The organism is Bacillus sp. TH17 (assembly GCF_016651125.1).
In the GTDB taxonomy this organism is placed as follows: domain Bacteria; phylum Bacillota; class Bacilli; order Bacillales; family Bacillaceae_G; genus Bacillus_A; species Bacillus_A mycoides.
The window spans coordinates 2,998,914-3,229,599 of the sequence record NZ_JAEKEN010000001.1; the positions used below are offsets into that span (position 1 = coordinate 2,998,914).

The 230,686-nt window shown below is 35.0% G+C and carries 204 protein-coding genes, 17 pseudogenes and 1 riboswitch (1 of these 222 running past the window's edge); of the genes and pseudogenes, 45 read left to right on the top strand and 176 right to left on the bottom strand.

From position 1 onward, the window contains the following. Positions 1–22 precede the first annotated feature (22 nt). Positions 23–970 carry a 3'-5' exonuclease gene (locus JFT95_RS15225; protein WP_002190374.1) on the bottom strand — a complete coding sequence of 316 codons (948 nt, stop codon included), beginning with the start codon at positions 968–970 and terminating at the stop codon, positions 23–25. A gap of 115 nt (positions 971–1,085) precedes the next feature. Beyond that, the gene (locus JFT95_RS15230) at positions 1,086–1,661 is read right to left on the bottom strand and encodes a TlpA family protein disulfide reductase (RefSeq protein WP_002190375.1); all 576 of its coding nucleotides are present in this window, start codon (positions 1,659–1,661) and stop codon (positions 1,086–1,088) included. A gap of 488 nt (positions 1,662–2,149) precedes the next feature. Between JFT95_RS15230 and JFT95_RS15235 the strand changes: the two genes are divergently transcribed. The 3 genes from JFT95_RS15235 (at position 2,150) to JFT95_RS15245 (ending at position 4,684) form a co-directional block, all read left to right on the top strand. Then, positions 2,150–3,505: an RNA-guided endonuclease TnpB family protein gene (locus JFT95_RS15235; protein WP_201052716.1), complete on the top strand. Its 1,356-nt coding sequence runs from the start codon at positions 2,150–2,152 to the stop codon at positions 3,503–3,505. A gap of 619 nt (positions 3,506–4,124) precedes the next feature. Then, on the top strand, positions 4,125–4,340 hold the full coding sequence (locus JFT95_RS15240) for a hypothetical protein (RefSeq protein ID WP_002121369.1): 216 nt from the start codon (positions 4,125–4,127) through the stop codon (positions 4,338–4,340). Positions 4,341–4,351: 11 nt separating this feature from the next. Next, a complete protein-coding gene (locus JFT95_RS15245) occupies positions 4,352–4,684 on the top strand; it encodes a YmzC family protein (protein ID WP_201052718.1) in 333 nt (110 codons plus the stop codon). Positions 4,685–4,706: 22 nt separating this feature from the next. On the opposite strand, the gene JFT95_RS15250 is transcribed toward JFT95_RS15245, so the two are convergent. Both JFT95_RS15250 and acnA read right to left on the bottom strand, forming a co-directional pair. After that, the gene (locus JFT95_RS15250) at positions 4,707–6,422 is read right to left on the bottom strand and encodes an ABC transporter ATP-binding protein (RefSeq protein WP_201052720.1); all 1,716 of its coding nucleotides are present in this window, start codon (positions 6,420–6,422) and stop codon (positions 4,707–4,709) included. Between the two features lie 69 nt (positions 6,423–6,491). Next, complete coding sequence (gene acnA, locus JFT95_RS15255) at positions 6,492–9,215, bottom strand: aconitate hydratase AcnA (RefSeq protein ID WP_201052721.1); 2,724 nt, start codon at positions 9,213–9,215, stop codon at positions 6,492–6,494. A gap of 287 nt (positions 9,216–9,502) precedes the next feature. On the opposite strand from acnA, the gene sspO reads away from it, so the two are divergent. Beyond that, on the top strand, positions 9,503–9,652 hold the full coding sequence (gene sspO, locus JFT95_RS15260; protein ID WP_002033549.1) for a small acid-soluble spore protein O: 150 nt from the start codon (positions 9,503–9,505) through the stop codon (positions 9,650–9,652). A 37-nt stretch (positions 9,653–9,689) separates the two neighbouring features. On the opposite strand, the gene pdaB is transcribed toward sspO, so the two are convergent. After that, the gene (gene pdaB, locus JFT95_RS15265) at positions 9,690–10,415 is read right to left on the bottom strand and encodes a polysaccharide deacetylase family sporulation protein PdaB (RefSeq protein ID WP_080683322.1); all 726 of its coding nucleotides are present in this window, start codon (positions 10,413–10,415) and stop codon (positions 9,690–9,692) included. Between the two features lie 46 nt (positions 10,416–10,461). Continuing rightward, positions 10,462–10,725 (bottom strand): hypothetical protein, encoded by a 264-nt coding sequence (locus JFT95_RS15270; protein ID WP_201052722.1) that lies wholly within the window; start codon positions 10,723–10,725, stop codon positions 10,462–10,464. Positions 10,726–10,846: 121 nt separating this feature from the next. Here JFT95_RS15270 and JFT95_RS15275 point away from each other — a divergent pair, with 121 nt between their 5' ends. Next, a complete protein-coding gene (locus JFT95_RS15275) occupies positions 10,847–10,990 on the top strand; it encodes a small acid-soluble spore protein P (protein WP_002014281.1) in 144 nt (47 codons plus the stop codon). Positions 10,991–11,115: 125 nt separating this feature from the next. Beyond that, the gene (locus tag JFT95_RS15280) at positions 11,116–11,502 is read left to right on the top strand and encodes an Hsp20/alpha crystallin family protein (protein WP_002033545.1); all 387 of its coding nucleotides are present in this window, start codon (positions 11,116–11,118) and stop codon (positions 11,500–11,502) included. Between the two features lie 45 nt (positions 11,503–11,547). Here JFT95_RS15280 and JFT95_RS15285 read toward each other — a convergent pair whose 3' ends face one another. Then, positions 11,548–12,786, bottom strand: coding sequence for an MDR family MFS transporter (locus tag JFT95_RS15285; protein WP_061689978.1), 1,239 nt, complete (start codon positions 12,784–12,786; stop codon positions 11,548–11,550). Between the two features lie 84 nt (positions 12,787–12,870). Next, positions 12,871–13,263 (bottom strand): hypothetical protein, encoded by a 393-nt coding sequence (locus tag JFT95_RS15290; RefSeq protein ID WP_002142711.1) that lies wholly within the window; start codon positions 13,261–13,263, stop codon positions 12,871–12,873. 132 nt (positions 13,264–13,395) lie between these two features. Between JFT95_RS15290 and JFT95_RS15295 the strand changes: the two are divergent. Then, positions 13,396–14,598: pseudogene (locus tag JFT95_RS15295) on the top strand (alanyl-tRNA editing protein). 193 nt (positions 14,599–14,791) lie between these two features. On the opposite strand, the pseudogene JFT95_RS15300 reads toward JFT95_RS15295, so the two are convergent. Beyond that, a pseudogene (locus tag JFT95_RS15300) lies at positions 14,792–15,232 on the bottom strand (NUDIX hydrolase). A 104-nt stretch (positions 15,233–15,336) separates the two neighbouring features. Between JFT95_RS15300 and JFT95_RS15305 the strand changes: the two are divergent. Continuing rightward, entirely contained in the window at positions 15,337–15,918 is a 582-nt protein-coding gene (locus JFT95_RS15305; protein WP_201052723.1) for a DUF6434 domain-containing protein, read from the top strand. A gap of 7 nt (positions 15,919–15,925) precedes the next feature. Here the strand turns inward: JFT95_RS15305 and JFT95_RS15310 are convergent, their stop codons facing one another. From JFT95_RS15310 to JFT95_RS15350, 9 genes and pseudogenes are all read right to left on the bottom strand, one after another. Further along, positions 15,926–17,023 carry an acetyl-CoA C-acyltransferase gene (locus tag JFT95_RS15310; RefSeq protein WP_002142717.1) on the bottom strand — a complete coding sequence of 366 codons (1,098 nt, stop codon included), beginning with the start codon at positions 17,021–17,023 and terminating at the stop codon, positions 15,926–15,928. Next, positions 17,016–18,479, bottom strand: a complete 1,464-nt coding sequence (locus JFT95_RS15315) for an acyl-CoA synthetase (RefSeq protein WP_201052725.1) — start codon at positions 18,477–18,479, stop codon at positions 17,016–17,018. Before JFT95_RS15315 ends, JFT95_RS15310 begins: the two co-directional genes overlap by 8 nt. Positions 18,480–18,544: 65 nt before the next feature. Continuing rightward, complete coding sequence (locus JFT95_RS15320) at positions 18,545–19,120, bottom strand: biotin transporter BioY (protein ID WP_201052727.1); 576 nt, start codon at positions 19,118–19,120, stop codon at positions 18,545–18,547. 123 nt (positions 19,121–19,243) lie between these two features. Further along, positions 19,244–20,857 carry a long-chain fatty acid--CoA ligase gene (locus JFT95_RS15325; protein ID WP_149190831.1) on the bottom strand — a complete coding sequence of 538 codons (1,614 nt, stop codon included), beginning with the start codon at positions 20,855–20,857 and terminating at the stop codon, positions 19,244–19,246. A 136-nt stretch (positions 20,858–20,993) separates the two neighbouring features. After that, entirely contained in the window at positions 20,994–21,644 is a 651-nt protein-coding gene (locus tag JFT95_RS15330; RefSeq protein WP_201052731.1) for an ABC-2 transporter permease, read from the bottom strand. Next, a complete protein-coding gene (locus JFT95_RS15335; RefSeq protein WP_201052732.1) occupies positions 21,645–22,496 on the bottom strand; it encodes an ABC transporter ATP-binding protein in 852 nt (283 codons plus the stop codon). Between the two features lie 137 nt (positions 22,497–22,633). Beyond that, positions 22,634–23,422, bottom strand: a complete 789-nt coding sequence (locus JFT95_RS15340; protein ID WP_063219743.1) for a helix-turn-helix domain-containing protein — start codon at positions 23,420–23,422, stop codon at positions 22,634–22,636. A 267-nt stretch (positions 23,423–23,689) separates the two neighbouring features. Further along, complete coding sequence (locus JFT95_RS15345; protein WP_201052734.1) at positions 23,690–24,250, bottom strand: GNAT family N-acetyltransferase; 561 nt, start codon at positions 24,248–24,250, stop codon at positions 23,690–23,692. After that, positions 24,247–24,450 (bottom strand): annotated as a pseudogene (locus JFT95_RS15350) (hypothetical protein). Before JFT95_RS15350 ends, JFT95_RS15345 begins: the two are co-directional and overlap by 4 nt. A gap of 152 nt (positions 24,451–24,602) precedes the next feature. Here JFT95_RS15350 and JFT95_RS15355 point away from each other — a divergent pair. Continuing rightward, positions 24,603–25,415 (top strand): annotated as a pseudogene (locus tag JFT95_RS15355) (GNAT family N-acetyltransferase). 171 nt (positions 25,416–25,586) lie between these two features. Next, positions 25,587–25,799 (top strand): CsbD family protein, encoded by a 213-nt coding sequence (locus JFT95_RS15360; protein WP_000160409.1) that lies wholly within the window; start codon positions 25,587–25,589, stop codon positions 25,797–25,799. A 22-nt stretch (positions 25,800–25,821) separates the two neighbouring features. Here JFT95_RS15360 and JFT95_RS15365 read toward each other — a convergent pair whose 3' ends face one another. The 3 genes from JFT95_RS15365 to JFT95_RS15375 are packed head-to-tail and all read right to left on the bottom strand — an operon-like array spanning position 25,822 to position 27,362. Then, a complete protein-coding gene (locus JFT95_RS15365; protein ID WP_002087817.1) occupies positions 25,822–26,073 on the bottom strand; it encodes a DUF2164 domain-containing protein in 252 nt (83 codons plus the stop codon). Between the two features lie 11 nt (positions 26,074–26,084). Further along, on the bottom strand, positions 26,085–26,543 hold the full coding sequence (locus JFT95_RS15370) for a peptidoglycan recognition protein family protein (RefSeq protein ID WP_201052735.1): 459 nt from the start codon (positions 26,541–26,543) through the stop codon (positions 26,085–26,087). Between the two features lie 15 nt (positions 26,544–26,558). Further along, entirely contained in the window at positions 26,559–27,362 is an 804-nt protein-coding gene (locus tag JFT95_RS15375; RefSeq protein ID WP_199662710.1) for a protein phosphatase 2C domain-containing protein, read from the bottom strand. Positions 27,363–27,505: 143 nt separating this feature from the next. Here JFT95_RS15375 and JFT95_RS15380 point away from each other — a divergent pair, with 143 nt between their 5' ends. Continuing rightward, a complete protein-coding gene (locus JFT95_RS15380; RefSeq protein WP_000251329.1) occupies positions 27,506–28,315 on the top strand; it encodes a YitT family protein in 810 nt (269 codons plus the stop codon). Between the two features lie 20 nt (positions 28,316–28,335). Here JFT95_RS15380 and JFT95_RS15385 read toward each other — a convergent pair whose 3' ends face one another. After that, positions 28,336–28,707: a VOC family protein gene (locus tag JFT95_RS15385; RefSeq protein ID WP_002128532.1), complete on the bottom strand. Its 372-nt coding sequence runs from the start codon at positions 28,705–28,707 to the stop codon at positions 28,336–28,338. Positions 28,708–28,943: 236 nt separating this feature from the next. Here JFT95_RS15385 and JFT95_RS15390 point away from each other — a divergent pair. Further along, a pseudogene (locus tag JFT95_RS15390) lies at positions 28,944–30,475 on the top strand (BA3702 family sensor histidine kinase). A gap of 136 nt (positions 30,476–30,611) precedes the next feature. On the opposite strand, the gene JFT95_RS15395 reads toward JFT95_RS15390, so the two are convergent. The 5 genes from JFT95_RS15395 to JFT95_RS15415 all read right to left on the bottom strand — a co-directional run bounded on the left by JFT95_RS15395 (position 30,612) and on the right by JFT95_RS15415 (position 36,380). Next, positions 30,612–31,406 carry a phosphotransferase gene (locus tag JFT95_RS15395; protein WP_033729858.1) on the bottom strand — a complete coding sequence of 265 codons (795 nt, stop codon included), beginning with the start codon at positions 31,404–31,406 and terminating at the stop codon, positions 30,612–30,614. Between the two features lie 138 nt (positions 31,407–31,544). After that, positions 31,545–32,159 carry an alpha/beta hydrolase gene (locus JFT95_RS15400; RefSeq protein ID WP_201053664.1) on the bottom strand — a complete coding sequence of 205 codons (615 nt, stop codon included), beginning with the start codon at positions 32,157–32,159 and terminating at the stop codon, positions 31,545–31,547. Positions 32,160–32,186: 27 nt separating this feature from the next. Beyond that, positions 32,187–33,125, bottom strand: coding sequence for a ring-cleaving dioxygenase (locus JFT95_RS15405; RefSeq protein WP_002167825.1), 939 nt, complete (start codon positions 33,123–33,125; stop codon positions 32,187–32,189). Between the two features lie 485 nt (positions 33,126–33,610). Further along, positions 33,611–35,185, bottom strand: coding sequence for an FMN-binding glutamate synthase family protein (locus JFT95_RS15410; RefSeq protein WP_201052736.1), 1,575 nt, complete (start codon positions 35,183–35,185; stop codon positions 33,611–33,613). 67 nt (positions 35,186–35,252) lie between these two features. Next, entirely contained in the window at positions 35,253–36,380 is a 1,128-nt protein-coding gene (locus tag JFT95_RS15415) for an alkene reductase (protein ID WP_201052737.1), read from the bottom strand. Between the two features lie 432 nt (positions 36,381–36,812). Between JFT95_RS15415 and JFT95_RS15420 the strand changes: the two genes are divergently transcribed. After that, on the top strand, positions 36,813–37,907 hold the full coding sequence (locus tag JFT95_RS15420; RefSeq protein ID WP_201052738.1) for an NAD(P)-dependent alcohol dehydrogenase: 1,095 nt from the start codon (positions 36,813–36,815) through the stop codon (positions 37,905–37,907). A 538-nt stretch (positions 37,908–38,445) separates the two neighbouring features. On the opposite strand, the gene JFT95_RS15425 is transcribed toward JFT95_RS15420, so the two are convergent. The 6 genes from JFT95_RS15425 to hutP all read right to left on the bottom strand — a co-directional run bounded on the left by JFT95_RS15425 (position 38,446) and on the right by hutP (position 45,175). Continuing rightward, on the bottom strand, positions 38,446–38,907 hold the full coding sequence (locus JFT95_RS15425) for a CarD family transcriptional regulator (RefSeq protein ID WP_170935206.1): 462 nt from the start codon (positions 38,905–38,907) through the stop codon (positions 38,446–38,448). A gap of 291 nt (positions 38,908–39,198) precedes the next feature. Continuing rightward, on the bottom strand, positions 39,199–40,170 hold the full coding sequence (hutG, locus tag JFT95_RS15430; RefSeq protein WP_002128542.1) for a formimidoylglutamase: 972 nt from the start codon (positions 40,168–40,170) through the stop codon (positions 39,199–39,201). Beyond that, complete coding sequence (gene hutI, locus JFT95_RS15435) at positions 40,149–41,420, bottom strand: imidazolonepropionase (protein ID WP_002128543.1); 1,272 nt, start codon at positions 41,418–41,420, stop codon at positions 40,149–40,151. Before hutI ends, hutG begins: the two co-directional genes overlap by 22 nt. A gap of 12 nt (positions 41,421–41,432) precedes the next feature. Continuing rightward, positions 41,433–43,091 (bottom strand): urocanate hydratase, encoded by a 1,659-nt coding sequence (hutU, locus tag JFT95_RS15440; RefSeq protein WP_201052740.1) that lies wholly within the window; start codon positions 43,089–43,091, stop codon positions 41,433–41,435. Positions 43,092–43,114: 23 nt separating this feature from the next. Further along, entirely contained in the window at positions 43,115–44,632 is a 1,518-nt protein-coding gene (hutH, locus tag JFT95_RS15445) for a histidine ammonia-lyase (RefSeq protein ID WP_002033511.1), read from the bottom strand. A 102-nt stretch (positions 44,633–44,734) separates the two neighbouring features. Continuing rightward, the gene (gene hutP / locus JFT95_RS15450; protein ID WP_000926519.1) at positions 44,735–45,175 is read right to left on the bottom strand and encodes a histidine utilization transcription antiterminator HutP; all 441 of its coding nucleotides are present in this window, start codon (positions 45,173–45,175) and stop codon (positions 44,735–44,737) included. A gap of 181 nt (positions 45,176–45,356) precedes the next feature. On the opposite strand from hutP, the gene JFT95_RS15455 reads away from it, so the two are divergent. Further along, positions 45,357–46,325 carry a class I SAM-dependent methyltransferase gene (locus JFT95_RS15455; protein ID WP_085960791.1) on the top strand — a complete coding sequence of 323 codons (969 nt, stop codon included), beginning with the start codon at positions 45,357–45,359 and terminating at the stop codon, positions 46,323–46,325. Positions 46,326–46,338: 13 nt separating this feature from the next. Here JFT95_RS15455 and JFT95_RS15460 read toward each other — a convergent pair whose 3' ends face one another. Together JFT95_RS15460 and JFT95_RS15465 are read right to left on the bottom strand one after the other, a co-directional pair. Then, positions 46,339–46,911, bottom strand: a complete 573-nt coding sequence (locus tag JFT95_RS15460) for a DJ-1/PfpI family protein (protein WP_002128547.1) — start codon at positions 46,909–46,911, stop codon at positions 46,339–46,341. Beyond that, positions 46,908–47,486 carry an AAA family ATPase gene (locus JFT95_RS15465; protein ID WP_201052742.1) on the bottom strand — a complete coding sequence of 193 codons (579 nt, stop codon included), beginning with the start codon at positions 47,484–47,486 and terminating at the stop codon, positions 46,908–46,910. The genes JFT95_RS15460 and JFT95_RS15465 overlap by 4 nt, the downstream gene beginning before the upstream one ends. Before the next feature lie 253 nt (positions 47,487–47,739). On the opposite strand from JFT95_RS15465, the gene JFT95_RS15470 reads away from it, so the two are divergent. Further along, positions 47,740–48,036: a hypothetical protein gene (locus JFT95_RS15470; RefSeq protein WP_002033506.1), complete on the top strand. Its 297-nt coding sequence runs from the start codon at positions 47,740–47,742 to the stop codon at positions 48,034–48,036. A 109-nt stretch (positions 48,037–48,145) separates the two neighbouring features. Next, positions 48,146–48,577, top strand: coding sequence for a DUF2621 domain-containing protein (locus JFT95_RS15475; RefSeq protein ID WP_002128549.1), 432 nt, complete (start codon positions 48,146–48,148; stop codon positions 48,575–48,577). Between the two features lie 551 nt (positions 48,578–49,128). Here JFT95_RS15475 and JFT95_RS15480 read toward each other — a convergent pair. Further along, complete coding sequence (locus tag JFT95_RS15480; protein WP_002014224.1) at positions 49,129–49,635, bottom strand: CcdC family protein; 507 nt, start codon at positions 49,633–49,635, stop codon at positions 49,129–49,131. A 90-nt stretch (positions 49,636–49,725) separates the two neighbouring features. Next, positions 49,726–50,433, bottom strand: a complete 708-nt coding sequence (ccdA, locus tag JFT95_RS15485; RefSeq protein WP_033729854.1) for a cytochrome c-type biogenesis protein CcdA — start codon at positions 50,431–50,433, stop codon at positions 49,726–49,728. 487 nt (positions 50,434–50,920) lie between these two features. Here ccdA and JFT95_RS15490 point away from each other — a divergent pair, with 487 nt between their 5' ends. Next, on the top strand, positions 50,921–51,829 hold the full coding sequence (locus JFT95_RS15490) for an EamA family transporter (protein WP_201052744.1): 909 nt from the start codon (positions 50,921–50,923) through the stop codon (positions 51,827–51,829). Positions 51,830–51,917: 88 nt separating this feature from the next. Continuing rightward, positions 51,918–53,078, top strand: a complete 1,161-nt coding sequence (locus tag JFT95_RS15495; RefSeq protein WP_201052746.1) for a M20 peptidase aminoacylase family protein — start codon at positions 51,918–51,920, stop codon at positions 53,076–53,078. Positions 53,079–53,099: 21 nt separating this feature from the next. On the opposite strand, the gene JFT95_RS15500 is transcribed toward JFT95_RS15495, so the two are convergent. The 4 genes from JFT95_RS15500 to alsR form a co-directional block, all read right to left on the bottom strand. Further along, positions 53,100–54,047 carry an ABC transporter permease gene (locus JFT95_RS15500; protein WP_201052748.1) on the bottom strand — a complete coding sequence of 316 codons (948 nt, stop codon included), beginning with the start codon at positions 54,045–54,047 and terminating at the stop codon, positions 53,100–53,102. After that, positions 54,040–54,951 (bottom strand): ABC transporter ATP-binding protein, encoded by a 912-nt coding sequence (locus tag JFT95_RS15505; protein ID WP_201052750.1) that lies wholly within the window; start codon positions 54,949–54,951, stop codon positions 54,040–54,042. The genes JFT95_RS15500 and JFT95_RS15505 overlap by 8 nt, the downstream gene beginning before the upstream one ends. Positions 54,952–55,045: 94 nt before the next feature. Beyond that, positions 55,046–55,621 (bottom strand): FtsX-like permease family protein, encoded by a 576-nt coding sequence (locus tag JFT95_RS15510; protein ID WP_002185137.1) that lies wholly within the window; start codon positions 55,619–55,621, stop codon positions 55,046–55,048. 253 nt (positions 55,622–55,874) lie between these two features. Beyond that, the gene (gene alsR / locus JFT95_RS15515) at positions 55,875–56,783 is read right to left on the bottom strand and encodes an acetoin biosynthesis transcriptional regulator AlsR (protein ID WP_002014396.1); all 909 of its coding nucleotides are present in this window, start codon (positions 56,781–56,783) and stop codon (positions 55,875–55,877) included. Positions 56,784–56,934: 151 nt separating this feature from the next. Here alsR and JFT95_RS15520 point away from each other — a divergent pair, with 151 nt between their 5' ends. Continuing rightward, complete coding sequence (locus JFT95_RS15520; protein WP_000872360.1) at positions 56,935–57,300, top strand: CidA/LrgA family holin-like protein; 366 nt, start codon at positions 56,935–56,937, stop codon at positions 57,298–57,300. After that, a complete protein-coding gene (locus tag JFT95_RS15525; RefSeq protein ID WP_002137763.1) occupies positions 57,297–57,974 on the top strand; it encodes an LrgB family protein in 678 nt (225 codons plus the stop codon). Before JFT95_RS15520 ends, JFT95_RS15525 begins: the two co-directional genes overlap by 4 nt. An 11-nt stretch (positions 57,975–57,985) precedes the next feature. Here the strand turns inward: JFT95_RS15525 and JFT95_RS15530 are convergent, their stop codons facing one another. Further along, on the bottom strand, positions 57,986–58,399 hold the full coding sequence (locus tag JFT95_RS15530) for an NUDIX hydrolase (protein ID WP_002137764.1): 414 nt from the start codon (positions 58,397–58,399) through the stop codon (positions 57,986–57,988). A 142-nt stretch (positions 58,400–58,541) separates the two neighbouring features. On the opposite strand from JFT95_RS15530, the gene JFT95_RS15535 reads away from it, so the two are divergent. Further along, complete coding sequence (locus JFT95_RS15535) at positions 58,542–58,742, top strand: DUF3903 domain-containing protein (RefSeq protein ID WP_201052753.1); 201 nt, start codon at positions 58,542–58,544, stop codon at positions 58,740–58,742. Between the two features lie 320 nt (positions 58,743–59,062). Here JFT95_RS15535 and JFT95_RS15540 read toward each other — a convergent pair whose 3' ends face one another. The 15 genes and pseudogenes from JFT95_RS15540 to JFT95_RS15610 all read right to left on the bottom strand — a co-directional run bounded on the left by JFT95_RS15540 (position 59,063) and on the right by JFT95_RS15610 (position 74,430). Next, positions 59,063–59,818, bottom strand: coding sequence for a sulfite exporter TauE/SafE family protein (locus JFT95_RS15540; RefSeq protein ID WP_002137766.1), 756 nt, complete (start codon positions 59,816–59,818; stop codon positions 59,063–59,065). Between the two features lie 108 nt (positions 59,819–59,926). Beyond that, complete coding sequence (locus JFT95_RS15545) at positions 59,927–60,073, bottom strand: BC1881 family protein (protein WP_002014405.1); 147 nt, start codon at positions 60,071–60,073, stop codon at positions 59,927–59,929. A 166-nt stretch (positions 60,074–60,239) separates the two neighbouring features. After that, positions 60,240–61,058: pseudogene (locus tag JFT95_RS15550) on the bottom strand (S-layer homology domain-containing protein); the annotation flags it as partial. Between the two features lie 78 nt (positions 61,059–61,136). Beyond that, on the bottom strand, positions 61,137–61,706 hold the full coding sequence (locus tag JFT95_RS15555; RefSeq protein WP_113769570.1) for a hypothetical protein: 570 nt from the start codon (positions 61,704–61,706) through the stop codon (positions 61,137–61,139). Positions 61,707–61,830: 124 nt separating this feature from the next. After that, a complete protein-coding gene (locus JFT95_RS15560) occupies positions 61,831–62,865 on the bottom strand; it encodes a nuclease-related domain-containing protein (RefSeq protein WP_201052755.1) in 1,035 nt (344 codons plus the stop codon). 139 nt (positions 62,866–63,004) lie between these two features. Next, positions 63,005–64,051 carry a GH25 family lysozyme gene (locus JFT95_RS15565; RefSeq protein ID WP_002190411.1) on the bottom strand — a complete coding sequence of 349 codons (1,047 nt, stop codon included), beginning with the start codon at positions 64,049–64,051 and terminating at the stop codon, positions 63,005–63,007. A 139-nt stretch (positions 64,052–64,190) separates the two neighbouring features. Continuing rightward, positions 64,191–65,954: an ABC transporter ATP-binding protein gene (locus tag JFT95_RS15570; protein WP_002167811.1), complete on the bottom strand. Its 1,764-nt coding sequence runs from the start codon at positions 65,952–65,954 to the stop codon at positions 64,191–64,193. Beyond that, entirely contained in the window at positions 65,954–67,705 is a 1,752-nt protein-coding gene (locus JFT95_RS15575; protein ID WP_002128572.1) for an ABC transporter transmembrane domain-containing protein, read from the bottom strand. Before JFT95_RS15575 ends, JFT95_RS15570 begins: the two co-directional genes overlap by 1 nt. A 124-nt stretch (positions 67,706–67,829) precedes the next feature. After that, a complete protein-coding gene (locus JFT95_RS15580) occupies positions 67,830–68,051 on the bottom strand; it encodes a YneF family protein (protein ID WP_001132292.1) in 222 nt (73 codons plus the stop codon). 78 nt (positions 68,052–68,129) lie between these two features. Continuing rightward, positions 68,130–68,570, bottom strand: coding sequence for a sporulation inhibitor of replication protein SirA (gene sirA / locus JFT95_RS15585; protein ID WP_078178530.1), 441 nt, complete (start codon positions 68,568–68,570; stop codon positions 68,130–68,132). 156 nt (positions 68,571–68,726) lie between these two features. Further along, complete coding sequence (gene tkt, locus JFT95_RS15590; RefSeq protein ID WP_201052757.1) at positions 68,727–70,727, bottom strand: transketolase; 2,001 nt, start codon at positions 70,725–70,727, stop codon at positions 68,727–68,729. 301 nt (positions 70,728–71,028) lie between these two features. Next, on the bottom strand, positions 71,029–71,832 hold the full coding sequence (phnE, locus tag JFT95_RS15595) for a phosphonate ABC transporter, permease protein PhnE (RefSeq protein ID WP_002066554.1): 804 nt from the start codon (positions 71,830–71,832) through the stop codon (positions 71,029–71,031). Then, positions 71,832–72,626 (bottom strand): phosphonate ABC transporter, permease protein PhnE, encoded by a 795-nt coding sequence (gene phnE / locus JFT95_RS15600; protein ID WP_002137773.1) that lies wholly within the window; start codon positions 72,624–72,626, stop codon positions 71,832–71,834. Before phnE (JFT95_RS15600) ends, phnE (JFT95_RS15595) begins: the two co-directional genes overlap by 1 nt. Continuing rightward, positions 72,623–73,396, bottom strand: a complete 774-nt coding sequence (gene phnC, locus JFT95_RS15605) for a phosphonate ABC transporter ATP-binding protein (RefSeq protein ID WP_002033479.1) — start codon at positions 73,394–73,396, stop codon at positions 72,623–72,625. The genes phnE (JFT95_RS15600) and phnC overlap by 4 nt, the downstream gene beginning before the upstream one ends. Before the next feature lie 95 nt (positions 73,397–73,491). Further along, positions 73,492–74,430: a phosphate/phosphite/phosphonate ABC transporter substrate-binding protein gene (locus tag JFT95_RS15610; protein ID WP_002137777.1), complete on the bottom strand. Its 939-nt coding sequence runs from the start codon at positions 74,428–74,430 to the stop codon at positions 73,492–73,494. Positions 74,431–74,615: 185 nt separating this feature from the next. On the opposite strand from JFT95_RS15610, the gene JFT95_RS15615 reads away from it, so the two are divergent. Continuing rightward, the gene (locus tag JFT95_RS15615) at positions 74,616–76,199 is read left to right on the top strand and encodes a bifunctional metallophosphatase/5'-nucleotidase (protein ID WP_201052758.1); all 1,584 of its coding nucleotides are present in this window, start codon (positions 74,616–74,618) and stop codon (positions 76,197–76,199) included. Between the two features lie 40 nt (positions 76,200–76,239). On the opposite strand, the gene JFT95_RS15620 is transcribed toward JFT95_RS15615, so the two are convergent. Both JFT95_RS15620 and JFT95_RS15625 read right to left on the bottom strand, forming a co-directional pair. After that, a complete protein-coding gene (locus JFT95_RS15620) occupies positions 76,240–76,479 on the bottom strand; it encodes a DUF896 domain-containing protein (RefSeq protein ID WP_002014431.1) in 240 nt (79 codons plus the stop codon). Between the two features lie 45 nt (positions 76,480–76,524). After that, positions 76,525–77,181 carry a YneB family resolvase-like protein gene (locus JFT95_RS15625; protein WP_002128580.1) on the bottom strand — a complete coding sequence of 219 codons (657 nt, stop codon included), beginning with the start codon at positions 77,179–77,181 and terminating at the stop codon, positions 76,525–76,527. A gap of 141 nt (positions 77,182–77,322) precedes the next feature. Between JFT95_RS15625 and lexA the strand changes: the two genes are divergently transcribed. After that, positions 77,323–77,937 (top strand): transcriptional repressor LexA, encoded by a 615-nt coding sequence (gene lexA / locus JFT95_RS15630; protein WP_002087894.1) that lies wholly within the window; start codon positions 77,323–77,325, stop codon positions 77,935–77,937. Between the two features lie 103 nt (positions 77,938–78,040). On the opposite strand, the gene JFT95_RS15635 is transcribed toward lexA, so the two are convergent. The 31 genes and pseudogenes from JFT95_RS15635 to hflX all read right to left on the bottom strand — a co-directional run bounded on the left by JFT95_RS15635 (position 78,041) and on the right by hflX (position 112,739). Further along, positions 78,041–78,844: a DUF4097 family beta strand repeat-containing protein gene (locus tag JFT95_RS15635; RefSeq protein WP_201052759.1), complete on the bottom strand. Its 804-nt coding sequence runs from the start codon at positions 78,842–78,844 to the stop codon at positions 78,041–78,043. After that, a complete protein-coding gene (locus JFT95_RS15640) occupies positions 78,845–79,387 on the bottom strand; it encodes a DUF1700 domain-containing protein (RefSeq protein ID WP_002128581.1) in 543 nt (180 codons plus the stop codon). Next, positions 79,380–79,703, bottom strand: a complete 324-nt coding sequence (locus JFT95_RS15645; protein ID WP_002066545.1) for a PadR family transcriptional regulator — start codon at positions 79,701–79,703, stop codon at positions 79,380–79,382. The genes JFT95_RS15640 and JFT95_RS15645 overlap by 8 nt, the downstream gene beginning before the upstream one ends. A gap of 227 nt (positions 79,704–79,930) precedes the next feature. Beyond that, a pseudogene (locus JFT95_RS15650) lies at positions 79,931–81,729 on the bottom strand (ABC transporter ATP-binding protein). A gap of 11 nt (positions 81,730–81,740) precedes the next feature. Further along, a complete protein-coding gene (locus tag JFT95_RS15660) occupies positions 81,741–82,928 on the bottom strand; it encodes a nucleotidyltransferase domain-containing protein (RefSeq protein ID WP_201052761.1) in 1,188 nt (395 codons plus the stop codon). A 1-nt stretch (position 82,929) separates the two neighbouring features. After that, on the bottom strand, positions 82,930–83,403 hold the full coding sequence (locus JFT95_RS15665; protein WP_033707071.1) for a lasso peptide biosynthesis B2 protein: 474 nt from the start codon (positions 83,401–83,403) through the stop codon (positions 82,930–82,932). Between the two features lie 36 nt (positions 83,404–83,439). Then, a complete protein-coding gene (locus JFT95_RS15670) occupies positions 83,440–83,748 on the bottom strand; it encodes a lasso peptide biosynthesis PqqD family chaperone (RefSeq protein ID WP_002128586.1) in 309 nt (102 codons plus the stop codon). Then, positions 83,711–84,682, bottom strand: coding sequence for an aldolase (locus tag JFT95_RS15675; RefSeq protein WP_002128587.1), 972 nt, complete (start codon positions 84,680–84,682; stop codon positions 83,711–83,713). Before JFT95_RS15675 ends, JFT95_RS15670 begins: the two co-directional genes overlap by 38 nt. Before the next feature lie 77 nt (positions 84,683–84,759). Next, a complete protein-coding gene (locus JFT95_RS15680) occupies positions 84,760–84,885 on the bottom strand; it encodes a paeninodin family lasso peptide (RefSeq protein WP_000712621.1) in 126 nt (41 codons plus the stop codon). A 15-nt stretch (positions 84,886–84,900) separates the two neighbouring features. Beyond that, positions 84,901–86,837, bottom strand: a pseudogene (locus JFT95_RS15685) (lasso peptide isopeptide bond-forming cyclase). Positions 86,838–87,129: 292 nt separating this feature from the next. After that, a complete protein-coding gene (locus JFT95_RS15690; protein WP_201052762.1) occupies positions 87,130–88,293 on the bottom strand; it encodes an aminotransferase class I/II-fold pyridoxal phosphate-dependent enzyme in 1,164 nt (387 codons plus the stop codon). 30 nt (positions 88,294–88,323) lie between these two features. Beyond that, complete coding sequence (locus JFT95_RS15695; RefSeq protein ID WP_002128593.1) at positions 88,324–89,019, bottom strand: HAD family hydrolase; 696 nt, start codon at positions 89,017–89,019, stop codon at positions 88,324–88,326. Between the two features lies 1 nt (position 89,020). After that, the gene (locus tag JFT95_RS15700) at positions 89,021–89,998 is read right to left on the bottom strand and encodes an ATP-grasp domain-containing protein (protein WP_201053667.1); all 978 of its coding nucleotides are present in this window, start codon (positions 89,996–89,998) and stop codon (positions 89,021–89,023) included. Continuing rightward, positions 89,985–90,588 (bottom strand): annotated as a pseudogene (locus tag JFT95_RS15705) (sugar transferase). Before JFT95_RS15705 ends, JFT95_RS15700 begins: the two are co-directional and overlap by 14 nt. A 616-nt stretch (positions 90,589–91,204) precedes the next feature. After that, positions 91,205–93,438: pseudogene (locus JFT95_RS15710) on the bottom strand (right-handed parallel beta-helix repeat-containing protein). Between the two features lie 334 nt (positions 93,439–93,772). Further along, a pseudogene (locus JFT95_RS15715) lies at positions 93,773–95,331 on the bottom strand (lipopolysaccharide biosynthesis protein). A gap of 18 nt (positions 95,332–95,349) precedes the next feature. Next, positions 95,350–96,618 carry a peptidase gene (locus JFT95_RS15720; RefSeq protein ID WP_201052763.1) on the bottom strand — a complete coding sequence of 423 codons (1,269 nt, stop codon included), beginning with the start codon at positions 96,616–96,618 and terminating at the stop codon, positions 95,350–95,352. Between the two features lie 43 nt (positions 96,619–96,661). After that, positions 96,662–97,629, bottom strand: a pseudogene (locus JFT95_RS15725) (polysaccharide pyruvyl transferase family protein). A 63-nt stretch (positions 97,630–97,692) separates the two neighbouring features. Then, a complete protein-coding gene (locus JFT95_RS15730; protein ID WP_201052764.1) occupies positions 97,693–98,901 on the bottom strand; it encodes a glycosyltransferase in 1,209 nt (402 codons plus the stop codon). Between the two features lie 119 nt (positions 98,902–99,020). Further along, positions 99,021–100,193 (bottom strand): glycosyltransferase family 1 protein, encoded by a 1,173-nt coding sequence (locus JFT95_RS15735; RefSeq protein WP_201052765.1) that lies wholly within the window; start codon positions 100,191–100,193, stop codon positions 99,021–99,023. Positions 100,194–100,228: 35 nt separating this feature from the next. After that, positions 100,229–101,290 carry an EpsG family protein gene (locus JFT95_RS15740; RefSeq protein WP_002014464.1) on the bottom strand — a complete coding sequence of 354 codons (1,062 nt, stop codon included), beginning with the start codon at positions 101,288–101,290 and terminating at the stop codon, positions 100,229–100,231. 35 nt (positions 101,291–101,325) lie between these two features. Then, positions 101,326–102,219 carry a glycosyltransferase family 2 protein gene (locus tag JFT95_RS15745; protein ID WP_201052766.1) on the bottom strand — a complete coding sequence of 298 codons (894 nt, stop codon included), beginning with the start codon at positions 102,217–102,219 and terminating at the stop codon, positions 101,326–101,328. Between the two features lie 5 nt (positions 102,220–102,224). Then, positions 102,225–103,334 (bottom strand): glycosyltransferase family 1 protein, encoded by a 1,110-nt coding sequence (locus JFT95_RS15750; protein WP_002128605.1) that lies wholly within the window; start codon positions 103,332–103,334, stop codon positions 102,225–102,227. After that, a complete protein-coding gene (locus tag JFT95_RS15755) occupies positions 103,319–104,476 on the bottom strand; it encodes a glycosyltransferase family 4 protein (RefSeq protein WP_201052767.1) in 1,158 nt (385 codons plus the stop codon). The genes JFT95_RS15750 and JFT95_RS15755 overlap by 16 nt, the downstream gene beginning before the upstream one ends. Positions 104,477–104,505: 29 nt before the next feature. Next, positions 104,506–106,335 carry a polysaccharide biosynthesis protein gene (locus JFT95_RS15760; RefSeq protein ID WP_012261457.1) on the bottom strand — a complete coding sequence of 610 codons (1,830 nt, stop codon included), beginning with the start codon at positions 106,333–106,335 and terminating at the stop codon, positions 104,506–104,508. A 305-nt stretch (positions 106,336–106,640) separates the two neighbouring features. Continuing rightward, on the bottom strand, positions 106,641–107,303 hold the full coding sequence (locus JFT95_RS15765; protein ID WP_131245275.1) for a CpsD/CapB family tyrosine-protein kinase: 663 nt from the start codon (positions 107,301–107,303) through the stop codon (positions 106,641–106,643). Next, a pseudogene (locus tag JFT95_RS15770) lies at positions 107,252–107,991 on the bottom strand (YveK family protein). Before JFT95_RS15770 ends, JFT95_RS15765 begins: the two are co-directional and overlap by 52 nt. A 267-nt stretch (positions 107,992–108,258) precedes the next feature. After that, positions 108,259–109,593 carry a type I glutamate--ammonia ligase gene (gene glnA / locus JFT95_RS15775; RefSeq protein ID WP_002014472.1) on the bottom strand — a complete coding sequence of 445 codons (1,335 nt, stop codon included), beginning with the start codon at positions 109,591–109,593 and terminating at the stop codon, positions 108,259–108,261. Between the two features lie 48 nt (positions 109,594–109,641). Continuing rightward, positions 109,642–110,031 (bottom strand): transcriptional repressor GlnR, encoded by a 390-nt coding sequence (gene glnR, locus JFT95_RS15780; protein WP_002014475.1) that lies wholly within the window; start codon positions 110,029–110,031, stop codon positions 109,642–109,644. A 172-nt stretch (positions 110,032–110,203) separates the two neighbouring features. Next, positions 110,204–111,475, bottom strand: a complete 1,272-nt coding sequence (locus JFT95_RS15785) for a methionine gamma-lyase family protein (protein ID WP_002128611.1) — start codon at positions 111,473–111,475, stop codon at positions 110,204–110,206. Beyond that, the gene (gene hflX, locus JFT95_RS15790; RefSeq protein WP_201052768.1) at positions 111,468–112,739 is read right to left on the bottom strand and encodes a GTPase HflX; all 1,272 of its coding nucleotides are present in this window, start codon (positions 112,737–112,739) and stop codon (positions 111,468–111,470) included. Before hflX ends, JFT95_RS15785 begins: the two co-directional genes overlap by 8 nt. A gap of 92 nt (positions 112,740–112,831) precedes the next feature. On the opposite strand from hflX, the gene JFT95_RS15795 reads away from it, so the two are divergent. Then, complete coding sequence (locus tag JFT95_RS15795; RefSeq protein ID WP_201052770.1) at positions 112,832–113,455, top strand: trimeric intracellular cation channel family protein; 624 nt, start codon at positions 112,832–112,834, stop codon at positions 113,453–113,455. Positions 113,456–113,554: 99 nt separating this feature from the next. Further along, complete coding sequence (locus tag JFT95_RS15800; protein ID WP_201052771.1) at positions 113,555–113,692, top strand: hypothetical protein; 138 nt, start codon at positions 113,555–113,557, stop codon at positions 113,690–113,692. A 31-nt stretch (positions 113,693–113,723) separates the two neighbouring features. On the opposite strand, the gene spoVK is transcribed toward JFT95_RS15800, so the two are convergent. Next, on the bottom strand, positions 113,724–114,680 hold the full coding sequence (gene spoVK, locus JFT95_RS15805; RefSeq protein WP_002014481.1) for a stage V sporulation protein K: 957 nt from the start codon (positions 114,678–114,680) through the stop codon (positions 113,724–113,726). Positions 114,681–114,793: 113 nt separating this feature from the next. On the opposite strand from spoVK, the gene JFT95_RS15810 reads away from it, so the two are divergent. Further along, the gene (locus tag JFT95_RS15810) at positions 114,794–115,810 is read left to right on the top strand and encodes a tyrosine-type recombinase/integrase (RefSeq protein ID WP_201052772.1); all 1,017 of its coding nucleotides are present in this window, start codon (positions 114,794–114,796) and stop codon (positions 115,808–115,810) included. Positions 115,811–115,871: 61 nt separating this feature from the next. Then, entirely contained in the window at positions 115,872–119,720 is a 3,849-nt protein-coding gene (locus JFT95_RS15815) for a Gly-Xaa-Xaa repeat protein (protein WP_201052773.1), read from the top strand. Between the two features lie 84 nt (positions 119,721–119,804). Here JFT95_RS15815 and JFT95_RS15820 read toward each other — a convergent pair. The 3 genes from JFT95_RS15820 to miaA all read right to left on the bottom strand — a co-directional run bounded on the left by JFT95_RS15820 (position 119,805) and on the right by miaA (position 122,453). Beyond that, a protein-coding gene (locus JFT95_RS15820; protein WP_157404958.1) for an IS3 family transposase occupies positions 119,805–121,159 on the bottom strand; the annotation gives its coding sequence in 2 pieces (ribosomal slippage) (positions 119,805–120,706 and positions 120,706–121,159; 1,356 coding nt in all). Between the two features lie 94 nt (positions 121,160–121,253). Further along, positions 121,254–121,478: an RNA chaperone Hfq gene (gene hfq / locus JFT95_RS15825; RefSeq protein ID WP_000813896.1), complete on the bottom strand. Its 225-nt coding sequence runs from the start codon at positions 121,476–121,478 to the stop codon at positions 121,254–121,256. 21 nt (positions 121,479–121,499) lie between these two features. After that, entirely contained in the window at positions 121,500–122,453 is a 954-nt protein-coding gene (miaA, locus tag JFT95_RS15830) for a tRNA (adenosine(37)-N6)-dimethylallyltransferase MiaA (RefSeq protein ID WP_201052774.1), read from the bottom strand. A gap of 181 nt (positions 122,454–122,634) precedes the next feature. On the opposite strand from miaA, the gene JFT95_RS15835 reads away from it, so the two are divergent. Then, positions 122,635–122,880, top strand: coding sequence for a hypothetical protein (locus JFT95_RS15835; RefSeq protein ID WP_201052775.1), 246 nt, complete (start codon positions 122,635–122,637; stop codon positions 122,878–122,880). Positions 122,881–122,942: 62 nt separating this feature from the next. Here JFT95_RS15835 and JFT95_RS15840 read toward each other — a convergent pair whose 3' ends face one another. From JFT95_RS15840 to gabP, 8 genes and pseudogenes are all read right to left on the bottom strand, one after another. Further along, positions 122,943–123,908 carry a 3D domain-containing protein gene (locus tag JFT95_RS15840; protein ID WP_002014694.1) on the bottom strand — a complete coding sequence of 322 codons (966 nt, stop codon included), beginning with the start codon at positions 123,906–123,908 and terminating at the stop codon, positions 122,943–122,945. Positions 123,909–124,256: 348 nt separating this feature from the next. Continuing rightward, positions 124,257–126,116: a PTS fructose transporter subunit IIABC gene (locus JFT95_RS15845; RefSeq protein ID WP_201052776.1), complete on the bottom strand. Its 1,860-nt coding sequence runs from the start codon at positions 126,114–126,116 to the stop codon at positions 124,257–124,259. Positions 126,117–126,129: 13 nt separating this feature from the next. After that, complete coding sequence (gene pfkB / locus JFT95_RS15850; RefSeq protein WP_033709381.1) at positions 126,130–127,041, bottom strand: 1-phosphofructokinase; 912 nt, start codon at positions 127,039–127,041, stop codon at positions 126,130–126,132. After that, a complete protein-coding gene (locus JFT95_RS15855) occupies positions 127,038–127,790 on the bottom strand; it encodes a DeoR/GlpR family DNA-binding transcription regulator (RefSeq protein WP_002128628.1) in 753 nt (250 codons plus the stop codon). Before JFT95_RS15855 ends, pfkB begins: the two co-directional genes overlap by 4 nt. A 156-nt stretch (positions 127,791–127,946) precedes the next feature. Beyond that, a pseudogene (locus tag JFT95_RS15860) lies at positions 127,947–129,109 on the bottom strand (iron-containing alcohol dehydrogenase). A gap of 117 nt (positions 129,110–129,226) precedes the next feature. After that, positions 129,227–129,769 (bottom strand): DUF420 domain-containing protein, encoded by a 543-nt coding sequence (locus JFT95_RS15865; RefSeq protein ID WP_000228316.1) that lies wholly within the window; start codon positions 129,767–129,769, stop codon positions 129,227–129,229. Between the two features lie 316 nt (positions 129,770–130,085). Further along, a complete protein-coding gene (locus tag JFT95_RS15870; RefSeq protein WP_078175321.1) occupies positions 130,086–130,424 on the bottom strand; it encodes a hypothetical protein in 339 nt (112 codons plus the stop codon). Positions 130,425–130,557: 133 nt separating this feature from the next. Beyond that, the gene (gene gabP / locus JFT95_RS15875) at positions 130,558–131,952 is read right to left on the bottom strand and encodes a GABA permease (RefSeq protein ID WP_000360102.1); all 1,395 of its coding nucleotides are present in this window, start codon (positions 131,950–131,952) and stop codon (positions 130,558–130,560) included. 270 nt (positions 131,953–132,222) lie between these two features. Here gabP and JFT95_RS15880 point away from each other — a divergent pair. Next, positions 132,223–133,304 (top strand): annotated as a pseudogene (locus tag JFT95_RS15880) (chitinase). A gap of 54 nt (positions 133,305–133,358) precedes the next feature. Here the strand turns inward: JFT95_RS15880 and JFT95_RS15885 are convergent. Next, positions 133,359–134,570 (bottom strand): M20 metallopeptidase family protein, encoded by a 1,212-nt coding sequence (locus tag JFT95_RS15885; protein ID WP_201052777.1) that lies wholly within the window; start codon positions 134,568–134,570, stop codon positions 133,359–133,361. 123 nt (positions 134,571–134,693) lie between these two features. Further along, positions 134,694–135,586, bottom strand: a pseudogene (locus tag JFT95_RS15890) (metallophosphoesterase). Positions 135,587–135,782: 196 nt separating this feature from the next. Between JFT95_RS15890 and JFT95_RS15895 the strand changes: the two are divergent. Together JFT95_RS15895 and JFT95_RS15900 are read left to right on the top strand one after the other, a co-directional pair. Further along, a complete protein-coding gene (locus JFT95_RS15895; protein ID WP_201052778.1) occupies positions 135,783–136,598 on the top strand; it encodes a formate/nitrite transporter family protein in 816 nt (271 codons plus the stop codon). 141 nt (positions 136,599–136,739) lie between these two features. Continuing rightward, the gene (locus tag JFT95_RS15900; protein WP_002033657.1) at positions 136,740–137,012 is read left to right on the top strand and encodes an HU family DNA-binding protein; all 273 of its coding nucleotides are present in this window, start codon (positions 136,740–136,742) and stop codon (positions 137,010–137,012) included. Between the two features lie 19 nt (positions 137,013–137,031). On the opposite strand, the gene JFT95_RS15905 is transcribed toward JFT95_RS15900, so the two are convergent. The 10 genes from JFT95_RS15905 to JFT95_RS15950 all read right to left on the bottom strand — a co-directional run bounded on the left by JFT95_RS15905 (position 137,032) and on the right by JFT95_RS15950 (position 145,535). Then, on the bottom strand, positions 137,032–137,511 hold the full coding sequence (locus JFT95_RS15905) for a GNAT family N-acetyltransferase (RefSeq protein ID WP_002033656.1): 480 nt from the start codon (positions 137,509–137,511) through the stop codon (positions 137,032–137,034). A gap of 218 nt (positions 137,512–137,729) precedes the next feature. Further along, complete coding sequence (locus JFT95_RS15910; RefSeq protein WP_201052779.1) at positions 137,730–140,150, bottom strand: heavy metal translocating P-type ATPase; 2,421 nt, start codon at positions 140,148–140,150, stop codon at positions 137,730–137,732. Positions 140,151–140,244: 94 nt separating this feature from the next. Further along, positions 140,245–140,451: a copper chaperone CopZ gene (copZ, locus tag JFT95_RS15915; protein ID WP_002033654.1), complete on the bottom strand. Its 207-nt coding sequence runs from the start codon at positions 140,449–140,451 to the stop codon at positions 140,245–140,247. A gap of 194 nt (positions 140,452–140,645) precedes the next feature. Further along, entirely contained in the window at positions 140,646–140,948 is a 303-nt protein-coding gene (locus JFT95_RS15920; RefSeq protein WP_002014668.1) for a metal-sensing transcriptional repressor, read from the bottom strand. 387 nt (positions 140,949–141,335) lie between these two features. Continuing rightward, positions 141,336–141,563 (bottom strand): hypothetical protein, encoded by a 228-nt coding sequence (locus tag JFT95_RS15925; RefSeq protein WP_000849103.1) that lies wholly within the window; start codon positions 141,561–141,563, stop codon positions 141,336–141,338. 259 nt (positions 141,564–141,822) lie between these two features. Then, positions 141,823–142,770: a cation diffusion facilitator family transporter gene (locus tag JFT95_RS15930; protein WP_201052780.1), complete on the bottom strand. Its 948-nt coding sequence runs from the start codon at positions 142,768–142,770 to the stop codon at positions 141,823–141,825. Between the two features lie 92 nt (positions 142,771–142,862). Further along, positions 142,863–143,123, bottom strand: a complete 261-nt coding sequence (locus JFT95_RS15935; protein WP_002066749.1) for a ferredoxin — start codon at positions 143,121–143,123, stop codon at positions 142,863–142,865. Between the two features lie 60 nt (positions 143,124–143,183). Beyond that, on the bottom strand, positions 143,184–143,906 hold the full coding sequence (gpmA, locus tag JFT95_RS15940) for a 2,3-diphosphoglycerate-dependent phosphoglycerate mutase (RefSeq protein ID WP_033731155.1): 723 nt from the start codon (positions 143,904–143,906) through the stop codon (positions 143,184–143,186). Positions 143,907–143,972: 66 nt separating this feature from the next. After that, the gene (locus tag JFT95_RS15945; RefSeq protein WP_002066747.1) at positions 143,973–144,347 is read right to left on the bottom strand and encodes an ArsR/SmtB family transcription factor; all 375 of its coding nucleotides are present in this window, start codon (positions 144,345–144,347) and stop codon (positions 143,973–143,975) included. Between the two features lie 111 nt (positions 144,348–144,458). Continuing rightward, positions 144,459–145,535, bottom strand: a complete 1,077-nt coding sequence (locus JFT95_RS15950; RefSeq protein ID WP_201052782.1) for a helix-turn-helix transcriptional regulator — start codon at positions 145,533–145,535, stop codon at positions 144,459–144,461. A 91-nt stretch (positions 145,536–145,626) separates the two neighbouring features. Between JFT95_RS15950 and JFT95_RS15955 the strand changes: the two genes are divergently transcribed. Continuing rightward, positions 145,627–146,316 carry a class I SAM-dependent methyltransferase gene (locus tag JFT95_RS15955; RefSeq protein ID WP_201052784.1) on the top strand — a complete coding sequence of 230 codons (690 nt, stop codon included), beginning with the start codon at positions 145,627–145,629 and terminating at the stop codon, positions 146,314–146,316. Positions 146,317–146,360: 44 nt separating this feature from the next. Here JFT95_RS15955 and JFT95_RS15960 read toward each other — a convergent pair whose 3' ends face one another. From JFT95_RS15960 to JFT95_RS15985, 6 genes are all read right to left on the bottom strand, one after another. Further along, a complete protein-coding gene (locus JFT95_RS15960; protein ID WP_201052786.1) occupies positions 146,361–147,179 on the bottom strand; it encodes an alpha/beta hydrolase in 819 nt (272 codons plus the stop codon). A 16-nt stretch (positions 147,180–147,195) separates the two neighbouring features. Continuing rightward, positions 147,196–148,017, bottom strand: coding sequence for an ABC transporter ATP-binding protein (locus JFT95_RS15965; RefSeq protein WP_201052788.1), 822 nt, complete (start codon positions 148,015–148,017; stop codon positions 147,196–147,198). A gap of 15 nt (positions 148,018–148,032) precedes the next feature. Further along, a complete protein-coding gene (locus JFT95_RS15970; protein ID WP_002087982.1) occupies positions 148,033–149,055 on the bottom strand; it encodes a FecCD family ABC transporter permease in 1,023 nt (340 codons plus the stop codon). After that, the gene (locus JFT95_RS15975) at positions 149,048–150,055 is read right to left on the bottom strand and encodes a FecCD family ABC transporter permease (protein WP_002066739.1); all 1,008 of its coding nucleotides are present in this window, start codon (positions 150,053–150,055) and stop codon (positions 149,048–149,050) included. Before JFT95_RS15975 ends, JFT95_RS15970 begins: the two co-directional genes overlap by 8 nt. Positions 150,056–150,082: 27 nt before the next feature. Beyond that, complete coding sequence (locus tag JFT95_RS15980; protein ID WP_002087985.1) at positions 150,083–151,048, bottom strand: iron-hydroxamate ABC transporter substrate-binding protein; 966 nt, start codon at positions 151,046–151,048, stop codon at positions 150,083–150,085. 308 nt (positions 151,049–151,356) lie between these two features. After that, positions 151,357–152,115, bottom strand: coding sequence for an exodeoxyribonuclease III (locus JFT95_RS15985; RefSeq protein WP_201052791.1), 759 nt, complete (start codon positions 152,113–152,115; stop codon positions 151,357–151,359). A 154-nt stretch (positions 152,116–152,269) separates the two neighbouring features. On the opposite strand from JFT95_RS15985, the gene JFT95_RS15990 reads away from it, so the two are divergent. Genes JFT95_RS15990 through JFT95_RS16000 form a run of 3 tightly spaced genes read left to right on the top strand, consistent with a single transcriptional unit; the run spans position 152,270 to position 154,285 of the window. Continuing rightward, complete coding sequence (locus tag JFT95_RS15990; RefSeq protein ID WP_002185105.1) at positions 152,270–152,860, top strand: bifunctional transcriptional activator/DNA repair enzyme AdaA; 591 nt, start codon at positions 152,270–152,272, stop codon at positions 152,858–152,860. Next, positions 152,847–153,371, top strand: a complete 525-nt coding sequence (locus tag JFT95_RS15995) for a methylated-DNA--[protein]-cysteine S-methyltransferase (protein WP_016120666.1) — start codon at positions 152,847–152,849, stop codon at positions 153,369–153,371. Before JFT95_RS15990 ends, JFT95_RS15995 begins: the two co-directional genes overlap by 14 nt. A gap of 2 nt (positions 153,372–153,373) precedes the next feature. Beyond that, positions 153,374–154,285 (top strand): DNA-3-methyladenine glycosylase 2, encoded by a 912-nt coding sequence (locus JFT95_RS16000; protein WP_016120667.1) that lies wholly within the window; start codon positions 153,374–153,376, stop codon positions 154,283–154,285. Positions 154,286–154,319: 34 nt separating this feature from the next. Here JFT95_RS16000 and JFT95_RS16005 read toward each other — a convergent pair whose 3' ends face one another. Together JFT95_RS16005 and pepT are read right to left on the bottom strand one after the other, a co-directional pair. After that, positions 154,320–155,384 carry a lactonase family protein gene (locus tag JFT95_RS16005; protein ID WP_002128663.1) on the bottom strand — a complete coding sequence of 355 codons (1,065 nt, stop codon included), beginning with the start codon at positions 155,382–155,384 and terminating at the stop codon, positions 154,320–154,322. 100 nt (positions 155,385–155,484) lie between these two features. After that, positions 155,485–156,717 (bottom strand): peptidase T, encoded by a 1,233-nt coding sequence (gene pepT, locus JFT95_RS16010; protein ID WP_002128664.1) that lies wholly within the window; start codon positions 156,715–156,717, stop codon positions 155,485–155,487. A gap of 182 nt (positions 156,718–156,899) precedes the next feature. Between pepT and JFT95_RS16015 the strand changes: the two genes are divergently transcribed. Beyond that, the gene (locus JFT95_RS16015) at positions 156,900–157,544 is read left to right on the top strand and encodes a YczE/YyaS/YitT family protein (protein WP_016120669.1); all 645 of its coding nucleotides are present in this window, start codon (positions 156,900–156,902) and stop codon (positions 157,542–157,544) included. A gap of 67 nt (positions 157,545–157,611) precedes the next feature. Here JFT95_RS16015 and JFT95_RS16020 read toward each other — a convergent pair whose 3' ends face one another. Both JFT95_RS16020 and JFT95_RS16025 read right to left on the bottom strand, forming a co-directional pair. Further along, positions 157,612–158,187, bottom strand: a complete 576-nt coding sequence (locus JFT95_RS16020; protein WP_002128669.1) for a histidine phosphatase family protein — start codon at positions 158,185–158,187, stop codon at positions 157,612–157,614. A 224-nt stretch (positions 158,188–158,411) separates the two neighbouring features. Next, positions 158,412–158,801, bottom strand: a complete 390-nt coding sequence (locus JFT95_RS16025) for a VOC family protein (RefSeq protein WP_078421703.1) — start codon at positions 158,799–158,801, stop codon at positions 158,412–158,414. 426 nt (positions 158,802–159,227) lie between these two features. Between JFT95_RS16025 and JFT95_RS16030 the strand changes: the two genes are divergently transcribed. Beyond that, entirely contained in the window at positions 159,228–161,948 is a 2,721-nt protein-coding gene (locus JFT95_RS16030; RefSeq protein ID WP_201052793.1) for a putative bifunctional diguanylate cyclase/phosphodiesterase, read from the top strand. A gap of 107 nt (positions 161,949–162,055) precedes the next feature. Here JFT95_RS16030 and JFT95_RS16035 read toward each other — a convergent pair whose 3' ends face one another. The 4 genes from JFT95_RS16035 to JFT95_RS16050 are packed head-to-tail and all read right to left on the bottom strand — an operon-like array spanning position 162,056 to position 165,405. Next, positions 162,056–163,120 carry an undecaprenyldiphospho-muramoylpentapeptide beta-N-acetylglucosaminyltransferase gene (locus JFT95_RS16035; RefSeq protein ID WP_002128671.1) on the bottom strand — a complete coding sequence of 355 codons (1,065 nt, stop codon included), beginning with the start codon at positions 163,118–163,120 and terminating at the stop codon, positions 162,056–162,058. 49 nt (positions 163,121–163,169) lie between these two features. Next, entirely contained in the window at positions 163,170–163,514 is a 345-nt protein-coding gene (locus JFT95_RS16040) for a DUF6572 domain-containing protein (protein ID WP_176126838.1), read from the bottom strand. Beyond that, positions 163,514–164,422, bottom strand: a complete 909-nt coding sequence (locus JFT95_RS16045; protein WP_078421704.1) for an SDR family oxidoreductase — start codon at positions 164,420–164,422, stop codon at positions 163,514–163,516. Before JFT95_RS16045 ends, JFT95_RS16040 begins: the two co-directional genes overlap by 1 nt. Then, positions 164,419–165,405, bottom strand: coding sequence for a UDP-N-acetylglucosamine 4,6-dehydratase family protein (locus JFT95_RS16050; RefSeq protein ID WP_078421705.1), 987 nt, complete (start codon positions 165,403–165,405; stop codon positions 164,419–164,421). The genes JFT95_RS16045 and JFT95_RS16050 overlap by 4 nt, the downstream gene beginning before the upstream one ends. A gap of 467 nt (positions 165,406–165,872) precedes the next feature. On the opposite strand from JFT95_RS16050, the gene JFT95_RS16055 reads away from it, so the two are divergent. Together JFT95_RS16055 and JFT95_RS16060 are read left to right on the top strand one after the other, a co-directional pair. Further along, entirely contained in the window at positions 165,873–167,051 is a 1,179-nt protein-coding gene (locus tag JFT95_RS16055) for a DUF2515 domain-containing protein (RefSeq protein ID WP_002128677.1), read from the top strand. Then, positions 167,026–167,427, top strand: coding sequence for a CBO0543 family protein (locus JFT95_RS16060; RefSeq protein ID WP_002128679.1), 402 nt, complete (start codon positions 167,026–167,028; stop codon positions 167,425–167,427). Before JFT95_RS16055 ends, JFT95_RS16060 begins: the two co-directional genes overlap by 26 nt. Positions 167,428–167,454: 27 nt before the next feature. Here the strand turns inward: JFT95_RS16060 and JFT95_RS16065 are convergent, their stop codons facing one another. From JFT95_RS16065 to JFT95_RS16110, 10 genes are all read right to left on the bottom strand, one after another. Then, positions 167,455–167,877, bottom strand: a complete 423-nt coding sequence (locus JFT95_RS16065; protein ID WP_002088014.1) for a YfmQ family protein — start codon at positions 167,875–167,877, stop codon at positions 167,455–167,457. Between the two features lie 65 nt (positions 167,878–167,942). Continuing rightward, positions 167,943–168,614 (bottom strand): LrgB family protein, encoded by a 672-nt coding sequence (locus JFT95_RS16070; RefSeq protein ID WP_201052795.1) that lies wholly within the window; start codon positions 168,612–168,614, stop codon positions 167,943–167,945. Positions 168,615–168,637: 23 nt separating this feature from the next. Beyond that, positions 168,638–168,994 carry a CidA/LrgA family holin-like protein gene (locus JFT95_RS16075; protein ID WP_002014630.1) on the bottom strand — a complete coding sequence of 119 codons (357 nt, stop codon included), beginning with the start codon at positions 168,992–168,994 and terminating at the stop codon, positions 168,638–168,640. Between the two features lie 33 nt (positions 168,995–169,027). Further along, positions 169,028–170,461 carry a MocR-like pyridoxine biosynthesis transcription factor PdxR gene (gene pdxR / locus JFT95_RS16080; protein ID WP_061674390.1) on the bottom strand — a complete coding sequence of 478 codons (1,434 nt, stop codon included), beginning with the start codon at positions 170,459–170,461 and terminating at the stop codon, positions 169,028–169,030. Positions 170,462–170,528: 67 nt separating this feature from the next. Continuing rightward, on the bottom strand, positions 170,529–171,326 hold the full coding sequence (locus tag JFT95_RS16085; protein ID WP_098636020.1) for an alpha/beta fold hydrolase: 798 nt from the start codon (positions 171,324–171,326) through the stop codon (positions 170,529–170,531). Beyond that, on the bottom strand, positions 171,326–172,006 hold the full coding sequence (gene bshB2 / locus JFT95_RS16090; RefSeq protein WP_061674392.1) for a bacillithiol biosynthesis deacetylase BshB2: 681 nt from the start codon (positions 172,004–172,006) through the stop codon (positions 171,326–171,328). The genes JFT95_RS16085 and bshB2 overlap by 1 nt, the downstream gene beginning before the upstream one ends. Positions 172,007–172,038: 32 nt before the next feature. Continuing rightward, a complete protein-coding gene (locus JFT95_RS16095; RefSeq protein ID WP_002033711.1) occupies positions 172,039–172,233 on the bottom strand; it encodes a hypothetical protein in 195 nt (64 codons plus the stop codon). A gap of 193 nt (positions 172,234–172,426) precedes the next feature. Next, complete coding sequence (locus tag JFT95_RS16100; RefSeq protein ID WP_002033710.1) at positions 172,427–173,134, bottom strand: GntR family transcriptional regulator; 708 nt, start codon at positions 173,132–173,134, stop codon at positions 172,427–172,429. 30 nt (positions 173,135–173,164) lie between these two features. Continuing rightward, complete coding sequence (locus tag JFT95_RS16105) at positions 173,165–174,574, bottom strand: glycoside hydrolase family 1 protein (RefSeq protein WP_098636019.1); 1,410 nt, start codon at positions 174,572–174,574, stop codon at positions 173,165–173,167. Between the two features lie 205 nt (positions 174,575–174,779). After that, positions 174,780–175,769 carry a phosphatidylinositol-specific phospholipase C gene (locus JFT95_RS16110; RefSeq protein WP_201052797.1) on the bottom strand — a complete coding sequence of 330 codons (990 nt, stop codon included), beginning with the start codon at positions 175,767–175,769 and terminating at the stop codon, positions 174,780–174,782. A 381-nt stretch (positions 175,770–176,150) separates the two neighbouring features. On the opposite strand from JFT95_RS16110, the gene JFT95_RS16115 reads away from it, so the two are divergent. The 3 genes from JFT95_RS16115 to JFT95_RS16125 all read left to right on the top strand — a co-directional run bounded on the left by JFT95_RS16115 (position 176,151) and on the right by JFT95_RS16125 (position 181,055). Next, positions 176,151–176,948, top strand: a complete 798-nt coding sequence (locus JFT95_RS16115; protein ID WP_201052799.1) for a cell wall hydrolase — start codon at positions 176,151–176,153, stop codon at positions 176,946–176,948. A gap of 301 nt (positions 176,949–177,249) precedes the next feature. Next, complete coding sequence (locus tag JFT95_RS16120) at positions 177,250–178,587, top strand: NAD(P)/FAD-dependent oxidoreductase (RefSeq protein WP_201052801.1); 1,338 nt, start codon at positions 177,250–177,252, stop codon at positions 178,585–178,587. A 548-nt stretch (positions 178,588–179,135) separates the two neighbouring features. Then, positions 179,136–181,055: an LTA synthase family protein gene (locus tag JFT95_RS16125; RefSeq protein ID WP_078184330.1), complete on the top strand. Its 1,920-nt coding sequence runs from the start codon at positions 179,136–179,138 to the stop codon at positions 181,053–181,055. Between the two features lie 99 nt (positions 181,056–181,154). On the opposite strand, the gene JFT95_RS16130 is transcribed toward JFT95_RS16125, so the two are convergent. Next, a complete protein-coding gene (locus JFT95_RS16130; protein ID WP_201052802.1) occupies positions 181,155–183,938 on the bottom strand; it encodes a dynamin family protein in 2,784 nt (927 codons plus the stop codon). Positions 183,939–184,423: 485 nt separating this feature from the next. Between JFT95_RS16130 and JFT95_RS16135 the strand changes: the two genes are divergently transcribed. Next, the gene (locus tag JFT95_RS16135; protein ID WP_000461142.1) at positions 184,424–184,609 is read left to right on the top strand and encodes a hypothetical protein; all 186 of its coding nucleotides are present in this window, start codon (positions 184,424–184,426) and stop codon (positions 184,607–184,609) included. Between the two features lie 445 nt (positions 184,610–185,054). Here the strand turns inward: JFT95_RS16135 and JFT95_RS16140 are convergent, their stop codons facing one another. The 34 genes and pseudogenes from JFT95_RS16140 to spoVFB form a co-directional block, all read right to left on the bottom strand. Next, entirely contained in the window at positions 185,055–186,041 is a 987-nt protein-coding gene (locus JFT95_RS16140; RefSeq protein WP_002088033.1) for a choloylglycine hydrolase family protein, read from the bottom strand. A gap of 353 nt (positions 186,042–186,394) precedes the next feature. Continuing rightward, on the bottom strand, positions 186,395–188,329 hold the full coding sequence (gene mutL, locus JFT95_RS16145; protein WP_201052803.1) for a DNA mismatch repair endonuclease MutL: 1,935 nt from the start codon (positions 188,327–188,329) through the stop codon (positions 186,395–186,397). An 8-nt stretch (positions 188,330–188,337) separates the two neighbouring features. After that, the gene (mutS, locus tag JFT95_RS16150; protein WP_012261532.1) at positions 188,338–191,010 is read right to left on the bottom strand and encodes a DNA mismatch repair protein MutS; all 2,673 of its coding nucleotides are present in this window, start codon (positions 191,008–191,010) and stop codon (positions 188,338–188,340) included. Between the two features lie 180 nt (positions 191,011–191,190). Continuing rightward, the gene (gene cotE, locus JFT95_RS16155) at positions 191,191–191,733 is read right to left on the bottom strand and encodes an outer spore coat protein CotE (protein WP_002014610.1); all 543 of its coding nucleotides are present in this window, start codon (positions 191,731–191,733) and stop codon (positions 191,191–191,193) included. A gap of 127 nt (positions 191,734–191,860) precedes the next feature. After that, positions 191,861–192,292, bottom strand: a complete 432-nt coding sequence (locus tag JFT95_RS16160) for a YlbF/YmcA family competence regulator (protein ID WP_002033698.1) — start codon at positions 192,290–192,292, stop codon at positions 191,861–191,863. Between the two features lie 3 nt (positions 192,293–192,295). After that, positions 192,296–193,825, bottom strand: a complete 1,530-nt coding sequence (miaB, locus tag JFT95_RS16165) for a tRNA (N6-isopentenyl adenosine(37)-C2)-methylthiotransferase MiaB (RefSeq protein ID WP_002014605.1) — start codon at positions 193,823–193,825, stop codon at positions 192,296–192,298. 432 nt (positions 193,826–194,257) lie between these two features. Further along, positions 194,258–195,124, bottom strand: a complete 867-nt coding sequence (locus tag JFT95_RS16170; RefSeq protein WP_002088040.1) for a 2-oxoacid:ferredoxin oxidoreductase subunit beta — start codon at positions 195,122–195,124, stop codon at positions 194,258–194,260. Then, the gene (locus JFT95_RS16175) at positions 195,111–196,868 is read right to left on the bottom strand and encodes a 2-oxoacid:acceptor oxidoreductase subunit alpha (protein WP_002014603.1); all 1,758 of its coding nucleotides are present in this window, start codon (positions 196,866–196,868) and stop codon (positions 195,111–195,113) included. Before JFT95_RS16175 ends, JFT95_RS16170 begins: the two co-directional genes overlap by 14 nt. Before the next feature lie 227 nt (positions 196,869–197,095). After that, on the bottom strand, positions 197,096–198,019 hold the full coding sequence (locus tag JFT95_RS16180; RefSeq protein ID WP_201052804.1) for a dipeptidase: 924 nt from the start codon (positions 198,017–198,019) through the stop codon (positions 197,096–197,098). 59 nt (positions 198,020–198,078) lie between these two features. Then, positions 198,079–198,339 (bottom strand): stage V sporulation protein SpoVS, encoded by a 261-nt coding sequence (gene spoVS / locus JFT95_RS16185; RefSeq protein WP_000404341.1) that lies wholly within the window; start codon positions 198,337–198,339, stop codon positions 198,079–198,081. A gap of 149 nt (positions 198,340–198,488) precedes the next feature. Then, a complete protein-coding gene (locus JFT95_RS16190) occupies positions 198,489–199,283 on the bottom strand; it encodes a TIGR00282 family metallophosphoesterase (protein ID WP_002014601.1) in 795 nt (264 codons plus the stop codon). Positions 199,284–199,462: 179 nt separating this feature from the next. After that, positions 199,463–201,028: a ribonuclease Y gene (rny, locus tag JFT95_RS16195; protein WP_002014600.1), complete on the bottom strand. Its 1,566-nt coding sequence runs from the start codon at positions 201,026–201,028 to the stop codon at positions 199,463–199,465. Positions 201,029–201,511: 483 nt separating this feature from the next. Then, positions 201,512–202,543, bottom strand: coding sequence for a recombinase RecA (gene recA / locus JFT95_RS16200; protein ID WP_002014599.1), 1,032 nt, complete (start codon positions 202,541–202,543; stop codon positions 201,512–201,514). A gap of 142 nt (positions 202,544–202,685) precedes the next feature. Beyond that, positions 202,686–203,924 carry a competence/damage-inducible protein A gene (locus JFT95_RS16205; RefSeq protein WP_002014598.1) on the bottom strand — a complete coding sequence of 413 codons (1,239 nt, stop codon included), beginning with the start codon at positions 203,922–203,924 and terminating at the stop codon, positions 202,686–202,688. A 20-nt stretch (positions 203,925–203,944) separates the two neighbouring features. Beyond that, the gene (pgsA, locus tag JFT95_RS16210; RefSeq protein WP_002014596.1) at positions 203,945–204,523 is read right to left on the bottom strand and encodes a CDP-diacylglycerol--glycerol-3-phosphate 3-phosphatidyltransferase; all 579 of its coding nucleotides are present in this window, start codon (positions 204,521–204,523) and stop codon (positions 203,945–203,947) included. A gap of 63 nt (positions 204,524–204,586) precedes the next feature. Then, a complete protein-coding gene (locus JFT95_RS16215; RefSeq protein ID WP_033731187.1) occupies positions 204,587–205,483 on the bottom strand; it encodes a helix-turn-helix domain-containing protein in 897 nt (298 codons plus the stop codon). 21 nt (positions 205,484–205,504) lie between these two features. After that, positions 205,505–206,290 carry a DUF3388 domain-containing protein gene (locus JFT95_RS16220; protein ID WP_000574107.1) on the bottom strand — a complete coding sequence of 262 codons (786 nt, stop codon included), beginning with the start codon at positions 206,288–206,290 and terminating at the stop codon, positions 205,505–205,507. 138 nt (positions 206,291–206,428) lie between these two features. Next, on the bottom strand, positions 206,429–206,677 hold the full coding sequence (locus JFT95_RS16225) for a DUF3243 domain-containing protein (protein WP_000114449.1): 249 nt from the start codon (positions 206,675–206,677) through the stop codon (positions 206,429–206,431). A 76-nt stretch (positions 206,678–206,753) separates the two neighbouring features. Beyond that, entirely contained in the window at positions 206,754–207,467 is a 714-nt protein-coding gene (ymfI, locus tag JFT95_RS16230; protein ID WP_002014593.1) for an elongation factor P 5-aminopentanone reductase, read from the bottom strand. A 117-nt stretch (positions 207,468–207,584) separates the two neighbouring features. After that, positions 207,585–208,871, bottom strand: a complete 1,287-nt coding sequence (gene yfmH / locus JFT95_RS16235) for an EF-P 5-aminopentanol modification-associated protein YfmH (RefSeq protein ID WP_002014592.1) — start codon at positions 208,869–208,871, stop codon at positions 207,585–207,587. Then, on the bottom strand, positions 208,872–210,146 hold the full coding sequence (gene yfmF, locus JFT95_RS16240) for an EF-P 5-aminopentanol modification-associated protein YfmF (RefSeq protein WP_002033691.1): 1,275 nt from the start codon (positions 210,144–210,146) through the stop codon (positions 208,872–208,874). It abuts the gene before it with no gap. A 211-nt stretch (positions 210,147–210,357) separates the two neighbouring features. Next, complete coding sequence (locus JFT95_RS16245) at positions 210,358–211,317, bottom strand: ABC transporter permease (protein WP_002033690.1); 960 nt, start codon at positions 211,315–211,317, stop codon at positions 210,358–210,360. After that, positions 211,318–212,376 carry an ABC transporter permease gene (locus JFT95_RS16250; protein ID WP_002190491.1) on the bottom strand — a complete coding sequence of 353 codons (1,059 nt, stop codon included), beginning with the start codon at positions 212,374–212,376 and terminating at the stop codon, positions 211,318–211,320. It abuts the gene before it with no gap. After that, positions 212,369–213,901, bottom strand: a complete 1,533-nt coding sequence (locus JFT95_RS16255; protein ID WP_002142848.1) for an ABC transporter ATP-binding protein — start codon at positions 213,899–213,901, stop codon at positions 212,369–212,371. Before JFT95_RS16255 ends, JFT95_RS16250 begins: the two co-directional genes overlap by 8 nt. A 120-nt stretch (positions 213,902–214,021) precedes the next feature. Then, positions 214,022–215,098, bottom strand: coding sequence for a BMP family lipoprotein (locus tag JFT95_RS16260; protein WP_002190493.1), 1,077 nt, complete (start codon positions 215,096–215,098; stop codon positions 214,022–214,024). Positions 215,099–215,188: 90 nt separating this feature from the next. Further along, the gene (locus tag JFT95_RS16265) at positions 215,189–215,914 is read right to left on the bottom strand and encodes a GntR family transcriptional regulator (RefSeq protein ID WP_002088063.1); all 726 of its coding nucleotides are present in this window, start codon (positions 215,912–215,914) and stop codon (positions 215,189–215,191) included. 233 nt (positions 215,915–216,147) lie between these two features. Further along, positions 216,148–216,249, bottom strand: a riboswitch (purine riboswitch). A gap of 203 nt (positions 216,250–216,452) precedes the next feature. Further along, complete coding sequence (locus JFT95_RS16270) at positions 216,453–218,837, bottom strand: DNA translocase FtsK (RefSeq protein ID WP_002014584.1); 2,385 nt, start codon at positions 218,835–218,837, stop codon at positions 216,453–216,455. Between the two features lie 214 nt (positions 218,838–219,051). Beyond that, positions 219,052–219,255: a YlzJ-like family protein gene (locus JFT95_RS16275; RefSeq protein WP_002088064.1), complete on the bottom strand. Its 204-nt coding sequence runs from the start codon at positions 219,253–219,255 to the stop codon at positions 219,052–219,054. Next, entirely contained in the window at positions 219,252–220,001 is a 750-nt protein-coding gene (gene tepA / locus JFT95_RS16280) for a translocation-enhancing protein TepA (protein ID WP_002014582.1), read from the bottom strand. Before tepA ends, JFT95_RS16275 begins: the two co-directional genes overlap by 4 nt. A gap of 102 nt (positions 220,002–220,103) precedes the next feature. Then, positions 220,104–221,774, bottom strand: a complete 1,671-nt coding sequence (locus JFT95_RS16285) for a ribonuclease J (RefSeq protein WP_002014581.1) — start codon at positions 221,772–221,774, stop codon at positions 220,104–220,106. Between the two features lie 607 nt (positions 221,775–222,381). After that, positions 222,382–223,260 (bottom strand): 4-hydroxy-tetrahydrodipicolinate synthase, encoded by an 879-nt coding sequence (gene dapA / locus JFT95_RS16290; RefSeq protein WP_002014579.1) that lies wholly within the window; start codon positions 223,258–223,260, stop codon positions 222,382–222,384. Positions 223,261–223,271: 11 nt separating this feature from the next. Beyond that, on the bottom strand, positions 223,272–224,504 hold the full coding sequence (gene dapG, locus JFT95_RS16295) for an aspartate kinase (RefSeq protein ID WP_002088068.1): 1,233 nt from the start codon (positions 224,502–224,504) through the stop codon (positions 223,272–223,274). 23 nt (positions 224,505–224,527) lie between these two features. Then, positions 224,528–225,574 carry an aspartate-semialdehyde dehydrogenase gene (gene asd / locus JFT95_RS16300; RefSeq protein ID WP_002014577.1) on the bottom strand — a complete coding sequence of 349 codons (1,047 nt, stop codon included), beginning with the start codon at positions 225,572–225,574 and terminating at the stop codon, positions 224,528–224,530. Positions 225,575–225,723: 149 nt separating this feature from the next. Continuing rightward, positions 225,724–225,912: pseudogene (gene spoVFB, locus JFT95_RS16305) on the bottom strand (dipicolinate synthase subunit B); the annotation flags it as partial. A gap of 224 nt (positions 225,913–226,136) precedes the next feature. On the opposite strand from spoVFB, the gene JFT95_RS16310 reads away from it, so the two are divergent. Both JFT95_RS16310 and JFT95_RS16315 read left to right on the top strand, forming a co-directional pair. After that, positions 226,137–226,694 carry a DUF7018 domain-containing (lipo)protein gene (locus tag JFT95_RS16310; protein ID WP_201052805.1) on the top strand — a complete coding sequence of 186 codons (558 nt, stop codon included), beginning with the start codon at positions 226,137–226,139 and terminating at the stop codon, positions 226,692–226,694. A gap of 54 nt (positions 226,695–226,748) precedes the next feature. Then, positions 226,749–227,852, top strand: coding sequence for a hypothetical protein (locus JFT95_RS16315; RefSeq protein WP_201053704.1), 1,104 nt, complete (start codon positions 226,749–226,751; stop codon positions 227,850–227,852). Positions 227,853–228,206: 354 nt separating this feature from the next. Here the strand turns inward: JFT95_RS16315 and JFT95_RS16320 are convergent, their stop codons facing one another. From JFT95_RS16320 to JFT95_RS16330, 3 genes are all read right to left on the bottom strand, one after another. Further along, on the bottom strand, positions 228,207–229,013 hold the full coding sequence (locus JFT95_RS16320) for a GH25 family lysozyme (RefSeq protein WP_201038939.1): 807 nt from the start codon (positions 229,011–229,013) through the stop codon (positions 228,207–228,209). Next, positions 229,013–229,438 (bottom strand): phage holin family protein, encoded by a 426-nt coding sequence (locus JFT95_RS16325; protein ID WP_201052806.1) that lies wholly within the window; start codon positions 229,436–229,438, stop codon positions 229,013–229,015. The genes JFT95_RS16320 and JFT95_RS16325 overlap by 1 nt, the downstream gene beginning before the upstream one ends. 87 nt (positions 229,439–229,525) lie before the next feature. Further along, positions 229,526–230,686: the 3' portion of an outer membrane protein assembly factor BamB family protein gene (locus JFT95_RS16330; protein ID WP_201052808.1), read on the bottom strand. 264 nt of this gene lie beyond the right edge of the window; the window shows 1,161 of its 1,425 coding nt (coding positions 265–1,425); the start codon falls outside the window, past its right edge; it ends in the stop codon at positions 229,526–229,528.

Genomic DNA, 230,686 nt, shown 5'->3' on the forward strand with positions numbered 1-230,686 from the left:
CATATATTGCACATGGGATTTTTTACACCATCGTATTTAAATATTTTTTAATTTCTTCATCCGCATTTACTTTATTTGCTCTATATTCATCCAGCGCTCGTAATACAGAATCGTATTCTGCTACAATGTAGCTCTCTAGCTTCAAAATGTCCTCTACACTGTCAATCATAATTCTCGTGTTGCCAATCTCACTTTTCAATGCTGCCTCGTATGTTAAGCTCGTACAAATTTCTCTTACATCGTCTTCCATTTTTTCTGTTAACACATATTTCTTTCGCCCTTTGACCTTTAACCTTATAATTGGGTAAAAAGCTTTTATATCTAAATAACTCCCAACATTCATACAACGAATCCACTCAATATCACGTTTATTTCGTACAAGCATTTCTTTTACCGCTTCAAATACCGCTGTTTCATCAAGTACTTCCTTATTCGCTTTTCTTTTTCCTTCTTCTTCAACGGCTGCACATTTTTGATAAACAGCCGCACACGTAATACAGTCGTCAAATGCATTATGAGAACTTAAGCGAATTCCAAGCATTCGTTTTAACGTTTCAAGTTTGTGATTAGGCGCATGCTTCATATATTTTTTCGCTAAAAACACAGTATCAATAACGTTATTTTTAGGCTCAGGTAGTCCAAGCATATTTACATTACTCTTTAAAAAACGCATATCAAAAGAAGCATTATGTGCCACGATAATATTTGTATCTAGAAATGCCAAAAACAAAGGCAATACTTCTGCAATTGTTGGTGCGTCTGAAACACGATAATTCGTAATACCTGTTAAACTCGTAATTCGGCTCGGAATTGGACGCTCTGGATTCACATACGATACAAATTGATCTACTAGTTCATGATTACAATATTTCACTGCTGCAACTTGAATAATTTTATCATTATAAGGGTTAAATCCTGTTGTTTCAAAATCAATTACAACATAATCTAACGGTAAGGATACATTCCCCACTCCAGACACTCCTTTATCTCTAAACATTTATATTTCTTTTATCATATCACGAAGCTTTCACTACTTGAAAAAGAAAAGGCAGAAATGATTATATTCCATCTCCACCTTTTCACCGTTATTTTAATTTAGCAATCCGTTTCTCCATTTCTTTTTGCGTCATCGGTCCAATAAACTTATCTTGAATAACACCTTCTGTATCAATAAAATAAGAAGTTGGAATGGTAATTACTTTATACGCTGTTGTCACATCAATGTTCTTGTCCAATAAAATAGGAAAAGTAATTCCTTTTTCTTTAGCGAAGTTCCTTACCTTTTCTTCTCCCCCTCCTTTTTCTGAAGGAGTATAGTTTATAGCTAAAATTTCTACGTTTTCTTTATGTTCTTTATAAAAGGCCTCCATATCAGGCATTTCTTGCTGACAAGGCCCACACCACGTTGCCCAAAAGTTTAAAATAACTTTCTTTCCTTTTAAATCGGATAACTTTACATTCGTTCCATCTATCTTTGCTAATTCAAAATCTGGTGCGCTCTTTCCAATTTCAATACCGTTCCTTGCGAAAATCTCTTTCATAGCAGCTTCACTTTTGGCAGGCTTTTCTTGCATTACTTGATCCTCTTTACCAAACTGTTCATAAGCTGCATATCCCGCTAAACAAAGTAACACTACAATAATGGTAAGCTTCCGCCACATTTTATATCACCCTAACGTGTTTATCTTTTTATAACATAATCATCAAAATACTATATACCTTATTTTAGCTTATACGGACAAGCTTGGAAATATTCACATTCAAAATAGTCGGAATATTTTTAACTAAGATGAAGTATTTCCCTTTTTATCCTTTTTGGCAAGAAGACTCCATCTGATTTGTGTTACGGGTGAAACCCAACAATTCAGGTGGAGATGAATTGCCGTCAGAAGGTAGGTTGAACGCTTTTGTTTCGTTCATAACAATTTTCCCGGGGCGAATATTTGTTTCTTTTGTCTTACGATATAATCTGCCCCTAGATAAGGAGGGAATATATCGTAAGACAACGAAATTGGATAATAATAATAATCATTTGGTTACTTGAGGCAAAAGGAATTACGATGAAGGCCATGTTCAAATTTTATTCCGTTCCGTTTCAAATATTGATTTGTCAAAAGTAATGAACTCTCTACGAAAGGTGGTGAAAACAATGGTTAGAAAGAAAGCAGTGAAAGTATTACGGAAACAAAAGAAAAGAGAAACCATGCAACGATTCACGCAGAAACAGAATATCGGACGAGCTTGTCTTACAGCTAAAGAATTCCGCTTACTGCAACGCATGTCACATAGTTCAAAAGCATTGCGAAATGTTGGATTGTACACGATTAAACAAAGTTACTTGAATCATAACAAGATGGCTACTGTAAAAGAAGTGGACACTGCCATGCAAACAGATATGAACTACTGGGGCATTCAATCAAACTCTGTTCAAGCCATTCGTAGAGCCTTATTTACAGAAGTGAAGAGCTTTTTTAAAGCATTGGAACAGTGGAAGAAAAAACCAGAAACCTTCACAGGTCGTCCTAAGTTTCCGAATTATTCTCGTTCAACTGACAAACGAATTATTGAAATCTATCAAGTTCCAAAGGTGGATGATAACGGGTATTGGATGATTCCAATGAATGTTGCATTCAGGAAAAAATTCGGTTCCATTAAAATACGTATGCCTAAAAATGTAAGAAATAAAAAAATCTCCTACATTGAGATTGTACCGAAGCAAAAAGGTCGGTTCTTTGAGGTGCATTACACATATGAGATGCACGTTTCTCAAATGAAGAAACCATCCACGACTACTAGTAATGCTTTGAGTTGCGATTTAGGTGTAGACAGATTAGTAAGTTGTGCGACAAATACAGGTGATACATTTTTAATTGATGGAAAAAAACTTAAATCCATTAACCAATACTTCAACAAAATGATACGTAATCTACAACTGAAAAATATGGAAAATGGACTTTCAAAACGTGTTGTAACGAACCAAATGGCTGCACTTTGGCATAAACGAGAACGACAAATAAATGGTTACATTTCACAAACTGTAGGCCTGTTGTTCAAAAAAGTGAAAGCATGCAACATAGATACGGTTGTCGTAGGGTATAACGCGGGTTGGAAACAAAAATCTGATATGGGAAAAAAGAATAATCAAAAATTTGTTCAAATCCCGTTTCATAAACTGATTGCAGCGATTGAGAATAAATTTATAAAAGAAGGCATCCGATTTTTAAAACAAGAAGAAAGCTATACTTCAAAAGCTAGTTTTCTTGATAAAGATAAGGTTCCAGTTTGGTCTAAGGAGGATAGGACGCATTATCACTTTAGTGGCAAACGAATCACTCGTGGTCTGTACCAAAGTAAAGCAGGAACATGTATCCATGCTGATATTAATGGTGCATTGAATACATTGCAAAAATCAAAAGTTGTAGAATTGGATGAAAACCTTAAAGTGAAAACGCCGATTCTATTAGAAGTGCAAACACGTAAGGCTGTTGCTTCGCGCATAGCTTAGTGGGTGCGTCAACCATCCATGTGTACTCGACTTGTCGGGGCTTGTAGCACACGCCGGATTCATCTGAGTGGTGGCTTCTTCCATAAGGAAGAACTGCTCTTTTTCGAAAGGGTGGTGCAAGTGGGGAAACGATTGTTCGTTTCTAGTACCAACCAAAAACTTACTTGGGGTGTTACCATAAGGTGGCATGAATTCTAGAGCGTCAACTGTCTAGCGATAGACGAAAAGACCTAGCGTTCTAACTCAAGCCCCCACTGAAACGCTTTATCTCAGTGGGGGTAGTTGACCATATAATTAGAAATAAACACAAAACTTTCGAGGTGATATGTATTTTACAATTACTTATCAACCCTTTTACTTTTGTTTTCTTCACTTTGCCATTACTATGTATTTGTTTTAGCGGCTTGCTATATAAATTCAAATGGGCTGCTATTATTATTTCTTTTACTGTTCCACTTATATTTTTCATTATCGTCTCGGGATTTGATATACACCTAGCTTTACAAAACTTAGACGCTTGGATTGTTTATAGTGCTGTTTATTCTGTACTTTCCTACATAACAGCAGCGCTAATACGAAGAAAACTGCACATGTAGAGCTTTCAAAAAGGGGGATTTTTATGAATTTATTTGAAAAAATACTATTATATATTCTTAGTTTTATATTTTCCCCAATCGGGATTATCACTTGGATCATCTCGCTCTTCAGTAAAGATCCCGAAAAAAAGCAAGTTGGACGTATTTGTCTCTATATCGCTTTAATCTCATTTATCCTTTTAGCTGGTCTCGGTATTCTTAGTTTCTTCACGATGACTACCACCACTACTATACAATAGTTACAGAAAGGATGATTATTTTGGGAGAACACCCTATAAGTAAAGAACTTCGCTATATACGAATATGTTTAGTTGTTTTAGTAATCGTTCTTTTATTTTTCAACGGTGAAAGAGTTGTTGAAATTTCTACAAATCATGATGCCGTAGAAAACGTTTCAACCAGTAATATGACACAGATTGCTGAAAATACATTTGCTATTCAAGAATATAATCCATCACTAAGTAGCGAACGTACGGTCAAAATTTTCAAATATAATCCGGATACAAATCACCTTACTCTAGTCAAAGAGTTTAGCACTAACGATACTGAGTCTTATACGTATCAACTTAATAAGAGTGAATAAAGATAAGAGCGCTATATAGCTCTTATCTTTTTATTAGCATCTCTTTAAACAATGACTTACACGTTAATAATTCTCTAGGATCCCCGCATTCCACAACAATTCCATTCTTCATGACCACAACTCGATCCGCTATCATCGCCCTCTCAACATCATGTGTCGTCACAATTCTCGTTACATTCCCCCCTAGCCCTTTAAGCATATTCCAAACCACTTCTTGATTGCTCAGATCTAATCCCGCAGTCGGTTCATCTAGAATAATGAGGTTCGGATTTGATACAATCGCTCGCAATAACGCAAGACGCTTTCTCGCTCCTCCCGAAAACTCTTCACCGCTTTTATGTAGTACAGTCTGAATCCCTTTAGATAAACTCCTAATAATTGACTTCGCATTTACAAGTTCAATATTTTTTTCTAACTGTTTTTCTAAGACACCTTCCCCAAAATACATATTCTCTTTTACTGTCGTTCGAAAAAAACGAGGTTCCTGCCATATAGTAGTCATACGAGCTTTATTACCGTAATAAGCAATACTACCATTAGATGGTTTATATAAACCCATGATTAATTTTAAAAGCGTCGTTTTTCCTGCACCACTTTCCCCCACAATAATAACGAGTTCGCCAGGATTAATTTGCAAATGTATATTTTTAATTCTACATCTCTCTTCACCGTTCTCTTGAAATGAAACGTTTGTTAATTTCATTCCCATCGCTCTTTCTACATTTCTGTATTCAGCCGGTATATCTAAAAAGCCAAAAACTCGATTTGCCGAAGCAATAGCAACTTGTGTCATCATCAATAGATCACTCGCATAACGAACAGGGAAAAATAACATCTCAATTGTAGCTAATACCGCCACAAGCGAACCGACTTCCATATCCCCTTTTATTATTTTTTTTGCTCCTATAATAAGAACAACTATATATGCTCCTGTTTCTATTACCGTTCCAACTATCCCAATACAATGTTGTATCATCGTCTTCCTTACTTCTGTTTTATAAGATTGTGCCGTCACTCCTTTAAACAAATGAATTGCCCATTTTTCTTTTTGTAAACTACGTAAATCTTGTATACCTTTTACAAACTGTGACATCATCTCTACAACACTTGATTGATTTTTTTGAGCAATACTTGCAATATTTCTTACTTTTTCCCCCATAATCATTGGAACAATTGCACTTAAAAATAAAAACGGGGTTATCCACCATATGAACTGTACATCGATATGTTGTAGAGCTATGAACGCACCAATAAATTGTGCAATGGCGTGGATGTATTCTATTAATATAGATCCATATAACCTTACCCAATTCGGAATATCAGAACCGACTAATGTTTCTAACTCCCCTTGTTTTACCTTCTCACTTTCTTCAAACGGTAATAAGAAAAAATGACGTAATACATCTATACGCTTCTCTCGTAATATTCGCTGACTTACTTTTGAGCTTACATAATCAAATAACAGATTGTTCACCCACAGCAAAAAGCGGCTCCCCGCAAACAAAGCAATATATACATACGTACCTTTTAACTCCCGCTGAATAAGGTTATCTACAATTAGCCCCATAAATAGCGGACGGGATAAATTTAAAATGGCAGCTACTATTCCGCTACAAATCGCACTAATTAGCAATAGCTTTTCTTGCAACAGCGGCAACATTATTCTTCTATACTCATTCATTGTCATTCCCCCAATTTTGCATAATAAAAGGAAAGGGATGAAACCAAATGGTTTCATCCCTTTCCCTCTGTACATAAAATAAGGAAGCTAACAAATGTTAGCTTCCTTATCATTCATTTCAATTATTTAGTTTGATACTTTTGACTCTTCGATTTTCGAACGAAGAACCATTTGCAAGATACCACCGTGACGGTAGTAGTCAATTTCAACTTCACTATCGAAACGAGCTACTACTTCAAATTGCTTCTCTTTTCCTTCTGCATCGATTGCAACTACTTTTACAAGATCGCGTGGTCTAACCGTTTTGTCAATTTGAATTTCAAATGACTCGTCACCAACAAGACCTAATGTTTCAGCACTGTCGCCATCTTTAAATTGTAATGGTAATACGCCCATTAACACTAAGTTACTGCGGTGAATACGCTCGAAGCTTTCTGCGATTACTGCTTTAATACCTAATAAGTTTGTACCTTTCGCAGCCCAGTCACGAGAACTTCCCATACCGTAGTCTTTACCAGCAACAACTAGAAGGCCTGTGCCATCTTCTTTATACTTCATCGCAGCATCATAGATAGATGTTACTTCACCAGTTGGCCAATATGTTGTATATCCGCCTTCTGTTCCTGGTGCGATTTGGTTTTTAATACGGATGTTTGCAAATGTACCACGCATCATAACTTCATGGTTACCACGACGAGAACCGTAAGAGTTAAAGTCGACTGGTTGTACGCCGTTTTCTAGTAAATAACGTCCAGCTGGCGTGTGCTTACCAATTGAACCTGCTGGTGAAATGTGGTCTGTCGTTACAGAATCACCAAATTTACCAACTATGCGTAAACCTGATAACGTTTCAACTTCACCCGGCTCTTTAGATAATCCTTCGAAGAACGGTGGGTTTTGAATGTATGTTGAATCATTATCCCAAGTATATAAAGCTTCATTTGAAGTTTGGATTTCATTCCAGCGCTCATTGCTGTTAAATACTTGCGCATATTCTTTTTTGAACAATTCAGATGTAACAACACTTTGAACTACATCTTCAATTTCTTTAGCTGCTGGCCAAATATCATTAAAGTAAACAGCATTACCATTTACATCTTTACCGATTTCATCATTTTTCAGGTCAATATCAACAGTACCTGCAAGTGCATATGCCACAACAAGTGGTGGTGATGCTAAGTAGTTTGCTTTTACAAGTGGATGAATACGACCTTCAAAGTTACGGTTACCAGATAAAACAGATGTTACTAATAAATCATTTGCTGCGATTGCTTCTTCTAATTCCTCTGCTAATGGACCAGAGTTACCGATACAAGTCGTACAGCCGTAACCAACTGTTTGGAAACCTAATTGATCTAAATACGTTGTTAAGCCAGACTTATCTAAGTACTCTGTAACAACTTTAGATCCTGGTGCTAACGATGTTTTTACGTAACCAGGTACTTTAAGTCCTTTTTCAATTGCTTTCTTCGCAACTAACCCTGCTCCAATTAACACGTACGGATTTGACGTATTTGTACAGCTTGTAATTGCAGCGATTGCAATTCCACCTGTTTTCATCGTTACTTCTTGATTTTTCAATGTAACTTTCACTTCTTTATCAAACTCTTGCTCATTGAATCCAAGTCCTTGTGTTCCAACTGGTGCTACAACAGCTTTATGGAACTCCTCTTTCATATTTGAAAGCGGGATTAAATCTTGCGGACGTTTCGGTCCAGAAAGGTTAGATTCGATTGTATTTAAATCAATTTCAACAAGATCAGTATAGATTGGATCTTTACTATCTGCTGTATAGAATAAACCGTTTGCTTTACAATATTCTTCAACAACGCGAATTTGCTCTTCATCTCTACCTGTTAAACGTAAGTATTCTAATGAAATATCGTCGATTGGGAAGAATCCACAAGTTGCACCGTATTCTGGTGCCATATTTGAAATTGTTGCACGGTCAGCTAAAGGCATGCTCTTTAGTCCACTACCGAAGAACTCAACAAATTTACCAACTACACCTTTTTGACGTAACACTTGTGTTACTTTTAATGCAACATCAGTTGCTGTTGTACCACTTGGAAGTGTACCAGTTAATTTCACACCGATTACTTCAGGTACTGGGAAATATGAAGGCTGTCCAAGCATTCCTGCTTCTGCTTCAATACCACCAACGCCCCATCCAAGAACACCAATACCATTAATCATTGTTGTATGTGAGTCAGTTCCAACTAATGAATCTGGGTATGCAACTAAGTCACCTTCAGCATTTTTCACCGCATGAACAACCGGTGCCAAATATTCAAGATTTACTTGGTGTACAATACCTGTTGCTGGTGGAACTGCACGGTAGTTATCAAATGATTTCTGTGCCCAGCTTAAAAATTTATAACGTTCTTCATTACGTTTAAACTCTAAGTCCATGTTGAATGCAAGCGAGTCCGCTGTCCCCGCTCTATCAACCTGTACAGAGTGGTCAATTACAAGGTCTACAGTAATTTCTGGATTAATTTTATCAGGATCTCCGCCCATATCTGCCATTGCTTTACGAAGCGAAGCCAAATCTACAACAGCTGGAACACCTGTGAAGTCTTGTAAGATTACGCGAGATGGTTTAAACGGAACATCGATATCTTGAACATCTTTCGTTCCCCATTTCGCTAAATTTGTAACGTGTTCTTCTGTAATTACGCATCCGTCTACTTGACGAAGTACAGATTCAAGTAAAACTTTCACGGAATATGGTAATTGAGATACGTTGCCAACCCCTGCGTTTTCAAGCGCTTTCAATTGATAATAATGATACGTCTTTCCATCTAGTTCAAAAGTTGCACGTGATTGAAATGGATTATGTTTGACCATTATGTTTCCCCCTGTTAAACGTGACTAATTTGTCTGAATATAAAATGTAGACAAACTTTTCAATACCTTACGATAATATCTTATTACAACTTTCTAAATAAGTAAATAATAAGAAACTTATGGATTATCATAAGTTTTCTTTATCTTTCTAAATTTGAATAGTGTCCATGCTCTTTATTAATACTATTACTATAAAGTAAAGCACTCTTTCAGCGTTTTACTTTACGTTCATATATGCTATGAACGACTCATGGTTCGTCTATAAAAAACATTATAGAGGTGAGAAAATGGGTAAACGAAAAGCCAATCATATTATTTCAGGAATGAATGCTGCATCCGCCCAAGGGCAAGGAACTGGCTATAATGAAGAGTTCGCAAATGAACCTTTAACTCCGGCAGAGCGACAAAATAATAAAAAACGAAAAAAGAATCAGTAACGAAAAATCCCAAAAGGTATACCTTTTGGGATTTTCTCTAATGTTTATAACGTAACAAATCCGAAACTGTTACAAATCGATAACCCTGCTTTTTCAGCTCAGGTAAAATTTTTGCTAATGCCGCCACTGTTTGACTACGATCACTTCCTCCATCGTGCAACAGTACAATATCTCCACTTTTAGCATTTTTCACAACATGATTGACTATGGATTCTGTACCTGGATTCGCCCAATCACGAGGGTCTTGATGCCATGACCATAGAACAATTTGATACCCAGCTCTTTTTGCCGTAGTAAATACAGCATCATTAATATATCCACCTGGTGGACGGAACAATAAAGGTTCTTTCACCCATTTTTCAAAATATTGCTTTCCATTTAAAATATCATGTTCTAACTTTTCATCTGATGAATTACTCGCATACAAATGATTCATCGTATGATTTCCGATTTCATGCCCTTCTTTCAACACTTGCTTTACTAAGTACGGATTACGCTGAACTCGAAAGCCAATCATAAAAAAAGTCGCTTCCGCTTTATATTGACGTAATAACTCTAATACTTGCGGTGTATAAGTTGGGTCCGGTCCATCATCAAATGTAATTGCGATAATTTTTTCATTATTTGGCACTTCCCATGTTACATAGCCAGTTGGCTCTAGCTCTTTTCTTAACAACATTTTAGCTTCCACTTTGTCCACTTGAAATATATGTACTGCACAAATTAAAGAAAAAATTGATAGAATAATTTTTCGTTTCAGCATAGTAGCACTAAAAGTAATGAGGTTGTTGAATTCACAACAACCTTTTTCACTTTTCTATTTGATCTACATTTCGCATCATATTTTGGAGATTACTTTCATATTGCTCAAGTTGTGGACGCTGCGTTTCTGATGCTACTTCAAGTGCATTTTGAATCTGTTCGTACGCCTCTTGCACTTCTTGGCGTAACTCTTTTAAATCATGGCCGTAATTCGGGTCATTTTTCACAATATTATTGAATATATTTTCCGCTTGAACAACCCCTTGCTGCGCAGCCTGAAAAGCCTGTTGCTTATCTTTATGATATGGCATAACACTTTCCCCTTCCTATATGAGTTAGTCCTACTTATCTTTACCCGTTTCTCAAAAAACATTCTCGTATAAATTCGCAAACTTCTCTCATTCTAAATAGGGAGAGGAGGTGTAAAATACAATGGGTAAAAACAATAATCAATCTAATCGTCAAAACGAGAAAAAAGGGCAATCTTCTGGACAGCCCGAACCTTTAAGTGGATCTCACAAAGTTAAAAATCGTAATCATTCACGTCAAAAAAATCATGCACATCATGATATGTAAAGCAAAAGTATTCACACACACTGTATCTTTCACATAAAATGTTTATATTTTTCTATTTGTTCTTCACCTCTATTTCATTCATGCATAACATAGTATGAATTGAGATTTTACGGAGGGTGTCTTTCATGGGCAAGAAAAAGAAGGATTGTCTTTTTCATGTTGATGGTTTCGAAGAATGGATGGATCAATTTTGTTCTGATTCTTGTAGTAACTTTAGTTTTCCAAATCAAATTCATATTGACCTTTGTGAAACAGAGCAAGAATACATTTTGGAAACAGATGTACCAAATGCAACTGCACAAAATGTACTCATTAAAAAGATGGAGACAGGCCTAAACATTTGTATACTTTATAAAAACACTTCTTTACAGCGGATTGTTCCTTTACCTACTAATATCATTTATAACAAGATGCTAGCCTGTTTAGAGAATGGATATTTAGCCATTCATATTTCCAAAAACGAAGTTGCCAATAAGCATGAAGAGAAAGTCTTTTTTCGAATTAACGATTGATATAAATATAAGCCCGAGCAACCTTTTAGTTTGCTCGGGCTCATGTTATTTCGCATGTATTTCTATTTTAGAATTTCTAATATATCTTTTTTTCATTAAACCTTTTGTCACTAAAAGAACTGGGAACGCTATGCTTGAAAATATAGCTAATGTTAAAAATACTATAAAGCCATTTTGATATCCATAATGATCGAGAAGTATCCCGCCAAACCAAGGACCAATTACTACTCCAATTCCTGAAAAGCCCATAGCTCCAAAATATGTCCCTTTCAAATGTGAAACAGCTATCTCATCAATAAATACATCTGTCATTGAAAACATTAATACTTCTCCGAATGTAAAAATAATTGTACATATAGCAGCCCCTAACATAGATTCTACTAGTCCAAATCCAAACAATCCCCCGCTCACAAATAACGTTCCAACCATAATAGATGCTAACGGCGTATACTTTTTACACATTTGAATAACAGGGTATTGAATAACTACTACTGTAACCGCATTTAAAGTTAGCATATATGAGAACAACTTTACTCCATCTTGAAATATATGTGCGTTTGCAAAATATTGAGATAGTGTCGTCGTTAAATGTGAAAAACCACTATTACTCAAAATAATCCCGACTAAAGCAACTAAAAATACTATGTCTTTTCGCAAAATCCGAACCGCACTTAACATTGTGACCGGATTTTCTGTAGTTACTTTCTTTTTATCAAGTGGATATTTCTTAAATTGAAACGCTAATATAACTGTATATAAAATGTACACTCCAGCGGCTACTAAAAAAGGAATCGTTGATTTTGCACTTCCAATCTGTAATCCAACAAGTGGACCCATCGCTACTCCAACATTTATTGCACCGTAACGCAAATTATATACGAGTAAACGATACTCTGGTTTCGTTAAATCTGATAATAAAGCTCTTGATGTCGGTTCAAAAAAAGAACGACATAATCCATTCAAAGCGTTTAATAGAAAGAAACTCAAAACATGATCTGCAACTGAAAATCCTATAAATACAAACACCCAAACGATCATGGACCATATTATAATCATCTTTCGACCAAATCGATCCGATAAATTGCCTCCAATAAAACTAGCAAACACTCCAATAAGCGCACTCGTTCCAATGATAGCACCGGTCATTCCAGCCGATACGTCTTTAACAGTCGTTAAATAAATCGCTAAAAAAGGAATACTCATTGAAGTTGCAAACCTAGCAAATAATGTCCCTATAATGATACTCATTCCAAGTGGATGAATATTTTGTAACTTCCCCTTCATCTTTAAACCTACTCTCCCTTTTCCTACATAAAAAAAGAAAGCAAAGGATCTGCTTTCTTTTTCCTTTTTCTATACTTGAGATGTTTATACCCGAGCTGTTCTCGTTATTTCCATATCAATTCCGTATGTAAACTGTAATTCCTTACAAACATCTTTAATTAAAATAGCTACGTTATACTTTTCATTAAATTCTAAAACAATACTTTCTACCTCTTCATATGTATACTTATATTCGCCAGTAATTACACTTTTTAAATCAAAGCATTCATTAACACAAAGCTGGACGAGTAATTGTTCATACTTCTCTATGACATCTTCTTTTTTCCAAAGTAACTCCTTTACATATAACCGATCAAATTTCACACTTTCTCGATTACAATCCGTTAAAATCCGGGTCATCTCATTTAATTCTCGATATAATTCGGAAATATTTCTGCTTAAACTAAGCAACTTATCTACGCCGTTTTCATATGGCATTTTCATTCCCCCCGCATTTTCTTCTTATTATAGCAAGAAAATTCTAAAAATAGCTTCTTTCTTCTGAAATATTAGGAAACTAATTTCAATTGCTTTACAATGAAACTAGCTAACACGAAAGGGGAAAGACAATTGGAGCAAAAATTATATTACAACGATGCTTATCAGCAAACCTTTACAACTAAAGTTATAAAACAAGAGCATGATACAGAAGGAAACTTATATGTTGTCTTAAATGAAACTGCATTTTATCCAACAGGCGGCGGACAACCACATGACACTGGAACTTTAAATGGTGTTCCGGTAAGTAACGTTGAAGAAGTAGATGGAGAAATTCGCCATTTCATAGTAGAACAATTACATACGGAAGAAGTAGAGGGTAAAATAGATTGGGAGCGCCGTTTTGACCATATGCAACAACATACGGCTCAGCACATTTTATCCGCTGCTTTTTGGGATCACTTTAACATACCGACGATCGGGTTCCATCTTGGAAAAGAAACTATAACCATTGATTTAGAAACTGCCAATCTTTCTACAGAAACTGTTGAGAAGACCGCACAAATTGCTAATCAAATTGTTTTTGAAAACCACCCTATTCGTATTAAATGGATGAACTTAGAAGAGGCCAAAGCATTACCCCTTCGCAAAGAACCAACTATGACAGAAAATATACGGGTTGTTATCATCGAAAACTATGACTACAACGGTTGTGGTGGAACACACCCGAAACATACAGGTGAAGTAGGCCCTATTCAAGTACTAGGATGGGAGCGCAATAAAGGTGGTATACGCTTAACATTTATCGCTGGTTGGCGATCTCTTAAATTAATGGGACAACAGCAACAAATTATGAAAGATGTTTCTAAACAATTGAACAGTAGCGACACTGATATTCCAGCAAAAGTAGCACAACTTCTTACCTCTCAAAAAGAAAAAGAAAAGGCAGTACAAGCAATGAATGAAAAACTATTATTTGTAGAAGCAAATGAACTATTACAACAACCTGCAGAAATATACGCTGGAATACTTATTTCTAAAGTATTTACAAATCGTTCCATGCAAGAAATCGTAAAACTGTCTGCTATTATTACAGAACAACAAGAACATGCAATTACATACTTCGTTATTGAAAATGAGGACAAATGACAATGTATTCTCGCTTGTGGTAAAGCAGTGACACTCGATATGAATGCTCTTTTAAAAGATGCCCTCCCTTCTATTGAAGGAAAAGGTGGCGGAAATAAAAAGAATGCTCGCGGCGGTGGAAAAGCAATTATGAGTGGGGATGAGTTTTTAAATCAACTTGTTTCTTCTTTACAGTCAGCAGTGTAGATTATTTTATAAAGTGGATGTCATTGAACTGTGTGACATCCACTTCTCTTTTCTGCTTCGTGCACAGTAGTACAGTAAATGAAATTATATGAACGATTCTATAAGAAATATCGATTTCCCAACAAAATACGACAATAAACACAACTTATAGAGTAAGAGGAGGCTGTTATTTTAGAACAGCCTCCTCTTATGTTTACAAACCAATATTTTGTTTTAACCCTTGATAACTTCCTGCGTTCAAGAACTTTTCAGATGCAAGTTTAATGAACTTCTCAGAAAAACCATATCTACTCAATTCTTCTATCGCTACCATTTGTACATCATGAATTGGATTAAGATCAAATTCATGATGTACAAATGGTAGCGTAATTTCACCTTCAATCCTTTACGTAATATGTAATAAAGATGGACTAGCATCTGGTTTATCACAAACATAGAGTAGTCTCTTAATTTTAACTTCTAATCCGGTTTCTTCTCTCATTTCTCGAATCATCGCTGCTTCTAACGTTTCACCATTCTCTACCCTTCCCCCAGGTAAAGACCAATTGCTATTAGCAACTTTTTGCTTTACTAGCAATACTTTTTCATCTTCAATTAAAATTCCCGTAACACGAACTTGCATTACACTTTCCATATTTAATCTCCTCTTCCCGTTATATTTACAAATTAATCCTTCCACAAAAAGAACATATGTTTTATAATTAAAGAAAATTATGGAAGAAAGAAGTTGTTACATCTATGCGTCCACCTTTAACAAAGTCTATATCACTTGAAGATTTCCAAAACTTTTATTGGTTAAAAGCAGAACTCCAAACATTTTGTCGTGAGCATGGTTTGTCAGCTAGTGGCTCTAAGATTGAAATAACCGAGCGTATCTCACATTATTTACATACTGGTAAAATATTAAAAAACAGCTCTAGTCAAAAGGTGAGTAAAGCTTCCCTCTCTTATAAAGAACTTTCTCTTCAAACGATTATTACTAACAATCACCGCTGTAGCGAAGATGTTCGTTCTTTTTTCAAAGAAAAAATCGGAGCAAACTTCCGCTTTACAGTAGCTCTTCAAAAATTTTTAAAAGAGAATGTTGGAAAAACATATGAAGACGCGATAACGTTTTGGTATGAAGAAAACGAACGAAAAAAAGATCCTACATACAAAACAACTATCAGCGCGCAGTTTGAATACAATCGTTTCACTCGCGACTTTTTCGAAGATCCAAATAACAAAGGGAAATCAAAAGCTGATGCTATCGCTGCTTGGAATGAAATAAAAGCAAAACCTGGTAGTAATGCTTATATTCCTCAAAAAGTAGAAAACTAGTCCCTTTCTAGTTTTCTACTTTCTCAAATAATAGCGCAAGCCCTATTCCACCACCAATTCCTAACGTCGTAATTCCATATTTCATATGCTCTCTTTGTGCTTGATAAAACAAACGTGTCACAAGCATAGCTCCAGATGCACCGTACGGATGACCGAGCGCAATTGCTCCACCATTTACATTTAATTTTCCAAAAGGAATTTGTAACTCCTTTGCACAAGCAACAATTTTTGAAGCAAATGCTTCATTTATTTCAAAATAATCGATGTCCTCTACTTTCATATTCATTTCGTTTAATAATTTGTTCACCGCAAATATCGGACCAGTCCCTGGAAGATTGGGATCCACGCCAACTACAGCACTACGAACGAAACGAAGTACAGGCTTGTATCCTAATTTTCGGGCTTGCCCCTCTTCCATTACAAGAACAGCACATGCTCCATCATTTACACCGCACGAATTACCTGCCGTTACTGTACCATTTTTCAAAAATGCGGGCTTTGTTCTTTTAATCATTCTTTCATAATTCATTTCTCGTTTTATAGATTCATCTAATAATCCATTAAAATAATGAGGTAATATCTCTTCTTGTATATATCCTTTTTCTAATGCTTGCAGCGTTCTTTTATAGCTAAGACAAGCATATTCATCTTGCATCTCTTTTGTTATGTTATATTGCTCTGCAACATACTCAGCCGCTAATCCCATATCTGGATCACCAATTGTTTCTGGTGAAAATCGCGCTCTATTTTGAAAAGGTGATGTACTTGTACTCTCTACTCCTCCTGCAATATAACAATTACCTGCGCCGCCTTGAATGAAATGACATGCGGTGCGAATCGCTTCCAATCCAGCGCCGCATTGCCTATCAATCGTTACACCAGGAATATGATAACCAAGTCCTGCCGCTAAAGCAGATAATCTTGCAACATTCCCTCCCGGCCCCACAATATTCCCTAATATGACATCGTCTATTTCTCTCTCAATTCCTTTACTTAAAAACGTAAGAAGCGGCGTTACTAATTGCTGAACTTCATAATCTTTCAACATCCCATTTTTCTTACCAATAGGTGTTCTTTTCGCTTCTACAATAACCGCTCTATTCATATATCTTCTCCCGGTTTTCAATCATATTTTTTGCTGCATTGCGAGCTATTTTCCCGCTATTTGTATAAGGTATTTCATCAACAAAGTACCATTCTTTCGGTATTTTAAAAGATGATAATCGTTGTAAGCAAAAACTCTTTAATTGTTGCTTTGTAGCACTTCCTTTTACGATAGCGACAGGCTTTTCACCCCAGTAACTATCTTCTACACCAACCACAACTATTTCTTCAACAGCTGGATGTGTCTGTAATACCCTTTCTATTTCTTCTGGATAAATATTAATTCCTCCAAATAAAATCATATTCTTCTCTCTACCAACAATATATATAAAGCCTTCTTCATCTTGGTAGCCCACATCCTGCACTGTCATCCAGCCACCTTCGGACAATTGCGGGATTATAGCTCCGTCCGATACATAGCCCATAAAAAATTGATCACTTTTCACATACACAGTTCCTATCTCACCTGTCTGTACTTCTTCTCCTGCTTCATTACATATTCGAACTTGTACATTATGACAAGGTTTCCCTACTGAATTCGGTTTTCTTTCACTCTCTTCATCAACCAATGCCGTTACAAAGCTTAGCTCAGACGCACCATAAAACTCATATCTTTTTGCATAAGGAAACACATTCTTCATCTTCTTTTTTGCTTCAGCTTCCCATTTCGCTCCTGACGAAATAATTTTCATTTCACTTTCAATTACTTTATTTTCTTTATACAAAGACTCAAGCATTGTAGGAACTGTATACATTACAGAAATATTCTCTACCCTTATACTAGATAGCACTTGAACTGGTACAAACTTTCTCATTATGTGTACCGTTTGCCCTAAAAACAATGCACTTATTGCCCCGTATAAGAAAAGAGAATGAACAAGCGTCCCAGCTATTAAAATAGAATCTTCCTTTTTCATATAAAAATCATGTACATTACAATCAAAACTATGTACCCACGACTGTTGAGCACGTAAAAACGCTTTTGCTTTTCCAGTCGATCCTGATGTAAATCCCATATAAAAAGGAGCGTTTTGTACATTTTCTACAGAATGATATGCAGGAAGATAGTTCTCAATCATTTCTTTCCATTCTTCAATCTCAATAATCCTTCCTTCTTCGCACGATATATCACTAAGCCTATACTGCTCCGCCACAATAATATCTGGTTTACTAATCGCTATTCTTTCTTTAAGTTCATCTCGTTTCCATTTTATATCTAGCGGCACACAAATCCATCCAACCATAGCAGAACCAGCAAATAGTTGTAAAAATTCCATACTATTCTCTAATAAAATTGCTATCGTTTTATTCTGCGATTCTTTTTCATTCAACCAGTTTGCTACTTTACACACTGACTCAAACCATTCTTTATATGTTAATACTCTATCATTTTCTTTAATCGCTATTTTATTTGGTTGTAAAGAGGCATACTTTTTATATTCTTTTGTAATCCCCATATGAGATTTCCTTTCTTTACAAAATAATAAAAAGAAACACGCAAGTAACGTGTTTCTCCTTTTTCTTACCCTGCATTTGTAATTTTTTTATTCTTCAAAGCAGGCGTAATAATATGTTTCAATGAGCCATGTAATCTTGTCACAAGAATCGCTGCTATAGTCGCCTTTATGCAATCACCTGGTAAAAATACGGCACTTACTTTCATCGTCTGCCATATAGAAACATCCATAAAGAAAGCTTGTACAATAATACCAAATACATAAACTACGAAAATACCACCAATTATATTAATACATAATACCTTTATTATAGAAACTTCACGTAAACGCTCAATTAAATAACCAATGACAAACGCTCCAACGATATAACCAAGTAAATATCCTGCACTTGGCCCAACAAATACACCTGGTCCCCCGCGCCCACCAGCAAGTAATGGTGCTCCAACTCCAACTATAAGTAAGAAAATAAGCTGACTTAACGCACCAAGACGTGAGCCTAACAACCCACCAGCAAGCATAACACCGAGTGATTGTAATGTAATTGGGACTGGTGTAATAGCAAGAGCAATTGGAGGTATTAACCCTAACACTCCCATAATAGAACTAAATAAAGCGACGAAAACTAAGTTTTTTGTATTCATATTTGCTTCTCCTATTTGTAAACTTGAAATGGATTTTAGGTAACATATTATAGGAGTTATATTATCTTTCTATTCACTCTTTGTCAACCTTATTTCCTCATAAGTTTACAAATGTAAATTCAATTATTTCTCTTTATGCAAATGCTCAAGTTCTTTTCGAAGTGCCTGTTTTAAAAACTTCCCAACAGATGTTTTCGGTATTTCTTCCATAAATACAATATCATCTGGTAACCACCACTTCGCAAACTGCGGTTTTAAAAACTCATATATTTCTTCTTTTGTAACCGTACTATTTTTCTTTTGAACAACGCAGGCAACTGGGCGTTCTTGCCACTGCGGATGAGGAATTGCAACGACAGCCGCTTCAAATATAGCATCATGTGCCATTAAAGCATTTTCAAGATCCACTGAAGAAATCCATTCTCCCCCGCTTTTAATAACATCTTTCGTACGATCAACAATTTTCACGCAGCCTTCCTCATCAACTGTAACAACATCACCAGTATATAACCAACCGTCTCGGAATCCTTCGACAGTACGATCATCGTTATAATAGCTTTCAGCGATCCAAGGTGCTCGTAAACATAACTCTCCCATCTCAGTACCATCCCACTTCACTTCACCGTTTGTACCGACTACTTTCATCTCTACACCAGGGACAAGATATCCTTGTTTTGAGCGGATTTCTAATTGCTCTTCATATGATAATTCTGTTTCATAACTTTTTAAACGTGCAAGTGTTACGAGCGGGCTTGTTTCAGTCATACCATATGCATGTACGAAAGGAACATTATATTTTTGCTCAAATGCTTTAATAACGCTTTTCGGTGCAGCAGCACCACCGCATAATATTCTCGTTATACTAGATAAATCGTAACTATTATTTTCTAACTCTTGTAATACACCGAGCCAAATTGTCGGCACACCTGCTGCTATCGTTACTTTTTCAGCTTGAATCATCTCTAATAAAATTTTTGGAGTAAACATTGGTCCTGGCAGAACTTGTTTAGTTCCAAACCAAGTAGCTGCAAAAGGAAGCCCCCAAGCATTCACATGGAACATCGGTACAATTGCCATAGCCGCATCACTTTCCGATAAAGCAGCTGTATCGGCTAAACCGAGTGCCATACAATGCAATACAGTACTACGATGCGTATATACAACACCTTTTGGGTTTCCTGTAGTCGCTGACGTATAACACATACCAGCCGGTGTATTTTCATCAATATCTTTTACAAATTGGAAAGTTGGATCGCCTTCTTCTAATAGCTTTTCATAATGATATACAGGTTCTAGCGTAGTATTGGGAAGTTCATCTTTATCAGTCATAATAATGTAGGCTTGTACAGTTGATAATTGTGATTGAATATTTTCAACAAGTGGTACGAGATCTTCATCTATAAGTAGAATTCGATCTTCTGCGTGCTGAATAATGTATGAAATATGTTGAGGAGATAAACGAATATTAATTGTGTGTAAAACGGAAGCAATACCAGGAATAGCAAAATACGCTTCCACATGTCGATGATGATTCCACGCTAACGTTCCTATACGCTCGCCTTCTTTAATTCCTAATTTTTTTAGCGAACTTGAAAGTCTTCTCGTCCTTTCACCTAACTGCTTATACGTTAACGTCGTAACTGTATCATGTGTCCGTGAAACAATTTCTTTCTTCGAAAACAGTTTCTCTGCTCTTTCCATCATAGAACTAATTGTTAGCGGTACATTCATCATCATATTGTTTATAGCCTCCCTTTAAAGCGTTTTCATTTCTGTATATTATAACAGACTTCTACAAATAATTACGATATTTTTCCGTATTTTCTGAATTATTTCTTTGGAAATAATTCAGAAAATACTAAGATAAAATATACTAAAATTCTTTCTTACGATATATAAATACCGAAATAAAAAAAGAAAAGATATATATGATAACACCAAATATTGTATATAGAATTGAAACGTATACAGATGAATTTAAATTTGATATTGGAAATTGTTCTATTAGATAGCCAATTACACTTTGCAATCCAAAATAAGTAACAAGTCCCCCGCATGCGCCTCCAATTGTAATAGCATCAGATTTTTCTGCTCCAAAAACATAAAGGAGTGGATAGGCTATTGCTCCGGCATTAAGAATTATGAATGTCCCTAAAGAAACACTCTTAAATATATCATCATCAATTAGTGTATCTGAAACTAAACCATGTACATAAAATATTCCATACGATAATAAAGTACCAATAATTACAACTAAAAAATAGAAAAGATAGTGACTTTGCACAATGTTATTTCTAGTAACCGGTAAAGTAAGTACATATTTTTCATAACCCGACTTACTCTCATATTTAATAACTTCAAGTGCAGGAATCGCAGCAAATAAGATAATGAATGTAGCAATTAAACGGTACATTGAAGCATTGCCAAAATAAAAAACGAATCCCGATCCTAATATCGCTATTCCCATGAACATAAAGAAAGTTCGATACACTAGATAATAGTTTGTCAATAATAAACCTTTCATTTATTTTTCACTCCTCGTTAATAAAACACTTATTTCTTCTATAGAAATGGTTCTATGAGCAATCCCACTCGGTAATGTATGTACATCTGATACAAGTACATTGAAATAAGAACCATGATTCCTTTTCACCACAACTATATCTTTGTTGATTAAATTTAGTTGTTCCTCATTAACATCTACAATGGCATAACTATTCAAAACCTTATCCTTTTCTTCATTCAATAAAATTTCTCCATCTTTTATAACGATAAGGTGGCTAGCTATTTTTTCTACATCACTCATAATATGAGAAGAAAATAATATACCACCATTACTTTTACTCACAAAACTCTTTAATTCCTCTAACACCTCCTCTCTAGATGAAGGATCAAGACCTCCCGTCGCTTCATCTAGGATTAATAATTTTGCATTATGCGACAATGCAACAGCTATAGATAGTTTCATTGACATCCCACGGGAAAATCTGCCTACTTTTTCATTAGTAGGTAAAGAGAAAGAATGAACTAATCGGTAAAAATTTTCTCTATCCCAAGATTCAAACATTTTTTCAAAAACCTTATTTAGTTGTTTTATTGTAAGATGAGCTGGTAGATTCATAGCATCAAATACAACTCCAATCTTCCCCTTAATCTTGGCATCTTTATTTATATTTTCTTCACCAAATATTTTTACTGTACCGCTATCTTTAGAAATTAATTCTAGTACTGTTTTAAATGTTGTTGATTTACCTGCCCCATTGTCACCAATGAATCCAACAATTGATCCTGATGGCACATTGAATGTAACATCTTTTAAAACAACTTTGCTTCCAAATGATTTACTTAAATTTTTAATTTCTAGAACGTTTGACATCATTTCACTCCTATCTTAACTTTTAATAAAGTGAAACTTTAATCAGTGGGGGTTTTGTTCATCCCCACTGATTATTAGCCTTCACCAATCGGGCTTTTACGGGCAGTTGATGCGGGATAAAAATAAATTTTCTTTTATTAAAAATTATCCACTTTTTCTCTCACTTTCTTTTTTAGTTTAAAAATAATACGGTTGCTATATTCTTTATTTTCCACTAAAATTCTGTACGTTTCTAGCACTCCTAAAACACTAACAAAAAGATAGAAACCGATCGCAATAAGTACTACACAGTAAGGATAATACTGCACGAGCTCTCCTGAAGTGATTCGTTTTTTCTCAAATAAAAATGGTATCGCTCCTGCTGCTATGAAACAAAGTCCAACAATTACTACTGCAGCATACTTCTTTTTAATAGTCGCATATCTTTTTGTCAATTCTTTTAAAAAGTTTGGATCAAATAGTAATTCTTCTTTTTTTAATACATTGTATCGACTCTCTTCTATCGTTACAGGTACCATCATCGCTCCAATTCCAAGGACAGCAATGATAATGACAAGGAATGTAGACATTGTTGCATTTTCTTTAAATAATAAATACGGTATTGTAGATAAAATAAGCAAGCTAAATCCTAATGCGATATATTTTGAAATCTTTTGTCCGTACACTATATACCCTTCTGCCATTTCCTTACTTACATAATAACCATGTTCAGTTTCATTACTTTGTTCAGCAGTTTCTTTTAATAAGTAATCAAGAGATACTTCAAATACATTTCCAATCATTATTAACTTTTCAGTTTCAGGAAATCCTTGACCGTTTTCCCATTTACTAACTGCTTGCCTTGTTGTGTTTAATTTCTCAGCTAATGCTTCTTGAGAAAGGCCCTTTTCCTTTCTTAATTTAAAAAGCTTTTCACCAAATCCCATATGTGTGTCCCCCTTTGATTTCTTAACTAAATTGTATGCAAACATTGCCCCTATCTCTATCTTCCTGCGGTTGCACTTTGTCAACTTACGATTGCGATTGTGTTATATAGCGGTTTTCTATACGATTTAGCTAGTTTTCTTCTATGATTGTGGTATTAAGAAAAACAACATTTTTCAATAACTAATTATAACAATTAAAGGTAATTATTGTTATACGCAAACAAAAACCCCCTTATTCAATTAAAGGAGTTTTCAATATAAAATATTTCATTGATTCATATATCTTTTCCTAGATATACAATACCTTTTCGTATCACGATACTTACCTTTAATGAACAAATCCTTTTGAATTGTACAATCGTATTCCATATTCAAACGTTTCATTAATTTTTCAGATGCTTCATTTTCTGAATTACATCCTGCTTCAATACTATTAAGACGTAACTCATTAAAACCATAGCTAAAAAAAGCTGAAGCCGCCTCGGTAGCTAATCCTCTACCCCAATATTTTCGTGATAAGGCGTATGCAATTTCCGCTTTATGTTCAGTTACATCATATTTTATAAATCCACAAGTCCCTATGAGTTTTTGTTCCTCTCTTAATACAATTCCAAGGGGAGCTACTTTTTCTTTCTCATATTGACTCACAATTTCTTCTATATATTTTTTTGTGTCATGTAACGATTGATGAGCATCCCATACTGTATACGTTGACATTTCTTTATCTGAGGCATACTCATATATATGTAAAATATCACTCATATTAATTTCCCTTAATATAAGACGTTTCGTATACAACGCTGGATATGACCACTTCTCAACAATCATAGCGGCTTCTGCTTAAACTTTTCATAATTCCGTACCTTTAATGAAAGGATATTCCCGCAATCTGTACAAATATAAGCATCCACTGGTGAAGATGTGAACATCGTTTCCTTTTTCCGTATTTATGCATAACCGATAAACTCACCTTCTCCTATGTTTTGAGAACCGCAATGAGAGCATGTCTGCACGTCTTTCTGTTTCATGAGAGCACCACCTTTAATCTGTTTCCACTCCCTTCGACAGTTCGCTTCCATTTCCCTTCCAAAAAACCTCTTATTCTCTTACATTTCAACAGGAATCTCAGAAGAAAAATCGTATATGTACTATGAACTATATTAATTGACGGAGGAATCGTATGAGTACAATTATGACAGTCAATACAGCACAAGAAATTGAAAACGCAGAAATACATATGCTTTCTTCTAGATTAGAGGCACTACAAACAATAAGCGGCAACCCAATGCAAGTACAATTGAAACAGTTTGGGAGTGCTACTGCCTTTTCATCAAAAATAATTGCTGGTCCTACTTTTAACACAGTAAAGGGCATTGCATTTACAAATACAGATGAGATAGATGAAATCATCTCTTATTATCAATCACTACAAATCCCTTGCCGTTTTGAAATTACACCGGCTCAAGGCACAACTGAACTATTTCAATACTTATCTCAAAAAGGCTTTTACCAATCTAGCTTCCATACCGCTTTATATAGTATACCGTGACAAGATTTTTTGCTTCCCCCTTCTAACATTTCAGTACGCAAACTGAAAGAAAATGAGTTTCATACTTTTGCAGATATTTATGTACGTGGATTTAATATGCCGTCCTTTACAAAAAATGGTGTTCGTCAAAATAATGAAATTCTTTACAATAAACCAGGATGGCATTTTTTCATAGCCGAAGTTCAAAACACTCCTGCTAGTATAGGGGTACTTTATATAAATAAAGGTGTTGCTTCATTAGCTGCTTCTGCTACTTTGCCAGAATTTCAACGTAAAGGTTGTCATACCGTATTAATTCAAAAACGAATTGAGACCGCTGTTGCATCCAATTGCAATTTAATAGTTGGACAAGCAAGATTCGGTAGCGGCAGTCAAAATAATATGGAACGTGCCCATATGAAAATTGCTTATACAAAATCAATATGGACTGCGAAAGACATATAATTAACTTTCTTTTTCTTTCCATTACGAATGTATACATTTTATGACAATTACCTTTCTATCCTGTTACTCATTTGAATATTCAAACTAAATTTGTTACGCTATTACTAGATACATCATTCAACTTGCAATATGAAAAGAGAATTCTACTCAAACTACAAGGAGGAGAAATGTATGACTAAACATGATCATGGTTTAAAAGAAAAAGTAGAAGGTGCTATTGATAAGGTAAAGGGTGAAGTAAAGGAAGTTGTCGGGAAAGTAACTGACAATAAAAAATTACAAGCCGAGGGAAAATGGGATAAGGTGAAAGGCACTGCTAAAGATACTGTCGGTAATGTAAAAGAAAAAGTACATGAATATAAAGAACATAAAGAAAACAAATAAAAAAAGAGCCATCTGGCTCTTTTTATTTACCCTCATTCTTCTCTAACACATACAAATCTTCTTCAATATTCGTTAATTTCTCACTTACAAGCTTTCTTGCATCTCCAATTGCTTGATTGTATGCAAATGGTCCAACTAATTTAATCATTTCCTCTATTAAACGTTCCGCTTGGAAACGTCCAATTTCATCTAAATCTTCTTCAACGAAAAATTGCTGAATTTGTGCTACAAGCTCTTCTTTTTTATCAGTCGGTATTTTTATGTTCATCATCATTCGTTACTCCTCTATATTTCAGATAATACTTTTCTTAACTCTACCATAGAAAAGCGATTTCCTGGACAAGTTTTTGTAACCCCTTCTAACTCCCTATGGCCGAGTATATTTCCTTTCTCTATGGCAAACTGCTTCATAAACATTTTACATAAAGAATATAATGAATTCATTTGTGCAGTAGTTGGATCATATTTATCAAAATTCCCCGTCATACATATTCCAATTGTATCACTATTATTATCTTTCGCATGTGCTCCAATATGTAAACCTCGTCCTTCGACTACAGTTCCATCTTCTTCAATAAAATAATTGTAACCAATCCCGCTCCATCCTCTTACCTTTTGATGAAATTCGTGAGTTTTATACACATCCCAGCCATCTTCTGACGTATGGTGGATGATCAGTTTATTTACTTTTTCTAAAGGAACTAACTCATTTTGAAATGTTAAATTTACACATTTAATTTCCATATGAACATCCTCCTCTTACAAATCGATCATAATAACTGTTTTATCATCTGGTCTTATTCTATTTTCTCCTTCTAACCTTTCAATGATTGCTACATATTCTTTTATACTATTTTTTCTTATATATGCTACAGTTTGTTCTAACGACCACTCGGGGTGAAACAATCCGTCTGAACAAATAAAAACCCCACTTACTTCAGCTACCTGTAATTCACCATATTGTAAATAATCCATAACTTCTTTCATCCCATTTGCAACTGAGTAGCCGTTTGGCATATTTGCAAGATAGCGATTGTATTTTAACTGCTCCCGAACATCTTGAAAAACGTGTTCCTCAGGTATAGGTAATCCCTTTTCTCTATCTTCCTCTCTCTTCTTTTTTGCACGTTTACTAATTCCTTGAACTGTATCTTTCGTTAATACTCTCATCGCTCCATTTTGAAGTATTGCAACGATCATACAATCACCTAACTGTGCATATTCAAGTTTTTCGCCTTCTATTTGAACTGCTGCAATACATGTACACCAAAGATGGTCTTTTTTTCTCGTATCAACCTTGTACTCTAGCATCTTGTTTTGCAATAATTCATTCGCCTTTGCAACTTCATCTTGTAAACTATTGATCTCTCGTAGCGAAGTAAAATGACTTGAAAATAAATGTGAAGCGATGTATGCTCCATTATGTCCTTCTTCATCACAAAATGGAACTAACGGTGTTGCTCCATCGCATACACCGTAAATCATTTTATCTTCATTACAAAAAAATGAATCCTCACACTCTTGTTTTAAAGGACTCTTCTGTTGATACGTCGTTATCTTCATATCTATATCCCCTCCCAATTTATCAAACACTCGAACTATTTAGATTAATCTAATTTTCCAAAATAAACTGTTTTCCCAAAAAACTTTCAATTTCATATATAATCTTGAAATAATATGATTATTTAGTGAAGGACGGGAAAGAGATGGTCAGATTTCTTGGTGTTATTTTTGGTTCTATTATTATCGCAATTGCCTTTAATCTTTTCCTTATCCCCCATAAAATTTTAAGTAGTGGAATTGGCGGAATTGCTATTATTTTAGGGATTGTAACCCCTGTAAACACAGGTATTATTAACTTTGTATTGAACTTACCTATCCTTATTTTAGGATACATAGGTCTTGGAAAAAAAGTAATTTTTAACACGGTTGTTTCTGTAATTGTATTATCTGTTGCATTATACTATGTTCCAGTAAAAGTCGTAGCAACAGATCCACTTTTATCATCTGTATTTGGCGGTGTCATCGCCGGAGCTGGTATTGGTCTTGTCTTTAACTGCCATGGTTCAACTGGTGGATTTGATATTATCGGTATGTTGTTATCTCGTAAGCGAGATATTAAACTTGGTGGATTCCTTATTGCATTAAATACTGTTGTTGTTGTCATTGCAGGATTTTTCTTCACTTGGGATGTTGCCCTTACAAGCTTACTTTCAATTTATGTAACTGGTAAAGTAATTGATGCCGTTCATACGAAACATCGTAAAGTTACACTTATGATTGTAACAAATCAAGCAGAAGAAATGAAAAAAAAGCTTCTTTCAACTGTAGTACGTGGAATTACGTTACTTGATGGTGAAGGTGCTTATTCAAACGAGAAAAAACGTGTACTTATGACAGTCGTTTCACGTGAAGAATTAGCAAGTATGAAACTAACGATTTCGGAAATTGATCCTCATGCATTCGTTAATATTACGGAGACTGTTGAAGTATTAGGATTGTTTAGAAAAGTGTAAAAAACTAGGTGGACCTTCACCTAGTTTTTATTTTCCATAAATTCAATTCGATTTCCAAACGGATCTGACACGTAAAATCTGATTATATCTGGTCGCGCATGATCATCTATTACTTCAACATCTTGCTTTATTAACTCTTGTTTAAATTCATCAATTTTTAAAACATAAAAAGCTGGATGCGCTTTTTTAGCTGGATTAAAGTTTTGCTCAACTCCGATATGAATCTCTTGATTTCCACACTTAAACCAACACCCACCACGCTTCTTTAATTCCTCCGGCTTTGGAATTTCCTCCATTCCAATTTTATTACCATAAAATTCTCGCGCTTCTTCTTCACATCCTACGGGCGCAGCTACTTGTACATGATCAATTCCTTGAATATAATTTTTCATATTCCTTCCCCCTCTTCTAGTCTAATCGTATAACGAAAACACATTCATGTAACTTACAGAAAATTAATTACGCAATATAAGATTCTCTTATTACTACCTTTTATACCTTCCACTAATAATAAAAAAAGAAAATTTATTCTGTAATTTCCATTTTTTATAGAAATAAACGTCACACCTATATTATAGTTATTAATAGATCCATCTTTTTTAGATGCTAATTGTACGGAGGAAATATTATGAGTCGTAAAAAATATTCATCTACTCAAAAAAGCGTCATCCGAACGTATCTGAACGCCTGCGAAACCATATACAAAATCGTTCTTTAGCAGAAATGTATGCATCTCTTTTTGAACATAACCCTGATAGTATTATTTCATTGAATTTAGAAGGAGTTATTTTACATATTAACCCCTCTGCGGAAAGAATATTAGGTTATACTTCTAACGAATTAGAGCGAAAAACAATCACTTCTATTTTAGAAGCACATATTTCTGATCAAGTGCTACAATACATAAAAAATGCTGCAGCTGACAATCAAAAAGAGTATATCGTCTCTATTTATCATAAAGACGGATATTTACTAGATGTCGTAACAAAATTAGTTCCTATTTTTGTTAAAAACCGTTTAACAGGTGTATACGCCATTATGAAACCCCTTGAAAAATCAGAAAGAATTGAGAAAGTATTACAAGAGAGTGAGAAACGATTACGCACATTAATGAATTCAATGCCTGCATTTGTTATTTTTAAGGATCATGAAGGACGCTGGCTTGAAGCGAATGACTATGCGCTTTCTTGTTTCAATTTCCATAACGTTCCTTATCATGGAAAAAAAGATAATGAACTCATTCAATATAACGAAGCATACCGCGAATCTTTTTTGCATTGTGAAGAAGTCGATGAACTAACATGGCAAAAAGGACAAATTCTTCACGGAGAGGAATTTATTATACATAGAAATGATTTCGACTTAGTTTTAAGCATTTCAAAAGTCCCACTCTTCCATCCTGATGGCTCACGCAAAGGTCTTATAGTGATGGGAAGAGACGTTACCGAACTAAAAGAAACTGAAAAGTTATTACGGAAATCCGAAAAACTTGCAGTAGTAGGACAACTGACAGCCGGAATTGCCCATGAAATTAGAAACCCGCTCACTTCATTAAAAGGATTTTTAACGTTATTACATCCAGAAATAAATGAGGAAAATAAATGGTATGTGGACGTTATGTTGAGTGAGATTTCACAAATGGAATCTATAACAAGCCAATTTATGGCGATGTCTAAACCACAAGTGTTATCTATTCATACATGCAACGTACAAACATTAATTGAAGAAGTTGTAACTTTTATTTTACCAACAGCAGTTATGCATAGCGTTCATATCATCATGGATCATTTCGATTATATTTCTGACATTCAATGTGACAGTAATCAATTAAAACAAGTTTTGATTAACATATTAAAAAATGCAATCGAGGCGATGCCTGATGGTGGTAACATATTCATTCAAACAGCTTCGTTAGAAAATGATTTTGTTTCAATACGCATTATGGATGAAGGTTGTGGGATTCCTGAAGAGCGCATGGCTCGTCTTGGCGAACCTTTTTATAGCTTGAAAGAAAAAGGAACTGGTCTTGGCTTAATGATGTGCTATAAAATCATTCAAGAGCATCACGGAAAATTATTCATTTCCAGTGAATTAAACATAGGAACAACTGTCGATATCCAATTACCGATTGCTACAGCTCAGCCTGTAACAAACTCTTAACTATGCTACATTAATATAGTAAAAGACATCTGTTATAAGTAGTCGGGTTATTGTGGAAAACATCTACACTAATACGTTAAAAAGCTCAAAGTCCCTATATGACTCTGAGCTTTATTTTTGTATACGATTTATTTTATTAAATCCACTCTTTTCCATGTTTACGAATAAACTGAATATCATTTTCATAATGTTCAAGATGCCCTTCATCTATCATCTTTTGGAAGTTCATATCGCCTTCTAGTGCTTTTCTTTTCATGTATTTACATAATCCTTCTAATCGTAGAAGTACCATCTCCAAATAATCCTCGGCGATGCCATCACTTTTATAGGACTCAAAAAACAATTTAACTCTTTGCTTTATGCGGTCTGCATGCTGTAATGAATTATAATAAACCGCCGCACCTGTTTCCTTATAATAAACTCTACTTAATGGGACACAAGTGTAAAGAGTATAGGCTATGTCCCAAAGTCTTGGCCCAGGACCCGCAACATCAAAATCAATAATACCTACTGGTTTTTCATTATTAAAAATAATGTTGTATATTGCAAAATCATTGTGGCATACAACCTCTATTTTATTTGGAGTATTATCCATCGGTTTCCAATCATCTGATAACGGGAAATCACTCACAGCATCATGATAAAGACGGAGCATCTTCGCTATTTCTTTTAAAACATCATTAGACCACATGTACTCTTTTAAAGGGTAATTACCAGCTTCTCCTTCAATAAATGATAATATCTCTCTATCTTTATCATCAATACCTAAAAACTTTGGTGCATAACTAAAACCTTTGTTTTCCAAATGGTTTAATAGCTTATGAATTCGGGTACTGCCTTTTTTTAATTCTCGTCGAACAGTATCTTCCGAACGATATACGTTTGAGACATTCCCTCCCGTTAGCATTTCTTCATTTTCGTAGTTTGACATCTAATAGTTCCCCTCCATTATTCTACATTTTCTTTATATTTTAACATAACTTTCCTATTCTCTTTTAACCCCCTTAAATTGCAACAAAAAAATCGAGTATAAAATCTTTATGATTTTACACTCGATTTAGTCTACTATTTATGCATGTGAAAATATTTTTTCATACCATTCTGTTGCCTTCTCTACTTCATTCATCGTTAATTGATGTCCTCTATTTTCCCAATGCATTGTTACATTAGCATCTACATGTTCTAATAGCATCTTCAATTCCTCTGACTCAGAAGGTGAACAAATTGGATCATTTGTTCCAGCAGCGATAAATACGAATTTCTCTGCTAAATTAGGTAATTGTATTCCTCTTCTAGGCACCATTGGGTGATGAAGGACTGCACCTTTTAATGCATTTTCGTAATGGAATAATAAGCTCGCCGCAATATTTGCTCCATTTGAATACCCAACAGCTACGATATTATCTCTATCAAATTCATATGTTTTTGCTGCTTCATTTAAAAATTCATTTAATTCCTTCGTACGGAAAACAAGATCCTCTTCATCAAAAATACCTTCTGCTAATCGGCGGAAGAAACGAGGCATCCCATTTTCTAATACATTTCCACGAACACTTAATACAGAAGCTTCCCGATCAATTCTTTCTGCAAGCGGTAATAAATCTAATTCATTTCCTCCTGTACCATGAAGCAATAACAACACTGGTTTTGACGTATCTTTTCCTTTTTGAAAAACATGTTTCATCATATTCCTTTTCCCCTTTCAATCACTTTAATCTAGATTTCTCACTTCAAATGGTAAGAGTGTCTGTTCAATTTGTTTTCTATGTTGTTCATATCGATCCGGTAATTTTAACTCCTCACCCATCGTCTCTAAAGATTCGTCATGAGCAAAACCAGGAGGGTCTGTTGCAATTTCAAATAAGATTTCGCCGTGTTCTCTAAAATAAATTGCGTTAAAATAGTTTCGGTCTTGTACAGGGGTTACACCATATCCAAAGCGAGACACATGCTCTTTCCAGTCTAATTGATCAGCATCATCACTCGCTCTCCAAGCAATATGATGAACTGTACCAACACCCATTTGCCCACGTCCAATTGTTGATAATCTCAAATCGATAATATTTCCAATATCAGCAGAAGAACGGAACCGCATAAACTCTCCCTCTTCTCCTACTTTCTCAAGACCCATAACATGCTCTAACAATTCAGCAGTTTTTTGAGGTTGTGCAGATAAAAGAACAGCACCGCCAAATCCTTTAATTGCTACTTCTGGCGTAACTTCCCCAAAAGTCCAATTATTTAATTCGCCCTCTTCTCTTTCAACTAATTCTATATGCAAACCATGTGGATCATCAAATTCTATATACTGTTCTCCAAACCGAGTCATTTTTGTATACGGTACGTCGAATTTTTCTAATCTATTTTCCCAAAACTCCATAGTACCTTTTGGTACGACATAAGACGTAATGCCTACTTGACCGTCCCCAATAATACCTTGACGAGCACCTGCCCATGGAAAAAACGTAATAATTGTTCCAGGCTTTCCTCCTGTATTACCAAAATAAAGATGATACGTACCTGGATCATCAAAATTCACTGTTTGTTTTACTAAACGCAATCCTAATACACCTGCATAAAAATCTACATTTTCTTGTGGGTGACCTACGATTGCTGTAATGTGATGAATTCCCATCGTTTTCTTTTCCACTTTCTCCACCCCTTTTTTTATTTCATTACAAAAAACGTTTATTCGCTAAAATTCATTATTCATTTTGTCCATATGATAAAGTTCAATCCGCAATACTATCTTTTACAAAATTGAGGTATCTCTCTAAAAAACTAACACATTTCATTTAGTTCAAAAATTATCTCGAATTCGAGATAATTCACAAAAAAACTACAGTTCTTATGATTATATTTTAAATATTGATTTTATGATTTTGACTATCCTTCAAAAAATATCTTGAATCCGAGATTTATTATAGTCTAATTAGTTTTTATTGTCAATGCAGATATCGTTTCATTTTTTCATCAAAAACAATATTCTGATAACTCATCTCCATCAAATAATTTGTTTGAAAAAGAGCAACCAAAAAGCGGGAACATTCATGTAATAAATTTCCACTTTTCCCATAACCAAAAAAGCCATACAAATGTATGACTTTTTTGATTATTTTTTGTTCAGCTACATATTTACTTCCCAATTACGGAAGGAAACAATTCCGAAAGTGGAACTACTTTCCCCATCTCATCTTTAAACACAATATGCTCTCTCGTTAAATGGCGCGGGCTCTTTACCCCTGCTGCTGCCGCTAATGAAAACAAACTATATCTCATACTAATAACATAGTTCATTACTCGCCATTTTTTTTCATACGGATCTAATGCTTTTTGGTAGTGTGGATTCGTGGTTGCAACCCCAGATGGGCATTGCCCTGAATTACATTGAAGTGCCATAATACAACCGCTTGCCATCATAAATCCGCGTGCTGAATTTACGGCATCTGCACCGATAGCTAAAGCAATCGCCACTTTATCTGGCGTGATTAATTTCCCGGAGGCAAACACCTTTAATTTATCCCTGACACCGTAATGATTTGCTGTATCAATAAATGTAAGTAATGCCGGTATAAGCGGAAGCCCTATACTATCTGCCATCGATTTATATGTTGCCCCTGATCCACCTTCTGAACCGTCGATTGTAATAAAATCTGGATAGATGTTTAATTCTTTCATTGCTTTTAATAAATCTTCCAAAGGCTTTTGTTGACCAATTACAATTTTCATGCCCACTGGTTTACCACCGTTTTCTTGTAAATCTTGAATAAAATATAAAGCCTCTGCGGCACTACTAATAAATGAAAAACGATTTGGCGAATTAATCGTTTCTCCTTCTCGTACTTTCCGAACGGAAGCGATTTTCTCATTTACCTTCTGTCCTTCTAAATGACCACCACGTATTTTTGCTCCTTGCCCAAATTTCAATTCAAACGCTTTAATATTACTTTCTTTCGCCTTCTCCATAAATTCCTTCATCGAAAAATTCCCGTCCTCGTCACGGTATCCAAATAATCCCGGACCAATTTGGGCAATGATATTTGCACCCGTATGTAAATGTTCCGGTATTACACCACCTTCCCCCGTATTAATCCATGAACCGCCAGCCATCTTCGCGCCAAATCCACTTGCCAAAATATAATTTTCGCCAATCGCACCGTAAGAAGTTGCTGATGCGCCAAACATGCCATACAGTTTCCACGGATATTTGCGGTTTTCACCGACGATAATTGCATCATCTTCTTCATATAACCAAAGATTCGTTGTATCCGCTGTCAATTTTTCTCTTCGTGAAAATAACCCTTCTTTATGAATCACATACTTTTTCCCTTCACGTTCTTTCGTTACATTCACACTTAATTCATCTGTTAATTTCGGAAATAATGTATTAGCGATATAATATCCAGATGCATCAAAATCTCGTTTTGATCCAAAACCGAGTATTTCTGAACGGTATTTTGCTAGAAACATTACACTTTGAAAATCATAACGTGAAAAGGGCTTTCCATCCGTATCATGATCAAACCAATATTGCCTAAATTCCGGTCCTATCTTTTCAAGTAAATAACGCATCCTTCCTAAGTATGGATGTAACTTTAATATAGAATGATGCGTCCGTTTTTTAATAAAAAATGTAATAATAAAAAAAATGATTAATAGTAACATCAATAAGAGCAATATACTAATAATAACGAGTAGCGTTTCACTCATCCCGCTTCCTCCTATGAAAATCCATAATAAAAGGAGAACACCTGATGTGTTCTCCTTTTATCTTTATTCAAATTAATGTAGCAAGATGCTCTTTCGCGTCATATTCAACCAAATTTTCAGCATTTTTAATTCGCTGAACAAAATCTGGATTAGCGATTAATGGTCTTCCGAACGCCGCTACATCAATTGTTCCTTCTTGCAGTGCTTCTTCTGCCTCTTTCGGATTCAAATTACCTACTCCTACGATAGTACTATCCCAATACTTTCTTACTAATTGATGAAAATCCTTACCGTCAGCAATAACTTGCGTATAATTCATCGTTGAAGGGTGAATCATCGTTAATCCAACTTCTTTAAACATATTTACAAACGTTTCAATTGCAAGTTCAGGATGTTCCCACATATAAGTAGGATTATCACCTTTAAAGGCAGAGAAGCGAAGAAGCGTTTTATCAGCTCCAACTGCTTCAATTACAGCCTGAACAACTTCTTTCATAAACGTTAACCTTTGTTTTAAGTCACCGCCGTATTTATCAGTACGCTTATTCGCAAATTCATAAGTAAATTGGTCAATTAAATATCCGTGTGCACCGTGAATTTCTACACCATCAAATCCAGCTTCGATTGCGTTTTTTGCAGCCTGTGCATATTGATCGACAACTTCTTTTATTTCTTCTATTGTCATTGCTTCTGGTGTATCAAACGGTTTACGAAAACGCGGAACATTACCCTCCGCGGCAATAGCAGACGGTGCTTGCGGCATTTGACCACCAATTATCTCGTGATGACTCATACGGCCAACATGCCATATTTGGGCAATAATCGTTCCACCTTCTTTATGTACTGCCTCTGTAACAGGCTTCCACGAATCGATTTGTTCTTGTGTATAAATACCTGGTACTCCTGGATTACCTTTTGCCCTTGGGCTAATGACGATTCCCTCTGTAATAATTAAGCCAACTCCATCAGCTGCACGTTTTCTATAATACTCTACCACATCAGTACCAACGACTCCCGTTTCATGATCCGCAAAACATCTCGTCATCGGTGCCATCGCTATGCGATTACGAAGAGACCAAGATCCAATTTGAATCGGATGAAATAACTTCGTTTCTTCAATATTTTCAAAAGACCCCCAAGCGTTTATATTTGTTCCTTCATAAATACTTGCCGCTTTATTATTTGAACTTGTCATTTTTCTTCCCCCTAAAAAAATCTAACTCTAATCGCATCATACTTACTTATAGATAGTAACGTCAATTTATACGCTCTTACGTAGGAATATTCGTATAATATAACTAACCGTTTTTAACTTTAAGGATTCTGAAATTCAGGAATCTACTGTTTATTCTAATGTCCAGTAAGTGGATGAGGAAAATACTTATTAAGTGGATGTTTTCTTTTTTTCTAGTTTTATTACTATAGAATATATCGGTAATTAATTATTTAACTATTTACTAACCAAAAAGAACCTGTTTCCAATGTACTATGTTCAAACTTACACTAACGAGGTTTCAATAATTCATTTGTTTTTTAATTATACCAACGAAATTTTAGGAACTAATAAAAGACTCCTAGATAATTGAAAGTATTTTTTCTTATTTAATTTTTAGAAAGAAGGATAACAATGAAAACAAAAGCTATCGTTTCTACACCTGAAAAAGATTTTAATATGCAAGAAGTATACTTAAACGATATTAAAGACGATGAAGTATTAGTAAAAATTATCGCTTCGGGTATATGTCATACAGATGCAACAGTTTTAGACGGTACAATGCCAACACCAAAACCAGTTGTTTTAGGACATGAAGGTTCTGGTATCGTAGAAAAAGTGGGAAGTAATGTAACATCGGTTAAACCTGGTGACCATGTTGTAATTGGATTTTCTTACTGTGGTCATTGTGAAAATTGCTTAGATGGTAATGCTGCTGCTTGCGAAAATATGATTGAATTAAACTTCTCTGGAAAAAACAAACGCCATGTAACACCTATACACGATCTTAACAATAATGACATTTCTCAATTCTTCGGCCAATCTTCATTCGCATACCATGCCGTTGTTAATGAGAATAATACTGTAAAAGTACCAAAAGATGTTGATATACGTTTGTTAGGACCACTTGGTTGTGGAATTATGACTGGTAGCGGTACGATCCTAAATTCATTACAGCCAAAACCAGGTAGTAGCCTAGTTGTATTTGGAACCGGTGCTGTTGGCCTTAGTGGCTTAATGGCAGCTAAAATTGCTGGATGTACTACAATCATTGCCATTGATATTCATGATAGTCGTTTAGAATTAGCGAAGGAATTAGGGGCTACACACACGATTAATAGCTTAAACGAAGATCCAGTTGCCAAAATTAAAGAAATTACAAACGGTGGAGCTAATTACTCCTTTGAAACAACTGGCGTAAATACTGTTACACTGCAATCCATTCAATGCTTACGAGTAAAAGGTACAATGGCAACTGTTGCTGTTGGTAAAAAGGATTTAACTTTAAACGTAACAAATGAAATTGTCGTAAAAGCTATTACAATTAAAGGGGTAGTTGAAGGTGATTCAGTACCGCAACTATTCATTCCAAAATTAATTAATTTCTATCAAAAAGGACTATTTCCATTCGATAAGTTTGTACAATTCTATTCTTTTGAAGAAATTGCTCAAGCATTTGAAGATTCTAAAACAGGAAAAACGATTAAACCTATTATCGTAATGGAGTAACATTTGTTTACTTTTTCCCGATAACTAACAAAACAAAAATATCCTGAAATGGAATAAATAAAATTAAAAAGGTTTCCTAAGTAGGAAACCTTTTTTAGTTGACCATATAAGGCTAACAATTCGTTTATCTCTTTTAAATAAAGAAAATAAACAATTATTATCTCCTCACATATGGAAAATCTCTTAACAATAGAAGTGGGAGTGGTTCAGTATTCTTCTAAAAATAATAACTTATATACCTAAAACAATGAAAGCCCTACCTCTCTTTCATCCTTACGGCTCCTCGTCCGTGCCAGTGTGAATCAGGATTGCAAAAATCAAGTAACTATTTTATCGAGTTATTTAATTAAACTTCGAACATTCGTAAAAGAAATTAAAAAATAAAAATGGATTAAATTGTAGTAATAACAAAAGAGGTTAATGCTCTAAAAGTGGTTTGAAAGAGTTGAATGTCTTTGAAATGATTGATTTTCTATAATTATATTCCCAAAAAATTCAAGATCTTTTTTGGGATGTAATACATTATCTACAATGAATCTTAACAAAAGCTTTTTATTTGATTTTCTGTGATACCTTCAATTAATCCCAGCTCACTAATCAAAAATTCATGTGCGTTATCTAACATTTTCTTTTCGCTTGCATTAAGTGCTTTTTCTTTCTGCATACGTAATAAATCACGTACAACTTCAGCACCTTCTTGTATTTTACCCGTTTTTATTTTATCAGTGTTCAATTTATACCTTTGTTTCCACGTAAGTAATCTATCTGATTCCCCATGCTGAAAAATATCTATTATGTTTGTTAATGCCTTTATATCTGTAACTGGTCGTATATTTGAACTCAATATTTTCCCCATAGGAATCATTACTTCCATATTACTAGCCGACATTTTTATAACATAATACTGTCTTTTTTCTCCTGAGATTTCCTTTTCTTCTATGGCTTTAATTATACCTGCTCCGTGCATTGGATAAACGATGTTATCGCCAATTTGAAACAAATAATCCACCTCCATATATGGTAACCTTCTCAATCTTAACACACATTTATTTTTTTAGCAAAATTTTTATAATATCACAAAATTATTTTCTATGTCAATTTATTTACACATAAAAATTCAGGCTGTACAGAAACACTAAAAAACCCGCGATTTTGTTACATTTCTACACCCATTTTCTCCAATTTTATATACCTTGTAAAACAAAAAAACACATCACTACATATAAGTAGCGATGTATTTTTATATAATGACAAAAACGGTTGCTTCAAAACTTCACACACGATCCTTCGCTTATATACTAACCTGTTTACTAATCGTTTCTCGCGCTAAAAGAAAACTCATAATCACTTGCGCAGCTACTCTACTCGTCATATCCCTAAAATCAAGAGTTGGATCAATCTCTACTATATCCATCCCTTGAACGAGTGGCTCTTTACCAAGGAATTCAATTGCATCAAGTAAAGTTGTACTATCCATCCCACCAGGGCCAATTGCTGGACAGCCCGGCGCAAACGCTTGGTCTAGTACGTCCATATCAAGAGAAATATAAATAGAAGTCACATCTTGTTTTCTTAATACTTCAATACTTTCTGAAATAAGATCTTTTATTTTTCGCTCTCTTACATCTTTCATTGTATACACTGTCACGCCATGCTCTTTTGCATATTCATGGTACGCTCGTGCATTTGAAAAATTACGAATCCCAATTTGAACGAGCTGTTTTCCTGTAATCACATCATTTTCTAGCAAACTACGGAACGGTGTACCATTTGATGGACCACCATCATCTAAATTACGTAAATCATGATGGGCATCAAATTGAATAATACCGACCTTCCCTTTACTATTTGCAAAACCAGTTATACTCGGAAAACTAATCGAGTGGTCACCACCAAGAACGATTGGTATCATTTTCGGATTTACTTTCGTCAAGTGACCAACTGTTTTCGCAATTCGGTTATGACTCTCTTTTATATCTGTCACATGCATCGTAATATCACCACAATCATGAAGAACACTTTCTTTCATATCGTGTTCTTCTGTAATTGCGTACGTGCTATATGCATCCAACATTGAACGAATTGTTTTTGGTGCAAAACATGCTCCTGAATGACTAATAGATGGTTTAGAAAGGGGCGCTCCAATTAAGGCAGCACCGAATATTTCCACACCTTCCTCCCAATTTTTAATCATTTCGCTCCACTTCGTCACTTCACGATCGATAAACTTTGCATTTTTCTTTAAATAGTGGCCGTGCTCCACGATTGTTCACCTCTTGTATATGCGATATTCCCATTCTTCCATACTGTATTTACATGACTTACGCCGTAATGGTACGGTACGTAAGCGTAATTATAAGCATCCCATAAAACTAAATCCGCCTTACGACCAACTCTAATTTTCCCAGCTACATCGCCTCGATTAATGGCATAAGATGAGTTCACTGTTACCGCATTCCAAACTTCTTCTGGTGTCATTTTCAGTTTCAGCATCGCAATGCTCATAATAAGCTGAATGTTTTCAGTTGGACAGCTACCTGGGTTAAAGTCTGTAGCTAAAGCAACTGCAACACCTTCATCAATCATTTTGCGGCCGCGTGCGAAGCTTTCTTTATTTAAATAGAAAGTTGTTCCTGGTAATAAAGTTGCTACTGTATTAGAATTCGCAAGCATTTCAATTCCTTTATCAGAAGCGCCAACTAAATGGTCCGCTGATGCTGCACCAATTTCAGCCGCTGCTTCCGCACCACCAAGAGGGTCGATTTCATCTGCATGAATTTTCACATCAAAGCCAAGCTCTTTCGCTTTTAATAAAAATTCTTTTGATTCTTCTACAGAGAACACACCTGTTTCACAGAAAATATCAACGAACTCAGCTAATTGCTTCTCTTTCATTTCTGGCAATAGATCTAGCATCCATTGTAAAAATTCTTTCGATTTTCCTTTGTACTCTTTCGGAACTGCATGAGCACCTAAAAATGTTGAAACTAAATCGATTGGATGCTCTTTTTGTAATTGTGCAGTTGCCTCTAATTGTTTCCATTCTGTCTCATCATCCAATCCGTAACCACTCTTCGCTTCTACAGTTGTAACTCCGAAAGATAGCATACGGTCTAAATGGAATTTAGCTTTTTGAACAAGTTCTTCTTTCGACGCTTGTTTCGTTGCATTTACAGTTGAAAGAATACCTCCACCTTGTTCTAAAATTTCCAAGTACGGAACTCCTTGTAGTTTTAGCGCGATTTCATTTTCACGAGATCCACCAAATACAAGATGAGTATGCGGATCAACAAGACCAGGAGAAACCATTTTCCCACCGCAATCAATAACCTCTTTCGCTTGTAATCCTTTAGCTTCTTCCGCTGTTCCAACGAAAGTAATTACACCATTTTCAATTCCAACCGCACCGTTTTCAATAACAGGAAGCGTATTCATCGCTTCCCGTCTTAACAAGCCATCTTCTTGATCCATTGTTAGTAATTGACCGATATTTATTAGTAAAGTGTCCAGCATGTTTCTTCCTCCTTATTTCATCATTGGAATGTTAACGCCTTTTTCTTTCGCAGTTTGAACCGCTAAGTCATAGCCTGCATCAACGTGACGAACAACACCCATACCAGGGTCAGAAGTTAATACGCGTTCAATACGTTTTGCCGCTGCTTCTGTTCCATCTGCAACGATAACCATTCCAGCGTGAAGTGAATAACCCATACCAACGCCACCACCGTGATGAACAGACACCCAGCTTGCACCGTTTACACTGTTAATTAATGCATTTAAAATTGGCCAGTCTGCTACTGCATCACTACCGTCTTTCATAGATTCTGTTTCACGGTTTGGAGATGCTACTGATCCACAATCTAAATGGTCACGGCCGATAACGATCGGTGCTGATAATTCACCATTAGCCACCATTTCATTAATAATGCGGCCAAATTTCGCACGCTCGCCATAACCAAGCCAACAAATACGTGATGGAAGACCTTGGAACTCAACTTGCTGACGTGCCATACGAATCCAATTACATAAATGCTCATTATCCGCGAACTCGCGTAAAATAACTTCGTCTGTTTTATAAATATCTTCTGGATCACCAGAAAGTGCTACCCAGCGGAATGGTCCTTTTCCTTCACAGAATAATGGACGGATAAATGCTGGAACGAATCCCGGGAAATCGAAAGCATTTTTTAATCCTTCATCGAAAGCAACTTGGCGAATGTTATTTCCGTAATCAAATGTAATCGCGCCTTTTTCTTGCATTGCAAGCATTGCTTCTACATGTTTTTTCATACTTTCTTTTGATAATTGTACGTAACGTTCTGGATCTTCTTCACGAAGCTTCGCTGCTTCTTCTACTGTGTAACCTACTGGAATATAACCGTTTAATGGATCATGGGCAGAAGTTTGATCCGTAACTAAGTCAGGGATAATATTACGGTTTACTAACTCAGGTAAAATTTCTGCTGCATTACCTAATAATCCAATTGAAATAGGCTCTTTCTTCTCTTTATATTCGTTTGCAATAGCCAATGCTTCTTCTAATGATTCTGTATACTTATCACAATATCTCTTTTCAATACGACGATCGATACTACGCTTATCTACATCAATAGCAATTACAACACCGCGGTTCATCGTTACAGCAAGCGGTTGTGCGCCACCCATGCCACCTAAACCAGCAGTAATCGTTACAGTACCTTTTAATGAACCATCGAAATGTTGACGTGCCGCTTCACCAAATGTTTCATATGTTCCTTGTAAAATCCCTTGTGTCCCAATGTAAATCCAGCTACCCGCTGTCATTTGTCCGTACATCATAAGACCTTTTTTCTCTAGTTCACGGAAGTGATCCCAGTTCGCCCACTTCGGTACTAAGTTTGAGTTCGCTAAAAGAACGCGAGGCGCATCTTCATGTGATTTAAAAATTGCTACCGGTTTTCCTGATTGAACAAGTAACGTTTCATCGTTTTCTAACGTTTTTAATGAATCAACAATTGCATGGTAGCTTTCCCAATTACGAGCTGCACGGCCAATTCCGCCATATACAACTAATTCTTCTGGTTTTTCAGCTACTTCAGGATCTAAATTGTTCATTAACATTCGAAGTGCAGCTTCTTGAACCCATCCTTTCGTTTGTAACTCAGTACCTCTTGCCGCACGAATTGTTTGTTGTACTTTTTCCATTTCAATCTCTCCCTTTTCTCGTTTTATAGTGCTGCATTTACATCCAATCTTTCCTTTATTGAATAATTCGTTTTTAACCAATGCGCGATATTTTCAATATCCGTTGAGAATATACGGTCATTTGTAATAGAAGGCACTTGCTGACGACCTTGATGATAGAACGTTTTTGTAACTGTACTCATGTTTTCAATTCCGCGATATTCTGCTGCTTGCATCGCACAGATCATCTCAATTGCAAGAACACGTCTTGCATTTTGAATAATTTGATGCGCATGACGTGAAGCGATTGTTCCCATACTTACGTGATCTTCTTGGTTAGCTGAAGACGGAATTGAATCTACACTCGCTGGATGAGCTAACGTTTTATTTTCTGAAACGAGTGAAGCCGCTGCATATTGCATAATCATGGCACCTGATTGAAGTCCTGGTTCTGGACTTAAAAATGGTGGTAAGTCATTTAATTGCGGATTTACTAGGCGTTCAATACGGCGCTCTGAAATATTTGCAAGCTCCGCCATCCCTACTTTTAAGAAGTCCATTGCAAATGCAATTGGTTGTCCGTGGAAATTACCACCAGAGATTACTTTTTCACCGCCATCAAAAATAAGTGGATTATCTGTTGCTGCATTCATTTCAATTTCTAATTTTTCTTTCACATAATTTAAAACTTGCCAAGAAGCACCGTGAACCTGCGGGATACAACGAAGTGAATATGCATCTTGTACACGAAGTTCTCCTTGTTTTGTCACAAGTTTACTATCATGAAGAATATCACGAATTCTGCTTGCCACTTCGACTTGCTCTTTATAACCACGCGCTTTATGAACATTTTCATCGAATGCATCAATAATGCCGCGTAATCCTTCCATTGTCATCGATGCAATTAATTCTGATTGATAAGCACTTGCTTCAGCTTCTATATAAGAAAGAACCCCTTGCGCTGTCATTGCCTGCGTACCATTGATTAACGCAAGACCTTCTTTTGCTTCAAGTTCAATAGGTTCAAGTCCTTCTTCTGTAAGAGCAACCATCGCATGAACTCGTTTTCCTTTGTAGAACACTTCACCTTCACCTAATAAAACGAGAGCAAGATGAGATAAAGGTGCTAAATCACCGCTCGCTCCTAGTGATCCTTGTTGCGGAACGACTGGATGAATTTTACGATTTACAAACTCAAGAAGCATGTTTACAACAAGTGGTCTAACACCCGATACTCCTTTTAACATCGTATTAGCTCGTAAAATCAACATACCGCGTGATACTTCTTCAGGGAATGGATCGCCTATTCCGCACGCATGTGACTGAATTAAGTTGTGTTGAAGTGCTTTTACATCATCTTTTTGAATAAGTACATCACTAAACTTTCCAAATCCAGTTGTAATACCGTAAACGACTTTTCCGTCCTCTACAATTTTCTCGACAACTTCGCGGCACTCTGCCACTTTTTGCATACTAGTTGGGCAAGCTGTTACACCTTCACCTTCAAGTAACAACCTCTTCATTTCTTCAACTGTCAATGTGTGTCCTGTTAACGTAATCATTCTTTTTCCTCCTTATAAAGGCAAAAGGGGACCTTATCTTTTTAAGACAGACTTCTGTCCTAAAAAATAAGGCCCCCTTCTAACTAATAGACTATGGGCAAATCATATGTGATTAATTCCTAAACCAATCGCCTCATGCTCAGATCCTTTTACAGGTGCACCAATCGTTCCATAAAGTGCAACAGCAACCCATTCGCCTTCTTTTTTTCCGTCGTATGGTGTACCGCGCACAATCGCAAAGCGAAGTCCTACTGTACGAAGAACGTCTGCTAACTGAATTTGACCTCTCGTCACTCCGTACAAAGCTTCCATAATTGCATGATAAAGTGCATGTGTTTCTCTGTAAACATCTGTTTCAATAACTCGGTTGCTCTTAGCCGCTGTTTCCATTGCTGCTACTACTTTTTGCGAATTCATAGAACCAACTTTCCCAGTACAATATTTCCAACCTTTCGGAATAGATAATACGGGACTTTCATTCTCATCCGCAAGTGCCAACAGCATGGCCATACGACCAATTCGATGTGTTCCTTGAAGAAGCATGTGACTCTCTCATTTCTTTTGAATTATTTGAATATTACTTAATTTAAGAATATATGAAAACGGTTAAATCGTCAATAGTTTAAAATATTATTCAAGCAATTTTTTATCCCTCTCATACTTGTACTTGTGCACACAATTTATTTACAGATTTTTTTCAGACGTGCTATAGTCTCACTAACAGATGCAAAGGGGCGAAATTTCAGTGGCGAAGCGAAAAGATATTCATTTTCGAATTGAAGAAAAATTACTTACAAGGTTTGAAGACGCACTCCATTACGAAGGTTTAAATAAAACAGATGTATTAACACATGCGATTCAGCAATTTTGTATAAAGGTGGAATGTGAAAAAATGAATGATGTAAAACGCCAATACAACGTAAGTAACCATTTACAAACACGTATCGATACGCATAAACATTACGAAGAAAAACAAGTGAATGTAGATGAAGTCGTCATTGAACATTTACAACTCCAAGGGGAAGAAAAAATATTAGAGGTCGGGTGTGCTAACGGAAAATTTCTTTCCCTTTTGCAAACTAATGGTCATAAAGGACATCTAACTGGTTTTGATCAATCCGAAACTATGCTTTCTGAAGCTGCTATAACGAATAATATGATTGAATGGAAACTCGGTGACGCTAGTAAACTTCCTTTCGAAGCTAATTGTTATGACCTGCTAATCGCAAGGCATATGTTATACCACATGAAAGATGTCGAAAAAACTATTCAAGGATTCCATAAGATAATTCGTCCTGGCGGCGCCCTTTTAGCTACAACAAATTCTAAAGTTTCATTACCTCGTATAGATGAAATGTGTAACAAAATGTTAGTCACATTTGATTTACCAAAAACATCACCGTCAGTAGCTCCATTTTGTTTAGAAAATGGTAAAGATCTATTACACTCTGTTTTTTCAACTGTTGAAGAAACAATTATTCATAATGCACTTGTTTTTCATCATGCCACTCCAATCGTTAACTATATTTCTAGCATGTTCCCGTCGTTGAATATACCTGATAATATGTCCCTTCACACCGAAATGAAGGAATGGCTAAAAGAAGAAATAGAAAATGATTTATCATTTCATAACGGTATATGGCGCGATCCGAAAACGTTAGTGATTTATCGATGTAAAAAAGAAAAGAGCTAGCATTCGCTAGCTTTTACACGTTTTCCGGTAAAAGATTCTCCATCATTATATTGCCCTTTCCACTATAAAAATTTGTATTATGTTCATTCACTACTCCAAAATAGGAGGCAATCGCTAGTCCAAATGGCACAAATGCATGTCCTTGTGCTGTAATAATATTTGCGTGCTGTACAACTTCTGTATACACAAAATTTTCTACTGGAAAACAATCTAATTTTTGATAATCTATGGTCACTGTATAAGAGATTTCTTTTAGTAAACCTGCCCTTGCTAACGCATACGGTCCAGCACAAATCGCTGCCACTAATTTTCCTTGCTCAGAAAATTGACGAATAACTGAAAAAAGCAGTTTCGCCTCTTTCATATGTATTTCATCTCCGCCCGGAATGATAATCCCCTCATATTCTTCTACACGCACTTCACTTAATTCTATATGCGGCTGTACTTGTAAGCCTGTTTCACTTATAATCATTTCTTTTGTTACACCCGCTGTAATGATTTCATATTTCTTTTTCAGCAATGCTGTTGCTACCGTTATTTCAAACTCTGCAAATGTCGGGTATACGAATAATAATATTTTTTTCATAGCCTTTTCTCCCTTAGCCACCCTATAAAATATGCCTCTAATTCGTCCACTGATAATATATTAGTGTCCACATAAGTTACGGGAAATTGTTTATACCATTCTTTTTCAACTTCTACTAATTTAAATTGTTCCTCAAATGTACTTCGATTTCTTGTCCTATCATTATTTCTCCTATCATACAAACTCTCTTTCGAAACATCTAAATAAAAAATTGCATCCGAACGGCATTCTCTTAATTTATACAATTCATCTTTTAATTCTGTTTCTATACCCCACTCTTTCCCTATCATCTTCGGATAAAAGAGTGTATAAAATTCAATATCTTCTGGTCCACGATCAAAAATCACGACTGAGCTTTTCACATTTTGAAACTCTTTTATTTTTGCTTCAATAAAAATTTTTTGATTTGTAATAACCCCCTCTTTTGAGTTCATATCTAAATGTAATTCTTTTCTTTTTTCTACAATTGGATATGGATTTTCGTATATAATTGAAAGCTCATATTGCTCTAACCTTTTTGCCAATGTTGTTTTCCCACTTGCCATCGGTCCTTGGAGTGAAATTACGTATGTCATCCCTCTCATTCCCTTGTACTGTATTACATAAATAATAAACAGAATTTTGAAAACTATCAACAAGATATATATCATCTTGTTTCTTATTCTTATCTAACTTATAATAAAAAATAGAGATTATGACGGACGCAAAATAATGTAAGCTTGGAAATCCAAGCTTACATTATTTTTTGCTTTCCCTTTTCTTATAAAAAGAGTACACTAGATTAGAACGTATGTTCTTAATAATTACATACAGTAAGGAGATAGAACAATGGTATACGACACAAAAGCAATTTCTTGGAATGCATCTTTAAAACAACTTCAACGCCGCTATACAAACAAACAAGTTGACCGAAAAGAATTTGAAGATATTGAACTGATGGAATTCTTCCGCGATAACGACTACATTCCTTTACCTACACATATAAGCGGCCTATCAACAACACGTTTTACTTCTTACTCTATTTTCACAACTGAAGATAAAGATCGTAAAGTTGGCACACTCATCATTGAATATGTAGAAAATGACAATGATATTTTATGTGTTGAACAACTATACTTCGTTTAAATCACAACGCTTGGTCAAAATGATCAAGCGTTCTTGCTTTCTATGAATCTCATTGCTTATAATATAAATAAAATACAAAATATTGCTTTCGTTAAAGGAGGGCATACAATTGCTTGAAGGATGGTTTAGTTGGTTTATAGTCGTTTGGACTGTTGTATTATTAGGGCTTATGTCCATTGGTGGATATTTCATGTTCAGAAAATTCCTAAAACGGTTGCCAAAAGAAGACGGTATGTCCATTTTGGATTGGGAAGATCACTATATTAATAAAACAAGACACTTATGGGCTGACGAACAAAAACAATTGTTAGAAGAACTAGTAAGTCCCGTTCCGGAATTATTTCGCGATGTTGCTAAGTCAAAAATTGCCGGTAAAATTGGGGAACTTGCAATAAAGGAAAACGCTCCAAAAATTACACAAGATTTAATCATACAAGGATATATCGTTGCCACACCGAAGCGCGATCATAAATTTTTAATTAAGAAACTACAAGAAAAAGAGATTGATTATTCTAACTATAAAGCTTTACTTGCAAAGTAAGCCCATTATTCCTTATAAAAAAGATTGCTATTTTATAGCAATCTTTTTTATAAGCTCAACTTACAGTTACTGATTTTGTAGCAATTAATCTCGCTTTCGCTAAATCTATCTGTAACCCTACAGCACTCGTATAAATCGTATCACCAGTACCTGTAATATTTACAGAGGTATATGTTGTATTCGCAGCAATTCATCCTGTTGCATTTATATTTGCAATATTAGATTCGGCTCAAGACACTTAAGCTAAGCGAAATTTCGTCATTAACATTCCACTTTCATGTTGTATCAGTACCATCAAGTGGAGTAATTGTTAATGAAGGAACGTCTCCTATACGATCCAACCTAATCTAACTTAGCCTCCAATTACCGGTGATAAAACTTCAAACCAAATAGTATTCCTTATATCGGTCCATTCATAACGTCAAACTTAAATTGCTTCTTCGATGGTCGACAATTTATACATCACAACTAGAATTGAGGAAGTTACCTTTCAGTGATTAAAAAAAAACAACGTCTAATCAGACGTTGTTTCTTTATACATATAACACTCTTTACGTTAACTTCATATCTTTTTCATTATAAAAACCGTCTTCTTTTTCCATTTCCTTCTGTAATTTCGTAAAGGAACGGTACATTGCAATTCTCCATGACACAATCATCGCGAACGCCAGTAAGAAGAACATGCCACTAAGTTGTCCTAAATCAAGAGATTGGCTTAAGTATGTTTTAAATACAATCCGCACGACAAGTAATCCAATTAGTATAAAAACAAATGCTTTTGAACGCTTCAAATAAATCTCTTGTCCTCTAATTTCAAATTTAGATGTTTTAATAAGAAAAATAGAGAAAAACAAACCGACGCCAATTGCTTCTAACATTTCTGCTGGAGTTAATCGAAATTCAGGAAAAACAAACATCAACGCTCCCGTGCTCATAAAAAATGGGGGAAGTATAATTTTTTTCAATGTTGCAGGTTTCTTAGCTGCTTTTAAACGAATAAACATCGCACCGACAGCCATACAAACAGCAACGATACTTGATAACAGAACTATGTTCATATTTTCTCATCCTTTTTTGTGGCTATATGCAAAATATAATTTTATTATATGCTTTTCCGTTAGTATTTCCAACATTTTCACAGAATAATACTAAAAACCGGTAAAACCACCAAATAAACTTGAGAAATATACGATAATTTTCGTCATCCAGTTAAAATATAGGAAGATACCCATGACAATCATAACGTATCCTCCAATCTTCATGAATTTCATACTATTTCTTTTAATCCAAGACATTTTCGTAATAAAGAATGAAAGTAGGAAAAACGGGATAGCAAATCCAAGTATGTAAGCAATCATATAAATCATTGCCGATTCTGGATTTGTTGCAGCTAATCCAATTACAGACACTAATATAGGTCCAGTACAAGGTGTCCATCCAGCAGCAAAAGCCAATCCAATTAAAACTGAACCAAAATAACCACTCGGACGATTTTTAAACGTAAATTTACGGTCTTGCATTAAAAACTTCGGCTTAAATACACCGACAATAATAAGACCAAACACGATGATAAATATACCGCCTAACTGTCTAATTAAATCTTTATAATTTGTAAAGATGCCTCCAATAAAACTTGTACCAAATCCAATTGCAATAAAAATAATTGAAAAACCAAGTAAGAAAAACGCTGTATGTATCATACTTCTTTTGCGAAGCATTGCATTTTCTTCTTTCAATTCAGAAACCGACATACCTGTTATGTATGATAAAAATGCCGGATAAAGCGGTAAGCAACATGGGGATATAAATGATAAGAACCCAGCTCCAAACGCTAAAAAAATACTAATATCTTGCATTATTCCACTCCTCTCCTCTTCAATATTGTAGCAAAAACAATTGAAAATACTATGGACATTTCATGAATTCACTTTTCCAACATGACAATAAGAAAAACTACCCTTTCACACATTTTCTAATAAAACGTTTTCATTCCCTTCTATTATATAGAAAAATCTCAATTGAATTATGAAACTCTTTCTAATTGTTACTAACATAACAAAGGTTCCACAGTTTCTCAAATGATTAGCACATTACAATTGACTTCACACCTATTGGCCTTAAAAATTTTTTTCAAATGCTGTCTTTATACAACATAAAGCTGATTTTACAATACTTTAATTATTATTAATTTCAAGATTATGCATAAATATCATACTTTTATTATTATTCTATAAAATTTTGCACTTTTCTTTCATTTGACCCTTCATTTTTAATTTTGTATACTTCCCTCTAGTTATATATGTCCGTTACGGAACAATTTCATATAGATGGGAGGAATTTTTCATGCTTCGTTATTCTCTTTTAGTTTTATTAGGAGCGTGTAGTTATGGGGTTTTAGCTATTTTTGTTAAACTTGCATATGCAGAAGGGTTTTCACTTGGAGAGGTAATTGGTAGCCAGTATTTGTTCGGTTGGATTATTTTACTTGCTATTACACTTCTATTTTCTAGACATCGTGTTCCACTAAAACAAATGTTAATTTTATTCGTCGCAGGAACGTCTGCAAGTTTTACTGGAATTTTTTATTACGCTTCTTTAAAAACTGTACCAGCTTCTATTGCAATTATACTTTTATTCCAGTTCGTTTGGGTTGGAATTATCATTGAAGCAGTCGCAACAAAAACATTACCTTCAAGAGAAAAAGTTATTTCAGTAATCTTCTTACTTGCAGGTACATTTTTATCAAGTGGGTTATTAGAAACATCAGCTGGTGATTTCGATACGACTGGAATCATTTTAGGCTTATTATCTGCTATTACATTTGCAACATACATTTTCGTAAGCGGGAAAGTTGCCGTTGAAGTACCTTCTTTACCACGTGGTGTCCTTTTAATGGCTGGCGCTTTAACTTTAGTCATGATCGTATTCCCGCCAACATTTATTTTTAACGGGGCGATCTCTCAAGGCCTTTGGAAATACGGCTTAGGATTAGGAATATTTAGTATCGTTATTCCGTCCATTGCCTTTACAATTGGCATTCCAAAAATCGGTTCTGGATTAGCAACTATTCTTGGTGCAGCAGAACTACCAGTTACAACTATTATGTCTGTATTCGTTTTAAAAGAAGCTGTACTATCTTCACAATGGTTCGGTGTAACACTTATTTTAATCGGTATCGCAATCCCGCAAATTGCATACGCAATGCGTGGGCGTTATCGAAAACAGCATACTCATAAAAAAGTTGCAGCATAAAACGAGAGAGGATTTTCATTTGAGAATCCTCTCTTTTATTATTGTATAATTAATACAAATACTTCACTTAAGAAAGAGGGCATAATAAGTGACATCTATTCCTGATCAATTAACAGAAAAACTTATTTCCATTCGTCGGCATTTACATGAAAATCCAGAACTATCATACGAAGAAATTGAAACGACAAAAGCGATAAAAAATTGGTTAGACGAGGCCAATATCACTATTATTGATTCCAATTTAGAAACAGGAGTTATCGCTGAAATTTCTGGTAATAAAAACGGACCGGTTGTAGCGCTTCGTGCTGATATCGATGCCCTTCCTATCCAGGAAGAAACTGACCTTCCATACACTTCAAAAATACAAGGTAAAATGCATGCTTGTGGGCATGATTTTCATACAGCTGCTGTATTGGGTGCGGCTTACTTATTAAAAGAAAAAGAAGCTTCTCTTAATGGAATTGTCCGCCTTATATTCCAGCCAGCTGAAGAAAGTAGTAATGGTGCTTGCAAAGTTATTGAAGCTGGGCATTTACGTGGCGTGCAAGCTATTTTCGGTATGCATAATAAACCTGATTTACCAGTAGGTACAATCGGTATTAAAGATGGGCCACTAATGGCCGGAGTTGATCGATTTGAAATTGAAATCCATGGTGTTGGTACACATGCAGCTGTGCCTGATGCCGGCGTCGATCCTATCGTTGCATCATCTCAAATCGTTATGGCACTTCAAACGATTGTAAGCCGAAATATTAGTTCTTCTCATAACGCTGTCGTAAGTGTAACAAACATTCATTCAGGGAATACGTGGAACGTTATTCCCGAAAAAGCAATATTAGAAGGAACTGTCCGTACATTCCAAGCTGAAACACGTGAAAAGATTCCGGCATTAATGAAACGTATCATTAATGGCGTTTCTGATGCATTAGGTGTAAAAACAGAATTCCGATTTTATCCAGGTCCTCCTGCTGTTCAAAACGATAAAGTACTCACTGATTTTTCTATTCATATTGCAGAGAAAATGAATCTAAACGTTATCTCTCCTACACCATCAATGGCAGGAGAAGACTTTTCTTTTTACCAACAAGAAATACCAGGTTCATTCGTCTTTATGGGAACAAGTGGTACACATGAATGGCATCATCCAGCTTTTACAGTAGATGAAAAAGCATTGCCTATTAGCGCAGAGTATTTCGCCCTATTAGCCGAAGAAGCTATTCATCAATTATTACAAACAAAAAGCCGTTAAGTTACCCTTAACGGCTTTTGCTTATGCTGTTAAATCTCGTTTTATAAATACAGTATAGGAAACCCCTAAAAATACAGCTAAGTATAGAAGAAGCATACAAGAAGCAAATGGGAATGTTACTCCATCAATAAAGCTTCCACCCTTTAAAAGCCCATATAAATCTGTATTCGCTGGTAATAAATATTTCGCCCATTCATATCTTGCTGCCGGAATTAGCGCTATTCCCCCTGATAATGCAAGAAATAAAGAAATCCCGATTGCACCTCCGCTCGATCTCGTTAAAACGGAAATCATAAAGGCAAATGCAGCATACACAAGAGTTGGTAACCAAGATAAAATATAATATTTACTTGCTTCTACGAAAATATTTTGTTTTATTATATTTCCATTTTGAACGACAAATTCAGCCCAAGCTGGTTGTTGGAATTTATAAATAATCAACCCGCATAATACGGAAAAAATCATATTAAATATAAATAATAATGCCGCAAATATAACGATTGCCAAAAACTTAGATGTTAAAATTTTAAATCGGCTCGCTGGACGAATTGTTAAAAATTTATATGTTCCCCAGCTATATTCATTCGCAAAAATCGTACTCGCATATACGAGAATAAACGGAAGTAAAATTGGAAATACGATAAAACCTGTATCTCTCATAAATGAAAGCGGAGAACTACTTGCTGGCGCTGTATTCGTATCTAAATGCTTCATTTTAAGCTGGTATTCCTTTACAAGCTCGTCTCCTGACTTTTCTTTTAAAATATCCTCTTTTTTCATGCCGAGCTTTTTCTCAATTTCTACAGTGCGTTCTGTATAATCCGCTTTCCACCCTTTTGTTTCTGGCTCTAAATATTTTACCGTAACCCATCCTAATCCAATAATTAATACCGCAATAACTGCAAAAGGAATAATTGTTCGCTTTCGCTTAAATATTTTATACAGCTCGTTATAAACTAAATTAAACAATATCTTTTCCTCCTGTTAATTCTAAAAACTGCTCTTCTAGCGTTTTTCTTTCTTCATATACACGATAAACTTGAATGTTTTTCTCCATCAATGTACGAAGAATATTTGGAACTTCTTCATCTTTCACGTTTATAATTAATTCGTTTTCTTTTACTAAAACATCGTATTCTAAAACCTCTGCCGCTTTATTCGCATCATCTACACGTATATGTATTTCTTCTTTTTCTTCCTTTTTATCACTTTGAATATTTTGTGTTGCGACATATTCTCCATGCTGAATAATAATAACCCTGTCACACATTAATTCAACTTCTGAGAGTAAGTGACTAGAAACAAGAACAGCTTTTCCTTGTTCATGCGCAATTTTCTTTATGTACATCCGCATTTCATGTATACCACTAGGATCTAATCCGTTCGTCGGTTCGTCTAGTATTAATACATCTGGATTATGTATAAGTGCCTGAGCAATTCCTAAACGCTGTCTCATACCGAGTGAATATGCTTTTACTTTACGGTCAACTACTTGTCCCATTCCTAACAATTGCACTACTTCATCGATACGCTCTTCAGTCACATTCCCATTCATTCGTCCGAAATATGTTAAATTTTCATAGCCGCTTAAGAAAGGATAAAATTCTGGTGTCTCAATTACAGCACCAATTTTCGCAGCAGTTTTTTCAAATTGCTGTTTTACAGATTGACCATCAATCCATACTTCGCCTTCTGTCATACGAATCATTCCGACCATCATTCGCATTAATGTCGTTTTTCCAGCACCATTTGGTCCTAATAAGCCAACTACTTCACCTTTTTTCACTTCAAAACTAATATTTTCTACTAAAGTCTTTGAACCAATTCGCTTTGTTAATCGATCAACTTTTACGATCGCTTGCTCATTTATCATTCCATACAACCTTTCTTCTTAACTCTTTTTTTCAGTTCTTCCCACTGTATCATGATTAATAACATGTGTAAAATGAAGAAAAAGCCATGATTTCTCATGCCTTTCTCCTCGTTTCATATGACTTTTCACCCTTTAACCTTTGTGTAAACCTACAACATTGCCACATTGATATTATAATGACGGTTATCATAACAACTGCTGTTATCACTACCGCATACATCGTAATCGGTGCATTGGTTATCCCTTGGATTCCTACTGCTTTCATAAAAATAATAATAAATAATTTCAAAAATAACATACCATGAATTAATCCGAAAACAAAAGCTCCTCCGTAAGTTAATAATTGCTCCTGACATAATAAACATAACATTTCTTTTCCTGTCATATGCATCACTTCATTCGATGTAAACTCCTCTTTTCTTATCTGTAAAAGAGAAGCTGTCATTTTATATGTAATGAAAATACACACAAAAACTATAAATAGAAACATAGCATAAAACCACTTTACAAATATAGGTGTATATTCCGCTTTACTTATTACAACTTCATTGAATCGGAATGATATCATAAAAAAACAAAGCATTGTATTCATAGCAATCCACATAAATTGTTTTAACCTTTGGGCAGCAAATGTTTGTATATTTTTTCTCGCTAACCGAAATAAAGACATAATTTCCCCCTACCTTGCTTCATAACATACGCATTCTATACTACTAGTGTATAAAAATATGACATTTTAAACATCGCACTTCAATCGGAATCTTTACTAAGCCTTTAGTCCTAGAAACCACGCATATTGATCTCCTTAGCATTGAATAAAAAACAAAAAACGGAAATGCACTTTAGTTACATTTCCGTTTTTTGTTTAACGAGGTGAATATTTATATAACTTAATTATCATGACTACCCTGTAACTTCATCAACTATTCAACCTTCGCATCTTCCACTTCAATCCTTTTTTTCTCTCTTGCAATTTTCAAAAACTCTAACAACTCTGGATTGTTATTCATTTTTTTATAAGCCACTGACATTTCTGCAACAAAATTAGAATCACATAACTCTTTATATACAACTTCTGTTCTATACAATTTATTTGCGGATACAGGTATTACCGTAATTCCAATACCTGCCGCTACAAGCCCCATAACAGTTTGATACTCCGTTGCTTCTTGTACAATGTGCGGACTAAAGCCTACATCACGGCAAAGCGATAAAATTGTATCATATAACGCTGGCCATACTGGTCTCGTAATAAATACGAACGGTTCATCCCTTAAATCTTCGATATGTATTTCGTCCTTTTCAGCAAGAGGATGTGCCTTCGGTAAACATAACGTACATGAAAGTTTTTGAATTGGTTCTAACTCAAGTAATTGCGTTGGAATTGGCGGACGTAAAAATCCAATATCAATTCGATTATCATGAAGTGCATGCACCTGATCCGGTGTGGACAATTCATGTAATGCTACAGACACTCTCGGAAATTTCTTTCTATACTCTCTGACGATTGACGGTAAAATATCATATATCGCCGCACCTACAAAACCAATTGAAAGTGATCCAACTTCTCCCCTTTGAGCACTTTGTGCAACTTCTACTGCTTTTTCAATTTGTTCAAACGCTTTTTTTACTTCTTTTAAAAACATTTCTCCTGCTTCTGTTAATTCAACCTTTCTCTTCGTTCTTGAAAATAACATAACTCCCATTTCTTTTTCTAATTGCTGAATTTGTTGACTAAGCGGTGGTTGTGTCATTTGTAAACGAGCAGCTGCTCGTCCAAAGTGTAATTCCTCTGCCACTACAACAAAATATTGCAAATGCCGTAATTCCATTTTGGACACCCTTTTCACTTTCGATTAATACATCTAATATATTAATAACATATAATTTATATATTAGACAAATATTTCGAATGAACGTATAGTAGAAATTGTTAATTCTTTTTTACAATTTTTATGTAAAAAACAAAGAGGTGGTTACTGTATGAAATGGTGGAAGTTAAGCGGACAAATTTTATTATTATTTTGTTTCGCTTGGACAGGTGAATGGATTGCAAAACAGGCACACCTCCCAGTTCCAGGAAGTATAATCGGTATTTTTTTATTGTTAATCTCATTAAAATTTAATATAGTGAAAAAAGAATGGATACAAGACGGTGCAGACTTTTTATTAAAAGAACTTATTTTATTTTTCATCCCTTCTGCAGTCGCTGTCATTCGTTACAAAGATACATTATCACAATATGGAATCGATCTCATTTTAATTATCGTGATTAGTACACTTTGTGTTACTCTCGTAACAGGACTTTTAACAGAATTGTTATTAAAGCGGAAAGGATCAACACAATGATCGGCTTTCTTTGTTTACTATTAACACTATTCACATATTGGGTATCTAAAAAAATGTATCAACGCTGGAATTGGAGTCTGCTTTCTCCCCTTCTTGTATGCCCAATCATTTTAATAGCTTTATTACTTGGATTAGATACACCATACGAAACCTACGAATCTGGTAGTCATTGGCTAACAGAATTATTAAAACCTGCAACAGTTGCTTTCGCATGGCCAATCTATAAACATTTTGATCTATTAAAAAAACACGGCACTGCTATTTTAATTAATGTCATTGTCGGTTCTTTTCTATCTGTTATTACTTCCGCACTACTAGCTAATTTTTTTCAAATTGACTCTACAATAGAACAAAGTTTAGCACCGCACATTGTAACAACACCTATTGCAATGGCTATTTCAGAAATGATTGGCGGCATGTCACAATTAACAGCAGTTTTCGTTGTATTAACTGCCTTAACTGGAGCGTTATTCGGTCCTACACTCATACGCATATGCCGTATTAAAACAGCGCTCGCAAAAGGTATAATGCTAGGTACTAGCGCGAATGGGACCGGAACATCAAAAGCATTTGAAATCGGTCCTGTAGAAGGTACAATTGCAAGTTTATCAATGCTTTTAACAGCTGGAGCTAGTTTAGTTATCGTTCCACTTTTCTTATCTTGGATACACTAAAAAGCAAGTATTTACACACTTGCTTTTTTATTTACATATCGGTATATTAGCTCGTAATCCTCTGGAAAAGCTAATGATAATTTTCCAACTTCATGTATCCCTTTCCAATCAATCTCATGTATTAACTCATCCGGATCTTGGATTTTCATATTACCGCCTATTTTTTTAACAAAGTAATAATGAACATACACCGGAATCCCGTATGTAATACCTTCTTTTTCGTATATTTTATTTACAACCTCCACATTGTAGCCTGTTTCCTCCCAAACTTCCCTGATACAACATTCTTCTAGTGTTTCTCCCTTTTCAAGTCCTCCACTTGGGACAGACCACCTTTTTTCTTCCCCTTCTTTTCCTTGCAATACCATTAAAATTTCATTTCTTTCATTCATACAAATAGCTGCCGTACCTATCCATCTCTCCATATACATCCCTCCCCTACTAAAATTCACCTTCTTTTTTATTTCCCCTTTGAAAAAAAGAGGAAATAAGTAAAAAGATGCCGAAAGTTTACATCAACTTCATGAGCAGTCCCTTCTTAGAAATTCAAACCGGAAGGATGAAATTATGATTTCTAAATATGTTGTGGAATGTGTTTTTTGTGAAGAAAACCGAAAACCTCGGCAAGCCATTGTCACAGTGCCTGCTACTTCTCAGCTACTAGCCATTCAAAAAGTACGAACTGAATGTAAACGTCGCTTCGGAAAAACTTTATTATTGCAAACAGAAATTAAAGAAGACTTACTCATTGAACAAAAAGAAAGCTGACCATAAATTGGCCAGCTTTCTTATCCGATCATATTTTCACATGAAGATTAGGGGCATCCTCTTTAAGGATCGGGATTTACCCATTATGTGCGTTCCATAATGGTCATCGAACAATATATTTCTATACAATAAACTATTGAATAGAATAGGGCAAAACTTGTTCGCATTTTTAGAAAAGGGATAGGGATATAATTCAAGTAATACTTCGAATACTCGAACTTTATACTCATTATATTAAAGCAAATCCTTTTATATGAGAAATATGAATTACTTACATAATTCATTCGTAAAATATATTAATAGATTTCTATATATTCTCTTTAATCTACTAACAACATACATCCAGCTAATATTGGTGTCATAATCATCGAAAATCTTAGAAGCATGCGAGGTGCATAATTTGTAAACTTAGCTCCTATATATGCTCCTAACATTGTCCCGATTAAAACTTGTACTAATAATACATAATCTAAATACCCTTCCGAACTATATCCAAACCCACCTCCAATTGCGATTGGTAATATAACGAGCATTGTCGTCCCTACAGATTGACGGATTGTTAAACCTAATAGAACCATTAATCCGAGTTGGATAAAAGGTGCTGAGCCAATACCAAATGCACCTGCTAAAATTCCAGTCACCAATCCGAGGAATATACATTTAATCACGTTATCTTTCGAAAGTTCTTTATGCCCTTTTAAAGACGACTGTGATCTTTTTTGAAACATAATCAACCGAATAAACATAAAAATTGCCGATAAAAATAACATACCAGCTGTAAACCAATGCAACAGATGTGCTGGTATTAACGAACCAAACTTTGAACCAATAAAGGAACCAATCGCGCCAAATCCCCCAACAACTCCGCCTATTACAAGCACAACATTCCCTTCTCGGTAATGACTTACTACTCCAGATAATGTCGTAAATGCCATCGCAGTTAAAGATGTTGCAAGAGCAACATGAATAGGGATATGGAATACTAGAGTGAGTATCGCGATGATAAATCCTGCTCCCCCTGCTCCGACAAATCCTAATAAAACTCCCATTAATAACATTGTTATAATAATTGCCACATAATTCCCCTCCAATATCCCAATTATCTATCATATACACACTTCCATACAAACAAAAAGCACCCTAAGCGGATGCTCTGACTACTTTTCTTTATTGATAATATGTACTTAATCTTGATTAATTAAAATAACAGCTGGACCAGAAACAACTACTCCGGCCACTTCTATCTTTTCAAATTCCATCACTGTAATAGATATAACCCCTTCTCTTTCCATCAATTCCTTACTCAGGACTTCAGTCGGTATTGATTTCACCGTCCTACCTCCTTTTCATTTTATACAAAATTACAAAAAACTACCCAATGCATCTAAATATATGCATCACCTCCGCTTTCATTCCTTATTCCAGTCAAAATTCACATCACCTTTCTATAACATATTGAAAAATAAAAAAGCACTCGCCAAAGCGAATGCCTTTCCATTATTTACTCTCTATTACTTTTAACATTCTATTAATAAATGCTGCCGATTCCCCACGTGTTGCAGAACCTTTTGGCATAAACTCATTATTCTCATTCCCTTTTACGATACCTAGCCCATAAACACGTTGAACCGCCTGTTTATCATACGCTAAATTTTGATCCGTAAATGGTAATGGAACTAAATTACCTTTAATATTTTTGAATTGCAATGCACGATCAATCATAATGACAGCTTCATCACGTTTAATCGTATCATTCGGAGCAAATATATCATTTCCTCGTCCACTTATAATCCCAGCACTAGCTGCACGATTAATACCATCTACTAGCGATGGATGAGCTGTGCTTAAATCTTTGAAATTCGATTTCCCCTCTGGTAATTGCAATGATCTTGAAACTAAATTCGCAAATTCACCACGTGTTACAAGACGTTCTGGCCAGTAAGAACCCTTCCCGTCTCCAACCATAATACCTCTTTTATCTAATTCACGAATATTTGCTTCATACCAACCGCCAGTTATATCATCTTTATGATTCGCATCATAATAAGCTTTCGTTCCCTGTAAAAATGGCTCCCACGCATTATTCCTTATCATAATGGCCGGACAATTCTTTCCGCTCCAAAATTGATGTTTTTTTACATTTTCTAAAGGAATATTTAATTCCCCCATTAAATAGGCTGCTAGTTTGCGAGCATTTTCCACAGCTTTATTATAATCACCATCTTGATTGACAGCAATTTCAATTGCAATTGATTCTCTGTTACCGGTTCCTTCTGATCCATCTCCAGCATGCCAACCATTTTCATTTATAGGAATGACTACTATTTGCCTACTTTTTCTATATTGGAATATAGAAAAGAAGCTATAAAAGATATAGCTTCTCCTCTCACTATTTCAATCTCGTTGTACCTTATACTCTATAACTCTACCATCTTTATCAAATTGCAAAACAAGACATTCACTATCTATAGGAATGAAACCACGTTCATTCCCAAGATAGTATAGTGTAGTAATTCCCGTTTCCAAACTGCTTGTTTTCGTAGGGGCCCCTAACAATTTTGTAATTTCCTCGTTTGATTTCCCTATCAATTTATGCTCCTGTAATAGGTCATCTACCATATGTACTCGTTTTTCTTCATAATTTAACCACCGATCCTGATTAAAATTTGAAGTGTATTTATTTATACTTAATTGTACGGTGCATACTAGCAATGGAATGAGACCTACCATCATTATAGTGAACAGTTGTTTCTTACCTTTATCACGTCTTGCCGAAACATGTAAGATAGACTTTTGAATAATAACTAATAAAATAAAAGGCATTACTACCACCAAAATACTCATTACACTCAATGACACATGAACCATATCAATAACGAAAATAAACGCAATGTACATTAATATATGCAAACAAATATAAATGTACAACATTCCCCACAATATAGAGCTTTTACCTTTCTCCACCCAAATAACACCTACTTTATCCCGCTATTTGCGGGCAGTTAGACTCCCACCTCAAAATTCGGCTGTAAAGGGTAGAAGTCGGGTTGCCCATAAACCCCCACTAATTAAAGTTTTACTTTATTTTTCACTTCGCAACATAATTCATCTTGCCAATCATATCTCTAATCTTTTGTAGTTCTCGTGCTGTATATATTACTTTACTTGTTAAAACTTCATTTCTGAAAAACGTTACAATTTGCTCTCTATCTTTAAATCTCGGCAATTCTTCATTAGAAAGATCAATAACTTCTTTTCCACTCTCATTTTCAAAATATACAATTGGTTTTACTTTTTCCTTTACAATATCTACTTGCATTTCTTCCAAACAATTATCTAAAGTTTGAGATAGCATTTTCGCTTTATACGCTGGATTCCCTTCATTTCTTACTTGCAAAGTTAATGAAGTTCCATCCGTAATAAATTCAAATGTCTCTTCTTTTTCAATTTCATGTTGATACTTACCAATTTCCTCAATCATAAATGAATATATACCCGCATTTTCTTTCGTTAAGCCATGGATTAATTTCCCTGTCCATTCTTTCGTCTCAAGTAGATAAATACCAGTTTTACATAAGATAAGGTGTTGAATTCGATTATCATTTATGTCACGTTTATCTCTATATTTATTGCGTATCATAAAAACGTTCGGTATAATATGAAACTCTTCTTCTAGTATTATTCCTTGCTCAACGAAACCTCGCTTCATATAATGTAATATTTCATGCGCATTCACTTCAGCACCATTTTTGGTATATTCTCGTAAATCCGCAATTAAATTTTGAAACATATGTACTTCACTACTATGCTTATCTTGCATTTCACTACGTTCTTTACTATGTTGAACAGCCAATTGATTTTTCATCATACGCATATTTTCAAGTTCTCTAGCTGTATTCACTTGTAAATCATTATATTTTTTCTGTTCCATATTCTTTAAAGTATCCTGTTGTTCTTTATGCCCTGTAATCGTAGCTGCAATCTCATTTTCATACGTTTCAATCGCTTGTTTCTTTTCAAACTCTACTTGCTGACTCTCTGATTCTAACTGTTTATTTTTATAAAACAGTACAAACACTACAGCTAATAATATTAAAATCCCACCTATTAGCACATACTCCATATTATTACTCCTTTATTTCATCTCCGATTATTTTTAAACATATATCAATTACATTATACTATGTTATCAATATATACTTTGTAAAAATTATATATTTTTCATAAAAGGCACCTCAGTCGAGATACCTTTTAGATTCACTTTATTGTACACCATACTGAATATAACTTGAATCATAGTATACCCATTGATTTGTCCCTAAGCAAAGCCATCCATCTTGCTTACTCCATACTCGATATGATTCACCATGATGTAACTGTCTTATAACATTCCCGTTTAATGATGGAGCATCTCGCAGATTCACATTATCGCCAGTAATAGTTGCTACATAATGTTTATACTGAATATAACTTGAATCATTATATACCCACTGATTTGTCCCTAAGCAGAGCCATCCATTTTGTTCTCCCCAAACTTCATATGATTCGCCACGATTCAATTGGCGAATTACACTAGACTGTAAAGATGGTCCACTTCGTAAATTCACATTATCTCCATTAATTACAGCAACTCCGTATACTGGAGTCGCATTATTAGGCGTGGAAACATTCCCTCCACCACTTGCTCCATTTCCTTGTAAAGCTTCTAATGAAACAGCTGCTGATACGTCACAATTTCCTACACCTGAAATTTGCCCAGAATCTGTGTACTGCCATGCTGTCCACTCTGTCCATCCACCAGCATCAGCAGGCGGTATACTAGAATATTTGGAAATCCAAAGTGGAATGTCACTTAACCCGCTAATTCCAAATTCATTAATATACCAAACTCCTGTATATAACATTACATTTTTCCCAGTAGCTTGTTTCACATAATTTACGAAACTTCTTGCCCAATTCGATATAGTCGCACCCGTTAAACTACTATTGCTAGTATCCGTTGGCGATTCTAAATCTAAAACAGGGATTAAGTCCGTCTGATTACTCTGTAATATATTCACAAAATGTTTCGCTTCTGAAATGGCATCATTTTGTTCTGGGTGCGCAAAATGATATGCACCAATTAATACATTCGCATCTCTCGCAGCTTGTACATTTTGAACGAAAGTAGGGTCAATATAGTTCACACCTTCCGTCGCTTTTGCATACGCCGCTGGAATGCCAGATGACTTCACAGCATTCCAATTAATGTTTCCTTCCCAATGAGACACATCAATAAATGTAATATTTGAACTGGATCTATTTTGCATATAAAAGCTCCTATCAAATTTTGTTATTCTATATACAATATGTACAACTCTAGTTAAAGGACACGACAAATCTCTCACATATTCCGAAAATTTTATTACATTTTAATATCTGAGAGAATAGAAAAAAGACCTTGTAATTCTACAAGGCCTGTTGCAAACTCCCTTTATTTTGTAGCAAGTACATATTGTAGTAAAGTCCTTGTTTACTAAGTAACTCTTGATGTGTTCCACTTTCTACAATTTCCCCTTCATGCATAACAAATATTTGATCCGCATCTTGGATTGTAGACAATCTGTGCGCAATCGCTATCGTTGTTCTACCTTTTCGCATTTGCTGCAATGCCGTTTGGATAGCCTCCTCTGTTTCTGTATCAATATTTGCCGTCGCTTCATCTAACACTAATACTTTCGGATTGGTTGCTATCGTTCTAGCAAAAGCAATTAATTGCCTTTGACCACTAGAAAATGCAGCTCCTCTTTCGACAACTTCTGTATCATACTGCTCTGGTAATTTTTCAATAAACGTATTCGCTTGCACAAACTTTGCCGCTTCCTCTATCTCTTCATCCGTAATCTCTTCATTATACATACGAATATTTTGCTTTACATTTCCAGCAAATAAAAATGCATCTTGCAGCACAAGACCAATTTTCTTTCGAATTTCTTGTTCTTCGAACTTCTCTAAATCTACTCCGTCTATTACTATATTTCCTGATTTAATATTGTAAAATCTCATTAATAAATTCATAATCGTACTCTTCCCGCTACCAGTATGCCCTACGAAAGCAACCGTTTGCCCTGACTTTACGTGAAAAGATACATTTTTTAAAACGTCACGCTTTCCATCATATGAAAAAGTAACATCTTTAAACTGAATTTCCCCGTTAGCTACTCGTGGCTGTTCACTCCCCATTTGAATAGGAGCTAAATCTTTATCATCCATTAAATGAAATACACGCGATGATGAAACAAGCGCTTGCTGGAAGAAAGATAGTTTCATCATCATCTCATTTACCGGCTGGAAGAAACGATGAATATAGTTAACGAAAGCATATAAAACCCCTACTTCAACAGGACTCTTTAAAGCATCGATTCCGAATAAACCAAGTACTACCGCAATTGCTACAATATGAACAAGATCTGTTGCTGGACGTAAAAGTAATGCATCTAATTTCAATGTACGACGTCCAGCACTAAAATGTTTATTGTTCACTTCTTCAAATTCTTTTCTCATCCGCTTTTCTTGCCGGAACACCTGAACAATATTCATACCTTGAATGGACTCATTTAATTTTGCATTTAATATACTCAGCTGATTACGTACCTCTAAATAAAAAGCTGCACTTTTCCGTTGATACAACACCATAATTGCAAACATTACCGGAATTAATATGAGCGAAAATAGCGCTAATTTTACATCTAATAAAAACATCGCTACTAAAATCCCTACTAAAAAGACTACATTTTTCACGAATGTTGATAGTACACTAACATAAAAATCCTTAATCGCTTCTGTATCATTCGTTATGCGAGATACGAGCGTACCAATCGGCGTACGATCAAAGAAGCTTAATGACAATTTTTGAACATGTTCATACACTTCAACTCGCATATCTTGGACAATCTTAAAAGCGATATTTTGAAAGTACAATAAGTCTAAATAAGTAAATAATACTTTTAATAAATGAGCAATAATATACACTACAAATAGGGTTACAAGTGCTGATTGTTCAAAGTTACCTGGCACTAAGTGTTCATCAAGAAATTGTTTAATTAAAAAAGGACCCATCATTTCAGTTACAGTTGCACCAACTAGAAATAAAAATGCTACCGCCAATAACCCTTTATAGGGCCTCATATAAGAAAGCAACCTTCTTAAATCACTCCGTTTTTTCTCAGCCATCATACGCCTCCTTTCTCTACTAATGCCTCTAACTGCTGGCTTTCGTACATTTCTTTATACCAACCATTTTCTTTCATTAATTGCTCATGTGTCCCTCGCTGCATAACCCTACCTTCATCAATAACAAGAATAAGATTTGCATGCTGAATAGCACTTAAACGATGGGCAGTAATAATCGTCGTTTTCTCTGCCCTTTCTCGTTTCAATGCAGTTAAAATAGTTTCTTCTGTTTTTGCATCTACGGCTGATAAACAATCATCTAATATTAAAATTTCAGCATTTGTTAATAATGCACGCGCAATAGAGATTCTCTGTTTTTGACCTCCTGATAGTGAAACGCCCCTTTCACCTACTACAGTGTCATACCCTTCTGGAAATTGAAATATATCATTATGAATACAAGCAATATCAGCAGCTCGGCTAATTTCTTTATATGTAGCATCGGCCTTTCCAAAAGCAATGTTCTCCCCAATACTCGCTGAAAATAAAAAGTGATCTTGCGGTACATATGAAATTGCAGAACGCACACCGTGAAGTGTTAAATCTCGAATATCCCGCTCCCCAACTTTTAATTCACCATTAAAATGATCATACTCTCGAATTAAACATTTTAATAACGTCGTCTTCCCTGCACCGGTACGCCCTACAACTCCTAATGTTTCACCTTTTCTTAAGTTAAAGTAAATATCTTTTAAGTTTAATAGTTCATTCTTTTTATAAGAAAACGAATCAACAGCAAACGAAACATCACCACTTGCTATAGTATTTATAGCATTGTCCCTATTCACTACATCTGAAGTTTGTGAAAGTATTTTCTCCACACGATCATACGAAGCACGTCCACGCTCCATAATATTAAATAGCCATCCAAACGCTAACATTGGCCATACAAGTGTCCCTAAGTACGTTGTAAATGTTACTAATTCCCCTACAGTTAATTCACCTCGTACGACTAATAATGATCCGTAACAAATTGCGATCAAAAATGAAAATCCGACAATTAGGGAAATCGTTGGATCGAATAACGAGTCAATACGTGCAACTAGCATATTTTTATGTACGACATCTTCAGATTTCTTCCGAAACGCTTGTAAATCCTCTTTCTCTTGTCCAAGTGAGCGAATTACCTTCATCCCACTCATACTTTCTTGTACTTTATCATTGATTTCAGAAAACGATTGCTGTGCCTTATGAAATCTTCTATGCAATAAAGTTCCATAATAATTTGTAGAAATAGCTACAATTGGCATCGGAATTAAACTTAATAACGTTAACTTCCAACTAATTGTAAATCCCATCGCTACGAGTACACATCCTCCAACAGCTAATGAATCAACGAGTGTTAAAACACCTGCCCCCGCAGTTTGCTGAATCGCCTGAATATCATTTGTCGCATGTGCCATCAAATCGCCTGTGCGACGTGATTGATAAAAGGATGGGCTCATCTTAGTAAAATGTTCATATAGATTCTTTCGCAGTTGACGAGCTAGTTTTAAAGAAGATCCAAAAATCATAATACGCCATAAGTAACGTAATATATACATCGTAATTCCTACAACTACTAATAGAATAACCCAGTTCAACAATTTTTCAGACGTTAATGTTCCATTATTAATTTCATCTACTACAATGCCCAGTACTCTTGGCGCTACAAGTTCAAGAAGCGCGACACCAAATAACATAATAATTCCGATTATGTACGCTCGTTTTTCTTGCTTAAAAAACCAAGCTAAATTAAAAAACACTTTCATATTTATCCTCCTCCCTTAAAATGAGCGATGTTTTCAGTTTACCAAAAACACAGAATTTTTAAAAGTTTTAAATATCTTTTATAACCAAAAGAAAAGGGCACTCGGTAAGAGTGCCCTTTGGCGCTTATTTCGTTTGTTGCTTGTTCATCGCGCTCATCATTTGATTGATTTTCTTTTGGGAAGGTTTTTGTCCCATTTGCATCATCATCATTTTTAACATTTGTTCGTTAATTGGTGGATTTTTTTGTAAGTAATTCATCATGTATTTGCGGGCAATGAAAAATCCTAACGCCACGCCTGCTACTAGTGCTACTACGCCCACTAGAATACCTAACCACATTGGCATATCTTTTCCTCCTTCATGTTGTCTACCTTACAGTGTACTAAAACCTTTTCAATAAGACAAGATACTATTCGACATTTTTTACACATATGTTCGTACTTGTTTGAGAGGATTTAACCAACCGTACTTTTTATTTTCATAATCCATCGCTAAAAATGTTAACTCACACTTTCTAAGCACCTCAAAGAAAGTTGTTTCCATGGATACATTTCCAGAAGTGTTTATTCGAATATATTGTGGTTTCACCATTATTTCTCCGTATTCGGCTCCTGTATACAGCGTATGAGTATGATTTTTTCTTTCATATTTACCAAGAACACGCAAAGCTTGTTCTAATTTATGATGAATTTTCATTACTTGTAACGGCATCGTAATATACGTCATTTGTTTATATAATACTTTCTTCTCCGAAAGGAACCCAGATTCTGAAAATCGAGCAAATAAATCAAAAAACAAATATTCACGACCAAAGTAAGCTTTCGCAATATCCTCTTGAATTAAATACAATTCATACGTTTTCATTTTTCCCCTCCCGATCTGGACAACCTTTTCCCTACATTATATAAGAGAAGATTTGCAATGATTGTCTGACTACGGAGAGAGAAAAAACTTTTCCTGTCGAAAAAACTCAATTACATAGAAAAATCTCCCCATGCTGGAGAGATTTTTCTAAAATCATTAAAGCATTTCTTTTACTTTACGAACAACGTTCTCTACAGTAAATCCATACTCTTCCATAATCTTCTCACCAGGAGCAGAAGCACCGAATGTGTCAATACCTAGTACATCTCCATCAAGACCTACATAACGGTGCCATCCCATTGTAGCACCCATTTCAATTGCGAAACGTTTCGTTACTGCTTTTGGTAGTACAGATTCTTTGTACTCAGCAGTTTGAGCTTCAAAGCGATCCATAGATGGCATGCTAACAACAGCTGCATCAACGCCGTCTGCTGCTAGAGCTTTTTGCGCTTCGATTGCTAAGCTTACTTCAGATCCAGTTGCAATTAAGATTACATCAGCAGTTTCTTTCTTGCTTGCAGAAACTACATATGCACCTTTTGCTACTTTTTCATAAGTATCGTCTTTTGCACCTTCTAATGTTGGAAGATTTTGACGAGTTAACACTAATGCAGTTGGTGTTTTTGTTGATTCTAGAGCTAGTCTCCAAGCTGCAACTGATTCGTTACCGTCTGCTGGACGAATAACAGAAACGTTTGGCATTGCACGAAGTGCTGCTAATTGTTCAACCGGCTCATGTGTTGGACCATCTTCACCAACAGCGATACTATCATGTGTGAATACATACGTTACAGGCAATTGCATTAATGCTGCAAGGCGAATTGCTGGACGTAAGTAGTCAGAGAATACGAAGAACGTACCACCGTAAGTTTTTAAACCGCCATGTAGTGCAATACCGTTCATTGCTGCACCCATCGCAAACTCACGAACACCGTACCAAATGTTTTTACCGCTGTAATCAGCTCTTGTGAAGTCTTTTTCGTTATTCATATATGTTTTGTTAGAACCAGCAAGGTCAGCTGATCCACCAAAGAATGATGGTACAGACTCTGCAATTGCATTAATTACAGCACCTGAAGAATTACGTGTTGCTGCTTTTGATCCTAATTCATAAGTTGGTAAGCTTTGTTCCCAACCTTCTGGAAGAAGACCGTTCATTGCTGCTTGCAGTTCGTTTGCTAATTCTGGATATGCTTGTGCATATTCACCGAGCATCGTGTTCCACGCAGCTTGCGTCGTTTCACCAACATCTTGTACTGTTTTACGGAAGTTGTCATATACTTCTTCTGCTACATGGAAGTCTTGTTCAGCAGTCCAAGCGTATGCTTCTTTCGTTAATTTTGTTTCGTCTACACCAAGTGGAGAACCATGTGAAGCTGATTTTCCTGATTTGTTTGGAGAACCGAAACCAATTGTCGTTCTTACTTCAATTAGCGTTGGGCGTTTTTCGTCAGCTTTCGCTTCTTCAATTGCTTTTGCGATTGCTTCAATATCGTTTCCATCCTCAACACGGATTACTTGCCATCCGTATGCTTTGTAACGATCTTCTACACTTTCAGAGAATGAACGATTTAAATCGCCATCTAATGAAATATCGTTTGAATCGTAAAGTACTACAAGACGACCTAATTGTAAATGAGCAGCTAATGAAGATGCTTCAGCAGAAACGCCTTCCATTAAATCTCCATCACCACAAATAGCGTATGTATGATGATCTACTACATTATACGCATCACGGTTGTATTTAGCCGCTAAATGTCTTTCAGCCATCGCCATACCAACAGCAGTTGCAATACCTTGTCCAAGTGGACCAGTTGTTGCGTCTACACCTGCTGTGTGACCGTACTCAGGATGTCCTGGAGTTTTGCTTCCCCATTGACGGAAGTTCTTTAAATCATCCATTGTTAAGTCATAACCAGATAGATGAAGTAGGCTGTATAGTAACATTGAACCATGACCTGCAGATAATACGAAACGATCGCGGTTAAACCACGTTGGGTTATTTGGATTGTGTTTCATAAATTGAGTCCATAATGTATAAGCCATTGGTGCTGCACCCATTGGCATTCCTGGGTGACCAGAGTTTGCTTTTTCAATCGCATCAATGGATAATGTGCGAATCGTGTTGATAGAAAGTTGTTCGATTGAATGTGACATGCTATTCTTCCCTTCGCGTATGTTAGTAAACGTTTTATACATTTATATGATAGCTTCCCACGCAAGATTATACAACATGTATCGACAAATATGTTGATGTTTTTTTGATTTTTCATAAAAAATACAGTGATTCAGGGAATGTATGGGCATTCAATATGACATACTTTTTAATTGTTTTTATTTTAAAAATAAAGATAATTATCTGTATATTTATACAAATATACTAATTTCTGATATATCTCTTTTTTGATAACCTTTAAAAATACAAAAAAGCATCTGAATTAGATGCTTTTAAAACAAATTAAATAATCCGCTTACGAATAGAACTTGAAATAAAATCAATTATAATTACCATTAAAATGATACCTAATAAAATAATTCCCACACGAGACCAATTACGTGAACTAAGTGCAAAAATTAATGGCGTACCAATACCACCTGCTCCAATAACACCTAAAATCGCAGCGGATCGTACATTAATTTCAAACCTGTATAACGTATACGATAGAAAATCCGGTAACACTTGTGGTAATACGGCATACCAAAGTATTTGAAACCGATTTGCACCCGTTGCTATTAACGCTTCCGTCGGTCCCTTATCTATATTTTCAATTCCTTCCGAATATAGTTTCCCTAACATTCCGATAGAGTGTAACCCTAAAGCTAGAACTCCGGCAAAAGAGCCTGGACCAACAGCTTTTATAAATAAAAGAGCCATAACTAATTCAGGAAATGTACGAACAAAACTAAGTACAAATTTCCCAGTTCCTGAAGTTAATTTTCCACTACTCATATTCGTTGCCGCCCAAAAAGCAAATGGAACAGATAAAAAAGCAGAAATAAATGTACCTAATATCGCAATTGCCAACGTATCAATTAAACCGTGTAATAAATCTTCACCATCTGGCAAAGATACATACGACCAATCTGGGTTCAATACGCCTGTCATAATTGCTTTTGTAATTTCTCCCGCCGTATTCTTTATTCCCTCTAACGGGACTCCTGAAAAGGCCCATACATATATAACTGTAAGTGCTATAAAAATAATCCAGCGATATATACTCGGTTTCTTCGGTTTTGGTACGATTATTGTCGTTTTACTCATTATAATTTCCCCCGCAACGCTGTACTTATATAATCAATTAGCAATACAACAACAAGGGTATAAATAATAATAGAAGCAGTTTGTTGATATTGTAAAAATCCAAGTGTACGATCATAATATAATCCAATCCCACCTGCTCCTACTAAACCTAGAACAGCTGCTGCACGTACATTCACCTCAAATGTATAAAGTACATAGGAGACGAAGTGCGCTTTCACTTGCGGAATGACCCCATAAACTATCCATTGCACCTTATTCGCTCCTACAGCTGTCATCGCTTCTAATGGACCTGGATCAATTGATTCAATTGACTCATACAATAATTTCGCTACGAGTCCAACGGAGAAACAAGTAAGAGCCAAAATACCTGGAAGTGGTCCTATTCCAAAAATCGCTACAAAAATAGCCGCTAATAATAAATCTGGTATTGTTCGTATAAAATTTAAAATCAATCGAGCTGGACTGTACAAAAATACACTAGTAAATACGTTACTTGCCGCAAATAGTGCAAGTGGAATGGCTAAAATCGCCCCTAAAGTCGTTCCAATAATCGCCATACGTATTGTATCTAACATTGCTGTTGTAATAATTTGAAAATAACTCCAATCTGGTGGCACCATTTCCTTCAATAAATCCATCATATTCGGAAAACCAACTACTAGTTTTGAAAATGATGCGTCGACCTGTACACTACTACCCCACAACAGTAAAATAACTAAAATAACCGTTAACATATGTTTCAATTTACTCGGCGGCTTCGGTATCGATTTCGAATATATCGTCACTTCATTCATTTAGCTGCCACCTCTAATAATGCGCTTTTCTGAGCTACGTCCCCATAAATTTCAGCGAATTTTTCATCCGTTGCCTCTTCTACTAATCCATCAAAAACAATTTCACCAGCATGTAATCCAATAATACGAGTAGCATATTGCCTCGCTAAATCAATAGAATGTAAGTTTACAATTGTCGTAATTCCAAAATCTTCATTAATTTTCTTCAAATCATCCATTACTTGCTTTGTTGTCAGAGGATCTAACGAAGCAACAGGCTCATCTGCCAATATGATTTTCGCTTCTTGTGCCAATGCTCTAGCAATTGATACACGTTGCTGTTGTCCCCCTGATAATTCATCAGCTCGTGCATATGCTTTTTCTGAGATATTCACTCTATTCAGCGCCTGGAATGCAAGCTCCACATCCTCTTTCGGAAACAGACCTAACGTTGTACGCAATGTAGAATGATATCCAACCCGCCCAGCTAATACATTCTTCAGTACCGTTGATCGCTTCACAAGGTTAAAGCTTTGAAAAATCATACCAATATCTCGGCGCATGCGTCGTAATCCTTTTCCTTTTGCAGCAGTAATAGACTCCCCTTCAATAATGATTTCTCCTTCTGTGATTTCATGAAGGCGATTTACCGATCTGAGAAGTGTTGATTTTCCAGCACCGGATAGCCCGACCATTACAACAAACTCACCTTTTTGAATTTTCAAGTTTATATTATTCAATCCTTTTGTACCATTCGGATACACTTTGGAAACATTTCGAAACTCTATCACACATCTTACCTACCTTCTATGTATTATCAATAACTGAAAAACGGCAAACTAACTGAAATCACACACTTTCCAGTTAGTCGCCATTTCCATATGTATTATTGCGTTTTCACTTTCTTTCCATATTCACGAACGATATCAAATTTACTATCATCAGATTTAACGTATCCTTCATGTGAGTATACTTCTTTAATGATTTTGTGCCCTTCCTCATTCTTTCCTATTTCAATGAAAGCATCCTGTAATTTCTTGCTCCACTCTGCATCTAAATCAGAACGTACAGAAATCGTATCGTTTGGAATTTTCTCCGTAAATTTTACTATTTTCGTTTGATCGAATATATTCGGATAATCTTTTTTTACAATATTACGAGCATCTTGGAATACAACAGCTGCATCTACATCACCATTTAAAAGAGCAATAAGTGACTGATCATGACCTTTTAATGTAACAGGTTTCACATCTTTCAACGGATCGATTCCCTCTTTTAACAATACAGCCGCAGGCCATACATAACCCGCTGATGATGTTACATCTTGATAGCCAATTTTTTTACCTTTTAAATCTTTTACACTATTAATATTAGAATCTTTCTTAACAACAAACTCTGATTTATAAACATCTACTAAATCCTTTGTGGGAGCTCCAGTTTCATCATCTACCCCAAAACGTTGCGCCTGTAAAATTACGTTTGCAGCCTTTTTCTCATGCGCTAACACATACGCTGTTGGAGGTAAAAATCCTACATCTACTTGCTTAGATGCCATCGCTTCTACAATTGTATTGTAATTCGTTGAAATACTAACTTTTACCGGAATGTTTAATTTATCACTTAATAGCTTTTCCAATGGTTTTGCCTTCGCCTCTAACGTATCTGCATTTTGAGAAGGAACAAATTGAACATTTAGTGTCTTCGGTACATAACCTTTTTTCGTATCTTCATTTTTACTTGCACTTGATTCCTTCGTTCCACATCCACTTAATAATCCCGCTGCTAGTACAACTGTTGTGCTCATTGCAAAAACTTTTTTCAACATGTTAATGCCTCCATTTTTCGTTGTTATAAAATAACCTTCCATAAACATGAAGAAATATATCACATATTTTTACAAATAATTGCTTATTTACAGAATCTTTACATATTCTATACATTCACATTAAAATTCTTTTCATATATTTGATATGATTAATTGAAAGATAACTATAGAAAAGGTGAATGGCGTTGAATCAAAATCAAATTGTAACTTTAAATATTTTATTAACAAGCGATGTACATGGTACTGTGTATCCAATTCACTACCAAGATAACTCCAAAGCAGAAATTGGTTTAGCTAAAATTTCTACTCTCATAAAAAAAGAACGTTCTCAAAATGCAAACGTTCTTCTGATTGATAACGGGGACTTCATTCAAGGAACACCATTTACTTATCATTACGCTACATACGAAAAAGATATGGAAAACCCAATGTCCTTATTAGCCAACTACTTAGAGTATGACATTGCAATTATCGGAAATCATGAATTTAATTACGGAATGGATATATTAAATAATGCTGTGACTACTGCAAATTCCCCTTATCTATCAGCAAACATTTTAGATAAAAACAGAAAAGAACCTTATTTCGGAAAACCATATATAATAAAACATATTGAATCAAATATAAAAATTGCTATTTTAGGGGTGACAACGCATTACATCCCCCATTGGGAACAAGCACATCATATTAAAGATTTACAATTTGAAGATGCATTTGAAACAACAAAAAAATGGGTTTCTTACATCCGTAAACATGAAAAAGCAGATTTACTAGTCGTAGCCTATCACGGGGGATTTGAACGTGATTTACAAACCGGAGTACCGACTGAAGTTTTAACAGGTGAAAACCAAGGATATGCAATGTGCCATGAAATTGAAGGCATAGATATTTTACTAACAGGCCACCAACACCGAGAAATCGCTCACACCGTGATTAATGGTGTAACAATTTTACAGACCGGATGCAATGGACACTCAGTTGGAAAAGTAACAGTAACATTCGAAAAAGCAGAACAAAAATGGGTGAAAAAAGAGAGTTATTCAGAGTTATTGCCCGTACAAGGAATTGCGGCAGACCAAGATGTTCTTTCCTTGGTTGCCAATTATGAAGAGAAAACACAAAATTGGCTTGATAAACCTATTGGAATAATTTATGGGGATATGCAAATTTCCGATGCTATGCAAACACGTTTGCAAGACCATCCTTTTATTGAATTCATAAATAAAATACAGATGGATATAGCTAATGTTTCAATTTCTTGTACAAGTTTGTTTCATAATACATCTCCAGGTTTCCCTAAACATGTAACAATGCGTGACATCGTTTCTAATTATATTTATCCAAATACATTAAAAGTAATTAGAATAACCGGAGCGGATATAAAAAATGCTCTCGAACTCTCTGCTTCTTATTTCACATTAAAAGCAGATGGAACCATCATCGTAAACCCTACCTATATAGAACCAAAACCACAACACTATAATTACGATATGTGGGAAGGGATTTCGTATGTATTAAACATTTCAAAACCAATTGGAGAGAGAGTAGAGTCTTTGCAGTATAAAGGCGCTCCTCTTAATATGAATGAAGAATATGACGTTGTTATGAATAATTATCGTGCAAGCGGTGGCGGGAACTTCTTTATGTTTCAAAATAAACCAGTAGTAAAAGACATACCAACAGATATGTCTGAACTTATCGCTAACTATATATTGAAGCATAAAAGGATAGAAGCAACGAAAAATGAAAACTGGAAAGTTATTAAATAACAATTTTAACAAATAAAAAAAGATGGGCTATGCCCATCTTTTAATTTAATTTTGCATTATCCTGCTTTTTTAAAGCTTTTAATTTCGCCGGTGTAACGTCCGTGCCTTCTTCGTTAACGACTTTAATTCCTTTTAATTCGTTTAACATATTTTGACGAAATCCTTTTAAATATTGTTCACGAAGCGATTGGCGCTCACGTTGTTCTTCTTCAGTTAAGCCTTCAGCTTTTGCTTTTTTCGCTAAGAAGTTAATGCGTTCAATGAGTTCTTGACTTGGCATCTCGAATCCCCCTTCTACTCAAAACTGATTATTATCATACAATAGTTAGTCCTCTTTATCAAGCAATTGCTTTGTATATTCTACATACCTTCGATGTACAGTTGCTTTTGAAACATCATGACCAAAACCACGAAGTGTTGCTGCAATTTCTTCAAAAGTTAATTCATTCCGGCGCAAACGTACAATTTCCTCAATTGGCACTTCTTTTTTCTCACGTCCTACGCTTAAATGACGATTTTTCAAATTATTTTCTGGACGAAATCCTTTCTCCACTGCTCTTTGCATGCCACGTTTAATTTTTAAATTGTGGATCTTTCTTTGATACTCTTCAACGATCCCAATTATATTTAGCACCATCGAATCAGAATCTGAAAGCTGTAATTCACCACTATGTGTGTGTGTATAAACTTTTATCCCCTCTTTATGTAAACAATGCATTAATGCAATCTTTGCATTTCCTCTACCAAGACGCGTTTCATCTTGTATAAGTAGTACATCAACTTGTTCATCTCGAATTGTATCTAGCACTTCTAATATGCCATCACGTTCAATTGTATAACCGCTAGCCTGCTCCTCAATTACCTTTGTAACATCCATTTGATAGCGCTCAGCTAAATGCAATAATTCATCTTTTTGACGCAATAATGATGTTTCCTGTTCTTCTTTTGTTGTGCTCACACGTGCATAAATAATTGCATTCATTTTGAACCCTTCTTTCTCACTATATTTTCCTTATAGTGTATCATAAATTTGCCTTTCGTTCGAACTTATGTTTGTAGAATGTTTTTTCGCATGTTATACTTAATAATAAGAAAAATGAAAGAAAACGAGGTGTTAGAAAACATGGAAAAGTTAACGAAACGCCAGCAAGACATTCTCGACTTTATTAAGCTAAAAGTACAAGAAAAAGGATATCCACCTTCCGTACGTGAAATCGGTCAAGCAGTCGGCCTTGCTTCTAGTTCTACAGTGCACGGACATTTATCACGACTAGAAGAAAAGGGATATATTCGACGCGATCCAACAAAACCACGCGCAATTGAAATTTTAGGTGACAACCGAACGGAAACACAATCTGTTATTCAAGTTCCAATCATCGGAAAAGTTACTGCCGGTTTACCGATTACAGCAGTCGAAAGTGTAGAAGATCACTTCCCACTTCCAGCTAGTATCGTTGCTGGAGCAGATCAAGTGTTTATGTTACGCATTTCTGGAGATAGCATGATTGAAGCCGGTATCTTTGATGGTGATTTAGTTGTTGTTCGCCAACAACAGTCTGCATACAACGGTGAAATTGTAGTTGCTTTAACAGAAGATAACGAAGCAACTGTTAAACGTTTCTATAAAGAAAAAGATCATTTCCGTCTACAACCGGAAAACTCTTCACTAGAACCTATTATTTTAAAACAAGTGTCAGTTATCGGAAAAGTAATTGGCGTATATCGTGATTTACATTAAAAATAATAAAAAGAAGATAATTCCCTTATTTATATAGGTAATTATCTTCTTTTTATATTTTGATAGATTTCCGTTCATTCAAAAGAATGCGTTTCATTAATTATTAACGCGTTTCAATAGTAACATCTCCAGCAGCGGTTTTACCGCTAATCTTTTTACTACCATTACCAATCGTTATATTTTTATTGTCTTCATTAAAAATTGTCACGTCTCCAGCAGCAGTTTGCCCAGTTATAACTGCATCTTGTGGTTTTTCCAATAAAGTAATATCTACATCTCCAGCAGTTGAACTTACCTCTAAATCATATTTAGAATCATGATCAATAATATCTATATCCCCACTAGCCGTTTTTGCTGTTACTTTCCCTATTACTTTTTTAAAATTCACCTCACCAGCTTTTGTAGACCCCTCCACACTCTTTGCTGTTACATGTTTCAAATCCACTTCTCCGGCGAGTGTTTCAACACTTACGCGGTCACTTTTCACATTACTTATTCCTATTTGTCCAGCGGATGAATTTACTTTTATCTCTTGATAAGAACGTTCAGGTACTAATATAGTCAATGTAGGCGTTTGAAATCCGAAATTGTAAAATGAAAAATCAAATGAAACACCTTTTTCTATTTCCCCTATGATTTTTAATGTATCACCATCTTCAGCAATACGAATCTCCTGTTTACTTACGTCTCCTTTTTGCTTTACATAAAAAGAGGAATCAGGAGATTTTTGGACAACAATATCTCCAGCATCTAACTTAACTTCTACATTTTTTAGCGTTTCGTTTTTAATTACGTCCTCTTTATCTCCTTTCTCTGCAGTTTGTACTGCTTTTTCATATGTTTGTGAAATCCCTATTACTCCAATAATGATACAAGCGATAGCTACTAATAATATCTTTTTCATCATCTACTCCCCTTTTATCATTTTGAAGTTCCAGACTACATAGCGTACACATAATCTTTTAAACCACTTCGTACTATAATAAGCTACAATACATAACAACAAACCTACTCCGACAAACGTTATACTAACGAAAAGATCCAACCATATAAAAGTGCCCATAAATACTTTTACAATAACGAAAAATGGTGTCACTACACTAGCAATCCCACCGACCCAAAAGGAAAATATAAAAGCTATAATTGCAACTAACGGGCCTAACACAATAATAAAATTAAACAAACTAAGTCCAACCGCTGCCATGACAGCTCTTGTCACATTTGAAGTCGACGGATCTTTTTTCATTTCATCAAATCGATACATCGCAAGTAAGTCTTTCGCAATTACTTTCGGAGAGCCAAGTCCCTTTATTATTTCTGATTCAGTTTTCCCCTCTTCCATCCCAAACTGAAAGTGCTCTTCATAATCAAATAAAATATCTTGTCGCTCTTCTTCTGGTAACTTTCTAAGATGACTTGATAATTCTTTAAGAAACTGCTCTTTACTCATCCCATTCCACCCCTTCAATAATTTCTTGAACACCTTTAGCAAAATCACGCCACTCTGTTACTAATAAAGTAAGTTGCATCTCTCCTTGCTCTGTTAGTTGATAATATTTACGGGGCGGTCCTTCCGTGGATTCTTTTAAATACGTTTGAAAATATCCCTCTTTCGTTAAACGACGTAATAACGGATATACAGAACCTTCCGATATTAAAAATTTATTAGAGATTTGCTGAACAAGTTCATATCCATAACAATCCTTACGTTTTACAAGTGCCAATACACACAGTTCTAACACACCTTTTTTAAACTGAACGTTCAAGGACGATCCCCCTTTCTCATTTTAGTACTGTTCAATAAACGGTAGCTATTTTATCCATAATATACCACTTAGTATTGTTTATTGCAAGGTACTGAATTATATTTATTCCCTAAATTTAGAAAACACAAATATAAAAGCCCGAATAAGATCTGTTGTAACTGACCATTATCCCGGCTTTCATTCAACTCGAATTACAATACTACAAGATTTCATTCAATCTTTCTCCTCTATGAACCCACTTCCATTTGTGACCCTAATAAATTTCGAAATACACCTTTTCTCTCTTTAGCCAATTGATTAAATTCACCTTTTTGAACAATCTCACCTTTTCCTAAAACAATAACTTGATCTGCATTGCGGATCGTAGATAACCGATGCGCAATAACAACAATAGTCATCGTTCCTTTCAACCTTTCTATTGCTGATTGAATTTTTACTTCATTTTCAGTATCTAATGCACTCGTAGCTTCATCTAATACTAAAATGGATGGTTGTCTTAAAATAGCTCGAGCTAGTACAAGTCGTTGACGTTCACCACCTGAAAGTCTCACTCCACGATCTCCAATGAGAGTATCAAGCCCTTTTGGAAGCATTCGTACAAATTCAGCTGCCGCCGCAAAATCTAATGCAGTCCAAATTTGTTCTTCACTCGCATTCGGCTCAATCATCAATAAATTTTCTCTTATGCTTGCATTAAATAAAAAAGGATCTTGTGGCACATAACTAATAGCCCGTCTCAATGACAATAAATTTTCACTTGTAAGAGGAGTTCCATCTATTAATACTTGACCTTTCTCTGGCTGAATCAATCCCATTAAAACATCGATTAATGTACTCTTCCCAGCTCCCGAATGTCCCACAATAGCCGTCATACTATTGATTGGTATTTTCACATTAATATTTTGAAGTGCATACAAATGCTCCTTCTTATTATATCGAAAATAAATACCCTTACATTCAATACCCTGCTCTATACAAATCGGCTTTATATGTTTTTGCTGATGTATATCCTGCATTTCAATTGCTTCATTACATTCCCCTTGTAATTCCCATAATGACTTAAAAGCAGGAATGCTTGCAGCAAGCTGTTCTAAATTTGACTGAATTGTCATAAATCGTGGCCATAGTCTCGAAAAGATGAGTATGATTAATAGTAATTGGGTGGGTTGAGCTTTAAATATACTTACTGATAATAATATAAAAAATGCAATTAAAATAGCCATTGAAACTTTATAAAACAATTGAGAGTTCGACCTTATTCTCATATACTCCATTTGTTCATTACTCATCTTTTCTGTTATAGATTGTAACCAATCTAAACGTGATGCTTCCAAAGTATTACTCTTTATATCTTTAATTCCATTAAAATGATCTGTTATACCAGAAAGATAGTCTTGTGCTAATTTCGAGGTCTTACCGCCTAGTATTCGTGCTTTTTTTATAAAAGCACGAGAAGCTACTAAGAATAATAAGCCAAAGACCAAAACAAATATAGTTATTTGGGGAGATAATAAAAACGCTAGCCCCACCTGTATGAATGTAAACAGAATAACAGCTAACAATTGTAAAATTAAATTAACCCCATAACTTACGCGAGCTAATTCTGTAGTTAATATATTTATTAGATTTGTTTTCCTTTTCTCTAAAAAAAACTCCACTTCGCTTTTAGAATCATACTATATGTTTCTATTCTTAATTCTCGTACAAAAGCTTGTTGCGTTCTCGCATCCCTTAGCGTTATGTTTCGTTGTAATAGATTTTGACCTAACACTATTAGTATATATATACCTAAAATAGAAATTAGACTTGTTGTTTTAGGGAAATCCTGCAAAAATCTATAGACAGGTGCAATAAAAGCAGTCTCCTCACCTATATTAATTATTCCAGTCATACTTATCATAGGAATTAATAAAATAATACCTATCCCTTCAAGTAAACTTATTAAAACCATACCAAACAAATTCACATACAGAATTTTCCCTGCAGAAGAATATAATTTCTTCATAAAATATATAATATGATTCATCGATGTTCCCCCTATAACAAAGCAAGCTTCTTTGTTTTCCTCCAAAGACATAGAAACGGACGTAAAGGAAAATATAAAAAATGAAGGAATTTAGGTAACGGCAATGTTTTTGCATCAATTGGATAAGGATATAGTTGGCTCATAATATATAAAATCTTTTGCTGATTAGACATTAGTGAAAATAAATGTCGACTATGATAAGCAAGTACTTCTTTTGGCACAGGGTCGGTATGCAAGTTTATCATTTGCTTGAAATAAAACAACGCTTCTTGCGCTAACTGTTTTGAATGTTTTTTAGTTACTAATTCCATCATTCTTTCATCTAGTCGTACACCTAGCAATTGAGATGCCAAAATTAACGCTTGTCCTCCTAAATGAAGCATTTGATATTTTCTCATTAATTTATGAATCTCACTCCAATTAAGATCTTGATCGACAATTTTTTTTATGTCTACTAACCAACGTAGCCTGGACCAACCATGTCTGGCACCATGAGATACAAGAAATAAAAATAAGTCTTCCTTCCCTAACATATATACCGAATTACTCGTAAGTGTACTTTTTCTCTTTCGCTTCCAAAGCTCTTCAAACCCAGGTTCCTTACCCGGTCCGGGATTTAATCTCCAATGAATTTCAAGTTTGATCCGCCTTGTTGGGTGGAAAAATGTTATATGGTGATGCCTCCATTTCCAATCACTTAATATCGTTTGAATATAATCATCTTTCACATACCCTTGCTCTAAAAGTAGTTTTTCTGCTTTTTCTAAATTTTGAATAGGGATGAGAACGTCCAAATCACAGGATGTTCGTAAAGAAAGATCTCCATATAAGTCCTGAGATAGTACAGGCCCTTTTAGAAAAATCGTACGAATCTCATTTTCATTACATAATTTATTTATTCGTTCCATTTCAGCACTTAAATAAAGCATTTGAAATGTATTTCTTTTATATTTTCTAGTCAAGGTTTGTACAATATGTGAAGGAATCAGCTCCTTGTCCACCTGTTTAAGTTTTTGATATATCACCGGATAAACGCGATGATGCACGGCTTGCTCAAGAAATACTTCCCAATCAATATCCGAAAACCATTCATTACTGTAAGTTTGCATTGTTTCGTCATCTTGTAACTTCAAAATTGCAAAAAGAAGTTTCAATTCCTTAGACATGAACTCTACATTAAGACCAAAATCTTTCTCCATTTTACTCTCCTTTAATAGTGTTCTCACTTAGCCTCTTTGCAAATGATCCAACGACAGTGAATTTCTCCATTCCTTCCGATCCAGTAACATAAAAAGAACCGCTACGTAACCATGCATGTGCAATTAGTTCCCCACTATTATCCTTAGCCATTCCTAAATAAAGAGTACTCTCAATGTGACGTTTTTCAAGCATTTTCATCCCAGCTATAGCTTTAACGAGACATTGACTTTCCCAAAAAGTATAACGACTCATAATAGAAATTGCTTCGGACACCTTTTTTAGCGTATCTCCGTGCGGTTGAATATGAGTACTTGAGGTTTCACTCATGTAATCCCCTAAAGAAGGTGCAACTTTGGAAAATGTAATATTTTTTAGTACACGTGCCCATCCTAAAAAAATAAAAGCCTCTAAAAATAAGAGCTTTGTTTTCATGTTTAGTGATAAAAACATCCTTAACCTTTTCACAATATTTATTAATCCCTTCCTAACAGTTCTTTTGAAATTACGAATCTATCTATTAGGCTGATCTTTTATTTGAATTAACCCTTCTTGAAACAAACACTCTAAAAAGGAAAGAACTTGCTCTTCACAATCTTTTCGTTCAATATCATAGTTAGATACTAGCATAGTAACAAGCTGATTAATTATTATTGGCTTTTCAATAAGCTCCCATATTTCTCCGCCTATTTCACCTAAGTTATAGTAATTTCCTTTCTGGACATTTAACATAACTTTTTCTCCATCCATATCGCTTACTATATTACCCTTACTTTGGACAACGTTATGTTCTAATGATATTTTTCTCGAGTGGACAACCATCAACCATACTCCCTTTCTGTATAGTATTTAAAATAACTTCCACAAGCTCATGAGCTGTAAATCTTGAAGCCGGGCGGCTTACTTGAAATATTTCCATTCCACTTGCAATATTAGATGAAGTTTCAAAATGCCATTCCATCAATCCTAATTTAGAAATCAAAGAATTCCTAAAAGTATGGCGGTATAATTTATACAAGCGTGCGAGCCCTTCTATACGGGTCATCTCGATATCTTCTCCCTGCGTTTTTACTAATTCAATAACACCAGCAAGAGGTAATGGATCAGGAAAGAATTGAGAATTCACAGGAACAGCATACTTCGTTTCCCTTTCAAATAAAGGGCTAAATTGCGCTACTTCCATTCCTAACTCATTTATGCTCTCTTGCCATAATTTTTGTTGTGCGTAAGAAGGATGAACTATTGCAGTATTTTTATTCAAAAGAGACACAGCAACTACATCATCACTTAAAAGCTTATATCCTTTATTCAAAAAAGCCGAGGCTAACGTTGATTTTCCAGCTCCTGAATCACCAATTAATGCATATGCTTTCCCATCTATAGCAATTACACTCCCATGCAATGGGAGTATTTTACGTTGCATTAACAGCGCCCCCATACAAGTTCCCAAAATATATAGTCGAATTTTATCTTCTTCTGCATTTGCCATAGGTGAAAAGGTGATTTTCTCACCTGATTGTATAGCGAATATTGCAGTTTGAGGAACATGAAACATAACTATATCATCCTCCACTACTATCGTTTTTTGCTTTTCTGCGCTATATTCACCCCACTGTTCTGACAAATCAGTTATTTCAACTTGAACATCCGCCATCTCTTTTTTTTCATTCAGCTGAGACAATTCAGGTAATGGGATTTCACTTACTATTTTTAACCCGAAGGCTTGATATAACACATTCCCCATAGAATCAAACATCCTATCCCCCCACATTGTCAATTTTTTGAAAGCTCTTATATAATAAAGCTATATAAGAGCTTTATTTTTCCAATGACTTAACTGTACTTCACTGGATCGTCTGGGTCAGGTTGAACAGCATCTGGATATTTATGCCCAGGCCCCGCCATAGTCATATTAATATTAAGTACTTCTAATACAGGTTGTTTCCATTCCTTTTTCATACGTATCACCTCCTTTCACATTGCTTTTTTTATAAATCGATAGAAGATTAAGCTACGCATTAAAATTCTAAAATCTAAATCAAATGCATATTCTGGTCGAGGTTCTTTACAAATTTTTGAGATAGCTTTCTTAATTACCTCGACATTTAGAAATTCAGAAATTACTGGATCTACACTAAGTTCTTCAACTTCCTCAATAAATTCATTCCAAAAAGGAGCCATACGGTAAACACCATCTGCACCTTGAATACCTCGAACCCGTTGATTCAATCGTACTTTATCAGGAAGGAAATTCTTTGTGGCTCTCCGGATCAGGGCTCGATCCAAACCATTTTGAACATACTGTTCTTCTGGAACTGACAAACAAAATTGAATCAATCGTAAGTCATTTGTGGGATCACGATCCCATAAAGCATAACGTAATGATAATTTCGTTTCATACGTTCCATTTATGCTCCAATAATATGGTTTTTCAAACTGTTCTCTTTTCATGTCATATGCATTAGAGATAGAGGTGCCTGTTATATCGATGTCTTGTTCTCTGAGTCTGTCAAAAACATTCATTTCCCTTGCAAATTCCGGATTAATTATTGCGGAATTTGCATCTTGTTTCCCTGAAAAAAGTAACTGATGCAAAAATGGAAATGCCTTTCGTCTTACCACTTCAAAAATACGTGATTTTTTCACTCCTATATTTCTACTATATAAATGTAGTTCACGATAAAAACGAATCCAATGTAGCTTTTTCAATAACATTGCCTGGTAATCTAAAATAGGTCCCCACGATACTGTCCAATTACCTCTTTGACCACTAAGAAGTACTCCTATTCCATTCTGAGATGCTTTTTCATAAACTCCACTCAACCAAAAAGTATTCTCAAAAAATTTATATGGCATCTCCATTGTTTCCAACCAATCATCAATTTCCGATAGTGGGCTTCTCTCCGGCAATTCTAAATAATAATCCTGTATATTCCCTACATGCTCGACAGTCGATTGAATAAATGGTCTTTCGTCAGCTATTCTACCTTTGTGTGTCCAATCTTCAAATCCTTCTACTGGAACATAACTGTACGTATGTAATTTTTTATTTTCAGCCCGTAAATCACTTGCAGCAAAACTAACGACAGAACCTGAGTCTAGCCCTCCGCTCAAATGAGCTCCTACTTGGTGATGTGTTCGTAAACGTGCCTTCACTGCACTTTGATACACCTCTCGAAACGCCTCTTCATACTCTTCATTTGATTTTAAATTAAGCATTTCCCCAACAGTTGGTGTATAGTATCGCGAAAACTTCACTTCGCCTTCCTTTACCAAAATAGTGTGTGATGGAGGCACTTGTTCTATATATTTGTAAACTGTTAACTGTGGATCTACCGATTCGAAATTTACAGGTATAGCTAGAAATTCAGCAATCCACTGCTTATTCAATTTCTTCTCAACATATGGTAGAGAAAATAACGGATTTATAATAGTACAAAAAGTAAATTTTTCCTCACCACGATAAAAATAAAGTGTCCGACTTCCTGAAAAATCTCTGGCACCAAAAAGAATTTGTTTTTTCTCATCCCAAATCATAAAGGCAAAATCGCCTACCAAATATTTTGGAGCCGCTTCCCCCATTTCTGATAAGAGAGTAAAATTAACTCGCTATCTGTCATGTTTTTTCTATCCGAATAATCCACTTGTAATTTTTCAAATAACTCATCACGATTATCAATAATAGCATCTGCTGTAATTGCCAGTTGCTTTTCATAATTATAAAAGGGTAATTGTTCACCAACTGACTCTGGTGTAATCCATTGTGCATGACATCCTAGAAAAGCATTTTCTTTGTGCCATATTTGAATATCATCGGCAGGATATTTGTATAAACGACTCATTACTTCTCTTCCGTGCTCAATTGATACAGGCTCATTAGTAAAGTGAATAATGCCAGCTATAGCGCTCATTTCTTCCTCCTAATATATGAAAAGTTACTACAAATACTATTTACATATTAAATTCGTTAAACATACCTCTTTATCATTCTTTTTAACGAACGAAATTATTTGTTTTATTACTTTCTCAATTACATGCTTAAATTTACTTTCAGACTAAGATATAGATATTAAAAGCCTATAATTATCCCTTTTTTATGTCAATTGAAACTGAATGTTCCCAAACAATCCCCTTTGGAATTCACTATAAAGAACAAATAGTGGTACATATACAAATCTAATTCCAATTTTACTTACTTTTCTTTTAATTCTTCCATTCTACTGCTTTTAAAATGCTTTGAATTACCCTTTGTTGATCTTCAGCTAACATATTAGATCCTGAAGGCAAACAAATTCCACTTTGAAATAAGGAATGCGACACATCTTCATTTTTACTATGCGGATAATACTTCTTCTCTTTAAAGAGCGACTGCATATGAAGTGGCTTCCACATAGGACGCGCTTCAATATTCTCTTCTGCTAAAGTTCTCAACAATTTCCCAATAGTGATCCCGGATTCCTTTTCATCAATTGTCAATGTAGTAAGCCAACGATTAGAGCGAGTATTTTCTAATTCAGGCATAAAATAAAATCCTGGCATGTGAGATAGCGCTTCATAATACCGTTTATATATAAATCTTCTAGCTCTCACCCTATCTTCTAACACTTCTAATTGTCCTCTACCAATACCAGCTAAAATATTACTCATTCGATAATTATATCCTATCTCACTATGCTCATAATGTGGAGCTGGATCCTTTGCTTGTGTCGCTAAAAACTTCGCTCTCTCTAATGCTTCTACATCATTAGAAACTAGCATTCCACCACCCGAAGTTGTAATGATTTTATTTCCGTTAAATGAATAAACCCCAAACCTCCCAAATGTACCGCTTGCTTTTCCTTTATATGTAGAACCTAGAGATTCTGCTGCATCCTCAACTATAGGAACATTATATTGATTACAAAGTGAAAGAATTTCATCTAGTTTAGCACTCTGACCATATAAATGAACAAGAATGATAGCCTTTGGTAATTTCCCCACTTTATTAGCTTCATACAATGCATGTGCCAATGCATTCGGTGACATATTCCATGTTTCCGGTTCTGAGTCAATAAATACTGGTTCAGCTCCCAAATAAACAATCGGATTCGCACTCGCTACAAAAGTAAAACTTGAACAAAACACTGTATCTCCCTTTTGGACATCTAATAATCGCAAAGCTAAATGAATAGCAGCCGTACCTGAACTAACTGCAGCCCCACCTTTCACTCCTACAAAAGATGCAAGTTCTCTTTCAAATCCATCAACATTTGGGCCAAGAGGGGCAATCCAGTTTGTATCAAATGCATTTTGAATATATTTTTGTTCATTCCTACTCATGTGCGGAGAGGAAAGGTAAATTCGCTTTTTATGCTGAACTGTGTGCATGTAAACACATCCTTTATACATATTTAAATACTATGTATCTAAAAACATATGCTCTAATACAGATATATCAGATAATCTCCTTAAATTATCAATTGTATAATGTGCTTTATAAGCTTGCTCAACTATAAGATTATGGTGAATTCCACCTTCTCTATTAATATGGATCGTTAACCATTTCAATTTCTTGGCTGTTATAAAATCCTTACTTAAATTATCTCCTATATAGACACATTGCTGATGAGGCACCTGTAGTTCCTTACTTATTTTTTCATAAGGAATTTGGCTCGGCTTCCAATATTCTTTTCCCAGCTCATCAGTGAGAATTATCGAATGAAATCTCTCTTTTAACTTTAATGCATTAATTTTCTTTTCTTGGGCAACTAAATATCCGTCTGAAATAAGTCCTATTTTAACGGTATTAACTAAATTATTTAGTACCCAATCCGCTTCATCCAACAATTGAATATCTGGTTTATGAAACCTATACTGTTCTATCAAATTACTAATCAATTTTTCATCGTAAGGAATGTTTAACTTTTCTAGTGTTTCATTAAACACGAACCTTCTTTCCCCCGAATCGAATAATTGAATTGCAATATTATAAAATCCGGTTTTCTTATACTTCTCTTTAATCCAATCATCCACTGCTTTAAAACCACTTACAACATAATCTTTCTCTTTATATAAAGTATCATCCATATCAAAAACAATTGCTTTAATCATCATCTTAAATACTCTCCATAAAAACCGCTTCATCATATCTAAGCATTGTTAAATTTTCTCTCCAATTAAAGTCCTTATCTATAAAGACTTCCCCCTGACACATTTTAATTGTCCAAAGTGGAAAATTCGCTCCTGCTTCTATTGATAGTGGTATTCCTCCTCCAAAACGAGGGTTTATTTCAATAAACGTAATTTGTCCATCCTCCTTTTTAAAACATTGTAAAGTAATACACCCAATAGGATTAGGAAGAGCTTTTATTACAGTTTCTGCTGCTTGGATGATATCAAAATCCTTCCTGGTTATACCTTTACTTACCTCACCTGCTCGTGTCTCTATACGCAATCTAGGAACGATTGTTTTTATATTCCCACAGAAATCTACCATGACATCTATAGTGTATTCTTCTCCTGAAACGTATTCTTGTATCATAGCGTTAGGTATATAATCCTTAAAAAATTCCAATTCCTTTTCATTCATTATTTTTGTTACACCTTTACTAGAACTGCCATCATAAGGTTTAATTAATAGTGGAAATTGATATTCTTTTCTTCCAATCTCTTCATCACTATATACTCTAGGTGTTGGTATATTATTAGATGCAAAAAAGTTATATGTGTATTTTTTGTTATTAGCAATCTTATTTAATTCCATACTAGAAACTAATACTTTTACACCAATACCTTCGAAAACCTTCGAATTATTAGCCATAAGGGTTAATTCTGTATCAATTAACGGAATTATTAGATTTATCATTTCAGATTTACATATTTTTAATAATTCATTTATATATCCCTCTTCATTTACACGCGGAACAATAAAATGCTTATCGCTAAAGTAAATGGTGGGAGCAGTTTCTTTTAAGTCTGCAGTAAAGATTTTTCCTTTGATTCCTTCTTGTTTAAGTACTTCCTTAAATTTTTTAATTAAGGTGACCCTCCTACCAGAGCTAGTAAACAAAATATTCATTTTATTCCCCCCCATGCTCGATTCCCCCTTAAAAACTGGCATAGTCACATGCTTATTATTTGTTATCCCTTCCGACTTTAAAACCTTACTAAAAGTTAGATATAAAATTTTCAAATCTAAAAGAAAACTTTGATTCTCAACATACCATACATCTAATTTAAATTTCTCATCCCATGAGATACTATTTCTTCCATTAACTTGAGCCCATCCAGTGATTCCGGGTCTTACATTATGCCTTTTAGCTTGCTCTTTCGAATATAAAGGCATATATTCTATTAATAATGGGCGGGGGCCCACCAAACTTAATTGACCTTTTAGCACATTTATTAATTGTGGTAATTCGTCTAAACTATATTTTCTAAGAAATTTTCCAACTTTAGTTAATCTAGCGTGATCTTGTAACAGCTCCCCATTACGATCTCGCTCATTGGTCATCGTACGAAATTTATAAAGATAAAAAGGTTTTCCATGTAACCCTGGACGTTGTTGTCTAAATAAAATGGGTGATCCTATCTGAGTTTTAACTATAATTGCTACTAAAAGAATAACGAAAAAAAGCAAATTAATAATAATAAAGAAATAAAGATATCAAACAGTCTCTTCATTACCAATCATTCCCCCATCTTAAATTATTACAAATGCTTTTCCAAAGTTAAATAATCTACAAAGTATTCATTACGGATTGAAATCAAGTATTCTTAAGTTGTAATTAAAGAATTGTATTCAATTTCTCTTTACTTATCACCTGCAAACATTTTCTATAGTACACAGCTTTAAAACTTAATAAGTAGAAGAAAGCAATACACATAGGTGCAAAATATATTTTTCCAAATGCTTATCCAAGAGACTATTACACACTGTAAAAATCTCAAAAAATATATTCACAAACACAGTTTTATAAACAACGCTTAGTAGTATATTAAAAAATCCATTTATTATTTAAAAATTCTCCTACACACTATTTTTAAGTATGCAGTTAACGTAATAATAAAAAGCTATTATGTTTATAAAAAACATAATAGCTTTTCTCTATTCTATAGTAGTAACTAAAAGTCAATAAACCTATTATCTATTAGGAATTAGACTATTTCGAATAATTACATTGGACAAAATCCTTCCATGTACCATTATATAATACTTTATGGACATATTTATTAAGAGCCACTCTACTTCATTTCTCATAATTTTTTGAAACTATTCAAATTTAATTATCACCATGCATTAATTTGGATCTATTACACCATTAACTATATTCCCTTGCAGAAATTCCCTCCCTGTAATTGTAATTTTCGCATTATTCAACACGTTGTTTTGAATTACTACTAGGGGTGTAATACTCGTTGTTCTATTATCTATCCCAACTTGCATCAAATTTGTGGAATTTATAATATTATTTTGAATTATCACTTGCTTACCAGTAAACGCTGCATCCAAAACAATAATAGCCCTCTGAAGAGTATCATTTGTAATTTTTATAGTATTTCCCCTTAACACTATTTCATCAGATACATTTTGAATATTCAAGACCGTACCATTGGGTTTTTCTATATGACAATCCATCATCTTGAATGCTTTGAGGTTATTCACTGTAAATAACGTGTTATTTCTATCTATACTAAAGAACTTGCAATCTTTTAATTCTAAAGTGCTTCCTGTACTTGTTATCCCCAAAAAGGTTACGTCCTTAAAAAAGCAATTTGTATATGTCCCTGCAACTAAGGGTGGGTTTTTAACATTATTAAATATAATATTTTCAAATATCCAACCTGATTTAACTGTTCCTACTGGTACATAATTTAAATACAAAACGTCTTGTCCTTCAAATATACAATTTGAGATAGTTTGCGGCTCATTTTTCATCTCTAATGTCCACTGATACAATGATGACAAGGAATTTAGTTTATCTGCATCGTTTATAAAGCGACAGGAATCAATTTTAACCGCATATGGAAAGGGGGTATCAATAATCATTTTACTATTAGAAAAAAATTATCTAATATATTAATAGGTCGATTTACATATACACCTTGAACATTTACTTGCGCTCCATATACATAATTATTGGAAAAAATAACATCTCCTAACAAAGAGACCTTGGTTAATCGGATATTATTCCCTGTTACGATTACCCTATCTGCACCACCATTAATAGATAGCCCAACATAAGCATTTGAAATGGTATTCATAATAGAATTATTCGATATATAGATAAATTTCCCATTTACAACAATAATATTATAATTTTTATTATCATGAAAATTATTTCTTTCAATGTATATATATTGATTTAAATCATATCCATCTTCAATATCTAGTCCACTTTGTGGATTGGTACCTGCGATGTGATGAATATCATTATCTCGAATATATACATTCTTTGCCCCACATACACTAATCCCTTGTCTACGGCAATCATGTAAATTACATTTTTCTATATAAGTATATTGTGAAAAAGAAGGCACCCGAACATTTATTAAACAATTTGCAGGAGCAGGAACATTCCCTTGATGCAAAACAATTTTAGCATAACTTGCTCCATTAGGGACTTCTACTTCATCAAAGAATTGTACATTGGTTTTTGAAGATAAAAATATATTATTTGAAGTGTAAAAAATGACATCATAATAATCGCATTTTATTTCAGAACCCAATGCTCCAAATCCATTTCCATATAATCCAAAGTAACCATACTTTACAATAGCCACTTGGGTCATATCAATTTGCAAATTGGAACGTATCTTTGTTGTACTACTTACTAATGAACCATCTGTTGTATTAATTGCTCCCTGTTCAAATGAACTTGCTAATGCTGTAGGAAAAGGTGAAATCTGCCCAAAAGTACTGTTCAGTGTAATGGCATCTCCTGTACAATCTAAAATATCTAGATTATCTAAAGATACAAACCGTGTATTGTTCCCCCCATCAGCAGGTGGAGTAAAACTCCCCAATTCAATGCCGTACCCTGCCTCATGTGTTCCCCCACTAGAATAATCATGTGTATATCTATCTCCTTGGATAATACCATTTGTTATCCTAGAATATACTTGATTTCTACGAAAACTTATAATTGCATATCCAGTCAAATTATTTGTTTCCATTTTTAATGTTGAACCGTTTAGATTCAAAGTTAAATGACTTGGTGGTTCGATGGGTGTTTGTTTATCAATCAAATATATTCCTCTAGGTAACACAACTTCCGTATAACCTTGTTGAGCCGCCCAAACTAAAGCATTATTAATACCTTTGGAAGTATTGATAGCATCAGTCCCATCATTCTTAACATCCCATCTATCTAATTCTAATACATATATACTTGTAGAATTTGTAGCTTCAAATGATTTTGGAATCCATTTTAATTGCGTACTATCATAAGTTAAAATGTCATTATGAAAAGGAGGCTTGGACACCAAATCTAAATCATTCAAATTCCCAAGATTATCCCTTCTTCTCCACATCAATTCACACCTCTTTTTTGCTTTTCTACATCTTATGTTTCATAAGGTAAATTGATTGGATATAAGAGAAGTAACATCACTTTTTATTGTTTTTAGAGATCCATTATTTAGAAAGTCTTTTCACAATTCCTTTCTCCTTCCTAAATAGATCTATTCTTACTAGCTGTTTTTATTTCAATACCCTTTTATTTATACTATTTAAACTTACAATTTTATTAAAAAGACACTATGCTCTTTATACATAACTCCCCTACTATTATTTTCAGAACAACCTAAAATCTCTTCCGTAAATAAAGCATTCTTTACTGTGATATGGAAAAAACAAAATAATAATTTATGGATAATTATCATTCGAAACTTTCCGAGTTAATATTTTCGACTTTATTTTTTTTATTAATATTCGGGTTAAATTAAGGAAATATCTATACTCTTCCGCCTCTTTAAATACCATCCAAAAGATCAAATTCGGAATAATCAGGCACAAAATACTACGTATTACCATGTCCATAAATATATTTATGTGAAAAATATAACCAATAAAATCCGTTGCTATAACAGAAAATAATACAAGCACTACAAACAAAATATATCTAATAAAATATACTTTTACAGATTTTTTAAAAATCATTTTAAATATAATATAAGGATCATACCAAAAGTAAGTACATAATCTACTAATAACAGTCCCTAAAAGCACTCCTGCTATTCCTATTTGTTTCGCGAGAATTATAGAAACTACAATATTTATAATTGCCGCTATGATAGGTCTATACTTCCCTTTTTTAAATAAACCTGTGGTTTCTCTAAAAATTGTAGTTGTATTTTGCATTCCTGAAGTGAAAAAATTAAGTAATATGAAAAATAATACATACTTATTAAACACATATTCCTCACCTAACCAGAGTGTTATAAATGGATTTATCAAATTCCAAAGGCAAACTGTACAAAATCCATATATCCAAAAATTAAAAAAGTTAATTACACGAAAAATAAAATATTTTTTTCTGCATTTTCTTTCACATTCAAATTTCCAACACTAGCAGTGATAGAATAAAACAAATAGCCTAATAAGGTATTTAATGTATTTAAGATCAACAAATAATTTGAATACACACCAACCCAAATAATTCCAATGAATTTCGATATAATTATATTATCTGTTGCATTAATTACTACACCACTAATTTTATATAGTAACAAGGAATACAAATTCTCAAAAAACTCTCGTCTGTCTGCCTTAGATAATTTCGCATTATTTTTTTCTTTTAAAAATGGATATAATTTATTTGCCTTATTTGCAATATATACATTCTCAATTACTTTCAATGTTAATTGAACTATCAGTACTACAATGTAATCACTAATAATTATTAATAAAACAATTTGTAATGCGTTAGATATAATTATGAACAAAGTGTGTATTTTAGAAATGATATAGTTACTTTGATCAGCAATAATAATAGATTGCTTATATACAAAATAATATGATGACACCGAACTTATTAAAAATAAAAGATAGATAATGTTAATGTCTTTAATCATAGTATCTGCATTCACTAAATAATCAAGAAATGGTAATAGAGATAACCCTAATAATAAAACTACTACTCCTATTAATCTGTATGCTTTTTGATATAAATTCATTAATGCCTGTATTTTATAGATATCCTTCTCAGCTAATGGCCTATATAAACTATAAATTATAGCTGTATCAAAGCCTAAATTAGCTAGGGAAAACATCAATAGTATACTTGTAAAAAGCCCATCCACACCTAAATATTCTATACCGAGTGTATAAATAAAAACAGTTCGAACAACAAATCCCATGCCAATACTAATTATTTGTCCAGACAAACCGAATAAAATATTTTTTAAGGAATTTTGTATTCTCATCGTAATACCTTCTATATTTTAGTTGTTTTGCGTACCCACTCTACTAAATTTGGCACTAATCTTCCTCTTTAAAATAGGGAAAAACTTTGTTATCCTGTATTTTAATAACGCTTTTCTTCGTTGCGCCTTGAAATCATAATCTAGAAACCAATTTAGTAAATTTTTATCTGTAATACAATCACAATTTTGTTTCATTCGCACTTGGATTAAATTCCAATACATTTCAATGAATGTATTAGTAAAAAACTTCACCTCACTATTTAAAGAAGTTTTAACGTACTGATAAAGATTACCTGGAATATTAAAACCATATTCACGAGGATCTCTCCCTTCAGCAATAATTCCCATAATTGTTCTTAAACATTTTTCACATTTACAACAATTTTCTTCATTTTTAAAACATACCCTGATATTAACAGGTTCTTTACTAGCTGAATAATGGTCCACAACAACTTTAATCTTTTCTTGCCTAGTAAGTTCGTATCCATCATGAAATACTGTTCCAGATGCATATTTTATTTCATTATCCACAGTTGGATCAGATGCACAAGTAACTTGATATAATGGAGAATTAGAGCTTGCAATGTAAATACATTTTATCTTAAGTTTAAAAGCTATTGGAATAGCTGCAGATATTATCGCTAGACCATGATGCAATCCATGCCACCATGTATCGTTTAACTTTTCTCTAAAATCATGGTCAATGTTCCCTGCAATTATAAAGGTCCCATAGTTGGATTGTATAAAAATATTTTCTAGTCCATTATCCTTTACAAAATTTATGGCATTTTCTTTATCCGCCTCCCATACTTTACTACCCTCTATTTCATTTTCATGCCATCCATATTCAGTAACTAGCAAGGGGTTTTTATCTTTTATTCTTATAAATGTAGTAAGTGCATCTAATCCCCCACTAAATAAAGATGCCGCTTCAAATTCCGGAATGTAAACATTATCAATAATTTCTCCTACATCCACGGATCCTTTAAATTTCACACCAGGAAACATGTTTTGATATGCATTTTTTATATTATTTAAACAAATATAAAAAGATTTATCTAGTTCATTTATTACTATTGTTGAATTAGTAATCCATACAAGAGGAACTACATTTGCAACAAACGGAATAGCCAAAATACTTAAAGGGATATCAGATACATCATAGTTATATTCAAGAAACATATGATTACTTGTCTTAAAATACTTTTGTAAATCCCCCTTAATACTAAAAGAATAATCAACTCTATTATTTCTTACGACAATTTTATCGAGAATTATACTATTCATTTGAGCCTCCTAATAAATCGCCATTTTTATCAAAGTACATTTATTAATTAGAGAACTGTTTTAACCATTGATTTACTACATCAAAATTCACTTGAACATCCGTGATAAACTCTGAATTTATCATTTTTTCAAGATTATTTAAATCTTCCCTATCAATCAGATTTAAATTATACGTTTCGCCCATCCCCTTAGCTCTTTCATCTATGGAGATAATTATTGCACGTTTTTTATGACGCATAGCAAATATGCCGCCATGTAAACGTGTTCCAATATAATCGACGGCTGTATTTAGGATTTTTTCATACGCCTCTATAGTAGGAGGTATAATTTTTATGTCCTGTATACCCTCTAAAGTTTTTAAATATTCAAAATCATCAGCGTCTTGTATCCAAAAATAGACATTTTCATAACTTTTGTTAAGTGTATCTATCAATAATTGATCTTTTTCACGATTTTTAGAATGATGGGTTAGTGTAAAAACAACCGATTCCGATTTTCCACTTGGAATTCCCCTACAAAAATCATGCGTAAAGGACCACAAAGTTGCACAACCAGTATTTAGAGCTTTAAAACCCATTTCTTCTAAAATTTTTTTGTTCTTTCATCTCTAACGCTATGTATATATTCATGTGATAAAACTTTTCTATATAACATTTTTGTATAGGGATTTATTTTATTTCCTTTTCCTGCACCAACTCCAACCAGAATACTCCCCTTTAAAGGACCATAATTAAATATATTAATATTCCACTGCGGAAAGTGCGTAAACATATCCATTGCTAGCAAATTCGAACCACCTACAAACTTATATTTCGCATCACTATAAATCTTTACCCTATTTGATTTTCTCGCTACTTGGTACCAATGAAAAGGTGAAACATGAGTAGGTAATGTTAAAACATATGCATTTTTAGTTATATCAGAAAGATGATGCTTTACACACTTCATTATTATATCGTCACCCTTGTTAAGAGAACCTACCGATGTATCTAATACTAAAACATTCTCCATAAAAATAATTCCCCCAAGTATCTTTTATAAATAGTAAAAGATTTTTTAGTTTTATAACTTAATCTATTCTAATTCAATTAACCTATATATCTTTTCCACTTCTATTTCATTACCATAATTTTTTTGGCTTACATTATTAACAATTTCACTTCTGAATTCAACATCATCAATCATTTTTTTTATTCCTTCGACAATTCCCTTTATACCCATTGGACAAATATATCCATCTACCCCGTTCTCCAGCTGACTTTTGGCAGTTGAAAAATTAGTTATTAATACTGGTTTCTTAAGAATTTGCGCTTCCCGAACTGTTACTGCCTTCCCTTCGTATCTAGAAGGTTGTACATAAATATCACATGCTTTTATGTACGGGTACGGATTAATCTTCTTACCTAGTAAAACAAATTCATCTTGAAGTCCTAATTTATCTATCAACAATTTAAGTTCCGCTTCTTGAGGCCCATATCCAACTATGTACCACTCGATATCATACCCTTGATCTAATAGTTTTCTAAGCGCATATATAGCGTCATCAATTCCCTTAGCATGAGAAAGTCTAGCAACAGTAACTAACTTGATTCGCTCTCTATTTATTGGTATTTCCTGAGTAATATCTCCTTCATTAGATTGTTCGCGAACAAATTCAGAATTTATTATATTTTCTATCACTTGCACCTTTTTATTAATATAAGGCAGACTATTCAGGAATGTATCTCTACAACTTTCGGAAACCGCCACAATATCATCCATTTTCCTCCACATTTTACATTCCATTTCTTTGTTAAGTTGTATGTTCGAATAATCAGTATGAATCCACCCAATTTTTCTTTTCGCTCGAACTTTATCCCCTATAAAATAATGCGGCCATAAAAAACTTATCGCAACATCGTACTCTTCTCTCAACTTTGGAAGAAATGGAAGAGATATTCTCCATCCATATTGAATGACGAAGTATCCAGGTTCTTTACTATTTACATATCGCCCATGCATAACGCCCATAATTCTCCCTATTATCCTAGTAATCCCAATTGAGTAATGCCCTTCTTGTAATATCTGCTTAATTGATTTTCTAAAAGTAGTATATTGTTGCAATTCTTCTAATAAATTCGGCTCTTTAGGTAGTAAAGAGAAAAATCCACCTTCATGTTTAAATAACATTAAATCTATATCATACTTACTGTAATCAATTGTATTTAATAAACCAATCAAACTTCTTTCTACTCCACCAATTTCCATATCAAAAGATGTAATTAATATTCTTTTCTTTTTCATTATAGGATACCTCACAAAATCTATTATTGATTTCTCTTCCTCATTTTATATTTGTATTTTGCTGCTACGCTCAACAAATCTCCTTATACATCAGACATATAAAATGAAAATAAATTAGATTATCCTATTTCTTCCTTGCGCACAATTCCATATAACGATAGCCACTCGTAAATGTTATCGTTAATATCAAAGCCTAATTTCGATATATTGTTAATTATGAATTCCCTGTCAGGTCTTTCTTTTAACAAGGCTTTATAAATTTCTTTACACCATATTTCAATTTCTTCATCTAAGTCAACAAATGACATTATCCCTAACCCCATATCAGTATTCTTAGGTAGCGTATCTGCTACAACACATGGTACACCTGCAGATTGCGCTTCTAAAGTTACAATACCAAACCCCTCAAACAAAGAAGGAAAAATAAAAACATCAAAACTCTTCATGAGTCGTGGAATATCCTTCCTAACCCCCAAAAATCTAATATTTTCAAAAATCCCTAATTGCTTTGCTTTTAATTCAATAGAAATCCTTAACGGGCCATCTCCTACTAAAATAGCAACAAAATTTGAATCTCGTTTTAAAATTTGCTTTAAAACTTTTAGGATAAAAATATGATTCTTTGACTCTGAAAAACTTCCTATATGTCCTATTAATTTTGTTGCATTCGGTATATTAAGTTCTCTTCTTACGCTGACACTACTCCCAGCGTCTATATCAGTAAATTGATTAATATCTATACCGTTTTTAATTAGTTCTATCCTCTCACTATGAATCATCCTTTCGCCAAATAAAAAACGTGCTGCTTCAACGCTGCACGCACAATAATTAGTTCCAGCATATTTAATAATAGATTGCAAAACCTTTAGGATAACTCTTGCTTTTATTCCAGAGTCTTGTGGCCAATTATTACTATGCGAATGACAAATCCTCTTTTTTATACCAGCTATTTTTGCCGCTACAGCAACGAAACCACCTTGATAATCCGTATGTGCATGTACAACTTCATATTGATTATCCGACATAATTTTCACAAGTTCTTTAACATAGGAAAAAGGTCCTATTTGTCCTAAACTAGGTACCTTATATATTCTCCCACCTAACGCCATTATTTCATCTTCATAATCATTTTTCTCATTTCGATGAGATACAAAATCAAACTGAAGCTGCCTCTTATCTATTTTCCTATATATATTCATTAGTAACGTTTCAGCTCCCCCGCGATTCAGAGCGCTGACAATGTGTAAAACCTTCTTTTTATTTTTAGGTCTAAGCTTAGAATCTATCCCCATTTAACAATCCTCTCCCAGCATCTTGCACTTTATTATCAAAGTAGGTTGCTCTTATAGATAATTCCCAGAGTAATTACATGTTCATATACAAAATAAATAAAATAGCACACTAGAACTGCATAATAAATCAACTTTTGATCTTTATCTGTAAATGACTTCACAACCCAAGAAATTAATATTAACTGATACAATCCAAAATATATGGAGAATCTAGCAAATATCCAATTTTGTGTTGAAATAATCATAAAAACAAGACCTAATATAGACATATTTACAATATAATCACTTTCAGGGAATAACGCCCTCATTTTATCTTTCCCAAGGTAAGCCAGTATAATTGGCACTATACTCACAGCAACCCTAAGTATATTGGCACCACCTTCATGAAATTCCTTATATTGACCATATTGAGTATTTCCAATTGCCGAAAATAAAACTTCCGAAAACTGATTAAAACCTATAACTACACATACTGCTAAAAAAAGAAGCAAATATGTCGTTCCTGACCAGGCTTTTTTTCTTACAAAAAAGTAGATTGGCATAAGAACTAATGCACTTGCATGAAATGTTGATGCGCATAATACAATTGCCATATATTTTTTCCATTTTCCTTCAAAAATATATTTTGTGGCAGCAAAAATAATTGCAGCGGCTAAATATTGCCTAATCCCATTCATTGATGTTAAATACATACCCGACGTAATATAAACATATAAACTCAATTCAATTAGTCTTGAATATTTATATAGTGTTGCTACAATGAGTACATTTGTTATCAATGCTGTAGTAAAAACCATTACTTGAGGATCATCCGCATATTTTTTCAAAACCATTTGAAAAATATTAAAGCCCATGTCTTTGTTAGTTTGAACATACTCCCAATTAAACTCCGTTATTTTATATGCATGCATATAAAAATAAGTATCCCCAATATTATTCCGAAGTCCCGCTACCAATACAAGTGATAGAGCCGCCATTAAAACCAATAATCTATTTGGCTTTATCAATGTAAAATTATTAGTTACAGGTATAGCAAAATACCTTGCAAAAAATGCGAGTATGAATACGATAAAAAGATTCATCCAAAGTATAGTCATTATTATGTCCTCTCATTTACTTACTAAGTAAATCCCTATATATTTACTTCCATTCTTGTTTTCATTGTAATGTAACTATAAAGAATAACTCCAAATGGCAATGCGCAAATCGTAAGACCTTTGCATGGCGACTCTTGCATAAATCTTTTATTTTTTGCTATAAAACTACTAGATACATAATGTACAGCTTGCCTATACTTGAATACTCGATTAGTAAATGGTAATTTCATAAGTTCCTTACGATAAAAAGCAAAACCTCTTGGATTTTTACGATATTGATTTAGCATATTCATTGATGAACCGTCAGGCATGTATTCAACATAGCAAAGAGGTTCGTTCATCAGTAACATCTCATACTGCTGATCTAACATATAATATTTATATGCTAACCCAACATATTTTTCATTTTTAAAAATTGGGTATGGATATTTCTTAGTCAATTCTGTGCGATAGACTAATTTTTTATCACCTGTGACACCATGTTTGTTGTAAAGATTAAACAACGTGGAATATTTAAGGTTTTCTGGTAACTTTGAGCCAATTATTTGCCCATTTGTATACAAATCCAATCCAATTATCCCACTAACTTCATCATTCCCATATCTACTCCAAAAAGAAAGGATTTTTTCTACAGCATCGTCTGGCATATAATCATCAGAATCAATACAAATATTTAACTCCGTATCAATCATTTCGTATGCTGTATTGTGAGCACCATGCATCCCTTGATTTTGTTGCCAATGATACATAATTTTTATATATTTTTCAGCAATCCAGCTATCCACCAATTCTTTTGTGTTATCACTAGATCCATCATCTATTATTAACCAAATAAAATTCTTACATGTTTGACGTTTTAAACTCTCATAACAATTTGTAAGACAATATGCTCTATTATAAGTAGGGGTGAAAATCGTTAAATTCTTCAAATTACTCACCTCGAAAGTACGGAATAATAGTCGTGAGTTAATTCTGCCGTATGTTTTATATCGTAGCCTTTCTCCAAAAATACTTGAGCTGGTATTTCCCTCGGAAAATTACTAATTTCTATATTTTTCATTTTTTCTATCCAAGCCATTTTATCTGCTAGAGGAACATGTTCAACTAGATTCATTCCCAAATCCACTTCTTTCGTAATAGCATCCGATATAATACAAGGCAAACCAACTCCTTGCGCCTCTATGAGAGTAAGTGGCAATCCCTCATGTATGGATGGAAAAACAAATACATCAAATGCTTGAAGTATCCTTTCTATATCAGCTCGTATCCCAAGAAACCTTATATGCTTCTCCAAATTTAATTCCCTCACTTGATTTTCAATTTCCATACGAAGTGGCCCTTCGCCAGCTAATAAAAGAATTGAATTCGGCCTAAATCGAGTTAACTGCGCAAATACTTCTATAAGGTAAGCATGATTTTTTTGATGAGCAAATCTTCCAACATGGCCAATAACAAGAGCGTCTTGCTCAAGCTGTAATTCTTCTCTTACATGTTTTCTCATTTCTGGAATGAACAAAAATCTATCACAATCAATTCCATTTTTTAAGATTCTAGCTGTATCAGCTTTATCTGCAAATAACCATCTCGCAGCTGCATTTGAGCATGCTAACAAATGCGTTGCACATGTACCTATAGATTTTCCTGCATACCATTTATAGATTTTTGCAGTAGCACCACCTTCACTACTAGTATTGTGACTATGTGCAATCCTAACTGGCACCCTTGCTTTTTTAGCTGAACGAAGTACCAATCCACTCATTTTATCCATATGTGAATGAACGATTTTATATTGCGGATGAGAGCTAAAGAAGGTATTTAATGCCTTTATATAGCCTCTATGACCAACATCCGTAACATATGGAATTCTATGAACTTTTCCGCCCAACTTTACTATTTCTTCATCAAACACTCCTTCTTTACATGTTAAAAAATCAAATTGAACTTTGGAACGATCTATATTGCGATATAAATTCATAATTAAAGTTTCGGCTCCGCCTCTATTCATATTTACGACTACATGTAATACTCTCAATGGAGTGCCCAATTTAAATCCTCCATTCCATCCATATATGTTGTATAAATTTCTTGTTTCTCTTTCAACACTTCGTTAACTGAATATTCACTTGTAATAATAGTACGTCCACACTGTCCAAACTGAGCTTGTAATTTAGTATTTTTAGAAATAGTATTTATTCTTTCAGACATCGTCTTTATATCATCACGATCTATAATCCAACCATTTTTATTACTAATAATTAGCTCCCTATGTCCCCGATTGTCCGTAGCGATAACCGGAAGTCCACAAGCCATAGCTTCCATAATATTAACTGGTAAACCTTCCCGGTAACTCGATGCAACTGCAAGATCAGACATCTGTAACAAAGAGGCTATATCATTTCTATAACCAAGAAAGTGAACCATATTACTCACGCCTAGTTGAGTCGTTATTTTTTTGCACTCTTCCATTAACGGTCCTTCTCCAGCAAGTAAAAGCTTCGCATGTGGCATTTCATTTTTCAATTGTGCCAATACACGGATTAAAAAGCTTTGATTTTTATTCTTATTAAATTCAGCAGCATAAAACATTAAAAAATCTTGTGATTTATAGCCACATTGTAGCTTTAATTCTCGTTTCTCAATTTCAGTTACAGGAGTAAACCGTTGTACATCTATTCCTACACCGTGAACTAGCTTAATATCTTTCACTGGAAAGCGATGTTTAACTGCTAAATCATAATCTTCTTGGTTAATTGTTATTAGACAATCCGCATGAGAAGCTAGAATTCTTTCAATCGGATAATAAAGCAACCAATTCATATACGGTGATCCTTTACAAAAGTGAAATCCATGTGCTGTATATACGACTTTCGTTCCTTGCCGCCTGGCTTTCTGAGCAGCTAAACGAGCAATTACTCCTCCCATAGGCGTATGACAATGAATGATATGATATTTATTTTGATCAATAATTGATTTTAGTTTTTTATATGCGTGGATGTTTTGTATACTAAGAGGTGACCTTTGAATAGGAATATTATATTTTCGAGTTACGTACGGAAGATGTATATTCCCATTCGCTGCAACATGTACTTCCCATCCTTGTTCTGAAAACCATTTCAAATACGGTAAATGAAAAGCCTTAAAATGATAATCTACAGTTGCACAAAACAGAACTTTTTTAGACACCATCCCACGCACCCGTCTTATATAAATTTTTTCTATTGACCTGATACAGGTATTAACAGTTTTAAAGTTTTACGCTGATTTACTAACTTTAACAATCGTTTTCTTAATTCTACTTCGTTTAAATCTGTATAACTTGAAATAAACTCTTCAATTTCTTCTATACGAACATTCATTTCTTGTCCTACGTAAATCCTCGGATGAATTTGCTTTTCATTCATTTCATCTTCTTTTAGTAATTCTTCAAAAAGTTTCTCCCCTGGGCGTATACCAGTAAATTCTATTCCTATTTCATCCACAGAATTTCCTGATAATCGAATAAGATTTTTGGCAAGGTCGACTATTTTCACTGGTTCTCCCATATCCAATACAAAAATCTCTCCACCTTTAGCTAAAGCACCAGCTTGCACTACGAGTCTTGATGCTTCCGGGATTGTCATAAAATACCGAACCATATCAGGATGAGTAACTGTAACTGGTCCACCATTTTGAATTTGCTTCTTAAATAAAGGTATAACACTCCCTCTACTTCCTAAGACATTCCCAAAGCGTACAGTAACAAACTTTGTATGACTTATTTTATCTTTATGTTGAATTACCATCTCAGCTAATTTCTTTGTTGCTCCCATAACACTCGTCGGGTTCACAGCTTTATCAGAGGAAATCATAACAAACGTTCCTACTCCATGTGCTCTCGCTGCCTCTGATACATTCATAGTTCCAATCAAATTATTTTTAACAGCCTCTTCAGGATTATTCTCCATTAGTGGTACATGTTTATGTGCAGCTGCATGATATACAACATTCGGAAGATGTTTGCTCATAATTAATTGCATCTTCTTTTCATCTTGTATATCTGCGATTTCAGGAATAAACGTGCCTTTCATATCTCCATATTTTCTGTTTAATTCCATTTCTATAGAATAAATACTGTTCTCCCCATGCCCTAGTAAAATCAACTTTTTCGGCCTAAATTTTGCAATTTGTCTACAAATTTCCGAACCAATCGAACCTCCTGCACCAGTAACTAAAATAACCTTGTCAGTTATATAATCTGAAATAATATCCACATCAAGTTCTACAGGATCACGCCCTAATAAATCCTCTACTTGAACATCCCTGAATTCGTTCACCGATACTTTACCCGTTACTAAGTCTTCTAACATCGGAAGAATTTGAGTTTTCACTTCTGTTTTTAAACATCTTTTCAAAATAACATTTTGCTCTCTTTTGTTTAATGAGGGGATTGCCAAAATAATTATTTCAATATTCAGTTTTTTGACAGTGTACTCAATTTGATTCATACCACCAATTACTGGAATACCCCAAATATCAAGATTATGTTTTTTTGCATTGTCATCGATAAATGCGACTGGCATTAATTCAGCGGCACTATTCTTCAACAACTGCCTTGCAACCATTGTCCCAGCAGATCCCGCACCAACAATTAACGTTCTTTTTTTATCACCCTTTTTTACATAATAAATATCTCTGTACATTCTCCATATAAAACGTGAACCACCAATTAATAAAATATGAATCATCCAAGTTACAACTAACAGCCGAAAATACATTTTTGGCATGATTAGTTGCTGCACAACTGCTGTAGCAATTATAGAAAATGTAACAACTTTGCATATAATGAGTAATTCTCCTATACTTGCATATTCCCAAGCTTTATTATACAACTTATATATTAAAGCAAATAAATGATGACTGACTAATAGAGTGATAGAGCTAATAATTGATGATAAAGTGATAACACTAAAGCTAGCATTTACAAAGAAATAACTAAAGAAAATAGCACTTAACACAATCATTGAATCCATTAAAAGCAATAACGATATCCTCCGTCGATACGTCATGTAACTTCCTCCTTTAATCAATTCCATACTTAACTCTTTCAAATTTAAAGTTTCTAACTATATTCTCTTTATTAAAAACACATAGTTAGAAACTTTAATAAAATAGGGGCATCTAACCCTCCCTCACATTACACTCTTGATGACTCGCATCTAAGGTTGTTTTCACAACCCACAGCATAATCGAGTGCCTCCGTTGATAGCGGTAAGGAGACATCACCACATCGTATCCCTTTAAAAAATTCTTTATAAAGAACATCCTGATATAAGGATATTAAATTCATTTTTCTAAAGTACATTTATGTTATTTATACTTTTCCATTCAAAATCGCACCTAATATCCTACTTTTCGTAAAACTTAACGCCCTTTTCGTTTCAAGCGCATCTTCATTCACAGTATGATTATAACGTATCACCAATAATACACCTTCACACTTATCAGCCAATACACTTGTATCTGTTACTTCTAGTACAGGAGAAGAATCAAATAATATAATATCATATCGTTCCATTGCCTTTTGAACTAACATATCCATTGCACTCGAACTAAGTACTTCGGATGGATTGAATGGTACCGGTCCGCTAGTTAATACATCCAGACTTTCCATCTCTGTTTTTTTCACGGCACCCTCTAAAGTTGTTTTTCCGTTCAATATATCAATTAATCCAATTGTATTTTCTACTCCAAATATTTCATGAATCGTTGGTGTTCGTAAATTTGCATCTATTACCAATACTTTTTCACCTTTTTGTGCTATTGAGACTGCTAAATTAACTGTAATCGTTGATTTTCCTTCACCATACCTCGGAGAAGTAATAACTATAGTTCTGCTTTTATGAATAGATGAAGATAATTGAAGGTTTGTTCGAAGCGAACGATACTGCTCCGAAATTTTCGATCTTGGAGCGGTATGTACAATTATACTTTCTCCTTTAACTTTATTTGTTTTTCGTCTATTTTTGTAAGCCACTCCGTTCCCTCCCCCAATAATACCGTATTTTTTTACTGAATTTGTCTTTCACATTTTTTCTATTCATTTTAGATATTCCGCCCAAAACAGGGACATCTAACAATTGTTCAATTCGCCGTTCCGATTTGATTCTCTCATCAAGTGAATCCAATAAAAAAATGAATCCAATACTGAGCGCCATACCTATAGAGAATGCAATTAGTATCGTCTTAAAGTGATTTATATTTATAGGCATAGAATTTTTTTGAACTGGGTCTTCTGGTAATATACTCACATTATTAAAATTCAGTATATTCGCTACTTCTTTCTTATAAACAGCGGCTGTAGTATTTGCAATTTTATGAGCAAGCACAGGATCTATATCCACTACATTTATTCTCATAATCTGGGACCCTTGCACACTTTCTGTACTTATTTGTCCACTTAATGCACCTGCAGATCTGTTAATATTCAATTCAGCAGCCACTTTTTCTAATATTACAGGCTCATTTACCATCGCTTTCAATGTATTCATCGTTTCAGCATTAGCTTGAACAATAACCCTTGCTGAAGAGGCATATAATGGTGTTTTTACATATATAGTATACATCGCTCCTGCTACTGTAGTGAGAGTTGTAAATAATAGAAGTATCCAAATTCTTTTTCGTATAATAGTAAATAGATTTTTCAAATTTATTTCCTTATCCATAACTTCCCTCCTCATTTAAAACCAATGAGCTTCAACTTGAAATTGGCATCGAAAACTTAAGAAAAAACAATATTTTCATTCTTTTTAATATACAAACATTTCTAGTTAATGCCATTTTAGTTCTTTATACAGAACGAGTCAACACAAATTATTTTCACTAAATTACTTCCTGATGACACTAAAAAAATGCGACAATATTCGTGTTTTTTCACTGTAGATAAATGACGAAAAAGCCCTAATACCGTAGTATTAGGGCTTTTTTCTCTCTTAGTATAGAGACATATATTGGTCGCGTTCCCATTGGTGAACTTGCGTGCGGAAAATATCCCACTCAATTTCTTTTGCTTCAATGAAGTGCTCAAGTAAATGATCACCTAATGCGCCACATACGATTTCATTAGATTGTAAAGTAACTAACGCTTGCGCTAATGTTGCTGGTAAGTCAACGATACCTGCTTCTTCACGCTCTTCTTTTGTCATTACGTAGATGTTACGGTCTACTGCAGCTGGTGGAGTTAATTTATTTTTAATTCCATCAAGACCTGCTGCTAATAATGTAGCCATTACTAAATACGGGTTCGCAGCTGGGTCAACACTACGTACTTCTACGCGTGTACTAATACCACGAGATGCAGGAATACGCACTAATGGACTACGGTTTTGTGCAGACCATGCTACGTAACATGGAGCTTCATATCCAGGTACTAAACGCTTGTAAGAGTTTACAGTTGGGTTTGCTACCGCTGTAAATGCTGGCGCATGTTTTAAAATACCTGCGATGAAGTGACGAGCATCATCACTTAATTGTAAATCACCGTTTTGATCGAAGAATACGTTCTCACCATTTTTAAATAGTGATAAGTTACAGTGCATACCTGAACCGTTCACACCGTATAATGGTTTCGGCATAAATGTTGCGTGTAAACCATGTTTACGAGCAATCGTTCTTACAACAAGCTTGAATGTTTGAATGTCATCACATGAGCGAATTGCATTTGCATATTTAAAGTCAATTTCATGTTGACCTGGCGCAACCTCATGGTGAGATGCTTCAATTTCAAAGCCCATTTCTTCAAGTTCAAGAACGATATCACGACGACAGTTTTCCCCTAGATCCATCGGCGCAAGGTCGAAGTATCCACCGTTATCGTTCAATTCCAGTGTTGGATTTCCTTTTTCATCAACTTTAAATAGGAAGAATTCTGGCTCTGGTCCAAGATTGAAATCTGAGAATCCTAATGCTTCCATTTCTTTTAACACACGCTTTAAGTTGTTACGTGGGTCGCCATCAAATGGAGTACCATCAGCATTGTAAATATCACAGATTAAACGAGCTACTTTACCTTTTTCAGCTGTCCAAGGGAAAATTACCCAAGTATCTAAATCCGGATATAAATACATATCAGATTCTTCAATACGTACGAAACCTTCAATAGAAGATCCATCAAACATCATTTTGTTATCAAGAGCTTTTGTTAATTGGCTCACTGGAATTTCTACGTTTTTAATTACCCCTAAAAGGTCCGTAAATTGCAGACGGATATACTTTACATTCTCTTCTTTCGCCAAACGGAAAATATCTTCTTTTGTGTACCTAGCCATTATAAATTCCTCCTTAGTCCCTCTAAACACCTTCAGAATCAGTTATCTTTAGTGAAAAAACCTTGAAATGTCACCTTGTCGCAATGAGGTCCGATTAAATCTACCTGTATGTTGTAGTTCATCTCGAAGAATTTTGCGAAGCTCGGATTTTGAAATTTCTTTCGTTTCTTCTTTTACTTTCACTGCTTCTGTTTGATTTTCTTTCATTTGCAATACTTGTTTAATTCCGGCCATATTTAAGCCTTGATCTAACAAATCTTTAATTTCCAACAATTTATCTACATCGTTAAATGAAAATAATCTACGATTCCCTTTTGTACGGGTTGGAAAAATAAGATTATGCTCTTCATAGTAGCGAATTTGACGTGCAGATAATTGTGTTAAATCCATTACAATACCAATTGGAAACAGCGGAGCAGAACGTCTATCTTCTTTCATTGTTTCAGTTCCTCCTTCGCCTTAACTGTTTCTCATTTTATACCATGTTATGTTTAGTGTCAATAGATGTTAGCTTTTCTTACATGATTTTTTGTGAATTTTTTCATTTTTTTCTAATGGCACAAATCATTACTTTCACACGAAAAAAGCTGCCGAAATCGACAGCTTTCCTTTAAGAAATTGTTAATAGTTTTTTTTCAATTAACGCATCAATCGCAGAACAAATAGCAATCTTTACATGCGAATAAGTTAACCCACCTTGCACGTAAGCAACATAAGGCGGACGAATCGGACCATCAGCCGACAGCTCAATACTTGCACCTTGAATAAACGTCCCCGCAGCCATAATTACATCATCTTCATAACCCGGCATATAGTTTGCATATGGAGTGAAATGAGAATTAATTGGAGATGCATATTGAATCGCTTGACAGAACGCAATCATACGATCTTTATCATCAAATTGAACAGACTGAATTAAATCTGTTCTTGGTGCATTCCAAGCTGGTGATGTATTCATCCCTAACTTTCCTAAAAATGCAGCTGTAAAAATCGCACCTTTTAGCGCTTGTCCCGCTACATGCGGCGCTAAGAAGAAACCTTGATACATTTCTTGCAAACTGTATAAAGATGCCCCTGCTTCCGCACCGATCCCCGGAGATGTTAGACGATATGCACACGCTTCAACATACTGCTCTTTACCAACAATGTAACCACCAGTTTTAACAATTCCACCGCCAGGATTCTTAATAAGAGAGCCTGCCATTAAGTCCGCACCAACATGACATGGCTCTTCTTCTTCAATAAATTCGCCATAGCAGTTATCTACAAATACAACAACATCAGGTTTAATCTCTTTCACAAACGCAATCATCTCTTTAATTTGTGAAACAGTAAACGACGGACGAGTAGCATATCCTTTTGAACGCTGAATACCAATCATCTTCGTATTACTATGGATCGCAGCTGCAACAGCTTCAAAGTCCACAAATCCCTCTTCAGTTAACGGAACTGCGTTATAACCAATATTATATTCTTTAAATGAGCCTACACCTTTTCCGCGTACACCAACGATTTCTTCTAACGTATCATATGGTTTTCCTGTTATGTATAGCAGTTCATCTCCTGGACGTAAAATACCGAATAGAGCTGTCGAAATTGCGTGAGTACCTGAAATAATTTGCGGACGAACAAGACCCGCTTCTGCCCCAAATACATCAGCATACACTTTTTCTAACGTGTCACGACCAATATCATCATAACCATAACCTGTCGTCGGAATAAAATGCGAATCGCTAATTTTGTGTTTACGAAAACTTTCTAATACACGAAATTGGTTACTCTCAATCACTTCATCCACATGTTTATGTACTTCTATAATTTGACTTTCTACTTCTTTTACGATTGGAGCAATTTTTTCTCCATTTTTCAAACGATCAAACATTATTTTCTCCTTCTTCCACTAAAAATCTCTTTAATTGCCCCTTAAGCGATGAATGAGCAAATATATACCCTGTACAATCATATACAAATTTATCTTCTAGAAACTCCATTTTAGTTAATATTGTTTCTGTCTTTAAAAGCGTTAATAACCTACCTTCACTCGGAGGGATTTCCACTTGATAATCATCCATTTCTTCCTTCATCTTCGTTTCTAGCGCTTCTTTTATACGCAATAAATCACTTTCTTCAAAAGCACTAGTCATTAAGAAATCACTTTTCGGAAATGGAATGAAGTTTTGATGCAATTTATCTTTTTTATTATATAACGTAATAATAGGAATACGATTAATTTCAAGGTCCGACAATAATTGTTTTACTGTCTGCTCATGCCCTACATAATTAGGATCTGCAGAATCAACAACATGTAAAATAACATCCGCTTCCCCAGCTTCTTCTAACGTAGATCGAAAAGCAGCAATTAGTGACGTAGGTAAATCTTGTATAAAACCAACCGTATCAGTCAAAAGCACTGTATAACCAGAAGGTAGCGGCATCTTTCTTGTCGTCGGATCTAGCGTTGCAAACAATAAGTTTTCTCCAAACGTATCAGCTTCCGTTAATCTATTAAACAACGTAGATTTTCCTGCATTTGTATACCCAATTAACGCAACTTGAAACACTTTATTATCTTTTCTTCTCTCACGATATCTCTTTCGATGCTCCACAACAACCGCAAGTTGTCTCTTTATTTCATCAATACGAGATCGAATATGACGACGATCTGTCTCAAGCTTCGTCTCTCCTGGTCCCCTTGTACCAATTCCACCACCAAGACGCGATAAAGCAAGACCTTGTCCCATAAGGCGCGGCATTGTATATTGCAATTGAGCTAATTCTACTTGAAGCTTACCCTCTCTCGATTTCGCACGTTGCGCAAAAATATCTAGTATTAACTGCGTTCGGTCAATCACTCTCGCATCTAATACTGAAGATAAATTCCGAATTTGACTTGGTGTTAACTCATTATTAAAAACAATAACAGCTGGTTCTAATTCTTCCGTCAACGCTGCAAGCTCTTCTAGTTTACCTTTTCCTATATAAGTCGCCGGATGAAACTTCGGGCGCTTTTGCGTCGTTGATACTAACACTTCCGCTCGCGCAGTTTTCGCTAGCGATGCAAGCTCTTTCATGGAATGCATAAATTTTTCATCATCATCTTGTGGCAATTGACAGCCAACTAATATGATTTTTTCTTTTTCTTCCATCAAATATGTTCACTCATCCTTTTCGAAATTTAAACCTTCTAATATAATAGCAGAGGAAGCACATTTCATCTAGTTAGCGGGGGAGAAAATTCATGGCATGGGAGATTTTTAGCATCATAGGCACAATCGCTTTCGCACTAAGCGGAGCCATTGTTGCAATGGAAGAGGATTATGATATTTTCGGGGTATATATTTTAGGAATGGCAACCGCATTTGGGGGAGGTGCCCTTCGTAATTTATTAATCGGTTATCCAATCGTCGCGTTTTGGCAACAAGACATGTTATTCCAAATCGCACTATTATCAATGACGATCATTTTTCTTTTTCCTAATAAATTAATTAAGCATTGGAAAAAGTGGGAAAACATCACAGATGCCATCGGCTTATCAGCGTTCGCCGTACAAGGAGCTCTATACGCCCAAAAATTAAATTTACCAATTAGCGCTACAATTGTAGCTGCTGTTTTAACTGGCATTGGCGGCGGTATTATTCGTGATCTTTTAGCACGTAGAAAACCTCTCGTCCTTCGAGCTGATGTATATGCGTTTTGGACGATTTTAGCCGGTTTTTTGATTGGCGCTAAAGTCATCGTTAGCGATTGGGCTCTATACACCTTATTCATTTTAATTGTTTGCTTCCGCATGGTTTCTATTCATTACAAATGGCATTTACCGCATAGACACATCGATACAAAGGAGCGCTCAATGCATAAATAGCAATCTAACCTCTTTACATATCGTAAAGAGGTTTTTCTTTTCTAACGAGTTTTTCTTTACATAATGTTTATACTAATTTTTAAAGCGAGGTGAATGCAAATGACAAACCATGTTAATAAAGGAGCTCAAAAAAGCTCAGTAAACCAATTTGGACATGTTCCAAATTCAGCGCACGAAAAGAGCGCTAAAATGGAACGTCTTCATAAAACTCACCAAGAAAAAGCAAAAAAAGAGTAAACGAACTTATGCATAAAAACAGACGCACAGTTTACGTACTGTGCGTCTCCTCTTCAAGCATTAAATCCATACTTGATATCCCAATTAAATCATATTTATCATACGTATCCTCTTGTAACAATCGCATAGCTTGTGTACGAATCGATTTTTCAACAATATTCCGTACGTATCGCCCATTACTAAACGATGTAATTTGCGACGAATACTTTACCGCATGTAAATGATCTCGAAATTTCCACTCTGCTTCTTTAGATAACTGATATTCGCGCTCCTCATACATTCTCTTTCCAATTTCCAACAGCTGATTTACCGAGTAATCCGCAAATTCAATAATAAACGGAAAACGAGATTGTAACCCTGGATTTAATGAAAGAAAATGATTCATCTCTCTTGAATATCCAGCTAAAATTAATACAAAACCGTGCTGCTTATCTTCCATATGCTTCACAAGTGTATCAATAGCTTCCTTCCCAAAATCCTTCTCTCCCCCCCGCGCTAAAGAATACGCCTCATCAATAAACAAAATACCTCCCATGGCCTTTTTTATTAAATCTCTCGTCTTTTGCGCTGTATGACCGATATACTCCCCCACAAGATCAGCACGTTCTGCTTCAACTAAATGCCCCTTCGATAAAATATTCATCTCAAACAACAATTTCCCTATCATTCTAGCAACGGTTGTCTTCCCAGTACCGGGATTCCCCCTAAATAACATGTGAAGCACTTGCTTCTCAGATTTCAACCCCATCTCTTGTCTTTTTTTATTTACATAAATCCAAGCATAAATTTCTTTTATTATCTTTTTTATTTCATCCATCCCAACAAGCTTTCCCATCTCTTCTTCAATTCTCTGCAACATCTCATGTTTAGTAGTGGTTTCACTTGAAATTACCGTTTTATTTTCTGATGCCGGTAACGAAATTTTCTTTCGATGGTTTAATACAATATTAATTTGATTGTTATTTTTCTTACGCATCGATTGTTCCATACAATCACCTCATTTTATCCACTCACCAAATATTATTATTCCAGTCCCTCTTGCAAATGCCTATTTTCAGAAAAGTTTGTTATAATATAAGAAATAATCAAGGTGGTGGGACTATGGAAACAACGGAATTCCATGATACAATACAAGCCTTTTCTATTTTTTTATTGAATAAAGGCCGAAAGTCTTCAACCATTAAACGTTATGTTTATGACATTGAAGATTTTGGACATTGGTTAGAAAAAAACAAAAAGCTCCCTTCCAGTAATATATGGGCAACACTTTGTACAAAAGACTATGAAGATTACTTTTCAGACTTAAAAAAGAATCGACACTACTCTGAGAAAACAATGCATCGTGTATTTATTGTATTAAATAGAATGCATCATTTTCTTAACATTCCAAATCCATTGAATGATATGGAAATTACTATTCAACCAAACCGTGCATTGCGTAATGAAGATTTCATTTCATCCGATGAAGAAAAAAGATTAAAGCATATAGTCACTTCATTAGAAGGACTTTCAGAAAAACAACGTCCCGTTCGTCCATTATTAATGGATCGTAATATCGCCATTTTAAGTATATTAATCGACTACGGACTATCCTTACAAGAGCTTACAGCATTAACTATGCATCACGTTCATTTTGAAACTAATACACTTTCTATTCCAGCAACCGCAGGAGTAGAAAGAACAATCACATTAGCAATCGAAGACAAAAAACAACTGTACACATATTATAAAAGTATTCCAGAACCAGTTCGTCCTAAATACCATAGTAATGACCCGTTGTTTGTTGCATTCGATTTTAACCGCGGAACATACAGATGGGTATACGAAAACGATGCACCAAAAGCACTAACAGAAATCGCTATCCAAAAAATGATCCGACTTGAAGTAGCAAGAGCCAATTTACGTAAAGGCATTTCTGGACAACATTTCCGGAACACGTTTATTTTACGCCTAATAAAAAAACAAACCCCAGAGCCAGAAATCATAAAATTAGTTGGCTTCAAATCAAAAATTTCACTAAAGCGATATTATCAATATGCTGAAAATAAAAAAACGCCCTATAATAAGGCGTTTTTTTTATTTTTTCTCGAAAGAATCCATTTCACTATGACCATTTAACTACTCTCTGCATCTACTATGATGAGTTTCGTTCACATTCTTATTAGAAAGGAGAGATTTAATGTCTCGCTTTAACGACAATCAAAATAAATACTCCAATCCATGCTTTCCAACTAGCGCTGGACGAATTCCAACTTCCCCAACAATTCCAATTACTAAAGCGCAAATTAGAACATTCCGTGCAATCATTAACGATTTAATAAAAATAATCCCTAAACTTTTCGCCGATCCATCTCCCAAAAACATTGAGAATCTAATAGATACATTGCACCTACTAAGCAAATTCATCTGTTCACTAGACACTACTTCCGCTCTGAAAGCACAAGGATTAGCCATCATTAAAAACTTAATAACTATATTAAAAAATCCAACCTTCGTAGCAAGTGCTGTATTTGTTGAACTTCAAATTTTAATTAATTATTTACTTTACATTACAAAGTTATTCCGAATTGATCCTTGTACACTCCAAGAACTCCTTAAATTAATTGCAGAGTTACAAACTACTCTAGTTAATTCAGCTTCGTTCGGCAGAGGACCTACTGGACCTAGAGGTAACACGGGCGCTACTGGTGCTACCGGACCTAGAGGTAACACGGGCGTGACTGGTGCGACCGGACCTAGAGGTAACACGGGCGCTACTGGTGCTACCGGACCTAGAGGTAACACAGGTGCTACTGGTGCGACCGGACCTAGAGGTAACACGGGCGCTACTGGTGCTACCGGACCTAGAGGTAACACGGGCGCTACTGGTGCTACCGGACCTAGAGGTAACACAGGTGCTATTGGTGCTACAGGTGCTACCGGACCTAGAGGTAACACGGGCGCTACTGGTGCTACCGGACCTAGAGGTAACACGGGCGCCACTGGTGCGACCGGACCTAGAGGTAACACGGGCGCTACTGGTGCTACCGGACCTAGAGGTAACACAGGTGCTACTGGTGCTACTGGTTCCACTGGACCTCAAGGTCTTCAAGGTAACACAGGTGCTACTGGTTCCACTGGACCTCAAGGTGTTCAAGGTAATACAGGTGCTACTGGTTCCACTGGACCTCAAGGTGCTCAAGGTAACACGGGTGCTACTGGACCTCAAGGCGTTCAAGGTAACACAGGTGCTACCGGTTCCACTGGACCTCAAGGCGTTCAAGGTAACACAGGTGCTACTGGTGCTACTGGTTCCACTGGACCTCAAGGTCTTCAAGGTAACACAGGTGCTACTGGTTCCACTGGACCTCAAGGTGTTCAAGGTAACACAGGTGCTACCGGTTCCACTGGACCTCAAGGTGCTCAAGGTAACACGGGTGCTACTGGACCTCAAGGCGTTCAAGGTAACACAGGTGCTACCGGTTCCACTGGACCTCAAGGCGTTCAAGGTAACACAGGTGCTACTGGTTCCACTGGACCTCAAGGCGTTCAAGGTAACACAGGTGCTACTGGTTCCACTGGACCTCAAGGCGCTCAAGGTAACACGGGTGCTACCGGTTCCACTGGACCTCAAGGCGTTCAAGGTAACACAGGTGCTACTGGACCTCAAGGTCTTCAAGGTCTTCAAGGTAACACAGGTGCTACTGGTTCCACTGGACCTCAAGGCGTTCAAGGTAACACAGGTGCTACCGGTGCCACTGGACCTCAAGGCGTTCAAGGTAACACAGGTGCTACTGGTTCCACTGGACCTCAAGGCGCTCAAGGTAACACGGGTGCTACCGGTTCCACTGGACCTCAAGGCGTTCAAGGTAACACAGGTGCTACTGGACCTCAAGGCGCGCAAGGTAACACGGGTGCTACTGGACCTCAAGGCGTTCAAGGTAACACAGGTGCTACTGGACCTCAAGGTCTTCAAGGTCTTCAAGGTAACACAGGTGCTACTGGTTCCACTGGACCTCAAGGCGTTCAAGGTAACACAGGTGCTACCGGTGCCACTGGACCTCAAGGCGTTCAAGGTAACACAGGTGCTACTGGTTCCACTGGACCTCAAGGCGCTCAAGGTAACACGGGTGCTACCGGTTCCACTGGACCTCAAGGCGTTCAAGGTAACACAGGTGCTACTGGACCTCAAGGCGCGCAAGGTAACACGGGTGCTACTGGACCTCAAGGCGTTCAAGGTAACACAGGTGCTACTGGACCTCAAGGCGCGCAAGGTAACACAGGTGCTACTGGACCTCAAGGCGTTCAAGGTAACACAGGTGCTACTGGACCTCAAGGCGTTCAAGGTAACACAGGTGCCACTGGTTCCACTGGACCTCAAGGTATTCAAGGTATTCAAGGTAATACAGGTGCTACTGGACCTCAAGGCGTTCAAGGTAACACGGGTGCTACTGGACCTCAAGGCGTTCAAGGTAACACAGGTGCTACTGGACCTCAAGGCGTTCAAGGTAACACAGGTGCCACTGGTTCCACTGGTTCCACTGGACCTCAAGGTATTCAAGGCGTTCAAGGTAACACGGGTGCTACCGGACCTCAAGGTGCTCAAGGTAACACGGGTGCTACTGGTTCCACTGGACCTCAAGGTATTCAAGGTAACACGGGTGCTACTGGTATAGGAGTTACCGGACCTACTGGACCTTCTGGTGGGCCTCCTGGACCTACTGGACCTCAAGGTGCTCAAGGTAACACGGGTGCTACCGGACCTCAAGGCGCTCAAGGTAACACGGGTGCTACCGGACCTCAAGGCGCTCAAGGTAACACGGGTGCTACCGGACCTCAAGGTGCTCAAGGTAACACGGGTGCTACCGGACCTCAAGGCGCTCAAGGTAACACGGGTGCTACCGGACCTCAAGGTGCTCAAGGTAACACGGGTGCTACCGGACCTCAAGGTGCTCAAGGTAACACGGGTGCTACTGGTTCCACTGGACCTCAAGGTATTCAAGGTAACACGGGTGCTACTGGTATAGGAGTTACCGGACCTACTGGACCTTCTGGTGGGCCTCCTGGACCTACTGGACCTCAAGGTGCTCAAGGTAACACGGGTGCTACCGGACCTCAAGGCGCTCAAGGTAACACGGGTGCTACCGGACCTCAAGGTGCTCAAGGTAACACGGGTGCTACCGGACCTCAAGGTGCTCAAGGTAACACGGGTGCTACTGGTTCCACTGGACCTCAAGGTATTCAAGGTAACACGGGTGCTACCGGACCTCAAGGTGTTCAAGGTAACACAGGTGCTACTGGACCTCAAGGCACTCAAGGTAACACGGGTGCTACTGGTATAGGAGTTACCGGACCTACCGGACCTTCTGGTGGGCCTCCTGGACCTACTGGACCTCAAGGTATTCAAGGTATTCAAGGTATTCAAGGTAACACAGGTGCTACCGGACCTCAAGGTGTTCAAGGTAACACGGGTGCTACCGGACCTCAAGGTGCTCAAGGTAACACGGGTGCTACCGGACCTCAAGGCGCTCAAGGTAACACGGGTGCTACCGGACCTCAAGGCGCTCAAGGTAACACGGGTGCTACCGGACCTCAAGGTGTTCAAGGACCAACGGGTGCTACTGGTATAGGAGTTACCGGACCTACTGGACCTAGCTTCCCAGTAGCAACAATCGTTGTAACAAACAACATCCAACAAACAGTACTCCAATTTAATAACTTTATTTTTAGTACTGCAATTAACGTAAACAATATTATCTTTAACGGCACAAATACAGTTACTGTTATTAACGCTGGTATTTATGTAATTAGCGTATCTATTTCTACAACTGCGCCAGGATGCGCTCCACTTGGAGTAGGAATTTCAATTAATGGAGCAGTCGCTACTGACAACTTCTCTTCAAATCTAATAGGCGACTCACTTTCATTTACTACAATCGAAACATTAGCTGCCGGAGCAAACATTTCTGTCCAATCTACTCTTAACGAGATTACGATCCCTGCAACAGGAAACACTAACATTCGTCTTACTGTATTTAGAATCGCTTAAATTTCACTATTTATTGTTTATGACAAATAAAAAAAAAGAGCGAGAAACTGAAGTGACCCCTAAAAGTTAGACACGGTTATTTCATTAGGCTACTTGATCCAAATGAGTCCGGTATTGTACCGGGCTCATTTTTAATTTTGCCTTAATCCGTTTCTTATTATAATAATCTATATATTTTTCTAATTCTATTTTAAAATGCTCTATGCATTCAAATTCTTTTATATAGAGGAACTCCGACTTCATAATCCCAAAGAAATTCTCTATTACTGCGTTGTCGTAACAGTTTCCTTTTCGAGACATACTCTGTACGATAGCTCTTGATTCAAGTGTACGGACGTACTGTCTCATTTGATAATGCCATCCTTGATCCGAATGCATCAGTAGCTGGTGGTTTTCAGGTAAACGTTCTAATGCTTTCTCTAACATCTCTGAAACAAGTGAATACGCCGGTCTAGAACCAATTGTATAGGTAATAATCTCACCATTATACAAGTCTAATACAGGTGATACATACAGTTTTTCTCCAAATAATTTAAACTCTGTGATGTCTGTTACCCATTTTTGATTCGGTGCATCTGCATAAAAATTACGCTCTAAAATATTGGGTGCAATTTTACCGACTTTCCCTTTGTAGGATTTATATTTCTTCATACGCACAACACACTTTAATCCAAGCTCTTTCATAATACGTTGCACCTTTTTATGATTCACTTTCTGACCACGATTCGCTAACTCATCACGAATGCGACGGTAGCCATAACGACCTTCATTCTCCTCATAAATCACTTTAATCTCAGCTTTCAAATCGGCATCTACATCTGGGCGATTCATTTTCTTTACTAAATCATAATACGTGCTTCGTGGAATAGTAGCTAACTCGACGAGTGCCTTCACCGAATATTTATGCCTTAATTCATAGACTACTTGCGCTTTGTCTTGTTTAGTGACTTTTCCTTGTTTTGAACTAAGGCATTCAACTTTTTTAAGTACTCATTTTCCATTTCAAGCTGTTTAATACGTGCTTCAAGTGCTTCGACTGACCCTTCAGCTAAAGCTTGTTTTACTTGTTTATTTGACTCTTTTTTCATGGATGGACGCCCCTTTTTTTTAGATTGAAGGGCATCAATTCCTTGTGTTTCGAGTTGTTTTTTCCAAACAGAAATCGTTGAAGGGGCAGGAATGTTAAAGATAGCTGCCGTCTCAAATAAGGACATACCGTTTTCAATCATAAAGTTTAGTACGTCTAGTTTAAATTGTTGTGTGTAATTTGTACATCGTTTTAGAAAAGCTTCCACACCATTCTGCTTATATTGGTTTACCCAATTCAAAATGATTGTGCCACTTATACCGATCGCTCTACCCATTTCTCGATAACTTTCATTTCCGTTCAAATAACGTAGAACGATTTGTATTTTTTCATCAGCTGTAAATTTAGCCATAGAAAAACTGCACCTCCAATTGTTAGACTGTGTCTAACAATTGGGGGTGCAGTTCAAACTCGCTCTTTTTTTTTTTATGTACAATAATTCATTACTACTCTAATTCAATTGAAACATTTTTTTGTGGTACAAATGTAGAAATTGCATGTTTATAAATAAGCTGTTGCTTACCTTCTGTTTCCAGCAGGACTGTAAAATTATCAAATCCTTTAATTAATCCACGAAGCTGGAAACCATTTAATAAGTACAGCGTAACGAACGTATTCTCTTTACGGAGTTGATTTAAAAACTGATCTTGAATATTGATTGATTGCTTCATGTCGAATCCTCCTCTTTTTCTCTACTTACTATTATTCGACTTTAGTTGTAGCTTTCCTTCTATGTATCGTAAAATTTCTGACGTTTTTTCACCATCAGTAACATCGAACCACGTGACATCCATCTTATTACGGAACCACGTTAATTGACGTTTTGCATAACGGCGTGAATTCGTCTTTAATTGTGATACCGCTTCTTCTAAAGATACACGATTCTCAAAATAATCATATATCTCTTTATAACCAATCGCTTGAATAGATTGACAATCTCGCACTCCTCTTTCATGTAAACCTTTTACTTCTTCTAATAAACCTTGTTCAATCATTAGGTTAACACGTAAGTTAATGCGATCGTATAGCATTTCTCGATCCATTGTCAAGCCAATTAATGAAACATCGTACAATAACTGATTTTCTTGTTTTTCGAGCTGGTTACTCATTTTTTCACCCGTCGTGTGAAAAATTTCTAACGCCCGAATAACACGCCTTACATTATTGGCATGAATACGCTCCGCACTTTCTGGATCTACTTCTTGCAATTTTTTATGTACATATTCCACACCGTGTTCTAATGCTAACTTTTCCATCCGTTCTCGGTATGTAGCGTCCCCAGCCTCATCTGTAAACTGGTAATCGAATAGAACAGATTGTATATAGAGACCGGTTCCACCAACAATAATTGGTAATTTCCCGCGCTCTGTAATTTCTCGAATGCACTTACGGACACTTTCTTGAAATTCCGCCACAGAAAATGAATCTTCCGGATCTTTGATATCAATCATATAATGTGGAATTCCGTCCATCTCATCTGTCGTCACCTTTGCAGTCCCGATATCCATCGTACGATAAATTTGCATGGAATCACCACTAATAATCTCACCATTCAACGCTTTTGCAAGATCGATACTTAATTTCGTCTTTCCGACAGCAGTTGGCCCAATGATGACAGCAACTTTTTCACGTTGCACTTCTCCCATATCATTCAACTCTCTTTATGTAATATACTCCATCTATTGATTATACCCAATCTTACCAATTTTAACGGCATGATTGCAAGTTCTTTGAATCCAGTACATGAAATTACACAAAAAAAAGAGCATAGCTTGTCCAATTCTGCATATACATGATAAAAAATAGCTCGGAGAGGGTGCAATGACTATGAAACAAGTGACTATCGATTTTCCATTATTAATAAAAGACCTTATTTTAGCTACTGCTACAAAAGAACAAAATTGTTCACAAGAAGAATTATACTTCGCACTAAATTGTTTACTACGTTCCTTTCATTCTACTCTTCAAGAAACAACATTACATCCAGAAAATAAAAATACAGAGTATATGCAAACTCAATTTTGCACCGCGTATAAAATTATTACAGGTAAAACAATTTACCCTTTTCAATAATTCTTATATAAAAAAAACGGCCGCTTAGACATTTTCAAGCAGCCGTTTTTTATTTTAATAAATTATTTTATAACTTTCACTTTAACGGATTTACGACCCCAACTATCAGCAGTGCTATCTGAACCAACTAAAACATCAATACGATTTCCTTTAATCGCGCCACCAGTATCTCCAGCAATTGCTTCTCCATATCCTTCCACCCACACTTTTGATCCAAGAGGAATTACTTTCGGATCAACAGCAATAACTTTCATATTTGGATTCGCTGTTAAATCATGCCCCATCGCAGTTAACACACGACCACCATATGTGCCATTTTCACTCGGGTGAGCTGTGTAAGCTGTCGCTTCTACTGTTATTTCACGACCAGCAGGTTCACTTGTTTCAGTAGATTTTGCCACTGGCTTAGTTGCCGGCTTCGCTTGCGCTACTGGTTTACTTGATGCTCCACTTTTAACTGATTCTTTTCCATTAACTGCCGTATCATTTTTAGCCGGCGCTTTCTCCTTAACTGATGTATCATTTTTAACCGCCGTTTTCACCTTAGTTGGCGCTTCATCTTGAGCTGGAACTTCTTTTCTTTCAATAACAGGTGCTGTACCTGTTAAAAATGGTATGTGAACATACGCCGCTTTCCCGCCATATTCGAATTGTAACCATTCGTTTTGTACTTGATTTGTCGTTTCAATCAAGTCATCTTTTTTAAGCGTGCCAAGAATTTCTGAATCAGTATTCGCTCCAGCACGAATGTTTAATACGTTTGCTGTTACATAATAAGAACTTTTCGTAAACTCAGCACTTACAAAAGCTTCTTTACCATCTAATTTAATTTTGGACCATCCGTTTTCTGTATTTATAACATCTAATTTATTTCCACTTAACATTTTACCTACAAGTTTTGATTCTACAGTTGGGTTTTCTCTAACGTTTAATACATCTGTTGTTACAATCGTTTCCGCTTTAGCAGAACCTGCAAAAATCCCAAGACCAAAAACTGCTGCTGTTGCTATACCTAATAATTTTTTCATGAATAGCCTCCATTTGCTTTGTTTTCGTGTTCTCATTATAGCAACAGTTTTTTGTAGAATTTCGAAAATCACACAATTACAAAGCATTCGTAATAAACGATTAATGATTTGTAACATAAATTTCCATATTAAAGAATTGTATTTCTACCAAAATTAGCAATAGTTTTCATATATTTCTCACAAATTAGTATAAGAATTTTTTTCCAGAAAAAATTACAGTATTACTTTTTTGTTACAAAAAAATCACTTTTCATTACATCTTTTACCAAAATCCATCATAATCCAATTATTAAATTACTTTTTGTAACGAAAAAGGAACAACTCCTATTAGCTGTCCCTTTTTATCTTTTATTTAACTTTCTTCTTCCAAACACCTATCATAATAGCTGAAACAATCGTCCCAATTAATATAGAAACAATATATAGCAACGGTTTATTCACTAATGCGATAACAAACAATCCACCATGCGGTGCCGGCAATGTAATTTGGAATAACATAGATAAGGCACCCGCGATACTTGAACCAACAACACAACTTACAATTACTCGAACCGGATCGGCAGCTGCAAATGGAATCGCACCTTCTGTAATAAACGATGCTCCCATAATATAATTTGTTAAACCAGATTTACGTTCTGCTTCTGTAAATTTTGTTTTAAAGAATGTGGTTGCGAATGCAATCGCAAGTGGCGGTACCATACCACCAGCCATAACTGCTGAGTGCACTCCAAAATTCTGCGCTTCTATTGCAGCAATACCAAATGTAAATGCCGCTTTATTAATTGGACCACCCATATCAATTGCCATCATACCGCCTAAAATAAGTCCTAATAATATAGCATTCGTACCACTCAAACCATTTAACCATCCTGTTAACATTTCATTTAATGCTACTACAGGCGGATTTACTACTTTTTGCATAACAACTCCTGTAATCAACAATCCAAAGACTGGATATAACAAAACAGGTTTAATTCCTTCTAACTGTACTGGTAATCCTGAAAATAATCTTTTCAATCCTAAAACAACATATCCAGCTAAGAAACCAGCAATTAATCCACCTAAAAATCCCGCATTCGCTTGTGCTGCTAAAAACCCACCGACAACGCCAGGCATAAAACCAGGTCGATCAGCAATAGAACTTGCAATAAATCCAGCTAAAATAGGTACAAGGAATAAAAAGGCTCCTTTTTCTCCACCGCCAATATTCATTAATATTTCAGCAATAGGACCTTCCGCCTTAATTCCACCGAACATAAATGCTAATGCAATTAAAATTCCGCCACCAACAACGAACGGAAGCATATTACTTACACCGCTCATTAAATGCTTATAAATTCCTAGCCCTTTTTCTTTCTCTACATTTTCTGCCTTCCCATTCTCTTTGACACCTTTAAAGATTGGTGCATCTTGTTTTACAGCTCTATTAAGAAGGACTTCAGTTTTTCTAATACCATCAGCTACTGGCACTTGAATGACATACTTCCCAGCGAAACGGTTCATTTCTACCTGTTTATCTGCCGCAACGATAATCGCTGTTGCGCGTTCAATATCCTCTTTCGTTAAACCGTTCTTTACACCTGTTGATCCATTCGTTTCAACTTTAATCGCTATTCCTAACTCTGCTGCTTTTGCTTTCAAACTATCCGCAGCCATATATGTGTGAGCGATACCAGTCGGACAAGCTGTAACAGCTAATACGTATGACTCATTCCCTTCCGGCTTTGCTACTTCAACTTCTTCGTCTTCTTTTTCATTCTCTTTTTCATCAAATAAACGGAGAAGCTCATCCTCATCCTTTGCTTCTAATAATTGCTTGCGGAACCCTTCATCCATCAATAACGTAGAGAGACGAGATAACGTTTCTAAATGAGTATTATTCGCCCCTTCACTCGCAGCAATCATAAAAAACAGATGTGTAGGCTGTCCATCAAGCGACTCATAGTTGATACCGCTTACACTTCTACCGAAACAAATCGATGGTTGTTTAACGGCATTCGTCTTCGCATGAGGTATAGCAATACCTTCACCAATTCCAGTTGTACTTTGTGACTCCCGCTTTAAAATAGCTTCTTTAAATTCAGCTTTACTATTTAAACGATTTGCCCCGTTTAATTTTTCAACTAATTCATCTATGACAGCTTCTTTATTTGAAGCTGTCAAATTCATAATGACTGTATCCCTTTTTAATAGTTCTGTAATTTTCATATGTTGCTTCCCCCTATCGCTTAGCTACAATTACTTGCGACAATAATTCTTCTACCTTTTCCTTTGTACATAAATCCGCCGAGAATGCTGTTGCACTTCCTGTTGCAACGCCATATTGAAATGCCTTTTCAATATCTTTTGTCTGTTCATATTTACCTACAAATCCTGCAACGAGAGAATCTCCGGCCCCAACCGAATTAATTACAACACCTTTTGGAACAGTTGCTTCATATATACCTTGTGCCGTAAATAATAAAGCCCCATCTCCAGCCATTGATACGATAACATGCTCTACACCTTGTTCAACTAATTTTCTTCCAAACGGTAAAACATCTTCTACTGTTGAAATCTCTACTCCAAATAACTCACCAAGTTCATGATGATTAGGCTTTATTAAAAATGGTTTATTTTTAATTACATGCTGCAGCGCACTTCCACTTGCATCGACTACTACGCGAATACCTTTCTCAGCTCCGAGCGCTGCGATTGATTCATAAAAAGTAGTTGAGATAGACGCCGGTACACTTCCAGCTAGTACAACACAATCTCCCTGCCTCATACTTTCGATTTGTTTCATTAATTGTTCAAATTGTTCATTTGTCACATTAGGACCTTGCCCATTTAATTCTGTCTCTTCTTGCCCTTTTATTTTCACATTAATTCGTGAATCACCGTCTACTTGGACGAAGTTTGTTGTTACACCTTCCGCCTGTAATACATCTTTAATAAATCGACCGGTAAATCCACCAGTAAATCCAAGCGCTACATTTTCAACACCTAAACGATGAAGAACACGAGAAACGTTAATGCCTTTCCCTCCAGGAAATTTCATATCTTTCTCTGCTCGATTTACCGCGCCTAAATCGAAGGAATTAACTTGTACTACATAATCAATAGATGGGTTTAAAGTAACTGTATAGATCATTGTTTATCAGCCTCAATTACATTGGTTTGTCTTTTATATTTTTCTAAATCAATTTCTAAATGGTTTGTAATAATATTCGCTTCTTCAACATTGGCAATTTTCGCAAATGCAACTTCTGAGAACTTACTTTCATCAATTAAGAAATATCCTTCGTTCGCAAATGTTAATGCCATTTGTTTTAAAAGTGCCTCTTCTGGATCTGGAGTTGTAAAACCAAGCTGTTCATGTACACCATTTGCTCCTAAGAAACATTTATCAAAACGGTACTTTTGCATACTTTCCTGTGCCATAGCACCAATTAAAGCTTTCGTCCTACTCTTCATCATCCCGCCTAGTAAATACGCACGAATATTATTTTCAACTAAAGCTTCAATATGCATAAGTCCATTCGTTACGACAGTAACATCTTTGTTTATTAAAAATGGAATCATTTCAAATGTTGTACTTCCTGCATCTAAATAAACGCAATCCCCTTGTTCAACAATACTAGCCGCATACTTGGCAATTTGTTGTTTTATTTGAATGTTTTTGGATGATTTTTCAATCATCGTTGGCTCCTGTCCTTTTCCTGTTAAAACAGAGGCACCACCATGAACTCTTTTTAATAACCTTTGTTTTTCTAATTGTGCTAAATCACGACGAATTGTCGATTCAGAGCTTTCTGTTCTTTCAACTAATTGTTGTAATTTAACAACCTTCTGCTCTTTTACAAGTTGCAATATCATTTGATGACGTTCAGGAGTTAACATTTTCTTCACCTCTTCTTTGATTACAGTATAATGAAAACGATCACAAAAATCAACCATAAACACTCAAAAATAATCAATTTCAATCAGAATCGGTTATAAACAAAAAAAGAAACCTATTTGATACAACAATCAAATAGGTTTCTTCTCTCGCTTCACTTATAAAGAAGCTTTATAAATTGCAAGAACATCATCTTTATTTAATTTTTTAAAGTTACCGAATTCACCATAAGCCATCGCTTTATCCGCCATTAAGTCAATTTCACTTTCTCTAATAGCGTAATCAGCTAATGTTACTGGAGCTTCAATTGAAGTCCAAAATTGACGTAACGCCTCAATTCCCTCTAATGCAACCTCTTTATCTGTCTTCCCATCTGTTTCTACATCGAATACACGAATAGCGAACTGTTTAAAGCGACTCACATTTTCATCTATAACATGCTTCATCCAATTTGGGAATAGAATCGCGAGTCCGCCCCCATGCGGTATGTCATGAACAGCAGAAACTGCATGCTCAATATTATGAGTTGCCCAATCTCCTTTTACTCCCATCGCTAAAATGCCGTTTAACGCCATAGTACCGCAATATAAAATTGTTTCCCTATGCTCATAATTTTCTAGATCACTTAAAAGCTTAGGAGCTGTTTCAATTACTGTTCTTAAAACAGATTCACAATAACGATCTTGTAATTCTGTATTCATGCCGTGATGGAAATATTGCTCTAATACGTGCGACATAATATCGACCATACCATAAATCGTTTGATCTCTCGGCACAGACGAAGTATGTAGTGGATCTAAAATTGAAAACTGAGGGAATGTAACTGGACTGCCCCAGCCGTACTTTTCATTCGTTTCCCAGTTTGTAATTACAGATCCTGCATTCATTTCAGAACCTGTTGCCGCAAGAGTGAGTACAGTACCGAACGGTAACGCCTCGCTAGCAAATGATTTTTTCGTTACAATATCCCATACATCTCCATCATATGTACTACCAGCAGCAATCGCCTTCGTACAGTCGATTACACTTCCTCCGCCAACCGCTAAAATAAATTCGACTCCATTGTCTTTACAAATTTGAATCCCTTTCTTTACTGTTGATAAACGAGGATTCGGTTCAACTCCTGTCAACTCAAATACTTCCGCATTTATATCCTTTAAAATAGAAATCACATTATCATAAATACCATTTCTTTTAATGCTGCCTCCCCGTACACGAGAAGAACTTTTTTACCGAACTGTGGAATTTCCGTTTTTAACTGCTCTAACTGTCCTTTACCAAAAATAAGTTTTGTCGGATTACGAAATACAAAATTTTGCATATATCTTTACCATCCCTTCTATATAAAAAGCAACTATACTTTTGTATACCACAATTTTTTCATTTCACAAAAATATTTGCCTAATAAAAAAATCCCAGCCTACAGGCTGAGATTTTTTTATTGATAATAAGGTGAGATCATTAAGTAAACAATAACACCAGATAAACTTACATATAACCAAATCGGCATCGTCCAACGTACAATTTTACGGTGACGTGTTAATTGATTCGTAAAACCAAACACAAGTGCAAACAATGCAAGCGGTACAATAATTGCTGCAAGGATAATATGTGTAATTAAAATGATGAAATACACATATTTAATGAATCCTTCTCCGCCAAAATGTGTTGCTGGCGCCAAGTAATGATACGATAAATAAGAAACACAAAATAGCAACGTCGTTGTAAATGCTGCTAGGATGAAACCACGGTGCATTTTCACATTCTTCTTAATAATAGAGTATAAAGCTGCTAATAAGAATACGAACGTAAAGCTATTAAAAATTGCATTTAACATTGGTAAAATTGTTACATCAAAATGTACTTCTCCTTCATAGCCAACAGGTCCAAAGAACAAAAATAAAATAATCGCATTTACAATTACAGAAAGCGTTATCACAATAGGAGCATAGCTTTTCTGATTCGTTGATTGATCCACCAAAATGGTCACTCCTCTTCCTTCAAATATGTATACGTAACCTCACTATTTTAACATATTATTCACAGTGTAAATGTGACAATAGTTTGACACAGTAAGACAGGGCAAAGAAAAAATCCTTCTTAACAATACTTCTTAAGAAGGATTTTATCGCTTTATTATTCAAATAGCAATGCGATTAGTTTTTGTTAAAAAACGTACTGCTATACGCTTGATATATTTCAGACACTTGATATCCCATTAATGAAATTGCTGTTAATGAAAAGAAACCAATCATAAGAAATCGAAACCACATATAAATCTCCTCCTTGTATTTAGCTTAAAAAGCAGTCGCTATATTACAAGTTGAGTGGCACTCTTCATCGTCACTTTCCTTTTTCTTTACAATTGCTGTTATAAATCGAATCATAAAGAAAATCACAAAAGGAAATTGTTCGTAATTTACCTTGGCATAGTTTGGCAACGGCTCGCGCTGCACATCGAACGGAGATGAGAAGGAATAGAACATACCTTGCTCTTCCATATATACAATTACAATTTTCATACAAAACATTATTCCTAGAAATGAAACAATATCTTGCCATTCTGTCGTATATAAAAAGTTATACAGCTCTAATACGTACTCTTCCATCGTCATCCCCCCTTCCTTTTTTACCATTTTGCTCGCCTTCATATAAAAAGTCAAGAAAAAAGTTTATATTCACTATGACAATAGTAATTACTTGTTTCTATGATTATATATGATTCTTTTATAGCAATGATTGGGTGTAACTCTCTTCTAAAACAAGAAATTAGAATCGAACAGATTCCTCATTCTTACTTTTAGGATTCAACAATGTACTATTTTTATTTCTATTAAAAATAAAATAAGAAATTATTATAAGAACAGTAACAAGCATTGTTAAAAGCGCTTGTGAACGTAAAGATTCAATTGCGAGCATGGCAACTAAAACTGCTATAATCGCAGCAATTGTAACATATGTTACATATGGAAAAAGCCACATTTTCACTTTCAAATTTTGTTGTTCCGCTTTCCCCATTTTTTTACGTATCTTGAAATGTGAAACTGCTATAACGAGATAAACGAGTAACGCAATCCCGCCAGATGCATTCACTAAAAATAAAAATACTTTATCTGGAGATATGTAACTAAAAACAACTCCAATGTAAGCAAAGAAAGTTCCAAATAAAACCGCCCGAACTGGAACACCACTACTATTCAATTTCAAAAATGCCTTTGGCGCATCTCCTCTTTCTGCCATTGAAAAAAGCATTCTTGAGTTCGTATATAAACCCGAATTTAAACAAGAAAGTACAGCTGTTAAAACGATAAAATTCATAATTTGCGCTGCCGCTGGTATCCCTATATGTTCCAGTACCGCCACAAATGGGCTTTTTAGTATGTTCGCCGAATTCCACGGAAGGAGTGTAACAACTACAGCGATCGATCCAATGAAAAATACGAGAATACGCCAAATTACACTATTTGTTGCTGTTTTGACTGCCTTTACAGGTTCGGCAGACTCTCCAGCGGCCACTGCAACAATCTCAGATCCCATAAATGAAAATATAACGACGGTGATTCCAAGTAACACCGAACTTATACCATTTGGCATAAATCCTCCTTGACCTACCAAATTCGAAGTGCCAGGTGCTTCCGTACCTGGTACAAATCCTAAAATAACAGCTAGTCCAAGACAAAGGAACAAAACAATACTTATTACTTTAATAAATGAAAACCAATATTCAAATTCTCCAAATGATTTCACCGAGAAAACATTCGTCAACGTTAATAAAATCGTTAATATTAAGCTTAATAACCAGAGTGGGATTTCTGGAATCCAGTATTGAATAATACCAGCACCTGCTGTAGCTTCTATTGCAATAACAATTACCCAGAAAAACCAATATAGCCACCCAATTGTATAACCTGCCCATGGACCAATTGCCTCTCTTGCATATGTTGCAAATGAACCACTTGTCGGATTAATAGCTGCCATTTCTCCTAGCATTCTCATAACGAAAATAACTAGAAGTCCTGCTAATGCATATGAAACGATAGAACCTGGACCCGCTGAATGCACAACCGCGCCACTTCCAACAAACAAACCAGCTCCTATTACGCCACCAATGGAAATCATTGTAATGTGGCGTATTTTGAGGTCTTTCTTAAGATTTTTATCCAACTCTTGTACATCCCCTTCCAAACTTAATTTTGAAATTTATGTAAGAGTATTATGTGAAAAATCTTATCCTATACTTTAAAATATATCAAAATATTCTGAATTTAACAATCGCAATTCGACCTCCTTCAAAAATTATTTCATTAGGTTTAATAATTTCCCATACACAATTGTTGAGAAAATTATAGTCACCTTACAAAAGAATGAATTTTCAGATATCATTAAATAAACAAGATTATACATCTAGACAACTTTTTGTATAGGAGTGTTGATATGTTAAACAAGTTCAAATTCATTTGTTGTACTTTAGTAATTTTCTTACTGCTACCGCTAGCTCCCTTTCAAGCACAAGCAGCAAACAATTTAGGATCAAAATTACTCGTTGGATACTGGCATAACTTTGATAACGGTACTGGCATTATTAAATTAAAAGATGTTTCACCAAAATGGGATGTAATAAATGTATCTTTCGGTGAAACTGGTGGTGATCGTTCCACTGTTGAATTTTCCCCTGTGTATGGTACAGATGCAGAATTCAAATCTGATATTTCCTATTTAAAAAGTAAAGGAAAAAAGTAGTTCTTTCAATAGGTGGACAAAATGGGGTCGTTTTACTTCCTGACAATGCTGCTAAACAACGTTTTATTAATTCCATACAATCTCTAATCGATAAATACGGTTTTGATGGAATAGATATTGACCTTGAATCAGGTATTTACTTAAACGGTAATGACACTAATTTTAAAAACCCAACAACTCCTCAAATCGTGAATCTTATCTCAGCAATTCGAACGATTTCAGACCATTACGGTCCAGATTTCCTATTAAGCATGGCTCCTGAAACAGCTTATGTTCAAGGCGGCTATAGCGCATATGGAAGCATCTGGGGTGCATATTTACCGATTATTTACGGAGTGAAAGACAAACTAACATACATTCACGTTCAACACTACAACGCTGGTAGCGGGATTGGAATGGACGGTAATAACTACAATCAAGGTACTGCAGACTACGAAGTCGCTATGGCAGATATGCTCTTACATGGTTTTCCTGTAGGTGGTAATGCAAATAACATTTTCCCGCCTCTTCGTTCGGATCAAGTCATGATTGGACTTCCTGCAGCACCAGCGGCCGCTCCAAGTGGCGGATATATTTCTCCAACTGAAATGAAAAAAGCTTTAGATTATATCATTAAAGGAATTCCTTTCGGAGGAAAGTATAAACTTTCAAATCAGAGTGGCTATCCTGCATTCCGTGGCCTAATGTCTTGGTCTATTAATTGGGATGCAAAAAACAACTTTGAATTCTCTAATAACTATAGAACATATTTTGATAGTCTTTCCTTGCAAAAATAATAAAAAACAACAATAGGTTTTATATGACCTATTGTTGTTTTTTATTTATGTAAATTACTTTTTCACTTCTACATGATGAAGAAATTCTTTTCCATCTCTTGAATAACTACTCACAAGACTTAAAAGCAACTTCCCACCAACCAACATCGCACGTTCATCAAAATCGAATTGAGGATGATGGTGTGGATATGTTGCCCCTATTTCTTCATTACCAGCACCTGTGAAGAAAAATGCTCCTGGAACATGTTCTAAGTAGTATGCAAAATCTTCTCCGCCCATAATAGGTGGTACTTCCATGACCCTTTCTTTGCCAAGATCGTGTTCCGCAACCGTCATAAAATGACGTGTTTCAGCTACATGATTTATTAATATTGGATAGCCTCGTTTATATTGAATATTAACTTCAGCATGAAGGGACTGACAAATCCCCTCAACAACTCGTCTAAATTCCTTCTCCATATATTCTCTCACTTCAGGATCTAACGTTCGAATGGTTCCTGTAAACGTAGCAGTATCCGCAATAATATTATCGGCTTGCCCGGCATGGAATGTACCAACTGTTAAAACTGCTGATTGAAGTGGATCGACTTTTCTACTCACTAAAAGTTGCAACTGATTAATAACTTGTGTTGCAACGATAATAGCATCTACAGTATGATGTGGCATACCGCCGTGACCGCCTCGCCCTTGAATCTTCACTTCAAAAGTATCAGCTGCCGCCATCATTGCTCCAGCTTTCGTTCCAACAATTCCTAAAGGCATCTGAGAAGATAAATGTGTACCAAAAACAACATCTACTCCTTCTAAACAACCATCCTCAATCATGGCAATTGCTCCGCCAGGCTCTTTCTCTTCTGCATGTTGATGAATAAGGACTATTTTTCCTGAAAGTTGGTCTCTGTTATCACTTAATATTTTTGCAACTCCTAAAAGTGTTGCTGTATGTCCATCATGGCCACAAGCGTGCATTACACCAGGAACCTTTGATTTATATGAAACTTTCTTTTCATCTTGAATAGGTAGTGCATCAAAATCAGCACGCAGCGCTATCGTCTTCCCAGGTATTCCACCTTCAATTACGCCGATTACCCCTCTTCCCCCGACATCTGTTGTCACATCAATATGAAAACTTTTTAAGATTTCAGCTATTTTTTTCGGTGTTTCTATTTCTTGAAACGATAGCTCTGGGTATTGATGAAAATCTCTTCGCCATGAAACCATTTGGTTATATATACTTTCCAATTCTTTATGCCATGTTTCTATCATAGAAATTCTCCTTTCTTTTTAACACTTTACATAAAAGTACATAATATTCTGCACTTAATCAATAAAAAAAGAGAACTTTCTTTAAAAGTACTCTTAATTCTCCAAAATATGAAACGTTCTACTTTAGTTACTACTTTGCTTCAATACAAAAACTGAAAGTTCAGGTACACTCCAAAACCTGACAGGCATTCGAGTCGTTCCAATACCGCGATTTACATATAAATATAACGACTTACTCTTTCCTTCTAATTCATACATTCCTTCAACATACTTCTCTGCTAATTTTGTAGTAATTAATGGACCTACAAAAGGAATTTGAACTTGTCCTCCGTGACTATGTCCTGACATTTGAAAATCAACTGGATAACCAGCTACTTTGTCTACAACATCAGGCTCATGTACTAATAGCATATTGAAATCTTGTTGTCTTAAGTTTTTTAAAGTCGAATCTATTTGTGGTTTCCCTAATAAAAAATCATCCAAACCTGATATTGTAATATACTTGCCATTTTCCACTTTAATTTTCTGCACTTCATTTACTAACACAGAAAAACCAGCTTCCTCCATATACTTTTTGTAAAATAAACTACCGCCCCCACCTCTATCATGATTCCCAAACACAGCATATTTTCCTAGGGGAGCTTTAATTTTCTGCAAAATAACCTTTGCTTCTTCTCTTTCCGCACTATAGGATCCAAACTTATCTATTAAATCTCCTGTAAAAACTACTATATCTGGATGTAATTCATTCATCTTCTCCACCAAATTTTCTAGTTGTTTCAATGTAAAATCTGGTCCTAAATGTAAATCTGAGAATTGCAATATCTTTTTATTGTTAAACTCTTTAGGAATCGTAGGAGCTTCTATTTCATTCCACGTAACTGTTACTAGTCTTCTTTCTATTTCAGTCGCATAGAAATACAAACTTACTGGTATCATTAATATACTTATGAAACTAATAATAAATATCTTTACGATTGATTTTTTCGTTCTTTTTTTACATAATGCGTATTCATGTTTTCACCTCTAAAATCACTTTAAATCCTTATTGTTACATTAATGTGACAACATGAACAATGTTCGTTATATCCAATTTCAGCCCCACTCACTTTGACAAATTTATACAGAAATCATATCATATTTTTATCATACATAGATTCTTTAAAATGTTTCTTCTATTCATTCCATCATTCTATTAAGGAGAGGTTATTCATGTCTGTATTTACACCAGAAGAAATTACGGAACTTGCTGCTAATTCTGGAAGAAAAAAAGCTCATTTATCATTGCTCCCTATGCTAATTCTCGGTTTTTTTGGTGGTGCTTTCATAGCATTAGGATATTTACTTGATATCCATGTTATCGGAACAATGCCAAAATCTTGGGGGTCATTTACTAGCTTTTTAGGTGCTGCCGTATTCCCTATCGGTCTTATACTCGTTATCCTTGCAGGCGGTGAATTAGTAACTGGCAACATGATGACCGTTTCAATGGCATGGCTTCACAAAAAAATCGACTTATTTCACTTCATACGAAATTTAGTTATTGTTACGTTTAGCAACTTCATAGGTGCTATATTCGTCGCTTATTTTTTTGGTCATATCGTCGGCTTAACGGAGGGAGCTTTTTTAGCAAAAACAGTTACTATTGCACAAGCTAAACTACAAGATACACCACTGCAAGCCTTCATTTCTGCAATCGGATGCAATTGGCTTGTTTGTTTAGCTGTTTGGCTTAGTATGGGAAGTAAAGAATTTATCGGAAAGATTATCGGCATTTGGTTCCCAGTTATGACTTTTGTTGCGATCGGATTTCAACACGTTGTAGCCAATATGTTTGTTATCCCAGCTGCAATTTTTGCCGGTCATTTAACTTGGGTTGACTATTTTCCAAACTTCATTTTTGTTTTCTTTGGAAACTTAGTAGGAGGTATGTTATTTGTAGCATTACCTTATTTCATATCTTATAATAAGAAACTGCCTCTAAATAAAGAGAAGACTGAAATAAAGAACAAATCTGTATCCGCTTAAATTAAATGTCTATAAAGTGGCCCTAAAAAATATTACAAATTCCATTTTTTTTGCGAATATATGTACGTACACTTGTTCTCGAATGTTTTATACGTTATAATAACAACTTAAATAGCATTATTTACATATGAGGTGAAAAACATGAATAAGACAGAATTAATTAAAAACGTAGCACAAAACGCTGAGATTTCTCAAAAAGAAGCTACTGTAGTTTTACAAACTGTAGTAGAATCAATCACTAACTCTTTAGCTGCTGGCGAAAAAGTACAACTTATCGGATTCGGTACATTCGAAGTTCGTGAAAGAGCTGCTCGTACAGGCCGTAACCCACAAACGGGTGAAGAAATGCAAATCGCAGCTTCTAAAGTACCTGCTTTTAAAGCTGGTAAAGAACTAAAAGAAGCTGTAAAATAATGAAAAATAGCCTTCTCATTTATGAGAAGGCTATTTTTTTCATGACATAATTAATAAAAATCTGACCATTATGCTGCTTATTTTGTTCCTTTATGCAAATAAAACCTTTGCTTTCAAAGAAAGGTTTTGCTGTAATACTCGCCTCTGTATATATATCCCTATGCTGCAAGTTCACTGCTTCTTTTTCTAACTTCTGTAGTATGTATGATGCTATCCTTTTTCCTTGATAATCTTTATGCGTAAATAAGCGATCTACGTAATGATCATCATTATAATCCCCAAATCCCACTATCACACCTTTATAATCAGCAACGTAACAAATATTCTTTTCTAAAGACTGTAGCCATCTCTCTCTATCTAGTCGCTCTGGGGCCCACGCCTGTAGCTGTAACTCGTTATAATCTTTTGCATTCACCGTATGAACCGTTTCATAGAACAATTGTAATACTTGCTCTAAATCCTCTTTCTGGAATGTTCTAATTTTAATATCTTTAAACATATGTAAAACTCCTTATCAAACTAACTCTTTTATTTCGGTTATCCGGATAATTATTTTGTGTTTATTTTCGAAGCAGTTTCTTCCACTGTATATGATTCTACTTCTGCTCTTTCTATATTATATCGACTTTTCCTTCTAAACGAACAATAAACAATACTTATACAAAGTATTGTTTATTGTAAAAAAGCATATTAAATTCGCTTTATAGCTGAAAGTGTTTAAGATTTCAATTTAACTCTTTGTAATCTTAATGCATTTAATACGACTGATACAGAGCTAAATGCCATTGCTGCACCTGCAACCCAAGGTGCTAAGAAACCGAGCGCCGCAATTGGAATTCCTAGGCCGTTATAAGCTAACGCCCAGAATAGATTTTGCTTAATATTTCTAATCGTCATTTTACTCATAAAAATTGCATCAGCAATACTATTTAAATCACCACGGATTAACGTAATATCTGCCGCTTCCATCGCTACATCCGTTCCGGTTCCAATTGCCATACCGATATCCGCCGTAGCCAGTGCAGGAGCATCATTTATTCCATCTCCAACCATTGCTACTTTCTTACCTTGCGCTTGCAGTTTTTTCACTTCTTCTGCTTTTCCTTCTGGTAATACTTCTGCAATTACGTGATCAATACCAACTTGCTTAGCGATTGCCTGAGCAGTTTGTGTATTATCTCCTGTAATCATAACAACGTCTAGACCCATTTTCTTAAGTCTTGCGATAGCTGCTTTTGAAGTATCTTTTACAGTATCCGCAACAGCCACTATACCAGCATATTCTTTATTAATCGCAATAAGCATTGCTGTTTTTCCTTCTCGTTCTAGCGCTTCCATCGATTTAGAAACTTCTTCAATATCAATATCGAATTTCTTCATTAATCGACGTGTACCAATTAATAATTGTTTCCCTTCTACGACTGATTCGATGCCGAATCCCGGAATCGCTTCAAATGTTTCTGAACTTGGGATAACAATTTTCTTTTCTTTAATTCCTTCTACAATCGCTTCTGCAAGTGGGTGTTCAGAATTTTTTTCTGCCGCACCTACTAAACGTAGTATTTCTTCTTCATGGAATCCATCTGCTACAATTACATCTGTTAACACCGGCTTCCCATTTGTCACAGTACCTGTTTTATCTAGAATAACTGTATCTAATCGGTGGGTTGCTTCTAAATGCTCCCCGCCCTTAAATAAAATGCCATACTCAGCCGATCTTCCTGATCCAGCCATAATAGATGTAGGTGTCGCAAGACCTAATGCACACGGACAAGCGATAACAAGTACTGCTATCATTTTCTCAAGTGCTCCGCCAAAATCACCAGGTGTAACAAATAGCATCCACACTGCAAATGTGATAATAGCAATTACAACTACAACTGGTACGAAAATACCAGAAATTTGATCAGCTACCCTTTGAATAGGAGCTTTTGAACCTTGAGCCTCTTCTACTACTTTAATAATTTGAGCTAATGCAGTATCTCTTCCTACCTTAGTTGCTTTAACTTTTAAAAATCCATTTTTATTCATTGTAGAACCGATTACTACATCCCCAATTGTTTTATCAACAGGAATACTTTCACCTGTCAACATCGATTCGTCTATCGCTGACTTCCCTTCTACAATTTCCCCATCTACCGGGATTTTTTCCCCTGGTTTCACATAAACGATATCACCAGCTACCACTTCTTCAATCAATATTTTCATTTCTGTTCCATCTCGCACGACTGTAGCAGTTTTCGCCTGTAATCCCATTAATTTTTTAATTGCTTCTGATGAACGTCCTTTTGCCTTCGCCTCAAATAATTTACCTAAAATAATTAATGTAATAAGTACTGCACTCGTTTCAAAATACAAGTCTGTCATATGTTCCGAAGAACCAATCGACCTAATACTTAAATACACACTGTAGAAATATGCCGCAGACGTTCCAAGTGCAACGAGAACATCCATATTAGCGCTTTTATTACGTAACGCTTTATAAGCCCCAACATAAAACTGCCCACCAATGATAAACTGAACTGGAGTTGCAAGAGCCAGCTGCACCCATGGGTTCATAAGCATATCAGGTAAATAAATAAACGATGTAAATGAGAAATGGCTCACCATTGCCCACAGTAACGGGAATGATAAAATAAACGAAATGATAAATTTCTTCTTTTGTCGTTCAATTTCTTGTAAGCGATGATCAGTTGATCCATCTTGCTCATCTGATTTCACTTCCAATTTATATCCTAATTTCGTAATTGCACTCTTCATTTCATTTACATTAATTTCATCAGGATTAAAATCTACTGTAGCTGATTCCAAAGCGAAATTTACTGTCGCTCCGTTCACACCTTCTAACTTATTTAAACGCTTTTCTACTCTATTCGCACATGCTGCACATGTCATTCCCGAAACAGTAAACTCAGCTTTATCACTTACAATTCCATATCCTAACGATTCAACTTTTTCTTTAAAGTATTGCGGACTTGTTTTCGCTGGATCGTACATTATTTTTGTTTTTTCAAGTGCAAAATTTACATTTGCATCATGAACACCTTCTACTTTTTTCAGACCTTTTTCAATTCTATTGGCACAGGCTGCACATGTCATTCCTGATATTTGAAGATTGGCCTCTTTTTGTTCATTCATGTCTCTCACCTCTATATACCCTTATGAGGTATAATTATTAGCAAAATAAATCGTACTTCGTTTAAAGTACGATTTATTTCTATATTAAAAATTATTATTGAATTTCATAACCTTGATCTTCAATTACAGCAACGATATCTTTTAACGTTACAACTGATGAGTCGATAGTAACTTCAACAGTTCCTTCTGCTAATTGAACTTTTACTTGTTCAACACCGTTTAGTTCTTTCACATTACTTTCAATAGAATTTACACAATGCCCACAAGACATACCCTCAACTTTTAATGTTAACTGTTCCATTTAAAATCCTCCTCTTGTTTATTCATTGTTTATTAATCACAACTACATCTTACCATACCCCCTAAGGTAATCAACGGTTTTGTATCATGATTTTTATTTTTTTCTAAAATCTTTATTTTTTTGCTCCAATTATGAATTTATATATCTTCTCCTATATAAACAAAAGCCAAGCTAGTCAAATACTAGCTTGGCTTTTATGCTTTTGAAAAACGTTCAAATACTGTCATTAATTCTTCAATTGCTTCGTCACCATTACCATTTTTAATAGCTCCTGAAACACAATGACTCGTATGATTTTTTAAGACACCCATTCCTACTTTTTTCATCGCTGCATTAATCGCAGAAATTTGAACTAAAATATCCACGCAATAACGATCATTTTCAATCATATTTTGAATACCACGGACTTGGCCTTCAATTCTCTTTAATCTATTTATAATTTGTTCTTTTTCTTTTTCTGATCTATGTGTTACTGATTCATGGTCCTTATGATCCATATTATCACCTTCTTAAAGTTTCTCTTCATCCAATAAAACAATTGCTTTTATGAGTATACCAATTATATCATCAAATATCTATGTAGGATACCCCATATGAGTATATTTTCGCTTTATGATTATTCTTAACACATCATTAGCTTCTCAGTCTCAATTAATATGATACCCTTTCTTTTTTTCAAAAAAACATTTCATCTCCCATCAAAACTCAATAAAGTGAAACTTTAATCACCCCTCACCAATCGAGCTTTTACGGGTAGCTAATGCGGGATAAAATGAAACAATAATAAGCGGAGATTGTCCATTCCCCGCTTATTATTCGCCTACAAATATAAAAGCCTCAATCTTCACACATTTAAATCAAGGCTTTTTTCTTCCTATATATAATTATTGCTGGTCACATACTTTTGTATCATTCACTACTGAAGTTCCTTCAACGGTTACCGTATGAAAACAGTCATTTACACGAACTGTCACAACATTATCTTGCCGATCAATGATATGATATTCATTAAAATTTTTATTCAGAGCACTGCGAATTTGTTCTCCTTCATAAATTGGAATGCCATGTGATAAAACCCAAATAAGCCCAGCGATAGCAAGAATAGTTTTCATACGATCTACCTCCTTGAGAATATAGTGAACTTTAAATCCGCGCTTTTTCAGCTTTACTAATCATAAATTGAATTAACCAAGCCCTTTTGGAAGTAAGTTCATTTCGTCTATTTTATGTTTATGCTAATTGTGACCGAATTGTGACAACTTTTTGTCTGTTTAGACGAAAAGTTGAAACAAAACTTTCAAAAAGGACAATTCTACTTGAACAAACGAAAGGCTATGGAGAATTTCCCCATAGCCTTTCGTTTGCATTTTATTAGACAATCATTTCATTATGTTTAATGTTAAGTGTTTCAATTTGAATTGTAGCATGTTCAATATGGAACTCTTGCTTTAACATATTAATAATATTTTGAAGGACTTCTTGATCATCTTGTTTTTTATCAATCATTACATGGACGCTTAATGCATCTAATCCAGATGTAATTGTCCAAATATGAAGATCGTGTATATCACGTACACCTTTTACTCCTTTAATCGCTTTCTTAACTTTTTCTATTTCAATTGAAACAGGTGTACCCTCCATAAGTATATGAATGGAATGTTTTGTTACTCCCCACGCACTCTTTAAAATCAATAGAGCTACAACTACTGAAATAATTGGATCTGCAATATACCATGAGAATAATGACATAAGTACACCAGCTACTAATGCGCCAACTGATCCTAAAGCATCCCCAAGAACATGTAAATATGCGCTACGTAAATTCACGTTATTTTTTACATCACCTTGTCTCATGAGCGCCCATGCACTAATTAAATTTGCTAATAAACCAATTGATGCGATTAACATCATTGGACCACTTGCTACAGTTGGTGGTTCAAAAAAACGACCAATTGCTTCCCATACGATAAGCCCTGCTACAACAAATAATGTAATTCCATTAATTAATGCTGCTAATATTTCAAAACGATAATATCCATACGTTTTTGTAGAAGTAACCGTTCTAGCTGCAAGTCCTATTGCAATTAAACTTAATAATAATGAACTTGTATCACTTAACATATGTCCTGAATCAGATAATAAGGCCAAACTATTTGTAACTAGTCCTCCAAAAAATTCAAGGAACATAATAGTTGCTGTAATTACTAAAGCTGTAATTAACCCTTTTCTATTCCCTTTCCTGCTCTCCTCAAAATGATGATGTCCATGCGAATGCCCGTGAGTATGTCCATGATGTTGGTGACCGTGATGATGTCCCATATAAATTCCTCCTTTTATTAATCTATTAACATTTGTTCTGAAATTCACCACTTCTATCTGTCTATTGCTTTTATTAATATAGAAACGCGGTTTTAATCCATTCTCATACCATTTTCTAATTTTTGATTTTCAAACGACTCTTTTCCTACTCGAATCGAATTTGTCGGACAACTTTCATATGCTGCCACCATTGCATTCAAAAATGTAGTTGGAATTCCAATTATTCCTTCATTGTGATCTAATGCACCAAATGCTTTACTTTTACAATCCAATTGATATATATCTGGTGCTATAGAGCGGCATAATCCACATGATTCACAAGTTTCTTTATTTACAACAGTATAATGTAACAATATTTGTTACCTCCATTAATACCATACAATACTAAGGTAGGGTATATCAAAAAGATTATTTTACACTATTTTTCTTTCTATCACTTCTCCTTTTCCCCTTAAATAATAATGACATATCGGTTTTAAATCGTTATCTAATTCATAAACTAATGGTGTTCCTGTTGGAATGTTTACATATTCTATATCTTCATCTGAAATTTGATCTAAATGTTTTACTAAAGCTCGTATTGTATTTCCATGCGCTGCAATAATCACTTTTTTTCCACCTTTTAAATTAGGGGCTATTTCTTCATCCCAATATGAAACAACTCGTTTTTCTGTATCTTCTAGATTTTCTGTAAGGGGAAACTTATTTTCTTTTAAATCTCTATACTTCGGATGTGCCGCTTCATATCTCTCATCATCTTTTGTAAGAGCTGGTGGGCGTACATTTGTTGAACGTCTCCATAAAGTTACTCTCTCATCACCATATTTTCTCGCTGTTTCTTCTTTATTTAATCCTTGAAGTGCACCGTAATGTCTCTCATTTAATTTCCAGGTTTTATGAATAGGTATCCACATCAAATCCATTTCCTCAAGAGTAATCCACAAAGTACGCATCGCTCTTTTTAAAACAGATGTATATGCTATATCGAATGAGAATCCATCGGCTTTCAAAATCTCTCCAGCTTCTCTTGCTTCTCGAAGACCAGCATTTGATAAGTCTACATCCGTCCAACCTGTAAACCGATTTTCAACATTCCATTCACTTTGTCCGTGCCGTATTAAAACTAGCTTTACCATACTTATTATCTCCTCTCCTTTTAAAGTTACATTTTCATAAAGAAGTATCTTTATGAAAATGCATGATTACATATCAAGTTCTTTCTTGTTCATTTCACTACTATGACTAAACGCTAATTCAATTAATCCATTTACGTGAGAGTCATCTAATGAATAAAAAACAAGTTTCCCTTCTTTACGCTTTTTCGCTAATCCTATTGTTTGTAATAGTCTTAAATGATGCGATGCCGTTGCAATACTGCTATGAATAATACTTGCGACATCTCGTACGCAAAGCTCATTTTCCGTATACAGCGCATAAGCAATTTTCAAACGTGTTTCATCTGCAAGTGCCTTAAACATTTTCGCTACACTACTTATATTTTCTTTCTCCAACATGTCACTTGCATGCTTTACTTTTTGCTCATCGTGATAACAAAGTTCACAATGTTCTTCTTTCATAAGTAACACCTCTTATTCAAGTATATATTTGATTATGTATACAGTATACCTTATTAACCGAAAAAAATTATAAAAAAAGAATCCTAAATGACTTTGGATTCTTTTCTATTATTACTTCTCTTTAGAAAAACAAAACTTCGAAAAAACCTCCCATATAAGTTCATTTCTACTACATACCCCTACCTTTTCAAAAATGGATTTAAAATGATCTTGAACTGTATACGTAGAAATATGCAATTCTTCCGCCACGTCTTTTGTTGACATTCCTCTAACAATCCCTACTATCACTTGCTTCTCTCTTTGAGAAAGACTATAAGAATCTGCAATAAGGGGAAAAACTTCTTCCGGCCTCGCTCTTTCAAACAAAACTATATAGCCATCATTACAACTACCGTAACCTTCTAACCTACTCGCGCGAATAACTAAAAATTGTCCACAAGATAAACCAATACCTACCATTTCCCCTTCATCTGCTGCTTCCCTATTAGATTCGTTGGCTTTCACTCTTGAACAAACCGCACGTATTGGCCTTGGAACGTCATCTTCATTCAATTGTTCATATGTTCTAAGAGTGGATAGCCACGCCTTTCCATTTTGATCCCAATATAGTAGGTCAAATTTTTCATTTAATATAATCGTACCCGTTCCTACTACTTCCACTTGTTCCTCTGAACATGTTATAAATGATTTTCTTAATGTATCTCCCACAATAGAGCTTATTTTTGATAAATACTCACATTCATTTTGTTGAAAAGATACTCTTGTATTATCTCGAAACAAACTTAAGTGTCCAAAACATTTTCCTTTACTCATACAAACCACTCTTACTTCATCTATAAAACCGGCTGGTTTTAAAATATTTCGATACCTAGCGCTTTTTATCGGATTATCATTTGTGACAATACGTATCGCGCCAACATGGGGGGCCTTTCGTGCTAAATCTTTAAATTTGTTGTAATCATCCTCTAAAAATTCATTCATAAATAACAGCGAATGCAGCTGTTCAATTATTCGATCTGTATATGCCCCGGTTGATAAAAATGTGCGTGGGTCTATAGCGGTGAAGTAGGAAGCATCAAATGGAATTAACTTTTTTAATATATTTAAAAACCCTTTTTGGAATTGTCTAGTTGAGCTCTCGCTTTCCATTAACACTGTTATTTCTTTCGTTGCCTGTTCATAAATCATCTTTATTCCCCCCAGATTTATGGGATTGTTTCCTCTAACCATTTCATTTCATAATAAAGTGAAACTTTATTGTAAAAGAGGAGGTTAAAAAATGAGCTGGAATGATTGTACTGTACATACGTATGAACGAACAATTCCGTTGAAAATCCCTGGATATTTTACCCTATATGAAATGATGAATCATTTCTTATTTACTACACTCCCTAAAGAAAATATGAATCCAAAGTTACTAATTATAGGTGCTGGTGGTGGACAAGAAATCCTCTCAATAGGCAAACAAAATAGCAATTTTTATTTTACAGGTGTTGATCCATCTGAAAGCATGCTACAGTTAGCTAAAAAAAGAATTGAAAACGCAGGCATACAAAATCAAATTCACTTTGTACATGGAACTGTTCATTCATTATTAACCAATCCATTATTTGACGCTGCCACCTGTATGCTTGTTCTGCACTTCATCCCAACTATGAAGGGGAAAAAAGAGTTACTTAATGAAATTAGTAGTCGCTTAAAGCCCGGTGCTCCATTCTTTCTCTCTTCAATAAATGGTATACCCCATACAAGTATGTTTTCTGCACAATTAAATGCTTGGCGCAACCACATGATGCAAAATCAAATTCCATTAGAAGATTGGAACCGATTTGAAAATTCTTTTGAAACAGAAATATTTCCTATTTCCGAAACGAATCTACTAGCTATCATGGAGGAATGTGGATTTACTCAAATCAATCGCTTTTTCACAAGCTTTTTAATTGATGGATACGTAGCAATAAAACAATAATGAAAAAAGGTAAGCAATTGCTTACCTTTTTTCATATACGTCTTCTACACTTGACTAATAAATCTCAATCCTTTACTTAAAGAAGTCGGCACAACAGATGCATGATTCTCCCCTTCAGCTTCATAAAACATAAATCTAAACTGATTGTGTTTTACTTGGAGAAGGCGCTCTGATAATTCGTTTGCACCTACAACCATATGCTCTCGTTCCAATGACCCAACTGTAAGGAATACTCCCGTTTCAACCTTAGCATTGTTTAATTCATTTATAAGATTCTTTTCTTTTTCAAGCACGGATTGGTTATTCCACCAAATAGATGGACTACTTATAAAATAATTTTGAAAGGCATTTACGTTTGTGAATAGTATATGTAAAGCAAATAGACCACCTAAAGAATGTCCAAATAACGTTTGCTTTCCTTTATCAATCTCAAATTCCTTTTCAATTTGTGGTTTCAATTCTTCTTCAATAAAAGTAAAGAAATTATGCGCTCCCCCTGTTTTAGGCCACGGTTTACCGTCCGGTTTTAACGGAGCATCTTTTGAAATTACGCTAGGCGTAAAATCATAGCATCTTTCTTCACCTGAAAATGCCCCTTCAATACGATAACCAATACCTACTATAATGGCTGGTGAAACACCTGTTTTTTCTGCTCTAACTGATTGTATTTTAACCGCTTCATGGAATGTTTGAAAAAAGGCATTGCCATCTAATACGTATATAACAGGATATCCTGACTCTGGTGCCGGCTGCCTCGGCTTTGAAATATGAATTTGATATTCCTTACCTTCTAATTTTGAATACATTTTCCACTGTTCTGTATTAGATGTAATAATCTGCTGTTTTTCAATAGTAGTATTCATCTTACATCCCCCCTTCTTAACTCGTTACATATATTTCTACTTTCTCTTCTTGAGATATAACGCTATCGTATCCAAAACAAACAGGAGACCCATTATACGGATCAATCATGACACGCGCATCAATATGAAATACTTCTTTTAATACTTCATTTGTAATAATCTCTTCTGGGCTTCCAGTTGTAACGATTTCCCCTTCCTTCATTGCAATAATTTCATCTGAAAACCTCGCTGCATGGTTAATATCATGTAATACCATAACGACCGTACAATTATGTTCTTTATTTAACTTCTCCACAATTTGTAATACATCTAATTGATGAGACATATCAAGATATGTCGTTGGTTCATCTAGTAGTAACACTTCTGTCTCTTGTGCTAATGCCATCGCTAGCCATACTTTTTGTCTTTGTCCACCTGATAAATTCACAATTTGTCTCGTTCGAAACGCTGATGTTTTGGTAATATCTAATGCCCAATCAATCATTTCTTTATCTTTTGAAGTTAACTTATTCACGTTATTACGATGTGGATAACGCCCATAAGAAACCAACTCTTCTACCTTAATCTCTCCCGGGGCAATCGGATTTTGCGGAAGCAAAGCTAACTGTTTCGCGATTTCTTTCGTTGAAATCGTATTTAAATCTTGTCCTTGTAAATATACTTTACCGCTTTTTTGTTTTAAAATTCTTCCCATCGTTTTTAATAATGTCGATTTTCCGCATCCATTTGGACCTATAATTGTCGTTACTTTTCCCTTTTGTATTTCCACATTTAAATCGCGAAACACTGTAAGTTTTTCATAATTTGCTTCCAAGTTTTTTGCACTTAAAATATTCACTTGTATTTCCTCCTCTTACGCTTTCGCCTTATAAAGTAAATATAAGAAATACGGTACACCGACAATAGCAATAACAATCCCTACAGGCAATTCTGCAGGCATAAAAATTGTTTTTGCGATAAAATCTGAAGCAATTACAAGTAGCATCCCAATTACTCCGCATGTAGGAATTACATATTTATGTTGAATGCCAACAAGTCTTTTGGCTATATGTGGCGCCATTAGACCAATAAATCCAATACTTCCTGAAACAGCAACACATGCACTTACAAGTCCAATACTGCTTAATAATAGAATAGACTTCTCTCTTTCTACTGAAACACCTAGACTTGTAATACTCGTTTCTTCCAATTGAAATAAATCTAGCAAATAAGCTTTCTTTTTTATAATTGGAATTAATATAATAAGCCATGGCAACATTGCAATAATGTATTTCCAGTTTGCATTATATATGCTACCTGAAACCCAGACAGCTGCCATTTCAAAGTCAGTTGCTTTCATTTTCAATGATAAATACATAGAAAACGCTCCGAAACCTGACCCTATTGCGATCCCTGTTAGTAACAGACGCTGTGAATCTAACTTTCCATTTCGCCAAGAAAATATATAAATTAATATAGCCGCGCCTAACCCTCCAACTAAGCCAAACATCGGCATCATCATTATAGAAATCCAATCCGTACTCTTTATTTGTCCTTGGAAAAAGAACATAAAAATTACGATTGCAGTTCCTGCACCAGCATTTACTCCTAAAATACCCGGATCTGCTAAACCATTTCTCGTAATCCCTTGAATAACAGCGCCAGCTATCCCTAGACCTAATCCTACTAGGCCAGCAATTATGATTCGCGGCAGTCTAAAATCAAATATAACTAAATCATGTTCTGGGACTGGATCAATCCGAAAAATTGTTCGAAAGACGTCCATAATTGTAATATCAAATGTACCATTCGTTAAGCTAATATAAATGGTACATAAAATTAAAAGTATAATAGTACCCATAGTCATTACAAAACGCTGACTTGAGCCTTTAAGCATGTCTCTCTCCCCCTCTTGTACGAATTAAATAAAGGAAGAAAGGAATTCCAATTAGAGACGTAACAACGCCTATTGGTGTTTCAAATGGATAGTTTACAAATCTGCTTAACACATCACATAAAGCAAGAAACACACCACCAATTACTCCAGCACAAGGCACAATCCATTTATAATCTACACCGATTAAAAAGCGGGTAATATGAGGAATAATTAGTCCTACAAAACCTATTTTCCCTACTAAAGCAACTGCTGTACCAGTCAGAAATACAACAGATAAAATTGCAGTCATTTTTATAATTTTCGTACGCTGTCCTAAATTAATAGACACTTCTTCTCCCAATGAAAGGATTGTAATAGATTTTGAAATAAGAAGTGCTAAAATAATACCAACTATACCAAAAGGAATTGCTAATTTAAGTATATTGGGATCTACTTGATCTAATTTCGCATTGTACCAAAAACTAATATTTTGAGAGACTTGAAAATAAGAAGCAATTGCGGCAGAAAGACTACTTAAAAATGTCCCTATCACGGTTCCTATAATTGCTAATCTTACAGGTGACAATCCGTTTCTAAGCAGTGAACCAAATCCAAAAACAATCCCCGCGCCTAATGCTGAACCCAGCATAGAACATAAAATCATGTTGACTGAAGACATTCCCGGAAGGAATACCATACACATTGTAATAACAAAAGCAGAACCATCCGTCACACCCATAATAGAAGGGGATGCAAGATAATTCCTTGTCATCCCCTGCATAAGTGCTCCTGATATGGCTAGAAAAGCTCCAACTAAAAGAGCTCCAATTACCCTTGGTAAACGAGATGTAACAATAATATTATGATTTACATTACTCGAATCAAAATGAAACAATGCATTCCACGTCGTTTCAAAATCGATATTTTTTGTCCCATATAAGATAGATAAAATAACAGTAAGTAAAATACATATGGGTGCTAAGCATAAAATTATCATTGGAAGTGAATTTATTTTCCGCATATCATTCAACGCACCTTACTAATTTTATTATTTAGTCAAATTTTTCACTGCTTCTTTTAAAAATACTGTTTTACTCCAAGCAGTACCACCTTGTGCAATAGGATCTACAGTATTTACAAATACTTTCTTCTCTTTTACAGCATTTACACTTTGCCAAATTGGATTACTTTCTATTTCTTCTAGTACTTTTGGTTTATTATTTTCACTTGCTTCATATTGTAAAAATACGTAATCTGGATTTATTTGAGCCAGTTGTTCTAAAGAGAGTTTCTCTTGCGCTTTTACATTTTTAAGTTGTTCTGGAGCAGTTAATCCAAGGTCTTTATAAATTACAGGGTTGAAGTATACTCCTTCTGGATAAACGAATAATGTATTCGCTCTTAATCTTATTACAAGTACCTTTTTATCTTTTAACTTATCTCCAATTTTTGCTTTCGCTTTTTCAGCGTCTGCTTTATAATCCTTAATAATTTTTTCTGCTTTGTCTTTTTTACCAGATAGTTCTCCCATTAATTTTAAGTTTTCTTCCCAATCTGTAGAAACATGTGATATTGGGATTGTTGGAGCTACCTTCGTAAATTTCTCAGCCGCTTCTGCTGGGAATTTCGTACTTGATGTAATAACATCAGGTTTTAATTGAAGTAATGTTTCAAAGTTGGGTTCCATTTTCTCACCGACAGATTTCGCACCTTCTAAATCTTTTGCAACGTTCCCTGGTAATTTCCCACCAACCGTAATTGCACCTACCGGTTTAATTCCAAGTACTGCCGCATCTTCCATTGACTCTAAACTAGCTGTCGCAATTTTATCTACTTTTGCTGGTACTGTATATTCTTTACCTAAATATGTAATCTTTCGCTTTTCGTCTTTTTTCGTTTCCGTAGCCTTTGTCTGTTGTTTTTGTTCCCCAGAAGTTTTGTCTGCACTATTACATGCTGCTAAACCAACACTTAAAACTGTAACCATCCCTAATGTAAATAACTTCTTGTTCATCTTTATATATCTCCTCTCGAAATCTTCAAATATATTATTTCAACAATGAAACTTAATTATATGAAACATAATCCTCATCTATATTTCACATCATTAATAAATCTACGTAAAATGGAGAGCCATTCTCGTTCACTTCCCCTAGTATTAAATTCTTTACAACCCTCATCCCACGATAATCACTAACAGTGATAATGATTATCGTTATTAAGTATATATTTAATATCAGATTATTTCAAGAATGATTTGAAAAATTTTAACAAACTGAACAAAAAAGAAGTATCTCCTTTTTTCAGGAAGATACTTCTTTTTTAGAAATCTATATGTAATTCAACTGGACAATGGTCCGATCCCATCACTTCACTATTAATTTTCGCATCGGTAATTTTATGTTTTAGCCTTTCAGAAATCACAAAGTAGTCTAAACGCCAACCGATATTTTTCGCTCTTGCACCCATACGATACGACCACCACGAATATGCTCCTTCCTGATCAGGATAAAGGTAGCGATACGTATCAACAAATCCTTCTTCTAAAGTACGTGTAAACTTCTCCCTCTCCTCATCAGAGAATCCAGGGTTTTTACGGTTACTTTTTGGATTTTTTAAATCTATTTCTTTATGTGCGACGTTTAAATCTCCGCAAAAAACAACTGATTTCTTTTCATTTAATCGTTTAATATAGGCCCTGAAATCATCTTCCCATTTCATTCTGTAATCTAAGCGTTCTAATCCACGTTTGGAGTTTGGTGTATATAACGTTATCATATAAAAATCTTCGAATTCTAACGTAATAACTCGTCCTTCTTGATCATGCTCTTCAATCCCTAAACCGTATGTAACAGAAAGCGGTTCTTTTTTCGTGAAAATAGCCGTTCCTGAGTAGCCTTTTTTCACAGCATAATTCCAGTATGTATAGTATCCCTCTGGATTTAAATCAATTTGCCCATCTTGTAATTTAATCTCTTGTAAACAAAATATATCAGCTTTTGATTCCTCAAGATATTCTAAAAATCCACCTTTTGCAATAACTGCTCGCAAACCATTTACATTCCATGAAATCAACTTCATCTATGTTCCTCCTCTTGATGTGCATTTTCAATTTTCATGCTAACACAAAATAGATACCCTATCATAGTTTCATCTTTGTAATCTTGCTCTTACATTCATAAATGCGTACATACGTACTTTATTCAGGTTATACTAATGCCAGAGGTGATGTTCTGTGCATAATGAAGAGTTCACAGTAACAAATGAGTATTGGCAAGCAATTATTCATAATGACTCCACATATGATGACAAATTCTTTTACGCTGTAAAATCAACCGGTATTTTTTGCCGACCATCATGTAAATCGAGAATACCGAATAAAAACAATGTACGTATTTTTCTTAAGGCAGAGCAAGCATTACATGAAAATTTTCGTCCGTGTAAACGTTGTAAACCAAACGGGCTAACTTTACCTAATGAAGAATGGGTAGAGCAAATTAAAGAATATATCCAAAAACATTATTGTGACGTGCTAACCCTCGACTTACTCGCAGAAATATGCCATGGTAGCCCTTATCATCTACAACGCACTTTCAAGAAAATTGTAGGGATTAGTCCAATAGAATATATACAGCAATTCAGAATTAAAAAAGCGGCAGAATATCTTTCACATACAAATCAATCCGTTAAGGAAATTAGTACTGCTGTCGGGATAGAAAACTCGGAGTATTTCGCAACTTTATTTAAAAAGAAAACCGGATTTACTCCTACTGAATATCGAAAAAAGAACGAAATGAAAGAGGGATACAATAATGAATTCCTATAAAAATAAATCTATATATTGGGCGCTAATTACACATAAAAATTGGTGCTTGCATATTGCTGCAACTGAAAATGGACTATGTTTCATTGGATCTCAAGACGAAAACTTTGAAGAACTAAATTTGTGGGCTAGAAAAAAACTGCCACAGCATATATTGACTCACAATCCAGATTACCTGCTAACATATACGAAAGAAGTTATCGAGTATTTAGAAAACAAGCGAGAAACTTTTACATTCCCTATTGATGCTTACGGAACTGAATTTCAATTATCTGTTTGGAATACGGTACGTGAAATTCCTTATGGAAAAACATATTCTTATTCAGAAATTGCAGAAAGAATTCAAAAACCTACAGCTGTACGTGCCGTTGGGACTGCCGTTGGGGCAAATCCTCTGCTTATCACTATTCCTTGTCACCGCGTTATTGGGAAAAATGGTAAACTTACCGGTTTTAGAGGTGGTTTAGAAATGAAAAAAGAATTGCTCAAATTAGAAGCGCTTCGGGAGGAGTAAATATGACAGAGGATTGTAATGAAATATTGTCTTTAGTCGTTCCAAAAGAATTTAGTTTTCAAGAAAACTTACGCTATCTATCGCGTTCTAAAAATGAATGTATGTTTCATATTGAAAACAATAAAATCTATAAAGTCATTCCTGTTCAAAACATAAATCCATTAGTTGAAATTGGTTTGAATGCCAATAGTAATATTCAAATACGTTTTTTAGGAGCATCATATGTCTCTGAAAAATGGGCACACGATGCCGTATCTAACTATGTAAAAGAGTGGTTTGATTTAACTACTGATTTAGCTCCCTTCTATAAATTAGCTAAACACGACCCACTCCTTCAAAAACCCATTAAAGAATTTTACGGTCTTCGTACTTTGGGAATTCCGGATTTATTTGAAGCACTATGCTGGGGGATTCTAGGTCAACAAATCAACCTCACATATGCCTATACTCTAAAAAGAAGATTAGTCGAAAATTTTGGCGATTATGTAGATTGGAACGGTAGAAAACATTGGATATTCCCATCACCTGAAGTAATAGCAAATTTAGATGCAGAAGATCTCGCAACATTAAAAATGACTACAAGAAAGTGCGAATACTTAATTGACGTCGCGCAGCACATTACAGAAGGTAAATTATCAAAAGAATCTCTATTACAAATACAAGATGTGAAGCAAGCTGAAAAACAATTAACTAGCATTCGCGGTATAGGGCCATGGACAGCTCACTATGTTTTGATGCGTTGTTTACGATTCCCTTCAGCTTTTCCAATTGATGATGTTGGTTTGCATAATGCAATTAAATTTATAACAGGTTCCGAAAAGAAACCGACTAAAAATGAAATAAAAGAATTTGCATCAAATTGGACAAATTGGGAGTCTTACGCGACTTTTTATTTGTGGCGGGTGCTATATTAAAATTTCCTAATAAAAAATAGATAGGGAAACCTATCTATTTTTTCACATGTAAAAACTTCACACATACTGGCTCTGGAACATTTACGTCCGTCTGTACAAGCGTTAGCTCCCCTGTCATTTCATCCCTAGCAAATAAAGTCAAAGTATTAGATCTTTCATTCGCTGCAATTAAAAATTTCCCATCCGGATCTAAAGAAAAATCACGTGGCCAATCCCCTTCTGTCGATACTGTTTCAATAAAAGCGAGCTCTCCATTGTGCTCATTCACTCGGAAAACCGCGATACTATTATGTCCCCTATTTGCTGCGTAAACAAACTTGCCATCAGAAGAAATGTGAATTGCACTTCCGTAACTATCTTTTCTAAAATCTTCAGGTAATGTAGAAATGTATTGTTTTTCTTTAAAACTGCCACTCTTTGCATCATATTGAAGTACAATAATCTCTGAACTTAATTCTGTCATAACATATGCATACTGCGCACTTGGATGAAATATAAGATGCCTTGGACCACTACCATGTTTTACAGATAACCGTGTAACTTCTATTAGTTCTCCATCACTTTCTTTATATGTAATCACCTTGTCTATTCCTAAATCAACTGCTACTACATATTTTTCATCAGGAGTAAAATCTATATAATGAGCATGTGCCTTTTCTTGCCTTTCCTTATTTGGTCCTGACCCTTTATGTTCTACAATTACCGTAGCAGCATTTAAACTTCCATTATCCTTTTTCACTAAATAGGACTCTACTGTTCCTTTATGATAATTAGCTGCTACTACTATACTATTCTCCCGATTCACACTTACATAGCACGGCGATGCCCCTTCTAAAACTTGCATGCTAATCGAATTTAGATTACCGGATTTATTATGAATAGAAAAACTAGCAATTCCACCTAACCCATTATCTTTCGCAACAGAATAAAGGTACTCGTTGTTATGACTAATCGTTACATATGTCGGACTTCCTATATGAGCTGCTAATTCAATCCCTTTAAGTTCTCCGATGTTCGTATCAAGTATAAATTTATAAATCCCCTTACTCTCTGCTTTGGTATATGTCCCTATATAACCATGAAACTGATTTTCACTCATAACATTTCCCCCTTTTACAAACGTCTTGTAACAAGTTTCACTTTGTATTTTTACTATAGAAAAGAACCAAGTAGCACTTCATTACTACTTGGTTCTCTTTTTAAGCTTGTTCTTCAAATCGTCTTGCGATTTCTACAATTACTTGAACAGCTTTTTCCATAGTATCTACCGAAACATACTCAAATTTACCGTGATAGTTTTCACCACCAGTGAAAATATTTGGCGTTGGTAATCCCATATATGATAATTGCGATCCATCTGTTCCACCGCGAATTGGATGAATATTCGGTTCAATATTTAAACTTTTCATTGCCTCATACGCAATATCAACAATTTCTCTCACCGGTTCAATTTTTTCAAGCATATTATAATACTGATCATTCATCTCTAAAACGATTGCATCTTCGCCGTACTTCTCTTGCATGTTTTTCACAATATCTTTAATATTATTTTTACGCGCTTCAAAATGATTACGATCAAAATCTCGAATAATATAGTAAGCTTTACTTTGCTCGACATCACCATTTAAAGAGAGTAAATGATAAAACCCTTCATATCCCTCTGTATATTCTGGCGCCTCTTCTACTGGTAACTGTCTATCGAATTCCATAGCGAGTTTACTTGCGTTACGCATTTTGTTTTTCGCTGTTCCAGGATGTGTATTTGTCCCTCTAAAAGTTAATTTGGCACTTGCAGCGTTAAAACTCTCATATTCTAAACCACCTAATGGACCTCCGTCCATTGTATAAGCAAACGATGCACCAAACGCTTCTACATCAAAATGCGATGGTCCACGGCCAATTTCTTCATCCGGTGTAAATGCTACTCTTATTTTTCCATGCTTAATTTGCGGATTATGTATTAAATAATTCATTGCGACCATGATTTCTGTAAGACCAGCTTTATCATCTGCTCCAAGAAGTGTTGTACCATCAGTTGTAATAATTGTATGTCCTTTATATGATGGTAATTCCGGGAACTGTTCAGGTGTTAACACAACATTTAATTCTTCATTTAACGTAATCGCATTACCATCAAAATTTTCATGAATTTGTGGTTTTACGTTTTCCCCTGTAAAATCTGTTGCTGTGTCTAAATGAGCTAAAAAGCCGATTACAGGAACATCCTTATCTGTATTAGCAGGCAGTGTTGCCATTACGTAACCATTTTCATCCATCGTCACTTCTGATAACCCAATCTCTTTCAACTCTTCCACTAATAACTTACCAAACTCAATTTGCCCTGGTGTTGTAGGCACTGTATGACTTTCTTCATTTGATTGTGTATCAATCTTTACATATCTCGTAAATCTTTCAATAAGTTCTTGTTTCAAATTCGTTCACTCCTTTTATAGTTCTCTCTCTATTATAATCCTTATAACGAAATATTTTAACTTTTTTGACTGTGAAAATATATATCCATTTACATTTTTAATAAATCATAAAAAGACATAACATTTGTACATTTAAATTCAAACATGTAATATACATCATTATATATTGGGAGGTTTTAAAGATGAGGCTAACTCTCTTTCGCTATTTTCTTTTTTTCCTAGGATTAATTTTTTTTGGACTTGGAAATGCTCTCGCAGTCAAAGTTAAATTCCTCGGTTTACACCCTTGGGAAGTTTTAAATATGGCTCTCTACCAACGATTTGGGTGGACAATTGGCACTTGGAGTGTCATATGTGGATTATGTCTCGTTATTATCTCTTTACTAGTAGATCGAAAATATATAAACGTGGGCACATTTTTAAATGCACTACTTATCGGTCCTATTATGGACTTTTTCTTACAATCAAAAATCCTTCCAAACGCTAGTGATTATTTATGGATAAACTTACTCATTTTATTTTCTGGTATTGCAATTACAGGCATTGGGGGCGGCATGTACGTTGCGGCTGGCATTGGTGCTGGACCCCGCGATGGATTCATGCTTACCATTTCTGACAAAACTGGGTTATCTATTAGCCGTGCTCGAATTATTGTAGAATGCTTTGTACTAGTCATTGGATACATGCTAGGAGGTCCTGTTTTTATCGTAACTTTTCTATACACTTTTATTCAAAGTCCAATATTCCAGCATTCATTTAAGGTATTTCAAAAACTCTTACATACTTTAAATAACAAAAACAAAGAACGTATTAGTGAAAATATTTAAAACTCAACTTAATGCAAAAGAGTGTGTTTTAAAAGTAATTTTTAAAACACACTCCATATACCCCATTTCATTCTTCTCTCCATAATCTCTCTACATTCATTAATTGCTCTTCTTTAAATTCTAGCTTATATATATCCGGTTTGGATGTATTCATTAAAAATTCAAGTCCATATTGATTATCAAAATAGTTCATCATTAGTGTCATTACAAGCCCATGTGTACCAATTACAATTTTATGTCCTTGAAAATTCATTAATATTTCTTTTAACACTCTCACTACTCTTCGCTGACAATCCGCATATGACTCTCCATCCGTCAGTGCATATTCTGGATTAAAAAACATCTCCTTTACAAGTGGGTACACTTCCTTATCCGATATAATTTTATTTTCATTTGAAAACTTACACTCTTTAAGACCTTCATATACTAACATTTCTTTTTCATGGAGATTCGCTGACTCTTCTATCGTTAACATAGCCCTCTTATACGGACTTGAAATGAAAGTATTAATTCCCTCTGTTTCTAATATCTCAGTTATTCTTTGAGCATCTAAAATTCCCTTCTCAGTTAATCCACGTGTTCTTTCATTTCCTTCTAATTTTGGCGATTCACCATGCCTAACCATATAGATATATGTATTCATAATTCCTCCCTTTTCTATATCCCTCTTTAAAGACATGACTATCAACCCATAAGAATATACGTTCTTATTTCATATCTTCCCAGAACAAATTATCAAATGTTAATTTTCAGATAAATTCACAAAAAACCTTCCCCTTGATTTTATCCCCTTCAAGGAAGCTTATATATATTTTCTTTTACACTATCAAAACTCGAAACGTCTTTCTCCTCTAGTTTCGCCACACCTCATTCTTCTATTTTCATCAATACAATTCTCCAACCATCCGGATCTTCTATCGTTATCCCCTTTTCTTTCCAATACGGATTTTCTGGTTCTACTTCACCATACCCCATTGTATGCAGCCTTTTACTCACTTTTTTCATTTCCCTATCTTCTCGCATGTAAAATACAAGTAAGTTATCTTTTGTTGGAGCTGGACATGGGCTCCCATCTATATATCTTGTAAATTCTAAATGATATTCTTCATCTGGTAGTCCAAACATGACGCCATCGTAACCTTCATGACCGTAAAATTCACCTATACGCTTTAAACCTAATCCTTTTTCATAGAATGCTATAACCTCTTCAAACTTATCTGTTGGACGTGCTATTCGAAACTTCACCCAATTTTTCATGCTTTTCCTCCCATACTAAAAACGTAATGAATGACTATATTTTATTGTATATTCTTAAAACATTTTTGAAATCCCTCATTAGTATGAAAATAGATACATACAAAGGTGTTCCTTACTAGCCTATAACAATCAAAAACTCACCTAGAAAGAAAATCCCATCATTTTATATGCAAATTTGCATCTCCACTTGCAAAGCACTAAAAAACCTTTAAAATATACTGGATGACTAAATATACAATTCCCATCTAAAACCTTGATACACTAAAAATCATTAAATGTAGTGTTTTTTCATTTTCAAGAATTATTGCACTCTTGTTTTTTTCCTTATAAGCATGCTTTTTATAAGGAAATCTGATACAATCCTTAAGTAATATTATTACGTATGGATATTACGAATATAGTACATACTTAAAGAAGGTGATTTTTTTGAAATTAAATAAAAATTTACAGCTATGTATATTAATCACAACATTAATATGCTATTCAATCTATTTTATGTTTTTCTTTCTGTTCCCTACTAATTTTTCAAATTTCAATGTACGCTTCGCTTCACTCATCGTTGAAGTCATTACATTTATATCGCTAATTTACTCTATATACTCTAAAAAAGTTAGTTCAAATCCTTTTTGGATATGTATTACAATTGCAATTGGTAGTTTTTTATTAGGAAAAGTAGTATATACGTATCAAGATACCTTTTTCGAACTTCCAATACATCATTTTACTATTTCTGATGTATTTTACATGTTTTTTCTATTCTTCTGCCTTATCGCTTTTTGCTATAAGATCTTAAAAGAATGCAATAAATGGGGAAAAGCTTTCTTTATTTGTGATATATGTATAGTACTTACTTCCATATTCACATTAGAATGGTATTTATTTAATCAGCCAAATTTAAATATATTCTCACTTTCACTCGCAGATATTTTCCTTTCATTTCTATATCCAATTGCAGATCTATTATTTCTTCTACTAGGTGTTAGTCTCTTTTTCCGCCCAACAATTTTTAAGTCCAAGCGGAAAATTTATATCTTTATTTTTGTATTAATTAGTTCTGCAACTTTTAACTATATTTATTTTTACTTAAATACCCATTTATCAACTGACACTATAACATTTTTACGTCTTTTATATAGAATACCTATATTGCTTATCGCAATAGCTGGGTCTATTTCAGAAGATGATAATAGCCATAAAAATTATTTCATTGTAAACCCTATACTAGGAAAGAAAGTTTTAGTCGTATTTCCCTATCTTGCTGTTGCAATACTAATCGGGTTTACATTAAAAGAACAAACATCGTCTTCAACTCTCATTACAGGAAATTGTATCGCTTTTGTTTTCGTACTTATTCGCCATTCTATTGTGCGTATGCAAAACGACACCCTAACAAAACGTTTACAAGTATTTAATGCTCAACTAGAAGAAAAAGTTACTTTAAGAACTTCTGATTTAGTCCATAAATCAGAGGCCCTATCTCAGAAACAACAAAAATTCAAATCATTATATGAATATCATCCTGATCCCATTTTTACGATTGATTTAAATGGAATATTCTTAAATGTAAATAAAGCAGGAAGCATACTACTTGGAGCACCAACGAACGAGTTACTTGGTGAGACATGTTTTTCTATTATTTTAGATGCAGATAAACATAAACTGATATCTGCATTAGAAAAAGTTAAACAACAAGAATCAGCATCCTTACAACTTAGTTCTCAATATAAAGATGGCTTTACTTATTTTTTATACGTTACCATCGTTCCTATTATGATAGATGGACAAATTTCAGGAAGCTATATTATGGTAAAGGATATTACCGCACTAAAAAAACAACAAGAAGAAATAAAATATTTAGCATTCCACGATACTGTAACGAAAATTGGGAATCGATCCTTTTTCCATAGGAAGCTAAGAAAATTTATAAAAAATGCTCAAACAACACAAAGTGAGTTTGCATTATTATATTTAGATTTAGATCGCTTTAAAGTAATTAACGATACACTTGGACATTCGTCAGGTGATTACATATTAGAAGAAGTAGCAAAGCGATTCCAATCATGTCTTCCATCACATACTCATCTGTCAAGAATCGGTGGTGATGAGTTTACAATCTTAATTGAAAACTATACTGACGAATATTCCTTATTCGAGTTATGTAACCAATTATTTGAAAGCATGGAAAAGCCGTTTGTCATACATGAGCATAAATTAACTTTATCACTGAGTATCGGTATCTCCATTTATCCACATTCCGGAATCGATACCGCTACACTTCTGAAAAACGCTAATGTTGCAATGTATGATGCAAAGGCAAAAGAGCTTAACTCTGTCTCTATTTATGACGATGTAATCGCTAAAAAAATCGAAAGACGATTACGATTAGAAAAAGATTTACCAAACGCAATACAAAATGAAGAATTGTTCCTTTTGTATCAACCTCAAGTTGATAGTGAATCTAATAAAATTATCGGTGCAGAAGCTTTAATCAGGTGGAATCATCCTGAATTAGGTGTTATTTCTCCATACGAGTTTATTCCGATTGCAGAAGAAACACTACAAATTATTCCAATAGGAAAATGGACATTACAGCAGGCTTGTGAGCAAATGAAACGTTGGCATGCACTCGGATATTCGCATTTAAAAATAGGGGTAAATTTATCTGCTAAAGAATTTGAACAAGAAGGATTTGTAAAATCTATTTCTTCTACTTTAGCAACTACAGGCTTACCAGCAAGTTCCCTTGATCTAGAATTAACAGAACGAATTGCAATGATGGATGAGAGAGAAACATTGATAAAACTGCGTACACTAAAAAGTTTAGGGATTCACATTTCAATCGACGACTTTGGTACAGGCTATTCTTCCCTAGCCTACTTACCTTTATATCCAATCGATACGTTAAAAATCCCAAGAGAATTTATTACAATGTCTGAAACGTGTGAAGATGGAATGGAAATCATTAAAACAATCATCACATTAGCAAATACCTTAGGAATGTCCGTCATTGCTGAAGGCGTAGAAACGAAAGAACACGTAAATTTCCTTCAAAAAAATAAATGTCAGTTTATTCAAGGTTACTATTACAGTAAACCTATTTATGCCAATGCATTTACTAAGCTGTTAGAAAACGGTATTCGTCCATAGTAAATCAAAATGCATATAACTCTATACTGAATGTAATCGTTATAGGTAATAATGAATTTGAACAACTATAGTAAAAAGGAAAGAAAATAATTTCTTTCCTTTTTTTATTATTTAACTACTTCATTTATTAAATCTATTAATTGATGAATTCCCTCCTCATTTGTTTTCTTAAATCCATTCATGTTTTGAATATATCTCTCCTTATTTACATACAACTTATTTACCACATCTGTAAATGTACTGGTGCTTATTCTATCTTGAAGTAATACTTCCGCATACCCTTGCCTAGAAAAATAGTCAGCATTTAAAACTTGATCCCCTCTACTGGAACCATTAGTTAACGGAATAAGCAACATCGGTTTCTTCAAAAATAACAATTCAGAAATAGCAGTAGAACCCGCTCTGGAAACTACAACACTTGCCATATTCAGTATATGTGGCAACTCTTCTCCTATATATTCAAATTGCATATAACCTTCCATTCCGATAGAAGGATCCACCTTCCCTTTACCACACATATGAACAATATTAAAACTTAATAATAATGTATCTAAACTTTTCCTTACCATATCATTTATCCACTTAGCACCTTGACTCCCACCCATTATTAACAATACTGGCTTATCTTGCTGAAATTCACAATACCTTCTTCCTCGTAATACGTTACCTCTCTCAATTTCTTCCCTTACAATTGGTCCTACATAAACCTTTTTCTCATTACTTACATTCTTCCCTGTATGAGGAAATGTTGTGCATAGTTTTGTAGCAAAAGGTAATGCTATTTTATTTGCAAGTCCTAACGTGCTATCTGGTTCACGTATTACGATAGGTACACTATTTAACCATGCCCCTACAACTACAGGAACTGAAACAAATCCTCCTGCAGAAAAAATAACGTCAGGCTTTATTTTCTTAATTAATTTATAACTTTGTAAGCAGCCTTTTATAATTTTAAAAGGATCTTTAAAGTTCTCCCAATCCCAATATCTCCGGAGCTTCCCCGTTGAAATACTATTGTACTTAACATTTTGAACTAATAATTTTTCAATTCCATTTTGAGATCCAATATACTCAACTCCCCATCCTTTTTCTATAAATTTAGGAATCAATACCATATTAATCATTACGTGTCCGGCTGTACCGCCCCCAGTAAAGAGAATCGTTTTATTCATAGCTTATATCCCACCTTTATCATTAAAAGTCTAGCTTTATAGTAATCTTTCAAATGTACATTAACTTACTATGATTTATATAAATATTTAACTCCAGACCTATGTCTTGCAAAAGATCTTTGATGAGTTCATAAAAATCATTTCCATACTCACTACATTCATACTGAGTAAAGACTTGGATTACAGGCCTAGTTCCTGTATATATTGTTTTGGGGTTTCGATTAACCTTTTCCACATATGCTCGACATGTATTTATCGCCTCATAGATGCGCAAAACGTGTTCTTCTTCATCTTTCCAATCCAGCGTATCAACAATCGAAAGCGATAGCATATTTTGATTATTTATAGTCTCATAACAATTCATATATTTCTTACATCCTTTTATATTTTTCATTAAATGCATATGTCACTACACTTCGCATACTCAAGTACATCTTTTAATGATTGCTGAAATGGGATTTCTGGAACCCAACCTAACTTTTTTATATCCTCTAATACTAAACTTTCATTTGAGCCGCTCTCACTATTCTCTGTTTCTTTTATAGTAAAATTCAACTGTGTTAATCCTTTATATTGTTCCAATACATCTAATAGAGAGCGTTTTACTCCTGATCCAATATTATATTGTTTTCCATTTATACCATCACGTAATAACACATGATACGCTTTAACTGCATCACGTACATCTAGAAAGTCTCTACTATCTTTCAAACTGTTTACTTCAATAATCGCTTTACTTCTACCTGATTCTATATCTATAATTTTTTTTGCGAGAATTGAACAAACACCATTCGATACTCCTGGACCAATTAAATTTGAGGGCTTTGCAATGATAATATTTGAATCCATTAATCCGCCCCAAGCCTCCGCAATAATGACTTGCATAGTTTTACTTAAACTATATGGATTTGAAACTTTTATGTTTTTCATACTATCTGCTTGCAATGCAGATCCTATAACTAATGTTTTACAATGCGAGGCTTCCTGCTTAATGGCTTCTAATAAATATAAAGTCCCTATTACGTTAATCTCTATATATTCCAGAGAAGCTGTCCAAGACTCATTAACTGAGTTTCTTCCTGCTAAATGCAATACATAGTCTGGTTTTATTTGTTTAATTACCTTCATTACTTCACTCTTATTTGTTAAATCACAAGTAATACCATTTTCGATTTTTTCTCTATGTGAACGATTTTGAAACATAGGAATTACATGAAAGCCCTGCTCTAAAAAATATTGGCAAGCATGACGTCCTGTGAAGCCATTTGCACCAGTTATTAAAAGGCTCGCATTTCTTTTCATCGTAAAAACCCTCCTTTTTCTAACATTTGTTCCACCTCATGTTTTGTAAGTAAGTCTTGTTGAGAACTAAAACTCTTCACATCCACAAGCGGATAACTAGCATAATATTCTTGAAGTCCTTCTATAGGAATAGTCGGTAGTACCACAAAATAATTTTGATCAAAACTAATACTTGTTTTACTCTCTACCTCAGATAAAAGCATTTCACTTAATTTTTCACCAGGTCTTATCCCTACCTCTTTTATCTTCACGTTTTCTTTTTTTGAATCTTCAATCAATACTCTTGCTAAATCCGTTATTTTACATGCTGGCATTTTCATAACAAAGATTTCTCCTCCTCTTCCTTCAGATGCTGCTTTAAATAACAATCCAACAGCATCTTCAATGGTTAAGAAAAATCTAGTCATATTTGCATCGGTAATCCCTACTTTTGAAGATTGCTTAATTTGCTTTTTAAAAAGCGGTACCACACTTCCACTCGTTCCTAAAACATTTCCGCCACGAACACAAATGAATTTTGTTTTCTTCGTTTGCACATTCGCATGAACCATTAATTTTTCACCAATTGCTTTTGTCATCCCATACGTATTTGATGGATCGGCCGCTTTATCAGTTGAAACATATATAACTTTCTCAACTTGATTCTGGATAGATGCTTCAATTACATTTTGCGTACCATGTATATTTGTTTTTATAGCTTCATAAGGATAATATTCACATACTGGAACATGCTTTAAAGCTGCAAGATGAAATACATAATGTACACCTTGGCAAGCATATACTAGTTGCTCTTTATCACGAATATCTCCAATAATAAATTTCAATCTCTCTTCATTTATAAACTGTTGCTGCATTTCAAACTGAACCGTTTCATTCCTTGAAAAAACTCTAATTTCTTTCGGTGATTTTTCTAATAGTTGTTTTATAAGTTCATGTCCCCACGAACCTGTACCACCAGTAATTAAAATTATTTTATTAAGCATTCCTTTTCCTCCTACCATACATTTCAATTCAAATTGTATTTATTAAGGTTATTGAATTATTTTCAATTGATTCAAATCATAATCGTCGTTTGTTACATTTAATTGACAAAATAAAAAAACAGAAACTATTTTTTAATAGTTTCTGTTTTTCATTTCACTTCTTAGCAATTAGATTTTCTTTATACTGTTTGAATGATAACTATATTACTGGTTTAAAAAACACCGCTCATTTATTTCTTATGCTCGTAATAAAATAAAGTGAAACTTTAATTAGTGGGGATTTTGTCCATCCCCGACTGATTATTAGTTGAATCAGTCGGGCTTTTACGAGCAGCCCCACCCTCACCTAACTTCTTTGCTTTAGCCGACTTTTGAGATGGGAGTCTTACTGCTCGTTAATAGCGAGATAAATGGAATGATTCATAACCAATACCACATTTAAACTCATAGAAAAGGGAGGTAATGGAATGTACCAAAGCAATTCAAACAATACATCTAAAGAATTCTCAAAAGCACTCCCTCTCTCCCTATTCGACGTGAAAAACGAGTTACAACAAAAAAGCGATCTCATCTCTTCTGTTACCATATATAAATTAACGAAAGAAGAGCAACTTATCATCGATAAAATTAAAGCTCAGACAAAAGAACTAAATAAAAATAACGTCACAAGAACACGTGCATACTACCAATTTTACATTCAATATCCAGAAATACATTGGGCACTACTTGGGCATATCGTATCACGTAACGGTGGCTGGAATATGACAGATTTAAAGGGAGATTTATATACGAGGCTTTTATCCGAGAAAGATCAAATTACATTTTTCTCTTTTTTAGAAAGAGGAAATTGGCTCATTTTCCAAGATGTATATCCTCAATTTTTACTATATGAGCAAAGTGTAAAAAAATCAAAAAAGCTATTTCACCTTCTCACTCACTTAAATGTTTCTACATTTATGGAAACAATGTGGAACGATTTTTGGAAAACAGGTAACAAAAAAACATTAGCGATCGCAACTATTATTAATGAACAAAACTACTTAGAAAAAAGAGTTATTCAAAATGCACACTTTAAAAAGACTGTATTAAATAGTATTGGATTTAAACTCTTTGATTTTTTTCAGTTTAATCATATCCTTTTCCCATTTTACGAAAATGATAAAAAGCAAAAAGTATTACTATTTGGTGATACAATGAAACATTTCACTTCTTTGCATGAACGAATTTCACTTGGAAAACGGTTGTATTCATTGTTATTTCGGGATACACATATTTTATCTCAAATAATAAACTGGGTCCATCACCATCCACATACAGGCTCAAGAAAAGATTACTGGCCTCATTTATTTTCTAGTGTAAATGAATCTTTTTCACGTGAGTTTTATAAACGCCGAATAAAGAAATGCCAGTTACGTAGTGACGCGTATCGTATATACAGCCCTGCACTCATCTATGCATGGCGGGATATGAAACATGAAGAAGTTGAAAATGAAGATTGGTTTAACGATTGGCAAGTTGTAAATTATTTAGTTGATAAGGAGGAAAATATAAATGGAAAAATTACAGAAGACTACTGCAAAACACTCGAAAAAATTGAACTCGCAATTCTCGCAAAGAAAAATGTCCTCCTTCGAGAAGAAGAATGATTTTTTAGCATTATTAGTTACAGTCTTACTTTCTTCTATTATTGGAACTTGCTTAGATGCTTTCTTTGTGCATACACAAATATATTCCTTTCCAGTTAGACCTTTCTCATCTATATTTTCAGTTAACATAGGCTTTACGTTGTTTGTGCTACCAATTTTAACAATCATTTTCATACAAATTTCAAAAACATTATCTGCAGTTTCTAGAACTATATTTATTATTTTAATAGGGCTTTGTGCTAGTATTTTTGAACAAGTTGCTGAGCGGTTAGGTTTATTTGTACATAACGGGAATTGGCATCATGCTTATTCTTTATTTGGATATATCATTTTCTTTTCTCTTATTTGGAAATTATATACTTGGATGCAAAAATAAAGAGACCGTTATAATAACGGTCTCTCCTTAAGCATAATCTTCAGTCACTGCTACTGAACGACTTTGAAGGCTTTTTGATCGCAAACGATATGCAACTACTTTCTTCTTATATTGCTTTACTACATCAACGTGTTCCTCGTAGCTATATATAGAAAATCTAATCTCTCTTTTTCCTTTCTTCGTCTCCATGACTATCGGTGTACCATTCCCTTGCGGCGGAAAATAATGTTTATCTAAAAATAAAGCCTCGTTAAATTCATGAATAACTTGAAGTTTCATTTCTCCTTCTATACTTTCCCCATCTACCGTTACAGTAGTATTTTCCTCATCAAGTTTTTGGTGTAACTCAAATCTACTAATAATTGATTCTACAACAGAAGTTGGCATACTAGAAACTAGTACTTTAAGAGCACCAAAAATAAATAATGTAACTATAAACCATGTTGTCATTTTAATCATCTCCATTACGCTCTAAAATGAGTAGTGTTATGCTCCTTATTACGATTCATTAATTTTCAAAATAAAAATTTCACTCCATAAGGTACTAATATACTAATAAGTATCCCTGTTACAATCATCGTTACCGAACCGATAGTTGCCTCTTTCTCTCCTTCTTTCACTAGACGGCTCACACCAATAATATGTGATGCACAGCCCATCCCCACTCCTTTTCCAATCGTACTTGTTATTCGGAAAAACTTAAGTACTGTCGGTCCGATAATAGCACCTGTTATTCCTGCAACAACTACAAAACTAGAAGTCATAGATGGAATGCCAGCAATTTGATCCGCTAATGAAATGGCAATAGGCATTGTCGCTAATTGTGGTAAAGTTGTTAATATAAGTTCCTTATCTAGATTTAAAATTCCACCAATCACTACATTCATACTCGTTAAAGCCACTATACCTATCACTACGCCGATTAGTATCGCTAAAAAGTTTTTCATAAGTATCTCTCGCTCTTTAAATAGAGGTATGGCTAACGCTACAATTGCAGGACTCAAAAAACCTGAAAGAATGTCTCCCCCATTTTCCTTATACTCATGATGAGAAATACCAAATATCAAAAATAAGCAAATCATAATTGCTGTAACTGTTAATACCGGTAACGTAAATGGAAACGTAAATTTTTTATATAACTTTGTCGCCAATAAATAAATTACTACAGTAATAATAATTAAGACCATTTGAATCGTGCACCTTGTCGATTTTATTTTTTTGATGTTACTAATAATTGACTTACATACCCTGAAACAATCAATGTTACTACCGTACTTGCAACTACTAAAAGGAATATAACACTCCCCTTACTTAAAAGAAAAGATCCATATTCCATTAATCCTGTTGTTGAAGGAATTAGAAATAACGGTAAAAATACTATTAACTTTTCTGCCCCTACCTCAAACCACTTTAATGGAAAAATACGAGTAGAAAGGAGTAGAAACAATATTAACATCCCTATTAAACTTCCTGGCATCGACAGATGGAATACTCCTTGAATCCACGTACCAGCTAAGCTAAACACATATAGCACGCCTACTTGAAGTAAAAGCGTCACGTACTTCATTTCTTTCCCTCATTTCCATATTACGCTTCGCTATTATGAAATCTCATTTAATGTTTCCGCAAACCTTGTAACTCCAAGCTGAATTTGTTCTACATTCGCTCTGCCAAAAGTAAATCGGATATATTCACTTTTCGAACCTAGGACGCTTCCTGGGACAAATGCTACACCATTTTGTATAGATTCACCTAGTAAATGATATTCATCAAACGCTCCTTGTACTTTGCACCATAAATGTATTCCGCCCTCAGGAACAAAAAATTCAATCTGATCCCCTAATATTTCTTCAAGCTTTCTAATTAACTCATCTCTTCTTTGTTTCAGTTGTCCACGAAGCAACGTAATATGCGTATGAAAATCCTCAGATTCTAAAAATTGGTTCGCTACCCACTGTGTAAATACACTATGACCGAAATCAACTTGCTGCTTCGCATCTGCCAATCTCTCAATTACGCGCGTGGGGCCAATTACCCAGCCAATACGTAATCCTGATGCAACAATTTTTGATAATGAGCTCACATAAAGAACATTCCCATTTTGATCCATCGATTTCAATGTTGGATTCACTTCTCCATTAAAAGAAGTCAAACTATACGGATCATCTTCTACAATTGGTATACCAAATTCAGAAGATAGTTCTAAAACCTTTTTACGTCTTGCCAATGAAAGTACCGTTCCAGTTGGATTTTGATAATCCGGATTTAAAAACACCATACGAATGCGATGCTTTTTGTGCAAATCGATTAAGTCATCTGGATTCATACCATGCTGATCAACTGGTAAACGGAATATTTTTAAACCTGCTGATTTAAACATCGGAAGTGAATAACAATAGGAGGGATCCTCAATTGCAATCGCATCTCCAGGCTTTAACAAACATTGAACGATAAGATTAAGTGCTTGCTGAGCTCCAGATGTAATAAGAATAGAGCTTGAATCTGCTTCTATTTGTTTATATTGCTCGACATGTGCCGCAATGGTTTTTCGCAACATTTCATTTCCAAGCGGATGGTCATAACCGAGATTTTCCATAAATGTTTTCTCCGACAAAATTGTTCGAAATCTATCACTCGGAATTAAATCTGATGACAATTCACCACTCGCTAAATTGATTAAATCATCTTTTTGTGTTTCCGTTCGAATTTGTTGAACAAGTGGTACATTAGGTAAGAACGATCCATCCTCAACGTACCTACCCCAGTTCGGTATTCGTTTATGTGACACACCCCATATATCTGTATTCACCCGAGTGCCGCTTCCTTTTTTCCGTTCTACTACCCCAAGTGATTTCAATTCCTCATAAGCAGCTACGACCGTACTCCGGTTCACTTGTAAATTCTGTGCTAACATACGCTCGGAAGGTAATTTTCTATCAGAAGGGAATTCACCGGTAGAAATGCCTCTTTCAATGTAATCAGCAATTTGTTTATAAACTGGTATCTTATCTTCACGATTCGGTTGCCATTCCATTTAGTTCCCTCCTCTCCAAGCTGGTGTCCTGAACTCATTAATAACAGTATTCACTGCAAAAATGGTATTAATCAAGCGCATGATTTAAAAATGCCTCTACCGTCACATTAAAGCTAGTAGGCTGTTCTAAATAAGGCAAGTGCCCACTATTTTTCAACTCAACGAAAGTCACGTTTCTCAGGTGTTTTTCAAATTCTCTCACATACTTTTCCGGAACAAAATAATCATTCTCTCCTCGTATTATTAATGCAGGACATGCAATGTTAGAGAGGTATGGTCTTTGATCGTAATCAACTAATTCAGCGAATAGCCTTTGAATATGCGTCGGATGAATCGTTTGTAGGGATTGATGAAATCCTCGGACAATTGCATCATTATCTTCTACTCCCATTGCTCTCAATAACGTATCAGCCCAATTTTTCCCTTTATCCTGCAAGCTAAGTAAATCATATACTTCAAGTCGTTCTTTACGATCTGCCGGTTCTAAATAGGGAAATGCATTTACAACAATTAAGCTAGAAACAAAACGTGGATATTGAATAGCAAAATCGATACCCACTCTAGCTCCTTTTGAAAGACCACAAATTGTTACTGATTTTAGCTTTAAATGATTACATAACTCATATAAAACATTTGAATATTCTTTAAAACTAATTTCCATCCCTTCGGATTTCCCATGCCCAGGTAAATCGAGTGAGATTACGGTCCATCTTTCCTTGAAGTATTTTCTTTGATATAACCAATTATTCGAATTTCCTCCAAGACCGTGTAAAAACAATATGACAGGACCCGATCCTTCTATATTGTAAAAAATCTTTCGATTCTTATATTCAAAATACATATTCATCACCTTCAGATGTAGCATCACATATTTTTATCTTTGAATGAATATATCCAAAACGGTTCTCTTTCTAACCACTCAACTGTGCCTGAAATACCGTCTTCATACTCCCTTTCCAGCTCATCCACTTTAGTTGTAAATTGTGATGCATGTGCTCGTAATGCTTCCAATTTTTTCGGAACATATTTTTTCACTTCATTTTTAAAATCTGGAGGTCCTATTTCGTCTTCATGATTTTTCGAAAAAGCTACAGCATAAAAGGCTGGTCGTTTACTTTCCGAAATATTAGCTAAGGCCTCTACTACTGCTTCCCCTGTTGCATCGTGATCCGGATGAACTGCATACCCAGGATAGAAAGAAATAACTACAGAAGGATCCAATTCTTCAATACAGTTTTGAATCAAGCTTCTTAATTTTCCAGGCTCTTCAAATTCAAGAGTTTTATCACGATATCCCATCATACGTAAATCTTCAATCCCTAAAATATTTGTAGCTCGCTTTAACTCTTTCTCTCTAATTGCATATAAAGATTCACGAGTTGCAGAAGGTGGATTCCCCATCGCTCTCCCCATTTCACCAAGTGTTAAGCAAACATAAGTAAGAGGGACTTTCTGCTCCGTATAAGCCAAAATTGTTCCAGCCACACAATACGACTCATCATCAGGATGTGGGAAAACAACTAAAACGTGGCGCTCATTTTTCATCAATATATTAACTCCTTCATCATATACAAACTTTATAAAATAACGACCGCATACCAAGTAACTCCTACAAGAAGCACTAAAAGAAGAATGACATAGATAGCGGATAAGTTTTTCACATTCCTCTTTGTAGACTTACCGTAATTCTCTTCTACATTTCGTGCGACTAGTACGGTCCCAAACAGTGATACAACTACAATAATAACAACTAGTGAAATCGCAAAACTCATTGTCTTCCACCTCTCTAAGGCCAGTCTATTTTAAAGCATGAATAAAATACTACCTTTCTTCTCTTATCATAATAGAAGTTTGTAAAAAACGGACCAACCACTTTTGTGTTTTTTTGCTCATCCACTTTAAAAATAAAAAGCAACTGCTCACTTAGGACCAGTTGCTTTTTTACAAGGCTACTTATATTCATTTTCAATTAAAATTAATTCGATTTAAAAGTTTGGTCTTTTCATAATGAAACATTGATTGAGATAGCTCGAAAATTGTTCCATTTACAAGATAAACTGTATTTTCAATAAGAAGCGCTGGATCACCTTCATTTAGTTCTAAAAGCTTTGCATTTTCTTTATTTATTTTTTCACAACTAATAACTTTATCGGCAAAGCCAATATTTAATCGTAAATCCTCAATGAAATAACTGTATACAGAACTTAATGCTATTTCTTCATTCAAATAAGGAATGATATCTTTTTTGAAATAACTTACTTCAATAGAGAATGGTTTACCGTCTACAATTCTTAAACGCTTCAAAAAATATAGTCTAGTTCCAATCTCACATTGCATCCGTTCTACTATCTCTTCATTTGCCTCTATTACTTCAATCTCTAGCACTTTCGTTTCAATATTTTGTGAAACGAGATTTTTCGTTAATCCACGTAAACTTCCTAAATTAATGTAATCTGTTACAGAAGTTTCACGTAAAAACATACCACTACCTTGCACTTGAAAAATATAACCTCTATTCACAAGTTGACTAATTACTTTACGTATCGTATTACGGCTTACTTCAAATCGATTCATCAACGCTTCTTCTGTAGGTAATTTTTTCGTTTCATTAAAAAGCCCATCTCGAATGTTTTGCTCTAACACATCTGCAATTTGTTTATACTTTGCACTCATACACTTTCTCCTAAAATACTCTTTTATCTGTTATAACTCTTCTCCTCTCGTTTCGATCACATGTTTATACCAATGAAACGAAAGTTTCTTCTTACGTTTTAAGTTATCATTATGATCGACAAAAATAAAGCCATATTGCTTTTTATATCCATTTAACCAACTTAACAAATCAATAACTGACCATGCATAATAACCTTTTAAATTAATTCCCTCTTGAATTGCACACTTCATTACTTTTAAATGCTCTTCAATAAATTTAATTCGCGGAACATCTACAATTTCTCCGTCAATGATTGGATCTTCATCACCAAGTCCATTTTCCGTTACATACATCTTTATGTCACCGTAACGCGCTTTCAACATATGCAATCCATCTAAGAAGCCTTCGGGAGATATTTCCCAACCCCATTTGGTATATGTTTTATCATCCATTTTTACTGTTCGATAAAAACCATCAAAAGAAGGATTACCTGGAGCAAGTGTTGAGTTTTCTCGAGAATGCTCCTCGCTCTTTATATCCATATCATATCTTTCTACTCGTATTGGCTGATAATAATTCAAGCCAATAAAATCATTTTTTTCGGCATTTTGTTTAATGATTTCTAATTCTTCAACCGTCCAATTAGGAGTCCACCCATTTTCCTTTAATTGTTGTACAACATAAGACGGATACTCACCTTTTAAAACTGGATCGTAGTACCAATACGTTTCATATTCATTCGCATGATTTGCTGCTAGTATATTTTCTTTTTGATCATCCACACTATAAGCAGGTAAGAAAACATGTGTAATCCCAATCTCCCCATACTGTTTCAGCTGCTTGTACACCGCAACTGTTTTCGCATGCGCATAAAATACATAATGAGTCGCTTGAAAATACTTTGGAACATCATTTTGTATTCCTGGTGGATGTGCACCTTTTAAATAGCCTAATCCACAAAACATTACTGTTTCATTAAAAGTAATCCAATGTTTCACTCTATCACCAAATGCCTTAAAGCAAATTTCTGCATACTTTACAAAAGCCTCTGCTGTTCGTTTATTCGTCCACCCACCATCTTTTTCTAACGATAATGGTAGATCCCAATGATATAAAGTGGCAAACGGTACAATCCCGTACTTTAAACATTCATCAATTAAATTGTTATAAAATTCAATTCCTTTTTCATTTACCTCTCCATCTCCAGTCGGCAATATTCTCGCCCAAGAAATCGAAAAACGATACGATTCCAATCCCATCTCAGCCATTAAACGAACATCTTCCTTATATCGATGATAATGATCAACCGCTATATCACCATTTGTTCCATCGTATGTTTTGCCAGGAATTTTTGAAAACTCATCCCAATTCGTAACACCTTTTCCATCCTCATTCCATGCACCTTCTACTTGATAAGAAGCTGAAGCAGCTCCGAATAAAAAATCATGTGGAAACTTCATAATATATACCTCCGTTTCATTACAATAAATCAAATTCATTACTACATATAAAATTTATAGGTACAAATTTTATATGTAGTAATTATAGCTTAAGTTTCGATTTTTTTCTATCATGAACGTACGATATGTAAAGCTATATTTGATGTTAATTTTTAGAAAACAAAAAAGAAGCGATGTATTTCATCGCTTCTTACTATGACAATCTTTACTCTTTTACAAGTGACTTATTCGCTCTTATAACTTCTTCATAAAGTATTGGGGACCATTTTTCATTTATATAATCTTGAATTACCCAGCCCACTCTCGTAGGATTCTTTTGCTTCATATAGTTTGCAATTTCAGGATTTATGTAGGACGCGTAATAATATGGACTATTCCATGCTGTACCACCAGAAGACAAGCTTGTAAAATTAATATATAGATGATTACAATCTTCACTGTTGTTAATCGTTTCATTTATCGTATCTTTAATAGATGTTACTTTCTCATCATAACTCACTTTATATTTATCTTGTACTGTTACATTTACATTTTGATTTACAGTTGTCGTAAACGTCTCATTATCTGGCCAATAAAAATTATTATATCCTCCAGATTCATTACTACCACTGTATCTTTTTAGTAGCACAATTTTTCCTCGAGCATCTCCAAGTCTTATATTCCCTTCTGTTTTTAAAAAGATAGGATCAGGAAAATATTTTTTTTCAAACGTACTACTAAATGAATCTTCTGCCCCTTTCATATCCTCATACTCTTTTTTTAAAGACATAATAATCGTTTCACTTGGATTATCTTTTAAAAATTGTTTCGCTTCATTTATAAATTCATGCAATGTTACATAAAGATATAATGGTCCATGATGAAGAACTATCGTATTATCATCTGTTAAACGCCCTCTAATATCAAAAATTCTAGCTCCGTGATCCATTTGGTAACGAAAATTATATTCTTGCGTCATTCCCCATACTTGCTTTATCGGATTTTGCAACTTGAACGTTCCACTATCATGTGTTCCTGGAATTGAAATTCGTGCTAACGGTACGTTATCGGGTATAGGTTGCATCCATTTTGACCAGTTTTCAAGCCCATTACCAGCGCTAGCAGCAACTGCTTGCTTATCATTGAAAGCAAATACAAATGTGCTAAGTATAGTACTACATATGAATAATTTCAAAATAAACTTCTTATTGCTCATTTTTATCCCTCTCTTTTTCTGTTTTATATCAAACTTATTGAATATAATATAAGCTACTTAATAAATAATGTTTCATAAATATGGAATATTGCATAGAAGTAAAATTTAAAAACATCCACATATTCTCATCCCAATGCATTAAAAAAATTTAATATCCCTTTTCACTAGATAAATTATAGTAAGCAACAACTCGAACTTCAATGGGCTTTCATATGCAATATTTCATATTTGGGTCCTACATGATATAAATAAAAAACTTATAATGATTATTTATTCTATACGTGCTAATATACTTATATTAAAATACAAATACATATCTTATATACTCTGAACTACATTACTCAACAGTTAAAACTTAATTTTTTATTGGGAGGATTTACAATGAAATTATTAAAAATAAAACATATAATTCCTTTATCTGCGGCAGCAATTACATTCGTATGTAATCAAGGTGTAGCTGAGGCTTCCACCATTCATACAGTAAAAAAGAATGATACACTTTGGGGTATCAGTAAACAATATGGAGTTTCAATACAATCTATTAAACAAGCAAATAATAAAGGAAAAGATCAAACTTTTATTGGTGAACAGTTACATATTCCAGGATCCATGAAATCAAATGAGGTCACTGTTCATCAAAACGACAAACCTAAGAATATCTCTGGACAAATTATTTATCAAGTACAGCCGGGAGATTCATTAGAAATTATAGCAAAGCGTTACAATGTTACCGTTCAATCTATAAAACAAATTAACAATACAGTCGGAAACAAGCTTTATACAGGACAACATTTAAAAATCAATTCAAGTATTTCAGAAAAAGAAAAAGACTTAATGGCACGCTTAGTTACTGCTGAGGCCGGTGGCGAATCATATAAAGGAAAAGTAGCGGTGGCGAAAGTTATCTTGAATCGTGTAAATGCAAATGGTTTTCCAAATACAATAACAGGTGTTATTTATGAACCTATTAAACGCGGATATGCATTTACTCCTGTTACCGATGGTAGAATTAATCAGCCTGCAAGCGCAGAAGCAAAAATGGCAGTAGAAGAGGCTATCTCTACAAATGGAATACATTCTGATTGGCTTTATTTTTACAATCCAAAAACTTCAACAAACAAATGGATTACGACACGTCAAACAGTAGCGTTAATCGGTAACCACGTCTTCGCTAAATAAAACTATAATTCTCTTCAAATTTATGCACTTAACAACTATTTCAAATGATTAGCAGACCTCTTCACTTAAAAGGTCTGTTTTTTATATGTAAGATTTTATTAATCATATGACATAGTGATCATTTAAAACTATTTCTTCTTTCAAATAAAAACATTTGTATTTACTCCACCACTCGGAGAAATTAGAAAAGCATCAAGTTCAAAAACTCCCTCTTTATTAATAAAAGCTATTTCTTAACTTCATAAAAGTGTTATACACTAAGAAAATAAAAAACAAACTATTCGTTAGCAGGTGAAAGAATATGTATGATGTTACAATTATCGGAGCTGGAGTAAGTAGCATCTTTATGGCTTATTCATTAGCCCAAAGTAACAAAAAGATTTTAATTCTTGATAAAGGTAAAGCGCTAAAAGATCGCCATTGTCCTTTAGACCAAGGAAAAGTGTGTACTTGTACTACATGTGATAAATATTTCGGATTTGGTGGTTTAGGAAAGTCTGAAGGGAAATTTAATTATACAAATGGATTTGGTGGCGAACTTGAGCAAAAAGTAGGTAAAAAAGCTTTTATACAACTCATGGCTGAAGTAGATGAAATTCTATGTCAGTTTGGTGGAAGTTCCGTTTCAAAATATTCTACAGAAAATCTAAATCTCACTAAGAGAGCTGAAGCTTGTGGTTTACAAATGCTAACAACAGAAGTAAGGCATCTTGGTACTACACTTTCAAGTAACATTTTTCAGCAGCTCTATGAATTTTTACTTAACAAAATAGATATCCGATTTCATATAGATGTACAACATGTCGTTAAGCAGCAAGACCATTTTAAAATATCTACAAATCAAGGAACTGTCCATTCTAAGCAATTAGTATTTGCAACTGGGCGTTCTGGAACGGATTGGTTAAAAGAAATGTGCTCTTCCCTTGAAATTGCACAGGAACAAACCCGTATAGATTTAGGTATTAGGGTAGAGATGAAAGAACATCAATTACGTTCTATATTAAAAGATACATTTGAGACGAAACTTTCTTATCAGCATGAACATTTCACGGCTACTACTTACTGTATGAATCCAAAAGGACGCATTATTCGAAAGTATGAAGAAGGTTTAGTTATGCCTGACGGTCAAAATTTTCGAGAGCAAGGGACTGGCACTTCTAACTTAAATTTCACTTTATTTATCCCGCGCTATTTTCCAACTCTCAAAGAAGCAAATGTATACGCAAGTTCAATTATTAAAAGCATTAACCAAGGACGAGATCGGATTGTTATACAGCGTTTAGAGGACTTAATAAAGAAACAACCTACAGCGGAGAACAACATGAAAAATAATCGTATACAGCCTACACTACACGGAGATTATGGAGATTTGAATGAAGAAATTCCTCAATTATATATTGAAGGACTCAAAAAATTTTTATTACGTTTAGAACAATTCATCCAAGAACCTATCGATAAAGATACTTTATTATATGGAATTGATGGAAAGTTCTATGCTCCTACAATAAAAATCAATAACCATTTTGAAACAAGTATGAATGGGCTATTTTTAATTGGAGATTGTTCAGGTGTCACTCATTCATTATCTCAAGCAGCTGCAAGTGGTCTGTATGTTGGAAAATATTTATCAGGTATTTAAACTTTTTAATTAAGATGCCAGTCAAATGTTTTAAGTTTCACCAACACTTTACTTATCTAATAATAGCTTTAACGAAATTATTATCCCTCCCCGCTGATGATTAAGCCACAAAGAATCAGGATTTTACGGGATATATTGAAAACACATGAAAAACTACATTCTATATAGAATGTAGTTTTCTACTAATTAATATAACCGTTTTCTTCAAGTTGACTTTTCTGAAATTTAAAACTCATTGAATGTCAATGGTTTAAAAACCATCTATTCATTTTCACTTTCATTTGTTCGATATTTTGTAACATCGCCGTAGTGTTTAATATGTTAGGATGTCTATAAGTATTTTTTACTACGACTATGACTTTTTCTGCTCTGTTTCAAAAAAATTAGATGTATGGTACTTCGCTTTAAAATTCTCCATTGTATGTATATGAATACTTCAAATTATTACCTTTAGAAAAATATAATCTAAATGGTTCACCACACTCTAATAGTTATAAAAACATAATATATAACCTTAGTTAAATAAACTCTATAAAGAAGGTGTAAAAATGAAGAATAAAATAAATTTACAAATGCAAAATATAAGCTTTGTTTTAATAATTGCTTTAGCAGTATGGTTAAAAACATATCTTATTACGCGATTCAGTTTTGATTTGAAAATTGAGTCTTCCACACAAGAACTTATTTTGTTTATTAGCCCTCTAGCTGCATCATTAGCATTTGTTGGATTAGCATTATTTGCAACTGGTGAAAAGCGAAATTATATAGCGCTATGTATTAATTTCTTATTAACTATAGTTCTCGTTGGAAATGTAATGTTCTATGATTTTTATAGCGATTTTGTTACGTTACCAGTACTTGGACAAACATCTAACTTTACACAGTTAGGCGGCAGTATTAAAGAAATATTAAACTACAAAATTATACTCGCATTCGTAGACATTATTTTCTTCTTTATTTTGTTAAAGAAGAAATCGATAGTCTTTAAAACAGGACGTGTAACTCATTCTGCACGCTTGTTATATTTTCTCTTAACGATTGGTGTATTTTTTGCAAATCTACAGCTTGCAGAAAAAGAACGACCTGAATTATTAACGAGATCCTTCGACCGCGTAATGCTTGTGAAAAATTTAGGACTATACACTCACCAAGTATATGATTTAACACTACAAGTAAAAGCTGGATCCCAAAAGGCACTTGCAGATAGTAGTAAATTACAAGAAACTGAAAACTACGTAAAGGCAAACCATAGCGAGCCGAATCCTAACATGTTTGGTGCAGCTAAAGGAAAAAACGTAATTGTCGTTACTCTTGAATCCTTGCAAACCTTTTTAATAGGTGCATCCGTCAATGGTCAAGAAGTTACACCGTTCTTGAATGAATTCATAAATGAAAGCTATTACTTTGATAACTTTTTCCACCAAACTGGTCAAGGAAAAACATCAGATTCTGAATTTCTAATAGATACATCGTTGTATCCATTAAATCGAGGAGCTGTATTCTTCACGCACGGTAACAACGATTATACTGCGACTCCAGAAATTTTACGTCAGCAAGGTTATTTCACTTCTGTATTCCATGCGAATAACGCAACATTTTGGAATCGTAACATTATGTACTCTGCTCTCGGTTATGATCGTTACTATAATGAACTTGATTACAAAATTACACCCGAAACAAATTTAAATTGGGGATTAAAAGATATCGAATACTTTGATCAATCCGTAGATATATTAAAAACTGTTGATCAACCATTTTACGCTCGTTTCCTTACTTTAACAAACCATTATCCATTTACGTATGATGAAGATACAAAATTCATTGAACCATACAACTCTGGTAATGGCGTATTTGATCGCTACATCGTAACAGCACGTTACTTAGACGAATCAATTAAAAAATTTATTGAGCGTTTAAAAGCCGAGGGAATGTATGATGATTCTATTATTGTGTTATATGGTGATCATTATGGCATTTCTGAAAAACATAATCGCGCAATGGCACAGTTTTTAGAAAAAGATCAAATAACAGAATTTGATACTTTAAATTTACAACGCACACCTTTATATATTCATATCCCTGGCCAAACAGAAGGTCAAACTATTTCAAAGCCTACGGGACAAATTGATATGAAACCTACTATTCTAAATTTATTAGGGGTTGATACTACTAACGATATCCGTTTTGGTCATGATATGTTTTCAGATGAATATAACGGATTTGTTGTTTTCCGTGATGGCAGCTTCGTTACAGACAAGTATGCATATACAAATCATACTTTTTATAATCGAGAAACAGGTGAGGTTGTAGATTTACCAAAAAAAGAAGCTCAAGAAATGATTAACCGTGCACAAAATGAGTTACGAATGTCTGACAAAATTATTGAAGGCGATTTATTACGTTTCTCAGAAAGTAATAAAATTAAAACTGGAGAAGTAAAAACTAAAATTAAAGAAACTGAAAAGTAATCTATATAAAGAAAGGGAGCAACTCATTACGGTTGCTCCCTTTTCCCCTCTTATAACACATGATGCAATTTCATATAAAAAACTTGATATATTTTACTTTTATTCTACGCTTGTTTCTAAAGTTAAATCTGTATAGGCATTATCCTCACCTATATTTAAGATTACTTCACATTGACGTAATCTCAATTCAAAGAGCGTTATAGGATCATGATAAACTTCAGGGTTTGATTTCATTTTATGCAGTTTATCTTGTTTTTCTTTTATTTCTAAATGAGTGTTTTTTACAGCTTGTTCCAACGAGCCAAATGGATTTCTAAAGAACATATTAATATCCCGCTCTTGTGTGTTTTCAAATAGCTCAAACTGCAAGAAAAATTTCTTCATAATAGAAGCCGTTACATCGGTATAATCTTCATTTTCTAAATACTGTTTGTATTTGTTATATAGCATAGCTTTATTTTTAGGAAGAACTCCAAATAATTTACCGGCACTTTTCAGTAAAAATTGTGCTGGCGTAAATCGGCGTAAAATATTTACTTCTTCCATTTGTATTCTAGTTGTCATTCTATCAGTATCTCTTCGCCAGTCATCAATTACTTTAAAGTCACATTCTAACTGTATTCGATTTTCTCCAAATAAAGAATTAAGTCCTTCACTGGTTTCTGCTAAGTACAATTGACTTTGAAGGAGCTCGTTATTAGAAGTCGCAATCCAATTTTGCATCGAGCGAGCAAGATTAGGTAATACAGTTTGTTCTAGATATTGTTGCACCCTTTCATTCATCGCTGTATTTAGTTCAATATCAATGTGCCCAAAATCACTTTCTTCACTAATTAAATCGGAACAACTCTGCAATAATTTCGGAATATGTTCTGTAAGATCATTAGTAATTTCGTTTTTCATTGTACGATATGTTTCTGTAATTAAATGAATTTTTTCCTTCTCAAAAGCAGTAAGGTTATTAATACAAGCATTTAGTTTAACTAACATATCTTCATTCCAATTAATAGAATCCACTAGATTATTTTCCCTCTCGACGCGTTTATCCAAAAGATATGTAATTGTTTTTCGAATGAAAAACAATAGCTTTTCAGTACGTTCTGCATCGATATTTTTATGGTTAAAGTTAAAATGAATAAACTCAGTTAAATCGTTTAGTTGTTTACTATTTGTATATAACGAAGAATAAGGGAAAACTCTTGCATTAGGGAAATATGTATTTATTCTCACTTGCGTATCTTGTATAACTCTTTTTGCTTCTGCTTCATTGTAAATGTTATCGATTTTATTTAATAAGAAATGAACTTGTAGATTTGGTGTATGTTCTTGGATACTTAATAGAATGTCACGTTCTTTGTCAGTAAAAGGTGAATCCGTATTCAATACGAATAATAATTCATCTACAGAGTTTAAATATTCAAACACCTCATCTCTCGCGTCATTGTTCCTATTAAAGCTAGGTGTAACAACGAATGTAAGTTTATTTTCACTTAAAAACCTGCATGGTAATTTAAATTCAACACACGCTCTATCTCTATATGTTTGACGATGCACTGCCATCATGTTATGGAAATCAGAGAAATTCTCAGTTGTTGTAATTTCCGAATCCGTTATAGCGTTAATTTCTGTATAAGCGTCATTTTTAAAAACAACTACATTTGAGATTGAGTTTTCTAATATATTTTCTCCTAAAATAGAGTTAATAAATGAAGCTTTTCCGTTCCCTGAAGTTCCAGTTACTAATAGGCGATTTGTTCTTAAATCTGCAAGCTCACCAACTAACCAGCTAAATCGGTTACCCATTTCTAAATCATGTTCTTGTGCCCAGTGTGTAATAGATTCAAAAAGATGTAAACTATACTCTAAGCCATTCACATGATTAATAGAATATGACAGTAGGTCTTCTGCATCTTTTATATCCGCTGAATCTATTTTAGAAGGAAAAATCTCATCCCATGCCAATACTGCTGCAGATGGAAATACAGCATGAGATGGATTGACTACCTTTAACCAATTTGTTAACAGGTTTGGAATGATATCGTGTAATTGTCTAAGCATATATTGACCTTGAATTAATTCAAAGTATGTTTCTTCGTAAAGAGAAGAAATTTCGTCCCATATATCGGACGAATGTATTTCGATATGTATGAAAAATTCATTTATTGTGTTGAGCCATAATAAGTAATTTTGTTCATCTTTATAGCTGTGCCAAAGTGATGAAACAATTTGCGTAAATTGTACTTGATCTACATTATTTAATGTAACTAATACTTTATAAAAATAGTCTGGTGAAATATTTTTAGTAAATCCTTTATCGATATATTCTTTTAGAACCTCAAACCACGGATAAGATTCTGTTCGAATTAACTCGTTCACAGCAAGCTCTACTGCACTATCAAAATCTTGCTGTTCTTCATAAAAGGAACGGGCAATTGTTGTGACGTTTGGATAATCGGGATTTAAAGAAACCGCTTCTTTTATAACAGCGAAAGCTGAATCAAAATTATTTTGCTCGATGTAAAGAGACAGTAATTGCAGTACAATTTCAGTCATAAGTATTTTATTATCAGTAGTAATGGAAGTATACACGTTTTCAGCAACTGATAATTGGTTAAGTTCGAAGTAAGCATCCGCAATATTTTTTTGTGCCCATGGCGCTAATTCATTACTAACTTTCTCCCATTTAAAAATAGCTGCTTCAAAATCTTGATGGTGATAATAAAATTCACCTTGTGCAAAACGAATATAAGATCCATCAGAAATCTCATTTTTTTCTTCGTTTACATAAGCTTCTCCAAGTACTTGAAGAGGTGGGTGTGTTTCATTCTCCATTAGGAATGTTTCATAATACATCTTTTTTATTAATTGTTTTTCTAATCTCATCTTTTCCCCCACTATATCTCGAAAATACATTTTTTGAGATATGTCAATACTTTTTTGTATGTATGCTTTTTATCTTAACAAAGAATTCCTTTTGAAAAATTTCATTTTCCTTTCATTTTTCAAGTAAGATTGAATTTTTATGAGAAAAGTTTCAGTTTTTTTTCAATTCCCTTTCAGTTGTGAAACAACATTAAATGTTCCTAATAACCTAATAACACTATAATATTACACATTATATTATCAGGAAAACTATATATATATTACATTATAAAAACAATCTATAACGAATATATATGCAAGATTCCCTTCGCTAATAAATAAAAGAAATCATTATAATATATTTCTCACATTGTTTTCCTTTGAAATATTTCAGTAGTTACGTAATTAAATTCCATTAACCTATATAAATAACTAGTCCAAAAAAATCTATATGCATATCATGTTATAGTAAAGAATTCAGGAAATCCTAAAAAGGAGGCATTTTCATGTTTGAAGATAAATCTAAAATAAATTACCCATATGAATTTACTGAAACTACAACAGTCCCTCTAAAAAACCCCATCAATAAAACTTTCAAAAACGGCTCTGGTACACATAACTTCCCAATTAAAAAGCATTATAAAGAGCAGGTTTTATATACTGAAAAAATTAATAATAATAAAAATAAATAACCGTATAGATCCTTATAACAATTAACCAAATAAGAATTAATATTTGGCCATGCATAGTTATGTGTTTAATAATGTAGAAATCCTTATTATACAATTTACGTACCTTTAAAAAGTGCTGATATACGGCGCTTTTTTATACATAGATAATAGAAGCACAAAAAAGTTATGGATATTTTCCACACCTTTTTTGTGCTTTGCTATTTATAAATGGAGTAGTACGTCCATGTTTATTTTACCTAATAGCACTTTAATGGCCCTTCTAGAAATCGTTGTATTGAATTTATATAATACCTTGAATATTTTGCGTCTATTTTTTCTTAAGGGATATTTATTCGGGTTACTTATTAGATTATCAATTATATTCCTTCCGATTCCTACTTTTTATAGGTCATTATTGCTCTATTATATATATTTAAAAATTTACTAAGCGTTATTTCAAAGCTACTTAGTTTTCATAAAATATTTTTTGTTTCCGTTGGAACGAATAGGCTTTAATCTCATCTGTATCTAAATTTTCATGAAATAAATGAATAGCTATAATTTGTCTACAATCGTAGGTATGATAATAATATGTTCCGGACTCCATACACATTACGCTTGTATATATGGTATTATCTAATGTACCTTCTTCTGTTATTACTCCGCCTTTAGGAACCTCGCAATTTGATAAGATATGAAAAAGGGCTGATACTCCCTCTTCTTCGCTATCTATATCTTGAATGTTTTGTTTGCCATATGCTGCCCGCACAAACCTTGATGGTGGGGTGAAATCCCCTGGAAGTCCCATTGAACCTGAGCCCTGACCAAAAGCACTTAATGGTACATTACTCCACTCTGTTGGCGCGAATGGCTGCGATTTAAGGCCAATATATTGTCTTAAATTTTGTAAATGCCAATTAAACTCCGGACTATTCGTCATCACTCCTAGTGGGTTGTCATACATTTTTAATCCTTCATTTGTCGGCTCCAGTACAATGCACTCTCCCCATTTATCCGCTAAAATCCAATGTAGTGGTGGTGTAAGTCCTAAATCCGGTAATGGTATATCCAAAAAGGTAAGGCTATCTACAGATTTCTTTAACTCTTTGACAGAATTGAATTGTGTGAGACTCCAAGTCACAAAATCAAATGGAGCCAAATTCGTTTTGTTGTCATCTATGCTTTGACTATAAGTAGCGAATCCTGGAAAATAGAGTGTTGCACATGTCATACCTGCTTCATTTACTCCGTCCGCCATAATAATCCTTCCTTGATGATTAATTCCCATTCCGACCGTAGCATGTTTCGTATTGATGATTTCACCAGTTATATTATTCCACTGGTAATGCCGAGGAATGATTATTACTTCTTGATTCAAATCTAATGTGAAGTCCATCGTTCTTGCAAAAAGATGCTGACCGTTTTTTGTCTGTAATGTCAAACTAGTACACATAAAGAACACCCCATTTTATGGTTTTATCTACACTTTACATATTTCTGATAAATCTGTAAATTAAAAGCCCCTTTCCTTACAAAAAAATGAGAAAGCACATATAAATTACAAATAGGTTATCTCTAGTTTATAAATGAATTTTTAAAATATAGTTGCAAAAGAATTATATTAAAAAGGAGCGAATTGTTACTATCGCCCCTTTTTATTTCTCTCTATATTTTATTAAAATAACTGTAGAGAACATTGCTATTACATATTTATTTTATTTTCTTTCAACACATATAAATAATACTAGGCACTTTCAAACCGTTTCAAATAACTGGGAACGAACTTTTTCTCTTTGGACATTAACCCTACATAACCCTCTTAAACATCTTCTCCAACTCATAAGTAGAATGATGCACCAGAATCGGTCTTCCATGCGGACATGTATATGGGTTTGTTGTTGTACGAAGTTCTTCAAGTAAAGCGAATATTTGATCGTTCGTTAAGTATTGATTTGCTTTAATAGATGCTTTACAGCTCATCATGATGGCTGCTTCTTCACGTAGTTTTTTTATGTCTACTTTTTTCAGTTTTACGACTTGCTCCATCATCTCATCAATGATTTCTGTTTCTTGTCCTTTCGGGAACCACGTTGGATGCGAACGAACGATAAAGGATTGATGGCCAAATTGCTCTAAAAATAGTCCGACTTTTTTTAGTTCTTCCAGCTGCTCTTCGACACGTAAAAATTCAGTAAGAGATAAGTCAATACGGTACGGTACAAGTAGTTCTTGTACTTCTTGTGCTACTCTTCCTACTTTATCACGGAAATATTCATAATTGATACGTTCCTGCGCTGCGTGCTGATCAATCATATATAACCCATTATCATTTTGAGCGAAAATATATGTTCCGTGCATTTGTCCAATTGGATAAAGCGGTGGTAAATCATTACCGTTCATTTCAATCTCTTTTATTTCGTGAACTTCTTCTTCCAATTCCTCTAATTCAAAATCGTCATCGTTGCTAGTCCATTCCTTTTCCTCCCGAACCGTTTCCGGCTTAGAGGATGGCTGCCAGCTTTGCTCTTCTCTTACGAGTGACTGTGGTGGTTGCCATTCTTGCTTCGGCGGTTGCCACAGTTGTGCTGGTTGTTTTACAGTCGTTGTTTCTTCTTGTTTCTCATCCATTCCTGTTGGTAAAACGATGTTAGGCATAGATGATTCTCTTGGTTTTGTATGCTCAAACTTGAACTGTTCTTGCACACTTTCATCTTTTTCTTTTTTCTTCGTTGTTACACCAGCATCTGGAATGAGTTGTATTTTTTTGAATGCCGATTGCAATGTTTCTTCGATAAGCTTTAGCAATTCTTGTTCTTTACTAAAGCGTACTTCTAATTTTGCTGGATGTACGTTGACATCAACAAGCATTGGATCCATTTCAATTGATAAGAAGCCGATTGGGTATCGTCCGATTGGCAATAACGTATGATATCCTTGCTGAATTGCTTTCATTAATACGAAATTTCGAACGTAACGGCCATTTACAATCGTTGACATATAGTTACGCGACGCTCTCGTTACTTCTGGTAATGTTACATATCCTTTAATTGTAAAGTCTAGAGATTCAGCTTCAATCGGAATAAGCTTCTTCGCAACTTGAATGCTGTAAATCGATGCAAGTACTTGTCTTACATCACCGTTTCCTGATGTATGAAGCAATTTCTTTTCATTATGAAACAGTTTTAACGATACTTCTGGGTGAGACATTGCAATACGATACACGATATCTGTAATGTTCCCAAGCTCTGTATGAATCGTTTTCATATATTTAAGACGCGCTGGTGTATTAAAAAATAAGTTTTGTACAGTAATATCTGTTCCTTTTCGGCTTGCCGTTTTCTCTTGTTTTATAATGTCTCCACCTTTAATACTAAGGTGTGTACCAGGCGCATCACCTGTGCTCGTAATTAACTCTAATTCACTCACTGAGGCAATACTCGGCAGGGCCTCTCCGCGGAAACCGAGCGTTCTTATACGAAATAAATCATTTTCATCTTTAATTTTACTCGTTGCGTGTCGTTCAAATGCAACGATACAATCTTCTTCAGCAATACCATCTCCATTATCGATGATGCGAATCTTCGATAATCCAGCTTCTTCTAAGTGGATTTCAATAGATGTACTATTCGCATCGATGGAATTTTCCACGAGTTCTTTTACAACTGAGGCAGGGCGCTCTACTACTTCCCCTGCCGCAATTAAGTTAGAGAGTTGATCATCGAGTTTGCGAATTTTCCCCATCTACTTACTCATCCTTTCTTTAACTTTTTCTGTAAACGATACAGTTCATTCATCGCTTCTAAAGGCGTCATATCGAGTAAATCAATCTTTTTAATTTGTGCAAGTACTGCCGTTTCTTTTGCATCTAGAACTGACTTGTCTTGTTTTTTCGAAGACTGTTCTCCACCAAAGAATGATAATTGCGATTCTTCCTCAGTCTCTACTTTCGTCTCTTGTATTTCTGCTGGTTCTTCTTTTACAACAACTGGTTCTGGAGCGACTTCTGGCACTTTCACTTCTACTCGTTTCGGAATAACAATTTCTTCCTGTCCTTCTAGTTGTGCTAACACTTCTTTCGCGCGAGCGATTAAGCTCTCTGGAAGCTCGGCAAGTTGAGCAACGTGAATTCCGTAACTTTTATCAGCCGCTCCATCTTGAATTTTATGAAGGAAAACTACTTTTCCATTCTCTTCAATTGCTGAAACATGTACATTCTTTAGTTGGTCTAAACTTTCTTCTAACACTGTTAATTCATGATAATGTGTAGAGAATAATGTTTTCGCACCAATTTGGTCATGAATATGTTCAATGATTGCTTGCGCAAGTGCCATACCATCATACGTAGATGTACCGCGTCCAATTTCATCGAATAAAATTAAACTTCTCTCTGATGCATTTGCAATTGCATTTTTCGCTTCTAACATTTCAACCATAAATGTACTTTGACCTGAGATTAAATCATCCGCTGCACCAATTCTCGTAAAGATTTGATCGAAGACAGGTAATACTGCTTCTGTCGCTGGTACAAAACAACCAATTTGTGACATAACAGTAACAAGTGCTAATTGTCTCATATACGTACTTTTACCAGACATGTTCGGTCCTGTAATTAAAAAGACATCCATCTTCTCCGGCATAATACAATCATTCGGTACATACAATTTCCCGTTCAATACTTTTTCAACGACAGGATGACGACCATCTTTAATAAAGATTTCGCGCTTATTTGTTAAAACAGGTTTTACAAACTGCTCTTCTTCACTAACTGTCGCAAAGCTTTGCAGTACGTCTAGTTCACTAATTACTTTCGCTAAATGCTGTAATTTCGGAATGAATACTTTGACTTCTTCGCGAAGCGCTGTAAATAAATCGTATTCTAATTGTACAATTTTCTCTTCTGCTTCTAAGATTAATGTTTCTTTTTCTTTTAATTCATCTGTTATGAAACGTTCAGCATTAGCAAGCGTTTGTTTACGCTCATAGCGCCCTTCTGGAAGTGCTCCAAGATTCGCTTTCGTTACTTCAATGTAGTAACCGAAAATACGGTTGTACCCGATTTTTAACGATTTAACTCCTGTAATATCACGCTCTCGTTTTTCAAGCTCAGCGATCCACGTTTTCCCGTTTTTACTAACGTAACGATATTGATCAAGCTTGTCATTATAACCGTCTTTAATAATATCTCCATCTTTAATAGAAAGCGGTGGGTTTTCTTGAATACTTCTTCCCAGTAATTCAGTTAAGCTCTCACATGGATCTGCACCTTGAATTAACCTTGCTGCATAAGCATTATCTAACAGACTAATCGCTTCTAAAATAGCTGGTACTTGCAGTAAAGAACGTCTTAATTGTAATAAGTCCCGTGCATTTACATTACCAAATGCAACTTTCCCTGCTAAACGCTCTAAATCATATACTTCTTTTAACTTTTCTTTTAAATCTTCACGTAAGAAGTAATCATTTACAAATGTTTCAACCATTTCTAAACGCTCTTCTACTTTTTCTTTTTGGATTAGCGGACGTTCCATCCACTGTTTTAACATACGCCCACCCATAGCCGTTTTTGTTTTGTCTAATAGCCATAATAATGAGCCTGTCTTTTCCTTCGTGCGAAGAGTCTCTGTTAACTCTAAATTGCGTTTTGAATGCACATCAATTTTCATAAATTGATTCGTGTAATAAATTTCTACTGGTTGCAAGTGATCTAACGAACGTTTTTGTGTTCTTATCACATAGTTAAATAAGCGTCCAATTGCTTTAATTAATTTTGCTTGGGAAACACTTTTCACAAGATGTTCTAATCCTTCTGGAATAGTTGTTGTATCTTCATACGAAATCGTCATTTTTAATGTTTCAGTTAACTTATTTAATTCATCTTTTGAAAATGTAGAATCTACAACAATTTCTTTTGAACCAGTCGCATACACTTCTAATAAAATATCTTCTACTGAACCAGTTAATAACGTCACTGTATTTTGTCCAGTCGTTAAGTCATTACAAGCTAGCGCATAAGATCCATCTTCGAAATGTGTTAATGCTGCTAAGAAGTTATTCTCCTTCTCGTCTATTGTACGCCCTTCCATCATCGTTCCTGGCGTAATTAGTTGTACTACTTCACGACGTACTACACCTTTAGCTGTTTTTGGGTCTTCCACTTGCTCACAAACAGCTACTTTATATCCTTTTTCAACAAGTTGTTCAATATAATTTTTAGCTGCATGATGCGGTACACCACACATCGGTATACGTTCACTACTACCACCATCTCGGCTCGTTAATGTAATTTCAAGTTCATGAGCTGCTTTAACCGCATCTTCAAAGAACATTTCATAAAAATCACCTAATCGGAAAAATAAAAAGGCATCTTGATAGTCTGCCTTAACCTTTAAGTATTGCTGTATCATAGGCGTATATTGCGTCATGTCTTTCCTCCATAATTCTTACATAATAATCTATATTCATATATGTCACACTTCACGGACATCCATATCTCCTATTCCAGGAGTCTTTCCTCATTATAGCACATTTCATAAGGAATCATGTTCATGCAGAACCACTTATGTACTGTAAAAAGCTAGGAAGAACTTCTCCCTAGCTTTCTCTTACTCTTCTTCTGCATCGACGATAAAGTTCGGATCTAATTCTTCAAACTCATCATCATCGACTTGGAAATCTTCGTCTGATTCTACGCAACCTTCAGGATTTACACTTACACAAATTTTCGTTTCCCCAACTACTTCTGTTACAAATTCACGTTCTACCGTCACAACAATTTTATTACCATTTGGCGATACAAGAGCTTCTAAACAATTTGGCGGCTGAATTACACGAGCGATAATTTCTAAATCGTCACCAGAGAAGTTTTTATCACGATACCCAATACTTACTTCATCATTGTAGTTAACACGTTCTGTTACAACTTCAGTCTTTGTGTTTCCATCAAATGAATACCAAGTGTTTACATCATAGAAACCTTCAATTTCCACATGTTTTCCATTCTTTCTCGCTTCGTACGAATGGTTAATTACCCAGCACCCTAAAATACTTGTTGGCTCATTATTCGATTCACATGTATGCGTTGACTTTGTATACTTACGTCCTTTTCCAACCACTGCTTTTGTAATAATCTCTCTAAATTCGGACATTCGTAACCCTCCTCAATCACTATTCACTTAATCATATGCGTGACAATAGCGGAATGTGTCATTCTTTTTTTTGAGAAGAATTTCCGATATAACCCACTAAAAAAAGAGATGTCAATAAGACATCTCTTTAACAACCACAATTTCCTTTTTTACTTTCTACTGCTGCACCAGTTTCACCCTTCAACACATCGCCGCCAGTTGAAACTAATATTTCATCTGTTACATTGTTAGAAATGGTACTAGCAACTAGCTGTAGTAAGTCATTTACATACGTTTGTGAAGATTTAAACTCCTGTACAACTGGGATATTATCTAACTTATCTTGAAGTGCATCAATTTCAGCTTCTACTTTTTTCAAAGCTTCCCATTTCCCATAATGTTGCAAGTTTACTGCTTGTTTTTGCAAAGCTTTTATTTCATCAATTGCTCGCTTTACATTTTCATTTTTATGAATTTGTGCTTCTGCTCGCTTAAAGAAATCGACTTCTTCTGTTTCAGAGATCATTTTCGCTAATTCTTTCGCTTGCTCAACAATTTCATCTTTCGTATATACTTTCATCTATTATTTCACCTCAATCGGCTCCTTAACCAATTCCCCGTTAAGAGACCAAGTTTTTGCTTCCGTTATTTTTACTTTCACAAGCTGACCAATTAAAGATTTTGAAGCAACAAAGTTTACAAGTTTATTCGTACGTGTATATCCCGCAAGTACTTCAGGATTATTCTTACTTTCTCCCTCAACTAATACTTCTACAATTTGACCTATATAACGCTTATTCTTATTAACTGCATATTCATTCACTAGTGTATTTAAGCGTTGCAATCGCTCTTTCTTCACTTCCATCGGAACATTATCTTGCATTTTTGCAGCTGGTGTACCTTCACGCGGAGAATAAATAAATGTAAATGCCGTATCAAATCCTACTTCACGATATAACGACATCGTCTCTTCAAACTGCTCATCCGTTTCATTTGGGAAACCAACGATAATATCAGTCGTTAGCACTGCATTCGGAATGGTTTCTTTAATTTTTCGTACAAGCTCTAAATAGTGTTCTCGCGAATATTTACGCGCCATAATTTTAAGCATATCTGTACTACCAGATTGAACCGGTAAGTGGATATGTTCTACTAGGTTACCACCTTTTCCAAGAACATCAATTAAATGATCATCAAAATCACGTGGATGACTCGTTGTAAAACGAATACGCGCGATATCGATTTTACGAAGTTCATCCATTAAATCGCCAAGACCATATTGTATATCTTCAAAGTCTTTACCGTATGCGTTTACGTTTTGTCCAAGTAACGTAATTTCTCTATAACCGTTCGCAGCTAGATGGCGAATTTCTTTAATAATATCTTCTGGACGTCTGCTACGCTCTTTTCCGCGTGTATACGGTACAATACAATATGTACAAAACTTATCACAGCCATACATAATATTTACCCAAGCTTTAATATCACCACGACGTACTTTCGGAAGGTTTTCAATTACATCCCCTTCTTTTGACCAAACTTCAACTACCGTCTCTTTTGAGAACATTGCGTCCTTTAAGATATACGGTAATCTATGAATATTGTGTGTACCAAACACCATATCTACATGCTGATTTTTTTGCATAATTTTATTTACAACAGATTCCTCTTGAGACATACAACCACATACACCAATTATAAGATCCGGATTTCTTCGCTTTAATGATTTTAAATGACCAAGTTCACCGAACACTTTATTTTCAGCATTTTCACGAATTGCACAAGTATTTAATAAAATCACATCTGCCTCTTCAGTTGAAAAGGTTGGCTCATATCCAAGTGTTGTAAAAATCCCAGCCATTACTTCTGTATCATGCTCATTCATTTGACAGCCATATGTACGAATGTAAAACTTTCTTCCTGCGCCAAAATCGCGAAACTCTTTAGGTAGGCCAAAATCTCTTTCAATTTTAACTTCTTCTTTCCCACGCTTTTTCGCCAATTTCAAGGAAGGTGGTTGGTATACACTTTCAAAGTATTTACTATAATCTTTCTCTTCTTTTTTCGTAGAGGAATTTGCTTGTCGACTTGCTAATCGTTGTTGCTCGTTCATCGGTAATCTCCTTTCACCCTTAACTATACACACACTCTGTAGTCCATTTTAATGCGCTTAGACCCATCTCAATGATGTTAGATAGCATGAGAGATAACTTGCCCTTTGAAACTTGAGTAATCGATCTAATCATCCGTAAGAATGAAGTCTTCCCCACACAAATAGACATTCCCTTTTTTTATTTCATCTTGTCCTACCCAAAAGTATATTACTTTATCCCTATACACATTATCATAGTATAGAGCCTTTAGCCAACTTTAACGAAGAAGGCTTCTTATCCTATATTTCATTTCACAGTTATTGAACATGCTATTTTTATACAACGATTTATATATTATTTTATCATTCTGAATTTTCTAAGTAAACAAATCTATTAATTATTTTTATTCACTCAAAAAGAAGGTTACCAAGCGGCAACCTTCTCTCCGATTATTACATAAATTCAGCAACAAGCTCATCAAACATTTTCTGATCCATATTCAAATCAGCTTGCACTAAAGGTTTTTCACTATAGTCTTTTACAAGCTCTTGGTAAGAAGGCTGCTTTGTGTTTTGATAAATTAAACCTGTTACTAACCCGTTCTTTTCCATTAATGTTTGCATAGCCATCATGCGGTTAGATGGATCATATCCTTCTACTGTACTTAGTTTCGTTAAATTCTCTTTAAACCAATCATAAGTATTTACTTTATTATAAGTAACACATGGACTAAATACATTAATTAATGAAAAGCCTTTATGGTTAATACCAGCTTCAATAATTTGCGTTAATTCTTTTAAATCACTTGAAAAGCTTTGCGCCACAAATGTCGCACCAGCTGTTAAAGCCATTTCCATAACATTTAGTGATGGTTCAATTGAACCTTGTGGTGTACTTTTCGTTTTAAATCCAGCTTCACTACGTGGTGAAGTTTGCCCTTTTGTTAATCCGTAAATTTGGTTATCCATTACGATGTACGTAATATCAATGTTACGACGAATAGAATGGATTGTATGTCCCATACCAATCGCAAAACCATCACCGTCACCACCGGATGCAATAACTGTTAAATCACGATTTGCCATTTTCACACCTTGTGCAATTGGAAGAGCACGTCCGTGAATACTATGCAAACCATATGAATTAATATACCCTGAAATACGACCGGAACAGCCGATACCAGAAATAACAGCTAGCTCATCTGGATTTAAACCAACGTTAGCTGCCGCACGCTGAATCGCAGCCTGCACCGAGAAGTCTCCGCAACCTGGGCACCAGTTTGGTTTTACACTGTTACGAAAGTCCTTAAATGTTGCCATTTAATACAACCCCTTTTTTACATTCGTTGTAAATCTCTTTCGGCAAGAATGGATTTCCATCGTATTTTAAAAGACTAGAAATTTTCTCGCCATTGCCAAGATTCATTTTCATAATGTTAGCAAGCTGACCAGTTGCATTGTTTTCTACTACTACAACACGCTTCGCTTTTTTCACAAGTGGATCGATTTCAGCTGTTGGGAACGGATGAATTAAACGTACATGGGCATGGTTTACTTTCATTCCTTCTTGTTCTAAACGCTGCATTGCCTCTTCGATCGCACCACGAGTTGAGTTAAAGCCTACTAACAATACGTCTGCGTCATCATGCTTAGCATTTTTGTAAATAGGGGTATTAAACTGTAAATTCGCCATTTTACGGAAACGTTTGTCCATTTGATCTTTACGATTTAACGCTGATTCAGATGGTTTACCCGTTTCATCATGTTCTACACCTGTAACATGGTGAATACCATTTTTCATACCAGGTAAAACACGTGGTGAAATTCCATCTTCTGTTACTTCATAACGCTTGAAGTATGCTTTATTTTCACGTTCTGGTAATTCTACTTCTAAATCAAGCTTACCACGACGAATTTCCACTTTATCTAACTTAAGTGGTTCTACTGTTTGCTTTCCTAAAGAAAGCTGTAAATCTGTTAAGAAAATAACAGGCACTTGATATTCTTCTGCTAAGTTAAACGCTTCTACAATATCATAGAAAGCTTCTTCAACTGTACTTGGCGCCATTACGATTTTTGGAATTTCACCATGTGTTCCGTAAATCATAGCCATTAAGTCAGACTGCTCTTGTTTTGTTGGTAAGCCCGTACTTGGACCACCGCGTTGTGTATCAATTATAACTAGCGGTGTTTCAGTAATACCTGCTAAACCAATTGCTTCCATCATTAAAGAAAGACCAGGACCAGCAGATGCTGTTAATGTACGAACACCAGCGTAGTTTGCACCGATCGCCATTGTACAAGCTGCGATTTCATCCTCAGTTTGGATTACTGTTCCGCCGACTTTCGGTAACTTTTTAATTAAATATTCCATAATTTCAGATGCAGGTGTGATTGGATATGCAGACATAAAGCGAGCGCCACCAGTTACCGCACCAAATGCGATTGCGTCGTTTCCAATCATAAACATGCGTTTCTTACCGTCAGCTTTTTCAAGCTGCATCATGTTTACTTTCTCACCAAGCAATTCTTTCATGTATTGAGAGCCGCGTTTAATTGCTTCCATATTCTTTTGAACGACTTGCTCTCCTTTACGACCAAAGATTTCTTCAACAACCTCTAAATAAGCTGTTTCGTCTAATCCTAATACCGCACTAGATGCCCCAACAGCAACCATATTTTTCATTAAAGATGTGCCTAATTCTGAAGCAATATCTGTAAACGGTATCACATATAGATTTACATCTGTATTATCAGGTATTGTCGGATTAAATTTCGCATCCGCAACTACAATTCCGCCCGGACGTAGTTCGTGGAAGTTAAAATCAATTGTTTCTTGATCAAAAGCAATTAAAATATCTAAATCATCTGAGATCGCGCGTACTTCTGTTGTACTTACACGAATTTTATTATTTGTATGGCCGCCTTTAATACGTGATGAGAAGTGGCGGTAACCGTATAGGTAATATCCTAATCGGTTTAATGCAATACAGAAGATTTCCCCTGTACTTTCAATTCCTTCACCTTGTTGGCCTCCAACTTTCCATGAAAGTTGACTAATCATCTCCTACACCCCTTTTGGCTGCATTCATTGTAGTGTATTTTTTTACAGTATTAGTTTAGCATTTTTTATGCAAATAAACTACAATGGACGCAAATTATGCCTCTTCTGTTTTCCCTGAATCTTTAGTATAATGCTATTTCGTTTACCATTCTAGTATTAGGTCTTAAAAAAATCAATAAATTCAAGTGAATTTATTTTAATTCTTCTGAATTTTTAAAACATATTCTTTAGAACGTTATACAGTCAACAAAATTTTTATACAAAAATCGCTCTACAGTTGATTCATTATACTTTTTACACAGGTGATTAATTATATTTTCATAATCCCTATATACTTCTACACCTACAACAGTTTCTAAAATTCCATCAAAATCAGAACCGAATCCTATATTTTTTTCTCCACCTAATGAACAAATATATTCCACATGCCTTAATATATCTGCTATATTCGCTTGTCTTTCATTCGTTAAAAACTGCGGTACGAAAGTAATACCAATAATGCTATTTTTCTTTATAAGGGCTCTTATTTGTTCATCGGTTAAATTGCGTGGATGCCCACAAAGTTGATAACAGTTTGAATGAGATGCAATTGGGTTTTTAGCAATTTCAATAACATCCCAAAAGCTTCTTTCATTTAAGTGAGACACATCGGTCCATAAATGTAACGTATTAAGTTCTTGTACAACTTGTCTACCAAATGTAGTTAAACCTGCTCCACGTGCCTCTAGCGCTCCATCAGCTAACAGATTGGCATAGTTCCATGTCAATCCAAAGGAACGTACACCTAAGCGATAAAACAAACGTAATTTCATCTCTTCTTTTCCAATTGCTTCGCATCCTTCTAATGTTAATAATGCTCCAATCTCGTCCTGTTTTAGCATGTTAATATCGTTTTTTGTCTGAATAAACTTCATTCCTGGTAGCGATAGAATTTCATTATGAAAAATATCTATCATTTGCAGCGCAACTTCAAAACGCTTTTCATACGCTACTGTTTCTGGTATATATATAGCAAAGCATTGTATACTTCCTTTTCTTTTCATTAATTGTTCAAATGTAATATGTAATTGTGAATCGTTTTGAAAGTCTTTTTTTCCCTTTGCACTCCATAACTGAAAGAGTACATCGCAATGTGCATCAAAAATTTTCATTTTCATTCCTCCATTACAAAAACAACCTGTTTGCATACATGCAAACAGGTTGTTTCAACTTAACGAGGTTCTACAATTAATTTTATCGCTGTACGCTCTTCACCATCAATCATAATATCTGTAAACGCTGGGATACAAATCAAGTCCAAACCGCTAGGCGCTACAAATCCTCTTGCAATTGCTACTGCCTTTACCGCTTGGTTCAATGCACCTGCACCAATAGCTTGAATTTCTGCTGTTCCGCGTTCGCGAATAACACCTGCAAGTGCACCAGCTACAGAATTAGGGACCGACGTTGCTTTAACTTTTAATATTTCCATTCCGCGTTTCCTCCTCGTTTCTATAAAAAGTAATAGCAATTATTTCACTTTAACTTATATTCACGAGGAATGGCACGTATTCCTGCTAAATTTCTGTAATTTTTCTAAAAAATTAAAATATAACGAATCCTCTAACTTTTCGTTAAAAATCAGTCAAAAAATGGCTGGTCATCATTAATTAAAATGCGCTCAATTTTCTTTGCTTTCCCTGTATTAGGATCCACATCAATTAACACTGCACTTAATTGTGTTCTACCATTCGTCACTTCAAAACGCACTGGTAAGTTCGTTAAAAACTTCTTCAATACCGCTTCGCGATCCATACCTAAAATCCCATCATATGGGCCTGTCATACCAACATCTGTAATATAAGCTGTTCCGCTTGGTAAAATACGATTATCAGCTGTAGGAACGTGTGTATGTGTACCTACTACCGCTGTAGCACGACCGTCTACATACCAACCTAACGCCTGCTTCTCACTTGTTGTTTCAGCATGAAAATCAACAAAGATAATGTTTGTACGTTTTTTTGCAATACTGATTAACTCATCCACTTTACGGAATGGACAATCAATTGGAGGAAGGAAAGTACGTCCTTGTAAGTTAATAACTGCAACTTCTGTTCCATTACAATTTACAAAGATAAGCCCTTTTCCCGGCGTTCCTTCTGGGAAGTTAGCTGGTCTTGCAAGATATTTTGCATCATCGATAAATTCAAATACTTCACGGTTATCCCAAGCGTGGTTTCCAAGCGTAACCGCTTGTGCCCCGCACTCTAAAAAGTTTCGATATATTTTTTCCGTAATTCCACGTCCACCCGCAGCATTTTCTCCATTAATAATTGTTACTGTCGGTGTATATTTCTTCTTTAATGCCGGTACGTACTGTTGAATCATGTCTCTACCAGGAGATCCTACTACATCCCCAACAAATAATATTCTCATATGTCTTACCCTTTCTATGTACTACATTTTTTATTACCATACTATAACCTTAAAGCTATTTCCTTACAACAGTTACAATTTATCTATTATAAGTTTCTTTCACTTGCATACTGCTCATAAATAATTTTCTTTATTTTACCCAATTCCAACACAAAAAAATAAAGTGGTGTTTCACCACTTTATTTTGCGTATTCCACTGCACGTGTTTCACGAATAACAGTTACTTTAATATGTCCTGGATAATCCAGTTCATTTTCAATACGTTTTCGAATATCACGAGCTAAACGATGAGCTTCTAAATCATCAATTGTATCTGGTTTTACCAGAATACGAACTTCACGTCCTGCTTGAATTGCGAAAGATTTTTCTACGCCTTCATAAGACTCTGAAATTTCTTCTAACTTTTCAAGACGACGAATGTAATTCTCAAGCGTTTCACTACGAGCTCCCGGTCTTGCAGCTGATAATGCATCTGCTGCAGCAACTAGAACTGCAATGATAGAAGTTGGTTCTGTGTCACCATGGTGAGATGCGATACTGTTTATTACAACAGGATGCTCTTTATATTTCGTTGCGAGTTCAACACCAATTTCAACGTGGCTACCTTCTACTTCATGATCGATTGCTTTTCCGATATCATGTAATAGACCAGCACGTCTTGCTAGTTTTTCATCCTCACCAAGCTCCGCTGCCATAAGTCCAGTTAAGTATGCAACTTCCATAGAGTGTTTTAAGACGTTTTGTCCGTAACTTGTACGGTATTTTAAACGACCTAAAATTTTAATTAAATCTGGATGTAAGCCATGAACACCCACTTCAAACGTTGTTTGCTCTCCGACTTCACGAATATACTCGTCCACTTCACGTCTTGATTTTTCGACCATCTCTTCAATACGCGCTGGGTGAATACGTCCGTCCTGTACTAGTTTATCAAGAGCGATACGAGCTGTTTCACGACGAATCGGGTCAAATCCAGATAGAATTACAGCTTCTGGTGTATCATCGATAATAAGGTCAATACCTGTTAACGTTTCTAACGTACGAATGTTACGACCTTCACGTCCGATAATACGTCCCTTCATTTCGTCATTTGGAAGATTTACAACCGAAACGGTTGTTTCAGCAACATGATCAGCTGCACATCTTTGCATTGCAAGAGATAAAATCTCTTTTGCCTTCTTATCCGCTTCTTCTTTCGCGCGAACTTCACTTTCTTTTACCATAACGGCAATTTCATGAGAAACTTCACTTTCCACTTTACCAAGAATAATTGCTTTCGCTTGTTCGCGGGTCAGATTGGAAATGCGCTCTAATTCTGTTTGTTGCTTTTGAACTAACTCTCCCACTTTGCTTTCCAACTCTTCAATCTGTTGTTGTTTCGCTACAAGAGATTCCTCTTTCTTTTCTAACTGTCGCTCGCGGTTATCGAGCGTTTCGTCTTTACGATCAAGGTTCTCTTCTTTTTGCATTAAACGATTTTCTTGTTTTTGTAATTCGCTTCTACGGTCACGAATTTCTAATTCAGCTTCTGTACGAAGTGTATGAATTTCATCCTTTGCTTCTAAAAGCGCTTCTTTCTTAAGTGCTTCAGCATCACGATTCGCTTCGTCTAGAATACGTTTTGCTTCATTAGCTGCACCATTAATCTTCGCTTCAGCAATAGACTTTCGAACAAAAAAGCCAACAACTGCACCGACTGTTGCAAGCAAAATGGAGATGAGTATCCAAACTGTACTACTACTCATGATTTCACCTCCCCTTGCTATGAATGAAAAAAGACTGTCGGCATGTACATTGAATTACAACGTACAGCAAAGACCGTCGTCCCGCTTTTTTAAGGGACTTTCTTCATTTCACAATTAAAATGTCATATTATTATTTCGGCAAGATTTAAGTCTTACTCCGAATATTACTTCTCTTCTTGAGAAGAGTATATCGTATATAAGAAAAAATATACATTCTCATTGTATCTATCGCAATTTTCATTGTCAAGCGTTGTCTACTTTTACTTTCTTTACCTTAAGCCCTGAATCTTATATGGATTTAAAAAACAGACAGCATATTATCCTGGAAAACCTTAGAAAATCCCAATTCATTCGCTTAAAATATATGAATATTCCCCTTTACACATAGCCTTTTGGATAGAATAAATATTTTATCTCCAGCTATATATAACGCTTTCATAGTGGATTTAAAAATAAAAGACACGGGACCGTGTCTTTTATTTTTTAATCTTGACGAGTTGAATCTTCCGTGTCTTCAACACCAGAGTTTTCACCAATTCCGTGATGTTCACGAACAAAGAAGGCAATTTCTTCTCTTAAATCCGTATTCTCTTTTAAGAATTGCTTCGAATTTTCACGACCTTGTCCTAAGCGTTCTTCATTATAAGAGTACCAAGCACCGCTCTTTTGAACGATATCAAGTTCAGAAGCCATATCTAAGATTTCACCTTCTCTTGAAATACCTTCTCCGTACATAATATCAACTTCAGCAACACGGAATGGCGGTGCTACTTTATTTTTAACTACTTTTACTTTCGTTTTATTACCAACAATATCGTTACCTTGCTTTAACTGCTCAGCACGACGTACTTCAAGACGGACAGTTGAATAGAATTTCAACGCACGACCACCTGGAGTTGTTTCTGGGTTCCCGAACATAACCCCAACTTTTTCACGAATTTGGTTGATAAAGATTGCGATTGTTTTTGATTTGTTGATTGCACCTGAAAGTTTACGAAGTGCTTGTGACATTAAACGTGCTTGTAAACCAACGTGAGAGTCACCCATGTCCCCTTCGATCTCAGCTTTCGGTACAAGAGCTGCCACAGAGTCAATTACGATAATATCAACCGCTCCACTTCGTACAAGTGCTTCTGCGATTTCTAGTCCTTGCTCCCCTGTATCAGGCTGTGATAATAGTAATTCATCTATGTTAACACCTAATTTTTGTGCATATACAGGATCCATTGCATGCTCCGCATCAATGAACGCTGCTTGTCCACCTTGACGCTGTACTTCCGCGATTGCGTGTAATGAAACTGTTGTTTTACCTGAACTTTCAGGTCCATAAATTTCAATAACACGGCCACGTGGGTATCCGCCTACCCCTAGTGCCACATCAAGTGCTAAAGAACCACTTGAAATTGTAGAAATTCTACGCTCCGCTTGTTCTCCTAATTTCATAATTGAACCTTTACCGAATTGCTTCTCTATTTGTTTTAACGCCATATCTAATGCCGCTTGACGATCGCTCATTCAAAATTCCTCCTTAACTAAATTGCTAATCTTATTATACCTATTTTCAATTCAATTTGCCAACAAAAATCGAACATTTATTCGATTTTTTTATTTTATATCGAATAAAACTAGGTTTTCCAACAAAAAAACTAGAAGAAATTTATATCTCTTCTAGCTTTTTAAATAAATGATAAAATCCATATTTTGTAGAGCGTTCTCTAATTTGTTGACGACTTCCACTTAAATTAAGCGAGAAGACTACAGCTGGTTCATCTTTAATCACCAATCCAATAAATACTGTTCCTGGTTCTTTATGCTCTGAAGCATCCGGTCCTGCCACCCCAGTGAAACTAATTCCAATATCTGCTTTTAACAGTTCCTTTACATTTTCAGCAAGATAGCGAGCACACTGTTTACTAACCGCGCCATCAGTACGTAACACTTCTTCAGGTACATGTAAAATTTGTTGCTTCACATCATTTTGATAACAAATGACACCGCCTTTAAATACAGACGAAACACCAGCATTTTCTGTTACTTGATTTCCAAAAAGACCACCTGTTAAACTTTCTGCACACGCTAAAGTTAACCCTTTTTCCTTCAATAGCCTTATTGCCTTGTAATGAAGGAAATCTTGGTCATATCCGTAGAAAAATTCTCCTACTCTTTCTAAAATCAAATCTTCCACATGCTGAATCAGTTTCTCCGCCTCATCAGCATCATGATGTTTGGCAGTTAAACGTAATGTCACTTCTCCATCATTTGCAAGTGGTGCAATGGTTGGGTTCGTTTGTCCATCAATTAAATCTTGAACTTTCACCTCTAATTGAGATTCCCCAATACCAAAAAAACGAAGAACACGAGAATAAATATTTTCCCCCGTTGTAAACTTACATAAAAAAGGCTCTACGTAACTTATATACATCGGCTTCATTTCTTTTGGTGGTCCTGGTAATAAAATATACACTTTTCCATTCGTATTTAATCCCATACCAGGCGCCATACCGTGATCATTCGCAAATACAGTCGATCCATTTAAAACGAGCGCCTGCTTTTTATTATTCTCCGTAAATTCACGGCCTGTACGCTTAAAATAATCGCTTATCGATGTTAATGCCTTTTCATCATACACAAGCTCTTCATCTAAACTAGACGCTATTGTTTCTTTCGTTAAATCATCTTTTGTCGGTCCTAATCCACCTGTAAAAATGAGCATATCAGCTCGTTCTTCAGCCAATTCAATTGCCTTCTGTAATCGCTTGTTATTATCCCCAACAACAGTATGGTAGTACACGTTAATTCCGATTGAAGCTAACTTTTCAGATAAAAACTGGGCATTTGTATTTGCAATTTGTCCAAGTAATAATTCCGTTCCAACCGCAATAATTTCAGCATTCATCCCAATTCCCCCATAAACTTCTATTTTGAGTTTACAAAAGCATCTTTATTTTTCCAGAAATAATCCCATCCTGAAATAACGGTAAAGAATAATGCAATCCATATGAAAATATCTGCAACTGGAATATGAAGTAGATTTAACGGTACATCATGTAATAAGTATGCTGCAATTGCAATAATTTGTGTCCATGTCTTAATTTTCCCTAGCTGATTTGCTGCAACTACTTCCCCTGTCCCAGCAAGTACAAGGCGTAAACCTGTTACTGCAAACTCACGGCTTATAATTACAATAACGATCCAAGCAGGTACATATTGCATTTCTACCAATGTGATAAGTGCTGCCGAAACAAGTAATTTATCTGCTAACGGGTCAAGGAATTTCCCTAAATTCGTTACAAGATTATACTTTCTTGCATAATGTCCATCAATCCAATCTGTAGCCGAAGCAATAATAAAGATAAGTGCCCCTACTAAATGTTGAATTGGTAACTCTACATCACCAATTATAAATGAGCCCCACTCAAAGGGCGCTAACATAATTACCATAAAAATTGGAATTAAGAAGATTCTAGATATTGTAATTTTATTTGGTAAATTCACAGCTATTCCTCCATCATGTCAAAAACATTTGTTCATTGAAAAAAGTCATCGAAGCGATGACTGTTATTGCGCAGCTTGCCCTATCCCTTGGTTTTTTATCACCAATCTTTGGTGATATTCTTTTGCTGGATCTAATGGGAAAGTAACCACTTGGCCATTCAGTTTAATTTCAACATTCGGTGCACTTCCAATATTAAGCCGCACTTCTTTTACTGTTGATAAATCACGTTTTTCTGTTTGACCACTTTGTACTGTAGTGTTTAGAATTTCGTTACCCGCATCATCTTTAACATCTACATAGCTTGCACCCTTCGCTGAAATTTCCAGTTCTAATGTTTTATTATTATGAATTTCCAAAGTAGATACCTTACCACTCGTTCCAACTACCTTCACTTCTTGTTGTCCAGTTGGTTGCGCTGGTTGCTCTTCTTTCTTTGGTTCTTCTTTTTTTGGTTCTTCCGCTTTCGCTTCATCTTTCTTCGTATCTAACGGAGAATTTTTTGCTTTTTGAACCTCAATTTTCTCACTTTGAGCATTTTGAACTTGCCTATCATCTTTTCCAGTTAACGCTTGAATAACAAACCAGACTACCACTCCAAATGCGATTACTAACAACGCAATCAAAATTTTGGGCATATGATCCGCAATTGGCCATGATGAAGATTTTTGCATTGTTTCTTGTGTTTTTTGTCCAGTTGATACTTGTGGAACTTCACGTTTTTCAGACTGTGGTATCGTACTCTGATATTCCACAAGCAGTTCCTCTCCATTTAATCCAACAGCATCTGCATATTGTTTAATGAATGCACGCGCATAAAAAGCTCCTGGCAACACATCATAATTGCCTTCTTCAATCGCTACTAAATGGCGTTTTTGAATTTTTGTAATCTCATGCAGCTGATCAATAGATAAGCCTTTCGCTTCTCTTGCTTCTGTCAGCTTTTGTCCTAATTCCGTCACTACTAACACCTCAATATTTCTTTAAAAGTCGAACATAGAGAAATTGTTTTGCGTACCTTGCTCAATTTCATCTACTAAATTATATTGAATTTCTTCATCATAATCGTTACGCAATTCGATAATATAATCAAAATCATCCAATGTGTATTCTGACTGACTCACAAACACATCCGGATGTTCCACAACTTTCGTTGCAGGCAATCTCATGATTTCACGAACGAGCTGCCAGTGTCTTTCATTTGCACGCTTTGTCGACACAATTCCATCTAGTATGAAAATATTATCGTCGCTATACTCATCTTCAATCAATTGGCTACGAACAGTTTGCTTAATGAGAGTAGATGATACGAATAACCATCTCTTATTTGCACAAACACTTGCGGCAACAATAGATTCTGTTTTTCCGACACGAGGCATTCCTCGTATCCCAATTAATTTATGACCTTCTTTTTTCATTATCTCCGCCATAAAGTCTACAAGCAATCCTAATTCATCACGCACAAATCGAAATGTTTTCTTATCATCTGCATCTCGTTGTATGTACCTACCATGTCTAACTGCTAGCTTATCTCTAAGCTTTGGCGGACGATATTTCGTTACCGTTATATTATCCATCGTATTTAAAATTGATTCAAGTCTAGAGATTTGCTCTTGATTATCACACATAAGCAAAAGTCCACGTCGTGCATTATCTACACCATTAATTGTGACAATATTGATGCCAAGCATACCGATTAACGAAGAAACGTCACCAAGTAAGCCAGGTCGGTTTTTATGTATTTCATATTCAAAATACCATTCAATCATCCAAGATCACTCCCCTACGCTTACTTTACACCTACGTACTATATTATATGATTTCACCTTAATAGGGAAGCTAAATGTATAATCTATTCCTCCTAATTACTATACAAAAAAGTAGAGAGGAGAAGCTCCTCTCTACTTTTACTTATGTTGTACAAACTTCACCATTAAATTTGCAATTGTATGTTGCTCTTGTTCATCAGCAACTTTCCAAAGCTCAGACAATAATTTTTCTTGATCGTTGCGCGCTTCTACTTCATTTGCTAAATAATCACCAACACGAAATGCCATATCTGATACGGCACCACCATCAAGCCCTTTTCCCCCCGCTTGTTCTAAACGTTCTCCTAAAAAGCTCTTCCACTGATCAAAATTATCTAACACTGACATGTTTAAGCACCTCACTATTTTAGTAATAGAATCATGCTTAATTTGTACAATTTCTTGTTTTTTATGTAAGAATTTTTTAGCAATGCCAACCGCCATTCACTCCGATAATTTGCCCCGTAATATAAGAAGCTCCTGGCGAAACGAGGAATGATACTGTTTTTGCTACCTCTTCGGGTAGTCCTATTCTACCTAATGGAATATCTTCAGCAATTTCATTTTTATCATCTTCTGAAAATACATTTAACATTTCTGTTTCGATCGCACCTGGCGCTACCGCATTAACGCGCAATCCACTTAGAGAAACTTCTTTCGCTAAAGCCTTCACATATGAATTTTGTGCACCTTTCACCATTGAGTACAGCACCTCACAAGACGCTCCTATTTGCCCCCAAATGGATGAAATAACAACAACATTACCACTTCTCCGCCCGATCATCGGTGGAAGCGCCATCGATAAAAGTCTATATACACTCTTCACTTGAAGCTCCACCATATAATCTAATTCTTCATTCGTAACATCCGTTACTAATCCAAATATACTCTTTCCAGCTGCGTATACAATAACATCAATAGGATGTTCGATTTGTCCCCACAATTTCTCTGCTCCATCGATAGAAGCTAAATTTGCTTGCACAGGAATCACTGCATCAAACTCCTTTTGTAACCCCCTTATCTTCTCTTCGCTTTTATTGTAATGAATATAGACTGTATAACCATCCTCGATTAACTGCTTCGAAATAGCAGAGCCAATCCCTCCGCTTCCTCCAGTTACTAATGCATACTTTTTCATAAATTCCCTCTCTTATCTTTTTATATATAAATAAATAATACCCTCATCTTACCATTTGGCAATAACCAAACGTTAGATGAGGGATATAGATACTGCGTTTTTTATTCACGTATTACTTCATTTTTTTGGTAACACTTGGCAGACACTCATTTTCTCTTCAATTAATAATGTTTTTGCTGCTTGTTGTAGGTCTTGAACAGTTAATCCTTCTAACACTGTAAGAGCATCAAATAAACTAGATTCATTAAACGCATATCGTGTAAACTGATTTGCAATATATTCAGGTGAATTCAACGATCGTAAAAATCCGCCAATTTTCTTTTTCTTCACCCGTTCCAGCGCAGTCTCATCTAACTGATCATAATTCGTTTGTAGTAAAATACCTTTTAATCGCTCTGCCAATTCATCAGGGTGCTTCGTATCTCCACCAACCATTGCAAAACCGAAGTTATTTTCTTCTGTATAGTCATACGAGAACGAATCATCAATAAGACCTTCATTATATAAAGATTCGTAATGAACTGACCCTTTTCCAAATAAATAATCTAAAAGTAATGTAAGTGCAATTTCTTGTTTTAACAGAGCTTGCCCTTTTTCTTTTAAATTCGTTGCCTTAATACCAACTAAACATTTTGGAGTTTGAACAGGCATTGAAATAATCTTTTTCTTTTCATTTACTTCTTCTGGTTCCTCTTCAAAAGAGCGAACGATTTCTGGTTGATTTTCGTAATCTTTTTTCGCTTGATTTTCACGAACTAAATCCATTGTTTTTTCAGGATCAATCGCTCCAACAACAAATAATAACATGTTGCTCGGATGGTAAAAAGTCTCATAACATTCATACAGTAGGTCTTTTGTAATTTTACTAATAGACTCAATCGTCCCTGCAATATCAATTTTAATTGGATGTTTCACAAACAAACTATCGATTAACCCAAAGTATAAACGCCAGTCTGGGTTATCTTGGTACATTTGAATTTCTTGACCGATAATACCTTTTTCTTTTTCAACCGTTTTTTCAGAGAAATACGGTTCTTGTACAAAGTCTAACAACGTATTTAAATTTCTCTCTACATTTGATGTACAGGAAAAGAGATAAGCGGTTCTTGTAAAAGATGTAAAAGCGTTCGCTGAAGCACCTTGTTTACTAAACAATTGAAACGCGTCATGGTCCTCTTTTTCAAACAATTTATGCTCAAGGAAATGAGCAATTCCATCTGGTACACGAGTCATGTCTTCTTTTCCAAGCGGTACAAATGTATTATCAACAGAACCGTACTTCGTCGTAAATGTTGCAAATGTTTTGTTGAAGCCTTGTTTCGGTAAGATATATACGTCTAATCCATTCGGAAGTTTTTCATAATATAGCGTCTCTTTTAATTGCTCATACACAATTTTCTCCATTTATTCTCCCTCCGTTCCATGTAAAAAGTAAATTGTATCTAGTTCAATATTATTAGCAACTTTCACAATCTCTTCTTTCGTCACGCTTTCTATGCCCGTTAGCCATTCTTCAACTGGACGCGTACGCTCTGAAATCACCCCGTGATAAAGCATTTCAACAAAACCACGTGGTGTATCAATTGCCTCTAAGATTTGATTTTGAATTACACTTTTCGTTTGCTGAATCTCTTCCTCTGAAAAATCACCGCTTTGCATTGCTTTCATCTGTTCTTTAATAATTTCAACAGCTTTTTCAAAGTTCTTCGCTTCAATTCCAGACATAACGAAGAGCAAACCTTTATGACTTTCAAATCTCGATGCTGCATAGTACGCTAAACTATTTTTTTCACGGACATTTACGAATAACTTCGAATGAGAAAACCCTCCAAATAATCCGTTAAACAATTGTAATGCAAAATAATCTTCATCTTTATACGTAATGAATGTGCGATAGCCGATATTTAATTTACTTTGCTTTAGTTCTTGTTTTTCAACAATTTCTTTTTCTTCATTATTTCGTTTATGAAGAAGTACATTTCTCTCTTTCATAGCGCGAGGTGAGATCGAAAAATACTTATTTACAAGCTCCACAGCATCTTCCGAAATATCACCAATGATATATAAATCCATTTCATCTTCAGCTAACACTTTTTGATAATATTGATACAAACTTTCATTTGTAATAGAAGCAACACTTTCTTTTTTTCCATTTGCACTTAAGCGATATGGTTCTACTTTGCACATTTCTGCAATTAAACGCTCATTTGCATAACGCATTTTATCATCATAAGTAGCTTCAATTCGTTGCAAGAGTGCTCGTTTCTCACTTTCTACAATAGAAGATAGAAAACCGTCCCCTTCTGTTGCTGGATGTAAAACAATATCAGATAACATAGAAAGCGCTTTTTCAAATAACGGTGGTGCATCGCGTAAATATGTTTCATTTGCAATGTCTACATAAATAGAGATGATATGGTCTTCCCCTTTTTTACTTACATCTACCGCTAAAGAAGATCCATATAATTCTTCTAAATATTGACGAAGACGAATTACAGAAGGCAGTTTTTCTGTCGCACTTTGCAATACGTACGGCAATAGGGCACGCTCTGTCACCGTCTCCTCATTTAAAGGTGCTTTAAAACGAAATACAAAGGTATTTGTTTTAAATTTATCAGTCGGAATAATATGTACTCGCAAGCCACCTAATTCATGCAGTTGCTGTTCCATTAGTTTCATTAATAGCCCTCCTTTACGTATGTAGGAATATTCCTCTTCAATATACAGTTTTTAGAAATAAAAAATCAACTTTTCTTCCTTATTATGCTTACATTTGAGTCTTTCTAAAAACTTTAATATGTAAGGAACATAGTAAAATTCCGTATTAAATATATTCTATGTAAAAAAAGCCCGCACTAATGTGCGAGCTTTTTTTATACTTTCTAAATACTCATCGTTTTCCTTTTTCATAAGGCGTTCCTAATGCTTTCGGAGCTTCAGATCGGCCTACAAAACCAACAAGTGCTAATATTGTAAATACATACGGTAATATCGTTAAGAATACACTTGGAATTTCTTTTAATATAGGAATTGTACCACCTGTTATCCCAAGTGATTGAGCAAATCCGAAGAACAATGCTGCTCCAAGAGCACCAAGTGGATTCCATTTACCAAAGATCATAGCTGCTAGTGCTAAGAAACCTTGTCCAGTAATTGTAGCACCTGAGAAGTTACCAGAAATCGACATTGCGAAGACCGCACCACCCACTCCTGCAAACATTCCAGATATACAAACTGCAATATAACGCATTTTATATACATTAATCCCCATCGTATCTGCTGCCATTGGATGTTCACCAACAGCACGTAGACGAAGACCAAACGGTGTTTTATAAATAATGTACCAAACAACAAATGCTAAAATAATGGCAATATACGATGTTAACGGTACGTTTGAGAAAAATATTTTTCCGATAACTGGAATATCTGATAGACCTGGGACATCGATTTTTTCAATACGGTATTGAATAAAATCTGTCTGCCCTTTATCAAAAATCTTCTTAATCGCAAATACTGTTAAACCAAGAGATAAGAAGTTAATCGCTACACCACTTACAACCTGATCAGCACGGAACGTAATAGATGCTACCGCGTGAAGTAATGCAAATAATCCACCACCAATTGCCGCAAATAGTAATGCAATCCATGGAGTCATCGTTCCCCAAGTATCACCCATTAATAAGGTTGTAACAATTCCAACAAATGCACCAAATAGCATTAGTCCTTCTAACGCAATATTTACAACACCTGATCGTTCACTAAATACACCACCTAATGCTGTAAAAATTAAAGGTGCTGATGTATATAACGTACCTGTCACAAGAATGGCTAATATATCTAAAAAGCTCATTTATTTCCCCTCCTTGCTCATGCGTGTAAGCGCCCATCTTAAAACATAACTACATGCAACAAAGAAGATAATACATGCAATAATTACGTTAATAAGTTCTGATGGTACATCTGCCTCAAAGTTCATTTGAGGGGAAGCACTTTTCAAACCACCAAATAACAATGCTGAAAGGATAATACCAAATGGATTATTTCCTCCAAGAAGCGCTACGGCAATTCCGTCAAATCCAATCCCTGTAAATGAAGACATTGCTGTCATGCTTTGGAATGTTCCTAACCCTTCCATTGCTCCACCAATCCCAGCAAATGCACCAGCAATTGTCATGGAGAATACTACATTACGAGAAACCTTCATACCTGCATATTGAGAAGCATGTTGATTAAATCCTACTGACTTTAATTCATAACCTAGAGTTGTTCGATCTAATAAGAACCACATTAAGATTGCTACTAAAATTGCAACAATAATTCCCCAGTGAAGACGTGAACCATCAGTTATTGCAGCTAACCAATCTGAAGATAAAGATGCACTCGCTTTAATATCGTATGTTTTATCATTGCCCTCATGTAAAAAGCGTTTAATTATGTCATACGTTACATATAACGCGATATAGTTCATCATTATTGTTACAATAACTTCATTAACCTTAAACTTCCCTTTTAAATAACCAGGAATAAAGCCCCATATTCCACCCACCATTGCTGCAAATAAAATAGATAATGGAATATGAAGAAACGCTGGTAGTGAGACCGCATAACCGAACCAAACTGCCGCAAGCCAACCAACTAATAGTTGACCCTCTACCCCGATATTAAATAAACCTGTACGAAATGCAAACGCCACCGATAATCCAGCAAGAATAAGTGGTATCATAGTGCGAAGTGTCTCACCAATCGCACTAGCACTGCCGAACATACCTGTCCAAAGCGCACTATAACCAACAATTGGATCATAGCCACTAACCAGCATTACAATCGCTCCAACAATTAAACCAAAAATAACGGATAGTACTGGGACTAAAATATTTATCGTTCGCTCTGTTAAAAGTTTTTTAGCCATTTGTACCCACCTGCTCTTTCTCTGTTCCTCCAGCCATTAGCAAACCAAGCTGTTGTTCATTTGTGCCTTTCGCATTCACAATTGCTACAATTTTCCCTTCATAGATAACCGCAACCCGATCACTCACATTTAAAATTTCTTCTAATTCTAAAGATAAAAGAAGAACCGCTTTCCCATTATCTCTCTGCTCGATTAATTTTTTATGAATAAATTCAATTGCACCAACATCTAAACCACGTGTTGGCTGTGCTGCAATTAATAAATCCGGATTACGATCTACTTCACGTGCAATAATAGCTTTCTGCTGATTCCCACCAGATAGAGCACGCGCTAATGTTTGTTCGCTAGGTGTACGTACATCGAACTGTTCAATAAGTGCCTTCGCTTTCCCTGTGATTTTGCTAAAGTTTAAAATCCCCTTCTTTGAAAATGGATTTTTATAGTACGTTTGCAAAACTATATTGTCTCTAACAGAAAAATCAAGAACTAGTCCGTGCTTATGACGATCTTCTGGAATATGACCAATTCCTTCTTCTGTAATTCTTCGAACAGGCCAATTCGTTATTTCTTTCCCTTTAATTGCAATAGAACCTGACTCAACTTTTCGTAAACCAGTAATTGCTTCTATTAATTCGCTTTGTCCATTTCCATCGATTCCTGCAATACCAACAATTTCCCCCGCACGAACAGTTAAGTCAAGGCCTTTTACAGCAGGCAGTTGGCGTGCATCGTGAACAACAAGATTTGCAATAGAAAGTACCTCTTCTTTGGGCGTAGCGTCTATTTTTTCTGTTTTAAAATTCACTTGACGTCCGACCATTAATTCTGCAAGTTTATGTTCATCCGTATTTGCAACGTCAACAGTTCCAATCCCTTTTCCTTTGCGAATAATTGTACAACGATCGCAAACTTCCATAATTTCTTTCAATTTATGAGTAATAAGAATGATAGATTTTCCTTCTTGCACAAGCTTTTTCATAATTTGAATCAATTCATGAATTTCTTGTGGTGTTAACACTGCAGTCGGTTCATCAAATATTAAAATTTCCGCTCCACGGTAAAGTGTTTTTAAAATTTCAACACGCTGTTGCATACCAACAGAAATATCCTGTATTTTCGCGTATGGATCTACAGCTAAACCATATTGTTCAGACAACTTTTGAATCTCTTTAGCAGCTTCTTCAACAGCTATTTTCCCTTTTTTCTTCGGTTCATTACCGAGAATGATATTCTCTGTAACTGTAAAATTATGAACAAGCATAAAATGTTGATGGACCATCCCAATACCAAGATCATTCGCAATATTCGGATTTGTAATTTTTACAGGTGTTCCTTTAATTTTAATTTCACCCTGTTCTGGCTGATACAAACCGAATAGTACATTCATCAATGTGGATTTCCCTGCACCATTTTCTCCAAGTAAAGCATGTATTTCTCCCTGTTTTACTTGCAGCGTAATATCATCATTCGCTACAATGCCTGGGAATACTTTCGTAATATTATTCATCTCAATTACGTATTCCATTTCGTTCCTCCTTTTAACAGGGAACATTCCCCTATTACACTATTAACTTATTAAGCAATTTGGAAGTTTTATACATACAAAGGTTAGTTCTAAGAACTAACCTTTGCTATTTCTCTATCTTTATTTTTTTAGAGAAGCTTCATATTCTTTATATTCTTTATCTGTAGCTGGTACTTTAATTTCTCCAGCTGTAATTTTCTTTTCAAATTCTTCTACTTTTGTTAAAATCTCAGGGTTAACTTTTTTCACGTTATCAGTTGTTTTTGCAATACCAACACCGTCATCTTTTAAGCCAAACGCTTCAATTTTACCACCTTTTAATTTTCCATCTTTCGCTTCTTTTGCTACTTTTTGTACAGCGATATCAACACGTTTTACCATTGAAGTTAATGTTACGTTTTCAGGCATACCTTCTTGATTTTGGTCACGGTCAACACCGATTACCCAAACGTTTTCACCTTTTTTCTTACGGTTTTTCGCTTCAGTGAATACACCGTTACCTGTACCACCAGCAGCATGATAAATAACATCTACGCCTTGACCATACATTGCTGACGCAAGAACTGTACCTTTTTCAGGCTTATCGAATGCTTCAGCATATTCAGATACGATTTCAATATTTGGATTCACTGCCTTAGCACCAGCTTTAAATCCATTCTCGAATTTACTAATTAAATCACTCTTCATTCCACCAACAAATCCTACTTTATTCGATTTTGTTGACATAGCTGCCACCGCACCTACAAGGAATGACCCTTCATGATCTTTAAATGTAATACTTGTTACGTTTGGTGCATCTACAACAGTATCAACAATTGCAAATTGTTGTTTTGGAGATTCTTTTGCTACTTCTTTAATTGCTCCCTCTAATTTATACCCAATACCGAAAGCTAAATCATACTTATCTTTTGAAAATTTCTTTAAGTTCGGAATATAATCCGCTTCTTTTTCAGATTGAAGATAACGATAATTTGTCTTCTCTTTTAATCCATTATCTTTACCAAACTGTTGTAATCCTTCCCAAGAAGATTGGTTAAATGATTTGTCATCAACGCCCCCAACATCTGTAACCATACCAACCTTAAACTCTTTATCCCCTTTTTTGTCACTATCCGCTTTATCCGAGTTACCACATGCACCTAACACTGTACTTGCTGCTAACGTTAACGATAATAAAAGACCTGTTTTTTTCTTCATACTAGAAACCCCTCCTGAAATGTTTTGTCTAATGATTCATACGCTGCTGTCCCTTACTTCTTGCTGTCACCTCCCTAAAAAGGAACTTCCCTACATACGTTTTCTTAATACGTGGAAGCTAAACTTATCAGCTCTAAAGTAATTAATAGAATATAAGATTGGCTCATCATTTTGATCATAGTGCATTTGTTTTAAAACTAGCAGTGCCGTTTCAGGTTCACATTCTAAAATCGGTGAAATTTTCGGGTGATAACCAATCGGTTCAATGTGAGCAACTGCGTATGTGATACGCTTGTGCGTATTATTATGTATTACTGTAAGCAGCGATTCCTCATTGTATCCCGATAAATCTGGTAATATCTCTTTTGCCAGTTTATCAATGCAATATACAACTGGTTCCCCATCCGCTGTACGAACACGTTCAATCATTACTGCGCTAAAAGCATCTTCACAATTAAATTTCTCTTTTTCTTCTTCTGTTAAAGTTGTTGTAGATGATGATAAAAAGATTGTTCCTGGTGTTTTCCCCACACTAGAAATCATATCTGTAATACTAGAAAGTTGCTCTATTCCGGAAGAAAATAACGGCTTCGCATTTACAAATGTCCCTACACCATGTCTACGAATAACAACATTTTCTTCTTCTAAAATACGTAGTGCTTCCCTTAAAGTTGCCCTACTTACACCAAGTTCTTTCGCTAGATCAAACTCTGAAGGTAACTTTTGTTTTTCTTTGTAAGCCCCATCTTTAATTTTTCCTTTGATGTGATCAATCACCCGCAAATATAGGTGACGACTATCGGATTTTACTGACATAAGACTCCCCCGCATTTCAATTATTCGACCTCTGATGTAAGACTTCTTTTCTCTTTTTTCAACTTACAACATAGTATAAATTACTAAATACTAAAAATAAGCGTAATTATCGAATAAATATTAATAATTTTTCAAGATGAAATTTTCACACTTTATTCCATAAAAAAAACTTTGTACCATAAACATTTCTCATATAGAGAAAAAGTTCGGCACAAAGATTCCTTACATCCTTTGTTACACACTTTTCCCCTCATAGTCTAGCAATTCATGGTTGCCAGGTAGAAACTTATGGACCTTATCTCCAAGATTATATGAGGCAGTGATTCTTTTCGAAGTAATCTTACCACTTGCTCCCATATGTGTCAACAGATTTCAACATTTTTCTACATTAAATATCGAACGTTTTGAAAACCAAAACGATAAGCATTCGTATTCTAAAGGACCCTTAAAAATGTAAGCCCTTTCTTAGTCAATGACTATAGTATATAACAAAAACAGCATATAAAAAAGCCTAATTGTAAAAACAATTAGGCTTTTTTTAAGAACTTTTTTCTTGCACATCTTTAATGAGTACTCCCCTTGGTTTACTACCTTCATAAGGACCTACTACACCATTCATTTCCATGGCATCAATTAAACGAGCTGCTCGCGTATATCCTACTCTAAATCTACGTTGTAACATAGAAACAGATGCTGTTTGCATTTCTACTACAAGCTGAACCGCTTCATCGTATAATTCATCTTCTACTTCCTGCTTTGTTTCAGGAACATCTTGTGGAATCATATCCTCTTGATATTGCGCTTTTTGCTGCGCAATAACAGATTCTACGACTCTCTCAACTTCATCATCTGATAAAAATGCCCCTTGTACACGAACAGGTTTCGATGCACCAATTGGTATGAATAACATATCTCCACGACCTAGCAACTTTTCTGCACCACCACCGTCAAGAATCGTTCGAGAATCTATTTGGGAAGATACAGCAAATGCAATACGCGATGGAATATTCGCTTTAATAACACCTGTGATAACATCAACTGACGGGCGCTGAGTCGCAATAATTAAATGAATACCAGCAGCACGTGCCATTTGCGCTAAACGCATAATCGCATCTTCTACATCCGAAGAAGCAACCATCATTAAATCAGCTAACTCGTCCACAATTACTACAATATATGGTAATTCAGGTTGTTTCGCTTCCGATTGGCTATTATGTTCTTTAATATAATCATTATATCCTTCAATGTTACGCGTACCGCTATGCGCGAATAATTCATAACGACGCTCCATTTCACTCACAACTTTCTTCAAAGCCTGTGATGCTTTTTTCGGATCAGTTACGACTGGTGTTAATAAGTGCGGAACACCGTTATATACATTTAACTCTACCATTTTCGGATCAATCATCATTAATTTTACTTCATGCGGTTTTGCACGCATTAAAATACTTACAATAATTCCATTAATACATACACTCTTTCCACTACCAGTCGCACCAGCTACTAATAAATGGGGCATTTTATTTAAACGTGCCAATACAGCCTCTCCTGTAACATCACGTCCAAGACCGATTAATAACTTCTCTTCTGGGTGGTTATTCGCCTTTGAATCAAGAACTTCTCTCAGCGTTACCATAGAAACTTCTGAATTCGGAACCTCAATCCCTACAGCTGATTTCCCGGGAATAGGTGCTTCAATACGAATGTCTTTCGCTGCTAAAGCAAGCGCTAAATCATCACTTAAACTAACAATTTTACTTACCTTTACTCCCATATCAGGATACACTTCATATTTCGTAACTGCAGGACCTCTATGTACTTTTGTTACTTTCGCTTTCACACCAAAACTTTGGAATGTACGTTCCAATTTACGAGCATTTTCATAAATTTCCGCATTTTCATTTGTAACTTGCTTATTTTGGGGAAACTTTAATATATCAAGCGAAGGAAGCTTATAATCTTTATTTTCCACATTAGAAAATTGCATAGGAGGTGCTTTCGTTTCACCTTCTAGCGATTCAACGATTTTTTCTCCTCGTTTCTTGTGAGGTTGTTCTTCTGGCGCAGGCGGAACTGCCTCTTCAATAAACGGAGGAGTGATTAAATCATTTTCTTCTATCTGCTTTTCCGTCTCTTCACGTACTGGATAATTCTCAGTAAAATTCGAAATAATTGGTGGACCAATTTCTATTTCTTCTACTGGCTCAATAGCTTCTTCTTGTTCAGCAACACGTTCACGCCTCTTGCTTCTTGTTGTTTTTTTCTTTTCAGTTTGCTCGGCGACCCTTTGAGATTTCCAATCTTTATAATCCCCTTGCATTACTTGAAACTGACTTCTAAGAATTCTCCCTACCGGAGCAAGTACTTCTCCAATATGTTTATTTGTTATACAAAGTATTCCAAGAATAACTAAAATAATTCCAATGATATATGCCCCTACTTCGTCAAATAAGAAGTAGCACGTTGCGAACATCAATGCACCGAACATACCACCACCTAAATGAACACTATCCGGGCCCTTTTTCATTTCAAGGAAGAAGTAATCTTTTGTACTAACAATTACAGAAGTATTTTGCACAGCTCCATCTTTCGTAAGCAGGTTAAATAATGTAATATGACTAAACATTAATATTGCTAGTACAATTAAATAAACACCTATTAGCCGTTTATTTAAAAGGTTGGGCCATCCCCGCTTTATTACAAACGCAACAGATAAAGCTATTACACCTAACACACCAATTATGTACCACTCACCAAAGAAGAAGCGAAAAAATAACACAAACGATTTCCCTACAACACCTAGCTGTAAAATCGTAATAATCGAAAGTGCAAAAAGAGTCAACCCGACGATTTCATAATACAAAGTTGGCTTTATCGTACGTCTTGCCTTAGCCTTCGTCCCTCTTTGCTTTTGTTTTGCCATTTCTTCACCTCGTGTTCTAGAAATTAAGTACAACTTTCTTATAAAAAAGATCTACTTACATGTCTTTCTCTCTATTTTTCAGGTCTTTATATCTTCTATTTTTACACTTCTTGTAAAATGTTAAATAAACAGAAGAAAGCAGCCTACTCATGGCTGCTCAACCGTCTTGTTTTTTATATTATACCATAGCTCCTAAACAAAATCCTTCTTTTTGCTAAAAGGTAATTTTCTGTCCAGGCTCAAACTCTAGGTAGTGAGACGGATTCGTACTTAATACACGTACAATAGAGTAACATTGATTATCCTCCTCAGAAACCACTAATTCCACGCCATTTATATTCACAACTTTTTGGCTTTCGCATTGTGAATAATCGGCCGGATACACAAGTTGCTCTGGCATAATTGTATATAAAATCATTGTAGCATTGTCCCTTCTGTACTATTATCCTTGCGTTCATCAATTAATTCGTTTAATTTTCGAAGTGCGCTACCAATACCACCGACACCATCTATAAGACCATACTTCACTGCATCTCCACCTATTACATTAGTCCCAATATCTCGCGTCAAATTCCCTTTTGCAAACATAAGCTCTTTAAAACGATCTTCCGTTACTTTCGAATGCTTTGTCACAAATCGAATGACTCTTTCTTGCATTTTATCCAAATACTCAAATGTTTGTGGCACACCTATAACAAGACCTGTTAAACGAATTGGATGAATTGTCATCGTCGCTGTTTCGGCAATAAATGAATAATCAGTTGAGACCGCAATCGGTACACCGATTGAATGCCCTCCTCCTAAAACAAGAGATACAGTTGGTTTTGAAAGCGAAGCCACCATTTCAGAAATCGCTAATCCAGCTTCAACGTCACCCCCAACTGTATTTAATATTAACAGTAAACCTTCAATTTTTGGATTTTGTTCAATCGCGACAATTTGCGGAATGATGTGTTCATATTTTGTTGTTTTATTTTGTGGTGGCAACTGAATATGACCTTCCACCTGCCCAACAATTGTTAAGCAATGAATACGCGATTCATTCATTTGTGGTACATTTGTCTGTCCAAGTTGCTGAATTTTCTCCACTATAGAAGCCTCTTTTGGAACTTCTTTCGGCTCAGCTTCTTTTTCTTCATTTGTATAACGATCACGTTCTGTCATATCGCATCCCCTTTCACTCGTATATAACTATTATTTCTTAAGTTATGAATTTCATTCGATAGGGTTAAAAAAGAAAAAGATCACCTGTAAAGGTGACCTTCTTTATACTTCCATAATAATCGGTAAAATCATTGGCTTTCTCTTCGTTTCTTCGTACAAGAACTGCCCTAATAATTCACGAATATTTTGTTTCAACATAGACCATTCAATTGTATATTCTTTAATTGATTGTTCAACAATCATACGTACAATATCTGTGGATCGTTCGATTAATGCTTCTGATTCACGAACATATACAAAGCCGCGTGAAATAATTTCTGGACCAGAGATTATTTTCTTTTCATCCTTACCAAGTGTTACAACAACAACTAAAATTCCATCTTGAGATAACATCTTTCTATCTCGAAGAACGATGTTACCGACGTCACCTACACCTAATCCATCAATTAAAACATTACCAGCTTGCACTTTACCAGCTAATTTTGCTTCATCGTCACCAAAAGCAATTACATCGCCTTTTTCTACGATAAAGATATTCTCTCTCGCAATACCTACATCTTCCGCTAAATACGCATGTGCTTTTTGCATACGGAACTCACCATGTACGGGTACAAAATACTTCGGCTTCATTAAATTTATCATCAGCTTTAATTCTTCTTGGCTACCATGACCTGAAACGTGAACTTTTCTTTCACCGTAATAAATAACCTCAGCACCAGATCTAAATAACAAGTCAATAATTTTTGATACAGATACTTCATTTCCTGGAATTGGAGAAGCTGCAATAATAACAGTATCACCTTTACGAATTGAAATTTGTTTATGAGCTTGTTTCGCCATTCTAGAAAGGGCTGCCATCGGTTCCCCTTGACTACCAGTCGTTAAGATAGCTACCTTTTTTTCCGGGAAATTGTCTATTTCTTGTAATGAAATAACCATGCCTTCTGGAACATCTAAATAACCAAGACGTCTTGCAATATCTACCACTTTCACCATGCTACGTCCTACTACCGCTACTTTCCTTCCAGTTTCAGCAGCTGCATCAAACACTTGTTGAATACGGTGTACATTCGATGCAAATGAAGCAACAATAATACGTCCTTCTGAACTATAGAATACTTTAGAAATCTCTATACCAACTTCTTTTTCCGAACCTGTATAACCAGGACGTTCAGCATTTGTACTATCAGATAACAAGCAAAGTACGCCTTCATTTCCAATTTGCGCCATTTTCCCAAGATCTGCTCCACTATTTCCGATTGGAGTTTGATCAAATTTAAAGTCTCCTGTATATACTACAGCACCTTTTGATGTATGGAAACAAACACCCACAGAATCCGGAATACTATGTGTCGTTCCGAAGAATGACACATTTGTTGAATTAAACTCTACTGTTGAATTCGAGTCAATTGTTTTTAAGTCTACACGGCCTAACATTCCTGCTTCGCCAAGCTTTTCTTGTATAAGTCCTACCGTTAATTTCGTCGCATATACTGGAATAGATAATTTACGAAGCACATAAACAATTCCACCAATATGATCTTCATGACCATGGGTAATAAATAGTCCTTTTACTCGCTCTTGATTTTCTACTAAATATGTAATGTCAGGAATAACAATATCAATCCCAAACATTTCATCTCCCGGGAACATCAATCCGGCATCTACAATAAAGATTTCAGAATCAATTTCAACACAGTACATGTTTTTTCCGATTTCACCTACTCCGCCAAGAGCAAATACTTTAACAGACTCATTCTCTTTTCTCTTCATGTTGTTGCCTGGTTTAAAAATCTTGCAAACACTGATTTCACTAAAATTGCAGAGACACCAGGGGAAACTCTACAACCACCATATATTCACCGTCCAAGACGAATGTCCTTACCGTTATGCGATATCATGTCCTTGTTAATTTTTTAAACCAGGTTTCACCTCTCTTTCATTATATAAATCAAATATCTTATTCGATATGATATGAAAATTTCATTAAATCTTAATTTTTACCAATTTTGCTAAGCATACCCGTACTAAGCTACTTAGCCATATTATAACTGATACAAGAAATAGAACACAAGTTAAATTATGCGAAAGACAAGAGAAGACACTAAAATGAGATTATAATTTAAGAGGGCAAAATTCATATCAGTTTTACTATTTTCCCTACGTAATAAGAGTTTGATGGAAAAATATTCATGTAAATTCTTTACATAAACATGAAACGATATTCACTAAAAAAATCTTATCTCTGTAATCAGTTTCTTACTAATTCTCCCCCTGCCATCCCCTTCTTATTACAGCCTATTAACTATAGCTAATTTTCATCACTTACATATAGTTAGTCAAAATAAAAATGACCTAGTTTCACACTAGGTCATTTTTATTAACGAGGAATAGATTGCATTACGGATTGTAACGTTATTCTTTCTTCTTCCGTTAATGGAAGAAGTGGCAAACGTACAGAACCTACATCTAATCCCACCATTTGTAATGCTGTTTTTACTGGTGTTGGGCTCGGCGCCATAAATAGTGCATCCGTTACTTTTACTAGTAATTGATGTAATTTCTGCGCTTTTTTGAACTCTCCAGCTTGGAATGCAGCAATCATTTCTTGCATTTCATTCCCGATAACATGAGATGCTACAGAAACAATACCTTTTGCTCCAATTGCCATAGCTGGTAATGTTAAACCATCATCACCGCTGTATACTGCAAAGTCGTCCGCTGTTTTTTCAATGATTTCTGTCATTGTTAATACATCGCCGCCTGCATCTTTAATCGCAACAATGTTTTCTATTTCTGATAAACGAACAACTGTATCAACGGAGATTTGTACAATAGATCGTCCTGGAACATTATATAGCATTACCGGAAGCGGAGTGCTTTCAGCGATTGTTTTAAAGTGCTGGTACATCCCTTCTTGACTCGGTTTATTATAATACGGTGCCACTAGCATAACTGCATCAACACCAACTTCAGTTGCCTTTTTTGTTAAATCGACAGAAGCATGCGTATTATTGCTACCTGTTCCAGCGATGACGGGCACCCTTTTATCGACAACAGATACGACATGGCGATATAACGCTACTTTTTCTTCTGATGTTAATGTAGGAGATTCTCCAGTCGTCCCTCCTACCACGATTGCTGTTGTACCGTTATCAATTAAATAATTTACCAATTTCGTTGTCTTTGCAAAATCGATATTACCATTTTTATCAAACGGTGTTACCATCGCGGTTGCAATTGTCCCAAAATCTATCATGATCTCACTCCTTATTGTTCCAGTTGCTTTTCTTTTGAAAGCTCAAATGCACTATGTAATGCATTCACAGCCTCCACTAAATCGGCTTCTTTTACAAGAACCCAAATTGTCGTATGACTATCTGCTGATTGCAGAATTTGAATACCTTTTTCCGCTAAAGCTGTGACAATTTTCGCTGTAACCCCTGGAATACCTGCCATTCCAGCACCAACGATAGAAACCTTCGCACAATGCTCTGTCACCACTGGATCATATCCAAGTTGCTTTAAAACCTCAACTGCACGCGCTGATACACTATCCTTTACTGTGTAAGCTACACCAGTAGGAGAAATGTTAATTAAATCCACACTAATCCCTTCATTAGCCATTTCTTTAAACACGTGTTGTTGTAAATCATATGCAGTTTCTTTTGCAAGCACTTTAATTTGCGTTACGTTTGACACATGGGCAATCCCTGTAACAGGACGTTCTTCTACATCCTGCCCTTTTGTAGCACCATCATATGCCGCAATAAGCGTACCTTCACTATCAGAATACGTAGAACGTACACGAAGTGGTACTTTTGCATGCATCGCAATTTCAACCGCACGCGGATGAACAACTTTCGCACCCTGATAAGCCATGTTACAAATCTCGTTATATGTTACAGTTTGAAGATGACGTGCATCTTTTACGATACGAGGATCCGCAGTCATAACACCTTCAACATCTGTGAAGATATCGATATATTCAGCATGAAGCGCAACACCTAATGCTGAAGCTGAGGTATCACTACCTCCGCGTCCAAGTGTTGTCGTATCTCCATTTTTCGTTTGACCTTGGAATCCAGTCACGACGATAACATCTACATTTTGTAACTCTTCATGTATACGATCGCAATTCATTTCAATAATCTTAGCATTCGTAAAGTCATTATTCGTTACAAAACCAGCTTGCGCACCATTTAATGCTGCTGCTTTTATACCATTCTCATTCAACATGTTAGAGAAAACAATTGCTGAGATTAATTCTCCGCATGATAATAATAAATCTTGCTCACGTTTAGAAATATTAGGTTCCTCTTGATTTACAAGACTTAATAACGTATCAGTTGCATACGGTTCACCTTTACGGCCCATTGCTGATACAACAGTAACTACTTTATAACCAGCAGCTAACGATTTTTTTATATGGTGAAGCGCATGCTTGCGCCCATTGTCATCACGTACTGATGTACCACCAAATTTTTGAACAATAATTTTCATATTTTGCACCTTCTCTTAGCCGTTTACACTAATTGTAATTTTACTAAGCGCTCTGCAATTTGAACAGAATTCCATGCAGCGCCTTTTAATAAGTTATCAGATACGACCCAAAGGTGGAATCCTTTATCATTATTTAAATCTTTACGGATTCTTCCAACGAATACTTCATTTTTACCTACTGCAGTAGCTGGCATTGGATATAACTGCTCTGCTGGATTATCTTGCAGTACAATACCTTCTGCATTTGCAAGTAAGTTTTTCATTTCTTCTACTGTTACGCCTTCTTTATCTACTTCAATGTACACAGACTCGGAATGACCCGATACAACTGGTAAACGTACACATGTCGCAGCTACTTCTAATTCAGGCATATGCATAATTTTTTTCGTTTCATTAATCATTTTCATTTCTTCGAATGTAAATCCATTATCTTGGAATTTATCAATCTGTGGAATAGCATTAAAAGCGATTTGGAAATGCTTTTCGTCACCTGATACAGGTAAAACATTCGCCTTTACTTCTTCGCCATTTAAGATTGCTTGTGATTGTTCATGAAGTTCTTCAATAGCTGCCGCACCAGCACCTGATACAGCTTGATATGTGGAAACGATTACTCGTTTTAAACCATATTGCTGGCGAACTGGTTCAAGAGCTACTACCATTTGAATTGTAGAACAGTTTGGATTTGCAATAATACCATTATGTTCTTTTAAATCATTTTCATTTACTTCAGGTACAACAAGTGGCACGTTTTCTGTCATACGGAATGCACTTGTATTATCAACAACAATTGCACCGCGCTTTGCTGCTTCTGGCGCTAATTGTTTCGATACAGATCCACCTGCACTAAATAGTGCAATATCTACTCCTTCAAAACTTTCAGGAGTTGCCTCTTGAACTGTAAATTCTTCGCCTTTAAATACAAGTTTCTTACCTGCAGATCGTTTAGATGAAAGTAACGTTAACTTCCCAATTGGAAATTCTCGTTTCTCTAAAGTATTTAACATTTGTTCACCAACTGCGCCGGTTGCTCCAACTACAGCGACATGAAAAGTTTTTTGCTTTTCCATCACTATGCCCCTTTCTAGATACCAATCCTTCTATAACTTAGAATTAGAAGGAGCTTACAATGCCCCCTCTAATCTTAATAACGTTAATTTTATCATATTCTACAGTAAGAATGATGGTTTCAACAAAAATTGTACGTTTTTTTCGTTTTTCAATTCATATATCTGAATTTTTCTACAACAACAGGTTGTAATTGTTTTCCTTGTAGCGCTTCCAATACTGTATCTTCAAGTAACTCCATACGAGCTACCATTGAGTTCGGTTTTTTCTCTGGTGCATCTTGGCCAAATGGTACAAAGTAGATGTCTTTTGTAGCCATTAGGCGCATGAGGTTGACTCCAACAGGGTGATGACAATATAAATATTTCTTTTTTCTTCTATTATATGTCCATTTCACAGGCTGTAAATTTATTTTCATTTCCAAGCATGTATATCACCTTCTTCATTAATACACTAAATGAATTCCACGGTAAAGATAGGAAATTTGTATATCTAACATTTATAATTTATGTTATGGTACAATATGTTAATTAATTACAATACTTTCTAAAAGGGGAATACATAATGAAAGCAACGAAACTCATAGCATTAACAGTTCCAGTTCTATTATTGTTCGGTTGTGGGGTAGGAGATAAAGATTCTACTCCTAAGACTGAAGAAGCTAGTAAAGCAATGTTAAAAACTAAAATATCTGAGGAACAGTATCCAAGTCATATTTACGAGCAATTATTAGAGTTTCAATTTAAAAAGGATAACATATTAATAGGTTTAGGTAACGCACAAAAAGGTGATGAGAAGTATAAAGAAGTATTTAAAACAGTAGATGCTATGGATGAAGCTTTAGACAGAATGGAAAACATAAAAGTACCTGATAAGTATAAAGATACCCATAAACTTGTACTAGAAGGTGTTACTGACGCAAGAAAAGGGACAAAGTTTATACTAGACGCAAAAGGTAAAGATGCAAACGAAGTTAGTTTAGCTATTATGAATAGTGTCCCTCATATGTCAGGTATGGATGGAGAACAGTGGAGAGAAGCGGCTTTCCAATTAGGTAAAGAAAACAAAGATGCTATGTCTAAGGTGATGGATAAGAAAGTAAAAGAACTCCAAAAGAAATAAGGTAACTTGAAATTATACATACAATCATACGACTGAATAAGGGGTAATAGAAAAATGAAAGCAAAAAAACTAATATGTTTAGCACTTCCAATAATGTTATTAGGAGTGGGTTGTAGCACATCAAAAGACCATTTAAAAGAATCAGTTTCAAGTGAAACTACTACAGAGCCCTCTACAGAAACTGCAAGTGCCGAGTCTACAAAATATGAGAATGCCTTATATGAATTAGAAGGTGAATGGTATAAAGCTGAAACTTCCAGAAATAATGCAGTTGTTGGTGACGCTAATTACAAGGCTGCACTTAACAAATTAATGGAACTATCTTTTAAATTCGAAGAACTAAAACCTGATAGTAAGAGTGAAGAAACCCATAAAAAGATAGTCAATTCAATGGAGCTTATGCGAGAAGGTATAGAGTTACAACTAGCAAACATGAACAATAAAAGGAATAATGATTATTCCAAAGCTGAGTCTAAGATGATTGAAGCAACTTCTATTCATTCACAAGCCTTTCGTAAATGGCTTGAAGTGGTAGCCGATAAAGAGGCTTTAGAGACTGCAAACAAAGAGGTAGATAAGATACACAAAGAGAAAGACGAGTTAGAGAAAAAGGAGAAGACTGAGGAAGCAAGCAAAGAGGTAGTAAGGGAAGAAGAGTCAAACAAGAAAGTAGTGAAAGAATCAGTAATTAAAGAACCAGTAATTAAAGAATCAGGAATCAAAGGGACATTAAGTGAAGAACGAGAAAATAAAGATAAAGACATGATAACAGAGGTTCATGCCCCATTAAATATGGGACAGTATAAAGAAAAGATAGATACACTTAATAAACAGTTTATAGATGCGATACAAGCTACACAACCAATAGTAGCAAACGATACAACATTAAAAACAAATCAAGCGGAGTTAAAGAAACAGTTTGAAATAGTAAAGGAACAACTTAGGAAGTTAAAAGATCTCGCCCCTCCTAAAGAGTACGATTACTACCAAACTCAACTAAGAGACGATGTGAAAGCAATTGAAATGACAATAGACCAAGTATTTGTAGGTTTAGACGAAAAAGATGATGAAAAGGCTGTGGGAAATTTTCAAGCCATATTTAAGTATATAGCTACTATGAATATGACACTAGACGAAATAAGCAAAACAGAGGGTTAATTCTTAAAGAAAAAATAATACATACTTGATATATTATTTGATTTAGGGGGCATCTCCATGAAGGTTGTACGCTCTATATTTAAAGGTTTTCGTTTAATGGGTTTGATTGTAAAACCAATACTTAAAGCATTATCTAAAAGTAAATTTTAAATCTCATAAAAATAAAAATCCCCTTTTGCATATGAGTGCACAAGGGGATTTTTTCAAATTAATCTATTCGTTCTACAGATACTGGTTCATAGATAAATAAGAAACGGTACCTTTACACTAACATCTATAAAGATGAAAATCAATATATAAATACCTACCTATAGAATCAGGTAACATTTTTATTCGTAAAACTATTCTTTTGTATTATTTCAAATACTCGTACCACCAGTTTCTTTCGTCCATCCAAGCTGTAATTTTATCAAGTTCACCATTTGGTAAAACTTCAGTTTGTAAATACGCTAAACCAGTTAATGGATCAGAGACAACTTTCCCTTTTGTTCCACGCTCATTCATAGCGTTTACGACTTCCTGGACCAATGAAATTCCAAAACCACCAGATTTAACATATTGATAGCCAACATTAGCAATAGCTTGTTCTGGCTGTTTCTCTTCTGTAAACCAAGCTAACGATTTGCTACCAATTAGAGAATTCAAATCACACTTGCCGATACCAGGTACATTACCAGTTTCAGAGTACTGCCAAATATCACAAGGGTATGCTGGTTTATTCCCTCCATAGCGTGGAATCCATACGAAATCACAATTAACATTTGCCATTCCGAATGGAGCATACATATGATGACCAACGTATAAACCAACTTTCTGAGCACCTAATCGGCGTAGTTCATCAATAAATGCTTGTGTGCCCGCTCTCATATCATTCATTGTTTTTACTTCAACATCCGCTACCCAGACTGTCGCATTCTTATCACCGCGATTCCAGAAATCACGAGCTTCTACTTTTGCATCTTCTATAGAAACAAAACGACAGAATGCATAGTTACCAAACGGAACGTCATGCTGCTTCATAGCTTGTACATAGCCTTTATACAATGGATCCACATAATTTGAACCATCCTGCACACGAGCGATGATGAAATCAATGTATTGCTTTGCTATAGGCCAGTTAATGTCACCATTCCATTTTGAAATATCAATAATATGTCCCATTACTTAACATCTCCTTTTCTATCTTCTTGTTTTTGTTTACCGCCTAAAATCTCAACTGCATTTGTTAAAGCTTGTGGGAGCGGAATCCCCATACGACCAGCATTTTCTAAAAGTGAAAGTAACTCATTACCCATGAAGAAGAAAATAGTCGCTTCACGAATAGCGCTGTTACTTCCAAACACTGCATCTAATTGAGTTGCAACCCCAACCAAAAGAAAAAGCACCACCTTTTTGGCGATGCCTTTGAAACCAACTTTACTTTTTAGTTCTCCGTTATATCCTGCTGCTATCATGCCAGTTAAATAATCAATAACTGCCATTGTTACTAAGATTTTCAATGTTGCATCCCATCCTCCCAAGAAATACCCACAAAAGCCACCGAATGTAGCTATAAATGTTTTCATTAATACATCAATACGATCCATCTTTTCATCTCCTTATTTACAATAAAAAAGAGAGACACTTGTCTCTCTTTTCTCAAAAACCATTTAATTGTATTAATCCAATTGAGTTTATTTATCTGTTTTATCAAGATCATCCGATAATTTCTTCAAAATATCATGTGCTTCTTTCTTCTCTTCATCTGTTAATTTAGCATTCCTACTTTTCGCTTGCAGTGATTTAAGTACTTCCATGTATGTACTATCTTTAGTACATACATTGTCTGTATAAGAGTCTCCAATAGCAATTAGTGAATGATATGTATCATTCATATTAGTTCCTCCCGTTGCCCTAACATATAAAGTCCCATCTTTACCCAGAGTCATAGAACTATTTGAAAAGTTATCTATTATAAAGTACGTCTTTGGGAGCCTCCATTTAAGCGTGCCATCTGGGTTTATTGCATATACTCCACCAACGCCATTTGTAGTAGTAATATAAACTACGCCATTTTTATCTATTATTGGCGCCCCCTTAAAGCTATTAGCAACATATTTCCACTTCAATGTATAGTCTGGATTATAGGCATATAAACCATCTGCTCCACTGACATAAATTGTTCCATCTTTAGAATTAATAGCAGGAGCAGAAAATGCATATGAAGGGTTGTACGGATGCCATTTCCATTCTTTTATTAAATCCCCATTTTTATCAAACACATAAAACTTACTCCCGCCATTAATATATATTTCATCATTTAAGCCAAGAGTAAATCCGGTATTACCTCCATTACTCCAAACATATTTTTTCCATAATTCTTTTCCGTTCTGGTCATGAGCATAAAGATAATTAGTCTCGCCACTTGTAACTACAGTATAAATTGTCCCATTTTGTGAAAGCATCGAAGAAAGTACGTTGTTTCTCCCACTAAAAATTTCATTTGACCCCCATTTCAGTGTTCCATCAGGGGTATAGGCCTCTAATCGATGCCTCCCGTTATTATGTACGTAAATAGTCCCGTCTTTACCTAAAATTGGTGTTTCAACAGCATTTATTTTAATCTGCCATTTAATTGATCCATCTGGACTCAAAGCTGTTAATAGAGATTCACCAGGTACATAAATAGTCCCATCTTCTGCTATAACTGGTGAACCATACATCGTAGTTAATTTATCTTTAATCCATTTTGTTGAACCGTCTTTATTAAAAGCATATAATTTTCCATTTACATTACCTATATAGATTGTACCGTCACGACCAATTGCCGGCTGATTACCAAAAGTTTGATAACC

Excerpts from the sequence above, each read along its gene's own strand:
- hutP (WP_000926519.1), bottom strand. The coding sequence starts at position 45,175 with ATGCTTCTTCAAGGAACACATCGAATTGGTCGTATGGCCATGCTGTTG.
- pfkB (WP_033709381.1), bottom strand. The coding sequence starts at position 127,041 with ATGATCTATACAGTTACTTTAAACCCATCTATTGATTATGTAGTACAA.
- JFT95_RS15855 (WP_002128628.1), bottom strand. The coding sequence starts at position 127,790 with ATGTTAACTCCTGAACGTCATCAAATGATATTGCAACTTGTAAAAGAG.
- JFT95_RS15570 (WP_002167811.1), bottom strand. The coding sequence starts at position 65,954 with ATGGCTGAGAAAAAACGGAGTGATTTAAGAAGGTTGCTTTCTTATATG.
- JFT95_RS15395 (WP_033729858.1), bottom strand. The coding sequence starts at position 31,406 with ATGTCAAACTACGAAAATGAAGAAATGCTAACGGGAGGGAATGTCTCA.
- yfmH (WP_002014592.1), bottom strand. The coding sequence starts at position 208,871 with ATGGAGAAAATTGTGTATGAGCAATTAAAAGAGACGCTATATTATGAA.
- hutI (WP_002128543.1), bottom strand. The coding sequence starts at position 41,420 with ATGCTGGACACTTTACTAATAAATATCGGTCAATTACTAACAATGGAT.
- JFT95_RS16245 (WP_002033690.1), bottom strand. The coding sequence starts at position 211,317 with ATGAGCTTTTTAGATATATTAGCCATTCTTGTGACAGGTACGTTATAT.
- JFT95_RS16020 (WP_002128669.1), bottom strand. The coding sequence starts at position 158,187 with ATGAATACATATATCTATATGGTTAGGCATGGTGAATCGCCAAAATTA.
- spoVK (WP_002014481.1), bottom strand. The coding sequence starts at position 114,680 with ATGGAACAATCGATGCGTAAGAAAAATAACAATCAAATTAATATTGTA.
- JFT95_RS15230 (WP_002190375.1), bottom strand. The coding sequence starts at position 1,661 with ATGTGGCGGAAGCTTACCATTATTGTAGTGTTACTTTGTTTAGCGGGA.
- JFT95_RS16025 (WP_078421703.1), bottom strand. The coding sequence starts at position 158,801 with ATGAAAAATTGGGTGAAGTTTCGAATAGCACGTCCAACAGATAAGTTT.
- JFT95_RS15340 (WP_063219743.1), bottom strand. The coding sequence starts at position 23,422 with ATGGGATTTGGTGAAAAGCTTTTTAAATTAAGAAAGGAAAAGGGCCTT.
- JFT95_RS16220 (WP_000574107.1), bottom strand. The coding sequence starts at position 206,290 with ATGATTGAATGGTATTTTGAATATGAAATACATAAAAACCGACCTGGC.
- lexA (WP_002087894.1), top strand. The coding sequence starts at position 77,323 with ATGGAAAAGTTAACGAAACGCCAGCAAGACATTCTCGACTTTATTAAG.
- JFT95_RS15380 (WP_000251329.1), top strand. The coding sequence starts at position 27,506 with ATGGTCAGATTTCTTGGTGTTATTTTTGGTTCTATTATTATCGCAATT.
- sspO (WP_002033549.1), top strand. The coding sequence starts at position 9,503 with ATGGGTAAACGAAAAGCCAATCATATTATTTCAGGAATGAATGCTGCA.
- ymfI (WP_002014593.1), bottom strand. The coding sequence starts at position 207,467 with ATGAAAAAGTATGCATTAGTAACTGGAGGAAGCGGAGGGATTGGCTCT.
- recA (WP_002014599.1), bottom strand. The coding sequence starts at position 202,543 with ATGAGCGATCGTCAAGCGGCATTAGATATGGCGTTAAAACAAATAGAG.
- JFT95_RS15385 (WP_002128532.1), bottom strand. The coding sequence starts at position 28,707 with ATGAAAAATTATATTCAAGGAATTGATCATGTACAAGTAGCTGCGCCC.
- JFT95_RS15625 (WP_002128580.1), bottom strand. The coding sequence starts at position 77,181 with ATGAATGCAATTATTTATGCACGTGTGAGCACAACAAAAGAAGAACAG.
- JFT95_RS15490 (WP_201052744.1), top strand. The coding sequence starts at position 50,921 with ATGCTTCGTTATTCTCTTTTAGTTTTATTAGGAGCGTGTAGTTATGGG.
- JFT95_RS16105 (WP_098636019.1), bottom strand. The coding sequence starts at position 174,574 with ATGAAGTTTCCACATGATTTTTTATTCGGAGCTGCTTCAGCTTCTTAT.
- phnE (WP_002066554.1), bottom strand. The coding sequence starts at position 71,832 with ATGAGTAAAACGACAATAATCGTACCAAAACCGAAGAAACCGAGTATA.
- glnA (WP_002014472.1), bottom strand. The coding sequence starts at position 109,593 with ATGGCTAGGTACACAAAAGAAGATATTTTCCGTTTGGCGAAAGAAGAG.
- JFT95_RS15290 (WP_002142711.1), bottom strand. The coding sequence starts at position 13,263 with ATGCCATATGAAAACGGCGTAGATAAGTTGCTTAGTTTAAGCAGAAAT.
- JFT95_RS15335 (WP_201052732.1), bottom strand. The coding sequence starts at position 22,496 with ATGTCAAACGTTCTAGAAATTAAAAATTTAAGTAAATCATTTGGAAGC.
- JFT95_RS15795 (WP_201052770.1), top strand. The coding sequence starts at position 112,832 with ATGGCATGGGAGATTTTTAGCATCATAGGCACAATCGCTTTCGCACTA.
- JFT95_RS15900 (WP_002033657.1), top strand. The coding sequence starts at position 136,740 with ATGAATAAGACAGAATTAATTAAAAACGTAGCACAAAACGCTGAGATT.
- JFT95_RS16270 (WP_002014584.1), bottom strand. The coding sequence starts at position 218,837 with ATGGCAAAACAAAAGCAAAGAGGGACGAAGGCTAAGGCAAGACGTACG.
- JFT95_RS15365 (WP_002087817.1), bottom strand. The coding sequence starts at position 26,073 with ATGATGATGAACATAAAAATACCGACTGATAAAAAAGAAGAGCTTGTA.
- tkt (WP_201052757.1), bottom strand. The coding sequence starts at position 70,727 with ATGTCACATTCAATCGAACAACTTTCTATCAACACGATTCGCACATTA.
- JFT95_RS15510 (WP_002185137.1), bottom strand. The coding sequence starts at position 55,621 with ATGTCTTTATTTCGGTTAGCGAGAAAAAATATACAAACATTTGCTGCC.
- tepA (WP_002014582.1), bottom strand. The coding sequence starts at position 220,001 with ATGACAGAACGTGATCGTTATACAAATGAAGAAAAAGAAGCTGAGCCG.
- JFT95_RS15315 (WP_201052725.1), bottom strand. The coding sequence starts at position 18,479 with ATGGGGATTACAAAAGAATATAAAAAGTATGCCTCTTTACAACCAAAT.
- dapG (WP_002088068.1), bottom strand. The coding sequence starts at position 224,504 with ATGAAAATTATTGTTCAAAAATTTGGTGGTACATCAGTACGTGATGAC.
- JFT95_RS15530 (WP_002137764.1), bottom strand. The coding sequence starts at position 58,399 with ATGGAGAGATGGATAGGTACGGCAGCTATTTGTATGAATGAAAGAAAT.
- hfq (WP_000813896.1), bottom strand. The coding sequence starts at position 121,478 with ATGAAGCAATCAATCAATATTCAAGATCAGTTTTTAAATCAACTCCGT.
- JFT95_RS16320 (WP_201038939.1), bottom strand. The coding sequence starts at position 229,013 with ATGGGACATATTATTGATATTTCAAAATGGAATGGTGACATTAACTGG.
- JFT95_RS15470 (WP_002033506.1), top strand. The coding sequence starts at position 47,740 with ATGGTATACGACACAAAAGCAATTTCTTGGAATGCATCTTTAAAACAA.
- JFT95_RS16040 (WP_176126838.1), bottom strand. The coding sequence starts at position 163,514 with ATGAAAAATATAAAAGGATGTAAGAAATATATGAATTGTTATGAGACT.
- JFT95_RS15785 (WP_002128611.1), bottom strand. The coding sequence starts at position 111,475 with ATGTTTGATCGTTTGAAAAATGGAGAAAAAATTGCTCCAATCGTAAAA.
- JFT95_RS15905 (WP_002033656.1), bottom strand. The coding sequence starts at position 137,511 with ATGTTTAAAGATATTAAAATTAGAACATTCCAGAAAGAGGATTTAGAG.
- JFT95_RS15945 (WP_002066747.1), bottom strand. The coding sequence starts at position 144,347 with ATGAAAGAAGAACATTGTGAACTTTGTTATCACGATGAGCAAAAAGTA.
- JFT95_RS15975 (WP_002066739.1), bottom strand. The coding sequence starts at position 150,055 with ATGCGGAAAATAAATTCACTTCCAATGATAATTTTATGCTTAGCACCC.
- JFT95_RS15730 (WP_201052764.1), bottom strand. The coding sequence starts at position 98,901 with ATGAAAAAGAAAAGAATATTAATTACATCTTTTGATATGGAAATTGGT.
- JFT95_RS15400 (WP_201053664.1), bottom strand. The coding sequence starts at position 32,159 with ATGAAACATGTTTTTCAAAAAGGAAAAGATACGTCAAAACCAGTGTTG.
- JFT95_RS15920 (WP_002014668.1), bottom strand. The coding sequence starts at position 140,948 with ATGGATCATAAGGACCATGAATCAGTAACACATAGATCAGAAAAAGAA.
- JFT95_RS16045 (WP_078421704.1), bottom strand. The coding sequence starts at position 164,422 with ATGAAAAGAAATGCGAGCCTTTTAATAACTGGTGCAAATGGCTTCACA.
- JFT95_RS16055 (WP_002128677.1), top strand. The coding sequence starts at position 165,873 with ATGTACCAAAGCAATTCAAACAATACATCTAAAGAATTCTCAAAAGCA.
- JFT95_RS15720 (WP_201052763.1), bottom strand. The coding sequence starts at position 96,618 with ATGAATAGTATAATTCTCGATAAAATTGTCGTAAGAAATAATAGAGTT.
- JFT95_RS16140 (WP_002088033.1), bottom strand. The coding sequence starts at position 186,041 with ATGTGTACTAGTTTGACATTACAGACAAAAAACGGTCAGCATCTTTTT.
- JFT95_RS16135 (WP_000461142.1), top strand. The coding sequence starts at position 184,424 with ATGTTTGAAGATAAATCTAAAATAAATTACCCATATGAATTTACTGAA.
- JFT95_RS15310 (WP_002142717.1), bottom strand. The coding sequence starts at position 17,023 with ATGAATAGAGCGGTTATTGTAGAAGCGAAAAGAACACCTATTGGTAAG.
- JFT95_RS15895 (WP_201052778.1), top strand. The coding sequence starts at position 135,783 with ATGTCTGTATTTACACCAGAAGAAATTACGGAACTTGCTGCTAATTCT.
- JFT95_RS15845 (WP_201052776.1), bottom strand. The coding sequence starts at position 126,116 with ATGAAAATTACAGAACTATTAAAAAGGGATACAGTCATTATGAATTTG.
- JFT95_RS16310 (WP_201052805.1), top strand. The coding sequence starts at position 226,137 with ATGAAAGCAACGAAACTCATAGCATTAACAGTTCCAGTTCTATTATTG.
- mutS (WP_012261532.1), bottom strand. The coding sequence starts at position 191,010 with ATGACGCAATATACGCCTATGATACAGCAATACTTAAAGGTTAAGGCA.
- miaA (WP_201052774.1), bottom strand. The coding sequence starts at position 122,453 with ATGGGAGAAGTGCAACGTGAAAAAGTTGCTGTCATCATTGGGCCAACT.
- JFT95_RS15985 (WP_201052791.1), bottom strand. The coding sequence starts at position 152,115 with ATGAAGTTGATTTCATGGAATGTAAATGGTTTGCGAGCAGTTATTGCA.
- JFT95_RS15955 (WP_201052784.1), top strand. The coding sequence starts at position 145,627 with ATGAGCTGGAATGATTGTACTGTACATACGTATGAACGAACAATTCCG.
- JFT95_RS15735 (WP_201052765.1), bottom strand. The coding sequence starts at position 100,193 with ATGGGGATAGATTCTAAGCTTAGACCTAAAAATAAAAAGAAGGTTTTA.
- JFT95_RS16260 (WP_002190493.1), bottom strand. The coding sequence starts at position 215,098 with ATGAAGAAAAAAACAGGTCTTTTATTATCGTTAACGTTAGCAGCAAGT.
- JFT95_RS15580 (WP_001132292.1), bottom strand. The coding sequence starts at position 68,051 with ATGCCAATGTGGTTAGGTATTCTAGTGGGCGTAGTAGCACTAGTAGCA.
- JFT95_RS15325 (WP_149190831.1), bottom strand. The coding sequence starts at position 20,857 with ATGATGATGAATGTACCGCTAACAATTAGTTCTATGATGGAAAGAGCA.
- hflX (WP_201052768.1), bottom strand. The coding sequence starts at position 112,739 with ATGGAAGAAAAAGAAAAAATCATATTAGTTGGCTGTCAATTGCCACAA.
- JFT95_RS15420 (WP_201052738.1), top strand. The coding sequence starts at position 36,813 with ATGAAAACAAAAGCTATCGTTTCTACACCTGAAAAAGATTTTAATATG.
- JFT95_RS16095 (WP_002033711.1), bottom strand. The coding sequence starts at position 172,233 with ATGAGTTTTGCGATTTCACTAGTTGTTATTATTGTAGTTGTATCACTG.
- pdxR (WP_061674390.1), bottom strand. The coding sequence starts at position 170,461 with ATGGAATGGCAACCGAATCGTGAAGATAAGATACCAGTTTATAAACAA.
- hutU (WP_201052740.1), bottom strand. The coding sequence starts at position 43,091 with ATGGAAAAAGTACAACAAACAATTCGTGCGGCAAGAGGTACTGAGTTA.
- acnA (WP_201052721.1), bottom strand. The coding sequence starts at position 9,215 with ATGGTCAAACATAATCCATTTCAATCACGTGCAACTTTTGAACTAGAT.
- JFT95_RS15505 (WP_201052750.1), bottom strand. The coding sequence starts at position 54,951 with ATGATAAATGAGCAAGCGATCGTAAAAGTTGATCGATTAACAAAGCGA.
- JFT95_RS15560 (WP_201052755.1), bottom strand. The coding sequence starts at position 62,865 with ATGGAGTATGTGCTAATAGGTGGGATTTTAATATTATTAGCTGTAGTG.
- JFT95_RS15800 (WP_201052771.1), top strand. The coding sequence starts at position 113,555 with ATGACAAACCATGTTAATAAAGGAGCTCAAAAAAGCTCAGTAAACCAA.
- JFT95_RS16275 (WP_002088064.1), bottom strand. The coding sequence starts at position 219,255 with ATGATTTTATATACAATTATGCCAGAGCAACTTGTGTATCCGGCCGAT.
- JFT95_RS15525 (WP_002137763.1), top strand. The coding sequence starts at position 57,297 with ATGATCGGCTTTCTTTGTTTACTATTAACACTATTCACATATTGGGTA.
- JFT95_RS15250 (WP_201052720.1), bottom strand. The coding sequence starts at position 6,422 with ATGAAACCATTTGGTTTCATCCCTTTCCTTTTATTATGCAAAATTGGG.
- JFT95_RS15680 (WP_000712621.1), bottom strand. The coding sequence starts at position 84,885 with ATGAAAAAGGAATGGAAACAACCTGTATTAGAAGTACTTAATATTAAT.
- gpmA (WP_033731155.1), bottom strand. The coding sequence starts at position 143,906 with ATGGTAAAGCTAGTTTTAATACGGCACGGACAAAGTGAATGGAATGTT.
- JFT95_RS15740 (WP_002014464.1), bottom strand. The coding sequence starts at position 101,290 with ATGACTATACTTTGGATGAATCTTTTTATCGTATTCATACTCGCATTT.
- JFT95_RS15520 (WP_000872360.1), top strand. The coding sequence starts at position 56,935 with ATGAAATGGTGGAAGTTAAGCGGACAAATTTTATTATTATTTTGTTTC.
- JFT95_RS16005 (WP_002128663.1), bottom strand. The coding sequence starts at position 155,384 with ATGAGTGAAAATCAGTTTCATGGTTATATAGGGACATATACCAAAGCA.
- JFT95_RS15610 (WP_002137777.1), bottom strand. The coding sequence starts at position 74,430 with ATGTTGAAAAAAGTTTTTGCAATGAGCACAACAGTTGTACTAGCAGCG.
- JFT95_RS15240 (WP_002121369.1), top strand. The coding sequence starts at position 4,125 with ATGAATTTATTTGAAAAAATACTATTATATATTCTTAGTTTTATATTT.
- JFT95_RS16110 (WP_201052797.1), bottom strand. The coding sequence starts at position 175,769 with ATGAGCAATAAGAAGTTTATTTTGAAATTATTCATATGTAGTACTATA.
- JFT95_RS15320 (WP_201052727.1), bottom strand. The coding sequence starts at position 19,120 with ATGAATACAAAAAACTTAGTTTTCGTCGCTTTATTTAGTTCTATTATG.
- JFT95_RS15280 (WP_002033545.1), top strand. The coding sequence starts at position 11,116 with ATGGGCAAGAAAAAGAAGGATTGTCTTTTTCATGTTGATGGTTTCGAA.
- JFT95_RS16190 (WP_002014601.1), bottom strand. The coding sequence starts at position 199,283 with ATGAGAATATTATTTGTTGGGGATGTAGTAGGATCTCCTGGTAGAGAC.
- JFT95_RS15755 (WP_201052767.1), bottom strand. The coding sequence starts at position 104,476 with ATGGTGTCTAAAAAAGTTCTGTTTTGTGCAACTGTAGATTATCATTTT.
- JFT95_RS15635 (WP_201052759.1), bottom strand. The coding sequence starts at position 78,844 with ATGATGAAAAAGATATTATTAGTAGCTATCGCTTGTATCATTATTGGA.
- JFT95_RS15695 (WP_002128593.1), bottom strand. The coding sequence starts at position 89,019 with ATGATGATTAAAGCAATTGTTTTTGATATGGATGATACTTTATATAAA.
- JFT95_RS16065 (WP_002088014.1), bottom strand. The coding sequence starts at position 167,877 with ATGACAACATGGTTTATAGTTACATTATTTATTTTTGGTGCTCTTAAA.
- JFT95_RS15345 (WP_201052734.1), bottom strand. The coding sequence starts at position 24,250 with ATGATTGTTGAGAAGTGGTCATATCCAGCGTTGTATACGAAACGTCTT.
- JFT95_RS15620 (WP_002014431.1), bottom strand. The coding sequence starts at position 76,479 with ATGCCAAGTCAAGAACTCATTGAACGCATTAACTTCTTAGCGAAAAAA.
- JFT95_RS15275 (WP_002014281.1), top strand. The coding sequence starts at position 10,847 with ATGGGTAAAAACAATAATCAATCTAATCGTCAAAACGAGAAAAAAGGG.
- JFT95_RS16250 (WP_002190491.1), bottom strand. The coding sequence starts at position 212,376 with ATGGCTAAAAAACTTTTAACAGAGCGAACGATAAATATTTTAGTCCCA.
- pdaB (WP_080683322.1), bottom strand. The coding sequence starts at position 10,415 with ATGCTGAAACGAAAAATTATTCTATCAATTTTTTCTTTAATTTGTGCA.
- JFT95_RS15640 (WP_002128581.1), bottom strand. The coding sequence starts at position 79,387 with ATGAGTAAAGAGCAGTTTCTTAAAGAATTATCAAGTCATCTTAGAAAG.
- JFT95_RS16265 (WP_002088063.1), bottom strand. The coding sequence starts at position 215,914 with ATGTCAGTAAAATCCGATAGTCGTCACCTATATTTGCGGGTGATTGAT.
- JFT95_RS16180 (WP_201052804.1), bottom strand. The coding sequence starts at position 198,019 with ATGAAAATTTTTGATGCACATTGCGATGTACTCTTTCAGTTATGGAGT.
- JFT95_RS16225 (WP_000114449.1), bottom strand. The coding sequence starts at position 206,677 with ATGTCAGTGTTAGATAATTTTGATCAGTGGAAGAGCTTTTTAGGAGAA.
- JFT95_RS16315 (WP_201053704.1), top strand. The coding sequence starts at position 226,749 with ATGAAAGCAAAAAAACTAATATGTTTAGCACTTCCAATAATGTTATTA.
- hutH (WP_002033511.1), bottom strand. The coding sequence starts at position 44,632 with ATGATTACGTTAACAGGACACACATTGACAGTTGAAGAAATGAAGAGG.
- JFT95_RS15670 (WP_002128586.1), bottom strand. The coding sequence starts at position 83,748 with ATGGTTGTCCACTCGAGAAAAATATCATTAGAACATAACGTTGTCCAA.
- cotE (WP_002014610.1), bottom strand. The coding sequence starts at position 191,733 with ATGTCCGAATTTAGAGAGATTATTACAAAAGCAGTGGTTGGAAAAGGA.
- JFT95_RS15840 (WP_002014694.1), bottom strand. The coding sequence starts at position 123,908 with ATGAAAAAATTATTAGGTATAGCAACAGCAGCAGTTTTTGGTCTTGGG.
- JFT95_RS16175 (WP_002014603.1), bottom strand. The coding sequence starts at position 196,868 with ATGATTAGTCAACTTTCATGGAAAGTTGGAGGCCAACAAGGTGAAGGA.
- JFT95_RS16085 (WP_098636020.1), bottom strand. The coding sequence starts at position 171,326 with ATGCTACATCTGAAGGTGATGAATATGTATTTTGAATATAAGAATCGA.
- JFT95_RS15460 (WP_002128547.1), bottom strand. The coding sequence starts at position 46,911 with ATGAAAAAAATATTATTATTCGTATACCCGACATTTGCAGAGTTTGAA.
- phnE (WP_002137773.1), bottom strand. The coding sequence starts at position 72,626 with ATGAATGAAGTGACGATATATTCGAAATCGATACCGAAGCCGCCGAGT.
- JFT95_RS15270 (WP_201052722.1), bottom strand. The coding sequence starts at position 10,725 with ATGCCATATCATAAAGATAAGCAACAGGCTTTTCAGGCTGCGCAGCAA.
- JFT95_RS16120 (WP_201052801.1), top strand. The coding sequence starts at position 177,250 with ATGTATGATGTTACAATTATCGGAGCTGGAGTAAGTAGCATCTTTATG.
- asd (WP_002014577.1), bottom strand. The coding sequence starts at position 225,574 with ATGGAAAAGCAAAAAACTTTTCATGTCGCTGTAGTTGGAGCAACCGGC.
- JFT95_RS15455 (WP_085960791.1), top strand. The coding sequence starts at position 45,357 with ATGCAAAGGGGCGAAATTTCAGTGGCGAAGCGAAAAGATATTCATTTT.
- JFT95_RS16285 (WP_002014581.1), bottom strand. The coding sequence starts at position 221,774 with ATGAAGAGAAAAGAGAATGAGTCTGTTAAAGTATTTGCTCTTGGCGGA.
- JFT95_RS16060 (WP_002128679.1), top strand. The coding sequence starts at position 167,026 with ATGTCCTCCTTCGAGAAGAAGAATGATTTTTTAGCATTATTAGTTACA.
- JFT95_RS15970 (WP_002087982.1), bottom strand. The coding sequence starts at position 149,055 with ATGCTTAAAGGCTCAAGTCAGCGTTTTGTAATGACTATGGGTACTATT.
- JFT95_RS16070 (WP_201052795.1), bottom strand. The coding sequence starts at position 168,614 with ATGGTCTTAATTATTATTACTGTAGTAATTTATTTATTGGCGACAAAG.
- JFT95_RS16160 (WP_002033698.1), bottom strand. The coding sequence starts at position 192,292 with ATGAAAGTATATACGAAAGATGAAATTGTTGAGCAAGCGAAAGAATTA.
- JFT95_RS15305 (WP_201052723.1), top strand. The coding sequence starts at position 15,337 with ATGCGTCCACCTTTAACAAAGTCTATATCACTTGAAGATTTCCAAAAC.
- JFT95_RS15870 (WP_078175321.1), bottom strand. The coding sequence starts at position 130,424 with ATGGTAAAAAAGGAAGGGGGGATGACGATGGAAGAGTACGTATTAGAG.
- copZ (WP_002033654.1), bottom strand. The coding sequence starts at position 140,451 with ATGGAACAGTTAACATTAAAAGTTGAGGGTATGTCTTGTGGGCATTGT.
- JFT95_RS16205 (WP_002014598.1), bottom strand. The coding sequence starts at position 203,924 with ATGAATGCTGAAATTATTGCGGTTGGAACGGAATTATTACTTGGACAA.
- JFT95_RS15925 (WP_000849103.1), bottom strand. The coding sequence starts at position 141,563 with ATGAAAACTATTCTTGCTATCGCTGGGCTTATTTGGGTTTTATCACAT.
- JFT95_RS15370 (WP_201052735.1), bottom strand. The coding sequence starts at position 26,543 with ATGGAAATTAAATGTGTAAATTTAACATTTCAAAATGAGTTAGTTCCT.
- JFT95_RS15980 (WP_002087985.1), bottom strand. The coding sequence starts at position 151,048 with ATGAACAAGAAGTTATTTACATTAGGGATGGTTACAGTTTTAAGTGTT.
- yfmF (WP_002033691.1), bottom strand. The coding sequence starts at position 210,146 with ATGAAACTAATGGAACAGCAACTGCATGAATTAGGTGGCTTGCGAGTA.
- JFT95_RS16050 (WP_078421705.1), bottom strand. The coding sequence starts at position 165,405 with ATGCTTAATAAAATAATTTTAATTACTGGTGGTACAGGTTCGTGGGGA.
- alsR (WP_002014396.1), bottom strand. The coding sequence starts at position 56,783 with ATGGAATTACGGCATTTGCAATATTTTGTTGTAGTGGCAGAGGAATTA.
- sirA (WP_078178530.1), bottom strand. The coding sequence starts at position 68,570 with ATGAAAACGTATGAATTGTATTTAATTCAAGAGGATATTGCGAAAGCT.
- JFT95_RS15360 (WP_000160409.1), top strand. The coding sequence starts at position 25,587 with ATGACTAAACATGATCATGGTTTAAAAGAAAAAGTAGAAGGTGCTATT.
- JFT95_RS15815 (WP_201052773.1), top strand. The coding sequence starts at position 115,872 with ATGTCTCGCTTTAACGACAATCAAAATAAATACTCCAATCCATGCTTT.
- JFT95_RS15675 (WP_002128587.1), bottom strand. The coding sequence starts at position 84,682 with ATGTTTGATTCTATGGGGAATGTGTTATATCAAGCCTTCGGGTTAAAA.
- JFT95_RS15415 (WP_201052737.1), bottom strand. The coding sequence starts at position 36,380 with ATGACAAGTTCAAATAATAAAGCGGCAAGTATTTATGAAGGAACAAAT.
- JFT95_RS15410 (WP_201052736.1), bottom strand. The coding sequence starts at position 35,185 with ATGAGTGAAACGCTACTCGTTATTATTAGTATATTGCTCTTATTGATG.
- JFT95_RS15960 (WP_201052786.1), bottom strand. The coding sequence starts at position 147,179 with ATGAATACTACTATTGAAAAACAGCAGATTATTACATCTAATACAGAA.
- rny (WP_002014600.1), bottom strand. The coding sequence starts at position 201,028 with ATGAGTAGTAGTACAGTTTGGATACTCATCTCCATTTTGCTTGCAACA.
- JFT95_RS16035 (WP_002128671.1), bottom strand. The coding sequence starts at position 163,120 with ATGAATAAAACGATTCTCTTTACTGGGGGCGGTACAGCCGGACACGTA.
- JFT95_RS16015 (WP_016120669.1), top strand. The coding sequence starts at position 156,900 with ATGAGGCTAACTCTCTTTCGCTATTTTCTTTTTTTCCTAGGATTAATT.
- miaB (WP_002014605.1), bottom strand. The coding sequence starts at position 193,825 with ATGAACGAGCAACAACGATTAGCAAGTCGACAAGCAAATTCCTCTACG.
- JFT95_RS16325 (WP_201052806.1), bottom strand. The coding sequence starts at position 229,438 with ATGGATCGTATTGATGTATTAATGAAAACATTTATAGCTACATTCGGT.
- JFT95_RS16000 (WP_016120667.1), top strand. The coding sequence starts at position 153,374 with ATGACAGAGGATTGTAATGAAATATTGTCTTTAGTCGTTCCAAAAGAA.
- glnR (WP_002014475.1), bottom strand. The coding sequence starts at position 110,031 with ATGAAAGAAGATAGACGTTCTGCTCCGCTGTTTCCAATTGGTATTGTA.
- JFT95_RS15660 (WP_201052761.1), bottom strand. The coding sequence starts at position 82,928 with ATGGAGAAAGATTTTGGTCTTAATGTAGAGTTCATGTCTAAGGAATTG.
- JFT95_RS15235 (WP_201052716.1), top strand. The coding sequence starts at position 2,150 with ATGGTTAGAAAGAAAGCAGTGAAAGTATTACGGAAACAAAAGAAAAGA.
- JFT95_RS15950 (WP_201052782.1), bottom strand. The coding sequence starts at position 145,535 with ATGATTTATGAACAGGCAACGAAAGAAATAACAGTGTTAATGGAAAGC.
- JFT95_RS15565 (WP_002190411.1), bottom strand. The coding sequence starts at position 64,051 with ATGCAAAATAGATCCAGTTCAAATATTACATTTATTGATGTGTCTCAT.
- JFT95_RS15930 (WP_201052780.1), bottom strand. The coding sequence starts at position 142,770 with ATGGGACATCATCACGGTCACCAACATCATGGACATACTCACGGGCAT.
- JFT95_RS15760 (WP_012261457.1), bottom strand. The coding sequence starts at position 106,335 with ATGACGTATCGACGGAGGATATCGTTATTGCTTTTAATGGATTCAATG.
- JFT95_RS16125 (WP_078184330.1), top strand. The coding sequence starts at position 179,136 with ATGAAGAATAAAATAAATTTACAAATGCAAAATATAAGCTTTGTTTTA.
- JFT95_RS15535 (WP_201052753.1), top strand. The coding sequence starts at position 58,542 with ATGATTTCTAAATATGTTGTGGAATGTGTTTTTTGTGAAGAAAACCGA.
- JFT95_RS15810 (WP_201052772.1), top strand. The coding sequence starts at position 114,794 with ATGGAAACAACGGAATTCCATGATACAATACAAGCCTTTTCTATTTTT.
- JFT95_RS16100 (WP_002033710.1), bottom strand. The coding sequence starts at position 173,134 with ATGAGTGCAAAGTATAAACAAATTGCAGATGTGTTAGAGCAAAACATT.
- JFT95_RS15285 (WP_061689978.1), bottom strand. The coding sequence starts at position 12,786 with ATGAAGGGGAAGTTACAAAATATTCATCCACTTGGAATGAGTATCATT.
- JFT95_RS15245 (WP_201052718.1), top strand. The coding sequence starts at position 4,352 with ATGATTATTTTGGGAGAACACCCTATAAGTAAAGAACTTCGCTATATA.
- ccdA (WP_033729854.1), bottom strand. The coding sequence starts at position 50,433 with ATGCAAGATATTAGTATTTTTTTAGCGTTTGGAGCTGGGTTCTTATCA.
- JFT95_RS16255 (WP_002142848.1), bottom strand. The coding sequence starts at position 213,901 with ATGGAATACGTAATTGAGATGAATAATATTACGAAAGTATTCCCAGGC.
- JFT95_RS15700 (WP_201053667.1), bottom strand. The coding sequence starts at position 89,998 with ATGGGGGGGAATAAAATGAATATTTTGTTTACTAGCTCTGGTAGGAGG.
- mutL (WP_201052803.1), bottom strand. The coding sequence starts at position 188,329 with ATGGGGAAAATTCGCAAACTCGATGATCAACTCTCTAACTTAATTGCG.
- JFT95_RS15910 (WP_201052779.1), bottom strand. The coding sequence starts at position 140,150 with ATGAATGAACAAAAAGAGGCCAATCTTCAAATATCAGGAATGACATGT.
- JFT95_RS16075 (WP_002014630.1), bottom strand. The coding sequence starts at position 168,994 with ATGAAGTACGTGACGCTTTTACTTCAAGTAGGCGTGCTATATGTGTTT.
- JFT95_RS16130 (WP_201052802.1), bottom strand. The coding sequence starts at position 183,938 with ATGAGATTAGAAAAACAATTAATAAAAAAGATGTATTATGAAACATTC.
- JFT95_RS15690 (WP_201052762.1), bottom strand. The coding sequence starts at position 88,293 with ATGCACACAGTTCAGCATAAAAAGCGAATTTACCTTTCCTCTCCGCAC.
- JFT95_RS16170 (WP_002088040.1), bottom strand. The coding sequence starts at position 195,124 with ATGGCAACATTTAAGGACTTTCGTAACAGTGTAAAACCAAACTGGTGC.
- JFT95_RS16115 (WP_201052799.1), top strand. The coding sequence starts at position 176,151 with ATGAAATTATTAAAAATAAAACATATAATTCCTTTATCTGCGGCAGCA.
- JFT95_RS15465 (WP_201052742.1), bottom strand. The coding sequence starts at position 47,486 with ATGACATACGTAATTTCACTCCAAGGACCGATGGCAAGTGGGAAAACA.
- JFT95_RS15330 (WP_201052731.1), bottom strand. The coding sequence starts at position 21,644 with ATGAAAGGTTTATTATTGACAAACTATTATCTAGTGTATCGAACTTTC.
- JFT95_RS15995 (WP_016120666.1), top strand. The coding sequence starts at position 152,847 with ATGAATTCCTATAAAAATAAATCTATATATTGGGCGCTAATTACACAT.
- spoVS (WP_000404341.1), bottom strand. The coding sequence starts at position 198,339 with ATGGAAATATTAAAAGTTAAAGCAACGTCGGTCCCTAATTCTGTAGCT.
- dapA (WP_002014579.1), bottom strand. The coding sequence starts at position 223,260 with ATGATAGATTTTGGGACAATTGCAACCGCGATGGTAACACCGTTTGAT.
- JFT95_RS15885 (WP_201052777.1), bottom strand. The coding sequence starts at position 134,570 with ATGATAGAAACATGGCATAAAGAATTGGAAAGTATATATAACCAAATG.
- JFT95_RS15480 (WP_002014224.1), bottom strand. The coding sequence starts at position 49,635 with ATGAACATAGTTCTGTTATCAAGTATCGTTGCTGTTTGTATGGCTGTC.
- JFT95_RS15835 (WP_201052775.1), top strand. The coding sequence starts at position 122,635 with ATGAAACAAGTGACTATCGATTTTCCATTATTAATAAAAGACCTTATT.
- JFT95_RS15575 (WP_002128572.1), bottom strand. The coding sequence starts at position 67,705 with ATGAAAGTGTTTTTTAATTTAGCTTGGTTTTTTAAGCAAGAAAAACGA.
- JFT95_RS15375 (WP_199662710.1), bottom strand. The coding sequence starts at position 27,362 with ATGAAGATAACGACGTATCAACAGAAGAGTCCTTTAAAACAAGAGTGT.
- bshB2 (WP_061674392.1), bottom strand. The coding sequence starts at position 172,006 with ATGAAAAATGAGCGCCACGTTTTAGTTGTTTTCCCACATCCTGATGAT.